The organism is Prochlorococcus marinus str. MIT 0912, from assembly GCF_027359595.1.
Lineage (GTDB): Bacteria > Cyanobacteriota > Cyanobacteriia > PCC-6307 > Cyanobiaceae > Prochlorococcus_B > Prochlorococcus_B marinus_C.
The window spans coordinates 1,403,310-1,633,995 of sequence record NZ_CP114783.1 but is presented as its reverse complement, the minus strand read 5'-3'; the positions used below and the strand labels follow the sequence as shown (position 1 = coordinate 1,633,995).

Annotated in this window: 261 protein-coding genes and 3 tRNA genes (2 of these 264 only partly in view); 140 read left to right on the top strand and 124 right to left on the bottom strand. The window is 34.9% G+C overall.

The genetic code is table 11. The features are described 5' to 3' along the window. Window positions 1-341, bottom strand: the start of a protein-coding gene (ntcA, locus tag O5640_RS09345) for a global nitrogen regulator NtcA (protein ID WP_269612187.1). 391 nt of this gene lie to the left of the window's left edge; the window shows 341 of its 732 coding nt (coding positions 1-341); its start codon is at window positions 339-341; its stop codon lies beyond the left edge, outside the window. A 316-nt stretch (window positions 342-657) separates the two neighbouring features. Between ntcA and O5640_RS09340 the strand changes: the two genes are divergently transcribed. Genes O5640_RS09340 through thyX form a run of 3 tightly spaced genes read left to right on the top strand, consistent with a single transcriptional unit; the run spans window position 658 to window position 2,489 of the window. Beyond that, window positions 658-1,254 carry a cob(I)yrinic acid a,c-diamide adenosyltransferase gene (locus O5640_RS09340; RefSeq protein WP_269612186.1) on the top strand — a complete coding sequence of 199 codons (597 nt, stop codon included), beginning with the start codon at window positions 658-660 and terminating at the stop codon, window positions 1,252-1,254. Beyond that, on the top strand, window positions 1,255-1,848 hold the full coding sequence (gene dcd / locus O5640_RS09335) for a dCTP deaminase (protein WP_269612185.1): 594 nt from the start codon (window positions 1,255-1,257) through the stop codon (window positions 1,846-1,848). A gap of 2 nt (window positions 1,849-1,850) precedes the next feature. Next, complete coding sequence (thyX, locus tag O5640_RS09330) at window positions 1,851-2,489, top strand: FAD-dependent thymidylate synthase (protein ID WP_269612184.1); 639 nt, start codon at window positions 1,851-1,853, stop codon at window positions 2,487-2,489. Here the strand turns inward: thyX and O5640_RS09325 are convergent. Beyond that, window positions 2,486-3,061: a thioredoxin domain-containing protein gene (locus O5640_RS09325; RefSeq protein ID WP_269612183.1), complete on the bottom strand. Its 576-nt coding sequence runs from the start codon at window positions 3,059-3,061 to the stop codon at window positions 2,486-2,488. The two genes, thyX and O5640_RS09325, sit on opposite strands and share 4 nt — an antisense overlap. Before the next feature lie 80 nt (window positions 3,062-3,141). Then, complete coding sequence (trmB, locus tag O5640_RS09320; RefSeq protein ID WP_269612182.1) at window positions 3,142-3,786, bottom strand: tRNA (guanosine(46)-N7)-methyltransferase TrmB; 645 nt, start codon at window positions 3,784-3,786, stop codon at window positions 3,142-3,144. A gap of 272 nt (window positions 3,787-4,058) precedes the next feature. On the opposite strand from trmB, the gene O5640_RS09315 reads away from it, so the two are divergent. After that, window positions 4,059-4,670, top strand: coding sequence for a DUF3177 family protein (locus tag O5640_RS09315; RefSeq protein WP_269612181.1), 612 nt, complete (start codon window positions 4,059-4,061; stop codon window positions 4,668-4,670). Between the two features lie 36 nt (window positions 4,671-4,706). Here the strand turns inward: O5640_RS09315 and ileS are convergent, their stop codons facing one another. After that, window positions 4,707-7,610, bottom strand: a complete 2,904-nt coding sequence (gene ileS / locus O5640_RS09310; protein ID WP_269612180.1) for an isoleucine--tRNA ligase — start codon at window positions 7,608-7,610, stop codon at window positions 4,707-4,709. A 51-nt stretch (window positions 7,611-7,661) separates the two neighbouring features. Next, window positions 7,662-8,180, bottom strand: coding sequence for a hypothetical protein (locus tag O5640_RS09305; protein WP_269612178.1), 519 nt, complete (start codon window positions 8,178-8,180; stop codon window positions 7,662-7,664). 203 nt (window positions 8,181-8,383) lie between these two features. On the opposite strand from O5640_RS09305, the gene O5640_RS09300 reads away from it, so the two are divergent. Then, window positions 8,384-8,466 (top strand) — tRNA-Leu (locus O5640_RS09300). Between the two features lie 49 nt (window positions 8,467-8,515). Further along, on the top strand, window positions 8,516-9,547 hold the full coding sequence (gene crtR, locus O5640_RS09295; protein WP_269612177.1) for a beta-carotene hydroxylase: 1,032 nt from the start codon (window positions 8,516-8,518) through the stop codon (window positions 9,545-9,547). A gap of 12 nt (window positions 9,548-9,559) precedes the next feature. Here crtR and gatC read toward each other — a convergent pair whose 3' ends face one another. Next, window positions 9,560-9,847, bottom strand: coding sequence for an Asp-tRNA(Asn)/Glu-tRNA(Gln) amidotransferase subunit GatC (gatC, locus tag O5640_RS09290; RefSeq protein ID WP_269612175.1), 288 nt, complete (start codon window positions 9,845-9,847; stop codon window positions 9,560-9,562). A gap of 213 nt (window positions 9,848-10,060) precedes the next feature. On the opposite strand from gatC, the gene O5640_RS09285 reads away from it, so the two are divergent. Both O5640_RS09285 and O5640_RS09280 read left to right on the top strand, forming a co-directional pair. Further along, window positions 10,061-10,672 (top strand): DNA-3-methyladenine glycosylase, encoded by a 612-nt coding sequence (locus O5640_RS09285; protein WP_269613842.1) that lies wholly within the window; start codon window positions 10,061-10,063, stop codon window positions 10,670-10,672. Then, window positions 10,669-11,688, top strand: a complete 1,020-nt coding sequence (locus O5640_RS09280; RefSeq protein WP_269612174.1) for an aspartate carbamoyltransferase catalytic subunit — start codon at window positions 10,669-10,671, stop codon at window positions 11,686-11,688. The genes O5640_RS09285 and O5640_RS09280 overlap by 4 nt, the downstream gene beginning before the upstream one ends. A gap of 7 nt (window positions 11,689-11,695) precedes the next feature. Here O5640_RS09280 and O5640_RS09275 read toward each other — a convergent pair whose 3' ends face one another. Then, entirely contained in the window at window positions 11,696-12,025 is a 330-nt protein-coding gene (locus O5640_RS09275) for a DUF565 domain-containing protein (protein WP_332299690.1), read from the bottom strand. A 216-nt stretch (window positions 12,026-12,241) separates the two neighbouring features. Here O5640_RS09275 and coaBC point away from each other — a divergent pair, with 216 nt between their 5' ends. From coaBC to O5640_RS09250, 5 genes are all read left to right on the top strand, one after another. After that, window positions 12,242-13,501 carry a bifunctional phosphopantothenoylcysteine decarboxylase/phosphopantothenate--cysteine ligase CoaBC gene (coaBC, locus tag O5640_RS09270; protein WP_269613841.1) on the top strand — a complete coding sequence of 420 codons (1,260 nt, stop codon included), beginning with the start codon at window positions 12,242-12,244 and terminating at the stop codon, window positions 13,499-13,501. A 225-nt stretch (window positions 13,502-13,726) separates the two neighbouring features. Beyond that, window positions 13,727-14,530 carry a photosystem II manganese-stabilizing polypeptide gene (locus tag O5640_RS09265; protein WP_269612171.1) on the top strand — a complete coding sequence of 268 codons (804 nt, stop codon included), beginning with the start codon at window positions 13,727-13,729 and terminating at the stop codon, window positions 14,528-14,530. A gap of 129 nt (window positions 14,531-14,659) precedes the next feature. Further along, on the top strand, window positions 14,660-15,832 hold the full coding sequence (gene sat, locus O5640_RS09260) for a sulfate adenylyltransferase (RefSeq protein ID WP_269612170.1): 1,173 nt from the start codon (window positions 14,660-14,662) through the stop codon (window positions 15,830-15,832). Window positions 15,833-15,875: 43 nt separating this feature from the next. After that, window positions 15,876-17,723, top strand: a complete 1,848-nt coding sequence (gene ftsH / locus O5640_RS09255) for an ATP-dependent zinc metalloprotease FtsH (RefSeq protein ID WP_269612168.1) — start codon at window positions 15,876-15,878, stop codon at window positions 17,721-17,723. A gap of 135 nt (window positions 17,724-17,858) precedes the next feature. Next, a complete protein-coding gene (locus tag O5640_RS09250; protein WP_332299699.1) occupies window positions 17,859-18,374 on the top strand; it encodes a bifunctional 4-hydroxy-2-oxoglutarate aldolase/2-dehydro-3-deoxy-phosphogluconate aldolase in 516 nt (171 codons plus the stop codon). 35 nt (window positions 18,375-18,409) lie between these two features. Here the strand turns inward: O5640_RS09250 and aroC are convergent, their stop codons facing one another. Further along, complete coding sequence (gene aroC, locus O5640_RS09245) at window positions 18,410-19,501, bottom strand: chorismate synthase (protein ID WP_269612166.1); 1,092 nt, start codon at window positions 19,499-19,501, stop codon at window positions 18,410-18,412. 130 nt (window positions 19,502-19,631) lie between these two features. After that, entirely contained in the window at window positions 19,632-20,714 is a 1,083-nt protein-coding gene (psbA, locus tag O5640_RS09240) for a photosystem II q(b) protein (protein ID WP_011294225.1), read from the bottom strand. 202 nt (window positions 20,715-20,916) lie between these two features. On the opposite strand from psbA, the gene O5640_RS09235 reads away from it, so the two are divergent. Next, window positions 20,917-21,048, top strand: a complete 132-nt coding sequence (locus tag O5640_RS09235) for a hypothetical protein (protein WP_269613864.1) — start codon at window positions 20,917-20,919, stop codon at window positions 21,046-21,048. On the opposite strand, the gene O5640_RS09230 is transcribed toward O5640_RS09235, so the two are convergent. Beyond that, window positions 21,039-21,956, bottom strand: coding sequence for an aspartoacylase (locus O5640_RS09230; protein ID WP_269612165.1), 918 nt, complete (start codon window positions 21,954-21,956; stop codon window positions 21,039-21,041). The genes O5640_RS09235 and O5640_RS09230 overlap by 10 nt on opposite strands. A 44-nt stretch (window positions 21,957-22,000) precedes the next feature. Between O5640_RS09230 and O5640_RS09225 the strand changes: the two genes are divergently transcribed. The 3 genes from O5640_RS09225 (at window position 22,001) to O5640_RS09215 (ending at window position 24,033) form a co-directional block, all read left to right on the top strand. Then, a complete protein-coding gene (locus O5640_RS09225) occupies window positions 22,001-22,975 on the top strand; it encodes a glutathione S-transferase family protein (protein ID WP_269612164.1) in 975 nt (324 codons plus the stop codon). 9 nt (window positions 22,976-22,984) lie between these two features. Continuing rightward, window positions 22,985-23,647, top strand: coding sequence for a DUF2301 domain-containing membrane protein (locus tag O5640_RS09220; protein WP_269612163.1), 663 nt, complete (start codon window positions 22,985-22,987; stop codon window positions 23,645-23,647). Between the two features lie 167 nt (window positions 23,648-23,814). Further along, a complete protein-coding gene (locus tag O5640_RS09215) occupies window positions 23,815-24,033 on the top strand; it encodes a CP12 domain-containing protein (protein ID WP_269612162.1) in 219 nt (72 codons plus the stop codon). 69 nt (window positions 24,034-24,102) lie between these two features. On the opposite strand, the gene O5640_RS09210 is transcribed toward O5640_RS09215, so the two are convergent. From O5640_RS09210 to O5640_RS09185, 6 genes are all read right to left on the bottom strand, one after another. Further along, on the bottom strand, window positions 24,103-24,285 hold the full coding sequence (locus O5640_RS09210) for a hypothetical protein (RefSeq protein ID WP_269612161.1): 183 nt from the start codon (window positions 24,283-24,285) through the stop codon (window positions 24,103-24,105). Between the two features lie 77 nt (window positions 24,286-24,362). After that, entirely contained in the window at window positions 24,363-25,352 is a 990-nt protein-coding gene (gene cgtA / locus O5640_RS09205; protein ID WP_269612160.1) for an Obg family GTPase CgtA, read from the bottom strand. A 101-nt stretch (window positions 25,353-25,453) separates the two neighbouring features. Further along, a complete protein-coding gene (locus O5640_RS09200; protein ID WP_269612159.1) occupies window positions 25,454-27,868 on the bottom strand; it encodes an endonuclease MutS2 in 2,415 nt (804 codons plus the stop codon). Between the two features lie 15 nt (window positions 27,869-27,883). Further along, window positions 27,884-28,288: a VOC family protein gene (locus O5640_RS09195; protein ID WP_269613839.1), complete on the bottom strand. Its 405-nt coding sequence runs from the start codon at window positions 28,286-28,288 to the stop codon at window positions 27,884-27,886. Between the two features lie 48 nt (window positions 28,289-28,336). Further along, entirely contained in the window at window positions 28,337-29,335 is a 999-nt protein-coding gene (hemB, locus tag O5640_RS09190; protein WP_269612158.1) for a porphobilinogen synthase, read from the bottom strand. A gap of 49 nt (window positions 29,336-29,384) precedes the next feature. Continuing rightward, window positions 29,385-30,320, bottom strand: a complete 936-nt coding sequence (locus O5640_RS09185; protein WP_269612157.1) for a DnaJ C-terminal domain-containing protein — start codon at window positions 30,318-30,320, stop codon at window positions 29,385-29,387. Window positions 30,321-30,463: 143 nt separating this feature from the next. Between O5640_RS09185 and O5640_RS09180 the strand changes: the two genes are divergently transcribed. The 3 genes from O5640_RS09180 to O5640_RS09170 are packed head-to-tail and all read left to right on the top strand — an operon-like array spanning window position 30,464 to window position 33,464. Continuing rightward, on the top strand, window positions 30,464-32,131 hold the full coding sequence (locus O5640_RS09180) for a SulP family inorganic anion transporter (RefSeq protein WP_269612156.1): 1,668 nt from the start codon (window positions 30,464-30,466) through the stop codon (window positions 32,129-32,131). Window positions 32,132-32,177: 46 nt separating this feature from the next. Then, window positions 32,178-33,173: a sodium-dependent bicarbonate transport family permease gene (locus O5640_RS09175; protein WP_269612155.1), complete on the top strand. Its 996-nt coding sequence runs from the start codon at window positions 32,178-32,180 to the stop codon at window positions 33,171-33,173. Window positions 33,174-33,182: 9 nt separating this feature from the next. Further along, entirely contained in the window at window positions 33,183-33,464 is a 282-nt protein-coding gene (locus tag O5640_RS09170) for a P-II family nitrogen regulator (RefSeq protein ID WP_269612154.1), read from the top strand. Between the two features lie 22 nt (window positions 33,465-33,486). Here O5640_RS09170 and O5640_RS09165 read toward each other — a convergent pair whose 3' ends face one another. After that, window positions 33,487-34,443: an NAD(P)/FAD-dependent oxidoreductase gene (locus O5640_RS09165; protein WP_269612153.1), complete on the bottom strand. Its 957-nt coding sequence runs from the start codon at window positions 34,441-34,443 to the stop codon at window positions 33,487-33,489. A 269-nt stretch (window positions 34,444-34,712) separates the two neighbouring features. Between O5640_RS09165 and O5640_RS09160 the strand changes: the two genes are divergently transcribed. Further along, window positions 34,713-35,024: a hypothetical protein gene (locus O5640_RS09160; RefSeq protein ID WP_269612151.1), complete on the top strand. Its 312-nt coding sequence runs from the start codon at window positions 34,713-34,715 to the stop codon at window positions 35,022-35,024. Continuing rightward, window positions 35,021-36,694 (top strand): ABC1 kinase family protein, encoded by a 1,674-nt coding sequence (locus O5640_RS09155; protein ID WP_269612150.1) that lies wholly within the window; start codon window positions 35,021-35,023, stop codon window positions 36,692-36,694. Before O5640_RS09160 ends, O5640_RS09155 begins: the two co-directional genes overlap by 4 nt. Window positions 36,695-36,709: 15 nt before the next feature. On the opposite strand, the gene eno is transcribed toward O5640_RS09155, so the two are convergent. After that, window positions 36,710-38,005 carry a phosphopyruvate hydratase gene (gene eno / locus O5640_RS09150; RefSeq protein WP_269612149.1) on the bottom strand — a complete coding sequence of 432 codons (1,296 nt, stop codon included), beginning with the start codon at window positions 38,003-38,005 and terminating at the stop codon, window positions 36,710-36,712. Between the two features lie 187 nt (window positions 38,006-38,192). On the opposite strand from eno, the gene O5640_RS09145 reads away from it, so the two are divergent. The 10 genes from O5640_RS09145 to O5640_RS09100 all read left to right on the top strand — a co-directional run bounded on the left by O5640_RS09145 (window position 38,193) and on the right by O5640_RS09100 (window position 47,332). Beyond that, window positions 38,193-40,958 carry an ATP-dependent Clp protease ATP-binding subunit gene (locus tag O5640_RS09145; protein WP_269612148.1) on the top strand — a complete coding sequence of 922 codons (2,766 nt, stop codon included), beginning with the start codon at window positions 38,193-38,195 and terminating at the stop codon, window positions 40,956-40,958. 72 nt (window positions 40,959-41,030) lie between these two features. After that, a complete protein-coding gene (gene secE, locus O5640_RS09140) occupies window positions 41,031-41,273 on the top strand; it encodes a preprotein translocase subunit SecE (protein ID WP_269612147.1) in 243 nt (80 codons plus the stop codon). Between the two features lie 84 nt (window positions 41,274-41,357). Further along, window positions 41,358-41,984: a transcription termination/antitermination protein NusG gene (gene nusG, locus O5640_RS09135; RefSeq protein ID WP_420063706.1), complete on the top strand. Its 627-nt coding sequence runs from the start codon at window positions 41,358-41,360 to the stop codon at window positions 41,982-41,984. Between the two features lie 102 nt (window positions 41,985-42,086). After that, window positions 42,087-42,512: a 50S ribosomal protein L11 gene (gene rplK / locus O5640_RS09130; protein WP_269612146.1), complete on the top strand. Its 426-nt coding sequence runs from the start codon at window positions 42,087-42,089 to the stop codon at window positions 42,510-42,512. 70 nt (window positions 42,513-42,582) lie between these two features. Then, a complete protein-coding gene (rplA, locus tag O5640_RS09125; RefSeq protein WP_269612145.1) occupies window positions 42,583-43,290 on the top strand; it encodes a 50S ribosomal protein L1 in 708 nt (235 codons plus the stop codon). A gap of 223 nt (window positions 43,291-43,513) precedes the next feature. Beyond that, a complete protein-coding gene (gene rplJ / locus O5640_RS09120; RefSeq protein ID WP_269612144.1) occupies window positions 43,514-44,041 on the top strand; it encodes a 50S ribosomal protein L10 in 528 nt (175 codons plus the stop codon). A gap of 52 nt (window positions 44,042-44,093) precedes the next feature. Next, a complete protein-coding gene (rplL, locus tag O5640_RS09115) occupies window positions 44,094-44,489 on the top strand; it encodes a 50S ribosomal protein L7/L12 (protein ID WP_269612142.1) in 396 nt (131 codons plus the stop codon). A 67-nt stretch (window positions 44,490-44,556) separates the two neighbouring features. Next, window positions 44,557-45,042, top strand: a complete 486-nt coding sequence (gene rnhA, locus O5640_RS09110; protein WP_269612141.1) for a ribonuclease HI — start codon at window positions 44,557-44,559, stop codon at window positions 45,040-45,042. Then, the gene (locus tag O5640_RS09105) at window positions 45,029-46,186 is read left to right on the top strand and encodes a quinone-dependent dihydroorotate dehydrogenase (protein WP_269612140.1); all 1,158 of its coding nucleotides are present in this window, start codon (window positions 45,029-45,031) and stop codon (window positions 46,184-46,186) included. The genes rnhA and O5640_RS09105 overlap by 14 nt, the downstream gene beginning before the upstream one ends. 63 nt (window positions 46,187-46,249) lie before the next feature. Next, window positions 46,250-47,332 (top strand): pyridoxal phosphate-dependent aminotransferase, encoded by a 1,083-nt coding sequence (locus tag O5640_RS09100; protein ID WP_269612139.1) that lies wholly within the window; start codon window positions 46,250-46,252, stop codon window positions 47,330-47,332. Here the strand turns inward: O5640_RS09100 and O5640_RS09095 are convergent. Next, a complete protein-coding gene (locus tag O5640_RS09095; RefSeq protein WP_269612138.1) occupies window positions 47,325-48,383 on the bottom strand; it encodes a UDP-N-acetylglucosamine--N-acetylmuramyl-(pentapeptide) pyrophosphoryl-undecaprenol N-acetylglucosamine transferase in 1,059 nt (352 codons plus the stop codon). The two genes, O5640_RS09100 and O5640_RS09095, sit on opposite strands and share 8 nt — an antisense overlap. A 55-nt stretch (window positions 48,384-48,438) precedes the next feature. On the opposite strand from O5640_RS09095, the gene O5640_RS09090 reads away from it, so the two are divergent. Continuing rightward, on the top strand, window positions 48,439-49,155 hold the full coding sequence (locus tag O5640_RS09090) for a hypothetical protein (protein ID WP_269612137.1): 717 nt from the start codon (window positions 48,439-48,441) through the stop codon (window positions 49,153-49,155). A 41-nt stretch (window positions 49,156-49,196) separates the two neighbouring features. Here the strand turns inward: O5640_RS09090 and O5640_RS09085 are convergent, their stop codons facing one another. Continuing rightward, on the bottom strand, window positions 49,197-50,402 hold the full coding sequence (locus tag O5640_RS09085) for a phosphoglycerate kinase (protein ID WP_269612136.1): 1,206 nt from the start codon (window positions 50,400-50,402) through the stop codon (window positions 49,197-49,199). Window positions 50,403-50,883: 481 nt separating this feature from the next. Between O5640_RS09085 and ylqF the strand changes: the two genes are divergently transcribed. Then, window positions 50,884-51,747, top strand: a complete 864-nt coding sequence (gene ylqF, locus O5640_RS09080) for a ribosome biogenesis GTPase YlqF (protein WP_269612135.1) — start codon at window positions 50,884-50,886, stop codon at window positions 51,745-51,747. Then, window positions 51,747-52,727, top strand: a complete 981-nt coding sequence (locus O5640_RS09075; RefSeq protein ID WP_269612134.1) for an RluA family pseudouridine synthase — start codon at window positions 51,747-51,749, stop codon at window positions 52,725-52,727. Before ylqF ends, O5640_RS09075 begins: the two co-directional genes overlap by 1 nt. Here O5640_RS09075 and O5640_RS09070 read toward each other — a convergent pair. After that, window positions 52,711-54,315: an ABC transporter ATP-binding protein gene (locus tag O5640_RS09070; protein ID WP_269612133.1), complete on the bottom strand. Its 1,605-nt coding sequence runs from the start codon at window positions 54,313-54,315 to the stop codon at window positions 52,711-52,713. The two genes, O5640_RS09075 and O5640_RS09070, sit on opposite strands and share 17 nt — an antisense overlap. A gap of 55 nt (window positions 54,316-54,370) precedes the next feature. On the opposite strand from O5640_RS09070, the gene O5640_RS09065 reads away from it, so the two are divergent. Next, window positions 54,371-56,707: a RelA/SpoT family protein gene (locus O5640_RS09065; RefSeq protein ID WP_269612132.1), complete on the top strand. Its 2,337-nt coding sequence runs from the start codon at window positions 54,371-54,373 to the stop codon at window positions 56,705-56,707. 59 nt (window positions 56,708-56,766) lie between these two features. Here the strand turns inward: O5640_RS09065 and O5640_RS09060 are convergent, their stop codons facing one another. Continuing rightward, on the bottom strand, window positions 56,767-57,222 hold the full coding sequence (locus tag O5640_RS09060; protein ID WP_269612131.1) for a DUF2062 domain-containing protein: 456 nt from the start codon (window positions 57,220-57,222) through the stop codon (window positions 56,767-56,769). Window positions 57,223-57,292: 70 nt separating this feature from the next. Between O5640_RS09060 and mnmE the strand changes: the two genes are divergently transcribed. The 4 genes from mnmE (at window position 57,293) to O5640_RS09040 (ending at window position 62,866) form a co-directional block, all read left to right on the top strand. Next, complete coding sequence (gene mnmE / locus O5640_RS09055; protein WP_269612130.1) at window positions 57,293-58,687, top strand: tRNA uridine-5-carboxymethylaminomethyl(34) synthesis GTPase MnmE; 1,395 nt, start codon at window positions 57,293-57,295, stop codon at window positions 58,685-58,687. A 301-nt stretch (window positions 58,688-58,988) separates the two neighbouring features. After that, complete coding sequence (gene nadC, locus O5640_RS09050) at window positions 58,989-59,852, top strand: carboxylating nicotinate-nucleotide diphosphorylase (protein ID WP_269612129.1); 864 nt, start codon at window positions 58,989-58,991, stop codon at window positions 59,850-59,852. Between the two features lie 75 nt (window positions 59,853-59,927). After that, complete coding sequence (gene argS, locus O5640_RS09045) at window positions 59,928-61,751, top strand: arginine--tRNA ligase (protein WP_269612128.1); 1,824 nt, start codon at window positions 59,928-59,930, stop codon at window positions 61,749-61,751. Next, the gene (locus O5640_RS09040; RefSeq protein ID WP_269612126.1) at window positions 61,751-62,866 is read left to right on the top strand and encodes a pyridoxal phosphate-dependent aminotransferase; all 1,116 of its coding nucleotides are present in this window, start codon (window positions 61,751-61,753) and stop codon (window positions 62,864-62,866) included. Before argS ends, O5640_RS09040 begins: the two co-directional genes overlap by 1 nt. Before the next feature lie 39 nt (window positions 62,867-62,905). On the opposite strand, the gene O5640_RS09035 is transcribed toward O5640_RS09040, so the two are convergent. The 5 genes from O5640_RS09035 to prfB all read right to left on the bottom strand — a co-directional run bounded on the left by O5640_RS09035 (window position 62,906) and on the right by prfB (window position 65,870). Further along, window positions 62,906-63,502: an anthranilate synthase component II gene (locus O5640_RS09035; RefSeq protein ID WP_269612125.1), complete on the bottom strand. Its 597-nt coding sequence runs from the start codon at window positions 63,500-63,502 to the stop codon at window positions 62,906-62,908. 13 nt (window positions 63,503-63,515) lie between these two features. Continuing rightward, window positions 63,516-63,974, bottom strand: a complete 459-nt coding sequence (locus tag O5640_RS09030) for a diacylglycerol kinase family protein (protein WP_269612124.1) — start codon at window positions 63,972-63,974, stop codon at window positions 63,516-63,518. 23 nt (window positions 63,975-63,997) lie between these two features. Beyond that, entirely contained in the window at window positions 63,998-64,552 is a 555-nt protein-coding gene (ybeY, locus tag O5640_RS09025; protein ID WP_269612123.1) for an rRNA maturation RNase YbeY, read from the bottom strand. Window positions 64,553-64,556: 4 nt separating this feature from the next. Further along, a complete protein-coding gene (locus tag O5640_RS09020; protein ID WP_269612121.1) occupies window positions 64,557-64,748 on the bottom strand; it encodes a DUF3285 domain-containing protein in 192 nt (63 codons plus the stop codon). A gap of 11 nt (window positions 64,749-64,759) precedes the next feature. After that, a protein-coding gene (prfB, locus tag O5640_RS09015; protein ID WP_269613837.1) for a peptide chain release factor 2 occupies window positions 64,760-65,870 on the bottom strand; the annotation gives its coding sequence in 2 pieces (ribosomal slippage) (window positions 64,760-65,794 and window positions 65,796-65,870; 1,110 coding nt in all). A gap of 85 nt (window positions 65,871-65,955) precedes the next feature. Between prfB and grxC the strand changes: the two genes are divergently transcribed. Further along, the gene (grxC, locus tag O5640_RS09010; RefSeq protein ID WP_269613836.1) at window positions 65,956-66,219 is read left to right on the top strand and encodes a glutaredoxin 3; all 264 of its coding nucleotides are present in this window, start codon (window positions 65,956-65,958) and stop codon (window positions 66,217-66,219) included. Window positions 66,220-66,222: 3 nt separating this feature from the next. Beyond that, window positions 66,223-67,152 carry a glutathione synthase gene (gene gshB / locus O5640_RS09005; protein WP_269612120.1) on the top strand — a complete coding sequence of 310 codons (930 nt, stop codon included), beginning with the start codon at window positions 66,223-66,225 and terminating at the stop codon, window positions 67,150-67,152. Here gshB and O5640_RS09000 read toward each other — a convergent pair. Continuing rightward, on the bottom strand, window positions 67,130-68,530 hold the full coding sequence (locus O5640_RS09000; protein ID WP_269612119.1) for an isochorismate synthase: 1,401 nt from the start codon (window positions 68,528-68,530) through the stop codon (window positions 67,130-67,132). The two genes, gshB and O5640_RS09000, sit on opposite strands and share 23 nt — an antisense overlap. A gap of 99 nt (window positions 68,531-68,629) precedes the next feature. Between O5640_RS09000 and menA the strand changes: the two genes are divergently transcribed. The 3 genes from menA to O5640_RS08985 are packed head-to-tail and all read left to right on the top strand — an operon-like array spanning window position 68,630 to window position 71,782. Next, a complete protein-coding gene (gene menA, locus O5640_RS08995) occupies window positions 68,630-69,553 on the top strand; it encodes a 2-carboxy-1,4-naphthoquinone phytyltransferase (protein ID WP_269612118.1) in 924 nt (307 codons plus the stop codon). Between the two features lie 19 nt (window positions 69,554-69,572). Beyond that, window positions 69,573-70,550, top strand: a complete 978-nt coding sequence (menC, locus tag O5640_RS08990; protein ID WP_269612117.1) for an o-succinylbenzoate synthase — start codon at window positions 69,573-69,575, stop codon at window positions 70,548-70,550. Then, window positions 70,547-71,782: an AMP-binding protein gene (locus tag O5640_RS08985; RefSeq protein WP_269612116.1), complete on the top strand. Its 1,236-nt coding sequence runs from the start codon at window positions 70,547-70,549 to the stop codon at window positions 71,780-71,782. Before menC ends, O5640_RS08985 begins: the two co-directional genes overlap by 4 nt. On the opposite strand, the gene O5640_RS08980 is transcribed toward O5640_RS08985, so the two are convergent. Together O5640_RS08980 and O5640_RS08975 are read right to left on the bottom strand one after the other, a co-directional pair. Further along, a complete protein-coding gene (locus O5640_RS08980; RefSeq protein WP_269612114.1) occupies window positions 71,779-72,231 on the bottom strand; it encodes an acyl-CoA thioesterase in 453 nt (150 codons plus the stop codon). The genes O5640_RS08985 and O5640_RS08980 overlap by 4 nt on opposite strands. A 6-nt stretch (window positions 72,232-72,237) precedes the next feature. Then, window positions 72,238-73,422, bottom strand: a complete 1,185-nt coding sequence (locus tag O5640_RS08975; protein WP_269612113.1) for an NAD(P)H-quinone oxidoreductase subunit H — start codon at window positions 73,420-73,422, stop codon at window positions 72,238-72,240. 41 nt (window positions 73,423-73,463) lie between these two features. Between O5640_RS08975 and rsmH the strand changes: the two genes are divergently transcribed. Beyond that, window positions 73,464-74,378 (top strand): 16S rRNA (cytosine(1402)-N(4))-methyltransferase RsmH, encoded by a 915-nt coding sequence (rsmH, locus tag O5640_RS08970; RefSeq protein ID WP_269612112.1) that lies wholly within the window; start codon window positions 73,464-73,466, stop codon window positions 74,376-74,378. A gap of 7 nt (window positions 74,379-74,385) precedes the next feature. Here the strand turns inward: rsmH and O5640_RS08965 are convergent, their stop codons facing one another. Continuing rightward, on the bottom strand, window positions 74,386-75,534 hold the full coding sequence (locus tag O5640_RS08965; RefSeq protein ID WP_269612111.1) for a cysteine desulfurase family protein: 1,149 nt from the start codon (window positions 75,532-75,534) through the stop codon (window positions 74,386-74,388). 78 nt (window positions 75,535-75,612) lie between these two features. On the opposite strand from O5640_RS08965, the gene O5640_RS08960 reads away from it, so the two are divergent. Beyond that, a complete protein-coding gene (locus O5640_RS08960) occupies window positions 75,613-76,341 on the top strand; it encodes a response regulator transcription factor (protein WP_269612110.1) in 729 nt (242 codons plus the stop codon). Window positions 76,342-76,373: 32 nt separating this feature from the next. Here the strand turns inward: O5640_RS08960 and bchM are convergent, their stop codons facing one another. Together bchM and O5640_RS08950 are read right to left on the bottom strand one after the other, a co-directional pair. After that, on the bottom strand, window positions 76,374-77,075 hold the full coding sequence (bchM, locus tag O5640_RS08955) for a magnesium protoporphyrin IX methyltransferase (RefSeq protein ID WP_269612109.1): 702 nt from the start codon (window positions 77,073-77,075) through the stop codon (window positions 76,374-76,376). Window positions 77,076-77,103: 28 nt separating this feature from the next. Continuing rightward, complete coding sequence (locus O5640_RS08950) at window positions 77,104-78,264, bottom strand: N-acetylglucosamine-6-phosphate deacetylase (RefSeq protein WP_269612108.1); 1,161 nt, start codon at window positions 78,262-78,264, stop codon at window positions 77,104-77,106. Window positions 78,265-78,342: 78 nt separating this feature from the next. Here O5640_RS08950 and purE point away from each other — a divergent pair, with 78 nt between their 5' ends. Continuing rightward, entirely contained in the window at window positions 78,343-78,879 is a 537-nt protein-coding gene (purE, locus tag O5640_RS08945; protein WP_269612107.1) for a 5-(carboxyamino)imidazole ribonucleotide mutase, read from the top strand. A gap of 26 nt (window positions 78,880-78,905) precedes the next feature. Here the strand turns inward: purE and cysC are convergent, their stop codons facing one another. Then, complete coding sequence (gene cysC, locus O5640_RS08940) at window positions 78,906-79,541, bottom strand: adenylyl-sulfate kinase (protein ID WP_269612106.1); 636 nt, start codon at window positions 79,539-79,541, stop codon at window positions 78,906-78,908. Window positions 79,542-79,593: 52 nt separating this feature from the next. Further along, window positions 79,594-79,917: a translation initiation factor gene (locus tag O5640_RS08935; RefSeq protein WP_269612105.1), complete on the bottom strand. Its 324-nt coding sequence runs from the start codon at window positions 79,915-79,917 to the stop codon at window positions 79,594-79,596. 40 nt (window positions 79,918-79,957) lie between these two features. On the opposite strand from O5640_RS08935, the gene trpB reads away from it, so the two are divergent. Then, window positions 79,958-81,217: a tryptophan synthase subunit beta gene (gene trpB / locus O5640_RS08930; protein WP_269612104.1), complete on the top strand. Its 1,260-nt coding sequence runs from the start codon at window positions 79,958-79,960 to the stop codon at window positions 81,215-81,217. 8 nt (window positions 81,218-81,225) lie between these two features. On the opposite strand, the gene O5640_RS08925 is transcribed toward trpB, so the two are convergent. Further along, window positions 81,226-81,582: a rhodanese-like domain-containing protein gene (locus O5640_RS08925; protein ID WP_269612103.1), complete on the bottom strand. Its 357-nt coding sequence runs from the start codon at window positions 81,580-81,582 to the stop codon at window positions 81,226-81,228. Window positions 81,583-81,658: 76 nt separating this feature from the next. On the opposite strand from O5640_RS08925, the gene O5640_RS08920 reads away from it, so the two are divergent. From O5640_RS08920 to O5640_RS08885, 8 genes are all read left to right on the top strand, one after another. Next, window positions 81,659-83,245 carry a DUF3352 domain-containing protein gene (locus tag O5640_RS08920; RefSeq protein WP_269612102.1) on the top strand — a complete coding sequence of 529 codons (1,587 nt, stop codon included), beginning with the start codon at window positions 81,659-81,661 and terminating at the stop codon, window positions 83,243-83,245. 140 nt (window positions 83,246-83,385) lie between these two features. Then, the gene (locus O5640_RS08915; RefSeq protein WP_269612101.1) at window positions 83,386-84,513 is read left to right on the top strand and encodes a citrate synthase; all 1,128 of its coding nucleotides are present in this window, start codon (window positions 83,386-83,388) and stop codon (window positions 84,511-84,513) included. 75 nt (window positions 84,514-84,588) lie between these two features. Continuing rightward, window positions 84,589-85,707, top strand: a complete 1,119-nt coding sequence (gene nuoH / locus O5640_RS08910; RefSeq protein ID WP_072013361.1) for an NADH-quinone oxidoreductase subunit NuoH — start codon at window positions 84,589-84,591, stop codon at window positions 85,705-85,707. A gap of 108 nt (window positions 85,708-85,815) precedes the next feature. Continuing rightward, window positions 85,816-86,469, top strand: coding sequence for an NAD(P)H-quinone oxidoreductase subunit I (gene ndhI / locus O5640_RS08905; protein ID WP_269612100.1), 654 nt, complete (start codon window positions 85,816-85,818; stop codon window positions 86,467-86,469). Then, window positions 86,469-87,071, top strand: a complete 603-nt coding sequence (locus O5640_RS08900; RefSeq protein ID WP_269612099.1) for an NADH-quinone oxidoreductase subunit J — start codon at window positions 86,469-86,471, stop codon at window positions 87,069-87,071. The genes ndhI and O5640_RS08900 overlap by 1 nt, the downstream gene beginning before the upstream one ends. 34 nt (window positions 87,072-87,105) lie before the next feature. Further along, window positions 87,106-87,435 (top strand): NADH-quinone oxidoreductase subunit NuoK, encoded by a 330-nt coding sequence (gene nuoK, locus O5640_RS08895; protein WP_269612098.1) that lies wholly within the window; start codon window positions 87,106-87,108, stop codon window positions 87,433-87,435. Between the two features lie 9 nt (window positions 87,436-87,444). Continuing rightward, window positions 87,445-88,350, top strand: coding sequence for an NAD(+) kinase (locus tag O5640_RS08890; RefSeq protein ID WP_269612097.1), 906 nt, complete (start codon window positions 87,445-87,447; stop codon window positions 88,348-88,350). A gap of 6 nt (window positions 88,351-88,356) precedes the next feature. Then, a complete protein-coding gene (locus O5640_RS08885) occupies window positions 88,357-88,854 on the top strand; it encodes a CYTH domain-containing protein (protein WP_269612096.1) in 498 nt (165 codons plus the stop codon). A gap of 246 nt (window positions 88,855-89,100) precedes the next feature. Here O5640_RS08885 and O5640_RS08880 read toward each other — a convergent pair whose 3' ends face one another. Next, entirely contained in the window at window positions 89,101-89,373 is a 273-nt protein-coding gene (locus O5640_RS08880) for a helix-turn-helix domain-containing protein (protein ID WP_269604263.1), read from the bottom strand. Between the two features lie 84 nt (window positions 89,374-89,457). Between O5640_RS08880 and O5640_RS08875 the strand changes: the two genes are divergently transcribed. Continuing rightward, window positions 89,458-90,339, top strand: a complete 882-nt coding sequence (locus O5640_RS08875) for a methylenetetrahydrofolate reductase (protein ID WP_269612095.1) — start codon at window positions 89,458-89,460, stop codon at window positions 90,337-90,339. Here the strand turns inward: O5640_RS08875 and O5640_RS08870 are convergent. The 5 genes from O5640_RS08870 to O5640_RS08850 all read right to left on the bottom strand — a co-directional run bounded on the left by O5640_RS08870 (window position 90,332) and on the right by O5640_RS08850 (window position 97,060). Continuing rightward, complete coding sequence (locus O5640_RS08870; protein ID WP_269612094.1) at window positions 90,332-91,510, bottom strand: nucleotidyltransferase family protein; 1,179 nt, start codon at window positions 91,508-91,510, stop codon at window positions 90,332-90,334. The two genes, O5640_RS08875 and O5640_RS08870, sit on opposite strands and share 8 nt — an antisense overlap. A gap of 56 nt (window positions 91,511-91,566) precedes the next feature. Further along, window positions 91,567-92,460: a segregation/condensation protein A gene (locus O5640_RS08865; RefSeq protein WP_269612093.1), complete on the bottom strand. Its 894-nt coding sequence runs from the start codon at window positions 92,458-92,460 to the stop codon at window positions 91,567-91,569. 64 nt (window positions 92,461-92,524) lie between these two features. Further along, window positions 92,525-94,138 (bottom strand): NAD(P)H-quinone oxidoreductase subunit 4, encoded by a 1,614-nt coding sequence (locus O5640_RS08860; RefSeq protein WP_269613835.1) that lies wholly within the window; start codon window positions 94,136-94,138, stop codon window positions 92,525-92,527. 143 nt (window positions 94,139-94,281) lie between these two features. After that, entirely contained in the window at window positions 94,282-96,288 is a 2,007-nt protein-coding gene (locus tag O5640_RS08855) for an NAD(P)H-quinone oxidoreductase subunit 5 (protein ID WP_269612092.1), read from the bottom strand. 25 nt (window positions 96,289-96,313) lie between these two features. Then, on the bottom strand, window positions 96,314-97,060 hold the full coding sequence (locus tag O5640_RS08850; protein WP_269612091.1) for an NnrU family protein: 747 nt from the start codon (window positions 97,058-97,060) through the stop codon (window positions 96,314-96,316). Window positions 97,061-97,169: 109 nt separating this feature from the next. Here O5640_RS08850 and O5640_RS08845 point away from each other — a divergent pair, with 109 nt between their 5' ends. After that, window positions 97,170-98,120, top strand: a complete 951-nt coding sequence (locus O5640_RS08845; RefSeq protein WP_269612090.1) for a LysR family transcriptional regulator — start codon at window positions 97,170-97,172, stop codon at window positions 98,118-98,120. On the opposite strand, the gene O5640_RS08840 is transcribed toward O5640_RS08845, so the two are convergent. Continuing rightward, entirely contained in the window at window positions 98,117-98,779 is a 663-nt protein-coding gene (locus tag O5640_RS08840) for a DUF3172 domain-containing protein (protein WP_269612089.1), read from the bottom strand. The genes O5640_RS08845 and O5640_RS08840 overlap by 4 nt on opposite strands. After that, the gene (locus O5640_RS08835) at window positions 98,776-99,123 is read right to left on the bottom strand and encodes an NAD(P)H-quinone oxidoreductase subunit M (RefSeq protein WP_269612087.1); all 348 of its coding nucleotides are present in this window, start codon (window positions 99,121-99,123) and stop codon (window positions 98,776-98,778) included. The genes O5640_RS08840 and O5640_RS08835 overlap by 4 nt, the downstream gene beginning before the upstream one ends. Window positions 99,124-99,227: 104 nt before the next feature. Here O5640_RS08835 and pds point away from each other — a divergent pair, with 104 nt between their 5' ends. Both pds and O5640_RS08825 read left to right on the top strand, forming a co-directional pair. Further along, entirely contained in the window at window positions 99,228-100,616 is a 1,389-nt protein-coding gene (gene pds, locus O5640_RS08830; RefSeq protein WP_269612086.1) for a 15-cis-phytoene desaturase, read from the top strand. Window positions 100,617-100,697: 81 nt separating this feature from the next. Further along, window positions 100,698-101,636: a phytoene synthase gene (locus O5640_RS08825; RefSeq protein WP_269612085.1), complete on the top strand. Its 939-nt coding sequence runs from the start codon at window positions 100,698-100,700 to the stop codon at window positions 101,634-101,636. Between the two features lie 4 nt (window positions 101,637-101,640). Here the strand turns inward: O5640_RS08825 and O5640_RS08820 are convergent, their stop codons facing one another. Further along, window positions 101,641-102,072: an RNA recognition motif domain-containing protein gene (locus O5640_RS08820; RefSeq protein ID WP_269612084.1), complete on the bottom strand. Its 432-nt coding sequence runs from the start codon at window positions 102,070-102,072 to the stop codon at window positions 101,641-101,643. A 67-nt stretch (window positions 102,073-102,139) separates the two neighbouring features. Next, window positions 102,140-103,333 carry a CCA tRNA nucleotidyltransferase gene (locus tag O5640_RS08815; RefSeq protein WP_269612083.1) on the bottom strand — a complete coding sequence of 398 codons (1,194 nt, stop codon included), beginning with the start codon at window positions 103,331-103,333 and terminating at the stop codon, window positions 102,140-102,142. 29 nt (window positions 103,334-103,362) lie between these two features. On the opposite strand from O5640_RS08815, the gene O5640_RS08810 reads away from it, so the two are divergent. Together O5640_RS08810 and tsaB are read left to right on the top strand one after the other, a co-directional pair. Further along, window positions 103,363-103,614, top strand: a complete 252-nt coding sequence (locus tag O5640_RS08810; protein ID WP_269612082.1) for a Ycf34 family protein — start codon at window positions 103,363-103,365, stop codon at window positions 103,612-103,614. Between the two features lie 53 nt (window positions 103,615-103,667). Continuing rightward, entirely contained in the window at window positions 103,668-104,303 is a 636-nt protein-coding gene (tsaB, locus tag O5640_RS08805) for a tRNA (adenosine(37)-N6)-threonylcarbamoyltransferase complex dimerization subunit type 1 TsaB (RefSeq protein ID WP_269612081.1), read from the top strand. Between the two features lie 38 nt (window positions 104,304-104,341). Here the strand turns inward: tsaB and O5640_RS08800 are convergent, their stop codons facing one another. Genes O5640_RS08800 through rpaB form a run of 5 tightly spaced genes read right to left on the bottom strand, consistent with a single transcriptional unit; the run spans window position 104,342 to window position 109,093 of the window. After that, a complete protein-coding gene (locus O5640_RS08800) occupies window positions 104,342-105,022 on the bottom strand; it encodes a lysophospholipid acyltransferase family protein (RefSeq protein WP_269612080.1) in 681 nt (226 codons plus the stop codon). Between the two features lie 2 nt (window positions 105,023-105,024). After that, entirely contained in the window at window positions 105,025-105,921 is an 897-nt protein-coding gene (fabD, locus tag O5640_RS08795; RefSeq protein WP_269612078.1) for an ACP S-malonyltransferase, read from the bottom strand. A 27-nt stretch (window positions 105,922-105,948) separates the two neighbouring features. After that, on the bottom strand, window positions 105,949-106,965 hold the full coding sequence (locus O5640_RS08790; RefSeq protein WP_269612077.1) for a beta-ketoacyl-ACP synthase III: 1,017 nt from the start codon (window positions 106,963-106,965) through the stop codon (window positions 105,949-105,951). A gap of 54 nt (window positions 106,966-107,019) precedes the next feature. Beyond that, entirely contained in the window at window positions 107,020-108,342 is a 1,323-nt protein-coding gene (gene plsX / locus O5640_RS08785) for a phosphate acyltransferase PlsX (RefSeq protein ID WP_269612076.1), read from the bottom strand. Between the two features lie 4 nt (window positions 108,343-108,346). Beyond that, entirely contained in the window at window positions 108,347-109,093 is a 747-nt protein-coding gene (rpaB, locus tag O5640_RS08780) for a response regulator transcription factor RpaB (protein WP_011294133.1), read from the bottom strand. A gap of 107 nt (window positions 109,094-109,200) precedes the next feature. Here rpaB and radA point away from each other — a divergent pair, with 107 nt between their 5' ends. Continuing rightward, entirely contained in the window at window positions 109,201-110,580 is a 1,380-nt protein-coding gene (gene radA / locus O5640_RS08775) for a DNA repair protein RadA (RefSeq protein WP_269612075.1), read from the top strand. 16 nt (window positions 110,581-110,596) lie between these two features. Here radA and O5640_RS08770 read toward each other — a convergent pair whose 3' ends face one another. Further along, window positions 110,597-111,118 (bottom strand): photosystem I assembly protein Ycf3, encoded by a 522-nt coding sequence (locus tag O5640_RS08770; RefSeq protein WP_158465957.1) that lies wholly within the window; start codon window positions 111,116-111,118, stop codon window positions 110,597-110,599. Between the two features lie 161 nt (window positions 111,119-111,279). Between O5640_RS08770 and O5640_RS08765 the strand changes: the two genes are divergently transcribed. The 3 genes from O5640_RS08765 to O5640_RS08755 are packed head-to-tail and all read left to right on the top strand — an operon-like array spanning window position 111,280 to window position 115,203. Further along, window positions 111,280-113,610 carry a heavy metal translocating P-type ATPase gene (locus tag O5640_RS08765; protein ID WP_269612074.1) on the top strand — a complete coding sequence of 777 codons (2,331 nt, stop codon included), beginning with the start codon at window positions 111,280-111,282 and terminating at the stop codon, window positions 113,608-113,610. Further along, window positions 113,607-114,242 (top strand): dTMP kinase, encoded by a 636-nt coding sequence (tmk, locus tag O5640_RS08760; protein ID WP_269612073.1) that lies wholly within the window; start codon window positions 113,607-113,609, stop codon window positions 114,240-114,242. Before O5640_RS08765 ends, tmk begins: the two co-directional genes overlap by 4 nt. A 1-nt stretch (window position 114,243) precedes the next feature. Continuing rightward, window positions 114,244-115,203, top strand: coding sequence for a DNA polymerase III subunit delta' (locus O5640_RS08755; RefSeq protein ID WP_269612072.1), 960 nt, complete (start codon window positions 114,244-114,246; stop codon window positions 115,201-115,203). On the opposite strand, the gene O5640_RS08750 is transcribed toward O5640_RS08755, so the two are convergent. The 5 genes from O5640_RS08750 to O5640_RS08730 form a co-directional block, all read right to left on the bottom strand. Then, entirely contained in the window at window positions 115,200-115,997 is a 798-nt protein-coding gene (locus tag O5640_RS08750) for a response regulator transcription factor (protein WP_269612071.1), read from the bottom strand. The genes O5640_RS08755 and O5640_RS08750 overlap by 4 nt on opposite strands. Window positions 115,998-116,415: 418 nt before the next feature. Next, window positions 116,416-116,487, bottom strand: a tRNA-Asn gene (locus O5640_RS08745). Between the two features lie 29 nt (window positions 116,488-116,516). Beyond that, window positions 116,517-117,203: an ABC transporter ATP-binding protein gene (locus tag O5640_RS08740; RefSeq protein WP_420063705.1), complete on the bottom strand. Its 687-nt coding sequence runs from the start codon at window positions 117,201-117,203 to the stop codon at window positions 116,517-116,519. A 20-nt stretch (window positions 117,204-117,223) separates the two neighbouring features. Further along, window positions 117,224-117,484 carry a hypothetical protein gene (locus O5640_RS08735; RefSeq protein ID WP_269612068.1) on the bottom strand — a complete coding sequence of 87 codons (261 nt, stop codon included), beginning with the start codon at window positions 117,482-117,484 and terminating at the stop codon, window positions 117,224-117,226. Between the two features lie 82 nt (window positions 117,485-117,566). Continuing rightward, window positions 117,567-119,042 (bottom strand): ArnT family glycosyltransferase, encoded by a 1,476-nt coding sequence (locus tag O5640_RS08730; protein WP_269612067.1) that lies wholly within the window; start codon window positions 119,040-119,042, stop codon window positions 117,567-117,569. A gap of 233 nt (window positions 119,043-119,275) precedes the next feature. Between O5640_RS08730 and cysK the strand changes: the two genes are divergently transcribed. Further along, entirely contained in the window at window positions 119,276-120,244 is a 969-nt protein-coding gene (gene cysK / locus O5640_RS08725; RefSeq protein ID WP_269612065.1) for a cysteine synthase A, read from the top strand. A gap of 22 nt (window positions 120,245-120,266) precedes the next feature. Further along, entirely contained in the window at window positions 120,267-120,920 is a 654-nt protein-coding gene (locus O5640_RS08720; RefSeq protein ID WP_269612064.1) for a J domain-containing protein, read from the top strand. A gap of 21 nt (window positions 120,921-120,941) precedes the next feature. Here O5640_RS08720 and O5640_RS08715 read toward each other — a convergent pair whose 3' ends face one another. Further along, window positions 120,942-121,205 carry an NAD(P)H-quinone oxidoreductase subunit O gene (locus O5640_RS08715; RefSeq protein WP_269612063.1) on the bottom strand — a complete coding sequence of 88 codons (264 nt, stop codon included), beginning with the start codon at window positions 121,203-121,205 and terminating at the stop codon, window positions 120,942-120,944. Between the two features lie 189 nt (window positions 121,206-121,394). Between O5640_RS08715 and O5640_RS08710 the strand changes: the two genes are divergently transcribed. Beyond that, window positions 121,395-122,324: a TIGR01777 family oxidoreductase gene (locus tag O5640_RS08710; RefSeq protein WP_269612062.1), complete on the top strand. Its 930-nt coding sequence runs from the start codon at window positions 121,395-121,397 to the stop codon at window positions 122,322-122,324. 27 nt (window positions 122,325-122,351) lie between these two features. Here the strand turns inward: O5640_RS08710 and O5640_RS08705 are convergent, their stop codons facing one another. Then, entirely contained in the window at window positions 122,352-122,771 is a 420-nt protein-coding gene (locus O5640_RS08705; RefSeq protein WP_269612061.1) for a tetratricopeptide repeat protein, read from the bottom strand. A gap of 29 nt (window positions 122,772-122,800) precedes the next feature. Next, a complete protein-coding gene (locus O5640_RS08700) occupies window positions 122,801-123,190 on the bottom strand; it encodes a HesB/IscA family protein (RefSeq protein ID WP_269612060.1) in 390 nt (129 codons plus the stop codon). Window positions 123,191-123,295: 105 nt separating this feature from the next. On the opposite strand from O5640_RS08700, the gene zds reads away from it, so the two are divergent. Further along, a complete protein-coding gene (zds, locus tag O5640_RS08695) occupies window positions 123,296-124,756 on the top strand; it encodes a 9,9'-di-cis-zeta-carotene desaturase (RefSeq protein WP_269612059.1) in 1,461 nt (486 codons plus the stop codon). A 3-nt stretch (window positions 124,757-124,759) separates the two neighbouring features. After that, window positions 124,760-125,212: an SRPBCC family protein gene (locus tag O5640_RS08690; protein ID WP_269612058.1), complete on the top strand. Its 453-nt coding sequence runs from the start codon at window positions 124,760-124,762 to the stop codon at window positions 125,210-125,212. Between the two features lie 2 nt (window positions 125,213-125,214). On the opposite strand, the gene O5640_RS08685 is transcribed toward O5640_RS08690, so the two are convergent. The 4 genes from O5640_RS08685 to O5640_RS08670 form a co-directional block, all read right to left on the bottom strand. Further along, window positions 125,215-126,000 (bottom strand): uroporphyrinogen-III synthase, encoded by a 786-nt coding sequence (locus O5640_RS08685; RefSeq protein WP_269612057.1) that lies wholly within the window; start codon window positions 125,998-126,000, stop codon window positions 125,215-125,217. A 99-nt stretch (window positions 126,001-126,099) separates the two neighbouring features. Continuing rightward, window positions 126,100-127,734: a glycoside hydrolase family 3 N-terminal domain-containing protein gene (locus O5640_RS08680; RefSeq protein ID WP_269612055.1), complete on the bottom strand. Its 1,635-nt coding sequence runs from the start codon at window positions 127,732-127,734 to the stop codon at window positions 126,100-126,102. A 17-nt stretch (window positions 127,735-127,751) separates the two neighbouring features. Next, window positions 127,752-128,123, bottom strand: coding sequence for a 30S ribosome-binding factor RbfA (gene rbfA / locus O5640_RS08675; RefSeq protein WP_269612053.1), 372 nt, complete (start codon window positions 128,121-128,123; stop codon window positions 127,752-127,754). Window positions 128,124-128,125: 2 nt separating this feature from the next. Next, window positions 128,126-128,332, bottom strand: a complete 207-nt coding sequence (locus O5640_RS08670) for a DUF751 family protein (protein ID WP_269604181.1) — start codon at window positions 128,330-128,332, stop codon at window positions 128,126-128,128. 61 nt (window positions 128,333-128,393) lie between these two features. Here O5640_RS08670 and O5640_RS08665 point away from each other — a divergent pair, with 61 nt between their 5' ends. Beyond that, a complete protein-coding gene (locus O5640_RS08665) occupies window positions 128,394-129,113 on the top strand; it encodes a glutathione S-transferase family protein (protein ID WP_269612051.1) in 720 nt (239 codons plus the stop codon). Here O5640_RS08665 and O5640_RS08660 read toward each other — a convergent pair. Next, entirely contained in the window at window positions 129,100-129,807 is a 708-nt protein-coding gene (locus O5640_RS08660; RefSeq protein ID WP_269612050.1) for a DUF6816 family protein, read from the bottom strand. The two genes, O5640_RS08665 and O5640_RS08660, sit on opposite strands and share 14 nt — an antisense overlap. Window positions 129,808-129,828: 21 nt before the next feature. Between O5640_RS08660 and O5640_RS08655 the strand changes: the two genes are divergently transcribed. Further along, on the top strand, window positions 129,829-130,092 hold the full coding sequence (locus O5640_RS08655) for a chlororespiratory reduction protein 7 (protein WP_269612049.1): 264 nt from the start codon (window positions 129,829-129,831) through the stop codon (window positions 130,090-130,092). Here the strand turns inward: O5640_RS08655 and O5640_RS08650 are convergent. After that, complete coding sequence (locus O5640_RS08650; protein ID WP_269612048.1) at window positions 130,046-130,642, bottom strand: shikimate kinase; 597 nt, start codon at window positions 130,640-130,642, stop codon at window positions 130,046-130,048. The genes O5640_RS08655 and O5640_RS08650 overlap by 47 nt on opposite strands. Before the next feature lie 52 nt (window positions 130,643-130,694). On the opposite strand from O5640_RS08650, the gene O5640_RS08645 reads away from it, so the two are divergent. The 7 genes from O5640_RS08645 to O5640_RS08615 all read left to right on the top strand — a co-directional run bounded on the left by O5640_RS08645 (window position 130,695) and on the right by O5640_RS08615 (window position 135,569). Further along, window positions 130,695-131,621, top strand: coding sequence for a 6-carboxytetrahydropterin synthase (locus O5640_RS08645; protein WP_269612047.1), 927 nt, complete (start codon window positions 130,695-130,697; stop codon window positions 131,619-131,621). Then, window positions 131,622-132,305 carry a RibD family protein gene (locus tag O5640_RS08640; RefSeq protein ID WP_269612045.1) on the top strand — a complete coding sequence of 228 codons (684 nt, stop codon included), beginning with the start codon at window positions 131,622-131,624 and terminating at the stop codon, window positions 132,303-132,305. 22 nt (window positions 132,306-132,327) lie between these two features. Then, window positions 132,328-133,509: a GNAT family N-acetyltransferase gene (locus tag O5640_RS08635; protein ID WP_269612044.1), complete on the top strand. Its 1,182-nt coding sequence runs from the start codon at window positions 132,328-132,330 to the stop codon at window positions 133,507-133,509. A 31-nt stretch (window positions 133,510-133,540) separates the two neighbouring features. After that, window positions 133,541-133,807 (top strand): hypothetical protein, encoded by a 267-nt coding sequence (locus O5640_RS08630; RefSeq protein ID WP_269612042.1) that lies wholly within the window; start codon window positions 133,541-133,543, stop codon window positions 133,805-133,807. Between the two features lie 81 nt (window positions 133,808-133,888). Continuing rightward, window positions 133,889-134,290 (top strand): DUF4346 domain-containing protein, encoded by a 402-nt coding sequence (locus O5640_RS08625; RefSeq protein ID WP_269612041.1) that lies wholly within the window; start codon window positions 133,889-133,891, stop codon window positions 134,288-134,290. A gap of 63 nt (window positions 134,291-134,353) precedes the next feature. After that, window positions 134,354-134,446 carry a cytochrome b6-f complex subunit PetL gene (gene petL, locus O5640_RS08620; RefSeq protein WP_011294102.1) on the top strand — a complete coding sequence of 31 codons (93 nt, stop codon included), beginning with the start codon at window positions 134,354-134,356 and terminating at the stop codon, window positions 134,444-134,446. 181 nt (window positions 134,447-134,627) lie between these two features. Then, the gene (locus tag O5640_RS08615; protein ID WP_269612040.1) at window positions 134,628-135,569 is read left to right on the top strand and encodes a vitamin K epoxide reductase family protein; all 942 of its coding nucleotides are present in this window, start codon (window positions 134,628-134,630) and stop codon (window positions 135,567-135,569) included. Here the strand turns inward: O5640_RS08615 and nadB are convergent. Continuing rightward, the gene (gene nadB, locus O5640_RS08610) at window positions 135,556-137,256 is read right to left on the bottom strand and encodes an L-aspartate oxidase (protein ID WP_269612039.1); all 1,701 of its coding nucleotides are present in this window, start codon (window positions 137,254-137,256) and stop codon (window positions 135,556-135,558) included. The genes O5640_RS08615 and nadB overlap by 14 nt on opposite strands. A gap of 13 nt (window positions 137,257-137,269) precedes the next feature. Beyond that, a complete protein-coding gene (locus tag O5640_RS08605) occupies window positions 137,270-137,908 on the bottom strand; it encodes a DUF3120 domain-containing protein (RefSeq protein ID WP_269612038.1) in 639 nt (212 codons plus the stop codon). 431 nt (window positions 137,909-138,339) lie between these two features. On the opposite strand from O5640_RS08605, the gene O5640_RS08600 reads away from it, so the two are divergent. The 5 genes from O5640_RS08600 (at window position 138,340) to O5640_RS08580 (ending at window position 143,565) form a co-directional block, all read left to right on the top strand. Beyond that, the gene (locus O5640_RS08600) at window positions 138,340-139,671 is read left to right on the top strand and encodes a TIGR03279 family radical SAM protein (protein WP_420063686.1); all 1,332 of its coding nucleotides are present in this window, start codon (window positions 138,340-138,342) and stop codon (window positions 139,669-139,671) included. A 37-nt stretch (window positions 139,672-139,708) separates the two neighbouring features. Then, a complete protein-coding gene (locus tag O5640_RS08595) occupies window positions 139,709-141,286 on the top strand; it encodes a TolC family protein (protein ID WP_269612036.1) in 1,578 nt (525 codons plus the stop codon). A gap of 16 nt (window positions 141,287-141,302) precedes the next feature. Beyond that, window positions 141,303-142,121, top strand: a complete 819-nt coding sequence (locus O5640_RS08590) for an inositol monophosphatase family protein (RefSeq protein ID WP_269612035.1) — start codon at window positions 141,303-141,305, stop codon at window positions 142,119-142,121. A gap of 137 nt (window positions 142,122-142,258) precedes the next feature. Continuing rightward, window positions 142,259-143,173 (top strand): YihY/virulence factor BrkB family protein, encoded by a 915-nt coding sequence (locus O5640_RS08585; protein ID WP_269612034.1) that lies wholly within the window; start codon window positions 142,259-142,261, stop codon window positions 143,171-143,173. 62 nt (window positions 143,174-143,235) lie between these two features. Next, on the top strand, window positions 143,236-143,565 hold the full coding sequence (locus O5640_RS08580; RefSeq protein ID WP_269612033.1) for a hypothetical protein: 330 nt from the start codon (window positions 143,236-143,238) through the stop codon (window positions 143,563-143,565). Window positions 143,566-143,567: 2 nt separating this feature from the next. Here the strand turns inward: O5640_RS08580 and O5640_RS08575 are convergent, their stop codons facing one another. The 5 genes from O5640_RS08575 to O5640_RS08555 form a co-directional block, all read right to left on the bottom strand. Next, a complete protein-coding gene (locus O5640_RS08575) occupies window positions 143,568-143,696 on the bottom strand; it encodes a hypothetical protein (RefSeq protein WP_269613834.1) in 129 nt (42 codons plus the stop codon). A gap of 188 nt (window positions 143,697-143,884) precedes the next feature. Further along, on the bottom strand, window positions 143,885-145,045 hold the full coding sequence (xseA, locus tag O5640_RS08570) for an exodeoxyribonuclease VII large subunit (protein WP_269613833.1): 1,161 nt from the start codon (window positions 145,043-145,045) through the stop codon (window positions 143,885-143,887). 34 nt (window positions 145,046-145,079) lie between these two features. Further along, a complete protein-coding gene (locus tag O5640_RS08565) occupies window positions 145,080-145,226 on the bottom strand; it encodes a chlorophyll a/b-binding protein (protein WP_011294091.1) in 147 nt (48 codons plus the stop codon). A gap of 101 nt (window positions 145,227-145,327) precedes the next feature. After that, on the bottom strand, window positions 145,328-145,711 hold the full coding sequence (locus O5640_RS08560) for a hypothetical protein (RefSeq protein ID WP_011822953.1): 384 nt from the start codon (window positions 145,709-145,711) through the stop codon (window positions 145,328-145,330). Window positions 145,712-145,765: 54 nt separating this feature from the next. Next, on the bottom strand, window positions 145,766-146,044 hold the full coding sequence (locus tag O5640_RS08555; protein ID WP_269612030.1) for a DUF2973 domain-containing protein: 279 nt from the start codon (window positions 146,042-146,044) through the stop codon (window positions 145,766-145,768). 231 nt (window positions 146,045-146,275) lie between these two features. Between O5640_RS08555 and O5640_RS08550 the strand changes: the two genes are divergently transcribed. After that, on the top strand, window positions 146,276-147,454 hold the full coding sequence (locus O5640_RS08550) for a trypsin-like peptidase domain-containing protein (RefSeq protein WP_269612029.1): 1,179 nt from the start codon (window positions 146,276-146,278) through the stop codon (window positions 147,452-147,454). 25 nt (window positions 147,455-147,479) lie between these two features. Here O5640_RS08550 and O5640_RS08545 read toward each other — a convergent pair whose 3' ends face one another. After that, window positions 147,480-149,198 (bottom strand): ATP-binding cassette domain-containing protein, encoded by a 1,719-nt coding sequence (locus O5640_RS08545; protein ID WP_269612028.1) that lies wholly within the window; start codon window positions 149,196-149,198, stop codon window positions 147,480-147,482. Between the two features lie 85 nt (window positions 149,199-149,283). On the opposite strand from O5640_RS08545, the gene O5640_RS08540 reads away from it, so the two are divergent. Then, on the top strand, window positions 149,284-149,448 hold the full coding sequence (locus O5640_RS08540) for a hypothetical protein (protein ID WP_269612026.1): 165 nt from the start codon (window positions 149,284-149,286) through the stop codon (window positions 149,446-149,448). Here the strand turns inward: O5640_RS08540 and O5640_RS08535 are convergent, their stop codons facing one another. Together O5640_RS08535 and O5640_RS08530 are read right to left on the bottom strand one after the other, a co-directional pair. Continuing rightward, window positions 149,449-149,679, bottom strand: a complete 231-nt coding sequence (locus O5640_RS08535) for a hypothetical protein (RefSeq protein WP_269612025.1) — start codon at window positions 149,677-149,679, stop codon at window positions 149,449-149,451. Window positions 149,680-149,712: 33 nt separating this feature from the next. Beyond that, window positions 149,713-150,069, bottom strand: a complete 357-nt coding sequence (locus O5640_RS08530; protein WP_269612024.1) for a hypothetical protein — start codon at window positions 150,067-150,069, stop codon at window positions 149,713-149,715. Between the two features lie 138 nt (window positions 150,070-150,207). On the opposite strand from O5640_RS08530, the gene O5640_RS08525 reads away from it, so the two are divergent. Continuing rightward, window positions 150,208-150,510: a ribbon-helix-helix domain-containing protein gene (locus O5640_RS08525; protein ID WP_269612022.1), complete on the top strand. Its 303-nt coding sequence runs from the start codon at window positions 150,208-150,210 to the stop codon at window positions 150,508-150,510. An 18-nt stretch (window positions 150,511-150,528) separates the two neighbouring features. Here the strand turns inward: O5640_RS08525 and O5640_RS08520 are convergent, their stop codons facing one another. The 5 genes from O5640_RS08520 to O5640_RS08500 form a co-directional block, all read right to left on the bottom strand. Next, on the bottom strand, window positions 150,529-151,665 hold the full coding sequence (locus O5640_RS08520) for an anhydro-N-acetylmuramic acid kinase (RefSeq protein WP_269612021.1): 1,137 nt from the start codon (window positions 151,663-151,665) through the stop codon (window positions 150,529-150,531). Window positions 151,666-151,668: 3 nt separating this feature from the next. Next, entirely contained in the window at window positions 151,669-152,373 is a 705-nt protein-coding gene (locus O5640_RS08515) for a potassium channel family protein (protein ID WP_269612020.1), read from the bottom strand. Window positions 152,374-152,385: 12 nt separating this feature from the next. Beyond that, on the bottom strand, window positions 152,386-153,771 hold the full coding sequence (locus tag O5640_RS08510; protein ID WP_269613832.1) for a TrkH family potassium uptake protein: 1,386 nt from the start codon (window positions 153,769-153,771) through the stop codon (window positions 152,386-152,388). Window positions 153,772-153,874: 103 nt separating this feature from the next. Beyond that, window positions 153,875-155,692, bottom strand: coding sequence for an SLC13 family permease (locus tag O5640_RS08505; RefSeq protein WP_269612019.1), 1,818 nt, complete (start codon window positions 155,690-155,692; stop codon window positions 153,875-153,877). A gap of 70 nt (window positions 155,693-155,762) precedes the next feature. Continuing rightward, window positions 155,763-156,965: an NAD(P)/FAD-dependent oxidoreductase gene (locus O5640_RS08500; RefSeq protein WP_269612017.1), complete on the bottom strand. Its 1,203-nt coding sequence runs from the start codon at window positions 156,963-156,965 to the stop codon at window positions 155,763-155,765. Between the two features lie 71 nt (window positions 156,966-157,036). Here O5640_RS08500 and O5640_RS08495 point away from each other — a divergent pair, with 71 nt between their 5' ends. Further along, a complete protein-coding gene (locus O5640_RS08495; protein WP_269612016.1) occupies window positions 157,037-157,828 on the top strand; it encodes a phosphoadenylyl-sulfate reductase in 792 nt (263 codons plus the stop codon). A gap of 3 nt (window positions 157,829-157,831) precedes the next feature. Beyond that, window positions 157,832-158,533 (top strand): type III pantothenate kinase, encoded by a 702-nt coding sequence (locus tag O5640_RS08490; protein WP_269612014.1) that lies wholly within the window; start codon window positions 157,832-157,834, stop codon window positions 158,531-158,533. On the opposite strand, the gene bcp is transcribed toward O5640_RS08490, so the two are convergent. Beyond that, window positions 158,520-158,987, bottom strand: a complete 468-nt coding sequence (gene bcp / locus O5640_RS08485; RefSeq protein ID WP_269612013.1) for a thioredoxin-dependent thiol peroxidase — start codon at window positions 158,985-158,987, stop codon at window positions 158,520-158,522. The two genes, O5640_RS08490 and bcp, sit on opposite strands and share 14 nt — an antisense overlap. Here bcp and O5640_RS08480 point away from each other — a divergent pair. Continuing rightward, on the top strand, window positions 158,986-159,642 hold the full coding sequence (locus O5640_RS08480; RefSeq protein WP_269612012.1) for a 4'-phosphopantetheinyl transferase family protein: 657 nt from the start codon (window positions 158,986-158,988) through the stop codon (window positions 159,640-159,642). The genes bcp and O5640_RS08480 overlap by 2 nt on opposite strands. On the opposite strand, the gene O5640_RS08475 is transcribed toward O5640_RS08480, so the two are convergent. From O5640_RS08475 to O5640_RS08455, 5 genes are all read right to left on the bottom strand, one after another. After that, on the bottom strand, window positions 159,635-161,842 hold the full coding sequence (locus O5640_RS08475; RefSeq protein WP_269612011.1) for an AAA family ATPase: 2,208 nt from the start codon (window positions 161,840-161,842) through the stop codon (window positions 159,635-159,637). The two genes, O5640_RS08480 and O5640_RS08475, sit on opposite strands and share 8 nt — an antisense overlap. An 88-nt stretch (window positions 161,843-161,930) precedes the next feature. Continuing rightward, window positions 161,931-163,580 carry an alpha-D-glucose phosphate-specific phosphoglucomutase gene (locus O5640_RS08470; protein ID WP_269612010.1) on the bottom strand — a complete coding sequence of 550 codons (1,650 nt, stop codon included), beginning with the start codon at window positions 163,578-163,580 and terminating at the stop codon, window positions 161,931-161,933. 62 nt (window positions 163,581-163,642) lie between these two features. Next, on the bottom strand, window positions 163,643-163,813 hold the full coding sequence (locus O5640_RS08465) for a hypothetical protein (RefSeq protein ID WP_269612008.1): 171 nt from the start codon (window positions 163,811-163,813) through the stop codon (window positions 163,643-163,645). Window positions 163,814-163,832: 19 nt separating this feature from the next. After that, window positions 163,833-164,918, bottom strand: a complete 1,086-nt coding sequence (locus O5640_RS08460) for a DUF4912 domain-containing protein (RefSeq protein WP_269612007.1) — start codon at window positions 164,916-164,918, stop codon at window positions 163,833-163,835. Between the two features lie 279 nt (window positions 164,919-165,197). Then, window positions 165,198-165,560 (bottom strand): hypothetical protein, encoded by a 363-nt coding sequence (locus O5640_RS08455; RefSeq protein WP_269612006.1) that lies wholly within the window; start codon window positions 165,558-165,560, stop codon window positions 165,198-165,200. Between the two features lie 476 nt (window positions 165,561-166,036). Between O5640_RS08455 and sufB the strand changes: the two genes are divergently transcribed. Genes sufB through O5640_RS08435 form a run of 4 tightly spaced genes read left to right on the top strand, consistent with a single transcriptional unit; the run spans window position 166,037 to window position 170,800 of the window. After that, window positions 166,037-167,479 carry a Fe-S cluster assembly protein SufB gene (gene sufB, locus O5640_RS08450; protein WP_269612005.1) on the top strand — a complete coding sequence of 481 codons (1,443 nt, stop codon included), beginning with the start codon at window positions 166,037-166,039 and terminating at the stop codon, window positions 167,477-167,479. A gap of 50 nt (window positions 167,480-167,529) precedes the next feature. Continuing rightward, the gene (gene sufC / locus O5640_RS08445; protein WP_269612004.1) at window positions 167,530-168,321 is read left to right on the top strand and encodes a Fe-S cluster assembly ATPase SufC; all 792 of its coding nucleotides are present in this window, start codon (window positions 167,530-167,532) and stop codon (window positions 168,319-168,321) included. Continuing rightward, on the top strand, window positions 168,318-169,556 hold the full coding sequence (gene sufD / locus O5640_RS08440; RefSeq protein ID WP_269612003.1) for a Fe-S cluster assembly protein SufD: 1,239 nt from the start codon (window positions 168,318-168,320) through the stop codon (window positions 169,554-169,556). The genes sufC and sufD overlap by 4 nt, the downstream gene beginning before the upstream one ends. After that, window positions 169,553-170,800 carry an aminotransferase class V-fold PLP-dependent enzyme gene (locus tag O5640_RS08435; protein ID WP_269612002.1) on the top strand — a complete coding sequence of 416 codons (1,248 nt, stop codon included), beginning with the start codon at window positions 169,553-169,555 and terminating at the stop codon, window positions 170,798-170,800. The genes sufD and O5640_RS08435 overlap by 4 nt, the downstream gene beginning before the upstream one ends. Here the strand turns inward: O5640_RS08435 and O5640_RS08430 are convergent. Next, entirely contained in the window at window positions 170,797-172,731 is a 1,935-nt protein-coding gene (locus O5640_RS08430; RefSeq protein WP_269612001.1) for an alpha/beta hydrolase family protein, read from the bottom strand. The genes O5640_RS08435 and O5640_RS08430 overlap by 4 nt on opposite strands. An 80-nt stretch (window positions 172,732-172,811) precedes the next feature. Between O5640_RS08430 and def the strand changes: the two genes are divergently transcribed. The 5 genes from def (at window position 172,812) to O5640_RS08405 (ending at window position 176,577) form a co-directional block, all read left to right on the top strand. Next, window positions 172,812-173,420, top strand: a complete 609-nt coding sequence (def, locus tag O5640_RS08425) for a peptide deformylase (protein WP_269612000.1) — start codon at window positions 172,812-172,814, stop codon at window positions 173,418-173,420. Between the two features lie 69 nt (window positions 173,421-173,489). Further along, window positions 173,490-173,825, top strand: coding sequence for a histidine triad nucleotide-binding protein (locus O5640_RS08420; protein ID WP_269611999.1), 336 nt, complete (start codon window positions 173,490-173,492; stop codon window positions 173,823-173,825). A 110-nt stretch (window positions 173,826-173,935) separates the two neighbouring features. Next, complete coding sequence (locus O5640_RS08415) at window positions 173,936-174,217, top strand: hypothetical protein (protein WP_269611998.1); 282 nt, start codon at window positions 173,936-173,938, stop codon at window positions 174,215-174,217. Window positions 174,218-174,339: 122 nt separating this feature from the next. After that, entirely contained in the window at window positions 174,340-176,328 is a 1,989-nt protein-coding gene (locus tag O5640_RS08410; protein ID WP_269611997.1) for an ABC transporter ATP-binding protein/permease, read from the top strand. A gap of 9 nt (window positions 176,329-176,337) precedes the next feature. Continuing rightward, window positions 176,338-176,577 carry a chlorophyll a/b-binding protein gene (locus tag O5640_RS08405; protein ID WP_269611996.1) on the top strand — a complete coding sequence of 80 codons (240 nt, stop codon included), beginning with the start codon at window positions 176,338-176,340 and terminating at the stop codon, window positions 176,575-176,577. An 11-nt stretch (window positions 176,578-176,588) separates the two neighbouring features. Here the strand turns inward: O5640_RS08405 and O5640_RS08400 are convergent, their stop codons facing one another. Together O5640_RS08400 and psbX are read right to left on the bottom strand one after the other, a co-directional pair. Continuing rightward, window positions 176,589-177,554, bottom strand: coding sequence for a Ycf66 family protein (locus tag O5640_RS08400; RefSeq protein ID WP_269611995.1), 966 nt, complete (start codon window positions 177,552-177,554; stop codon window positions 176,589-176,591). An 83-nt stretch (window positions 177,555-177,637) separates the two neighbouring features. Beyond that, on the bottom strand, window positions 177,638-177,808 hold the full coding sequence (gene psbX, locus O5640_RS08395) for a photosystem II reaction center protein PsbX (protein WP_269611993.1): 171 nt from the start codon (window positions 177,806-177,808) through the stop codon (window positions 177,638-177,640). A gap of 87 nt (window positions 177,809-177,895) precedes the next feature. Here psbX and O5640_RS08390 point away from each other — a divergent pair, with 87 nt between their 5' ends. Beyond that, window positions 177,896-178,195, top strand: a complete 300-nt coding sequence (locus O5640_RS08390) for a YggT family protein (RefSeq protein WP_269611992.1) — start codon at window positions 177,896-177,898, stop codon at window positions 178,193-178,195. Between the two features lie 13 nt (window positions 178,196-178,208). Here O5640_RS08390 and accC read toward each other — a convergent pair whose 3' ends face one another. Then, window positions 178,209-179,552 carry an acetyl-CoA carboxylase biotin carboxylase subunit gene (gene accC, locus O5640_RS08385; protein ID WP_269611991.1) on the bottom strand — a complete coding sequence of 448 codons (1,344 nt, stop codon included), beginning with the start codon at window positions 179,550-179,552 and terminating at the stop codon, window positions 178,209-178,211. Window positions 179,553-179,678: 126 nt separating this feature from the next. On the opposite strand from accC, the gene O5640_RS08380 reads away from it, so the two are divergent. After that, a tRNA-Leu gene (locus O5640_RS08380) sits at window positions 179,679-179,760 on the top strand. A gap of 26 nt (window positions 179,761-179,786) precedes the next feature. Further along, window positions 179,787-181,064 (top strand): glycosyl transferase, encoded by a 1,278-nt coding sequence (locus O5640_RS08375; protein ID WP_269611990.1) that lies wholly within the window; start codon window positions 179,787-179,789, stop codon window positions 181,062-181,064. On the opposite strand, the gene O5640_RS08370 is transcribed toward O5640_RS08375, so the two are convergent. The 4 genes from O5640_RS08370 to O5640_RS08355 all read right to left on the bottom strand — a co-directional run bounded on the left by O5640_RS08370 (window position 181,065) and on the right by O5640_RS08355 (window position 186,468). Then, entirely contained in the window at window positions 181,065-182,108 is a 1,044-nt protein-coding gene (locus O5640_RS08370) for a PRC-barrel domain-containing protein (protein ID WP_269611988.1), read from the bottom strand. It lies immediately after the preceding gene. Window positions 182,109-182,166: 58 nt separating this feature from the next. Next, window positions 182,167-185,772: a chromosome segregation protein SMC gene (gene smc / locus O5640_RS08365; RefSeq protein ID WP_269611987.1), complete on the bottom strand. Its 3,606-nt coding sequence runs from the start codon at window positions 185,770-185,772 to the stop codon at window positions 182,167-182,169. 76 nt (window positions 185,773-185,848) lie between these two features. Beyond that, window positions 185,849-186,202 carry a hypothetical protein gene (locus O5640_RS08360; RefSeq protein ID WP_269611985.1) on the bottom strand — a complete coding sequence of 118 codons (354 nt, stop codon included), beginning with the start codon at window positions 186,200-186,202 and terminating at the stop codon, window positions 185,849-185,851. 128 nt (window positions 186,203-186,330) lie between these two features. After that, a complete protein-coding gene (locus O5640_RS08355) occupies window positions 186,331-186,468 on the bottom strand; it encodes a hypothetical protein (protein ID WP_110859680.1) in 138 nt (45 codons plus the stop codon). A gap of 217 nt (window positions 186,469-186,685) precedes the next feature. Here O5640_RS08355 and O5640_RS08350 point away from each other — a divergent pair, with 217 nt between their 5' ends. After that, a complete protein-coding gene (locus O5640_RS08350; protein ID WP_420063685.1) occupies window positions 186,686-187,150 on the top strand; it encodes a DUF883 family protein in 465 nt (154 codons plus the stop codon). Further along, window positions 187,150-187,536, top strand: a complete 387-nt coding sequence (locus O5640_RS08345) for a phage holin family protein (protein WP_269611983.1) — start codon at window positions 187,150-187,152, stop codon at window positions 187,534-187,536. Before O5640_RS08350 ends, O5640_RS08345 begins: the two co-directional genes overlap by 1 nt. 1 nt (window position 187,537) lies before the next feature. On the opposite strand, the gene O5640_RS08340 is transcribed toward O5640_RS08345, so the two are convergent. Together O5640_RS08340 and O5640_RS08330 are read right to left on the bottom strand one after the other, a co-directional pair. After that, window positions 187,538-188,662, bottom strand: coding sequence for a THUMP domain-containing class I SAM-dependent RNA methyltransferase (locus O5640_RS08340; RefSeq protein ID WP_269611981.1), 1,125 nt, complete (start codon window positions 188,660-188,662; stop codon window positions 187,538-187,540). Window positions 188,663-189,229: 567 nt separating this feature from the next. After that, window positions 189,230-189,559 (bottom strand): hypothetical protein, encoded by a 330-nt coding sequence (locus O5640_RS08330; protein ID WP_269611980.1) that lies wholly within the window; start codon window positions 189,557-189,559, stop codon window positions 189,230-189,232. A gap of 54 nt (window positions 189,560-189,613) precedes the next feature. Between O5640_RS08330 and O5640_RS08325 the strand changes: the two genes are divergently transcribed. The 4 genes from O5640_RS08325 to O5640_RS08310 all read left to right on the top strand — a co-directional run bounded on the left by O5640_RS08325 (window position 189,614) and on the right by O5640_RS08310 (window position 191,183). Further along, window positions 189,614-189,871, top strand: a complete 258-nt coding sequence (locus O5640_RS08325) for a hypothetical protein (protein ID WP_269611979.1) — start codon at window positions 189,614-189,616, stop codon at window positions 189,869-189,871. Further along, entirely contained in the window at window positions 189,868-190,080 is a 213-nt protein-coding gene (locus O5640_RS08320; RefSeq protein WP_269611978.1) for a hypothetical protein, read from the top strand. The genes O5640_RS08325 and O5640_RS08320 overlap by 4 nt, the downstream gene beginning before the upstream one ends. 397 nt (window positions 190,081-190,477) lie before the next feature. Further along, window positions 190,478-190,600 carry a hypothetical protein gene (locus O5640_RS08315; protein WP_269611977.1) on the top strand — a complete coding sequence of 41 codons (123 nt, stop codon included), beginning with the start codon at window positions 190,478-190,480 and terminating at the stop codon, window positions 190,598-190,600. Between the two features lie 406 nt (window positions 190,601-191,006). Then, on the top strand, window positions 191,007-191,183 hold the full coding sequence (locus O5640_RS08310) for a hypothetical protein (protein WP_269611976.1): 177 nt from the start codon (window positions 191,007-191,009) through the stop codon (window positions 191,181-191,183). A 38-nt stretch (window positions 191,184-191,221) separates the two neighbouring features. Here the strand turns inward: O5640_RS08310 and O5640_RS08305 are convergent, their stop codons facing one another. Both O5640_RS08305 and O5640_RS08300 read right to left on the bottom strand, forming a co-directional pair. After that, complete coding sequence (locus O5640_RS08305) at window positions 191,222-191,539, bottom strand: DUF3303 domain-containing protein (protein ID WP_269611975.1); 318 nt, start codon at window positions 191,537-191,539, stop codon at window positions 191,222-191,224. 552 nt (window positions 191,540-192,091) lie between these two features. Further along, window positions 192,092-193,156 carry a glycosyltransferase family 4 protein gene (locus O5640_RS08300; RefSeq protein WP_269611973.1) on the bottom strand — a complete coding sequence of 355 codons (1,065 nt, stop codon included), beginning with the start codon at window positions 193,154-193,156 and terminating at the stop codon, window positions 192,092-192,094. Between the two features lie 46 nt (window positions 193,157-193,202). Here O5640_RS08300 and O5640_RS08295 point away from each other — a divergent pair, with 46 nt between their 5' ends. Continuing rightward, complete coding sequence (locus O5640_RS08295) at window positions 193,203-193,715, top strand: hypothetical protein (protein ID WP_269611972.1); 513 nt, start codon at window positions 193,203-193,205, stop codon at window positions 193,713-193,715. Between the two features lie 191 nt (window positions 193,716-193,906). After that, window positions 193,907-195,742 (top strand): ABC transporter ATP-binding protein, encoded by a 1,836-nt coding sequence (locus O5640_RS08290; RefSeq protein WP_269611970.1) that lies wholly within the window; start codon window positions 193,907-193,909, stop codon window positions 195,740-195,742. 208 nt (window positions 195,743-195,950) lie between these two features. On the opposite strand, the gene O5640_RS08285 is transcribed toward O5640_RS08290, so the two are convergent. Next, window positions 195,951-196,622 carry an AAA family ATPase gene (locus tag O5640_RS08285; RefSeq protein WP_269611968.1) on the bottom strand — a complete coding sequence of 224 codons (672 nt, stop codon included), beginning with the start codon at window positions 196,620-196,622 and terminating at the stop codon, window positions 195,951-195,953. A 270-nt stretch (window positions 196,623-196,892) separates the two neighbouring features. On the opposite strand from O5640_RS08285, the gene O5640_RS08280 reads away from it, so the two are divergent. Continuing rightward, window positions 196,893-197,132 carry a helix-hairpin-helix domain-containing protein gene (locus tag O5640_RS08280; RefSeq protein WP_269611967.1) on the top strand — a complete coding sequence of 80 codons (240 nt, stop codon included), beginning with the start codon at window positions 196,893-196,895 and terminating at the stop codon, window positions 197,130-197,132. An 83-nt stretch (window positions 197,133-197,215) separates the two neighbouring features. Here O5640_RS08280 and O5640_RS08275 read toward each other — a convergent pair whose 3' ends face one another. The 4 genes from O5640_RS08275 to O5640_RS08260 form a co-directional block, all read right to left on the bottom strand. Next, on the bottom strand, window positions 197,216-197,881 hold the full coding sequence (locus tag O5640_RS08275) for an SDR family oxidoreductase (RefSeq protein ID WP_269611965.1): 666 nt from the start codon (window positions 197,879-197,881) through the stop codon (window positions 197,216-197,218). A 97-nt stretch (window positions 197,882-197,978) separates the two neighbouring features. After that, window positions 197,979-198,395, bottom strand: a complete 417-nt coding sequence (locus tag O5640_RS08270; protein ID WP_269611964.1) for a hypothetical protein — start codon at window positions 198,393-198,395, stop codon at window positions 197,979-197,981. A 116-nt stretch (window positions 198,396-198,511) separates the two neighbouring features. Then, window positions 198,512-199,048, bottom strand: coding sequence for a DUF4912 domain-containing protein (locus O5640_RS08265; RefSeq protein WP_269611963.1), 537 nt, complete (start codon window positions 199,046-199,048; stop codon window positions 198,512-198,514). Between the two features lie 146 nt (window positions 199,049-199,194). After that, window positions 199,195-199,353, bottom strand: a complete 159-nt coding sequence (locus O5640_RS08260; RefSeq protein ID WP_269611961.1) for a hypothetical protein — start codon at window positions 199,351-199,353, stop codon at window positions 199,195-199,197. A 567-nt stretch (window positions 199,354-199,920) separates the two neighbouring features. Here O5640_RS08260 and O5640_RS08255 point away from each other — a divergent pair. Continuing rightward, window positions 199,921-200,100 carry a hypothetical protein gene (locus tag O5640_RS08255; protein ID WP_269611960.1) on the top strand — a complete coding sequence of 60 codons (180 nt, stop codon included), beginning with the start codon at window positions 199,921-199,923 and terminating at the stop codon, window positions 200,098-200,100. An 84-nt stretch (window positions 200,101-200,184) separates the two neighbouring features. Here the strand turns inward: O5640_RS08255 and O5640_RS08250 are convergent, their stop codons facing one another. Beyond that, the gene (locus tag O5640_RS08250) at window positions 200,185-200,292 is read right to left on the bottom strand and encodes a high light inducible protein (protein WP_269611959.1); all 108 of its coding nucleotides are present in this window, start codon (window positions 200,290-200,292) and stop codon (window positions 200,185-200,187) included. Window positions 200,293-200,464: 172 nt separating this feature from the next. Here O5640_RS08250 and O5640_RS08245 point away from each other — a divergent pair, with 172 nt between their 5' ends. Together O5640_RS08245 and O5640_RS08240 are read left to right on the top strand one after the other, a co-directional pair. Beyond that, complete coding sequence (locus tag O5640_RS08245; RefSeq protein WP_269611957.1) at window positions 200,465-200,824, top strand: DUF2237 family protein; 360 nt, start codon at window positions 200,465-200,467, stop codon at window positions 200,822-200,824. Between the two features lie 244 nt (window positions 200,825-201,068). After that, window positions 201,069-201,371 carry a hypothetical protein gene (locus O5640_RS08240; RefSeq protein ID WP_269611956.1) on the top strand — a complete coding sequence of 101 codons (303 nt, stop codon included), beginning with the start codon at window positions 201,069-201,071 and terminating at the stop codon, window positions 201,369-201,371. A 62-nt stretch (window positions 201,372-201,433) separates the two neighbouring features. Here O5640_RS08240 and O5640_RS08235 read toward each other — a convergent pair whose 3' ends face one another. The 3 genes from O5640_RS08235 to O5640_RS08225 form a co-directional block, all read right to left on the bottom strand. Continuing rightward, entirely contained in the window at window positions 201,434-201,706 is a 273-nt protein-coding gene (locus O5640_RS08235; RefSeq protein WP_269611955.1) for a hypothetical protein, read from the bottom strand. A 156-nt stretch (window positions 201,707-201,862) separates the two neighbouring features. Beyond that, the gene (locus tag O5640_RS08230; RefSeq protein ID WP_269611954.1) at window positions 201,863-202,981 is read right to left on the bottom strand and encodes an NAD(P)/FAD-dependent oxidoreductase; all 1,119 of its coding nucleotides are present in this window, start codon (window positions 202,979-202,981) and stop codon (window positions 201,863-201,865) included. Continuing rightward, window positions 202,981-203,442, bottom strand: coding sequence for a hypothetical protein (locus tag O5640_RS08225; RefSeq protein WP_332299689.1), 462 nt, complete (start codon window positions 203,440-203,442; stop codon window positions 202,981-202,983). Before O5640_RS08225 ends, O5640_RS08230 begins: the two co-directional genes overlap by 1 nt. A 148-nt stretch (window positions 203,443-203,590) precedes the next feature. On the opposite strand from O5640_RS08225, the gene O5640_RS10860 reads away from it, so the two are divergent. Both O5640_RS10860 and O5640_RS08220 read left to right on the top strand, forming a co-directional pair. Continuing rightward, window positions 203,591-203,860, top strand: coding sequence for a DUF4214 domain-containing protein (locus O5640_RS10860; protein WP_420063704.1), 270 nt, complete (start codon window positions 203,591-203,593; stop codon window positions 203,858-203,860). Between the two features lie 108 nt (window positions 203,861-203,968). Further along, window positions 203,969-204,181 carry a hypothetical protein gene (locus O5640_RS08220; protein WP_269611952.1) on the top strand — a complete coding sequence of 71 codons (213 nt, stop codon included), beginning with the start codon at window positions 203,969-203,971 and terminating at the stop codon, window positions 204,179-204,181. A gap of 133 nt (window positions 204,182-204,314) precedes the next feature. Here O5640_RS08220 and O5640_RS08215 read toward each other — a convergent pair whose 3' ends face one another. Continuing rightward, window positions 204,315-204,623 (bottom strand): hypothetical protein, encoded by a 309-nt coding sequence (locus O5640_RS08215; protein ID WP_269611951.1) that lies wholly within the window; start codon window positions 204,621-204,623, stop codon window positions 204,315-204,317. A gap of 362 nt (window positions 204,624-204,985) precedes the next feature. On the opposite strand from O5640_RS08215, the gene O5640_RS08210 reads away from it, so the two are divergent. From O5640_RS08210 to O5640_RS08195, 4 genes are all read left to right on the top strand, one after another. Further along, window positions 204,986-205,516: a hypothetical protein gene (locus O5640_RS08210; RefSeq protein ID WP_269611950.1), complete on the top strand. Its 531-nt coding sequence runs from the start codon at window positions 204,986-204,988 to the stop codon at window positions 205,514-205,516. Between the two features lie 515 nt (window positions 205,517-206,031). Then, window positions 206,032-206,367, top strand: a complete 336-nt coding sequence (locus O5640_RS08205) for a hypothetical protein (RefSeq protein ID WP_269611949.1) — start codon at window positions 206,032-206,034, stop codon at window positions 206,365-206,367. 257 nt (window positions 206,368-206,624) lie between these two features. Beyond that, entirely contained in the window at window positions 206,625-206,771 is a 147-nt protein-coding gene (locus O5640_RS08200; RefSeq protein WP_269611948.1) for a hypothetical protein, read from the top strand. Between the two features lie 200 nt (window positions 206,772-206,971). Beyond that, window positions 206,972-207,181: a hypothetical protein gene (locus O5640_RS08195; RefSeq protein WP_269611947.1), complete on the top strand. Its 210-nt coding sequence runs from the start codon at window positions 206,972-206,974 to the stop codon at window positions 207,179-207,181. A 21-nt stretch (window positions 207,182-207,202) separates the two neighbouring features. On the opposite strand, the gene O5640_RS08190 is transcribed toward O5640_RS08195, so the two are convergent. After that, complete coding sequence (locus O5640_RS08190) at window positions 207,203-207,502, bottom strand: hypothetical protein (protein ID WP_269611945.1); 300 nt, start codon at window positions 207,500-207,502, stop codon at window positions 207,203-207,205. Window positions 207,503-207,596: 94 nt separating this feature from the next. Here O5640_RS08190 and O5640_RS08185 point away from each other — a divergent pair, with 94 nt between their 5' ends. Together O5640_RS08185 and O5640_RS08180 are read left to right on the top strand one after the other, a co-directional pair. Beyond that, complete coding sequence (locus O5640_RS08185) at window positions 207,597-208,070, top strand: thermonuclease family protein (RefSeq protein ID WP_269611944.1); 474 nt, start codon at window positions 207,597-207,599, stop codon at window positions 208,068-208,070. Continuing rightward, complete coding sequence (locus O5640_RS08180) at window positions 208,067-208,690, top strand: tetratricopeptide repeat protein (RefSeq protein ID WP_269611943.1); 624 nt, start codon at window positions 208,067-208,069, stop codon at window positions 208,688-208,690. The genes O5640_RS08185 and O5640_RS08180 overlap by 4 nt, the downstream gene beginning before the upstream one ends. Before the next feature lie 192 nt (window positions 208,691-208,882). On the opposite strand, the gene O5640_RS08175 is transcribed toward O5640_RS08180, so the two are convergent. The 3 genes from O5640_RS08175 to O5640_RS08165 all read right to left on the bottom strand — a co-directional run bounded on the left by O5640_RS08175 (window position 208,883) and on the right by O5640_RS08165 (window position 209,591). Next, window positions 208,883-209,068 (bottom strand): hypothetical protein, encoded by a 186-nt coding sequence (locus tag O5640_RS08175; protein WP_269611942.1) that lies wholly within the window; start codon window positions 209,066-209,068, stop codon window positions 208,883-208,885. A 5-nt stretch (window positions 209,069-209,073) separates the two neighbouring features. Further along, window positions 209,074-209,280, bottom strand: coding sequence for a hypothetical protein (locus tag O5640_RS08170; RefSeq protein ID WP_269611941.1), 207 nt, complete (start codon window positions 209,278-209,280; stop codon window positions 209,074-209,076). Between the two features lie 137 nt (window positions 209,281-209,417). Further along, the gene (locus tag O5640_RS08165) at window positions 209,418-209,591 is read right to left on the bottom strand and encodes a hypothetical protein (protein WP_269611939.1); all 174 of its coding nucleotides are present in this window, start codon (window positions 209,589-209,591) and stop codon (window positions 209,418-209,420) included. A 582-nt stretch (window positions 209,592-210,173) separates the two neighbouring features. Here O5640_RS08165 and O5640_RS08160 point away from each other — a divergent pair. The 4 genes from O5640_RS08160 (at window position 210,174) to O5640_RS08145 (ending at window position 212,195) form a co-directional block, all read left to right on the top strand. Then, window positions 210,174-210,662 carry a hypothetical protein gene (locus O5640_RS08160; RefSeq protein WP_269611938.1) on the top strand — a complete coding sequence of 163 codons (489 nt, stop codon included), beginning with the start codon at window positions 210,174-210,176 and terminating at the stop codon, window positions 210,660-210,662. 9 nt (window positions 210,663-210,671) lie between these two features. Beyond that, window positions 210,672-211,094 carry an alternative ribosome rescue aminoacyl-tRNA hydrolase ArfB gene (gene arfB, locus O5640_RS08155; RefSeq protein WP_269611937.1) on the top strand — a complete coding sequence of 141 codons (423 nt, stop codon included), beginning with the start codon at window positions 210,672-210,674 and terminating at the stop codon, window positions 211,092-211,094. Between the two features lie 211 nt (window positions 211,095-211,305). Further along, the gene (locus O5640_RS08150) at window positions 211,306-211,512 is read left to right on the top strand and encodes a hypothetical protein (protein WP_269611935.1); all 207 of its coding nucleotides are present in this window, start codon (window positions 211,306-211,308) and stop codon (window positions 211,510-211,512) included. 92 nt (window positions 211,513-211,604) lie between these two features. Further along, window positions 211,605-212,195 (top strand): hypothetical protein, encoded by a 591-nt coding sequence (locus O5640_RS08145; RefSeq protein ID WP_269611933.1) that lies wholly within the window; start codon window positions 211,605-211,607, stop codon window positions 212,193-212,195. 408 nt (window positions 212,196-212,603) lie between these two features. On the opposite strand, the gene O5640_RS08140 is transcribed toward O5640_RS08145, so the two are convergent. The 5 genes from O5640_RS08140 to O5640_RS08120 all read right to left on the bottom strand — a co-directional run bounded on the left by O5640_RS08140 (window position 212,604) and on the right by O5640_RS08120 (window position 217,026). Further along, window positions 212,604-213,194, bottom strand: a complete 591-nt coding sequence (locus O5640_RS08140; protein ID WP_269611932.1) for a VTC domain-containing protein — start codon at window positions 213,192-213,194, stop codon at window positions 212,604-212,606. Next, on the bottom strand, window positions 213,194-215,449 hold the full coding sequence (locus O5640_RS08135) for a hypothetical protein (protein ID WP_269611930.1): 2,256 nt from the start codon (window positions 215,447-215,449) through the stop codon (window positions 213,194-213,196). The genes O5640_RS08140 and O5640_RS08135 overlap by 1 nt, the downstream gene beginning before the upstream one ends. After that, on the bottom strand, window positions 215,446-215,970 hold the full coding sequence (locus O5640_RS08130; RefSeq protein ID WP_269611929.1) for a DUF4956 domain-containing protein: 525 nt from the start codon (window positions 215,968-215,970) through the stop codon (window positions 215,446-215,448). Before O5640_RS08130 ends, O5640_RS08135 begins: the two co-directional genes overlap by 4 nt. A 356-nt stretch (window positions 215,971-216,326) precedes the next feature. Further along, window positions 216,327-216,500 carry a hypothetical protein gene (locus O5640_RS08125; RefSeq protein WP_269611928.1) on the bottom strand — a complete coding sequence of 58 codons (174 nt, stop codon included), beginning with the start codon at window positions 216,498-216,500 and terminating at the stop codon, window positions 216,327-216,329. A 307-nt stretch (window positions 216,501-216,807) separates the two neighbouring features. Beyond that, window positions 216,808-217,026 carry a hypothetical protein gene (locus O5640_RS08120; RefSeq protein ID WP_269611927.1) on the bottom strand — a complete coding sequence of 73 codons (219 nt, stop codon included), beginning with the start codon at window positions 217,024-217,026 and terminating at the stop codon, window positions 216,808-216,810. A gap of 178 nt (window positions 217,027-217,204) precedes the next feature. Here O5640_RS08120 and O5640_RS08115 point away from each other — a divergent pair, with 178 nt between their 5' ends. The 3 genes from O5640_RS08115 (at window position 217,205) to O5640_RS08105 (ending at window position 218,287) form a co-directional block, all read left to right on the top strand. Further along, window positions 217,205-217,519 carry a hypothetical protein gene (locus O5640_RS08115; protein WP_269611925.1) on the top strand — a complete coding sequence of 105 codons (315 nt, stop codon included), beginning with the start codon at window positions 217,205-217,207 and terminating at the stop codon, window positions 217,517-217,519. Window positions 217,520-217,534: 15 nt separating this feature from the next. Beyond that, a complete protein-coding gene (locus tag O5640_RS08110; protein ID WP_269611924.1) occupies window positions 217,535-217,906 on the top strand; it encodes a hypothetical protein in 372 nt (123 codons plus the stop codon). Between the two features lie 171 nt (window positions 217,907-218,077). Continuing rightward, window positions 218,078-218,287, top strand: coding sequence for a hypothetical protein (locus tag O5640_RS08105; RefSeq protein ID WP_269611922.1), 210 nt, complete (start codon window positions 218,078-218,080; stop codon window positions 218,285-218,287). A gap of 22 nt (window positions 218,288-218,309) precedes the next feature. Here O5640_RS08105 and O5640_RS08100 read toward each other — a convergent pair whose 3' ends face one another. Then, window positions 218,310-218,498, bottom strand: a complete 189-nt coding sequence (locus O5640_RS08100) for a hypothetical protein (RefSeq protein ID WP_269611921.1) — start codon at window positions 218,496-218,498, stop codon at window positions 218,310-218,312. Window positions 218,499-218,735: 237 nt separating this feature from the next. Here O5640_RS08100 and O5640_RS08095 point away from each other — a divergent pair, with 237 nt between their 5' ends. From O5640_RS08095 to O5640_RS08080, 4 genes are all read left to right on the top strand, one after another. Then, window positions 218,736-218,879, top strand: coding sequence for a hypothetical protein (locus tag O5640_RS08095; protein ID WP_156095699.1), 144 nt, complete (start codon window positions 218,736-218,738; stop codon window positions 218,877-218,879). 187 nt (window positions 218,880-219,066) lie between these two features. After that, window positions 219,067-219,303 carry a hypothetical protein gene (locus O5640_RS08090; protein WP_269611918.1) on the top strand — a complete coding sequence of 79 codons (237 nt, stop codon included), beginning with the start codon at window positions 219,067-219,069 and terminating at the stop codon, window positions 219,301-219,303. Beyond that, on the top strand, window positions 219,291-219,626 hold the full coding sequence (locus O5640_RS08085; RefSeq protein WP_269611916.1) for a hypothetical protein: 336 nt from the start codon (window positions 219,291-219,293) through the stop codon (window positions 219,624-219,626). The genes O5640_RS08090 and O5640_RS08085 overlap by 13 nt, the downstream gene beginning before the upstream one ends. 272 nt (window positions 219,627-219,898) lie before the next feature. Further along, entirely contained in the window at window positions 219,899-220,099 is a 201-nt protein-coding gene (locus tag O5640_RS08080; RefSeq protein WP_269611915.1) for a hypothetical protein, read from the top strand. Window positions 220,100-220,314: 215 nt separating this feature from the next. Here the strand turns inward: O5640_RS08080 and O5640_RS08075 are convergent, their stop codons facing one another. The 3 genes from O5640_RS08075 to O5640_RS08065 all read right to left on the bottom strand — a co-directional run bounded on the left by O5640_RS08075 (window position 220,315) and on the right by O5640_RS08065 (window position 221,682). Further along, complete coding sequence (locus O5640_RS08075) at window positions 220,315-220,479, bottom strand: hypothetical protein (RefSeq protein WP_269611913.1); 165 nt, start codon at window positions 220,477-220,479, stop codon at window positions 220,315-220,317. A 212-nt stretch (window positions 220,480-220,691) separates the two neighbouring features. After that, the gene (locus O5640_RS08070; RefSeq protein WP_269611911.1) at window positions 220,692-220,967 is read right to left on the bottom strand and encodes a cupin domain-containing protein; all 276 of its coding nucleotides are present in this window, start codon (window positions 220,965-220,967) and stop codon (window positions 220,692-220,694) included. Window positions 220,968-221,259: 292 nt separating this feature from the next. Further along, complete coding sequence (locus O5640_RS08065) at window positions 221,260-221,682, bottom strand: hypothetical protein (RefSeq protein WP_269611910.1); 423 nt, start codon at window positions 221,680-221,682, stop codon at window positions 221,260-221,262. Between the two features lie 267 nt (window positions 221,683-221,949). Between O5640_RS08065 and O5640_RS08060 the strand changes: the two genes are divergently transcribed. The 4 genes from O5640_RS08060 (at window position 221,950) to O5640_RS08045 (ending at window position 227,402) form a co-directional block, all read left to right on the top strand. Next, complete coding sequence (locus O5640_RS08060; RefSeq protein WP_269611908.1) at window positions 221,950-222,105, top strand: hypothetical protein; 156 nt, start codon at window positions 221,950-221,952, stop codon at window positions 222,103-222,105. Window positions 222,106-222,373: 268 nt separating this feature from the next. Continuing rightward, on the top strand, window positions 222,374-222,802 hold the full coding sequence (gene cynS / locus O5640_RS08055; RefSeq protein ID WP_269613829.1) for a cyanase: 429 nt from the start codon (window positions 222,374-222,376) through the stop codon (window positions 222,800-222,802). 307 nt (window positions 222,803-223,109) lie between these two features. Continuing rightward, complete coding sequence (locus tag O5640_RS08050; RefSeq protein ID WP_269611906.1) at window positions 223,110-227,066, top strand: DUF4214 domain-containing protein; 3,957 nt, start codon at window positions 223,110-223,112, stop codon at window positions 227,064-227,066. Between the two features lie 147 nt (window positions 227,067-227,213). Continuing rightward, window positions 227,214-227,402 (top strand): hypothetical protein, encoded by a 189-nt coding sequence (locus O5640_RS08045; protein WP_269611905.1) that lies wholly within the window; start codon window positions 227,214-227,216, stop codon window positions 227,400-227,402. Between the two features lie 195 nt (window positions 227,403-227,597). On the opposite strand, the gene argJ is transcribed toward O5640_RS08045, so the two are convergent. Continuing rightward, window positions 227,598-228,860: a bifunctional glutamate N-acetyltransferase/amino-acid acetyltransferase ArgJ gene (gene argJ, locus O5640_RS08040; RefSeq protein ID WP_269611904.1), complete on the bottom strand. Its 1,263-nt coding sequence runs from the start codon at window positions 228,858-228,860 to the stop codon at window positions 227,598-227,600. A gap of 15 nt (window positions 228,861-228,875) precedes the next feature. Between argJ and coaE the strand changes: the two genes are divergently transcribed. Next, window positions 228,876-229,520: a dephospho-CoA kinase gene (gene coaE, locus O5640_RS08035; RefSeq protein ID WP_269611902.1), complete on the top strand. Its 645-nt coding sequence runs from the start codon at window positions 228,876-228,878 to the stop codon at window positions 229,518-229,520. On the opposite strand, the gene gatB is transcribed toward coaE, so the two are convergent. Continuing rightward, window positions 229,517-230,686 carry the 3' portion of an Asp-tRNA(Asn)/Glu-tRNA(Gln) amidotransferase subunit GatB gene (gene gatB / locus O5640_RS08030; RefSeq protein WP_269611901.1) on the bottom strand. Its footprint extends 306 nt past the window's final position, so only the last 1,170 of its 1,476 coding nucleotides appear in the window; its start codon lies off the right edge, out of view; its stop codon occupies window positions 229,517-229,519. The genes coaE and gatB overlap by 4 nt on opposite strands.

Genomic DNA, 230,686 nt, shown 5'->3' with positions numbered 1-230,686 from the left:
GCAACAGCGTGATAAAAACGATCTGATCTATGTCCTGTTAATAAAGATAAAACTCCAAAAAGACTATTTTCTCTCAATAAAGCAACTGTAATTTCTTCACCTGTTTCATAGACCCTACTCAATCGAACTGCACCACGCCTTATTAAATAAACCCTTTCTGCAGGATCACCAGGGAAAAAAATAGTTTTTGACCTGTCTACAGTTTCAGTAGAAACTCCCTCCAAAGATTTAATTACATCTAAAAGAGTTTTGTTTGGCGGCAAAGGAGATGATGAATTACCAACCATCTGGCTATTTTTTTGTTGGTTGAAACGAGTAAAGCCACGATATGAAGTGACCATATTTAATTTATTGTTCAGAGAAGATTAATAAGTAGGGAAAAAACCATATGTAGCCATGGCGACTTTTTTGAAGCTAAGTCTCCAATCCAAGCTTGTACTTGATAAAAATTCTATCTTTTTTCGCTCAAAAACTTAAGGTGCTTATAAAAAAAGTATTCAAAAATACATTTCCCTGCTTTTTGATGTCACTTTTGAGGCCTTATACAGTCTTGAAAACCAATTTTTTTCATTCAATACACCACAGATAGTGTTGTATTTGTTGATTAGATATTTAATACCGCTAGATTAGTTTCAAGACATCCTGATAAGAATTGAGATGAATGCACGAGTTAGCATTAATGCTCAACAGAGGGGTTCATCACCGTCAACAGAGACCTCTCTAAGGCCTACCCCCATCAGAAAGCCTTTACAACTAGTTGCGACACAAGGGCAAGTTCAAATCCACACTTGTACATTTAGAGGAAGTTTCTCTGTTGTTCTCAGTGAGGCAATGAGATCTGCAGGCTTAGGAAGCCAAGTTTTAATAGCTCAGTTTTTGAGAGGTGGAGTAAATCAAGGACCAAATGGGGCTATAAATCTTTGTGGAAGACTTGAGTGGCTAAGACCAGCCATTGAGAATTGCTTGCCCGAACACACATGTGAAGAACATTTTTCTTTAAAAAGAAAATATGAAGAAAAAGCAATAAAAGAACTTTGGGAATTCTGTAAAACTCGTTTAATCGAAAAAAAAATAGATAAAATCGTTCTTGATGAAATAGGAATGGCTATTAGCCTTGGTTTCATTGAAGAAAATGATTTAATTTTCATGATCAATAATCGACCATCATCCACAGATATTATTCTTACAGGACCATCAATCCCTCCTAAAGTAATCGAAATGGCTGATCAAATCACTGAATTACGCTGCAATTAAATGTTAAAAAATGATCGTTGGATTTCTGAACAGGCTTCATTAGGAATGCTTGAACCTTTTCAAGAAAAGCTAATAAGGCATCTTGAGCCGGAGTCAAAAAAATCACCTGTTTTAAGCTTTGGCTGCTCATCATATGGATATGATTTGCGTCTCTCGTCTAAAGAATTTTTAATTTTTAGGCATGTCCCCGGAACAGTAATGAATCCGAAAAAGTTTAATCCTGCCAATTTAGAACCCACAGATTTAAAAGAAGACGTGGATGGTAAATATTTTATTTTACCTGCACACTCTTATGGCCTTGGTGTTGCATTAGAAAAAATGAAGGTACCGCCCAATATTACTGTTATATGCCTTGGGAAAAGCACCTACGCCCGTCTAGGAATAATCGTCAATACAACTCCTGCAGAAGCAAGCTGGGAAGGTCATCTAACCCTTGAATTTAGTAATAGCTCTGGAGCTGATTGCAGGATTTATGCTAATGAAGGAATTTGTCAATTGCTTTTCTTTGAAGGAGATCCTTGTGAAACAACTTACAGTGATAGAAAAGGTAAATATCAATATCAACAAGAAAGAGTAACCCTAGCAAAGGTTTAAAAATGAGTTGCGTTCAGTTAATAACTTCCACACCAAACGCTGAAAAAAGCATGGCATACATTGCCAGGGTTAGTAACCCAAAAAATCAAGACAATGATGATTTTACTAAATTAATAAGGTATTGCATTAAAAATGAACATTGGAGTGTATTTGAGCAAGCTTATATGACTTTGCAAATAGAAACTACTCGAGGAATTGCGGCACAAATATTAAGACATAGATCATTTACTTTTCAAGAGTTCTCTCAACGCTATGCGGATAGCAGGCAGTTAGGAGAAATACCAATACCAGAGTTAAGAAGGCAAGATAATAAAAATAGACAAAATTCCATATCAGACTTACCGGGAGAAATTATTAATACATTCAACAAAAAAATTAAACATCAATTCGATCAAAATAAAGAACTCTATGAAGAGATGTTAGAAGCTGGAATTGCAAAAGAATGTGCAAGATTTGTACTTCCACTTGCCACTCCAACCAGAATTTATATGACAGGATCATGTCGTTCTTGGATTCATTACATAAATCTAAGAACCGGCAATGGTACACAAAAAGAACATATGGCTATCGCAAAAGAATGTAAAAATATTTTTTTACAAGAATATCCAGTAGTTTCGTCCGCTTTGAATTGGTTAGACTAGCTATGGTATCTAGGGCCTTCAGATCTTATTTTATTATTATTATTTAATTCTTTTGAATTAATTGTATAAATTAAATTACTTGAATTTGAGAATTTAGTAAAAGATGGTAATTCAGAATTATTAATTAAAGCAAGAAAGATTTCATTAAGTTCATTATATTTTCTAACTCCCAATGAAAATCCCTGGAATTCACCCTTGTCGTCAAAAAAAGTTAATTGTGGAATACCATTTACATCATATTTTTCAATCAAGTCAAACCACCTAGAATTATCAACATTAAGCAAAACTATATCTATTTTACTTGAGTTTAGTCTTTCAGCCTTAAGCATATCAGGTGCCATTTCCTTACAAGCTTCGCACCAATCCGCATAAAATTCAAAGACTGTAGGTTTTCCATTTGACAAAGCTATATCTGGTTGAAGAGAGTTCTTTGCCAATTCATCAAGCATTGCATTGGCTTTAAAACCACTGCGAAAGAAGAATAATGAAATAACTAAAAAAAGACTAAGTAAAACTAAAAAAAGTTTCTGGAGGTAGCCTAGATCGTCACCTGAATTTGTGTTATCAAGCATCAGAATTAATACTTTATAAAAATAATTATATACATATAATGTAAGTTAAAAACATATTATAATATTTACTATGAATTTACTTAATCAATGAATAAGAGACTATTCCTAATATAAATTCCTCTATAGATTGGCAAATTTTTCTTGAGAGAATATAATTCTCTATCTGTCTTTACATTATAGGGATTTTTATCCAGAAGCATCATATCTCGTACCTCTTTTCTATTAAAATATTCACTTTTATCCATCGTATTAGTCATGGAATCAAAAAGTTTTAATATATCGCTTTGAATAAATATTTCTCCATCCTTATTCATAGATTTAGCAATTGAGTTGATAAGATTTGTTTTTAAAACCCTTCTTTTATAATGTTTTCTTTTAAACCAAGGGTCGGGGAATTGAATTGAAACTCTTTTTAATTGGCCATCATCAAAATCTGACAACCATTCACCAAGACTGACATTGACATTACAAAATAGAAATTTTAAATTATCCAATTCTAATTTTATTCTTTTCTTTTCACATAAACTAACAAGAGGTTCTCTTATCTCTAGCCCAACAAAATTCCAGTCAGGGTGTTTTGTTGCTAATTCAATCAGAAATTCACCTTTTGCAGATCCAATATCTAAATGAATTGGATAGTGAGATTTCTCAAAAAGAATATTCTTACTGGGAAGAGATAATGGTAACTGAAAAAATTGACTTAAAGGATTTACATGCTGTCTCACAAAATGAAACCTGAAATAAAAAATCAGACTATTATATTAGCAAGTGATTAAATTTTTCAGAAGCTGATATGACGACAAACCAATTTATAAATTATTGATTAGAATCTTTGAATTATTTTGTTCTTATAGATAGATATTCATTAATCGATCAAGGATGGAATTGGATCAATAATCTAAAAGTTCTGCAAATATATAAAAAAAATTTTAATAATTAAGAATAATCATAAAAAGATTACCTTAAGGTTGATAATAGATATGAATGAGATTTTTTTTTGACTGAACCTCAATTCCAAATTCTAGTTTGGCTCTCATATCGAATTGCGGCTACCTTCGCATTCGGTCTCCCATTATTTCTATTGATTTGGGCAAAAAGATCGAATTCGAGCTCTATTGATAGACTTTTATCAATTTACTGGAAAGTTTCTAGTATTTATGCGATAAGCCTTTTATTTCTTAGTGTTGAGAGCCAATTAGGCCAATTAATTTCATTCATTGCACCGATACTTATGGTTAGTTCTATTTGGTTTTGGTTTGATCTCAATGAAGAACTTGATGAAATGCCTGATTACAAACCTATTGCTTTAACTACACGAATTTGGCGATGGACTTTATCTTTTTGGTCCTTACTAAATACTGGACTTCATCTATTTAGTTTGAGATGTTTGAATTCAATCAATGAGAACTATTGTGATACTTGGAGAGAAATTCCATTTAATTCATTCATGACAACAAAAACAATAATAAAATTTGTTTTAGACGGTAATTGGAGTAAAGGTTTTGCTACATTTTTTGCATATTTATCTCTAATACTATATTTAATAGGTTTACTACAATGGCTGCTTATCCAATTACCAAAGAATGGTCGTTTCGCCGGTAAATTTTAAAGACTAATAAAATTAATATTAATTTTTAATTGATATTTAAATAGCTAAGACTACTTTTTCACACCTTTTGCAAATATTTGAGTGTTGAGGATTCTTGCTCATTTCTATTTCATAATGCCAACATCTTTCACACTTAAATCCCCTTGCTTTTGCAATCTCGACTGAAGCATAATCATTTTCCTCACTAACTAAAACTTCAGCCCATGGCTCACCGCCAATTTGTAAAGATGAAACTAGGAACCAATCTCTTAATACATCAACATTATTAGATTCGCTTTCAGCTAACCATTCAATAGCAGCTTTAACTTTTTCATCAGATATATCAACCCTTACTGATGCTTCCAAAGAAGAACCTAACGCTTGCTTAGTTCTACAACTCTCCAACATTCGATTAATAACTACTCTGAGTTTACGGAGTTCAGTTACATGACAATTAAAACTACTATTTCGCCATGATTTAGGTACATTAGGCCATCCTCTTTGAAATACTGAGGCTTCATCTAAGTCATATGGAATATTTTGCCAAATATCTTCTGCCATATGACATAAAACAGGTGCAATTAATCCAGATATTTTTTCAATTACCAAGGATAAAACTGTCTGACAACTTCTTCTTCTAAAGTCAGATTTAGAACTCACATACAACCTATCTTTTGCAATATCTAAGTAAAAATTAGATAGATCAACAACACAAAAATTTTGAATTGTTTGGAAAAATTTCGAAAATTCAAAATTATTATATGCATCTGATATCTCATCGATTACTTCAGCTGTTCTGTTCAACATCCATTTATCTAACAATGGTAGGTTAGCAATATCAATGGAATCAATTTTATAATCAAAATCATAGAGGTTACCTAATAGATACCTAGACGTATTTCGAACCTTACGATAAACATCAGAAATTTGCTTTAGTATGTTTGATCCAATAGGAACATCTGCAGAATAATCAACAGAACTAACCCATAATCTCAAAACATCAGCTCCATACGCAGGATCTAATTTCTTATTTGAACCACCATTAATTATAACTAAAGGATCAATAATGTTTCCTAAGGATTTACTCATTTTCCTACCATTCTCATCTAATGCAAAACCATGTGTAAGTACCTTTTTAAAAGGTGCATGCTCATTCACTGCTACCGAAGTTAATAAAGAGGACTGGAACCAACCCCGATGTTGATCAGATCCCTCCAAATATAAATCTGCTGGATAATTTAAATTTTCTTTCTTAGAAATAACTGAAGACCAACTAGAGCCAGAGTCAAACCAAACATCCATAGTATCAGTACCTTTTTGCCATCGATCTGCCTGATTTAAATAAGAAGGAGGTAATAGATCAGATACTTTATATTCCCACCAAATATCTGCTCCATGAAGAGAAAATAAATCAGCTATATGAGAAATAGTTTCTTTATTGAGCAAGATTTCTTGTCCATTTTTTTCATAAAATACTGGTATTGGAACTCCCCAGGTCCTTTGTCGGGAGATACACCAATCTCCTCTTTCTCTAACCATGGAATTAATTCTATTTTTTCCCGATTCAGGAAGCCAAATTACATCTTCTATGGCAGAAAGGGCTTTATCTCTAAATCCTTCAACGGAAGCAAACCATTGTTCTGTAGCTCTAAAAATAGTTGGTTTTTTAGTTCTCCAATCATAAGGATACCTGTGCTCATATGGAATTTCTTTAAGCAAAGATCCAGCATCAATAAGATCACTTATTATGACACTATTAGCATCTTTTAATACATTTAGGCCTTCAAATTTTCCGGCTTCTTTCGTTAGAAAACCTTTTGCATCAACTGGGCAAGAAATTGGTAAATTATATTTTTTACCAGTATTGAAATCATCAACACCATGACCTGGAGCAGTATGTACTAATCCAGTTCCTGATTCAGTTGTAATATAATCTCCTCCTAAAACAACAGGGCTTATTTTATCAAATAAAGGATGTTTATATATAATTCCATCTAAGATTGATCCTTTGATTAATACTCTTTTTTCATAATTAATTCCTACACTCCTAGATACTTCTTCCAAAAGATCGTTAGCAATAATTATCAATGAACGATCAGGACTTTGTGCAATTACATATTCTAATTTTTGGTTAACAGAAATTGCCTCATTTGCAGGAATTGTCCAAGGAGTGGTAGTCCAAATGACAAGTTTTACTTCTTTTAATTTCCCTTCAGAATTAAGTAGATCTGGAGCTTGCTTAGAAATTTCTTGAGTTAATCTTTTTGGTATTTGATTAACTTTAAATCCTACATAAATACTTTTGCTTGTATGACCGGTTGGATATTCTAGTTCTGCCTCGGCCAGAGCTGTTTGAGAACTTGGACTCCAATGAACTGGTTTTAGGCCTCGATATATATATCCTTTGAAGACCATTTCACCAAACAACTTGATTTGAGAGGCTTCAAACTTTTTGTCTAAACTTAAATATGGTTGATCCCAGTCACCCCATACGCCCCATCTTTTAAAACCATCCATTTGTTGGGAAACTTGCTTTTTTGCATAAGCAGCAGCTTTTTTTCTCAACTTAATAGGTGTTAATTCAGCTCGTTGACTTTTATCCATAGCTTGAAGAACTTTCAATTCAATAGGCAATCCATGGCAATCCCATCCAGGGACATAGCAAACTTTTTTACCTTTCATTGTTTGAAATTTATTGATTATGTCCTTCAATACTTTGTTGAGGGCATGCCCCATATGAAGCGTTCCATTTGCATATGGAGGGCCATCATGCAAAGTAAAAGTCTCTCCAGTATTATTTAAACCTAATTCGAAATCTATATTTTTTTCTCTCCAAAAAGCTTGCAACTCAGGTTCTCTTAGAGTTGCATTTGCCCTCATTCCAAAATTAGTCTTCAAAAGGTTGAGAGTGTCTTTGTAAGTGAGACGATCCTTTTGAGAATCTTTATTGATGTTATTCACTTTGAAAAATATTCATCAGTCATCATGGTTACCTGAGCTCTTTTAACCTTATCAAGAAGTTTCTTCATTTTCAGCGAATTCTTGATTTTCGATCTTATTGGAATCAATTGAACCAGATCTTTCAACTACTTTCTTCTTGACTTCTTCTTTCAATTCTGGATGAACCCATTTTTTTTCTTTTAACGGTTTTTCAGATTTAGTAGTGAAGCCTTTAAAAAAATTAAAAAAGCCAGCTCCAAGTAAAGCAAAACTTTGACCGAGCTGTCTAAAAGATTCAAACCACCTCTGAAAAGATCCAACTCGTTTTTTTTCTTCAGAGCTTAATTGATTCCACCTGTTTTGGATAATTTCTAAAATCATTTTTCCATACAAAATTGCCATAGAAATAACAAGTAAATTTATTGAGCCTCTCAAAAAATCATTCTCCACTAACAGAAATAATCCTAAAAATAAAAAAAGTCCGCCCATCAACCAATCTCTAGGCCTAGTTAACTCCACAAGCATTAGAGGTAAAGCCAATATCAAAAGCCCAACAAAAAGAAACAAGTATCCAGAAATAGAAATAACCATATTTTTCTCAATATGAGTTTGTTTTGTAGTGATGAAGGCTTATTGAACATCTAAAAATCATGCTTCATAAAACCAGAATTTCAAATGTCTCATATACAAATATAAAAATTACATTAATCTTTTTACGATCACGAATCAAAAATAGTCTTTAAATAGCCATCAACGAGCTGCTAGAATCAATACACAATCGGTGAAAACCTTTGGCCCACCTGGCGGAATTGGTAGACGCGCTGGTTTTAGGTACCAGTGGCTTTATGTCGTGGGAGTTCAAGTCTCCCGGTGGGCATTTTTTAATTAAGCTATACAAGCTCAATTAATCTCAATCACATCAAGCAATGACCCAGTGCTTATCGAGGTCTGACAAAAATAAGGCAACGAAAAAACTGAAGTCATTACGCGACTGGCAAAATGAGATCCAAGAATATCTTGATCCTCCCAAGCCTTTAAACGTAACTTTAGGTCTTTTCTTTGGTGGATATTTTCTTGCAATAGTTAGTGTTTGGCAGTGGTATCAGGGGAACTGGCCGTTACCAATTTTAGTTGCATTAGCTTTTTTGGCTCTACATATGGAAGGCACTGTTATTCATGACGCCTGCCACAATGCTGCCCATCCAAATAAATGGATCAATCAATTTATGGGGCATGGGTCTGCGATATTACTAGGTTTTAGTTTCCCAGTTTTCACAAGAGTTCATCTAGAGCATCACAAATACGTTAACGACCCAAAAAACGATCCAGATCACATAGTTAGCACCTTTGGCCCTATTTGGTTAATTGCTCCAAGATTTTTCTATCATGAATATTTTTTCTTTGAGCGAAAACTTTGGAGAAAGTTTGAACTAATGCAATGGGGAATTGAAAGAGGAATATTTATTTGCATAGTCATTGCCGGAATTAAATACAATTTCATGAATGTTATTTATAATTTATGGTTCGGACCAGCATTAATGGTTGGAGTCACTTTAGGAATATTTTTTGATTACCTACCTCATAGACCTTTTCAGTCTAGAAATAGATGGAAAAACGCAAGAGTTTATCCAAGTAAATTAATGAACTTACTAATAATGGGACAAAATTATCATTTAGTTCATCATTTATGGCCCTCTATTCCATGGTTTGAATATAAACCAGCTTACGAAGCCACAAAACCACTTTTAGATCAAAAAGGTTCTCCTCAAAGAATGGGAATTTTTGAAACTAAGAAAGATAGTCTAAATTTTCTTTATGATGTTTTACTTGGAATCAGAAGCCACAAAGAAAGAAGAAGTAAGATGAGACCCATAGCAAGAATATTACCGAAAAACAACTGGAGGAGAAAATATATAAAATTAATTCATAAAACTAGAATCAGAACAGAAAGTAAATGATAATTCCTGAATTTAAAGTATTTTGGGAACTCTAAAAAAATCACCTTCCCTATGAGGTGCTTGATTAAGAAGATCTTCTCTTGAGCAATTAACTTCAACTAAATCATCCCTCATTGCATTAACCACCTCTACAGCTCTAGTAGTGGGAGGAATATTTTCAGTATCTATTTCTTGCAGTTGATCAACATATGAAAGTATTTCTTCGAGTTGCTCTGTATAAGTTTCAATTTGATCTTCTGGAAGTTCTAAACGAGCTAACTTTGCAACCTTACGAACATCAGATGAAGAAATTTTAGTCATGATTAAGTTAGAAAATTTTAAAGATCTTTAGATAATGATAGAGAGGCCTTTGTTATTAAAAGATCTTACTACTCGAAAAGAAAAGTCAGTTATTGAATCATTCTGACATCTCAATACCTAATAAGAAAAGCCTAAGTCTAATTAGATTGATTAGCACTACAGAAAAATCTAATATTTAGTAAGTAATATGGATAAAATTGAAAGTGTAAGCCAATTTCAGTTCTTACTAAAGAATTCTTCTCCAAGCCATCTCATATAGTCGCACCTAACTTAATTGGCTGTTTTTTAATTAAACGCTTATCAAAAAACAACTATCTTTCTGGTGTAATTGTTGAAACTGAGGCTTATTCTCAAGAAGAAGCTTCATGTCATGGTTTCTCAGGGAGAACGAAAAGAAACGAAACCCTTTTTGGGGAACCTGGTAATTTATATATATACCTTTCATTTGGAATTCATAGTTGCGTAAATATTGTTACCGATAAGAAAAATTGGGCAAGTGGTGTACTTATTCGATCAATAGCAATAAAAGGGGAAAATGAACGAATTGCCTCTGGGCCAGGACTCCTGGCAAAAAGATTTGGATTGAATAGAAATTTTGACAATTTACCATTGTCACCTGCAAATGATTTTTGGTTGGCAAAGGGAGAAAATATTAAAAAAATGGGAAATATTGTTCAAACCACAAGAATTGGCATATCTCAAGCTAAAGAGATACCTTGGCGTTGGTACCTTGAAAATAGTAGAAGTGTTAGTAAAAGAGCTAAAGGAGATCACATTCCTCCAAAAAATAAGTGTTGGTCTCCATCCTCACTTGAGGGATTATGAATAATTGGAAACATAATCACATTCTTGATCTATCTACATTTTCTTTAGAGGATTACAACACAGTTTTAGAACTAACTACAAGATTTAAAGATGTTCATAAATCAAGTTCTAGAAAACTTCCTGCGCTTCAAGGAAGATTAATTACAAACTTATTTTTCGAACCAAGTACAAGAACAAGAACTAGCTTTGAACTTGCGGCAAAAAGACTATCTGCTGATGTTCAAAATTTTTCTGTATCAGCAAGTTCTATAAGCAAAGGAGAGACTCCTTTAGACACTATTCTCACATACATCTCAATGGGAGCTGATATTTTAGTAATTAGGCATGAGTCAACCAATGTACCCGCTGAACTAGCAAATTACGTAGACATAAATAACATCAATACATCTATTCTCAATGCGGGTGATGGATTACATAGCCATCCAAGTCAAGGCCTTTTGGATTTATTTACGCTTGCTACTTTTTTTAATCCAAACGACGCATCTACTAATAGCCTTTTAAATAAAAAGATCACAATAGTTGGTGATATTCTTCATTCTAGAGTTGCTAGATCCAACCTTTGGGCCCTAACTGCATGCGGAGCCGAGGTAACACTATGTGGGCCTCCAAGCCTGCTTCCAGATGAATTCATTGATTTTGTTGTCAATCCTCCGCCAGGACAAAAATTTGATCCGATTAATAAGAGAGGTTCTATTATCATAAAAAGATCACTAAAAGATGCACTAGAGGATAGTGATGCAGTTATGACACTTCGATTACAGAAAGAGAGAATGAAGCAAAATATGCTTACAGATCTTGAAAGTTACCATGAACAATATGGATTAACACATGAAAGTTTAAAATGGTGTGAAAAGAAAGTTCCTGTTCTTCATCCTGGACCAGTAAATAGAGGAATAGAAATAAGCAGTCAATTAGTTGAAGATGATTCAATCAATCTTATAAGTAAACAAGTAGAAAATGGCATCCCAACAAGAATGGCTTTATTATATTTACTAGGGTTAAATAAAAATAATTAATTATTATTTATAATAGTTTCAACCCCTCTGAAAAAAGTCCATATGTAAGGCCTATTCTAAACATATCAAAAACCCTAACAATTATAATTGGATTTTTAGACTTTAGAAAAATAAACCTAGCTTTAATTAGTATCTCTAGAAATATTAGTGCAACAAATGCTCCAACTGGATCCATCAAAGCTAGTACTCCATTAATCATACCTAGAGAACTACCTATAAAAAAACCTATCAAGAAAATTATTACTAACAAAGAATACCTTCTCCAAGGATTTACAGCCCAATTTGCTAATCTATCAACAATCTTTGCAGATGATTTGTATAAAAATGTTTTTTGCATTCTTATGGCCATAATAGAAAAAATAAAAAATTACCTCAGTTTTTCTTTTGTTAACTCTCTAACATAAATATAATAAATGAAAGTACTAATAAAGCAAAAATAAATTATCTTAATCCAAGATATAAAAGTCATAATTCCTTAAATATGAAAAGAACAAATTATATTAAAAAAAAAAAATATCTTTTAAAGGTCAATTTGATATAAAATCAAAGTATGATGAATAATCTTACTTCTTTATCTGGGAAAAAAATATTAGTTGCTGTTACGGGTAGTATTGCAGCTGTTAAAGCTCCTATTTTAGTTAGCCGCCTAATCAAAGCTGGTGTAGAGGTCAAATGCGTTATTACACCAAGCGCAGCTAGGTTAGTTAGTCCTTTATCTTTATCTACTTTAAGTAGAAATAAATGTTATCAAGATAAAGATCAGTGGGATTACTCTCAAACAAAGCCTCTGCATATTGCTTTAGCTGAATGGGCAGAACTAATTATTGTTGCTCCTATTAGCGCCACATCTTTATCCAAATTTACCAATGGAAATGCTGATGGACTTTTAGCGAGCATTCTCTTAGCTAGTCAATCTCAAATAATAATTGCTCCTGCAATGAACACTTCAATGTGGGAAAATCCATCAGTTAAAAAAAATTGGGATTACGCAAAGACTATTGACCAAGTTATTAGTCTCGAACCAAGTGAAGGACTTTTAGCTTGCGACAGAGTTGGTAATGGGAAAATGGTTAATTTGGATATTATTGAATTGGCCTGTGAAAGTGCATTTATTTTCAATGAAGAAAATAAATTCCTCACCAATGATTTAAAAAACATAAGATTTCTCGTATCAGCTGGTCCCACAGTTGAAGACCTTGATGCCGCAAGACAGCTAACAAATCGAAGCAGCGGAAGGATGGGCGTTTTGATAGCTCAAGCTGCAAAGTTAAGAGGTGCCGAAGTCGATTTAGTACATGGCCCAATAAGCGTTCAAGCAGATCTTCTAGAGGGACTTAATACTTATCCAGTAAGAAGCTCAACAGAAATGGGAGCAAAAATTAATGATCTACAACCATCAGCACAAGTCATTGTTATGGCTGCAGCAGTATCAGACTTCAAAAAAAATAGTCCAAGTGAGAAAAAAATCTCCAAAGAGCTTTTTTTACAGTCCATTTCTGATGATTTAGAAATGACCAAAGACTTAATCAAAAATCTAACGAGAAAGAAATTAGAAAATCAAATTGTCCTAGGCTTTGCTGCTGAAACAGGGAGTGATAATGAAATCATTGAAAAAGGTCACAAAAAAAGGGTTTTAAAAGGTTGCGACCTTCTTATGGCCAATCCCATTGACAGAGATGGGCAAGGATTTGATAAAAACTTCAACAGTGGTTTTTTGTTAGGTCCAAAAAAAATGATCAAAAACTTTTCTTTCTCAACAAAACTTGCAATATCCCATCAACTTTTAGATGAAATTCGAAATCTCAAATCATAAATTTATAGATATTTTTTTTATTTATTTTTTCTAAAAACTAGGCTCCAAATGCTAAGAAAGACTGCTAATAAAGGGTTTTGAAGAAAATCGGAGTAAAAAATCGAACAAAGCAAAAGCTACGGGTTGTATAGAGCTGTCAAATGCTTGTGATAAGAAGTATTTGACACCTGTAATATCCCAACTGAATTAATTGGGCGGTTTCGACCGCAGTCATCTAGCCCTCTCATGCGATTTCGTCCTCTGCTGGCTTTGATGCTGGCTTTTTGTCTCACCTTTACAACTCTCCCATCAAGCGCATCTGCAGCTTTAAAGGGACGCGAGCAAGGTAATGCTCGTTTTGGCAATGTTGTTAATACTGGCCAAGCTGATGCTTGCACTGTTTTACCAGCGGGTTCATCGGGTTCTATTAATGCTGATGGCCAATTTAAAAGCTTATGCCTTCAGCCAACAGAAGTTTCAGTAAAACTTCCAGGTAACAAGCGAAATAAATCTGATTTTGCAATAGCAAAAATTATCAGTCCTCGCTTCAATACAAGTCTTGATGAAGTTTACGGAGATCTATCCGGAGGTAAATTCACTGAAAAAGGTGGTATTGACTTCTCTCTAATTACAGTTCTAGCTCCAAATGGAGAGGAATTTCCTTTTGCTTTCTCTGTTAAAGAGATGATTGCTGAATCCAAAAAAGGAAAATCAATTGAACCAGGAGCTGAATTTTCAGGTCCAACAACAACTCCAAGTTATAGATCTGCAGACTTTCTTGATCCCAAGAGTCGCGCTAAATCAACTGGTGTTGAATATGCTCAAGCTCTCATTGCTCGTGGTGGCGATGATGAAGATCTTGCAAGAGAAAATGTTAAAGATGATCTTGGCGGTAAAGGTGAAATAACACTTACTGTCGATACTGTTGATGCTGATACTGAAGAGTTTGGTGGCCAGTTTGTTGCTATCCAACCTTCAGATAATGACCTCGGATCAAAAGATCCAGTTGATATCAAAATCAAAGGTATCTTTTATGGTCGCAAAGCTTAAAAACAAGCATTTTTTTAAATAAAAAAAGGGGGTTAAAACCCTCTTTTTTTTTGGGTTGAATTTAATGAACACAATTTCTCAAATATGGGCCCTTTGTCTGGGAGAATTTGCCAGTTACTTTAAGGGAAAATGACCAGCAAGCAAAGTTCTAATAAAAATCTCGAAGGTTTGATAAAGCCCTATGGTGGAGAACTAATAAATCTTATGGCATCTGATCAAGAGGCAAAAGAATTAAAAAAAAATTCTTTTAAAATTTTAAATTGTTCAGATAGAAATGCTTGTGATATTGAACTTCTTTTGATTGGTGCTTTTTCTCCTTTAAATGGCTTCATGAGTGAAGAAAATTACAACTCAGTTGTTAAACAAAACCGTATCGAATCGGGTTTACTTTTTGGTTTACCGATTGTTATGGATACAGATAGAGAAGATATAAAACCAGGAGATTCAGTTTTACTAAACTACAAAGATCAAGAACTAGCAATTTTAGAAGTACAAGAAAAATGGACACCTGACAAGGTAATTGAAGCCAAATTTTGCTATGGAACAACTTCTTTAGAGCACCCTGCAGTAAGAATGATTTCTATGGAGAGAAAAAAATATTATTTAGGAGGTGCAATAAAAGGTCTAGAATTACCTAGAAGAGTTTTTACTTGTCAAACTCCTGCTCAAGTAAGAGAGAACCTTCCCTATGGGGAAGATGTAGTTGCATTTCAGTGCAGGAATCCAATTCATAGAGCCCATTATGAGCTTTTCACAAGAGCATTAGAAGCAAATAATGTCAGTCAAAATGGTGTTGTTCTAGTTCACCCAACCTGTGGACCAACTCAAGAAGATGACATCCCTGGATCAGTAAGATTTCAAACCTATGAAAAACTTGCCTCTGAAGTAAATAATCCAAAAATTAGATGGTCATATCTACCTTATTCGATGCATATGGCTGGGCCAAGAGAGGCTCTTCAACATATGATTATTAGGAGGAATTATGGATGTACTCATTTCATTATCGGAAGAGATATGGCTGGCTGTAAGTCTTCCCTAAGCGGAGAAGATTTTTATGGTCCATATGATGCTCAGGATTTTGCAAACGATTGCTGCGAAGAATTAGGAATGCAAACAGTCCCATCTTTAAATCTTGTATTCACAGAGGAGGAAGGTTATGTAACTGCTGATTATGCGAAAGAAAAAGGCTTACACATAAAAAAATTAAGTGGCACTCAATTCAGGAAAATGCTTAGAACTGGAGAAGAAATTCCTGAATGGTTTGCATTTAAAAGCGTCGTAGATGTACTAAGAGCCGCATAGTTGGACCTAATACTATTAAACTCTAGAAAGATATAGAAGAACATTGAACAAACGCTGGAGAAACATTGGTCTTTATGTACTAATTGTCGTAGTTGTGATTTTTGTTGGAAGTGCTTTTTTCGATAAGCCAAGTCCTACGAAAGCATCTAGAACACTTAGATATAGCGACTTTATAGAAGCTGTTCAAGAGAGACAGGTCAGTAGAGTACTCATATCTCCAGACAAAGGGACAGCTCAAATTGTTGAAAGTGATGGGAACAGAGCACTAGTTAATTTAGCTCCTGATCAAGAGTTACTTCAATTATTAACTGATAATGACGTTGATATTGCTGTTCAACCTACAACCCAAGCAAATCCCCTTCAGCAAGCTGCCAGTAGCCTTATATTTCCAATTCTTTTATTAGGAGGTCTATTTTTTCTATTCAGAAGAGCTGGCTCTGGTGGCGGTGGAAATCCTGCAATGAGTTTTGGAAAAAGTAAAGCAAGACTTCAAATGGAGCCAGAAACAAAAATTACTTTTGGAGACGTTGCGGGTATTGAAGGTGCAAAGCTTGAACTTACTGAGGTTGTTGATTTCCTAAAAAATCCTGATCGCTTTACAGCTGTCGGGGCAAAAATTCCTAAGGGAGTTTTGCTAGTTGGTCCTCCTGGTACAGGTAAAACTTTGCTGGCTAAGGCCGTTGCAGGTGAAGCTTCAGTTCCCTTCTTCTCCATATCTGGTTCTGAGTTTGTAGAAATGTTTGTTGGAGTCGGAGCTAGCAGAGTTAGAGATCTTTTTGAACAAGCTAAAAAGAATGCTCCCTGTATAGTTTTTATTGATGAAATAGATGCTGTCGGCCGTCAACGAGGAGCAGGCCTTGGAGGAGGTAATGATGAAAGAGAACAAACGCTCAACCAACTTTTAACAGAAATGGATGGTTTTGAAGGAAATTCAGGAATCATTATTGTTGCCGCAACCAACAGACCCGATGTGCTCGACTCTGCATTAATGCGTCCAGGAAGATTTGACAGGCAAGTAACAGTAGATAGACCAGACTACTCAGGGAGATTGCAAATACTTAAAGTTCATGCAAGAAGTAAAACTCTTTCAAAGGGAGTTGACCTTGATCAGATTGCAAGAAGAACTCCTGGTTTTACTGGAGCAGATCTAGCCAATTTATTGAACGAAGCTGCAATATTAGCTGCGAGAAGAGAATTAACAGAGGTCAGTAATGATGAAATAGGTGCTGCAATTGAAAGGATTATGGTTGGTCCTGAGAAGAAAGACACAGTCATTAGTGAAAAACGTAAAAGGTTAGTTGCTTATCATGAAGCTGGCCATGCAGTAGTTGGTGCTGTTATGCCTGATTATGACCCAGTACAAAAGATCTCAATTATTCCAAGAGGACAAGCTGGGGGCCTAACTTTTTTCACTCCAAGTGAAGAAAGAATGGAATCTGGTCTTTATTCTAGGTCTTACCTACAAAATCAAATGGCTGTTGCGCTAGGAGGAAGAGTTGCGGAGGAAATTATTTATGGAGAAGATGAAGTAACTACTGGTGCATCAAATGATTTAAAGCAAGTAGCTTCAGTTGCCAGGCAGATGATTACTAAGTTTGGCATGAGTGACAAATTAGGACCTGTAGCTCTAGGAAGATCTCAAGGTGGAATGTTCCTTGGTAGAGACATCTCTGCAGAGAGAGATTTTTCCGAAGATACCGCAGCAACTATTGATTCAGAAGTCTCAATTCTTGTTGAAATTGCATACGAAAGAGCTAAAAAGGCTCTCAATGATAACCGTCAAGTACTGGAAGAGTTAACAACAATGCTTATGGAAACAGAGACTGTTGATTCTCTAGAATTCCAGGATTTGTTAATTCGCCATGAAGTTAAAGTTGCTGAGTATGCATAGTCTAAAAATATAATTTTTGGAAGTTAAGCAAAATAATTTAATAAAGTCTCTTAAGACACAACCTTTAATAGTTGTAATTAGACTGGAAGATCAATTTTTTAAAAACTCGAAAAAAAAGAAAACTTATTTTTAAAAATTGAAAATCTCTCTAATTATGGTATTAGGAACATTGAAATAGGATGGGATCCAAATCCAGAATGGTCAAATTTGATATTAGAAATAAAAAAGAAATTCAAGTTCATTAATATTGGTGCAGCATCAATTACTTCAATAAAATCTTTGGACTCAATTCGCTCATTAGATCTTAATTACTGTATGAGTCCAATCTTTAATAAAGAAATTCATATCAAAGCCATAAAATATAATCAATTAGTCATTCCAGGAATATCTAATGTTGAAAATTTCAAAGAAGCAATCAATCTAGGATATAAAATTATAAAAATTTTTCCTGCATCAAAATTAGGAATAAACTTTATAAACGAATTGCATGACTTAAGAAAAAAGGATATTTTCCTTATTGGTGCAGGTGGAATAAAAAGTAAAAATCTCAAAAAATTGCTAAAGAGCGGATACGACGGATTGGTCATTGGAAAAGAATTAAAAAATGAGACCCCTGATAAAGAACTAGAGAAATGGCTAAAGGATTTTTGACAAAGATTATACAAACCAATGTACTAATTATTTATTTAACAATAATCAGTACATTGGCCTGCTTGCCTAAGTAAATGATCAGCTAAAACTAGCGCAACCATAGCTTCAACCATTGGAACAGCCCTTGGCAAAACACAAGGGTCATGTCTTCCTGTTGCCTTAAGAGTTGTTGCATTACCATCCTCATCAATTGTTCTTTGACTTTTCCTAATAGTTGCTGTTGGTTTAAATCCAACTCTCAGAACTATATCCTCTCCATTAGTTATACCTCCTTGGATTCCACCTGAATTATTAGTAGCAGTTTTCAATTGATCCGAATCAGATGGTAAAAAAGGATCATTATGTTCGCTGCCTTTCAAATAAGTCCCTCCGAAACCAGAGCCTACCTCAAAGCCTTTGGTAGCTGGCAAAGACATTAATGCCTTTGCTAAATCAGCTTCTAACTTATCAAAGACAGGCATGCCAAGACCTACTGGGGGATTTCGAACGACACATTCTATGACTCCGCCACAGGAGTCTCCTTCTTTGCCAAAATCCTCAACTCTCTCAATCATTAAATCTGCAGCTGATTGATTTGGACATCGAACAATATTTTTTTCAATTTCATCAAAGGTCACTTCACTAGGATGAATCTCAGCTTCAATATCGTGAATTCTCTTTACCCAGGCGAGTATTTCCGTATTAGAAGACTTTTTTAGGAGTTGTTTTGCAACAGAGCCGGCAGCGACTCTACCTATCGTCTCTCTTGCTGATGCACGCCCACCGCCACTTGAAGCCTGAATTCCATATTTTTTCTGATATGTAGCATCAGCGTGAGATGGTCTAAAAGTTTTTTTAATTTCAGAATAATCTTTAGGCCTATGATCTTTATTTCTGACAACCATAGCAATTGGTGTTCCTAAGGTTTTGTTCCCTAAAAGACCACTAAGAATCTCAACCTGATCGCTTTCGTTTCTTGGAGTAGTGATTTTACTTTGTCCTGGCCTCCTTCTATTTAGATCATTTTGTATTTCATTGATATCAAGCTCCAACTTTGGTGGACATCCATCAATAATTACACCAACACCTCCTCCATGAGATTCGCCAAAGGTGCTGATATTAAAAAGTTTTCCGAAGCTACTTCCCATAAATAAACCTATCTACAAAATGTTAATCAATACTTGCTAAAAAATAAACCAACCAATCAATCAATAAATCAAAAAAAAGCAAAAAAAAAAGCCCTCTAAAAGAGGGCTTTAAAAAAATCAAGTTAAAGACTTAACCGATTGCAGGTGCAACAAGAGCTACAGAAGTAGACTCAGCAGCTGCTAGGTCAAGTGGGAAGTTGTGAGCATTACGCTCGTGCATTACTTCCATACCAAGGTTTGCACGGTTAAGTACGTCACCCCAGGTTGGTACAACCTTGCCTGAAGTATCAACTACAGACTGGTTGAAGTTAAAGCCGTTCAAGTTGAACGCCATGGTGCAGATGCCCATAGATGTCAACCAAACACAAATCACTGGCCATGAAGCCAAGAAGAAGTGAAGGCTGCGGCTGTTGTTGAAGCTTGCATATTGGAAGATCAAACGACCGAAGTAGCCATGAGCTGCAACGATGTTGTATGTCTCTTCTTCTTGTCCAAACTTGTAACCGTAGTTCTGTGAATCAAGTCCTGTGGTCTCACGGATAAGTGATGAAGTAACCAAAGAACCGTGCATTGCAGAGAACAAAGCACCACCGAACATACCTGCTACACCAGCCATATGGAATGGGTGCATCAAGATGTTGTGCTCAGCCTGGAAAACGAACATGAAGTTGAATGTTCCAGAGATTCCTAGAGGCATACCATCAGAGAATGAACCCTGACCGAATGGGTAAACAAGGAATACAGCGAAAGCTGCTGATACAGGAGCTGAGTAAGCAACACAGATCCATGGGCGCATACCTAAACGGTATGAAAGCTCCCACTGACGTCCCATGTATGCAGAGATACCAATAAGGAAGTGGAAGATTACAAGCTGGTAAGGGCCGCCGTTATATAGCCACTCATCAAGAGTTGCTGCTTCCCAGATTGGGTAGAAGTGAAGGCCGATAGCGTTACTTGAAGGAACAACAGCACCAGAAATGATGTTGTTTCCATACATGAATGAACCAGCTACTGGCTCACGGATACCGTCGATATCAACTGGAGGAGCAGCGATAAAAGCAACGATGAAACAAGTTGTTGCCGCAAGAAGGCAAGGGATCATCAATACACCGAACCAACCGACATAAATACGGTTGTTAGTGGAAGTAACCCACTCGCAGAATTGTGGCCAACCTTTGAGCAACGAAGAACGCTGCTGCTGAATGGTGGTCATGAGGACGAATGTGTATGTCCCAAATGGGACGAGTAAATAAGAGCAGCTAATTAGACTGCCAGACGTGATAATAAAGGAGAATGATCCTTTCTGTGGACAATATGTAGGACAATTTATGAAGAGAATCAGTAACTTAGTCCTAATGAGCACTCAAGGAGTCTTAAGCTTCTTTTAAGATTTAGCTTCTGAGGTCGCAAGTTTGGTGCTCATCAAGTGGCTGATTAACGGACATAGGGGTGAAGAGAGAGTTCCTTTATGTGATGCACGTCACAGAAAATATGAATTAGAGGCTCAAGGGGCGGTTGTTTATTGGAGCGAAAGAACTTACTTTTGATTTACTAGATCTATAAGTGATTGTTTCCATTCTTTTTTAAAATCCCATAATTCTCTTTTGGTAAGGCTCATCGCGATATTTTTTTCCATATATGCTGCTTCATTTATAAAAACTGGAACGTAAGGTTCATCCTCTTCAAATCTAATTATTTCTCCATTCAACTTAAAAAACAATTCATCGTATTTCTTCAATTCCTGCCAATCTTTTGATTGCCTTTGAGTATGTACATATCCATCAATATTGCCTTGTTCATCTCTTGGAAAATCGATGCTTTTAATGTGCCTGTGAATTATCAACTTTTCAGGAAAATAGAAAGTTAGGTTCTTAACTTGATTAATTTGTTCCATAAAAGTCTCAAGAATCAATTTTGTTTGTGAAATAATTCTTGAATTCAACAGGCCCTGTCCTATCGGGCCAATTTCTATAACAAGTCCACAAGGCCAAGATTCAACTAAAAAGCCTGTTTGTTTTTGATCAGATTCATGAAGATATATTGGCAAACCTAATTGATTTTGTATTAAAGAAGCCAAAGCCAGATCTGCATCTCTTCTGCCATAAACAACTAAACAACTTCCCATAGAGGAAGTAGTTGTATGGAAGTCTAATGCTATTAGACAGGGCTTTTCTCCTACCTCTCCATAAAGATTCACTAATTCACTTGCTCTGCTTCCCTCAAAATCTGAAGAGTTAATAGATAAAAATGAATCTTCCTTGAAACTCCTATTCAAATCCTGGTGAATGTATCTTTTCCCAGCCTTTTTCGCTTCAGGATTTCCAATTACACTATAAGTTTTAATCCCGTGAGTATTGATTAAATTAGATAATTTTTCCCATTGATCGAAAAGAAAAATACCGTTTATCTCATTACCATGTGTACCAGCCACTAGAAGCACCTGTAGCTGCATCATCAAAAAAACAAATTAATTTATACTTATAAGCTTAAAAGAAATTTATGGCTACACCACCAATACTTGTTAAAGCAGCTAAAGAAATTTGGAATTGTGAATGGAATATTTTAATGAATGGGCTTGCACCTTCAGATTCAAAAGGCAACTACAAAAGACCTAAGAACCTCCAATCCGAAATTCAAATCCCCACGAAAGACGATTTGAGAGATAGAGATATGGATCAAATGCCATATTTAATTATTGGCAAAAGTTGTCCGTGGGCTCACAGAGTATGGATAATGCATGAAATAAAAGGTTTAAAAGGCACAATCAATCTAAATATCGCTCAAGTGAACACTTCGAGCGGTAGATGGATATTTCAACCAAATTTAAAAGGATGTAAAACACTTCAAGATCTATATAAAAAATGTAATAAGTATAATATAAAAAGAGCTACTGTACCAATGCTATTTGATCCAGGAAAAAAGGCCAAATCAAAATTCAGATTAATAAATAATGAAAGCGCTGAACTATTAGAGATACTAAATGAATGGCCTATAAGTTCTAATAATTTAGACCTCAATCCAAAAAATCATTATGAAAAAATATTCAATTGGCAGAATCTAATTCAAGAAAATATTAATAATGGAGTTTATAAATGTGGATTTGCTAGGAACCAAAAAGCTTATGACAAAGCATCAAAAGATTTATTTTCAACTTTAAATATTATCGAAGAAAGTCTTAAAATAAATGGACCTTGGTTATGTGGGAAAAATTTAACAATTGCTGATATAAGGCTATTTCCTACTCTAATTAGATGGGAGTCTGTTTATAAACCATTATTCAAGTGTGGTCAGAAGCCAATTGAATCATTTCCAAATATAATAAAATGGAGAAAAACTATTTTTAATTTATATAATATTAAAAATACCTGTCACGCAGATTCTTGGAGAGAAGATTATTTTGGAGCTTTATTTCCATTAAATCCAAGTAGTATTATTCCAAAAGGTGAAAGTATAAACGAAATAATAAATCGGTAATCTTCAAAAATGAAACAAGAAAATTCCTACTTTCAATCTTCTAATCCAATTAAAGGAGCTTATGGAGATTTTATAGTAACTTCTGATGATAAAAAAGAGGTTCTCTTTTACCGCTTATCGATTCTTTTCTGCGGCTTATTTTTTTCAATAGGAATAGCTCAATGGTTTAGCAATGGATCTCATCAAATATGGATTTGGCTCCTTGGTATGTCAATAAGTATGGGTTTAAGTCTTAAGTGGATACATATATATTTAAGACCTTTACATCAAACATTAACAATATTCTGGGTCTTGGGTTGTATTGGATTTTTAATACTTTCATATCATTTTGGGGCAAAAAATCTAATCTATGGCCTTAAACAAAATCCAAAATTGATATTACTTATTGGTCCATTTTTTGCTTCTTTAACGGGGATTGGTTTTAAAGAGTTTTTTTGTTTTAGAAGAATTGAAGCAATAGGAATAACGATTTTTATTCCTATTGCTTTAATTGGATATTTAACTGAATTAGCTAATGAAAGTTTTACTTTTGCAATGCTTTTAGTTTCGGCCTTTCTATTACTAACATTGGGAATAAGGAAATTCAACCTGCCAGCAGAAGCAGATGTAGGAGATAAGAGCGTTTTTGACTTTTTAGAAAGCCAAAGGAAGCTAAAAAAATCTGATGGTTAAATAAATAGATCAACTCTAAATTCAAGAAAGAAACCAAAAAAAGATCCCTTTTGGATGTTTTAAGTCAGGGAATGGTGAGGAAATCCAACCAAATTTACAAACCACGTGCATTATTCCTCCGACATAATTATTGTGTTAATCAAATTGTCCTGCTCTTACAAGACCCCATGAAAACCATTGACGAGCATATTAAAAAGGATGAATCTGAGATCCAAGAAGCTAAAGCTCAGGGTAATGAATCTAAGCTCCATCACTTAGAAGATGAACTTAGTTCTTTGAAGGAATATAAGGAACATCATCCTGAAGACAAGCATGATCCAAATGCGCTTGAACTTTTCTGCGACGCAAATCCTGACGAACCAGAGTGCTTAGTATACGACGATTAATACTAAGAAAACCTAAGAAAAGAAAAAGGGGGCAATCAAATTGCCCCCTTTTTCTTTTCTTATAATCAACTAATAATCCATATTAAAATCTGAAGGGCTGCCAGTTAAAGAACACACAACTGCCTCCTCGTTTTTCATTTGACGTACCTCAGCGATTGGTCTACCCATTTTCTTTAGTACATTAATATCTAGATGAGTCTGACAACGAGCAATAATTTCTCCTTGTCGATCAAAACAACTGTAAAAATCCATAATTTTAAAAACTCTCTTTAGTTATGACCAAAAATCAACTTTAAGACAAGTAGATATGATTCACTCATAACAATTAATTAATATCCAAGTTCATTCCAAATACAACTCAATAAGCCATCCAGACCAAATTTCGTTACTGCGGAAATTATATGTACTTTTGTCCCAGTTAATTTCTCAATTTTATTTAAAAGTTTTTTAATTTCATACTCATTTAATAGTTCTTTTTTATTAAGAACAAAAATTCTAGGCCTAGAAATTAAACCATGACCATAAGACATTAATTCCTCATTAATAATTTTAAAATCATTTATTGGATCGATGGATGCGGAGTCAATTAGATGAAGCAAAACCTTTGTTCTTTCAATATGTCGAAGAAAATCATGCCCTAGTCCAATACCTTTTGAGGCTCCAGAAATTAAACCAGGAATATCTGCAAAAACTGTTCCGTCTCCTGAGGGTCGCCTAACTACTCCTAGATTAGGAATTAAAGTTGTAAAAGGATAATCAGCAATTTTAGGTCTTGCAGAGGAGAGTACAGAAATCAACGTACTTTTACCTGCATTGGGCAAACCAATAATTCCAACTTCTGCTAGAAGTTTTAATTCCAATTGCAATGACCATTCTTCCCCAACTTTCCCTTCAGTAAATTTTTCTGGAGCTCTATTGCTATTTGATAGATAGCGAGCATTCCCAAAACCTCCTTTTCCACCAAAAGCTACAATCAATTGTTGACCTTTGTGAGTTAAGTCACCAAGAATGATATTTGTAGAAAGATCTCTTACCTCTGTTCCACATGGAACTTTAAGTATGGTATCTTTTCCTGATGCTCCAGTGCATTTGTTAGGACCGCCTCTATGGCCATTCTCAGCAAAAATTAATTTCTGAAATTTGAAATCCAGAAGAGTTTGCAAATTATCATCAGCCTCTAAAACAACATTTCCTCCCTGGCCTCCATCTCCACCCGCAGGACCACCTGCTGGAACATACTTTTCTCTTCTGAAAGCAGAAATACCATCACCACCTGAACCTGCCTTGACATCAATAATGGCCTGATCAATAAATTGCATTTAGAAATATATATAATCAATAAACCAAATAATAATTCTTAAATTCATTCTTGCTAAATTAAAGAATCTGAATTCACTTTTTATAATTTTTCACTCCAAGATCATTCAACCATCCATATAACACTACATCCTGGCCCGCCGTCATAAGGTTCTGCATCGGCTACTTTCTCAATATAAGAGAGTGAATCCAACCATTTTCTCAAACCTTTTTTAAGTTTCCCAGAACCAATTCCATGAATAACCCATAAAGCTCCAGAGCAATTCCTGAGCTTTTCTTCAATTACCCCCTCAGCTTCATGCACTCTTAAACCTCTTACATCTAGAGTGTTTTTCTTAGTGCGCACCAAAGAAAAATTCTTTCTTACTTGCGAAGTTTTTACTTTCACAGTTGTATTTATTTCCGCTTTTTGACCATCGAGACTTTCTACGTCAGATAAGCGAACTGTGCTTCGAAATACACCGCATAGGACTGTTAATTGCATTCCATCATCTGAAAAAGAAATTATTTCGCCTGCTTTACCAATAGAAGATAGTCTAACTTTGTCCCCAATCTTTGGGGACCAACTCTGTATATGCTTAATTCGCTTATCGTTTCGATATCCCTTTTCCATTTGCCGTAATCGTTTACCAGCAATTCTTGCTGTCTCACCACTAGCGTTTTGATCGCGCAAGCGTTTAATTAAATGTCTAACTTCTTTTTGACCTTCACGAATTGATGACTCCAATTTGAACCTTCCTTGTTCATTAAATTCTTCCGATTGTTGACGTTGTTTATGCCAACTATTAAGTAATTCTTCATGTAATAATTCGGTTTTAGCTAATAAGGCAGCAGCATCTTCAGCTGCTGATTGTTGACGCTCTCGTTGTTTTTCTAAGCCTTGAATAACTTGATTAACATTATCAACGCTTTCAGGATTAATAAATTTTTGAGCACTTTTGATTACTTGTTCATCGAGACCAAGTCTCTTTGAAATTTCAATTGCATTACTTCGACCAGGAATTCCCCATTGCAAATGAAAAGTTGGTTGTATAGTTTCGCTATCGAAAGAAACTGACGCATTTTCAAATCTTGAATCACTATATTTGAGTGCTTTTAATTGTCCAAAATGAGTAGTCGCAATAGTTAATCTTGCTCTATCCGCCATCACTTGTAGGAGCGCCATAGCCAATGCTGTTCCTTCAGTTGGATCAGTGCCAGCTCCAACTTCATCTAAAAGGACAAGAGTCGTACCAGGAAATACATCTATAGCTTCGAGTATTCGACTTATACGAAGAATATGTCCACTAAATGTAGATAGATTTTGCTGTAAAGATTGCTCATCACCAATATCAGCTAAAATATTTTTACACCATGGCAATCTTGGTGAACCTTTACATGGCAAAAGCAAACCGGCTTTTGCCATTAAAACCGCTAAACCAATACTTTTTAAAGCTACAGTTTTGCCTCCAGTATTAGGTCCTGTAATTGCTACTACTTTTAAATCAGTAGCGACATCAAAGCTAGTTGGTACTACTCTATGTTTGTTTTCATAGTAGTCATTCCATACTAATAAAGGGTGACGAAAATCTTTAATCTCGAATGGTGTATTTTCCTCCTCATCAAGAATTACTGGTACTCCATCAAGCCATTTAGAGTAACGAGATCTAGCTAATGAAAACTCTATCTGTAAAAGTATCTCTCCTAAATGAGCTATAACACTTGCATTAAGACCAACCTCTTTACTCCATTTAGCAAGAAGTCTCCTCTCTTCATCTGAGATTTCAGAATCTATATTCGCTAAACGATTACCAATTGATATAACTACTTGTGGCTCGACATAGATTGTATTCCCAGAAGCTGAACTATCATGAACCATTCCTTTAATCTGATCAGAAGTCCCAGCCTTAAACGCTAAAACAGGTCTTCCATACCTCTCTGAGATAATGCTATCTTGAAGTAAGCCGCTATATCTGCGGATAATATCTTGAAGAATATCTTTTCTTTGAAGACGTACCGAATTCCTATGGCGTCGTAATTCAGACAGCTTGGGACTAGCACGATCTGCAATTCGACCACCTTCATCTAATCCAAATTCGAGAAGTTTTTGCAGATCTGGCAAAGTTGCAATGTCTTTGAGTAATTCAGAGAGTCGTGGACGTATCAATTGGTCAAATATTAGTTTTCGTAATTTTCTAGCAGCTCGTAAAGTATCAGCTACTTTTAGTAAATCCTCACCCATAGCAACACCACCTTTGGAACATATGAAAAGAACATTTTCCAAATCATGCACACCTTCAAAAGATATTCCTGCATCAAGAGAAGTATCTAAGGATCCAATCTCTAAAGTTTGACTTAAGAGCTCCTGGCTTAATGATATATCTGATGGCAAGTCAAAACTTTCACATTTCTTACGACCTTGCTGAGTAACTGCAAATGTAGCTAAATGGCTACAAACAGTTGGCCATTCAAGTAAATCCAAAGACTCTGAAATTATTTGTCTCTTTTTTGAATCATCATGGTTTATTGTTAATCCCATTCGTCTGCTTAAAGTCTATTGATTTGTTGGTATTCCTGTTGATGGGTGATAAAGCATTTCCAACCAATTACCTTCTGTATCTTTCAAGTAAAAAGAAGAAGTACCATCTCGATGATCATGTAAAGCACCAACCTTTAATCCTTGATTTTCAAGAGAATCATGAATTCTCTCTATTTCATTCTTATTAGTAAAATGAAATGCAAAATGTGGACCGGCAGCTTTATAACCCGGACCAAGTAAAGCAAGGCCATCTTTACTCTCTCCCGCCTCTAAGTAACACCAATCAACATCATCCCAAACTAGCTTCATTCCCAAGCTTATATAAAATTCTTTAGCCCTATCAACATCTTCAACTCTTATAGCTACATGGCCGAGACGATGAACGCTTTTAATATTTAAATCAGATTGTTTTTTTATCATTCGTATTGATTGAAATTCAAATTTCAAGAATTGTATAAATCAACTGTATTAGTCTTTCAACCATCCTGCCGCATCACATGCGTGATATGTAAGGATCAGATTTGCTCCAGCTCTTTTAAAACTCAATAAAGTTTCCAACACAATTGCCTTTTCATCTATCCAACCTCTTTGAGCAGCAGCTTTGACCATTGAATACTCTCCACTAACGTTATAGGCAGCAATTGGCAATTCTGATTCTTCTCTTAAACGATAAATTATATCTAAGTAAGCCAAACCTGGTTTAACCATAAGGATGTCCGACCCCTCTTGTTCGTCAAGTTGAGCTTCTGTTATGGCTTCTCTAGCATTCGCGGGATCCATCTGATAGGTGTTTTTATTTTTCGGGATAGGCTTATTTGATAATGATCTAGGAGCAGAATCCAAAGCCTCTCTAAAAGGTCCATAATATGCAGATGAATATTTTGCTGTATAACTAATTATTCCTACATGTTCAAAACCTTCATCATCTAAGGCTTCTCTTATAGCTCCTACTCTTCCATCCATCATGTCACTAGGACCAATTAAATCTGCTCCAGATTGTGCTTGAACAACTGCTTGTTTACACAAATAATCAACGGTTTCATCATTCAAAATTATTCCTTGATTACTAACTATTCCATCATGACCATCACAAGAATAAGGATCTAATGCGACATCAGTCATCACACACATTTCTGGTATCTCTATTTTCAACCTTTCAATAGCCCTAGGTATTAAACCTTTTTCATTGAAACATTCAGCTCCATCTTCTGTTTTTTGCTCGTCTGGAACTTTTGGGAAAAGAACAACGCATCTAATACCTAAATTCCAAGCACGCTGAACTTCATCAACTAATCCATCCATTGACCAGCGAAATGAACCCGGCATCGCTGCTATTTCTTGAATATCTGAACCTTCATGTACAAAAAGAGGGTAAATAAAGTCAGAGGCAGAGACACTTTGCTCTCTAACCATATCTCTTAAAGAGTTTGTTCTACGAAGACGACGGGGCCGATAAGTAAGATCCATATTGACTAATAGAGATAACTACATTAGAGATAAGTACATTTTACTTCCTTTAAGTCCTAGCCTGATCGAACCAACTTGAACGAGGTTCATCTATTCGAACAGATCTAAGCTTTTCAAGAAGTCTCAACTCCTCATCTGACCAGTTTTCAGGGAACCTTAATTTTAGAGTAAAAAATAAATCTCCTTTGGTATCTAAGTTATGTAATCCTTGACCTTTTAATCTCAATTTCTGCTCGGGTAAACTTCCAGAGGGTATTGATAAATATGTTTCTCCTTGAGGAGAGGCAACCGAAATATTTGCTCCCAAAGCTAATTCATCTAAAGAGATAGGTAAATCTGCATAAACATCTAAACCTTTTGCTTTCCAAATCGGATGAGACTTAATACTAACTTCGATCAATAAATCTCCTCTTTTTCCTTTTCCAAACTGTATATTACCCTTATTTTTAATACGTATTTTTGATCCTGTTTCAATTCCTTTTGGGATTTTCACCTCGATACGTTCATCATTCACCAAAAGATTCTTTTTTGTTCCATTCAAAGCCTCTAAAAAACTAATCTGCAAATTAAATTTAGCATCAAGATTTAATAATTGAGTATTATTATCTGAATATATATTTGAATAAATTTCTTTACCAACCTTACTAAATCCTCCAATTAAATCACTCAAAAAATCGTCAAAGTTTAGATATTTATCAAAGAGATGATCATTATCTTTCCCATAAAAATCTGTCGGATTTCCATCTCTATTTTTGAACCAATAATTTAGAAATTGTTCATAAGACTTTTTTTTATCCTCATCTGAAAGAATCTCATAAGCTTCATTTATTTCTTTGAACTCTGACTCTGCAATCTCATTATGTGGATGCAAATCAGGATGAAATTTTCTAGCAAGTTTCCTGAAGGCAATTTTGATTTCTTGATTCGTAGCATTTCTACTAACACCAAGAATTTTGAAATAATCCTTAAAACCATCTGATTTCATCGAAATTACGCTGCTTTCTGAGCAAAAATCAATTTTTTCAATGATTTTTCTTCAATATAAGTATTTAAAAGTAGAGATTCCAGAACTTAATGGAACCTTGAAGAGATAGGCTTATTCAAGTTAAATCAAGTAAGGAGAGTCGATTGGCGTTAATTAATGGCTTTCACCTAAAAAATATTAGAGGTGATGTATTAGGCGGCTTAACTGCTGCGGTTGTAGCCCTACCACTAGCTCTAGCGTTTGGTAACGCCGCGCTTGGCCCAGGGGGCGCTATTTACGGCCTTTACGGGGCAGTCGTAGTTGGATTTCTCGCCGCATTATTTGGAGGAACTCCTGCTCAAGTAAGTGGTCCGACTGGGCCGATGAGCGTAACAGTTGCTGGAGTAGTTGCGAGTTTAGCGGCTGTAGGAGTACCTAGAGATTTATCTGCTGGCGAAATTCTTCCTTTAGTAATGGCTGCCGTGGTCATTGGAGGATTATTTCAGATTTTATTTGGCCTCCTAAGGCTCGGTAAATACATCACTCTTGTTCCTTACTCAGTTGTTTCAGGCTTTATGTCTGGAATTGGAGTAATCATAATTACTCTTCAAATAGGTCCTTTACTTGGAATATCAACTAGAGGAGGAGTATTAGAATCTCTCTCAACTTTAATTAATAATTTCGAACCAAATGGGGCTGCAATAGCAGTTGCAGTAATGACACTTGCGATAGTCTTCCTGACCCCCCGTAAAATAAGTCAATGGGTCCCCTCTCCTCTTTTAGCATTATTAATAGTTACTCCTTTATCTATACTTCTTTTTGGCGATAGTTCCCTAGACCGAATAGGTGCAATACCAGAAGGTGGTCTTTCTTTAAGTCTCCCAGATCCAAGCTTTGATAATTTCTTCCCAATAATTCTTAAAGCTGGACTAGTCCTTGCTGTTCTTGGCGCTATTGACTCCCTTCTTACATCTCTTGTAGCAGATAATATTTCTCAAACAAGGCACAATTCTGATAGAGAACTAATTGGACAAGGTATTGGAAATGCAGTAGCTGGGATTTTCACAGGTTTGCCTGGAGCTGGGGCAACCATGAGAACAGTAATAAATGTGAAATCTGGAGGTTCCACACCAATCTCTGGGATGGTTCATTCAGTGGTATTGCTCTTCGTTCTAGTTGGTGCTGGTCCTTTAGCCGCTCAGATTCCTACAGCTCTTCTTGCTGGAATTTTAATAAAAGTTGGCTTAGACATTATTGATTGGGGATTTTTATTAAGAGCTCATAGACTTTCGTTGAAAACTGCAAGTGTGATGTATGGAGTCCTGTTGATGACAGTTTTCTGGGACTTGATATGGGCTGTGCTAGTTGGAGTATTCATAGCAAATATGCTCACAATCGATTCAATTACAGAGACGCAATTGGAAGGAATGGAGGCAGACAACCCATTTGATTCAGCATCAAATAACAATGCAGCAAATGCACAACTACCCTCAGATGAAAAAGCACTTTTAGATCGTTGTGCAGGAGAAGTAATGCTATTCAGATTAAAAGGCCCATTGAGTTTTGGAGCAGCAAAAGGAATTACTGAAAGAATGATGCTTGTAAGAAACTATAAAGTTCTAATTCTTGATATTACTGATGTTCCCAGGCTTGGAGTTACTGCAACTCTCGCAATAGAAGATATGGTTCAAGAAGCTCTAAACAACTCAAGAAAAGCATATGTTGCTGGTGCTACAGGAAGAGTAAAAGACAGACTTGCTAAATTTGGGGTTGATGTAATTGGTACCAGGAAAGAAGCACTCACAGCTGCAATTGACAACATAACTGTTTGATAATCTCCATTTTCATCTGATTGCTTGCTTTAAGAACTAACAAGAAATGGGACACAACCTTTTCATCCAAAATGCTTTAAGTCCGCCAATACTTTTTTTCTTTTTGGGTGCTATTGCATACGCATTAAAGTCTGATTTTGAGATTCCAGCTCCGCTACCAAAATTATTTTCTTTATATCTTTTGCTTGCAATAGGCTTCAGAGGGGGAATTGAACTGCAAAAAAGTGGCTTTGGTTATCCAGTTCTTCCAACTGTGATAGCAGCAATATTAATGTCCCTATTAATTCCACTTATTTGCTTTTTAGTCCTAAGAGTTAAATTCGATGTTTTCAATGCAGCAGCAATATCAGCAGCATACGGATCAATAAGTGCAGTGACATTTATAACGGCTGAAAGCTTTTTAGAGAGTCAAAATATTCCATTTGATGGTTTTATGGTTGCGGCCTTAGCGCTAATGGAGTCTCCAGCAATAATAATTGGTCTTCTCTTAGTCAAATTCGGAGCGCCCAAAGATAGACCTATTAAAAGGAAAATGAAATGGGGATCAATTCTTCATGAGTCGATGTTAAATGGTTCTGTCTATTTATTACTCGGAAGCCTTCTAATAGGTTTTTTAACATCCGCTATTGATCCATCTGACATAAAAAAAATGGAACCATTCACAGCTGAATTGTTCTATGGCGCAGAATGTTTTTTCCTTCTTGATATGGGAATTGTTGCCGCTCAACGCCTCGCTCGTCTAAATAAGACTGGTGCATTTCTAATTATTTTTTCAATATTGATGCCAATAGTTAATGCAGTATTGGGATCAATCGTAGCTAGATTTCTAAATTTAGATCCAGGAAATGCTCTGTTATTTGTAGTTCTATGCGCTAGTGCTTCATATTTAGCCGTACCAACAGCAATGAGAATGACTGTTCCTGAAGCACGACCTAGTTATTACATTTCTACCACTCTTGGATTAACTTTTCCTTTTAATATAATCATAGGTATACCAGTATATATGGGCTTAGTAAACACAATGATTCCATCAATTGGGTAACTCAATTTCATGAAAAGACTTGACTTGATTTTTAGCGAAAGAGAGCTAGATGATGTTCTCTCAGCATTAGAAAAAGCTGAAGTTCCTGGCTACACGGTTATGAAACATGCCACGGGAAGAGGTCCAGAGAGAATTGTCACAGAAGACATGGAATTCACTGGATTTGGATCAAATGCCCACGTAATTATTTTTTGCGAGCAAGAGATAATCGAAAAGATACGAGACAATATAAAAACTGTTCTTAGTTACTACGGTGGTGTTGCATATGTTTCTGAAGCAACTCCTCTTTAAAAATACCTTTTATTTGAGCAATTCAAGCATGAACCCAATCGACACGAATTGATTTACGACTATTTAAGTATCTATCTATTGCCATCGCTGCAATACATCCATCTGATGCTGCGACAACAGCTTGTTTAAATGGAGTATTTCTGATGTCGCCAATTGCCCAAACCCCTTCAACTGTTGTCGACATAAAATCATCCACCAATACCCCACCATCCTCTTTAAAAGCAACCTGTTCGCCAAGAAAGTCGGTAATAGGCTTTGAACCGCTCATATAAACAAAAACACCCTCAAGAGCTATCTCTTGATGAGTGTCAATGGATCGGTTCTTAACCTTAATACCTGTTACCCCTGAATCATTACCTTCAATCTGCATTAGCCTAGTCTTACTCCAATGGTTCACATTTGGTTTTGATAATAGATCTTGCGCATGATGATCATCTGATTTTGGATCATTGGATGTTATCCAATGAACTTTGGAAGCAAATTTTGTAAGAACATTTGCCTCTTCAATTGCCTCTTTATTAATACCAACAACGGCGACTTCACGATCTCTATAAAAAGCTCCATCACAAGTCGCGCAATAACTTACTCCTCTACCTAGGAATTCAGCTTCACCTTTAAATGATGCTGGCCTTCCCATTGCACCACTCGCAACAACAAGTGCCTTTGATTTAAAAGTCCCATCTGGGGTATAAATAGTTTTCCAGTCTCCACTCGCATCAATTCCAAAAACTTGGGCTCTACGATAATCAGCTCCATACTGTGTAGCTTGATCTCTCATCAATTTCAACAAGGCCTCTCCGCTCATTTCACTAGAAACTCCTGGATAATTGGCAATTTGATGGGTTATTGCCAGCGCACCTACATCAGGATTCTTATCGAGAATTACTGTTCTTAAGTCTGCTCGGGAAGTGTAAAGCGCACAACTGCAACCAGCAGGCCCACCACCAACTATGACAACATCAGTTTCAATGGTTTCCAATGGAAAATCTCTTAGTTAGGTTTTGCTCTCTTTCAAGAAGAGAAAAGGATGCTTTGAGATCACTTAAGTTAAAAGATTAGACTTTCAACCCAAATCAAATCAAATGTTTGTTTTCTTCAACTCTAATGAAAATATTCTAGGTTGAGCCATAACAAACAATCTTCTAAATAGATTTAATTGATTAAGAGCAAATCTGCATATATCCAGTTTCAATCTGAAGACACAAAAAACGCTGAATCTTCTAAAGTGAAAGCTGAATAATTAGATTATTGAGCGACTCAGAAATACTGCTAAAAGCAGCTATGAACCGAATAGCAGCTCGGATAACTGATAAAGTTATCAATTCTGCCCAAGAATTCACTGAAATTGCTGAAGAATTACCTCAAAAGATCCAAAATGAATGGTCTAGCTTTAAAAAAGAAGTTATTGCAGAATCTGAACGTCTAGAGAGAAAGACTAATGCGACACAAGAGAAAAGTTCTAAGGAACAATTAAGTAAAGAAGATTTAATTCAAGTTCAAATAGATAATTTAAGAACAAAGGTTATCGAAATCAACAAAGATATTGAGGGAAAAAATTGATTTTTCTAGTTAGTCAAATTCAACGGTTGGGGAGAGCAATTAAGATCTGGATAATATTATTAGGTTTGCTTTTCTACTTATGGTTTGATTCTAAAAAGTGGACTTATTTAAAAGGATATTCATCCAAAAGAAGAGAAAAAAGAAATAATTTAAGAGCAAAATGGCTTACAAAAGAATTAGTCAATCTAGGATCAGCATTTATAAAATTAGGCCAACTTTTATCTGCAAGAGCTGATGTTATTCCATCTGCATGGGTAAATGAGCTTAGCACTCTACAAGATAGAGTTCCACCTTTTTCATTTCAGAAAGTTGATGAAATATTAACAACCCAACTTGGAAATTCATATGAAAAAATTATAAGTATTGATGAATTACCAATTGGCTCAGCATCGCTTGCTCAAGTTCACAAAGCCAAATTACTTGATGGGCAAAATGTTATTTTTAAAGTCCAAAGACCAGATATAGAAAAGTTTTTCAGGCTTGACTTAGATGTAATGAATCAAGTTGCAAAAATAGTTCAGAGAATAAAGTCTCTAAGCAGGGGTAATGACTGGATAGGTATTGCTAAAGAGTCTAAAAGAGTATTACTCAGAGAGTTGGATTTTCGAATTGAAGCTCAATATGCTGCAAGATTTAAACAACAATTTATAGATGAATCAGATGTTTTAATTCCAAGTGTATTTTGGGACTTAAGCACCAGCAAAGTTTTATGTTTAGAGTATTTACCAGGAATCAAAATAAATGACATTGAATCTCTAAAAGATAATAATATTGATACTTCTTTAATCGCAAAGATTGGAGCTACAAGTTATCTAAAACAATTAGTTAACTACGGTTTTTTTCATGCGGATCCGCATCCAGGCAACCTAGCTGTTTCCAAGGATGGTGCTCTTATTTACTATGATTTTGGAATGATGGGTTTTGTCTCTGAGCGTATTAGAGGCAGGCTTAATTCAATGATCAAAGCCGCAGCACTAAGAGATGTTAGCGGACTAGTCAAAGAACTTCAAATCGCTGGGTTAATAGAAAAAGAAGTAGAAATAGGTCCAGTTAGAAGGTTAATAAGAATAATGTTAAATGAAGCTCTCACTCCTCCATTTAATTCTCAAATCATAGAAAAGCTCTCTGGCGATATATCTGAACTGGCTTATGGGAAACCCTTTAGAATTCCAATTGAGTTGATTTTTGTTTTTCGAGCATTATCAACTTTTGAAGGTGTTGGAAGATATTTAGACCCAGAATTCAACTTAATAGCAATAGCCAAACCATTCCTACTTCCTCTAATGACTTCAAAAAATCCAGACTCTAATGACTTATTTAATGAATTAGGAAGACAAGTTACTGAGATAGGCAGTAAAGCAGTTGGGTTGCCAAAACGTTTGGATGAAAATCTAGAAAGACTAGAACAAGGCGACTTGCAACTTCAAGTGCGAATGGGAGAATCAGACAGACAACTCAGAAGAATGATTAATGCTCAACAATCATTAAGTAATTCTGTTCTTCTCGGCTCACTTGCAATATCATCAGCTTTACTCTCTTCAACTAACAGACCTTTTTTATTTCTCATACCAGTGACTATTGGATTTCCTATAGCTGTAAGCTGGGTTAAATTAAAATTTAAGATGAGAAGTGAAAGTCGTTTAGATAATTTTCAAGGAAGAAAACTTTAAATAATGATAATAAAACTAAGAGCTTCCTCTTGGTCCCAAACCGACCAATCCAGCATATGTTGCTTGACTCCCTAACTCATCCTCAATACGAAGTAATTGATTGTATTTAGCGACTCTTTCACTCCGACTCAATGACCCTGTTTTAATTTGACCAGATTTAGTTGCTACTGACAAATCAGCAATAGTTGTATCTTCAGTTTCTCCGCTTCTATGACTTATGACAGTTGTATAACTTGATCTTGAAGCAAGCTCAATAGCTTCAAGGGTCTCAGTCAGAGAACCTATTTGATTGACCTTAATTAATATTGAATTTGCAATATTCTCATCAATACCTCTTTGTAAACGAAGTGTATTGGTGACAAATAAATCATCTCCAACCAATTGCACATTTTTGCCAAGCTTTTTAGTTAGCAAGCTCCAACCATCCCAATCATCTTCAGCCAATCCATCTTCAATAGAAATGATTGGAAATGAATTAACTAACCCAGCTAATTCTTCAACCATTTGCTCGCTGGTATAGGAATTCCCACCATAAAAATATTTCCCCTCCTTATAAAACTCCGTACTTGCAACATCCAAAGCTAAAGAGATTTGCTCCCCTGGTCTAAATCCAGCCTGTTCAATAGCTTGCATTAAAAGATCACCTGCTGCTTTATTACTTTCAAGATTTGGAGCAAATCCTCCTTCGTCACCAACAGCAGTTGATAAACCTTTCTGACTCAATAAATCTTTAAGCGTATGAAAAACCTCAGCTCCCATTCTTAATGCTTCTCTAAAACTTTCAGCCCCATGAGGAACCAACATGAATTCCTGAAAATCTAAATTATTTGCTGCATGCTCTCCTCCATTAATGACGTTCATCAATGGCACTGGCAATAAAGATGACATCGGCCCCCCTAAATACCTATATAAAGGCAAACCCAATCCATTAGCAGCTGCTCTTGCTGTAGCCATGCTGACAGCAAGAATTGAATTTGCTCCAAGATTTGATTTATTGTCTGTATCATCTAATTGTTTCATTACCGAATCAACGGTGGCTTGCTCTAAAGCAGAAAGCCCACATAGCGCGGGAGCAATAGTTTCTTCTATATGACCAACGGCCTTTATGACTCCTTTACCCAAATAACGTTTTCCACCATCTCTTAATTCATGAGCTTCATGGGCTCCAGTGCTTGCACCACTTGGGACAATCGAACGTCCAATAGCTCCACCTTCTAAAAGCACTTCAGCCTCAACGGTTGGATTTCCACGAGAATCCAAAACTTCTCGGGCCATAATGGTATCAATTACTAGTTCTAGAGAGTCAGCCACGAATTTAAGATGATTTTTAGATCTTATGGACTACATTATTCCCATATGTTCCTGAATTGCTAATCTAGCTTGCTTTCCAAGACCTAATCAATCAAATTTGTCTTAACAAGAAATAAACATATCGATAAAAAGGTCTTAATCAAAATCAAGAAGACAAATGACCACTTTGAATCTAAATTGATTGAAAATGAATGGAAGTCTAACTACAGAACCAGATTCTTTTAGCGATGAAGCTTGGAGTCTTTTACTAATCGCTGAACAATCAGCCAGAAGGTGGCGACATCAGAATTTAGATGTTGAACATCTTATTCAGGTTCTTTTTAGAAATAAAAAATTTCAGAAATATACAAACTCTCTACCTGTAAATCATGAAGAAATAAATGAAATTTTAGAAAACTTTATCGCTGAACTTCCAATAAACAACCAATCAGACTTATTTATTGGAGAAGATTTAGAAATTCTTCTTGAAACAGCCGATGATTTCCGCTCTCGATGGGGATCTAACCAAATAGAGATATCTCATATCCTTATCGCCATTGGTAGAGACAATCGCCTAGGAGAAGATCTGTTTTATCAAGCAGGTCTCCCTAGTCAAATTCTTGAAGCGGAATTGAGACGACTACCAGCACCTAAATCATTTAAACAATCAAAAAGAACTACGACTCAACATAAAGAAGATAGACCTCCAAAAAATTCAAGGTCTTCAGTATCTACCAAAAACAATTCGAAGAATTCTGACCCAGAGCCACTTGCTCCTATCTATAAGGAAGAGATTACATCAAAACAAGCATCTTTAAAACTTAATGAAATGCCAAGCGCATTGGATTTATATTGCAAAGACCTTACAGCCGAAGCTGAAAATGGAAAATTAGACCCTGTCATCGGCAGAGAGTCGGAAATCAAAGCAATTACAAAAGTTTTATCACGAAGAGGTAAAAATAATCCAGTACTAATTGGTGCTCCTGGTGTTGGAAAAACAGCAGTAGCAGAGTTATTAGCTCAAAAAATCATAGCCAACGAACTTCCTGATTCTCTTCAAGGTTTAAGACTAATTTCACTTGATATTGGTGCACTAATAGCTGGAGCTAAATTCCGAGGGCAATTTGAAGAACGATTCAGATCTTTATTAAGTGAAATAAGCGATAGTCAAAAAGGAGTGATTCTATTTATAGACGAATTACATTCAATTGTAAGCAAAGACAGATCAAACACGGATGCTGGCAGTCTATTGAAACCATTATTAGCCAGTGGAGACTTACGTTGTATTGGTGCAACTACTCCGGATAATTATAGACGTACGATCGAAAAAGATCTAGCACTTGACAGACGATTTCAGCAAGTATCAATTAAAGAGCCAAGCTTAGATTTAAGCTTGGAAATTCTAAAGGGACTTAAAGAAAATTATGAATTACATCATGGAGTAACTATTACTGATGAAGCACTAATTACAGCCAATCGTTTATCTCATAGATATATTAGTGATAGATGCCTACCTGACAAAGCCATTGACTTGATTGACGAGGCCTCAGCTCAAGTCAAAATCGAATCAGCATCAAAACCAAAAATTATCGAAGAGAAAGAATCTCAGGTTAATCATTTAGACTCTTTAATCCAAAATGCTAACGAAGAGACAACATTAGAGACTATTAATGATCTTGAAGAACAGAGAGAATTGCTGCTCTATGAGTTATCTCAGATCAAACAACAATGGCAAGATCAGATTGAGAAATCAGCTGAATTACTAGAACTAAACATAAAAGCTGAAGAGTTAAAAAATTTAATAAGAGAAGCTGAAATCTCTGGCGATATTGAAGAGGTAGAAAGACTTAAATTTGAACAACTTTTTCAAATAAAAGAAAGAATAAAAGACATAGAAGCTTCTATTCAAGAAGATAATGAATTTGGCAATTCCTTGCTCACAGACCAAGTTAACCCAGAAGACATAGCTGACGTTGTCTCAAGATGGACAGGAATTCCTGTTAACAAAGTTTTATCAGGTGAAAGACAAAAGCTTTTAAATTTAGAACAAGACTTAGAAAAAAAAGTTATTGGTCAATTACATGCAGTTCAAGCAGTCTCCGCAGCAATTCGCAGAGCAAGAGCTGGGATGCAGGACATAAGAAGGCCTATAGGATCTTTTCTTTTTCTGGGGCCTACAGGTGTTGGAAAAACTGAACTTGCTAAATCACTAGCAAGTTCTTTATTTGATGAAGAAGACGCTTTATTGAGACTTGATATGAGTGAATACATGGAGAAAAATGCTGTCTCAAGACTCTTAGGCGCCCCGCCTGGATACGTGGGATACGAAGAAGGTGGGCAATTAACAGAAGCAATTAGAAAAAGACCTTATGCTGTATTACTGCTTGATGAGATAGAAAAAGCTCATCCAGAAGTTTTCAACATCCTTTTACAGGTGTTAGATGATGGAAGACTCACAGATTCTCAAGGGCGAACGGTAGATTTTAGAAATACAGTTATTGTTATGACCAGCAATCTTGCTAGCAAAGCAATATTAAATAATTCACTTAAAGTTCAAAGCGAAAATTCAAATAAAAATGTTCTTTCACAAGAATTAAATCAAAAAATCAACGAAGCGCTAACCAAACATTTTCGACCAGAGTTTTTGAACCGCATTGATGAAATAATAAGATTTAGTCCACTAAAGCCTGAAAGTTTAGAACAAATAGTGCGACTTCAACTTGAAGAATTAAAGAAGCTGCTCAAGCACCAAGGTTTAGATCTTTATGTTGACGAAAACACCATTAAAACTCTTGCTGATGAAGGTTATGAACCTGAATATGGGGCCAGACCTCTAAGAAGAGTGATTCGAAGAAGATTAGAAAACCCACTGGCAACACAAATTTTAGAGGAGGCTTTTGAAGATGCCAGATCTATAAGGGTTGAGACTAAAGATGATGAGTCTAACCAACTTCTTTTTTTAATAGATAACTAATCTTTCAAACATAAGTTAATCTAGGAATATAGACATTTTTTTAAAAAGTACCTTCCTTTTAATCTTCCCAAAGTGACAAGCCCAACCTCTAAAGAGGATCAAGAAAAGGTAATTCCTACTAAACAGGAAAAGACTGCCTTAAAAAAAAGTTTTTTATCCTCTACAATCGATGAAATGAAACTTGTTGTATGGCCTTCACGCCAACAACTTTTCAGCGAATCTGTTGCTGTGATTTTAATGGTCACTTTATCGGCAGTGTCCATTGCCGCTGTAAGCCGTTTTTATGGATGGGCCTCTACTCAGATATTCCGCTGAGTTCATTAATCTAAATTTTTAAACCTCTCACAATTTTTTCCAGTGTCAGATATTGAAACCACTCCTACTAAAGATTCAAAAATAATTGATAGATCCGAAACACTTGAGGATGATCAATCACATTTCGCAAACCAAACAATAAAAACAAATATTGCACGTTGGTATGCTATTCAGGTTGCTTCAAGTTGCGAAAAGAAGGTAAAAGCGACACTTGAACAAAGAGCCATCACCCTTGGCGTTAGTGACAGAATCATAGAGATAGAAATACCTCAAACCCCTGCAGTCAAGCTAAAGAAAGATGGTAGTAGGCAGACTACAGAAGAGAAAGTATTCCCTGGATATGTTCTCGTGCGTATGGTCTTAGATGAAGACACAATGATGGCTGTAAGGAGTACTCCCAATGTAATTAATTTTGTTGGTGCAGAAGACCGAAGAGCCACTGGTAAAACACGAGGGCATATAAAACCTCGCCCTCTTAGCAGGCAAGAGGTTAATAGAATTTTCAAACGAGCAGCTGAAAAGAAGACTGTTGTCAAGTTGGATGTAGAAGAAGGTGATCAGATTGTTGTGACTTCAGGTCCTTTTAAAGATTTCCAAGGAGAAGTAATTGAAGTTTCTGGAGAAAGAAACAAACTCAAGGCGCTTTTATCAATTTTCGGAAGAGAAACACCTGTTGAGCTTGAATTTTCTCAAATAACCAAACAAAATTGATTTTAATTTCCTTTTGCTGTCTGGTCAGTCTAGGAGTTAAGTTTATTAGATAATTCATCTGAATTACTTTCAGATTTTCCGCATTAGTTTAATTTTCAGCCGATGGCAAAGAAAGTAGTAGCCCTGATCAAGTTGGCCTTACAGGCTGGCAAAGCTAACCCAGCCCCCCCGGTTGGGCCTGCGCTTGGCCAACATGGGGTAAACATAATGGCGTTTTGTAAGGAATACAATTCGCGCACCCAAGACAAAGCTGGCTTTGTTATCCCTGTAGAAATATCAGTTTTCGAAGATAGAAGTTTTACTTTCATAACAAAAACCCCTCCTGCTTCAGTTTTGATAACCAAAGCAGCAGGCATTGAAAAAGGGTCAGGCGAATCAGCCAAAGGAAGTGCTGGTTCGATTAGTAAAAGTCAACTTGAAGAAATTGCCAAAACAAAGCTTCCAGATCTCAATTGCAGCAGCATCGAGTCAGCGATGAAAGTTATTGAGGGGACAGCAAAAAATATGGGGGTTTCCATAATGGACTAATTAAATCGTAAAATTATCTAAAGTTCTCTTAAAGGGGGGAGACTAAAAGTCGAATGGACCCCAATTTATTATGAAAAATTTTTCTAAAAGAATGACAACGTTACTTTCCAAGGTGGAAGAACGTTCATACTCTCCAATTGAAGCCATAAAGCTAGTCAAGGAGAATGCCAATGCAAAATTTGATGAAACTATTGAAGCTCACATAAGACTAGGTATTGATCCAAAATATACTGATCAGCAGCTAAGAACAACGGTTGCCTTACCAAGTGGTACTGGTCAGAAAGTACGTATAGCAGTAGTTACACGCGGAGAAAAAGTTTCTGAGGCGACCAAAGCAGGAGCTGATCTGGCTGGAGAGGAAGATTTAGTTGATTCAATCAATAAGGGAGAAATGGACTTCGACCTGTTAATTGCAACTCCGGATATGATGCCTAAGGTTGCAAAACTTGGAAGAGTGCTCGGTCCAAGAGGTCTTATGCCTAATCCAAAAGCAGGAACAGTTACAACCGATTTAGCTGGGGCTATTAAAGAATTTAAAGCAGGAAAACTTGAATTTAGAGCTGACAAAGCAGGAATTGTGCATGTCCGATTTGGTAAAGCAAGTTTTTCGGAAGATGCTCTCCTTGAAAATTTGAAGACATTGCAATCAACAATAGAAAAAAATAAACCAAGCGGAGCAAAAGGAAAGTTCTGGAGAAGCTTTTTTATTACATCCACCATGGGACCATCAGTAGAAGTAGATATAAACGAATTACAAGACTTACAGAAAGAAAAGTGACCCTCATTGTTGTAAATTAGCCAAGTGGTATAACCACTAGGGCATACGCCCAGCCAAAGACAGCAGGTCTAATTCTATTAAATATTTCATTTAATAGAATTTATAATCCCCGCCGAGGTATAAGCAGGGTTTTATCTTTTTGGATTGAATCGTTAGCGGCCTCGATTCCCTATGGGGAATATGGCCGTATGTCCAGTTCTTCCCCCGATTCGATCCAATTATTATGGGCCGCACGCTGGAAAGCAAAAAACAGATCGTCGAAACGATAGAGGGTCTACTAGACAACTCTGACATGGCTTTAGTTCTTGATTACAAGGGCTTATCCACAAAAGAGATGTCTGACTTGCGCTCAAGATTGCAAAAAAGCGATGGCGTCTGCAAGGTCACTAAAAATACCTTGATGCGTCAAGCCATAAAAGGAAAAGATTCCTGGACTGGTTTGGAGTCATTGCTTACTGGAACTAACGCCTTTGTTTTAATCAAAGGAGATGTTGGGAGTGCTGTTAAAGCTGTACAAGCATTTCAAAAGGAAACTCAAAAGTCTGAGACTAAAGGAGGTCTTTTCGAAGGCAAACTTTTATCTCAAGATGAGATCAAAGCGATTGCAAAACTTCCTAGCAAGGAAGCACTTATGGCGCAAATTGCTGGTGCAATGAATTCCATAACAAGCAAAATCGCTATTGGTATAAATGAGGTCCCATCTGGACTTGCAAGGTCTCTTAAACAACATTCTGAGAGCGGCGAGAGCTGATACTCCTTGTTAAACAATTTGTTTTCTACTTACTTAGTTGCTGATTTAAAACATGTCTGCAAAAACCGATGAAATCTTAGATTCATTAAAAAGCCTCTCTTTGCTTGAAGCTTCAGAGCTTGTCAAGCAAATAGAAGAAGCTTTTGGTGTATCTGCTGCCGCATCTGCCGGCGTTGTCATGGCAGCTCCAGGAGCTGCTGCTGGTGGCGATGCTGCTGATGCTGCAGAAGAAAAAACTGAATTTGAGGTAGTTTTAGAAAGCTTTGAAGCTTCATCTAAAATCAAAGTCCTTAAAGAAGTTCGAAATGCCACAGGTTTAGGCCTTGGCGAAGCAAAAGCCTTAGTTGAGGCTGCTCCCAAAACAATAAAAGAAGGAGCAACAAAAGAAGATGCTGAGGCTTTAAAGAAAGCTATTGAGGCTGTTGGCGGAAAAGTAACTTTAAAATAAATATCGTTACTGGAAAAAAGCCTATTTTCTGCTTATATAAAACCGGTCTATTCAGACCGGTTTTTTTATGTCTAAAGAAGAAAAATTAGCGATTGCAGCTGCAACTGATGGTGCGTGTAGTGGAAATCCCGGACCGGGTGGCTGGGGAGCATTGATTAGGTTCCAGGATGGAAGCGAAGTTGAATTTGGTGGTTTCAGCCCTGAGACAACAAATAATCGCATGGAATTAAAGGCTGCATTATTTGTTCTAGAAAAATTTAAACAGATAAAATTTACCCCTTCAATAACCATTAAGACTGATAGCAAATATTTAATTGATGGAATGGAAAAATGGATGACAAATTGGAAAAAGAAAGGCTGGAAAACTGCATCTGGCAAACCAGTACTTAATCAAGATTTGTGGAAAGCTCTTGACCACCCTGAACTACCAAAAATCAAATTTCAATATGTCAAAGGTCATAGCGGAGAGAAGGACAATGATAGAGTCGACGCAATTGCAGTAGCTTTTTCAAAAGGTAGAAAAATACAACTAAAAGATTTTGTCAAAAAATAAAAAAAACGACTTATATAATATTTTGCTTGGTCAACTTCTTTCTCAAGACGAAGGTATTGATGCAGAAATACTTACTAATTCAGCTCTTAATGCAATTAGAATCGCATCACTAAATAGAAATTTTCCAATATTTTCTAATATCCTTTCAAAAGCATCAAAGGATTTTCAAAGAAACAATGCAAGATTAAATCAAATCGTTTTTGGCTCTCACTTTAAAAACCCTTTAGGACTTGCTGCTGGCTTTGATAAGAATGGAGTAGGAGCAGGACTTTGGAATTATTTTGGATTTGGGTTTGCCGAATTAGGGACAATTACTTGGCATGCCCAAAAAGGCAATCCAAAACCAAGGCTTTTCAGAATTGCAAAAGAGAAAGCTGCCTTAAATCGTATGGGATTCAATAACGAAGGAGCAGAAAAATTTTTAAAAACTATTGAAAAGCAACAAATCCCTGCACCAGGAAATCGACCTTGTGTCCTAGGCATAAATTTAGGCAAGTCAAAAATCACCCCTCTAGATGAAGCCCACAAAGACTATTCTTTATCTCTAAGACTATTAGCTCCTTTATCAGACTATGCAGTAATCAATGTTAGTTCTCCCAATACCCCAGGCCTTCGAACATTACAAGGACCAAAACAAATCAAAAAATTAATAAGAACACTTAAAGATTTATCCAATTGTCCGCCTTTACTTGTGAAAATTGCCCCTGATCTTTCAAATCAAGAAATTGATGAGATTTCAAGGATTGCAATGGAAAATGGTATTGATGGAATCATTGCAATTAATACAAGCTTAAATCGATTTCATTTAACAAACCTAAAAATCACAACTGGAAATACGCTTGAACAAGAGGATGGAGGCTTAAGTGGACTCCCTTTGCAAAAGAGAGGAATAGAAGTGATTAGAAGGCTAAGAAGTAGCACAAATAATGATTTACCTCTGATTGGAGTAGGTGGAATTAGTTCAGCAAGAACAGCATGGGAGAGAATTGTTGCTGGGGCTTCATTGATTCAAGTTTACACTGGTTGGATATTTGAGGGACCAAATTTAGTTCCTGAAATCCTAGATGGATTAACCATGCAAATGGAAAAACACGGATTCCAAAATATCAAAGAGGCAATCGGTTCTGAAGAGCCATGGAAATAAAACTTAAATCAATAAATGATTATGATTATCTTTTAAACTAAGAATAAAATTGTCCTAATTATAATGAAAGTAGACTTTGATATTCATGGAGGTAATATTGAAAAAGAAGCAAGAAAGTTAGGACTATCTACAGATAAAATAATCGATGCAAGTGCATCAATAGTTCCTTTTAAATTACCCAAAAAATTAAATAATTATCTAATTAATAGTATAAAGAATGAATCTATAAAGTCTTATCCTGATAGAAGTTATTCTGAAGTCAAGAATTCTATAGCAAAATGGCATAATATTGATCCTTCAATGATATTACCTGGTAATGGAGCTTCAGAATTGTTTACCTGGGTAGCAAGAGATGCAGGTTTAAATGGCATAAGTTCTTTACCCTCTCCTGGGTTTGGAGACTATCAAAGAGCTTTAAGATGTTGGAATGCCTCTTATATTCATAATCCTATTCCTTTATCTTGGACTAATAGAAACCCACAGCCATTCCCCATTAAACCAAAAACAGATGTCTTATGGATTACAAACCCACATAATCCAACTGGGCAATTATGGAGTCGTTCGTCAATAGAAAAATTATTAACTAATTATAAACTAGTAATTTGCGATGAAGCATTTATTTCTCTTACGCCAGGAGGTGAAAGTCAATCAATCATTGATTTAACTAAAAACCATAAAAACCTCATAGTAATAAGAAGTTTAACTAAGTTTCTAGGTCTTGCTGGATTAAGGATTGGATACGCCATATCGAACTCAGATAGACTATTAGAGTGGAAAGAGATAAGAGATCCATGGCCAGTAAATACATTAGCAATAAATGCAACTAATATGATCATGAAAGATTCTAAAATGCATAAAAAAAGATTAAATAAAATCCATAAATGGGTAGAAGAAGAAGGAAAGTGGTTACATCAAAGTTTGTCAGAGTTTTCTACTATTAAGCCTCTACCCACAACTACAAATTTTCAATTAATTAAAAGTGATAGTTCTATATTAAATGTGATTGAGAACTTAAAACAAAGAGGAATTTTATTGAGAGACTGTAGATCATTTATAACTCTAGATGAAAATTGGATCAGAATAAGTCTACAAAAACGAAAACAAAATATTCGAATTATTAATACCTTAAAAGATTATATTAACTAATCGAATTTATAATCTCAAATATATTATTTTCAGATTTTAGGCAATCATACTTATCTAAATTTGATTTCATTTCACTGAGAGAATTAGAATCTATCAGATTAGATATAGTGTTTTTCAAAATATCTTTTTCAGAATCATGTTGATTAACTATTACAGCCCCTCCATATCTAGCCATATAAGCAGCATTGAGTTCTTGATGTTGATCGGCAGAAGCTGGAAAAGGTATTAAAATTGAAGGGGTCTTAGTTACCATTAATTCACTAATTGCTCCCGATCCTGCTCTACTGATTGCAAGATCAGCATTTCGCAGCAAGGCCGATATTTCATTACTAAATTGTCTAATAACAAAATTAGCGTGAATATCAACTTTTTCTAATTTCTCATAAAAACAATCATTTTTACCGGTCAGATGAATGACTCTACAACCCTTATCAAGCAACCAAGGCAAGATATTTCTGACCATCTCATTCATTTTAATTGCTCCTTGACTACCTCCCATAATTACAATCAATAGCCCCTCACCTAAAGGTACCCAAGATGGAAGAGACTGATCTAAAAAAAATTCTGATCTTACAGGTGTTCCAGTAAAACTTGTTTTACACCCTGGCAAATACTCAGATGCTGATGGAATTCCTAACGCAACATGGTCACAAAATCTACCCAATAACCTAGTTACTTTTCCTGGAATAGCATTAGATTCATGCAACAGAATAGGGATACCAGTCAGTTTCGCACCGAGAATACTAGGAGCAGATATATACCCACCGGTAGTAAAAACAACGTTGATTTTTTTTTGACGTAATAAAAAAGAGACTCGAATAGAAGCAAAGAGTAATTTACACAAATAAAATGTTTTTCTAAAAATATTTCCTTGTAAACCACCGACTTTTAGCTTTGTTAAATTATATTTTTTGGGAACCAGTTCAATTTCCAGCCTATTTGGCACACCTAACCACTCAATTTCCCAAGAATCTGAAAGTGAGTCAGCGAAAGACAACGCAGGATAAATATGCCCTCCCGTTCCGCTTGCAGCAATTAAAAGGCGAGGCATAAATTAAATAACCTTATCCTTGGAGGGTAAGTTATATTAAGCAAAAAAGGTAGGCGTGCGAAATTCACTAATAGCGAAATCAATAGTTTTTTTAGCGCTATATCCCCTAATTATCAATTCTGCTTCAAGTAAAAATATAGATAATCAGTTATTCATTAATCAATTGGAGGAAAGCCTTAACCAGAGAAAGGATAATTTGCTTAAGGAGCTATTTCTACAAAAATCATTCAATCAATTTAAAAAGCATTATTTAACCTTTCGAAAAAAATATAAAGATGCAAAATGGTCAATCAAACCAGTAAAAAATGATCAAAATAAATCATTGCTAGATGTAAAAATAATATCTACAAGAGAAATTAATGATCAAATTTATAATCTATATACAAAACAGACTGTTAAAATAGATACTTACAAAAATAAAATAAAAGAATATGAAGTTATTGATGAAGAATCAATTCTAAACAGCCAGAAGTCACCTCTTATTATAAAAATCATATCTCCAGACAAAGTTCTTACAGGTGAAAAATATGAAATGAATTTAATTATTGAAAAACCATTGGACAATTCTTTAACTGCCAGTGGAATCATCGTACTTAAAAACGAAGATAATAAGAACATATCAAATGAAGTATTTGGAATTAAGCCAAATACATCAGGTGGTTTATTTAAATTTATTCAAGCACCCTTAAAACCTGGTTCCCAAACTATTTCAGCAATTATTACTCATCCTCAAGGGATTTATTTAATCACAAAAAAAATAAAAGTAGATTAATAAAAACCTACTTTTATTAATCAAAAATTAGATTGAAATTATTACACATCATCTAGAGCAGAAACTCCTGGAAGAACTTTCCCTTCCAAAAGTTCAAGACTTGCACCACCCCCAGTCGATATATGAGACATGTTTTTTGCTAAACCTGCTTTCTCAACTGCTGCCACTGAATCTCCCCCTCCAATAATTGTGCAACATCCTTGAGCACTCAATTCAGCCAAAGTATTTGCTATTGCATTTGTGCCATTTGCAAATTTCTCAAATTCAAAGACACCCATAGGCCCATTCCAAATAACAGTTTTGCAATCTTTCAAAGCATCCTGAAAGAGTTCAACTGATTCTGAACCGATATCCAATCCCATCCAACCTTCGCTGATTGCATCTACTTTTGAAGATTTACTATTTGCATTAGCAGAAAAATCATCAGCCAACACAACATCACTTGGCAAAAGAAACTCAACTCCTTTATCTTTTGCTTTCTTCTCCAAGGCACTTGCCAATTCAAGCTTATCTTCCTCGACAAGACTATTTCCAACAGATAATCCTCTAGCTTTGTAAAAAGTAAATATCATTCCTCCACCAACAATTATTTTGTCGCATTTGTCAATCAAAGACTCTAAAACACCAATCTTACTACTTACTTTTGAACCTCCAACTATTGCTGCTAAAGGTTTTTCAGGTTGATCTATAGCTCCTTGAAGGTACTTAAGTTCTTTTTCCATTAAATAACCAGCTACACAAGGACTTAAGAACTTTGTAACCCCCTCAGTTGAGGCATGAGCGCGGTGGGCCGCTCCAAAAGCATCATTAACGTAGACTTCTGCCAAAGAAGCTAATTCCTTTGCAAATTCTGTATCGTTTTTTTCTTCACCAGCAATAAATCGAACATTTTCCAAAAGGACAACATCGCCATTGGACATCGCATCAACTTTTTCCTTGGCTTCAGCTCCTACACAACTTTCAGTTTTTGTAACTGTTTTACCTAGTAATTCACTGAGTCTTTGAGCTACAGCAGTCAAACGCATTGTTTCATTAACCTGTCCCTTTGGCCTTCCAAAATGAGCAGAAAGAATGACTCTTGCACTCTTTTCAAGAAGGTCATTAATAGTTGGTAAAGCAGCACGAATTCTTGTGTCATCAGTAATTTGCCCCTCATCGCCTAACGGGACATTAAAATCAACTCTCACTAAAACACGTTTGCCGCATAAGTCTTCAGCGCCGAGACTTGACAGGGAACGCTTAGACATAATGTATGAGATTCAGAAAGTAAACTGAGTGACCATAGCTCTTTAAAGGCACCAATTGGGTAATTGCTAAGACACAGAAAAAATCTACCTAAACCTTTAAGACACTAAAACGACTTTTTCAATGTTCAAAGTTTATGGTTAAAATAATTAATCACCCCTCAAATGCCTGCAATTACTGGAAAAAATAAAGTTAGATTCTAAGGCTAGAAATCCGATTTTATTTAAACTCCAATTCTGAGAAATTTCTTTTATTGGCAAGTTATTAAATATTGTAATTCTATCAATCTAGATTGATCAACAAAATTCAACTCCCATCGGGATATTCTGAAAAATTCAATTATTATTATTATCAACTTATTTCATCTTTGCAGATGATAAGTTGATAATAATAATTTTCAAAACTACACTTACAAAATAAATCAAAAATAAACTTTTATTATTTTTAAATTAATCAATTTCACCAAATTCTTTTTCAAATTCCGTGAACAAGCAGCTTATACAATGGTATCCAGGGCATATTGCTAAAGCAGAAAAACAATTAAAGGAACACCTGAATAAAGTGGATCTAGTTTTTGAAGTGCGAGACGCAAGGATCCCCCTCGCCACGTCGCATCCATATCTTCAAAAATGGTTAAAAGGAAAGAAGCAAATATTAGTTATTAATAGAAAAGACATGATCAATGTCGATGCCTATCAAGCATGGGATAAAAAATTAAGGTCAGAAGGAAAAATCCCATGGTGGTGTGATGCAAAAGCTGGAACAGGTGTTCTCCAAATAAAACACGCCGCTATTCGTGCTGGGAAAGAGTTAAATCAAAGACGTCTTGACCGAGGCATGAAAAATCGTGCAATTAGAGTTCTCACTCTTGGATTTCCAAATGTTGGAAAATCCGCTCTCATTAACAGACTAGTTAAAAAGAAAGTTGTATCTAGCTCAAGAAAACCTGGGGTCACAAGAAGTTTGAGATGGGTAAGATTGGGACAAGATCTGGATCTATTAGATGCTCCTGGAGTTCTTCCTCCAAGATTTGAAGATCAAAATGCCGCGTTAAAATTAGCTATTTGTGATGATATTGGTCAAGCCGCATACGATACTGAACAAGTAGCCATTAACTTTATGAAACTTCTTGAGACATTAGAAAACGCACAAGAAGCGGGAATCAAACCAATGTGTCTTCAAAATAGATATGGCATCTTTGTTAATGAAGTCATTAAAGATAAACCTTTATGGCTACTTTCAGCAGCAGAACGTCACACTTCTGGAGATACACGAAGAATGTCTCAAAGATTACTGGATGATTTTCGCAAAAATTTACTGGGCAATATCTCTCTTGAAGTCCCCTAATGCATAACGAAATCAAACATGAATTTGGGCAAGGCCCAGGTGAATTATTTGAGGGTGAATATAAAAAACCTTTACCTATGCGACTTGATAGATGGTTGGTAAGTCAACGAGCCGAACAAAGTAGGGCTCATATTCAGAAATTCATTGAAGCAGGGTTTGCAAGAGTGAACGGTAAAACTGGAAAAGCAAAAACCCCCGTTAGGCCAGGAGATATAATTCAACTTTGGGTACCACCACCTGAACCTCTTCCTTACTTAAAACCAGAAGAAATTGATTTAGATATTTTGTATGAAGATAATCATTTAATAGTCATTAATAAAACAGCAGGCATAGCAGTTCATCCTGCACCAGGAAATAAATCAGGAACTTTAGTAAATGGATTAATCAATCATTGCCCAGACTTACCAGGAATCGGAGGTAAATTAAGGCCTGGAATAGTTCATCGCTTAGATAAAGACACAACTGGATGCATTGTCGTAGCGAAGACTCAAGAAGCCTTAGTTAAACTACAAATTCAAATACAAAAAAGAGTAGCTTCAAGAAATTACATTGCAGTTGTCCATGGAGCTATTAAAGACAATGCAGGTATGATTGTCGGATGTATTGGTCGACATCCAAAAGATAGAAAAAAATATGCTGTGGTTGATGAGGACTCTGGTAGATATGCTTGTACACATTGGAAATTAATTAAAAATCTAGGAAATTTTTCTCTTCTTAAATTCAAACTTGATACAGGTAGGACGCATCAAATTCGTGTTCATAGTGCTCACATAGGTCATCCTATTATTGGAGACAAAACTTACAGTAGGTGTAAAAAATTGCCTATTAAGCTTGGTGGCCAAGCTTTGCATGCAGTTGAATTGGGTTTAATACACCCAATAACATTAGAAAAAATGAAATTTACAGCCCCATTACCTAAAGATTTTGAACGACTTTTGAAAGTATTACAACCTAAAAATAATATTATTTCGGAAGTCTAGGACTAGCCTTCACCATCTTTTTTGTTAGGTATTTTTGAGGATGATTTAACAAATTCTTACCAGAATTCTCTTCGATAATTGTACCCTTATCAAACACTAATACTCTATGACAAAAGCCTGCCGCAACAGATAAATCATGAGTTATGAACAACATAGACAGTTTTAATTTTTCTTGCAAAGAGCGTAGTAACTCCAAAACTTCTGCTTGAATTTCTGCATCTAACATACTGACACTTTCATCACAGATAAGTATTTTGGGACTAAGTGCCAATGCTCTTGCAATAACTACTCTTTGCTGTTGTCCCCCTGAAAGTTGAGAAGGAAAGCGTTTTTCATAAATTGCTGTGGGCGTTAAACCAACTAGTTTTAGAAGATTACGAGCTTTTTCTATAGCTTTAGATCGACTGAACAACTGATGGATAAGAATTGGATCTATAATTGAATCAATTACTGACATCTTAGGATTCAAAGATGCAGAAGGATCTTGAAAAATAATTTGAATATATTTACGTAATTGTTTTAACGATTTCCTATTGATAGTTGAAATATCCTTTCCAAAGAAAAAAACACTTCCACCTCTTATTGGCAATAAGCCAGTCAACGCTCTACATAGAGTGCTCTTACCGCATCCTGAAGGGCCTACGACACCAAGAGTTTCACCTTCATATAGAGAAAAGGTAACTTCATTAACAGCTTTTAACCATGAAGACTTGAAAGGCCAAAAGCCTAAATCATGCCAGCAACGTAATCTATTTACATTCAATAATGCAGTATTTTTATTAATTATTTCTCTTTCTGAACCCTCTAAAATAGAAGCTGAGTTAACTAGTTTCTGAGCAATCTTAGTTTTGGGATTAGCAACTATCTCTTTAATATTTCCAGACTCGACTATATGACCAAAATCAAGTATTGCAATTTTATTACACCATTTATATGCCATTGATAAATCATGACTAATTAATAGTAAAGCAGTCCCAATCTCATCACAAAGTAAACTCAATTCACTCATGATTTGATCAGAAACTATTGTATCCAAACTAGTTGTAGGTTCATCAGCAATTATCAAAGGAGGTCTTAAACAAATTGCCAAAGCAATTGCTATACGTTGTCGCATTCCTCCACTGAATTCATGTGGAAAAGAATTAAATCTTAAAGGATCTATTCCAACTTTTTCTAATAATCTCTTTGCTTTTTTTTTTAACTTATAAATTGGTTCAGAATCATCATGAGCTTTAAAAGTATCAACCAAATGTTCGCCAACAGTCATTAAAGGATTTAAACGTGACATTGGATCTTGAAATATCAATCCAACCTCTTTCCCTCGAATATTTTGCAAAGAAACCTTACCTAGGCCCAATACATTTCGTCCATTTAAAACAATTTCACCATCACAAATGCATCCATTAGGTAGAAGCTGCATTACTGCCTTAGCAACAGTACTTTTACCACATCCTGAACTACCCACTAATGCAAGTCTATCGCCAGCATTCATATTCAAGTTTAATCCTCTTAACACGTAAGTAGTAGTATTTGGATAAATAGCATTTAGTTGATTTATCTTTAAAACTTCTTTTGATGAATTATTCATAAAAAGGTAGCAAGAAATGTTGAGTTTGAATAAAATAAATTAAGCTTCGGTGCTGATGCCTAAAGTCACCTCTGTACACAATTCAAACCAGACTCATATCGTCTGTGATGAATTTTTTGATGGTCAGCCGCAACTTAGAACTCATCAGATCAAACATATTGATGATTATGAAATTATTTTGCCAGAATGGTTAAGAAATTGCATTAAAAATATTCCGCCCGGGATAGGACTGAGTTGCCCAAGAGATTCAGAAGCACTTTTAGTTTCCGCTTTTGATCTTGCATTTCAATTACACAAAGGGCAATATCGAAAAAGTGGTGAGCCTTATATAATACATCCAGTTGCAGTAGCTGACTTACTAAGAGAGATAGGTGCAAGCGCTAGTGTAATTGCAGCAGGTTTTTTACATGACGTCGTCGAAGATACAGACATAACACCAGAACAACTGGAAGGGTATTTTGGCAGTGAAGTTAGATATCTAGTTGAAGGTGTGACTAAATTAGGAGGAATCCATTTTAATAATCGAACAGAAGCTCAAGCAGAAAACCTACGTAAAATGTTTCTAGCCATGGCTAGTGATATTCGAGTTGTACTTGTGAAGCTTGCAGATAGGCTTCACAATATGAGAACTATTAGTTACTTAGATAAAGAGAAACAAACTCGAATAGCCAAGGAAACTAGAGAAATTTATGCTCCTCTAGCAAACCGTTTAGGAATAGGACGCTTTAAATGGGAACTAGAAGACCTCGCATTTAAACTTTTAGAGCCAGATCCCTTCCGAGAAATTCAACAACAAATAGCTAGTAAACGTAGTGAAAGAGAAGAGAGATTAAATATAACTGTTCAATTACTTATAGATCGCTTGAGCTCAGCAGGACTTAGGCAATGTGAAGTTAGTGGAAGGCCAAAACATTTATATGGAATATGGAGCAAAATGCAAAGACAACAAAAAGAATTTCATGAGATTTTTGATGTTGCTGCTCTAAGAATTCTTGTCTCAGATGTCGAGACATGTTATCGAGCTCTTGCTGTTGTCCATGACACATTCAGACCAATCCCTGGTCGGTTTAAAGACTACATAGGTCTCCCAAAACCAAATGGCTATCAGTCACTCCATACTGCTGTAATTGGCAGGCATAGGCCTATTGAAGTGCAAATCAGGACTCCAGAAATGCATAGGGTTTCAGAATTCGGAATTGCAGCTCACTGGAAGTATAAAGAAGGAGGATCTCCTGCTAATCCTGATTCAGAAAAATTTAATTGGTTACGCCAATTAGTAGAATGGCAACAAGAAGATGGGGTTGATAATCATAATGACTACCTTGCCTCAATTAAAGAGGATTTATTTGATGAAGAAGTATTTGTTTTTACTCCAAAAGGAGATGTTTTGGGATTAAGAAATGGTTCAACAGCAATCGATTTTGCTTATCGAATTCACTCTGAAGTAGGAAATCATTGCAATGGTGCTAGGATTAATGATCGACTTTGTGTGCTATCAACACCTCTTGAAAATGGAGATTTCGTTGAGATCCTAACTCACAAGAGCTCTCATCCAAGCTTGGATTGGTTAAACTATGTAGCCACACCCACAGCTAGAAATCGTATTAGACAATGGTATAAAAAAAGTCATCGTCAAGAAACAATATCAAGAGGAAAGGAACTACTAGAACAAGAATTTGGTCGGAAAGGAATTGATAATTTACTGAAAAGTGAAGCAATAACAAAAGTTGCTGAGAGGTGTAATCTCAAGTCTACGGAAGATTTATTAGCAGCACTTGGATTTGGGGCATTAACCCTACATCAAGTAATCAATAGATTTAGAGAAGAGATAAAAATACAAAACCAACCATCTGAGACTGAATTAAGCGATATAGATCTAGCGAACCAAATTGGGGCACAAGCAAATCTAGCTTCAAACAAATCAAAAACATCTCAAGCAAAATATTCGCCAATAGTTGGCTTAGAAGGACTTGACTATCGACTAGGGAGATGTTGTAGCCCTTTACCAGGAGAATTAATACTTGGAACAGTTGCACTGGGTAATCATGGAATTACGATACATCGAACTAATTGTGTCAATGTACAATCAGTACCTAACAATAGAAGACTATCAGTCAAGTGGAATAGCAATAAACATGCCATAGAAGAGAAATTTCCTATTCAATTAAGAATTGAAGTTATTGATAGAGTAGGAGTACTTAAAGACATATTAATGAGACTTTCTGATAGAGGTATTAACGTAATCGATGCAAGAGTCAAGACATCTCATGGTAAACCTGCCTGCATAGACCTTAGAATTGAACTGGAAAGCGTTAATCAATTAGAAATTACTATCAATCAAATACGTTCAATGGTTGATGTCTTAGATATAGCTAGAACAGGAATGAATTAACTGTTACCTGATCCAAAAGATTTTTAATAACAAATAAATGATATCTAAGATATAGCATTTTAAATTTTATTAGAGAGTTTTTTGAGTAAAAAATATAGACCAAATCCACCAACTACTCCCGCAAAAAGACCCATACATGTCGAACCCAGAATCAGTCTAGAACTCAAGTACCAACCTTGAGACCACAACTCATTTGTAGTGATATGGCTAAAATCTACTACATTTTTATCTTTATTGAGTATTAATGAGCCCAGTCTATAATTAAAATAATAAAGAGGAACATAAGTAAATGGGTTGCTAATCCAGGTTCCAACAGCCGCCAAAATACTGTTTCCTTTGAAGATTTTTGCTAAAAACACACCCATCAAGGTTTGCAAACCAAAGAATGGAAAGCAACCACTAAATATCCCCACACCCAGTCCTAATGCTCTCATAGAGGGAGAACCTTCCTGATTCCAGAGCCAAGAGATAAATTTACGAATTCTTTGTATTAGATTTAGGAAGATTTTTTTCATGTTTTAAAAAATCTTGATCCAAAAAAGAAACTAGAGTTGATCTTAGTGAAGATTGCGTGATTATTGATTAATGAATTCGTTTTCCCCTACTGAAGATACTATTGCTGCAATTGCGACTGCTGTTTCTCCCGGCCAAGGAAGTATCGCTGTCATTAGGATCTCTGGATCATCCGCTATTGAGATAACTAAAACTATTGTTCATATTCCAGGAACGCACGAGTGGAGCACTCACAAAGTGCTGTACGGACATGTAACAGAAGCAAATCAAAGAATATTTATCGATGAAGTCTTAATACTAATAATGAAAGGGCCACGAAGCTTTACAGGTGAAGATGTAGTAGAAATTCATTGCCATGGTGGAATCATTGCAGTCCAAAAGATCCTTGAAAGAATTCTGAATATCCCAACTGTTCGAAGAGCAGAACCAGGTGAGTTTAGTCAACGAGCCGTGCTCAATGGTCGTCTTAGCCTCACTCAAGCAGAATCAATTAGTGAGCTGGTATCAGCAAGAAGTCGAAAAGCAGCAGAACTTGCAATTAATGGAATTGAAGGAAATATTCAAACTACGATTCAATCAATTAGGAAACGATTGATTGAGCAACTAACGGAAATTGAAGCAAGAATAGATTTTGAAGAAGATCTTCCAATTCTAGATGAAAAGCATGTACAGAATGAACTTATCGCAATTAAAAAAGATCTAATTGAACTAATTGATAATGCTACAAGAGCATCTTGGGTTCGTTCGGGCTTAAAAGTTGCACTAACCGGAAAGCCTAATGTAGGAAAAAGCTCCTTACTAAATAGTCTTTGTAAACAAGAAAAAGCTATTGTGACTGACTTACCTGGAACCACAAGAGATCTTTTAGAAAGTGAGATTGTATTGGAGGGCATACCAGTAACTTTTATTGATACAGCAGGTCTAAGAGAGACTAACAATATCATCGAAAATATTGGAATTTCTAGAACTAAAAAAACTTTAATTCAAGCTGATCTAATCATATTAATCTTTGATTATTCAAAAGGATGGACTAGCGAGGATGAGTCAATACTAAAACAATTGCCCAAAAATATTCCATTCTTAATTGTTGGAAATAAATCTGATTTAACGAACAACCAATCTTGTAAAAAAGTTCCAAAATATATATTAAAAAAAGAAAATCTAGTGATTATGAGTGCAAAAACCGGAAATGGAGAAAGCGATCTAATTAGTTACATACTAAAAATATGTGGTTCTTCTCAAACGCATGGATTGCATATTGCTCTAAATGAAAGACAACTTGACCTCGCGAAATCCACGATGGAATCCCTAGAAAATATTAATAAAGTTTTTGATGAAAAGCTACCGTGGGATTTCTGGACGATTGATTTAAGACAAGCTATTAATTATTTAGGAGAACTAACAGGAGACGATTTAACAGAAAGCTTACTTGATAATATATTTTCGAAATTCTGTATTGGTAAGTAATCAGCAGTGTTTATCTACTACTGATTATCGATTGTAAAAATGTAATATAAGTAATAGCAAACTCCTCCAATCAGTAGTGCAACCATAATATTCACACTATGAACAACGTCCACTTGATCGAAAAAGTTGATAGTAATTTAATTAAAGCATATAGTTCACATATCTCAAAGAAAAAATATTAAAAGATTTCTATTTTTTAAAACTTTTAAGACAAAATAAGTAGATAAAATTTAAATATAGAAAAAGATATTTTTATATATGGTTTTAATATTGGTATAGTAACGAATGTATTTGTTGTATTGTGGATCTTCGCTCACCAAAGCTACATAAAATATTAGACACCTGGATTGAGGAAGATCTCGGTCATGGAGATCTCACAAGATTTGTCCTCAACGAAAGAAGTGTATCAGCACATTGGGTAGCAAAAGAGGATGGGACTTTTTGCGGTGGAGATCTAGTCAAACTAATATTTAGAAAAATTGATCCCCAAGTTGATATTCAACTTCTAATAGAGGATGGTCAGAAGTTTAAAAAGAATCAAAGACTTCTAGAATTAAAAGGTTCATCCTCTTCTTTAGTAGCAGGAGAGCGAATAACTCTAAATGTAGCCATGCATCTTTCTGGTATTGCTACATCAACAGCTTTACTAGTAGCCAAACTATCAGGATCCGATGTGAAGTTAGCAGACACCCGTAAAACGACTCCAGGTCTGAGAATATTTGAAAAATATGCTTTTCATTGTGGTGGTGGTATTAATCATAGACTTGGATTAGATGATGCTGCCATGTTGAAAGAAAATCATATTGAATGGTCTCGGGGGATTAAAGAGAGTATCAAAATCTTAAAAAAAACTATTCCATGGACAAAAAAAATAATAGTCGAAGCAGAAACTCCCTCCCAAGCGAAAGAAGCTGTAGAGGCAGGTGCTGATGGAGTTTTACTTGATGAAATGTCTATCACAGCGATAGCAAAATTAGTGCCAGAATTACGTCAACTTTCAAAAACCAATGATTTCACATACATCTCAAAAAATATTGTTATTGAAGTTTCTGGAATCAACCCAGATAATTTATCGGACTATGTTTTCACAGGTATTGATCTAATCTCAACTAGCGCGCCAATTACTAAAAGTAAATGGATAGATTTCAGTATGCGCTTTGACTAAAAATGAATAAACGGGTTTCTCACAACATCATAAAAACCGAAAAATCTTAAGAGTATCTAACTAACCATAAACATCATGCTTGAAATATCCACCAGACTAGAAGAAGCCCTTAATAGAGCTTTCATCAAAGTATTCCCAAAAGAGAATCGAAGTTCAAAAACTTCTAAAATACTTACAGGCTCTAATTTAGTCCCCGCATCCAAGCCGGAATTTGGAGATTTTCAAATAAATTGTGCTTTATCACTGGCAAAAGAAATAAAACAACCTCCTCGTGATATTGCACAACAAATAGCTGATCAACTACATGAAGATAATGAGTTCATTAAAATATGTAATCCACCAGTCATTGCAGGTCCAGGTTTCATAAACCTATCCATAAATTCAAAAACACTTATATCGGAAATCCACTTTCGTTTAAATGATAAAAGATTGGGGGTGCCTCTCAAAAAATTTAGTCATGACAAAATAGAAGATCGAAAAAATAATAACCGCGTGATTATTGATTTTTCCAGCCCAAATATTGCCAAAGAAATGCATGTTGGGCACTTACGATCAACAATTATTGGGGACTCCTTAGCACGGGTTCTTGAATTCTGCGGTTATGAAGTCTTACGGCTCAATCATGTGGGAGATTGGGGTACACAATTTGGCATGCTCATCACTCATCTCAAAGAGGTTATACCAGAGGCACTCCATACAAAAGATGTAGTGGAAATAAGCGATCTAGTAAATTTCTATCGTCAATCAAAAAAAAGATTTGATGAAGATCAAATCTTTCAAAATAAATCTAGAAATGAGGTTGTTAATTTACAATCAGGTGATAAAGAAAGTCTAATTGCGTGGCAATTACTCTGTAAACAATCCAGAAAAGAGTTTCAAAAGATCTACGATCGACTTGATATCAAGCTAATTGAAAGAGGTGAGTCCTTTTATAACAAATTTTTAGTAGATGTTATTAATGATTTAAAAAATAAAAATTTACTAATAAATGATCAAGGGGCTCAATGTATTTTCCTTGATGGCGTAGTAGGAAAAGACGGCAAACCTCAACCAATAATTATTCAAAAAAGTGACGGAGGTTTTAATTATGCAACCACTGATTTGGCAGCCCTTAGGTACAGATTAACTACTCCCCCACATGGAGATGGAGCATTCCGGTTGATTTATGTCACAGATGCTGGTCAAGCATCACATTTCTCTGGGGTTTTTCAAATTGCAAAGCTTGCAAATTGGATTCCTACAGATTGTCAAATTGAGCATGTCCCCTTTGGTCTTGTTCAAGGAGAAGATGGTAAGAAGTTAAAAACTCGTTCTGGAGAAACAGTTAGATTAGTAGACCTTCTGGATGAAGCAATTCAACGAGCACGAGAAGATCTTAAAGATCGTCTCAATACTGAAAGCAGATCCGAAAATGAAAGTTTTATAGATAAAGTTTCTACCACTGTTGGGATTGCAGCTATCAAGTATGCGGATCTAAGTCAAAATAGAGTTTCTAACTACCAATTTAGTTTTGATAAGATGCTCTCATTGCAGGGGAATACAGCACCTTATTTACTTTATGCATTGGTACGAATAGCCGGAATATCTCGCAAAGGTGGGGATTTAAATGTCTCAAGTCAAAATTTTCAGTTCAATGAAGCACAAGAATGGGCCTTGATTCGAAAGTTATTACAACTTGATTGTATTATCGCTGAAGTCGAAAAAGAACTTCTTCCTAATCGTCTCTGCGGGTATTTATTTGAATTAAGTCAGATTTTCAACAGATTCTATGATCAAGTTCCTATTTTAAAAACAAGTGAACCTGCCAGAACCAGTAGACTTGCTTTATGCTCCATCACTGCAGATACACTTAAACTTGGGATGAGTTTGTTAGGCATCCCCACTCTGGAAAGAATGTAATGGAAAAAACAGAAGGTTCATTTATTGATCTACCTAATCCAAGGAAAGATATCGAGAATTTAAAGCCATATTCAGCACCATTGGAAGGAAGACGAAATTTACTAAGACTAGACTTTAATGAAAACACTATTGGGCCAAGCCCGCTAGTAATTAAATCACTAAGAGAAATAAGCAGAGATGAAATCTCTATTTATCCTGAATACTCAGGTCTAAAAGAAAAAGTAGTAGAAGCTCTCATTAAACAAAATTCAAGCGTAAATATAAACTCTTCTGAAATTGGTATTTTTAATGGAGTAGATGCAGCAATAAATGCTATTTTTCATGCCTATGGCGACTTTAATGATCTAATGCTAACAACATCGCCTACTTTTGGATATTATACCCCTTGCGCACAAATGCGAGGCATGAAAATCAATTCAATACCCTATGAGGGGAAAGATTTTCAATATCCATTTGATAGTATTTGCGAATTCATCACTCAAAATAATCCGAAAATTTTACTCATCTGCAACCCCAATAACCCCACCGGAACAAGGTTAAGTCCTGAAAGAATTATAGAGATCACAAAACTTTCATCTAAAACACTAGTTGTTGTCGATGAACTTTACGAGGCGTTTACAGGTGATAGTGTTCTACCATTTGTAAATTTCCAAAAGACACCTAATCTTGTTGTATTAAGATCACTTTCTAAGACTGCTGGTTTGGCAAGTTTAAGAATTGGGTTTGCTCTTGGTCATTCCAAAGTAATTAATATTGTTAATAGAGTCACTGGTCCTTATGACGTCAATAACTTTGCTGTGATTGCTGCTTTTGCAGCACTGAAAGATCAGTCCTATACTGATTCGTACGTGAACGAAGTACTTGAGGCTCGTAATTGGATCAAAGATCAATTCGAGAAGTACCATGTTAAGCATCATATTGATGGAGGAAACTATTTTCTACTTTGGCCAAGATCAAACCCAACACAAGTTGAGCAAAAGCTAAAGTCATCTGGAATTTTAATTAGAAATATGGATAAGAAAAAAGATTTAAAAGGCTCCATCAGAGTTAGCATTGGAACAATTGATCAGATGAAAAGGTTCTGGTCAGTTTTCAAGATTGTCGATGAAATATAGTGTATAATATTTGATAACATCTACATAAGTTGAGCTATTCTAGGAAGAATCAGCTATGTCCAAGAAATTAGAGAGTAACTTATGACCAGCTTCGGTCAATACACTCTCAGGATGGAACTGTACCCCATATATGTGCGGATAATCTTTATGAGTTATTCCCATAATTGTTTCATCCTCTAGCCAGGCTATAACCTCTAAGCATTCTGGGAACCCTTCTCTCTCTGCAATTAAGCTATGATATCTAGTTGCTACTAAAGGATTAGGCAAATCTTTAAATATTCCAGTACCTCTATGCAAAACATTAGATGTTTTACCATGCATTAATTCGTGAGCTCTGATTATTTTTCCACCGAACGCTTGAGTAATAGCTTGATGACCAAGACAGACGCCAAGCGTTGGTATTTCAATTGATAACTCAGATAGAATATCCAGACAAACTCCAGATTGATTCGGATCTCCTGGACCAGGAGATAACAAAATCGCATCAGGATTTAAATCTTTAATCTCACTGATCGTCAGAGCATCATTACGTTCAACTCTTACTTCTGACGCAATAGGGTGCTGAGAAGCTAGTTCGCCCAAATATTGAACGAGGTTATAAGTGAAACTGTCATAATTGTCGATCACCAAAAACATAGTTTTTAAGCCATTAAATTCCTAACTGTTGAAGTAATGGAGGAAATAATAATAAAGCAGCAATCAGCACCGAACTGATTGAAGCTACTAAAACTGCCCCAGCTGAACAATCTTTAGCGATTTGCGCGAGAGGATGAAATCGTTTCCCAATAGCCAAATCAACAACAGATTCAATCGCTGTATTAAGCAATTCAACTACTAACACACTAGTGGCTGTAAGGGCCATTATTGCTAAATCACTTTTCTTAAGGCCTAAAAAAAAGCTTAAGCCAAACGCACCCAATGCAAAACCAACATGAATCCGAAAATTTCTCTGGGTTGAGAAAGCATATTTTAATCCTTTAGCTGCATATAAAAAACTAGTTGGTAAATCTTTAGCTATCTTCCACGATGACCTTTTATTGGAACTTTGAAGAGTTTGAGACATGTCCCTAACTTCTCTTTCAGAGTCATTGGATATCTCAGGAACCATATTTGTGAGTCTTCATTCTTATTTTAAAGAATAACTCCAATATCAAGAAGTTGCTCTTGAATTAAAAGCATTTTATTAAGACTCTCTTCGTCACTATGATCCCAACCCAAAAGGTGTAAAAGGCCATGAGTTGCAAGCCATCTAAGTTCTCTAAATAAATCAACATTATTATCTTTGGCTTGTCTGATTGCTGTCGGGACTGAGATAACTATGTCACCCAATTCAAGAAATTCATTACTTACACCTAAAAATGTCTCATCAATAATGGGAAATGAAAGCACATCTGTACTTTTTGATTTCCCAAGCCAGGAATTATTCAAATCAAGAATTTTTTTATCATTAGTTAATTCCAAACCCAAACTAAGTTGAGATGCATTCCTGACAATTTCAGGACACTTCAATGATTTATCTACTTGGATAAATCTAATCCAGCTACCTATCTCCTTAATCCATTTACTTGGATTTTTCATCAACTCTAAAGTCTCACTCTTCACATAGACATCTAAATCTTCAACGGGGAAGGGCGTAAAAGAAAGATCTACATCCAATTTATACGAAGTAGTCGAATAATTCTCCATCAAGTTATTGAGGGATATGGGGTTTCCCAAGAACAGCAACTAAAAGAATAAATCCAAGAAAACCCAATGCTGTTAAACCAAAATGAGAAAGACTTTGACTGCCTTTCCGGACCATGTTTTTCATCGCAAGTTTGACAAAACTTGGAGATGGCGTTCCTTTTCTGGCAACGTCATCAGAAATAATTTTATTATTCATATCTTATTGATTTATGACTCTTCAATATTTTGCCTTAAAAGAGACTGGATAAACATATCTATTTCCCCATTCATTACTGAATCTACATCTGTTGTCTCTTTTTCAGTACGTAAATCTTTTACCATCTGATAAGGGTGAAAAACATAATTTCTAATTTGATTGCCCCACGCAGCTTCAACAATGTCCCCCCGAATATCTGCAATCTCTGAAGCCCTTTGCTCTACTGCTATGACCATTAATTTTGATTTTAGAAGTGCCATTGCCTTATCTTTATTTTGAAGCTGAGATCTTTCTTGTGTACATCTAACTGCAATACCCGTAGGCACATGAAGAATTCGAACCGCAGTCTCAACTTTATTCACATTTTGTCCACCTGCTCCACCTGAGCGACTTGTCGTAATTTCTAAATCCTTTTCAGGAATCTCAAGTTCAACCTCCTCATCAAGTTTAGGCATAACTTCAACTCCCGCAAAACTTGTTTGACGCTTTCCATTGGCATTAAAAGGGGAGATTCTTACTAAACGATGAGTTCCTTTTTCATTTTGTAAAAAACCATATGCGTAAACACCTTCTATTTCGATAGTGACACTTTTGATTCCAGCTTCCTCTCCCTCTGAAAGTTCATTAATAATTACTTTCATACCATTATTTTCAGCCCAACGGGTATACATCCTTAGAAGCATTTGGGCCCAATCTTGGGCATCAGTCCCACCAGCACCGGCATTAATGGAGAGAACTGCACCCTCTTTATCATAGGGTCCACTTAAGAGGCGCTCCGTCTCCCAACGTTCAAGTTCTTGTTTTAATTTCTCAAGCCCTTTGTGAGCCTCAGAAAGAATTTCTTCATCAGGGTCTAACTCAAAAAGCTCTAGAGAAAGATTTGCATCCTCAATAGCACCCCTCCATGTAATTAATTTTTCTAACTCTGCTTTAACCTCATCAAGTTGACGCATCTGTTTTTGCGCATTTTTGGGATCGTTCCAAAACTCAGGTTGCGATGCAACTTGCTCTAAATCCCTTTTTCTAGCGAGTAATGCAGGTTCGTCAAAGACAATCCTGGGCTGTACCCAGGCGAGAAGTCAATAGAGAAAGGTCTCTTTTAAAATCAGTCAGGTCTTGCAAGCGAAGTAATAGAATCAATACATTAAAAGCTATCAGCATATCCACCCAAAAACTATAAATGAACAGATCAATTCCCGATTCAGGCATTACTAAAGTGGAAATATACACTTGGAGATTTTGCCCATTTTGCTTACGTGCAAAAGCACTACTAAATGACAAAGGAGTTCAATTCACAGAATATTCTATAGATGGAGACGATGATGCAAGAACAAAAATGTCTGAAAGAGCAGGAGGTCGCAGAACTGTTCCACAAATTTTTATTAATGAAAAAAGTATTGGAGGTTGCGACGAGCTCTACGAACTTGAGAGAAACAACGAATTAAATGAACTGATTGGAATTAGAACTTGATTCATGAAGCAACTATTTGTCTTAGACCCAATTGAAAATATTAATCCCAATAAGGATTCATCAGCAGCACTTATGCAAGCCGCATCTAGAGCCAACATAGATGTTTGGATCTGTACTCCCTCGGACTTGCAAGCCCGAGGAGACGATGCATGGGTCGTTTCCAACAAAGTCAATTGTGAACCATGGATCAATATCCAGTCGTCTAAAAGCCTTCCTTTAAAAGATTTCTCATGCATTTGGATGCGCAAAGATCCACCTGTTGACGAGGCTTTTTTATATGCAACTCATTTATTAGAAGTTGCTGAAAGAGATGGTGTCAATGTAATAAACAAGCCTGCATCACTTAGAGCTTGGAATGAAAAGTTAGGAGCTTTAAGATTTAGTGATTTAATGGCTCCCACTCTTGTCGCGAGCAGGGTGGAACAATTAATTATATTTGCAAAAGAGTACGGAGAAGTTGTTTTGAAGCCACTTGGAGGGAAAGGTGGGCAAGGAGTCATACGAGTTGCAAAGGATGCTCCAGGCTTAGAAGCATTACTCGAACTGGTTACTTCACAAGAACATTTGCCAGTAATGATGCAACAATTTCTACCAGAAGTAATGAATGGCGATAAAAGAATCCTTTTGGTTAATGGAGAGCCATTAGGTGCAATTAATAGACGTCCAAAAAAAGGGGACTTCAGAAGCAACCTCGCTTTAGGTGGAAAAGCTGAGATAACTAAATTAACTCCTAAAGAAGTAGAAATATGCGATCAAATAAAGCCTGCTTTACAGAATGAAGGGCTCTTTTTTGTTGGAATAGATGTTATTGGAGGGATGCTCAGTGAGATTAATGTTACGAGTCCAACGGGTATTAGAGAAGTAGAAAACTTAATGAATATTCCATTAGCAGATCAAGTCATTGATAACCTTATAGATCATTTGAACAATTAATTCTATCTAAGTTTAATTGATTTCTTAAAACTTCAAATTTCAAAGCTACTTCTTGCATTTCTCCTTCAACAGTTGATCCTTTTACAAGTCCAGCGCCAGCAAACAATTTCAGTTCATCGCCTCTAACCTGTCCATAACGAATGGCCACTCTAAATTCTGAATTTTGATTTTTATCTATCCATCCAACTGGAGAAGCATACGTTTGACGCTCAAATGGTTCTAAAGCTCTCAACCAACTCAAAGATTTAGTCAGTGGCAAGCCAGCAACAGCAGGAGTTGGATGAAGCATTTTAACTAAGTCAAGAGGAGATTTTTCTCTAACATATGCTTGAATAAGAGTATGCAAATGAATTAAATGGCCTTGAGTAATTAATTTTGGTTGAGATGGATGACTTGCTTCAATACCTTTTCTTAAAAGTTTTTCAACAATGGAATTAACTACAAAATGGTGTTCTCTTAAATCTTTAGAAGAGGCAAGTAATTCTTTTCCATCATCGCCTTTTTTTGCAGTACCAGCCAAAGCATCAATTAACAACTGATTTTGATTGAGACTTATTAATCTCTCAGGTGATGCACCAAAAAATGACTCGTCATAATTTTTTTGCCATAGGAATCGACAACTATTAGTTTGCTGAACTCTTAAGCGAGCAAGTAAGTTCAGTGGATCTAATGGTTCTCTTAGGGAAAGACGTTGTCTCGTAGCTAAGACAAGTTTATCCAAATCACCTGCATTTATTAATTCGATCCCTTTGTTCAACGCATCTCGATATTGAGATTTCCAATCATCAGAGAAATTATCGATTAAGAAATTTTCTTTTACATCATGGACAATTTGAACTGGTGATTTATTTATCTTTTCTCGAATTGACCACAATCTTTCTATTGCTTCACGCACATCTGAAGGGTTTTGGGTAACTGAATTTAATCGTAACCATGTCAATCCATCTTTTGCAGTTAATTGCCACTTAGGCAAAACAGCCTGAAGGGAAAACTTATCATCTATTGATTTTTCATTACTTTTAATTTGATCAAAGAAAGAAAATGAAAATAAAATCCTTGATGCTGAAAATGATGGACTTGGAGAAATATCTATCAATCGAGTGAAAATCTCATCACTAAACCTTTGTGCATTTTCGAACCTCTTTGGTCCAGATAAATCCAAAGATTGACAATGTCCTCCGGCAGAAATGCACAATCCGGGAGAGAGATCCCAAAGAAATCTAAACTGATGTTTTTCAGCAATTAAAGGTAATGTCGTTAATGGATCTGTTTGACTTACAGGGACAGAAATGCTCAAGATACATTCATCAACTTTTCGTTCACTCCATTTGCGAAGAGAAGTAATTAAAAGCTCACTAAAAACAGGTTCTAAATTCATAACTAATTAGAACCTTTATACATAAATAAACCAATACATGAACTGCTGCCTAGTCTTGAGAAAGGAACCAAGAAACAAACAAGGAAGGTTATTTTATCAGTGAAATCTTCTACAACTGAAAGGAAACATCTTTGGCAAGCGGCAATTAAGTGGCCATTGTATTCAGTCGCAATAATGCCTGTAATTTTATCTGCAGGATGGGAGCTAGGGAATAATGGCAATATTCGTCTAGGACAATTCATCGGTTTTCTAATTGCCTCTATCTTGATTTTGCTTTGGGAAAACCTTACCAATGATCTTTTTGACGATGAAACTGGCGTTGACAAATACAAATTCCACTCTGTAGTCGCTTTAACAGGTAATAAAACCACTGTAAGCCGAGTTGCATATTTTTCTCTTTTATTAGGATTATTTATCATATTTATCCTTGCTCTAAAAAGTAAAATAACAGTACTTTTTTTGGTCTTAATTTGCTGTTTCCTTGGATATTTATATCAAGGGCCACCATTTAGACTGGGGTATAAGGGGTTGGGAGAACCCCTATGCTGGATTGCCTTTGGCCCTCTTGCGACAGCTGCTGCACTAATTGTTATTTCTACAAAATCTAATATTCACGCAATCCCCTGGGGAACAGCACTTATGGTTGGAGCAGGTCCAGCGATGGCTACCACTTTGGTTCTGTTCTGTTCGCATTTTCATCAAATCAACCAAGATGCTGCTGTCGGTAAAAAATCACCCTTAGTTGTTTTAGGCACTCATCGAGCGGCAGAATTTTTACCGTGGTTAGTTGGTCTAATATTTTTATTAGAATTATTTCCAGTAATGAGTGGAATATGGCCAATAACGACTCTTATATGTTTAATTAGCCTTCCTTCAGGTTTAGATCTTATCAAATTAATTAAAAGACATCACAATCAACCCGAGCTTATTAAAAATAGTAAGTTTTTAGCTCTACGCTTTCAGACAATTAATGGTTTATGCTTGAGTATAGGTTTTGCTATATCCTCATTTTTTTATAATTAATTTTTGATTTTGTTGAATCATGAAATTAATTATTAATATCAAGCCATTTTCATTTCAATTAACAAGAAAGTTAATCACCTCGCAAGGAATTATTCATAACAAGGTAGGTTTATTGTTGAGAATAAAAGACTCAGATGGGAATTGTGGATGGGGTGAAGTTTCACCTATTGAGAAAAATGAATTAAAAAAAAGTATCGAATGTCTAAATTTTATTGGAAGACAAACTACAAAAGATTCAATAGAAAACTATTTACGTGAATTAGAAGGATTAGGAGCACTTACTTTTGGATTGGGAGCCTCCTTAGCCGATTTGGAAAATCAAACTATAAGAAAGCTAGATTTTGAAGTATTTGATATCACAAAATCAGCTTATCTTTTACCTACAGATATAGATCCTTTAGAGTCAATAATTAACTATATAGATAGATCAAATAAAAAGGAAAGTTCATCTACAATAAAGTGGAAAGTATCTAACCAAGAAAATAACTTTGAGGAAGAGAGAATATTACAAAAAATCTTAGATATTCTCCCAAAAAATTTTAAACTTCGAATTGATCCGAATGGAGGATGGAGTCGTCAAAAAGCACAAGAATGGAGTAACGAACTCAAAAACGAATCTCGTTTGGAATGGATTGAACAGCCACTCCCATCAAAAGACATTGAAGGTTTATTTTCATTAGCCAATCAAATTCCAATTGCACTAGATGAATCATTAGTTGAATTTCCATATTTACGAAAAACATGGAAAAGTTGGCAAATCCGTCGCCCTGCATTAGATGGTGATCCTCGATTACTTTTAAAAGAACTAGAGAAAGAAGATAGTCAAAAAGTAATAAGCACAGCTTTTGAAACTGGTATTGGTAGAAAATGGATTAATCACCTCGCTGCTATGCAACTCAAAAGAGAAAATCCTTGTGCACCTGGACTTGCACCTGGGTGGTGCCCCAAAGGGCCACTCTTTAACAACAATCCAAAATTAGTCTGGGAAGCCGCATGAGCAATATTGCAGTTGTAAAATGTATTCCTGAAAAAAACCTGGAATGTTCAAAAGAAATTTTGAAGAATTTTGAAAAACATAACTGGGTATATCTAGCACCTCCAAAAGATCAAACGAAATTTTCCACATCGTTATCTTTACCTGAAGGAGAAGGAATAATCATTGCAAGTGGGGGCAGTATTGGAGGACCAAATCTGTGTTTACAATCAATTAAAAATCTAACTAAGTCGGCTTTAGCAACCGGAAAGTGGTTAAAGAATCATGGACTTACACCAAATGAGTGCATCATTCTGAATTCACTACCTTTACACCATATAAGTGGCTTCATGCCTTGGTGGAGACATCGCACTTGGCGATCAGAGTATCACTGGATTTCACCTTCTTTCATGCATGAACCGCTTCAACTTAGGCAGTTTAGTGAAGCATTAGCTAATAAATATAGACGTCCATTAATTACATCCCTAGTCCCAACTCAATTATTATCTTTGATTGATAATCCTGATGGTTTAAAATGGCTGCAATCTCTAGCTTTAATCTGGCTTGGAGGAGCTTTGATCCCCATAGATCTTGCTGACAAAGCGCGGAGAAAGTCTATTAATTTAGCGCCTTGTTATGGGGCTACCGAAACTGGAGCAATGGTGACTTGCTTGAGTCCCAAAGATTTTATAAAAGGAAGTAATAGTGTTGGGTTCCCTCTTGAAGATGTTGAGATAGAAATCAACAAAAGACATTCACTTAAAATTAAAACTAGTAGAATTGCAACTTCAAAATGGAATAATGGTAAATTCGTAGAAATTACAGATACGAATGGATGGTGGGAAGCAGGCGATTTAGCGCAATACATCAGTCTCGACAATAGAAAAGCAATACAAATTCTAGGCAGAAGAGATTCAGCTATAAATTCAGGTGGTGAAACGATTTTCCCAGAAGATATCGAAATAGAATTAATGAAAATAGTCTCAAAACATCAAATCCCAATTAAAGACATTTTTGTACTAGGAGTTAGTGATAAGAAATGGGGACAACGTTTAGTTGCCTTAACGAAATTCAAAGAGAAAGAAATCAACAGATATCCAATCATCTCACTTCTGACTGATCTCATTGAGGACTGGCAGCCATCCAAAAAACCACTAAAGTGGTACGATTGTCCAAAACTTTCAAGAAATATCAATAAAAAATGGGAAATCAAAAAATGGCAAGATTGGATAGTCCTTAATAGACCTATTAACTAAAAATTCAAACTAGATTCATGAAGCCACAAATTTATTTGCTTAGATAATGCGCATTTTTCTCTTGTAATCGTATTTATCGATACATGTTTTATATTTGTCGTACCAATTTTCTCACCATTCTTTTTGAATTTAAATCGAAGTATAAATGAAGACTCATTTATCTTCTCTGGGTTCAGTTCGATATTGATAGTATCTCCAACATAAAGTGGTTGAAAATAATTTGCTTCACAATGAACAACTGGTAAAGCTACATTCAGTTGGCATTTATTCATTTGGGTTGTAGGAAAAATTTCCTGCAAAACTATTCCATAATTTTCTAAACTTTCTTCCCAAGTTTCATGACACCATCTGAATAATTCAAGAAAATGCACCACACCAGCAGCATCTGTCTCACCAAAACGAACTGTTCGTTTCAAACATAACCATTCTCTAGGATTACGCTTTTCCAAAAGAAACTATCTATCCACAGAACCCATAATCACATCAATAGAACCTAAGATAGCCATTATGTCAGCGACTTTAGCTCCCTTCAGTATGTGAGGAAGTATCTGCAAATTATTAGAATCAGCTGCTCTAATTTTAAACCGCCAAGGAGTTACATCATTATTACCTTGAATAAATACTCCTATCTCTCCTTTTCCAGACTCAAGGCGTGTGTATAATTCACCATTAGGAATCTTAAAAGTAGGTGCAACTTTCTTAGCTACATATTGATAATCAAACCCTGATAAATCACCTTTTTTTCCATCAACTGTCCTTTGTGCCTCAAGATTTTCTGTGGGACCCCCAGGAATCATCTCACAAGCTTGTCGCAATATTTTTAATGACTGTCTCATTTCTTCAATACGAACTCTATATCTTGCATAACAATCCCCCTCTTTCTCCCATGCAATATCCCATTCAAAATCGTCATAACATTCATAATGATCTACCTTTCTCAAATCCCATGGAACACCTGCTGCCCGAAGCATTGGACCAGACAGACTCCAGTTAATCGCTTGCTCTTTCCCTATAACTCCTAAACCTTCTATACGTCTACGAAAGATAGGGTTATTAGTTATCAACTTTTCATATTCATCAATTTTCGGACCAAACCAATCACAAAAATCTTTGCATTTTTCTAACCAACCCCAAGGTAAATCACATGCAACGCCACCAATACGAAAATAATTATTATTAATCAATCTTTGACCAGTTGCAGCCTCCCATAAATCGTAAATCATCTCTCTTTCTCTAAAAATATAGAAGAAAGGAGTTTGTGCCCCGACATCAGCCAAAAATGGCCCTAACCATAGCAAATGGTTAGCGATTCTATTCAACTCAAGCATTATCACTCTGATATAACTTGCTCGTTTAGGTACCTTAATATTTGCTAAACGCTCAGGGGCATTAACAACAATTGCTTCATAAAACATACCAGCCGCATAATCCATGCGGCTCACGTAAGGAACAAACATAACGTTTGTTCTATTCTCAGCAATTTTCTCCATCCCTCGATGCAAGTAACCAATAACTGGTTCACAATCAACAACATCCTCTCCATCAAGGGTTACGACCAGTCGCAGCACCCCATGCATTGATGGATGATGTGGCCCAAAGTTGACCACCATTGGCTCGGTACGCGTTTCAAGCTGCGTCATTAGGCCCAACCAAAGCAATGTTTAAATACTAGTGAAAACTCATGAAAGAAGGGCCAATTAGTGCAAGTTCTAACTTTAATCATGTCCCTATAATGGGGAAAGAAATAATCCAATCACTGAAGGAATTACCAAGTGAATTAACAAAACAAGGATTAATTATTGATGCCACCATTGGAGGAGGAGGGCATTCAGCTCAAATACTAGAAAATTTCCCAGGAATCAAAATTATAGGGCTTGATCAAGACCCAATAGCTAGAGAAGCAGCATCAAAAAAATTAATAAAATTTGGAACAAGAATAGAAATAATCTCTACAAACTTCGCAGACTTTTCACTTGACCAGCAAGCCATTTGCGTCTTAGCAGATCTTGGAGTTAGTAGTCATCAACTTGATGAGCCTTCACGAGGTTTTAGCTTTCGTCTAAACGGTCCAATAGATATGCGCATGAATCCCAAAAAGGGTTCAAGTGCAGCTGAAATCATTGAAACTCTCTCTGAGAAGGATCTAGCTGATTTAATATATAAATTAGGAGAAGAAAAGCGCTCTAGGCGTATTGCAAGAAAAATCAAAACTGATCTAGCTGCACATGGACCATACTCTGGAACTCAAGACCTTTCTTATGCAATAGCCGGATGCTTCCCACCCAAGCAAAGATATGGTCGGATTCATCCCTCAACAAGAACTTTTCAGGCTTTAAGAATAGCTGTAAATAATGAATTAGGTTCGCTCGACAGTTTACTTTTAAAAGCTCCAAACTGGTTGTTAGAAAATGGACTTTTTATGGTAATGAGTTTTCATTCACTAGAAGATAGAAGAGTAAAATCGAGTTTTAAAACTGATCATAGATTAAAAGTACTATCTAAAAAACCAATGAGAGCAGGCCCTGAAGAGATAGAATTAAATCCAAGAAGTAAAAGTGCCAAGTTAAGAATTTCTGCAAAGAAATTTTTAAAATAGAATTAACTTATTTTCTAAGATTGATCACTATATTTGTAATAATCTCAATAGCTTCTTTGATATCTTTCTCGGTAGTTTTCCTACCAATACTCATCCTTATTGATGCTTCAGCATCTTTTTTGCAGAGTCCTATCTCCTTAAGGACATGAGAAGCTTCACCATTACTGCAAGCTGAACCACTAGTACAAAAAATAAATCTTCTTAATTGACCATGCAATTGATTTCCCTTCACACCAGGAAAAGTAATATTGAGATTATGAGGCAATCTTTGCTCGATAGATCCATTAACTATCAATCCAGAAATATTCTTTTTTAATCCACTCAACAATAGATTTCTAAAAAATAAAAGTCTCTTATTCCTCTTATCCTGATCAATTTTTGTTATTTCGACTGCCTTTGCGAAACCAACAATTAAAGGGACAGGGAGCGTGCCAGATCTTAATCCCAGCTCTTGACCTCCTCCATATTGAGATGGTTCAAGAGGGAATCCTTCCCTAATCACCAAAGCCCCAATTCCTTTAGGGCCATAGATTTTGTGCGCACTCAAACTCATCAGATCAATGAGAGATTTATCGGGGTCTAAATCTAAGTAGCCCAAGGCTTGAGCAGCATCAGTATGAAAAGCAATTCCCTTTCTCTTACAAAAAGACCCAATTTCAGCAATAGGTTGCAAAACCCCTATCTCATTATTTGCAGCCATAACGCTGACCAAAAAAGTATCTTTTTCAACAGCTTCAGATAGTTGTTCAATATTGATTAAACCATCTGTATTGGGTTGTAATTCTGACAAACGAAAGCCTTCTTTTTGAAGCTGCCTAAGCGGATCAAGGACTGCATGATGTTCAGTTGAAACGGTAATTATGTGTCCAGGTTTTCCAGTGAGTTGTGCTTTAGATCGTGCATGTCCAACTAAACCCAAATTATTTGCTTCTGTTGCCCCACTCGTGAAAATTAGTCTTTTCGGATTGATGTTCAAATATGCAGCTATTTTTTCACGAGATACTTCTACTGCAGCTGAAGCAAAAACACCGGATCGATTATTAGTATTAGAGGGATTACCCCACAACACATTCCAATAAGGAGCCATTTCCTCAACGACCTTTGTGCTACATGGTGTTGAGGATTGAAAATCAAAAATCAGATGCTTATTATCCATTGATTGATTCGTTAAGCTTAATAATAGAGAGGAATAAAGGTTAAAATCCTCTTTAAAAACTTTAGAAGTCCAATTTTTATGAGTGACCCAAATCCATCAACACAAGAAGTTTCTCAGACTCCCAGGATATTACTTGTCGATGACGAGCCTGGTTTAAGAACTGCTGTTCAGGCTTATCTTGAAGATGAAGGATTTCAAGTTACAACCGCTGTAGATGGAGAAGAGGGATGGGAAAAAGCTCAAAAAATGATCCCTGATGTAATTATCAGTGACGTTATGATGCCTAGGTGTGATGGTTATGGGCTTTTAAAAAAAATTAGAGAAGACGAAAGACTTGGAGGTACACCTGTCATTTTTCTTACTGCTAAGGGTATGACTGCTGATAGAACTCAAGGGTATCAAGCAGGTGTAGACGACTACATGCCAAAACCATTTGATCCCGATGAGTTAGTTGCAAGAGTTAAGAATGTAGTTCAGAGGCAAGAGCGCTTACTAACTGAAGCAGCCAGATTTGCGAATGCTGATGTTGGCCAAATGGCAAAACAGATTACAGAAATCAAATCAATGCTTAGCCATGGAGATAAAAATAACTCACGGAAAGATGATTCAATTCCAAATTTCACCCCAAGAGAAGCAAGCGTTTTGCAACTAGTAGCGGAAGGTTTAATGAACAAAGAAATTGCAAGACAACTTGAGACTTCTATACGCAATGTAGAGAAATATGTGAGTCGATTATTTATTAAAACCGGTACTTCTAGTAGAACAGAATTAGTTAGATATGCACTTGAAAATCATTTAGTTACATAAATGTGTTTTTGAAAAATAAAAATTTTAGTTCACTAGTATTTAACAAATTCTATTAATTTCGAAAAATAGAAAGGAGCTTGATTCAACTTACTTTTGATCACTTTAAAACCAGATTGCTTTGCAGCTTCAATAATTCCAGTTTCCCTTAATGTATATGCTCGAGTAGTTTTACTTGGTCCAGGAAATAGTTGACCAATACCTTTCAACAGGGCTAGTAAAGGCGTATAGGGAGCAAAGCTAACAATTAATCTCTCTTCAGATAATTGACATAGATGTTTCACCATTGCCTCAGCCTCCTGTTGAGGGTAATGAATGAAAACATCTAAGCAAATAACTGTATTAAATGAACCTTTTAAATTCTCTAAATCAGATGTTCGGAAATTCAGCTTATTCAAGTCCAAACCTGCTCCCTTTGCCCTGCTTTTTGTCTCATTTATCATGGCTTCAGAAATATCACTTAAATGAATCGATTTAGCACCCAATTTTGCCAATGGAATACTTAAACTACCAACACCGCAGCCAGCATCACAGAAAGTTTTATCCTTGATATTGTCATACTCTTTCAACCAACTAATTACATCATCAACTGTCTTTTGGTGACCTATCCTGATATTTTTTTGCACTTTATTTACATCATCACTTTCGCTATATATGCGATTCCATCTATCAAACCCAGTCCCATTAAAATATTCCGCGACTTCCGCCTTTTCATTGTTCTCAATTTGCGTTGTCATTTAATCAGATAATTATCTCTTACCAATCTTACGCAGCCAACTGCCAAGACAACTGATGATTACAAGAATTCATTTTCCATCGAAGTAAAGACTGAATATTTTTTCCAATAAAAAAAGATTCTGAAGTCATTTTGTTTTGACTTAATACCATACGTGGAGCAATTGTTGCCATCCAAATAGCAGCAGAAGGATCATTAATCCAATTAGCTATTTTTTTGCATGCATCTAGTAAAGGCAACGTGGATCCTGCAATTGTTTCATTAGGAAGTATGCATAAACCATTTTCTACTGTTATCAAGCGTTTGTCCCAATTAAACGATCCATCTCCTAAACCATAAGCTGATATTGCATCACTGACTAAGACAATTTGCTTTGGTGCAATTATCTTTAAAAGCCTAATCATATCTGCATGAACATGAACACCATCAGCAATCAGTCCTAGGAAGATATCATCTCTGCTTGAAGCCGCTCCGATAGGACCAATAGCCCTATGATGCAAACCTTTCATTGCATTAAAAGTATGTGTAACCATAGTCACTCCATTATTAAAAGCATTCATCGCCGAATCAAAATCAGCTGAAGAATGTCCAAGTGAAACCACGATATTTAATTCTCTTAGACGAGAAATAACATCAAAAGAACCTTTTAATTCTGGAGCCAATGTCATTAATGCTATGTCGTTTTCAAATCCCTTTATTCTTTTATTTAAAGCAGAAATACTTGGCTTACAAATACTTTCTATGTCATGTGCTCCAGAATATGATTCACATAAAAAAGGTCCTTCCATATGAGCACCAAGGAGTCGACATCTATTACTAGAAATATGTTTTTTAGTTTCCTTTAAGACCTTCATCCCTAATTGGAATTGATCTGGAGAACAACTAACAAAAGTTGGACAAATCCCTTCAACTCCATCAAGCCAAAGTCTATCAAGCAATGTTAATAATTTAGGTATTTTATTAAAAGTTAAATCTGTAAATGAGACCCCTAAACCTCCATTTATTTGAAGATCAATCGCTCTTGGACTTAGCCAATCACCGCACCAATCTTCATCATAAATTGATTTCCTATTGGAACTTTTATCAATAGAAAGAATAATTCCATGTTCATCTAAAACTAGTGAAAATACATTATTTTCATCTTCGCTTTTATCTGGTTGAGGTAATTTTATGTTTATAATTTTTCTCATTTCTTAAAAAAAAAAATAATTAATGCAGGATTCATAAATAATTGCCATTATTAAGAATGAGATTTATAAAATTGACAATTGTCTTTAACCGAAGCTAATACATTTAAGCAAGTAGCAGTAGTAATGGGTAGTGATTCAGATCTTCAAACTCTTCAGCCTGCAGTTGAAATTCTAGATCAATTTGGCATATCTAATGAAGTAAGAATCTTATCTGCTCATAGAACTCCAAAAAAAATGTTGGATTTTGCTCAAATGGCAGAATCAAATGGTTTTAAAGTCATAATTGCGGGGGCTGGAGGGGCTGCTCATTTACCAGGAATGATCGCATCACTTACGACACTTCCAGTGATAGGGGTTCCAGTAAAAAGTAAAGCTCTCTCAGGAATAGATTCTATGTATTCAATCTTGCAAATGCCCTCAGGCATCCCCGTGGCAACAGTTGCCATTGAAGGAGGCCTAAATGCTGGTCTTTTAGCTACTCAAATTTTGGCAATTAACAATACTGAATTGACAAACAAATTAAAAACCTACAGATCTGAGCTTCACGACCTTGTCGTAAAAAAAGATCAAAAACTTAAAAAGATTGGAGCCATAACTTATCTAGAACAAATGTAATTACCGTGAAATTGATTACTAATTTACTAAGAAATTTTTGAAATAATCTTTTTCTGCACAAGAAAATTAATAACTAAGTTTACGCATTTATCAATCTCTAGATTTCCAGTATCAATTTTTAATTCTGGAGACTTAGGATCTTCATAAGGACTTGAGATTCCAGTAAAATCTTTAATGTCTCCATTTCTTGCCTTGGCATAAAGTCCTTTTGTATCTCTTGTTTCACAAACCCCCAAATCAGCTGAACAATGTATTTCTATAAAATCATTTTCTCCAACTAATGATCTCGCATTATCTCGATCGACTCTAAATGGTGATACGAATGCAGTTAAAACTATTATTCCTGCATCAAGAAACAATTTAGAGACTTCGCCAATTCTTCTAATATTTTCTTCTCTATCACTATTAGAGAATCCTAAGTCTTTACATAAACCATGCCTGATGTTGTCACCATCAAGCACATAAGTTGAATAACCATTTTTGTGCAGAGCTACATTTACTGCATTGGCTAGTGTGCTTTTCCCTGAACCAGATAGACCTGTAAACCAAAGTATTGCACTGCTATGTCCTCGTTGCCGAGATCTAGCTTCTCTATCAACTGAAGATTGATGCCAAACTATATTGGTGGCTTTTGAAAGAGGTCTTTGAGAGTTTTGTTCCATGAATTCAGACTAATTGTTTACTCTTCTCCATCTTGTTATACAAAGTTTATTCTTAACCTCCACTCTGTTTTGGCCTATAACCCTCCTTAAAAAGAAATTCTTGAGCTTTTGAGATTTGATCTCCTTGTAACTCTAAAAAATCAGCTTTCAAAGCCCCCCCTGTCCCGCAAGCTATTTTTAAATTCTTAAGAATTTTTTTTGCCTCTGCTTGCTTTAATTCAAGTCCTTTAATAACAGTAACAAGTTTACCTTTCTTTCCAGATCGAGTTCTTTCTAGACGAACTTGTCGCTTTCCTTTAGGAGTAACACTATTTTGAGTGTCATTCCCTATTGTCTTAAGAGGGTCATTAAATTCACTCCAGCCACCTTTCGACATCTTCTTGTGTTTTGGCTGATAACTATTTTCTTAATCTACGGTGACAGGTACGCTCCCCACACAATTTAAAGATTCGGATTTATCTCCATTAACAAGGCCAGATGCTCTTGGGCGATTTGGTAAGTACGGGGGGCAATATGTTCCTGAAACTTTAATACCTGCCCTTATTGAATTAGAGCAAGCTGCTAAAGAAGCATGGAAAGATTCTTCATTCACTTCAGAACTGAATCATTTATTAAAAACTTACGTAGGAAGATCTACTCCTCTATACGAAGCCACAAGATTAACTGAACATTACAGAAAAAAGACATTAAAAGGACCAAGGATTTGGCTTAAAAGAGAAGACCTAAATCACACAGGTGCTCACAAAATAAATAATGCACTTGGGCAAGCTCTTCTTGCGATACGGATGGGAAAAAAAAGAATTATTGCTGAAACTGGAGCTGGTCAGCATGGGGTTGCGACTGCGACAGTCTGCGCTCGTTTTGGATTGGAATGCATTATCTATATGGGCAAAGAAGATATGCGACGACAAGCCTTAAACGTTTTCCGAATGCAATTACTAGGGGCATCAGTGAGGCCAGTAACAAGTGGTACTGCAACACTCAAAGATGCAACAAGCGAAGCTATTCGAGATTGGGTTACTAATGTTGAAACGACTCATTATATTCTCGGTTCAGTTGCGGGTCCACATCCATATCCAATGTTGGTTAGAGATTTTCACGCAGTTATTGGAGAAGAAACAAAGCAACAATGTACACAAGCTTTTGGTAGGTCTCCCGATGTTCTTTTAGCTTGCGTTGGTGGCGGATCTAATGCAATGGGTCTTTTCCATTCTTTTGTTGAAGACAAAAGTGTGCGAATGATTGGAGTTGAAGCTGCTGGAGATGGAGTCGAAACTGGTCGACATGCAGCAACAATTACTGAAGGAAGAATAGGAGTTCTTCATGGAGCCATGAGTCTCCTGCTACAAGACAAAGATGGGCAAGTTGAGGAGGCGCATTCCATTAGCGCAGGTCTTGATTATCCAGGAGTTGGACCGGAGCATAGTTACTTCAAAGAAATTGGTCGTGCTGAATATGCAGCTGTTACTGACACTGAAGCTATTGAAGCTCTGCAATTAGTTAGTAAATTAGAAGGTATTATTCCTGCGTTAGAGACCGCGCATGCATTTGCCTATCTCGAAAAACTTTGCCCAACTCTCAATGATAATTCAGAAATCGTCATCAACTGCTCTGGTAGAGGAGATAAAGATGTAAACACAGTTGCTGAAAAACTAGGATCAAAAAATATAAAGTAAAAAGACTATTAGTACCTTGGAACAGATTGATCAACATCAGTGCTCCAAGCATCTATACCCCCTACAAGATTCCACACACTTTTAGTTATTCCTTGTTCTAAAAGCCAAATACCAAAATTCAGACTTCTCACACCCGCATGGCAAACAACGACAATAGGCTGTTCCTTCGGTAACAGTTCACCTATTTTGGCTGACCAGTTTGCAGCCTTACTCAAAGGAAGATGTAATACTGAAAATGAAAATGAAGCAATAGCAATTTCATTATCCTCCCTCACATCTATAATGAATGGTTTATCAGAAGAATCATCTTCTAAGATTTTATTTAACTCTTTTGGAGATATATTTAAAGGAGTGTTCTGGTTCATATTTGAGATTCTAAGTAAAGATTAAGCTTTCTTTTATCAAAGCTCAAAAAGTATACAAATGCTCAAATAATAACAAATGAAATCACGTCTACCTTATTTTTTAATATCAGGAATAGTAATTTTATCAATTTTGACAGGGATATTTATCTGGCACAATAATAAACTAAAGAAAATACCTAAGTTCAATGAACAATCATTTCATGCTCCAGTTTCATCGAAATATATACCAACAAATGCTGATCTCATTTTTCACTGGAAAATAAATCCAGCTAAGCTTCCAAACTACATCGAAAGTTATCAAGATAAATCTAGCAAAAAAACTATAAATAAAAAAATAAGTTTTATTAGAGATTCTTCTTTTAAATTAATTAGTCTTGACTTTGCAAAAGACATCTCAAAATGGGTAGGAGATTATGGGAGCTTTGCTGTATTTGATTCAAATACACAAGCTCTAAATGATTGGATAATGGTCTTAGCAATCAAAGAAGATATAAATATTGAAAAAGAATTAGAACCTATTCTAGGTTCTAAAATTGTTGATGTAAATAACATCCCAAGCAATAAATTAAACAACTCTAACTCAGAAATAATTTCAAAAAAAATTAATTCGAATAACTCAATATACTTTGCGAATGCAAAAGATAATCTTTTAATATCATCCAATCCAAAAATCATAAAATCCTCAATAGATGAATTGGATAGAAATATATTAAATACAAAAATAAAATATAAGAATATTCAATTAAAGGATAATCTTAAAGACGGTCTATTATTATTAGAAATGTCTCCAAAAAAGATTATAAGTCTAATAGGTCAAGAAGAAAATTTATTTGAGATAGATGAGATAGATAGCCTTATATCTTCTCTAAATATAGATGACAATAAATTAAATCTAGAAGGAATAATATCTTATAATAATAAAACTAAAATGCCGATCAAAGATATTAATTATAATTTCGTTGATATCAAAAAAGAATCTGAATTATTTCAAGATTTTATAATAGTTGATAATCCAAAGCAGTATCTGAGTAAAGATTCTAGCCATCCATATCAAAAACTTATCGCTTCTCTTATTCAAAAATCAACAACTTCAGATTATTCTAAACTTTTGAAAATAATTCTTGAAAACTCCAAAGGAAATATGATTTGGATAAATAATAAAGGCTGGTTGGTTTTGACTAGGAAATCTGATACGAACAAAACAGAAATAGATACTATTTTAAAAAAAGAGAACTTCCTGAATTCAAATATAGATTTTCAAAATAGGAAGCTAGAAATTTGGTCGAAAATAAGTACATATGAAAATGAAAAATACGAGTTAAAAGAAAATATTGAGGCAATTATTGACGAAGATAAAGAGAATTATATTTGGAGTAAAAACTTATCTTCTATTTCATATTTTGATAATAAAAATTACTTAGACTATTATTCAGACAATGAAAAAAATATCGATGAAGTTAATGATTTTGATGATGTTCTTAGAATACATTTAGGGGAAGAAAAAACTAAGACAGTTTTAAATAATTTCTATCCATATATCTTACTTAAAACTATGTTAGGAAACAAACTAACTCCTCCTCAGAATATTGATATATCTATTGCCGTCCCTACAATTAATTATCCAGACTTTATTAAAGTTAAAATCAACTTAAAAACAAGTTAATAAAAAGTTTTAAGTGCTATATTCATTTGGTAGCTTACTTCTATACAGTAAACTGAAGTTGAACATTATTTTTTCCAATTGGACTGAAAAATTAAGTTGCTGGAGCTAAAACCATAGATAACGAACAAAAGACAACTAATTTGGTTTTAAAGCCAGGCTTGGAAGGGGTTCCAGTAACCAATTCAGGGATATGTGAAATTAATGGAACAGAGGGAAAACTGAACTACAGAGGTTATCCAATATCTGAGCTAGCCCAAAAAAGTAGTTTTTTAGAAACCGCATTTCTTTTGATATGGGGAGAACTTCCGACTGAAAATGAGCTTCAGAAGTTTGAAGAGGACGTTCAAATGCATAGACGAGTGAGCTTTCGAATTAGAGATATGCTCAAGTGTTTTCCAGAATCTGGACATCCAATGGATGCCCTCCAAGCAAGTGCTGCATCTTTAGGCCTCTTTTATTCTCGAAGAGCAATTGATGATCCAAAATATATCTACGACGCAGTAGTGAGGTTAATTGCAAAAATTCCAACTATGGTTGCTGCTTTCGAGCAGATAAGAAAAGGAGATGATCCAATTCAACCCCAAGATGATTTACCGTATTCCTCCAATTTCCTTTATATGCTAACGGAGAGGGAGCCAAATCCTCTTGCAGCAAGAGTCTTCGACAGATGTTTAATTCTTCATGCCGAGCACAGTCTTAATGCGAGTACGTTTAGCGCCAGAGTAACTGCCAGCACACTAACTGATCCTTATGCTGTCGTAGCATCTGCCGTTGGGACATTGGCTGGACCTCTTCATGGAGGCGCCAACGAAGATGTCATAGCAATGCTAGAAGAAATTGGAAGCCCTGATAAAGCATCTGCATTTCTAAATGATGCGATTGCAAAAAAAAGGAAAATCATGGGCTTTGGGCACAGGGAGTATCGTGTTAAAGACCCTAGGGCAACAATATTACAAGCCTTCGCAGAGGAACTTTTCTCGGAATTTGGTAAAGATGAAATGTATGAAGTAGCCAAAGCACTGGAAGAAGAGGCTATTTCCAGACTGGGACCAAAAGGTATATTCCCAAATGTTGACTTTTATTCTGGACTTGTTTATCGAAAGCTTGGTATTCCTCGAGATTTGTTTACACCAGTTTTTGCGATTTCCAGAGTTGCTGGTTGGTTGGCTCACTGGAGAGAGCAACTTGGAGCAAATAGAATTTTTAGACCATCACAAATTTATGAAGGAGAAAAAATCAGAAATTGGCAGCCTCTTAATAGAAGATAATTTGAAATTTATTTTTCTCGAATTTAAAATTAATTCAAAATTACACTAACCTTGTTGTTAGATTAAATATTAGAAGTGAATTCAGGTATAGACCTTGAAATGAGTTTCACCCAAGGTGTTCAAAACCTTGGTTTATCTCATGAATTAGCACATCTTTTATGGATTCCTCTCCCGATGCTTTTAGTATTGGTGTCGGCTGTTATTGGTGTATTAGTAACAGTTTGGCTTGAAAGAAAAATTTCTGCAGCAGCTCAACAGAGAATTGGGCCTGAATATGCAGGTGCACTTGGTATTCTTCAGCCCATGGCAGATGGGTTAAAACTTTTAGTCAAAGAAGACATCATCCCAGCAAGAGCAGACAGTGTACTTTTCACAGTTGGTCCAATATTAGTTTTAGTTCCTGTAATTTTATCTTGGTTAATTGTTCCATTTGGACAAAATCTTTTAATTAGCAATGTTGGTATTGGAATTTTCTTGTGGATAGCCCTTAGCAGTATCCAACCTATTGGACTTTTAATGAGTGGTTATTCTTCTAATAATAAATATTCTTTACTAGGTGGACTTAGAGCTGCCGCTCAATCAATTAGTTATGAAATTCCACTAGCGCTAGCGGTTTTGGCAATAGTTATGATGAGCAATTCATTGAGTACTGTTGATATAGTTGAACAACAAAATACTGCAGGTTTTCTTAGCTGGAATATATGGCGACAACCTGTAGGTTTTATTATTTTTTGGATTTGTGCATTAGCTGAATGCGAGAGACTACCTTTTGATTTACCAGAAGCAGAAGAAGAACTTGTAGCCGGTTATCAAACTGAATATGCAGGTATGAAATTTGCTCTGTTTTACTTGGCTGGATATATAAATCTTGTTTTATCTGCTTTACTTGTCTCTGTTCTGTACTTAGGAGGATGGGGTTTCCCAATCTCAATTGATTGGTTTTCATCTTTAATAGGTCTTTCAATTGATAACCCATTAGTTCAAATTATTGCTGCGTCTCTTGGAATTGTTATGACAATTCTGAAGGCTTATTTACTGGTTTTTTTAGCAATCTTATTGAGATGGACTACTCCAAGAGTGCGGATTGATCAACTACTTGATCTAGGATGGAAATTTCTTTTACCTATTTCGTTGGTCAACTTACTTGTAACTGCTTCACTTAAATTGGCATTTCCTATGACATTTGGCGGATAAAAGAAAAGCAACACAATAGCTTTTTTTTTAAGTAAAAGTACCTACATTCACTTGAAAAAAACTGTATAATGACTATTGTAAAAAGAGGCCACCGGCAGCAAATTCAATATGCTTGGTTTCCTTGAAAAAGTTGCCGACTACACTAAAGAAGCCGTTAGTGCAGCGAAATATTTAGTTGATGGACTAGGCGTTACGTTCGACCACATGCGTCGAAGACCTGTAACGGTTCAATATCCTTACGAAAAGCTAATTCCCTCTGAGCGTTATAGAGGAAGGATTCATTATGAATTTGACAAGTGTATTGCTTGTGAGGTTTGTGTAAGGGTATGCCCAATTAATCTTCCAGTTGTTGATTGGGTAATGAATAAAGAAACCAAGAAAAAAGAATTAAGAAATTATTCTATTGACTTTGGTGCATGTATTTTTTGTGGAAATTGCGTTGAATATTGCCCTACAAATTGCTTATCAATGACAGAAGAATATGAACTTTCTGCATTTGATAGACATAGCCTTAACTACGATAATGTTGCTCTTGGAAGACTACCAACAAGTGTCACTTCAGATCCATCAGTTCGTCCTTTAAGAGAATTAGCTTATTTACCAGAGAGCATCATGGACCCTCATGAATTACCTATGAACCAAAAAAGAGCAGGTAAACTACCAAGTCAGATTATAAAAGAACTACAAGCAGAGAAATCACAAGCAGAAGATAAGAATAATTCGTCAGATATGGTTTCAAATAACTTAAATTCTACTAATTAATGAATATCGCTTATTCAACTGAATTAATTTGCTTTTTAATTCTTAGTTCTGTCATAGTTTCTGGGAGTTTGGCAGTTGTTTTATTAGAAAATATTGTTTACTCAGCATTTTTGTTAGGTGGAGTATTTATGGCTGTAGCAGGTTTATATCTTTTACTAAATGCTAGTTTTGTCGCTGCAGCTCAAGTCCTAGTGTATGTAGGAGCTGTGAATGTTTTAATATTATTTGCAATAATGTTGGTTAATAATAAAGAAAAGTTAAAACCCATTGAAGGTCTTAAAACTAGAAAATTAATATCTGGTGGTGTTTGTGGTGGATTATTAATTTTATTATTGCGAGTTAGCATTACCACTAAATGGAACCTCCCTGGACCAACCTCTATTGGTGAAGAAGCAACTGAAAGAATTGGTGAACATCTTTTCACCGATTATTTATTACCTTTTGAGCTTGCTTCTATTCTATTATTAATGGCTATGATTGGAGCTATTGTATTAGCAAGAAGAGAAGTTTCAATTCCAACAGATGATATAAATGATTTAAAGAATCAAAAATCCTTAAGTGATAAGAAAATTCCTCTTCTTTCCGAAAATAGTTTAAAATGAATTTGATTTTAAATATAAAGTTTTTTTTCTAAAAATGTTAGAGAATTCTATTGTTCCAGTACCTCTTGAAGCTTATCTTATAGTTGCTGCATTTCTTTTCTGTACAGGAGTCTGGGGATTAATAAATAGTAGAAACGCTGTACGAGTTTTAATGAGTATTGAATTGATGTTAAATGCAGTAAATATAAATCTTATGAGTTTTTCATCCTATATAGATGGATCAATAATTAGAGGACAAGTATTTTCAATTTTTGTTATTACAGTAGCAGCTGCCGAGGCAGCTGTTGGACTTGCAATACTACTTTCATTGTATAGAAATAGAGTTACAATTGATATGGAAAGTTTTAATCTACTCAAATGGTAGATATTATCAATGACAACAAATCTGATCTGGATCTTATATAGATCAGATAGCGATGCTGCATATAAAGAAACCTTGAATTGCAAGGAAATAATTGAAGGTTATGGAAAAGAAGTTTTATTTTCAGAGATAAGTAATGAAACCAATAATATTAATCAATTATTTTCATTGTCTGAGATTTCACCTGAAATCGCTCTTGTCTTAGGAGGTGATGGAACAGTTTTACGGGCCGCTAGATTTTTATCCCCAAAAAATATACCTATTTTAAGTTTCAATGTTGGAGGGAATCTAGGCTTTTTGACCCACGATCGTCATATCTTAAAGCAAGAAAATTTTTGGGAAAGAGTTTCAAATAATAGATTTAATATACAAAAAAGAATGATGCTTGAAGCAACTATATTTACCAAAAATAAAAATCATGAAAGCAAACTTAAAAGATCATTTTTTGCACTCAATGATTTCTATTTACGATCTTGCACAGAAGAAATATCACCTACTTGCAGCCTTGAGCTTGAAATAGATGGTGAAGCTGTTGACAAATACAAAGGAGATGGACTTATATTCTCAACCCCAACAGGTTCTACTGCTTACTCTATGGCCGCAGGAGGACCAATAATACACCCTTCCTTAGATGCCATTATCGTAAGCGCAATCTGTCCAATGAGCCTTGCTAGTAGACCGATTGTGGTCCCTCCTGAATCTCAATTAGTAATAAAGCCAATAAGAGAAAAGAAACAAAAAATAAAGCTATGGTTAGATGGATCTAGTGGATGTCTAATTGAAATGAATGATACATGCTTAATAAAGAAATCTAATCATTCAACCTCAATAATAATTTTAGATGAAAATCTTTCTTATTATAAGACAATCACTCAAAAACTTCACTGGGCCAGCAGCCTTAATGAAAGAAATAAATAATAAATTATGGGGATAGAAATCGAAAGAAGATTCTTAGTTGACAATGAAGATTGGAAATCTAAGGCAATACTCAGTGAAGATTTTAGTCAAGCCTACTTAAATTCCAGTGTAGATGAATGGGCTACTCGCATAAGAACAATAGACAATAAAAAAGCATACATAACACTAAAATCCTCTTTAAATGGATTAAAAAACTATGAATTTGAATACTCAATTCCTATAAAAGATGCGACTGAATTAATACAATTATCTAAATATAAAATTACTAAAACTCGTTATCAGCTAAAAATAAATAAAAAAATTTGGGTGGTTGATTTTTTTTATGGTTCCAATTCTTCTTTAAAAATTGCTGAAATTGAATTGAATTCTGAATCTGAAGACATTCAAATCCCATCATGGTGTGGTCAAGAAATAACTGGGATCAAATCCTTAAGCAATGCTTCACTTGCAAGAACACCTATTTCTCAGTTGTCAGTAAAAGATCGGATAAAAATTCAAGAATAACAAGCAAAAAGGCGACTTGTCCTTTAGATTGTCTTTATAATCGACACTGGTTTTTTCCAGCGCCCTATGCATCCTTTGCAAGAGGTATAACTTGTATGGTCTTTATGACACTGAAGGTATCCTTCGCTTCACTTGTACGGACAAGGAAGCTTGCATAGCATATGCAAAATTATTTGAACTGTCATCAATTGAATTTTCTTTAATGCCCTTATCCGACATTAGTGAAGATGATAATAATTAAATATTCTAAGAGGCTGTTTCATCTGGCAATGAACAACAATTAAACCCATCCCTGCAAATCTTTCCATGATCCATTGCCCAGTTCAATAGGGCTACTCTATTTTTTGACCCGGTTTTCGTAAACATATTGCTCACATGATTGTCTACGGTTCTTTTGCTAATTGTCAGTTTTTCAGCAATCTCTTGATTAGTAAGGCCATCAGCAACTAATCCAATAATCTCCATTTCCCTAGCAGAGAGTCCCATATGGGACGAATTGGCGATCTCTCCTGTAAACATTCCCCTCACTCACAACTCATTAATTAATACTACTTAGATTAGGGCCTTTAATCACCGATAGTAATTATCTAGTAAAAAATACATGTGAAATCTAAACTTCAAAATCGTCTTGAATCTGGCTTATCAGCTATTACTGCTGAAATCATGCCTCCTAGAGGAGGGAATACAGCTTCAGCTCTCTCAAAGGCCATCAAATTAAAAGACCTTGTGCATGGTTTTAATGTTACAGATGGCAGCAGAGCAATCATGAGAATGAGCAGCCTAGCCTTATGCAAGCTGCTTTTAGACGCTAATCTTGAACCAGTTCTGCAATTATCATGTAGGGATAGGAATCGAATCGCATTACAAGCTGAATTACTAGGAGCGCATGCTTTAGGAATAAAAAACATCCTTTGTTTGACAGGCGATCCAGTACGAGTAGGAGATCAATCTCAAGCCAAATCAGTTCAAGACCTCAACTCAATAGAACTTATTGATCAAGTCACATCACTTAACAAAGGGTTAGATCCAGTATCTGATTTATTACCTGATGGCCCAACTAATTTGTTTGCAGGCGCCGCAGCTGATCCAAACTGTAGAGGATTTGATGGTTTGAGAAGAAGAATAGAGCTCAAAAAAAAAGCAGGTGCAAGTTTCCTTCAAACTCAAATGGTGATGGATCCCAAAGTACTTGAACGATTTTGCAAAGAAATAACAGAGCCGATAAGAATGCCTGTTTTAGCTGGAGTTTTTCTACTCAAATCTGCAAAAAATGCTCAATTCATCAATCGTGTAGTACCAGGAGCATGCATACCTGAATCAGTTATTGCTAGACTTGAAAGTTCATCAAACCCAGTTGATGAAGGTATATCAATTGCTGCTGAGCAAGTAAAAAGTTTTCTAAAAATCTCTCAAGGAGTTCACCTTATGGCAGTTAAAGCAGAGCAACAAATACCAATAATTTTGGATAGAGCAAATATTAATTAGAAGAGCCAATAAGATCAGTGCCTAATAATTCAGCCATTGCTTTTTGTTGAGGTGAGGGTTCGCCTAAGTCTTGTCTTCTAGCATCAGTTATTAACCAATCTAAAGCAGCTTCCTGTAAATCAAAGTGATCACCTTCTTTACCAACACAATATCTACCAAAAACCAACTTCTCTACAAGTTGAACACCAGGCCCAATGAGTGAGTAATCAAAGATTATTGAATTATCAATTGTTGCACCTTCACAAATACAACAACTCGGACCAATCATAGAAGGACCAACGATAGTTACACCATCTTCAATCCTTGTCATTCCACCAACATATATAGGTCCTTTTACATTTATTTTATCCCAATTAGCTGCAACATTTAAACCAGTGTAAATCCCTGGTCTAACTTGCTTTCCAGGTATTTCAACTTGTCTAACATCACCTTTTAGAACATTCCTTATTGCTCTCCAATAATCTGGGACTTTACCAATATCAACCCATTCAAAATCCATAGGTAAAGCATAGAAAGGTGCACCTTCTTCTACTAATTTAGGAAACAAATCCGAGCCAATATCAAAAGGTTTTCCAGACGGAATATAATCAAAAATTTCAGGCTCAAATAAATATATTCCAGTATTAATAGTATCTCCTAGTGCATTATCTATAGAAGGTTTTTCTTGAAAAGCTTTAACATGATCTTCTTCATCTGTTACAACAACTCCATAACTACTTACTTGATCTTTTGAAACACGTTTAGTTATCAAACTAGCTAAAGCACCTTTTTCTTTATGTCGTTTGACAGCTTCAGATAAATCCAAATCAATTAATGCATCTCCACATAAGACGACAAAAGTATCATCAAAAAACTTTTGAAAATCTTGAATTTTCTTCAGACCACCCGCTGAGCCAAGTGCGTCCCCTATTAATTCTCCATCTTCAATACGGCCTTCAAAGCTATATGCAATTTCAACTCCAAATCTTTGTCCATCTCGAAAATAATTCTCTATTTCTTCTGCTAAATGCGAAACATTAACCATAACCTCAGTAAAACCATGCTCCTTAAGGAGTTCCAACAGAAACTCCATTACGGGTTTCTGAAGGATAGGAATCATTGGCTTTGGAATCACATGGGTGATCGGCTGAACTCGTGTTCCTTTCCCAGCCGCCAGGATCATCGCCTTCATAGGCGGTTTAACCTAAGCAATACAAGGCCAACATAGAATGCTGCCTCCACAAAGAGCTAAGCAGCAGCCGGCGAGCCATCTGTCACGTCTAAAGAAGCGAGGGGAAGTTGTGCAACCATTCCAGGCTCTAAAAGCCTCTTCAAACTTATTGGAGAGAACAAAGAACCTTTTTGATCAATCTCCACCTTGCCCTGAGAGCATAAAAATAACAAAGCCCAAAAGACACCTACTCTATCTGTATCCAAATTGTTTGAGGCAGAGTTTTCTTTCCAATTTTCAACTAATAATTCAAAATCAACCCAGTGCAAGGCCTGCTCCCAATTATTTATGAAAATTGCAAGCGCTGCAGTTGTTTCAGGTAATTTTTCTCTATGCGCAAGAGATGATACTTGAGCAATAACCTCCCGATTACTTAATTTTTTTTGTCGTAATTTTCTACGGTTTTGCAACTCATCATTTTTTAAAGATTCTGCAATTGACTCAAGCTGATTTATTAATTCTCCAAGCGTAACTGGCCTTCTAAATGGAGGAGGTGCAACCGGTCTTCTTAACAGATGTCTCTCTGGTCGAAGAGGTAATTGAAAACTTTCATCTAACCAACCCTGTTCTCCAAAATCAACACCTGAATCATCTTCAACTTCCATTTCAAAAGAAAATATTTCAGACTCAAGTACCTCCGCCTTTAAACCAACCAATACAGAAGCCGCTAAAAACGCCTCACTACTCTGTGCTAGATCAACCTCGTAACTTCCACCACTCTGGCTGAAATGTTGTGAGATCTTTTTGGGAAGTTCAATACGCTGTTGAAGTTGGTCCAAAAAACCATCAACAACTGGAATAACATCCACATCCCAAGGGTCAATATCTCCTCTTTGAGCAGCGTCTTGCAATAAACGAATAGCCAGTCTCGCGCCAGAATCTGCAGTTTGAGTTAAAAGATCAACTGGCAAAGAAAACTATGAATCTAAAAGAAAGTTATCTCTATATTGCATGTAATGCCAGTTGAAATAATGTTCAATCTAAAAGAGGAGCTTGAATCGTCCCTAGTGATAAATTTGTATTACTAATGATTTGTGTTTGATTACTTCTTATTCTTTCAACGGCTAACAAATCTCTTTTAACCAATCCATCAATTGATGAAATATAAGTATCTGTCATGATTTTTGGATACAAGCCAATGCCAATGATTGGAACTAATAAACAAGCAATAATATATATTTCTCTAGGCTCTGCATCCACCAACTTTGCTTTAGATATTAACTTCGCATTCTCTTTACCGAAGAAAATTTCTCTTAGCATCGACAATAAATATATAGGCGTCAAAATAACTCCAATTGCTGCTAAAGAAGCAACAACAATTCTAAAAGGAAGAGTATAAACTTCATCAGTAACAAATCCAACAAAGACCATTAATTCCGATATGAATCCACTCATTCCAGGTAAAGCAAGCGAAGCGAAAGCACATGCCGTCCATAGAGCAAACATAATCCTCATATTTTGGCCAATGCCACCCATCTCATCTAATTGAAGCGTGTGAGTTCTGTCGTAAGTTGCACCTACAAGGAAAAACAAGCTTGCTCCTATTAAACCGTGGCTAACCATTTGCAACATTGCACCACTAGTACCAAGAGAGCTAAAGCTTCCAATACCTATCAAAACAAAACCCATATGACTTATTGAGCTATAGGCAATTTTCCTTTTTAAATTTCTTTGAGCAAAAGAAGTTAAGGCTGCATAAATAATATTTACTACTCCAAGAACAATTAGCAATGGTGCAAATTGAGCATGAGCGTCAGGCAGTAATTGCGCGTTGAATCTAAGGAGAGCATATCCACCCATCTTTAACAAGATTCCTGCCAATAGCATATGTACTGGAGCAGTAGCCTCTCCATGCGCATCTGGCAACCAAGTATGAAGAGGGACAATAGGAAGTTTGACCCCAAAAGCTATTAACAAACCTGAATAACAAAGAAGTTGAAACCCTCTACCAAAATCTTGCTGAGCCAAATGGGTATAGCCGAAATCTGGTATACCTCCTCCTTGAAAGAAACCCATTGCAAGACCAGCAAGGAGAATAAATAATGAGCTTCCTGCTGTATAGATAATAAATTTCGTCGCTGCATATTGCCTCTTCTTCCCGCCCCATATTGCAAGGAATAAATACACTGGGAACAACTCCAATTCCCAAGCCAAAAAGAAAAGCAACATATCTTGAACAGCGAACACAGCTATTTGGCCACCATCCATAGCCAGAATTAAAAAGAAAAATAATTTTGGTTTATAGCTAACTGGCCATGCTGCCAAAACTGCTAGTGAGGTAATGAAACTTGTGAGTAATATCAAGGGCATAGACAAGCCATCTGCGCCAACAGACCAAGTCAATCCAAGATCTGGAAGCCAACTAACTTTTTCATATAATTGCAAGCCTTCTTGATTTGGATCAAAACCTTTGAAGTAAGCAGCGACAGTAATTAAAAAAGTAATTAAAGCAATTATGAGGGCATACCATCGAACTTCTTTACCTTCACCTTTATCTGGAATAAAAGGAACAATTAAAGCACCTACAATGGGAAAAAGTATGGATAAACTTAACCAAGGAAAATCCGCTGATATCGGCTCAGAAATCAGCGCTGTTCCTAGGTTCAAACTTGTATTGAGAGCGAATTCCAAGACTCGAAATTAATCACCACTTTTTGAGTTTAGAAATTATGGGACTATTGGCACCCTCAAGATAGGGGATGAAACACACACCTAAAAAAATTATGTAAAAATCATGCCCCTACTACTCCAAAAAGTGCAACTAAAGCAATAACTCCACCAAAAACAATTAATGCGTAAAACTGAGCTCTTCCTGTCTCAAAATATTTGAGTCCTTCTCCACTACCAAGAGTCAATAATCCAGTAAGATTTACAACTCCATCAACTACTTTTGCATCAACTTCTAGTACTTCTCTTGCGAGCTTTCTACTACCTTTGACAAAAATTTTCTCATTAATGTCATCAAGGTACCATTTGTTCTGAAGGAATGAATTAATTTGAGGGTACTTCTTGGATAGAGAAACGCCTAGATCCACTCTTTTTAAATAATAAGTTAAGACCGCTAATAATATTCCTGCAGATGAAATAGCTACTGAAGCAGTTGCAAGTGGAAGAAATTCCCCCCAGCTAAACTTTTCTGCAGCCTCAATAGCCTCAATGGGGTCTAACAAGTTTGCAAAAATGCTGTTCCAAGGAACTCCTAGAAATCCAATCAAAACAGAAGGAATTGCCAAAACTGCTAAGGGAAATGTCATGGGCCATGCCGATTCATGTATCTTTCCAACTTCATGCTCTTCATGCTCTTCATCTTTTTCTTTACCTGCTAAAGCAAGTAAAGAAAGCTGCATCTCTTTATTTTCGCCTCGGAAGTCTCCCTCAAAAGTTAGAAAATAAAGCCTAAACATGTAAAAAGCTGTCATTCCTGCGGTTAAAAAACCTATAAACCAAAGTATTGGGAAACTATTAAAGGCTTGACCGAGAATTTCATCTTTACTCCAAAAACCTGCGAGAGGTGGGATGCCACTGATAGCAATACAGCCAATGAAAAAAGTTATTGCTGTGATTGGCATTTTTTTACGAAGCCCCCCCATTAATCGCATGTCTTGAGCAAGAATTGGTTCATGGCCAACCACCTCCTCCATAGCATGAATAACTGAACCTGAGCCCAGGAATAACATAGCCTTAAAACAAGCATGAGTAACAAGATGGAACATTCCTGCAACTGGTGCTCCACATCCCATTGCAAGCATCATGTATCCAAGTTGAGAGACTGTGCTGTAGGCCAATCCTTTTTTCAAATCCATTTGTGTCAAAGCTATCGATGCACCTAGGAAACAAGTTACTGTTCCAATAATTGCAATGAATAATCCGACAAAAGGGAACTGGCTAAAAAGAGGATCAAGCCTTGCTACTAAAAAAACTCCCGCCGCAACCATTGTTGCTGCATGAATAAGGGCAGATATGGGAGTCGGACCTTCCATTGCATCAGGCAACCAAACATGTAAAGGAAATTGTGCGGACTTTGCCATAGGTCCCATGAAAACAAGGATACAAAGAATCAAAGCTGCCCAAATCGGTACTGTCCCAGAACTAACTGCCTCTGATAAACCATCAGCGATTCCATGAAAATCAAAACTACCTGTTGCCCAAAAAAGACCCAAAATACCAAGCAATAACCCAAAATCCCCCACTCTATTAACGATAAAAGCCTTTTGAGCTGCATGTGCTGCACCATCTCTGTCATACCAAAAGCCAACGAGTAAATATGAACACATCCCAACCAATTCCCAAAAAACATATATTTCAAGCAAATTGGGACTAACAATTAGCCCAAGCATTGAACTGCTGAATAAGGCTAAATAAGTAAAAAAACGAACATACCCAGGATCATGAGCCATATAACCATGGGAATAAATCATGACCAAGAAGGCAATTGAAGTTACGAGAGCGAGCATTACTGCCGCCAGAGGGTCAATCACATATCCCATTGGCAACTCAAAAGACCCTGCACTTGCCCATATAAATAAGTGTTCAACTGGAGGCTTGCCTGAGAGTTGCTCAGCCAAAACTGCATAGCTAATAAATGCAGAAGCGCCAACAGAGGTTAAAAGGGTTATTGCAACGGGTTTCCTTGACCGATTAAAAAGATCGTTAAAACTAATTAATCCCAAACCAATCAAAACTGCCCCGCAAAGAGGAAGAAGAGGAATTAACCAAGCAAAATCTGCAGCCGAATGCATCCAGCTAAATCATATTGAAATAAGTTTAGGCAATTCTTGCTAGTAATTCAGTTAAATCAAAAGAGAGAAATCTCTGAGCTCCAACAGAAATAAATTTATGAGACCACCAGAAAAAAAACACTGCAATGAGAATACCCATTTGAGAGGGCCTAAGAAATTCTTTTATTTGTAATTTTTGTCGTCCATCCAACACAGCTAAAAATGGAAAGACCGATGTTCTTTTCTTAACTTCCTCAAATTCTTCTCCAAATTTGAGAGCAAGTCGTCTATCACCATGCCAGATTGCAAACAAATGATGCGCTATTAGTCCCAAGCAAGTCACCAGAGTAAAACTTGTACCTATCCAAAGTAAATGTGCAAAACACCAGAGAATCTGACCAATTGCCTGGGGATGGCGTGTGACTCTAATAATCCCTGAAGCATAAATTCTAACTTTGGGCTTTAGGACAGCAGGAATTTCTAAAAGGTTATAAGTAGCTGGGTACAAGAAAAGAAAACTTATTGCACTCATAATCCAAATCACTGGAATTAGTTCGCTAACACCTTGAAAATTCCAAAATCTAACTCCATCGTAACGATGAGAAATAAAGTAACCAACTAAAACAACGGCTGAGGGAATACTTGCAAAAGCAAAAATCAATCTCCAAGCTCTAGCTCCAATTAACCTTTCAGCCTTCACCCGTAAAGCCGCTCCGCCACTATGAATAACTGCAAAACAAAATAAAAGTAATATCATCGTTAAACTGGAACTATGAGTATCTGAAAATGACATCAGTCTTATAAAAAGCCTTTTAATAAATTATTAGATCCATACCGGATCAACAGTTGGAGTTGTTTTTCTCTACATTTTATTTTAATAACTGCCATGAAGGCCTGCCACCATGGCCGAGATCCCATTCACACTTGATCAACTAAGAATCCTCAAAGCGATTGTTGATGAGGGAAGCTTTAAAAAAGCTGCTGATAGTCTTTTTGTTACTCAACCGGCTGTTAGTTTACAAGTGCAAAATCTAGAAAAACAATTGGAAATTGCCATATTTGATAGAGGTGGCAGAAAAGCTCAACTAACTGAAGCAGGAAAGCTTCTTTTAAATTACTGCGAAAAAATCTTAGGGGAGTGCCAAGAGACTTGCAAAGCAATTGAAGATTTAAATAATCTCAAAGGGGGATCCATCATTATTGGAGCCAGTCAAACTACTGGTACCTACTTGATGCCTAGAATGATTGGGCTTTTCAGACAAAAGTATCCAGAAGTTTCAGTTCAACTTCAAATCCATAGCACTAGAAGAACAGGATGGAGTGTTGCAAATGGTCAGATAGATATTGCTATTATCGGAGGCCAACTTCCAATAGAATTAAATGAATCATTAAAAGTAATTCCTTTCGCAACTGATGAGTTAGCTCTTGTTTTGCCTATTAATCATCCATTAGCGAAGTCAAAAGAACTCACAAAAGAAGATTTATATAGTCTGAGGTTTATCACCTTGGACAATCAATCAACGACAAGAAAAGTCTTAGACCAACTTCTTTCTTCTTCAGGGTTAGACGTCCAAAGATTACATATAGAAATGGAATTAAATTCTCTAGAAGCTATAAAAAATGCTGTCCAATCTGAACTAGGAGCTGCTTTTCTCCCTGTAGTCTCAATTGAAAGAGAGCTATCAGGAGGAACAATTCACAGACCATTTGTTGCTGATTTAGAAGTCAAAAGAGAACTAAAAGTAATTACTAATCCTGGCAGATATTCATCAAGAGCTGCTGAAGCATTCACACAAGATGTCTTACCTTTATTTGCAAGTTCATTTTCGCCTCTCTTTCATCCACAAAACTAGAACTGTATAGCTTCTTTATTTATTCCAACAGCATCTTCTTCAGCGCCTTTAATTATAAATTTATTTTCGTTAACATCTGCCTGATAAACGCAACGGACAATTGGCTGATCCCTAATCGAACCTATATAAGCAAATGTATTCATCCTCTGTTTGCACTCTCTTACATCTTCATTGTTTATAGCTCCTTGTTTTTGCAAAACAGTCCAATTCTCTCTTCTAATTACACAACCTGGTTGAAGCGCGGGTTGTGTAACAAAGCTTGTAGAGGGATTTAAAGTCGTATACATTTCTACGTCAATAACAAAGGCACTTGCACCGTATTGCCTACAAAAATCAGGGTCTGGAACTGCCATATCCAACTGTTGCTGACTTGCAATATTTCCTTGTCCGCCTGAAGTTGTGCTTGTGATAAGGCTACCTATACCCACACCAACAACCAATACCCCAGCCAAAATAGCGATTGAATTAGAGTTGATTTTTATGCCACCTCCTCCATCAGAGGGACCTGACGATTTAAATCGACTTCCTCTTGGCTCATATTGATCTCTATCTCTAACATTTGGATCTTTTCTAGAATTAAATCTATTACCTTCTTGTCTTCTCGCAAGATCTGATCTTCTACGAGATGATGGTCGACGATTATAAGGACCTTGATTCATAACAATTCTTTAGTTCGAGGTAATCCCATGGAATAGTTCATTACCCTGCTATTTGGGTTATAACTGAGTTCTCCGTCTTTCAGCAACTTTCGAATAAAATCTTCCAACAAAGATCCTATTTTTCTCAAGCTGTAATCGCTCAATTCATTATCGGCTTGAGAGTCCACTAATTCACGAAAATAATCTTGCACCTTGTTTAAAGATTGATCGCTCCAAAGAAACTCATTATCTGGATCGATATCTAACGTCAAATGTCCATTATCTAAAATTAAATCATTATTTTCTAGTACTGCAGTAAATATTCTTACGTGTCTAGTTGTGCATTTAAGAATGGTATCGCTCATGAATTTAAAACAACAAACCGAAATATATACTGCAAATTTAACGACCTTATCCCTTGTTGGGTGGTCTTAATCACTAAAGTTGTTAAATACTCTTTTATTTAAGTATGCGCGTAGCTATCGCTGGAGCCGGATTGGCAGGACTCTCATGTGCAAAATACTTAGCCGATGCAGGTCATACGCCATTTGTTTATGAGGCAAGAAATGTACTAGGTGGAAAAGTTGCTGCTTGGAAAGATGAGGATGGAGACTGGTATGAAACTGGATTACATATATTTTTTGGAGCATATCCAAACATGCTTCAGCTTTTTAAAGAGCTAGATATTGAAGATCGTCTTCAATGGAAAAGTCATTCCATGATTTTCAACCAACCAGAAGAACCTGGCACATATAGCCGTTTCGATTTCCCTGATCTTCCTGCTCCAATAAATGGAGTGGCGGCAATTTTAAGCAACAATGACATGCTTAGCTGGCCAGAAAAAATTTCGTTCGGTATAGGACTAATACCAGCTATGTTGCGCGGCCAAAATTATGTAGAAGATTGTGATAAGTATTCGTGGACCGAATGGCTAAAAAATCAAAATATACCCGAAAGAGTAAATGATGAAGTTTTTATCGCAATGAGTAAAGCACTCAATTTCATAGGTCCTGATGAAATATCCTCAACAGTATTGCTAACTGCATTAAACCGCTTCTTACAAGAAAAAAACGGATCAAAAATGGCATTCCTAGATGGAGCGCCACCAGAAAGACTCTGTCAACCAATTGTTGATCACATTAGGTCTTTGGGAGGAGATGTATTTTTAAATAGCCCACTTAAAAAAATAAATTTAAAAGAAGATGGCTCTGTTGACAATTTCTTGATAGGTAGTGCCAAAGAATCTCATGGTAAAGAAATTGAGGCGGACGCATATGTCAGCGCCATGCCCGTAGATATCTTTAAAACAATTTTGCCTAATGAATGGGCCTCTAAAGATATTTTCAGAAAACTTGAAGGTCTGAAAGGAGTTCCAGTAATTAATATTCATCTTTGGTTTGATCGAAAACTTACAAATATCGATCACCTGTTATTCAGTAGATCCCCTCTTTTGAGTGTTTATGCAGACATGAGCATAACTTGTAAAGAATATGAAGATCCAAATCGATCGATGCTTGAATTAGTTTTTGCTCCTGCAAAAGACTGGATTGGTAGGAAAGATGAGGAAATAATTGATGCAACAATGCAAGAATTGACTAAACTTTTTCCGATGCATTTCTCAGGGGAAAATCAAGCAAACTTGCGAAAATATAAAGTAATAAAAACCCCAAAATCAGTCTATAAAGCTGTTCCTGGATGCCAAGACTTAAGGCCAGATCAGAAGACTCCAATAAGCAACTTTTTCTTGACTGGTGATTACACAATGCAAAAATACCTCGCATCCATGGAAGGTGCGGTGTTAAGTGGAAAACTATGTGCAGAAAAAATCCAAATCTCGACTGACATAGGTGCTTCTTAGTCTTAATGTATGAACAGCAATTTACCTAAAATTGCAATTCACCAGCTTAATGCACACTAAAAAACTTACAAACTTCTAATTTTGGCGCAGCCTTCTTTGAATCTAGAGGATGCCTACGAGGCTTGCAGAAAAGAAACTGCACAATGGGCCAAGACCTTTTACCTTGGCACTATGTTGCTGCCCCCTGCTAAACGAAGAGCAATCTGGGCCATTTATGTATGGTGCCGCAGAACAGATGAGCTGATGGACAGTGCTGAAGCTCAAAAAAAATCTAAAAATGAGTTATCAGATCGACTGAATAAATGGGAAAACAAAACAAAAAATATTTTTGCTGGTAACACTGAAGATGATCTTGATGCAGTCTTAGCCGATACTCTTCAAAAATTCCCTCAATCTATTCAACCTTATATAGACATGATTGAAGGCCAAAGAATGGATTTGGATAAAACGAGATATAAAACCTTTGAAGAACTCGAACTCTACTGTTATCGAGTCGCTGGAACGGTTGGATTGATGACGCAAGGTGTAATAGGAATAGATTCTGCTTATACTGCCAATTCAAATTTGCCATCTCCTGACACATCAAAAGCTGCTATTGCTCTAGGAATTGCGAATCAATTAACTAATATTCTTAGAGATGTTGGAGAAGATAGAGAGAGAGGAAGAATTTATTTGCCATTGGAAGATTTGGAAAAATTTAATTACTCCGAAGAAGATCTAATGAATGGAAAAATCAATGAAAACTGGAAGGCTTTAATGTCTTTTCAATTATCTAGAGCAAGAGATTGGTTCCTTAGATCTGAAGAAGGCATCAAATGGCTCTCGATAGATGCAAGGTGGCCGATATGGACCTCACTCAGGCTGTATAGCGGCATACTCAATTCAATTGAAAAACTCGATTATGACGTCTTTAATAATCGAGCTTACGTAAAAGGATGGGTAAAAGCTGTAAATCTACCAATCTCTTATCTAATAACTATCAACGATGAAAAATATAAACTTCGAACATTAATTAACTGAAGGTTTATACAGGTGTTTTTTGATTAGCTAAAAGATCCTTTAATTTTGACAGTTCTCCAGCCCATCTTGGATCTGGAGCTTCTTTAATTGGTGCATCACTATGTACAACTTTCTTAACATCTTTACGATTAGAACCTTTATTTCCATTGTTAGCACTTGCGCCTCTTCTTGAATTACCGGAATTTGAATCTTTACGTTCAGAACGTTCAACCCTCAATTTATTGCCATTAAATTCATGGCCATTTAATTTTTCAATAAGCTCATTCGCAACATTCTCGTCTTTGATATTAGCGAAACCAAACCCCCTGCAAGCCTTGGTATCTCTATCGAAAACAGCTTTAAATTTGATGCCATCTCCTATGGATACTAGGAGAGCTTCAAGTTCTTTAACATTGACATTCTGCGGCAAATTACCGATGTAAAGGCGAACACTCATTTAGAAAAAAGGGGATAAAGAAGACGACGGCATACGGCCGAGATTAATTTGATTTGTGTGTAGTTAATCACAAAAAGGGTGAATTCTCTAGCTTCCATTTACGAGCGACCTCCAAAGCATCGTTATCTGTAAAAATTCTTCCATAAGCTTTTTCCTTTGAAAGATGCCTTATAAGCTCTCCCAAAAAAGGGCCTGGAGGGATCCTAAAAACCTTCTGAAGCAAATTACCGTTCAAAGGTGATGAAGGGTGAAAGAGAGGGTCAGAAGGGTCTTTCCAGCGCTTTAGCCAGACACCTGTGTATTCATCTTTCAAGAAAAGAATTAAAGATGGCAAATCTTCCTCTAAATCCATGTGAAGTTGAAATCTGTCATCCTCGGAAAGATTATCTAAACCTAAATGATTTATTTTATGAACCCAAAACCTAATGTTTTTGCATCTTTTGATTTCATTTTTACTAAACGTCAACTTTGACAAGCCTTCATCACTAAGTAGAAACACTAATTTCGCTAAAAAGCTTCCTATCATTGGCTGCTTTGAATAAATATCTTTTCTTTGCAGCTCAATAAATGGAAGATTACCATCATTCCATTTGTTAAATAGTTTAAGTTCTAAATATGTTTGCCAAATTGAAAAATCCCATTTTGAATAAAGTATTTTTAAGATCTCCATTTTTATCCTTTCAGGTGCAACATTACTTAATTTATCTACATTATTTTTGAGGAAACTTTTAGTTTGTTCATCCAACTCAAAGTCCAATTCACACATTAATCGAAAACCTCTAACTATTCTCAAAGGGTCATCAAGTAAGTTCTTTTCACTTATTGCAACAATTTTTTTATTTTTCAAATCTTCCATTCCCCCAGTCGGATCAAAAATCTCTGGCTTTTCTTTTAGCCTTAGAGCAATTGCGTTTATTCGAAAATCTCGTCTTAATAAATCTTCTTTTAGATTTCGTCCAACTTGTCTAGCAAAATCCACAGTCCATCCATTAATAATTAATCGAGCGATATCTCTTTTTTCATCTAGCTTTACAAAAGTAGCACCTATCTTTTTAGATAAATTTTTGCTGAACTCAATAGAATTTATTGGTATTACAAAATCCAAATCAGGTTTTTGACTCAATCTGTTCAATAATCCATCTCTCACAGAACCTCCCACCAAGGCAGTTCCAGGCGGCAAATCACTAATTGAAATTGGCCAATCTTTTGGGTTTAAATCTCCAAAAAGATCATTTGATAGTAGTGTGTCCTTACTTATCAAAATGACACCTAGATCTTTTTTTAATAGTTATGTGCATCTGTGTTGATTGTGCTTGGGTAGATAGATGTAAGACCTACTACACAGTTGAAGAAAATCATCAAGTCAAACACCTCTCCAAAAACCCAGACTTTCAAGGCACTAATCCAAAAATACATATCAATATTTTTGATATGCCTGATAGCAAGACAGGCATAGAATGGGATGTAAGAGGGTGCGATAGTTTTAAACTTGACCAAGGGAAATGGAGTAGGCTTCGTCCAGGAGAAGAAATTCCAAAATAATAATCATAATAAATTCGTTGCAAAATTTCCATAACTCAAAATCAAAATATTTATTGGCTTTACACAGCTGCTCAGAATGTTTTGGAATTGCCGTTAAAGATACTGAAAATCCAGAACAACTAATAAAAAGCGAGGTTTTTCATATTGGTCGCTCATTATCAAACAAATTATTTAGTTGCATAGAAACAATTTTTCCTAGAAAGTTTTGGCAGCAAATTATTCGTATTTCAGTTGCAAAAGGTCCTGGGAGTTTTACCAGTACAAGATTAACTATTTCAATGGCTAGAACTATTGCTCAACAAATTGATTGTTCATTAGATTCGATTAGTTCCTTTCATTTAATGGCTCCAAGACTTTACAAGGATCTTGCTAAAAGCCAAATCTTGAATCCATTTTGGATTAAAGATATTTTACCGAGAAGAGGAGTTATAGCAGGTAGGTATGAACTAGTGAAACTCCACAAAGAGTCAAATTATTATGAATTTAATGAAATAAATTCTCCACAATTAATTAGAAATGAAGAACTTATTAAGCCTTCAATAAAAGCATCAAACAATGTAGAAAAAGATATAGTTTCACTTATAAATTTTTCTCAATATTGTCAAAATTTAAAAGTTCAATCTAATTGGCAAAAAACATTACCCATCTATCCAACTTCACCAATAGATAATCAAAATAAAAATGCGTGAGTTCCATTATTTTCTATTCTTTTAAAGATAACTTAACTTCATATATTCTGAATTAGTCCTTGATCCAACATTGAATTTATAGATATTTGAATTTCTTTAGTTGTTGATGATAAATCTTCTCTTTTCTTTGTTTTAGGAGGTTGAATTAATTCACCAAGCCTTAAATGAATAGATACGAATCGAGGGAGAACAGATCCTTTAGGGAAAGCTCTGTGACTATTAACTATTGCCACCGGAAGGATAGGGGAACCTGTCCTCGCGGCCAGAAGAGCAGCTCCTGCTTTAGGATCATTAACTCTTCCATTCTCTTGTCTGGTTCCATCTAAAAACACACCTGTAGCCCAACCTTCACTCAATCGATTAGATGCATTTCTAATTGCCTCTCTATCTCCAGCTCCCCTCTTAACTGGATAGGCCCCACAGGCAGAAATTATAAATGACAATATGGGCACCTTGAAGAGTTCAGATTTGGCCATGAAAGCTACTGGTCTACCCAAAGCATGGCCCAAAATCGGTGGGTCTAAATGGGAACCATGATTAGAAACAACGACGACTCCTCCTGTCTTGGGTAAATTCGAAATACCTATTGCTTGGCCCCTAAACAAAAAACGAAAGATCGGAAAAACTAATAAATAACTGACACAAGCATAAACAAAACTTTGTCGAGGTCTATTTTTTGGGATTTTTTCAACTCCCCTAAAAACTCTAAATAGTTCCAAAATTAATAGCCCAAATCACTTGCATTTGATATTTGACTGGACAGGACACCTTTCATTGATCGTTTAGCAAGACCACTAAGCACATTACCTGGCCCAATCTCAACCATTGTGGTTATACCTTCCTTTTGCATTACATCCATAGTCTCTCTCCACCTTACTCCAGTAGTCATTTGTTTTTTTAGACGATCCTTCAATATCTCACCACTTAAAGTAGGAGTTGGATCAACATTGCTGAGAACTGGAACTTGAGCATCGTGAAAAGTTACTTGATCAAGTTCTGCAGCAAAACTTTTAGATGCTTCAGTCATAAATATGGAGTGAAAAGCACCTGAAACTTGTAAAGGAATTGCTCTTTTACATTTTAAATTGTCAGCCACTTTCCTCACTGCTTCGGGTGAACCAGATAAAACAACTTGAGATTCACTATTGTCATTGGCTATTGCAGCTCCCTCAGTTTCTTTAATCAAATCATCTAATTCATTTCGATCAAAACCCAAAACAGCAATCATTGCTCCTCCTCCTGCCGATGCCATCAATTCAGATCTTTTCTTTAATAGCAATAACGCTGTCTTGGCATCTAAAACATCTGCTGAATAAAGACCAACTATTTCTCCGAGGCTGTGTCCTGCAATTAATTGGGCCTCCCTTTTTTGTCTTTTCAAATCATCAACCAATAGTGACTCAACAACAAAAAGTGCAGGTTGGGTATTCCTCGTATCATTTAAATCATATATTTCTTCGTTTGCCTCCCCCTCACCAGAACAGATTTCCCAAAGATCTCTCCCAAGAATTTGAGAAGCCAATTCAAATCTATCTCTCGAACCAGGCAAATCTATTAAAGAATTTGCCATCCCTACTTTCTGAGAGCCTTGTCCAGGAAAGACCCAGGCAATAGTCATAACTTTCTAGATTAATTGTTAAACAGCTTAATGGGGACCATGCCAATAAAACAAAGCAGCACCCCAACTCAATCCAGCACCAAATCCACTACATGCTATTAAATCTCCTGATTTGATCCTCTGATCTCTAACCGCCTCATCAAGCATCAATGGAATGGTTGCTGCTGAAGTGTTTCCATAATGTCTTAAATTTGAAAGCACTTTTTCTGATGGGATAGAAAATCTTGAAGCTACAGCATCAAGAATCCTTTGATTAGCTTGATGTAACAGGAGCCAATCTATACACTCAGAATTAATTTGATATTTGTCTAAGAGTTCTCCAAGAATTATTGGGACTTCTTTAACTGCAAACTTATAAACCTCCTTTCCTTCCATTTGTATTGGCAAATATTCTCCTTTTTGATGAGTAACTCCTTGAACTAAATCTAAAAAAATATTTGATTGAGAAAGATTTAAGCAACCTCCTTTACTTCCATCAGACTTCAAATCATATCCAACCAAACCACTTTCATTTTCAGAGGACTCAATAGCTACTGCTCCTGCTCCATCTCCAAACAAAACGCAGGTCTTTCTGTCATCCCAATCCACCCATTTTGATAATTGATCTGCTCCAATCACAACAGCTCTTTTCATAGCTCCAGAACCTAAATATTGTGATGCAGTTACAAGAGCAAATAAAAAACCACTACAAGCAGCAGTCAAATCAAAAGCAACTGCATTGGAAGCACCTAAATTTGATTGAATTTTAGGCGCCGAGCCAAATAAATCTTCCGGTGTAGATGTTGCAAGAATTATCAAATCGATAGTTTTTACATCCCAATCAGCCATTTTGATGGCATCAAATGCCGCTTCAGTAGCTAATTCAATCAGAGACTCATTTTCTCCAATAACCCTTCTTTCACCAATACCAGTTCTACTTTTAATCCATTCATCATTAGTATCCACTCTCTGACCAAGTTGATCATTCGTGATTACCTTATGAGGCATTGCGCTTCCGCACCCCACAAAAGATATTCCTAAGTCCCATTGAGAATTTCTAATCAAATCTAAAAAAAGCCCCTCGTTTCATAAGTCAATCACATGGTAGGACAGATCCAATCAGACCATCAAAACATCTGGTTTATTTAAATCTGCTAAATCATCCATTACTCCATGACTTGCTGCTGAATGAACAACTCTTAAAGCACTCAAAACAGATAAAGCTTTACTTCCACCATGACCAACAACACAAATTCCATTAATTCCTAAAAGTAAAGCTCCTCCATGTTCAGCATGATCTAGACGTTTCTTAATTCGTTTTAAATTATTTCTTAAAAATGCAGAACCAACTTTTCCTCTTCTTCCTCTAGGTAACTCAGCTCTCAAAACTCCCAAAAGGACACTTCCTACTGACTCTAAAAATTTCAGCAAAACGTTTCCGGTAAATCCATCACAAACCACAACATCAAAATCACCTGATAAAACATCTCGTCCTTCACAATTTCCTGAAAAGTAAAACCGTTCTTCTTCTTTTAGAAGTTTATAAGTTGCTTGAGAAAGATCATTACCCTTACAAGATTCTTCACCAATATTCAATAATCCTATTCTTGGCTTGTCTACCTGCAATACATCTCGACAATAAATATTTCCAAGAAGAGCAAATTGGTGCAAATAGGTTGGTTTGCAATCCATATTTGCTCCTACATCTAAAACCAAAACTGGTTGACCTGGATCTTTAGTTGGAAATAATGCTCCAATTGCGGGACGATCAATTCCTTTTAAACGTCCCAACTTGAAAATCGCTGAGGCCATCATTGCTCCAGAGTTTCCAGCTGAATAAACACCCATAGCTTTTCCTTCTTTAACCAATTTCATTGCAATATTTATGCTCGCATCCTTTTTTTTACGTACTGCAGTTGCTTCTTCATCCATGCCAACTGAAAGACCACTTGGAATTAATTCGAAATTTCCATCATCAATAGCTTTCTCTAGAGATTCTTCCAAGCCAAATTCAATTGCTGCTTTTTTTACTTTCTCAATTTCACCAACAAATTTAATTTTCAATGGAAGTAATGACAAAGATTTCAAACAACCATCAAGAATTGCTCCAGGGGCAAAATCTCCTCCCATGCCATCGACAGCGACCCAAATCCTTTCGGAATCTTGAATTCCATGTTTTTCGTCTGTACTAAGTCCACCTTGCAGTCTCCTAAGAGGATCAAAGACAAATGGCTCTAATGTACTTCTAGCCATTGATCCAGCACTAGTAACAACAGAACCAGCATTAGAAACAACTGTTCCTGCAACATTGCTTGCAGCTGTAGCTGAGCTTGTTGCAGTGTCAACAAGACTTGTAACAGCTGAGTTTCGGCGATACCAAATAACTAATCTTCTAATTGCCTTAGAACGATTTGTTTTATTATTTAAATGATTTTTTTCCACTGATTTATGATCCTTCAGGAATCATAGAATCAACAATTCGTTGAAAAAGATAACCTGTTCCTCTTGCCGTAAGAATTAATTCTGGATTAGCAGGATCATCCTCAAGTTTGGATCTAAGTCTAGAAATATGAACATCCACTACCCTCGTATCAACATGTCTTTCAGGTGTATATCCCCAAACTTCTTTAAGAATCTCCCCTCGACTAAAAGGTTCACCTGAACGACTAACCAAAAGCTCTAAAAGACTAAATTCCATACCTGTTAATCTAATTCGTTCATCATTTCTATAAACCTGACGTTTATTTGTATCGATCTTTAAATTCATAACCGCAATCACCCCTGAATTGGGTAATCCTGCTATTTGTTCTTTTTCTACTCTTCTTAATACGCATCTGATCCTAGCTTCCAATTCTTTTGGGCTAAATGGCTTCACAACATAATCATCAGCACCAAGCTCTAGGCCAGTAATTCTATCTGCAACATCTCCCAATGCTGTCAGCATGACTATTGGAACATCAGATTCCTTTCTTAGTTCCTGGCAAACTCCATATCCATCCAATTTAGGCATCATGACATCGAGTACAACCAAATCAGGCTCACAATTCCTGAAAAGATCCAATGCCTCATTTCCATCACAAGCAGTAACCACCTGATAGCCAATCATGGATAGGCGAGTTTCTAGGATCCTCCTAATACTTGCCTCATCATCAGCTACGAGGATGGTTTCCTTTGAGGGACTTGTGGCCGTCATTTGTTTCTTAGCTTTGGCGGCTGCAACAAGATCTTAAGTGAAGGTTCACCAACATTTAAAGATCACTATCTTTATTCAACTACAGCCAACTTCCTTTTTACAACTAAGTGTCTCGTTCTGTCTCGATTTATGTCTGTCAAAGTTGCGGAGCTCAAACCAGGCAATTCTTTGGCCGCTGCAACAATTGTGGAGAATGGAACTCAATAATAGAGGAAAAAATTAATCAAAAATCAGATAAATCTATTTACAAAAAGATTAATTCTCCTAATGAGAAATCACCCTATCGTTCAGAACTAATAAGCCGTACAAAAAGCCAAATATTCGAACGCATTCGAACTGGATATGAAGAATTAGACAGGGTACTAGGAGGTGGTTTAGTACCTGGATCACTTGTACTAATTGGGGGAGACCCAGGGATTGGTAAAAGCACCCTTATTTTGCAAAGTGCGACTGAAATGGCTCATCAAAGATCAGTCCTATATGTGGCTGCTGAAGAATCTTCCCAACAAGTAAAACTCAGATGGAATCGCATTGAAGATTCTGAGTCCAATCTTCATTTGCTTGCAGAAACAGATCTAGAGCTAGTAATAAAAGAACTTAATTATTTAAAACCTGACGTTGCAGTTATCGATAGCATCCAAGCTTTGCATGATCAAAATTTATCAAGTTCCCCTGGCTCAGTAGCTCAAGTAAGAGAATGTTCAGCAGCTCTTCAGCGAATTGCTAAACGAGAAAACATTTCTCTTCTGATTATTGGTCACGTTACAAAGGATGGAATGTTAGCCGGACCAAAAGTTCTTGAGCATCTTGTCGATGCAGTACTTACTTTTGAAGGTGATCGATTTGCTTCTCACAGACTGTTAAGAGGGGTGAAAAATCGCTTTGGTGCAACTTGTGAGCTTGGGGTCTTTGAAATGCACACAAATGGATTAGCAGAGGTATCTAATCCAAGCGAATTATTTTTAAGCAAAACCTCTGCACCTGGAATTTCAACAATTGTTACTTGTGAAGGGACAAGACCATTGGCCATTGATATACAAGCACTTTTAAATCCAACGAGTTACGCAAGTCCAAGAAGAACTACCACTGGTGTTGAAATAAATAGGCTTCATCAAATCTTGGCAGTTCTAGAAAAAAATATGAATCTATCACTCTCTAGATATGATTGTTATCTAGCTGTTGCTGGAGGATTAGAAGTTGAAGAGCCTGGTGCTGACCTAGGAATAGCTGCTGCAATAGTTTCGAGCTTTAAAGATATTGAACTTAAAGAAGGTGTAGTATTTATAGGAGAGATAGGTCTAGCTGGTCAATTACGATTGGTCAGACAAATGCAACAACGAATTAATGAAGTTGTTAGACTTGGATATAAGAAATTAATTATCCCTGATGGAATAGATACAAATGATTTTGAAACAAATCAAAAGTTAGAAATATTAAAAGCTTCTAATATTAATCAAGCTTTAATCTATGCTTTAAATAATAGTTAATCCATCCTTTAATTAGTTATAAATAAACATCAACATTTCCTCTACCAGTAGTCTTAAGCCAATTCTCTATATCTAGATATCCTCCTGGATATAAACGAACAGCTTTACTCCAAACCTCAGCTGCCTGATCGAACCAGATATCACCCTCATCTTGATTGCCATTTCTTTGAGCCATTCTGCCTCTTTTTTCATAAATTAATCCCATATTTTTTAAGCAAGATGGCTGTTTGGGATTTTGTCCCAAAGCTTTTTTATATGTATTTAGTGCTCTCTCTTCATCTCCATTACTCATATAAATTATAGCCATGTTTTTCAATGTCTCTCCTCTATCAACTTGATTATCCTCAAGTTTTAAGCTCTCTTCGTAATACTCAAGAGCCTCTGAGTAATCTCCATCATTTTGAGCTGCTAAACCTTTTCTGTAATAAAGATAGGCTTCTTTTTCTTTAGAGGCGATTGGCATCACTTTTACTATTCCCTCAGCCATCTTCGTGAAGGCCTTATCAAGAAAATTGTCTTTGTTTTGGCTTCTAGGCACGATTGAACCAATATCAATAGATATAATTATATCCTGCCTGGAAATAGAAAAAATGTATATAAATGATGAAACTAATTTTTATGTATTAATAAATTATTAAATGAATGCAAGATGCTTTTAATTTATTAACTTTAGGATAAGTATCCACAATTTATATTCCCTTGAGCAACAAAAAGATTGCCCATAGCAAAAATTCAATTCTGCTTGATGTAGATGGAATGAAATGCGGCAGTTGTGTGCAAGCCGTTGAAAAATTACTTAAAGGCCACCCAAATATAAAAAATGCAAGCGTTAATTTAGTTACAAAAACGGCTTTTGTAGAAATTAAAGAACCTAATATTTCCCTGTCCGATGTGATACAAACTCTTACATCAAAGGGTTTTCCATCAAGGGAAAGAGCTTATCAAACGATTTCAAACTATGCCGAACTAGAAACAAACGAAAATCGGAACTTGTGGGATAAATGGCGTCAACTAATAATTGCCACTTCATTACTGATCCTATCTGGGTTGGGACATTTAATAGAGGGTCAACAAATATCCTTTCCACTTATTGGTTCCTTACCTTTTCATGCTGCACTCGCAACATTTGCTTTATTAGGCCCTGGTAAATCGATCATAAAAGCAGGTCTTAAATCAGCAATCATGCTCACACCGACTATGGATACCTTAGTCAGCCTTGGTGTGTTGAGTGCTTATATAGCTAGCATAATTGCTTTAGTTTGGCCAACAGTTGGCTGGCCATGTTTTTTCAATGAACCAGTAATGCTACTTGGGTTTGTTTTATTAGGCCGTTTTTTAGAGGAACGAGCACGAACCAACACAGGCACAGCATTAAAAGAATTAGCAAAATTACAACCCGAAACGGCCAATCTGATTTTAGAAAATAATGAAATTCGTGAAATCAGAATAGGTGCCTTAAGACCAGGAGAGAAAATTCAATTATTAGCAGGGGATAGGATCCCAGTTGATGGTTTGGTTATTAAAGGAAATTCGGCTGTAGATGTTTCAAGTTTAACTGGTGAGTCTTTGCCTCTTGAAGCTGCACCAGGAGTCGAACTTCCCTCTGGGAGCCTGAATTTAGAATCAACAATTACTTTAGAAGTTCAAAAAATAGGTTCTGAGACTGCAATAGCTAAAATAATAAGTTTGGTTGAAGAGGCACAAGCTAGAAAAGCGCCAATTCAAGGATTAGCAGACAAGGTGGCAGGCATATTTTGCTATGGAGTAACAACTCTTGCTTTAATAACTTTTCTTTTTTGGTGGAAGATAGGTACGAGGATATGGCCCGAAGTTTTAGAAGTCTCTAATACAGGTTTCATGCAAAGTCATCATTTACATGATCATTTAATTAATACACCTCAAACACCCATTGGACTCTCATTTCAATTATCAATAGCTGTTTTAGTTGTGGCCTGTCCATGTGCTCTAGGACTAGCTACACCTACGGTAATAACAGTTGCCTCCGGGGAAGCTGCTAAACGAGGATGGTTATTCAAGGGTGGGGATGTTATAGAAATGGCATCAAAAGTAAGTCAAATTATTTTTGATAAAACAGGGACACTTACGATTGGACGACCTTTAGTTGTTGGCTGCTGGGAAAACAAGGAGTCAGAAAAAAATTTCATGCTCAAATTGGCGGCAAGCATTGAACAAGATAGTCGGCATCCGCTAGCACAAGCAATTATTCAAGAAGCACAAAAAAAAGAAATTAAGCTAGAAAAAGTGACAACAACAACTACCTATGTAGGGAAGGGATTATCTGGCAAAATTAATAATTTAGAAGGACTTATAAGAGTCGGAACTCCCGAATGGATAAAGAATGAAGGAATTGAATGGAATGAAATGATTGAAAATCATTTCATTCTTTCACAAACGAAAGCCCAATCAATAGTTGCTGTAGCTTTGGAGGACAAATTATTAGGTTTTTTCTTGATTGATGACCAAGTAAGAAAAGATGCTTTCCTATCAATTAATAAATTACGCTCAAGAGGTTTTTCATTAAGTTTGTTCAGTGGTGATAGAAATTCCGCAGTTTTATCTTTAGGGGAAAAATTAGGGTTCAGTGCAAAACAAATTGAATGGCAAATGTTACCTTCAGACAAACTAAATAAGTTGAACTTATTAAAAAATAATGGTTTGGTTGCGATGATAGGTGATGGCATTAATGATGCACCAGCTCTTGCTGCCGCAGACTTGGGCGTAGCGATAGGAACAGGCACTCAAATAGCTCAAGATTCTGCTGATCTAGTCCTACTTGGAGAAAACTTGGAAGCACTTCCAAATGCCTTACAGTTATCAAAACAAGCAATGCAAAAAATAAAACAAAACCTTGCATGGGCCTTTGGATACAACTTAATTGCTTTACCAATCGCTGCAGGATTACTTTTACCATCTTCTGGCTTATTACTATCTCCTCCCTTGGCGGCTTTACTTATGGCTTTGAGCTCTATAAGTGTTGTATTTAATGCTTTATCTTTGAAGTCAAAATGAAGGGAAAATTTATTGTTTTTGAGGGTATTGATGGCTCTGGAAAAACCACTCAAATCAATCAATTATCGCAATGGATTGTTAATACAGGCATCATTCCTGAAAACAATCAATTAGTTATCACTAGAGAACCTGGAGGGACTAATTTAGGAAAATCTATAAGATCGCTGCTACTAAATACTTCTAAAGGAAAAAGCCCAGATTCTATTACTGAGCTTTTGCTTTATGCCGCAGATAGATCACAACATGTAAATGAAATTATACGCCCAGCTTTAAATAAAGGGAATTGGGTAATAAGCGATAGATTTTGTGGTTCCACAATTGCTTATCAAGGTTATGGAAGAAAATTAGATATAAAGTTAATTAAAGATCTAGAAATGATTGCTACACAAGGTATTTCTCCAGATATTACATTTCTGCTAGACATACCAGTTGAAGAAAGTATAGAAAGAAGAATAAATATAAAAGATGATCGAATAGAAAAAGAAGGTAGAGAATTTTTATTAAATGTTTCTCTAGGCTTTCAAGCTTTGTCAGAAGACAGAAAATGGAAAAAAATATCTGCTAGTAACTCTAAAGAAAATATCATGTCCGAAATTAAATCTGAGGTAAAGAAGTTAATACAATACGAGTAAAATGAATGATTTCAAAAATATATATGGGCAGGATTTAGCAATTGAAATTTTAAAGTCTGCTATTCAAAAAGAACATGTTTCTCCTGCTTATTTGTTCTCTGGACCAGAGGGAGTTGGAAGAAAAAAAACTGCTAAAATTTTTATTAGAGCTCTTCTTGAAAAGAATCAAGACAAAGAAAGTACAAAAAGGAAAATAGAAAGTAATAATCATCCTGACTTATTATGGATAGAACCATCTTATTTAGTCCAAGGTAAAAGTATTTCTCAGACACAAGCAAGGTCAGAAAGTTTAAGAATGAAATCACCTCCGCAAATCAGGCTAAATCAAGTTAAAGAAATAATAGAATTTCTTGGGAAAAAGCCATTTGAATCAGAAAGAAGCATAGTGATAATTGAAGATATTGAAAAAATAAATGAATCTGCATCCAATGCGTTATTAAAAACTCTTGAAGAGACAAATACAGGGTTATTTATTCTTATCACTCAAAGATCAGAAAAATTACTATCCACAATTAGATCAAGGTGTCAGATAGTCCCATTTATAAGATTGAATCATAATCAAGTCAGTAAAATTATTGAACAATTAGAAGTAGGTAGAGAAATAGACGATATTCCCACTGACAAAATTAGAGAATTGATCGATTTTTCATATGGATCACCCGGACGATATCTAATTAACCTTCAATCTTGGTTATCCATCTCCAGTCCGTTGAGAAACAAGCTAGAAGCCAAATTAAATACTCAAATTGAGTCATTACAATTAGCAAAGGAAATCACCGATGAACTAGATATAGAGCAACAACTATGGATCATTGATTTCCAACAATATAAGGCTTGGATAGAAGAAAGAAATTCAAATGTGGTTAAACAATTCGAAGAGCTTAGAAAGCAATTACTTAAATATGTACAACCGCGACTTGCTTGGGAGGTAACTTTATTAGAAATACAATTGATCGGCTAAGCAATAACCCTTTCATCTGAATTATTTTTAGAAGAGTTAGATTCTCTCGATTGAGTTATTAATGCTTGAATTTCACTTATTTTTTCTCCAATTGGTAATTCCAAGCAATATCCTGCACCATATACAGTTTTAATGAATCTTGGTTTTCTTGGATCAGGTTCAAGCTTGGTTCTCAAATGCCTTACATGTACTCGTATGGTTTCAATATCGTCATCAGGTTCATAACCCCAAACTTCTTTGAGTATTAGTGAAGGTGCAACTGTCTGGCCATGCCTTTGCATCAAACAATGGAGCAGTTCAAATTCTAAATGAGTCAAACGAACGGGAGATTCAAACCAAATAGCCTCAAATCTTTCAGGAACAAGTGTAAGGGGACCGTAATTGAGTATTTCTTGCTGATTATTACTACCTAATGGAGCACGATTTGTTCTTCTTAGTAAGGCCTTTATCCTGACTTGTAATTCCTCGAGATCAAATGGTTTAGTTATGTAATCATCTGCGCCAGAATTAAAACCCGTTACTTTGTCCTTGATACCTCCCAAGGCAGTGATCATAAGAATAGGTATACCTGATGTTCTCTCATCTCTTCTTAAACGTTGACAAAGAGTTAGACCATCAACTTTTGGAAGCATTAAATCAAGAAGAATTAGATCAGGCGCGTACTGGAGAGCGAGTGCTTGACCCTTGATACCATCCTCAGCTTTTTGGACATCAAAACCTGTGTGCTCAAGGTGCCCAGCAACCAGATCTCTCATGTCTTGGTCGTCTTCAATGAGTAAAATGCAAGGCTTCATTAATAATTGCCCAAGTTAGAAAGTACCCGCTGTAGCGATTACTAAAGATTCATATGATTCTCTCAAAATTTTGTTTTTATTGCAGAATTCAAAAAATACGGTTTCCTATAGCTTAATCGACAAGATCAAAGTCTATCACTGATTTTTTAAGCCTTAAAAGAGGAAAAGAAGCTGGCCTGTCTTTAGAAAGTCTTCCGATTCCAAGGCTCAACTGTTAAGGAATTCTCAAAACTTTCATGAAAAACGTTAATAAAAAATCGTGAGATTGGTTTTATTTCTAAAATCAAAAAATATTTTTTGAAGTTAAAAGTAAAAAAAACTATTCTCAGCAATCAACCAATACACATCTAGTCTTCTCAAAATCCCTTTTAGGGAGATGAGTCAATTGCTCTTCACTCCTTTTTACTCTTTCTAAGAACTCCCCGGGCGGGATTCGAACCTGCGACCAATCGGTTAACAGCCGATCGCTCTACCGCTGAGCTACCGAGGATTACAACATTAAGAACTTACCCTTGCTAGCTACCTAAGGGCAAGTGATTTTAATTCTTGGAACACTTTTGACCCAGAATTCCAATTACTAAGACATCCATTTTTAACAATTGCCGCCTTATCACAAAAATTTAATTCCTCCAATCGATGTGTGACCCATATTGCAGTTATTGGATCGGATGAGGAACTTGTCAATTTCTTAATAACATTCAAAACTGAAGTTTGACTTTTAGGATCCAATAGTGCTGTCGGCTCATCAAGTAAAAGTAAATTAGAATTGCTGACAATTGCTCCAGCAAGAGCTAAACGCTGCTTCTGGCCACCACTCAAAGTGTGAATAGGTCTGTCTAACATTTCTCCTAACTCCACTTTATCAAGAGCGGATTGAATCAAATCCAATAAATTTCTATCCTTAACGGTTTTTGGAACGCTAAGCATCAACTCACTTTTACAGGTTGGCATAAGCAATTGATGGTCTGGATTTTGATAAACCATGGATGGTCTAAGAGAACAAAAAATGTTTCCGCTTTTAGGACGAATTGCACCACTGATTAGGCGAAACAAAGTGCTTTTTCCACTTCCATTTTCACCTACCAGCATCCACAAACCAGGTTTTACAATTGAAAAAGAGCATTGATCAATAACCTTGACTCCATTGGGCCAAGAAAAAGAAACATTATCAAATTGCAAATAGCCACACCCAGTTTGTTCCAAAATTAAATCACTCCAATGTTTTTTTAATTCTGAAAAGAGAATCCTGGAGGTTTACTAGTGCTACTACTTGTCTTTTCATAAATTTGTACAGCTGTAATTTCACTAACAAGAACAGTAATTTTCTTATCTTCAACTTTTTCACAAGTCAACTCTAAAAGCCTTTCATTACCTTTTCGAATAGAATCTATTACTTCAGAGTAAAGCCTTTGAGCATCTCCATGCTCTTTTCTCTGTACTACCAAAGGCATAGGACTTAATTTAATAGTAAGCTCGATACAATACACTTGTTTAGAAATCCTTATTACTAGATAATTCTTACAAATAAAAACGGAAGAAGTGAAAAATATGTTAATAATAATATTTTATTTAATTATTACATGTATAAAGATCCCAATTATTAGTTTTCTTAATTGCATTGCAATTAGTTAGATTTCTTTCGTCAAAAGTTTTGATTTGTTTTCGTGCATACCAATTTAAACTTGGTCGCTCAAAACTATTTTTAATATAAATTTTTTGATTAGGGAAGTCAGATATGAATTCAGCTACCGGCCTTACATCCCAATTCTCATTTATTTCCCATAACCAAAATTTAGAACTTACAAAAAATAATAAACCAATAATGCTTCCAAAAATAATTCCCACAAAACCAAATTTTCTAATATTCTTTCGTGCATTAGATAATAATAATCCCCCAACAAACCAAGCCAAACTAATGGAGAATATTGCATTCAAATAACCTTCTTCAAAGTTGAGAATGTTTAATTTAACTAATAAGCAAAATGCAACTAAGCACATTCCAATAAAAGACAATACATAAGGAATATTTCTTAATAATTTTCTAGCTAAAATATAATGATTCTCTTTTCTTTGAATTAACCAAGATACTGGGGGGCCGCATGCTAAAGCGAAAGGCAACCAAAATGGATGGATATACCAAGGAAGTTGCATTTTTAAAGGTAAAATACTTCCTGCAATAATTATCTGTGTACTAAAGGTCCAAACGCCCCAACGAGTATTAAGGCTACAGCATGCCCACAAAAAACCAATTGGCCATACAAGAATCCAAGGCCAGCCACCTTCAAATACTTCAATTATTGGTACCAGAACACCTAGCTCACTTCCTGATCCCTTTTCAAATAAAACTCTTCCTGCTCCATCACCCCACCATAGCCAGAAAGCTCCTGAACCATATGAAATAATGTTCCATACATGCCAAGCAAAACCTGGAATTACTCCATAAAAGAACCAAGACAATGCAAGATTATTAAAATATTTTTTTGATTTATATTCCCAGATTAAAGGTAATAAAGATGCAAATAGTGCAGGAATAATTACAGGAGCTTTAAGTAAAAGCATAAAGCTACAAGCAAATCCAGCTCCTAAGAAATTAAATTTAGTAGACCTATTATTCTTTATTGATGATAAGCAAAACCATAAAAGTGCAATAGCACTAAGCTGAGTTCCATCCAACATTGCCATTCTTCCATATCTAATAATTGGCAATAAAGTCAATAGAATTGCTGATGTAGTAATACACGCCAAGCGATCTTTAGGACGTAAATTCCACTGAATCAGTCCACCCAATGGAACAACAAAAGTAGAAAAAAATGCTGGGAAAAATCTGATACAAAACTCTGAGGGTAATAAATCAAATCTATTTTGGAAATTTTGACTTATTCCAATACCAAAAGATATTATCCAATGCAATCCAGGGGGTTTGTTCAAATAAGGTTTGTCCCAGATCGAGGGAAGCAATCGATCTAGTCCACTTTTTTGGTTTAATTCCAATGCAACTCGTGCGACAGTTGCTTCATCAAAATCTCTTAAAGGCAGATTGCCCAAAGAGACAAATACAATTCCACAAGCTATGGTCCAAAAAAGAAAAATCCAAACAATTGGTGGCCTATAGTTGTGGGAAATGCTCTGAGTCAATATCAAAAAATTATTCCATCTATTTATATCTCTAAAAGGCCAATAAAGCTTTTGAATACCAAATTTTCAAGCATTATTAAAAAAGAATTGAATTATTAAATAACTTTTGCCTAGAAACTGATTTAAGTTTTTAAAATAACATCATGCCAATTGCTAATGACATAACTGCTTTAGTTGGCCAAACTCCTTTGGTCAAACTAAATCGATTACCTAATAAATTTAATTGTAGAGCGGAAATTATAGCCAAATTAGAAAGTTTCAATCCGACAGCATCCGTAAAAGACCGTATAGCTGGTGCAATGGTTAAATCAGCAGAAAAAGAGGGCACCATCAAACCAGGACATACTGTTCTTATTGAACCAACTAGCGGCAACACAGGAATTGCATTGGCCATGGTTGCAGCAGCAAAAGGTTATCGGCTCATACTTACAATGCCTGACACAATGAGTACTGAGCGACGCTCAATGTTAAGAGCATTTGGAGCAGAGCTTCAACTAACTCCTGGGAAAGAGGGAATCCAAGGCGCTATTCAGCTAGCAAAGGAATTGGTAGCCTCCATACCTAATTCATATTTACTTCAGCAATTCGATAATTTATCCAATCCTGCAATTCATGAAAAAACAACCGCTGAAGAAATTTGGGAAGATTGCGAAGGCAGAATTGATGCATTAATTGCTGGAGTAGGAACAGGAGGAACCATCACAGGTTGCTCAAGATTTTTAAAACAAAAAAATCCAAAAATCAAGGTTTTTGCCGTAGAACCTTCATCAAGCCCTGTTCTGTCAGGAGGGAATCCTGGATCTCATGCGATACAAGGCATTGGAGCTGGTTTCATTCCTGATGTATTAGACATGGATCAAATTGATGAAGTTATAAGAATCGATGATAATGAAGCAATGGACATAGGAAGAAGGCTTGCCAAAGAAGAGGGTTTGCTAAGTGGTGTTAGCAGTGGCGCTGCAGTAGCAGCTGCTTTAAAAATAGGTAATCAAACTGAGTTTGCGAATAAGCGATTGGTAGTTATCCTGCCTAGTTTTGGTGAAAGATATCTCTCAACAACTATGTTTACTTCCATCCCCGCAAACCCAGTCAAAGGGAATGAATACCTCTAAATAAAAAAATAAACATTCAACAATGAGAAAAGATCCATATCAAATATTGAAAGTTCATCCCAATGCAAAACTAGAAGAGATTAAAAAAGCATATAGAAATCTTGTAAAGATACATCACCCAGACAAAGGAGGAGATTCAACAGTCATGCTCGAAGTCAACTCAGCATGGGAAATATTAAAGAAAAAACATAAAGATTTTAATTTAAATACAGTTAATAATTCACCAGCTTATAACCAGAATGAATACAAAAGAGAAGCTAATAATTACTCTCAATCTGAAGAGATAAAGAAATGGTTCCAGAATATATACTTACCCATAGATAAATTATTAGGACAAATAATTAATCCTTTAGGTTCAAAAATAAGAGATTTATCAGCTGATCCTTATGATCAAATATTAATGGATTCTTTTTGCCTATATCTTGAGAAAAGTAAAAACAAAATAACTAAGATTAATAAAATATATACATCTTTTGCAAGTCCCACAATTATAAGGGATTTCAGCTTAGATCTTTATCATTGTTTATCACATGTTGAGGATGGTATTAATGAATTAGAACGCTATACAATGGGCTATGTAGACAATTACCTCCATGATGGAAAGGCAATGATTGCTATTGCTAAGAAAAAAAGAAAATTTTTACAAAGTAATAAAAAAGAATGGCTTATTCTATAGTTTCATATTTTTTTTCATTTATTAATATGAGACTATATGATCAGATTTTACCCAAATATCAGGGACTGGTCTTCTCCACCTAACTTGACAATAGTCTCCTTTAATCAATAAAATTTCTCCAGGCCCTTGAAAAATATATTCAGGTAAATTATTATCGCTAGCTTTAGATTCTAAGCTATTAGAATATTTTTCACGATCGACTTTTATAAGATCTCCTTTTCTTAATTTCTTTTGTATCTTTGGAGGTGATTGTGAATCATCTGCTTTTCCGGTTTGTTCAGACATTTTTAATAATTAATAAAAAAGAGTAATGACTTAATTCAAATATTCAAATGAAGAATAGCAGTTAAAACAAAATGGTAAAAATCATGCTATTAATCAATCGCAAATTCCATAAAGCGAATATTCTTGATCGATCAATATCATAAGTTAATCAAAATCCCTCTAAGCTGATCAAATCTAATTAGAGAAATCTTGAAATTACTACTTACTGGATGCACTGGTTTTATTGGGCGGGAATTAATTCCTTTGCTAATCAAAGAAGGGCACAACCTCACAGTCATATCTAGACAATCCAAAGAAAAATTAAAAGCGATAGCTGATGAGCAAAGCATCAATGTCATAAAAATGAATCCAGCTGAGTCTTCTTCTTGGGATAACGAAGAAATTCAAAACTCTCTTAAAAGCTGCGAAGGAGTTATAAATCTCGCTGGCGAACCAATTGCTGAAAAAAGATGGACAACTGATCACTGTAAAGAAATTACAAATAGTCGCATAAAGACAACAAAGAATCTGATTAAAAACCTCAGGAATCTAAGAAAACCGCCAAAAGTTCTTATTAATGCATCGGCAATTGGTTTTTATGGATCACATGCCCAAACTGAATTCACTGAAGAAAATATTCAGGGTGAAGATTTTCTAGCAAATCTCTGTAAAGAATGGGAATCTATTGCGAGAGAAAAACCAAGAGCAACTCGACTTTTAATTGTCAGAATTGGAATTGTATTGGCTAAAGATGGCGGAGCACTTGGGAAAATGCTTCCCATTTTTAGAGCTGGTCTTGGAGGTCCCATAGGGGATGGAAAACAATGGATGAGCTGGATACATAGAACAGACCTTTGTAATCTCATTAACGAAAGTCTAAAAAATTCTGCTTGGTCAGGTGTCGTCAATGGGGTCGCACCAAATCCTGTAAGAATGAGTGAGTTCTCTAATTCACTTGGTAAATCACTTGGCAGACCAAGTCTTATCGCAGTTCCTGGGCCAATCTTGAAGTTACTTTTAGGAGATGGAGCTCGTGTGGTTTTAGAAGGACAAAATGTACAACCTCAAAGATTGAATAAACTCAAATTTAAATTCAGTTTTCCCTCAATTAAAGTCGCTTTTAAAGATATTTTAACTTAAAAATTTTTTATGGAATCTAATCAAACATCAAAGATCTAACCAATTCTTTATTTTAAGTAATGTTTTCCAATTAGGTTTCCGTGAAAGGCCATCTTCAAATGATTCTTTTAATTCTTTTTCTAATTCAGGAAGAACGAACATAGCCCTTTTCACATAATCAATATGATCTCTAACTCCTTTAGAATTAGTCTCTAACAATGCAAGACTTAAATTAATTCTTGACTGTGGATCTTGACCGTTAAGTTTCACGGCATACCTTGCAGATCGCAACGCTTCCTGAGGCAAATCACATAACAACTGCAGCCAAGACAAGCATGTCCATGCAGCAGCATTATTTGGAGTAGTAGAAGTTATTTTCTGAAAATCTTCAATCAATTCATCAGCCGGTGAACCAGCTTTATAGCGATTTAGGGCCTCTTCAAAAAGACTTTCCTCTGATTGATCCATTGTTAATTTTTAAATTCTTTTAGTTAAAGTTAAACAGCAAAGGAACTTCCACAGCCACAAGTTTGTGATGCATTGGGATTAGTAAAGTTAAAGCCTCCACCAATTAAATCTGTACTGAAATCTAACTGCATGCCATATATATACAAAAGACTCTTAGGATCACAAATCACTTTAAAAGAGCTGCTTCCTACTGAATATTCATAAACTTCATCATCTTTTTGAATATCATCAACAGACACAAAGTCCATCGTGTAACTCATACCACTGCATCCTCCTGAACGCACTCCAACTCTCAATAATTTCCCTGAACCTTGTTCTTTGCAAAGTCTAGACAACTGATCCAATGCGGGAGTGGTAATAAGTACTCCCTTGCCATCTTGAGCTTTATGAGTTTCGGGCGGTGCGTTTGATTCACTCATTGTTTTTTCCGTACTTTAATAACACTCTATTAATTATATTCGATTTTAAAAGTGCCAAAAACGAGTTTTTATTCATAGAGTTAGTGTATCCATCTAATTAAACGAGTGAAAATCGCAATAATAGGTGCAGGTTTAGCAGGATTGACTGCTGCAGTTGACCTTGTTGATGAAGGACATGAGGTCGACCTATATGAGGCAAAACCATTTATTGGAGGTAAAGTTGGAAGCTGGGAAGATTCCGATGGCAATCATATAGAGATGGGCTTGCATGTGTTCTTTTTCAACTATGCCAATCTGTTTGCCTTAATGAGAAAAGTAGGGGCATTTGAAAATCTTTTACCAAAAGACCACACTCACCTTTTTGTTAACAAAGGCGGTGACATCAAGTCACTTGATTTTCGATTTTTTGCAGGAGCTCCGTTCAACGGTCTAAAAGCTTTCTTCACTACACCTCAATTAAATTGGATTGACAAGCTAAGGAATGCTCTTGCTCTTGGGACAAGTCCAATTGTAAGAGGGCTTATTGACTATGAGGGGGCGATGAAAACAATACGCTCACTAGATTCCATAAGCTTTAAACAATGGTTTCTAAACCATGGAGGAAGCCTAAATAGTATCGAAAGGATGTGGAATCCTATTGCATATGCTCTGGGATTCATTGATTGCGAAGCTATTTCAGCAAGATGCATGCTTACCATCTTTATGATGTTTGCTTCAAAAACAGAGGCATCCAAGCTCAACCTATTGAAGGGCTCACCACACAAATGGCTCACGAAGCCAATACTCGATTACATTGAACAAAGAGGTGGAAAACTTCACTTAGAGAATATTGTTAAAGAAATTCATTCAGAGGATTCCGACCAACCATCCGTGACTGGATTAACTCTTCAAACTCCAAATGGTGAACAAAAAATTCAAGCAGACAAATATTTAGCTGCTTGCGATGTATCTGGTATTAAAAGAATAATTCCTAGATCATGGAGACGTTTTAAAGAGTTTGACTCACTTTTCAATCTTGATGCTGTACCAGTCGCAACAGTACAACTTAGATACGATGGCTGGGTAACAGAGATTAATAATGAAAAAGCTCAAATAAATCTAAAAAGTCCATCTGGGTTAGACAATTTGCTATACACAGCCGATGCTGATTTCAGTTGTTTTGCTGATTTAGCCTTATCAAGCCCAGAAGACTATAAAAAAGATGGTCAGGGCTCACTACTTCAATGTGTGTTAACGCCTGGAGATCCCTGGATAACCAAGCCCTCAGATGAAATTGTAAAACATACTGATCTACAGGTCAGGACACTTTTCCCTTCTTCAAAAGGCTTGAAGCTTTTATGGAGCAATGTGGTCAAAGTTTCTCATTCTCTCTACAGAGAGGCACCTGGAATGGAGCCATATAGACCAGATCAAAAAACTTCTTTTAGTAATTTCTTCTTAGCAGGCAGTTACACAAAACAGGATTACATTGACTCTATGGAAGGAGCAACAATGAGTGGGCATCTTGCTGCTTCAGCAATGCTCTCAAAGTCTGTTTCACTAGCAAAAAATTCTTCGGTTGCTTAAGAAATGGGAAAGTGGCTTGATCACACAGTGATAAGTGAAATTCATGCTCCAGTTGAACTTGTCTGGAAGTTTTGGAGTGATTTAGATTCGATGCCTTTGTGGATGACTTGGATTGAATCGGTTAAGACAGTCGATGAAAAAACCTCGACACTTCCTGATTTAACGGAGTGGACACTTGCAGCTAATGGCTTTCGTTTTAAATGGAAAGCTCAAATCACTGAAAGAGTAGAAGCAGAGAAATTGGAATGGAAATCAGTTGGTGGTTTACCTACCAAGGGGTCAGTACGGTTTTACAATGAAGAGAGCACTAAAACTGTGGTTAAATTAAAAATATCTTATGAATTACCTCAAGTTTTAGCAAATCTAATGAAAGCAAATATTCTTGGAGGAATGGTCACGAAAGAATTACAAAAAAATCTTGATGGATTTAAAGAACTTGTCGAAAAATCTGCATAAATTTAATTAAATTTTAGTTCCAAACAAGCTTTTAATAATCCATCTAGATCATGCGGTGAAGCCTCGTTATCAGGTTTTCTAATAAGGTTGTTACAGCTAATAGTTGTTTGGGGTCCAATCGAAACAAGTTTAATCCTTTCGATTAATGTCAACCAATTTTCACCAAAGTATTTTTTTAATAAACTGACAGTATTTTTTACTGTTTTACCACTAGTAAAGGCAATAATATCTATTTCCCCACTTTTCAAAGCCTCTATAGTCTTTTGAGGCATATCTTTAGGACAAGAAGATTCATAAGCAGCTACTTCAGTAACCTCTGCTCCTTTTAATTTAAAAGAGTCAGATAATATTGATCTACCTCCAGTTTGTACTCTCGGAATAAATAGTTTTAAACCTTTTTGATTCTGAGGGAAATATTCAACCAAGCTATCTGCAACAAAACTAGGAGGAACAAAACTAATCTTTGCATCAATATCTGATAACAAAGAAGCTGTTTTTCTACCGACAGCAGCAATTTGAATAGTCTCGGAAATTTTTGATAAAGATAATCCTATTTCTTTCAGTCTATCTTCAACATTTCTAACACCATTTGCGCTAGAAAAAATTATCCAGTCAAAGGTTGTAATTTCCTTTAAGGCATCATCTAAAGGAGCCCAGTCATCTGGAGGTCCAATCATTAATGAAGGAAGATCGAATACCTCAGCTCCATTTTCTCGAAAGATCTTACGAGCCTCTGAAGTCTGTTCTTGGGCACGAGTAATAATTATCTTCTTGTCGGTTAAAGGCATTTCTATATGCTTCTTTCTAGGAAGTCTAAAGAATCACTATGCAGTTATTTAAACAATGATAAGGTTTTTCTTGAGTCTAGATTATCTATTAAACAATTTTCAATCAGTAAATTCTTGACTTGATTTTTTATCAACTTCCTTTTGAACTATTTTTGATTGCAAAATACGACTTAAAATTTGAGTTTGTGCTTCCTCTATTTGACTAGGACTATAAGCTAAAGGGATAGAGTCATGAATGGTTTTCTTTATTTTATCATATAAATATGGACATCCATATATAATAATTCCTGATAATCTTTCCTCAATTTCTAAATTTTTTATAGCGTCTATCCAATGATCATTATGATATTCTAATCCTATAAATGGTTTACCTCTTACAAAAAGCTGAACAAGAATTTTACTATTACGAAATTGCCCTAATTCTAACAATTTTTTATTATTATCTTGCCATGGACTGATGCCAAGTGGATGTATAATCAAATTTCTAAAGCCTACTGCTTTGGGTAAATTTAATGCAGGTAAAAATTTATTAGAAACTTGATCAAAATTATCAATCTGTATAAGGTTAATATCATTAACCTTAGCTTTTATAGTACTTTCTCCTCTGACAAAAAGTGAATTTCTTATTATAGAATTACTAAATCTATAAGCATCAAATAGAAATTTATTCTTAACATCTTCATGCCTCAATTCTTTTTTTTCTAAATCATTTTCATTACCAATTAAATCAAGTTGTTTTTTTCTTCTTTCTCTAGATGTATGTAACCTTTCTAAAGAAATTTTTTCTGAATAAAAAGCATCAGTTAGAGAATCAATTGCCTCATCAATATCTTTGGGCATCATAATCAAATCAATTCCTGCTTCAAAAGCCATAACTGCAGATATACCACTACTATATTTATTAGATATTGCATTCATAACCAAGGCATCACTGACAACTAAACCATCATATTTTAATTTGATACGCAACAAATCAGTAACCAATCTTTTTGAAAGTGTTGCCGGGTAAATAGGATCAATTTTCGATAAAAGTAAATGACCGATCATGATACTATTGACTCCTTCATTGATTAAAGATCTAAAGGGAATTAACTCAAATTTCTCTAATTCAGATAAGTCATTCTCTATTTCTGGAAGATCCAAGTGCGAGTCAATTTCGGAATTACCATGCCCAGGAAAATGTTTTGCGCAAGTAAGCATTTTTGATTTAGAAACACCCCTATGAAAAGCACAAGTTAAACTTGTGACTGGTTCAGTTTCTTCTCCCCAAGCTCTTAGATTAATAACCGGATTATTTGAATTGTTATTGATATCACAGACTGGTGCTAATAGCCAATTTAAACCAATATATTTTGCTTCTTTACCAGTAAAATAACCGATTTTCTCAGCAATAGAAATTGCTAAATTGTGATCTTTTTTATAAATCTGAGCGATACCCATTGGAGGAATAAACTTTGTTCCTCCATAAAATCGTTGACCTACACCTTCCTCAATGTCAGCACATAAGAGAAGAGGTTTACCAGACCATTTTTTTAAAACATTGCAACGAATTTCTAATTCTTTTACAGTTCCTCCTAAAAAAATAACTCCACCAACTCCTTCTTCTAAAAGTCTCTTAAGATTTGAATTAGATTCTTCTAAGTTGGGATATAAACGTTGCGAATCAAGATTAAATCCACTGGCTCTTACTATAAATAATTCAGCAACTTGTCTTCTAAGATCAGATTTATTCATCAAAAATATCGATTAATCTATAAGTCTTTACTTTTACGTTCAAGTTCTAATGAATGGAGAAGATCTAAAACTGCCGGACCTTTTGTCATACCTTTATCAATCTTAAAAACAAGCTCAGGAGATCGTCTCATTTGAAGCCTTCTAGCAAGCTCAGCACGAATAAATCTCTTTGCTTCCTCTAAACCCACTAGCACCTCAGCTTTGTTTTTCTCTTCGCCAAAAAGACTTACAAAAATTTTTGCATGCTGTAAGTCACCTGAGACCTCAACAGAGGTAATGGTAATCATAGCTTGATGAATTCTTTCATCTCTAACCCCATTAACTAAAAGTTCACTAACTTCTCTTTTGAGTAAAGCTGCTAATTTTTCTACTCTTCTTGAATTAGCCATATCTAAGTTATTGGGACAGGGAAAGCCATAGCCTTTAATAAGAAAATTATTGTCAGAAGTCCACTTACCAACGCCCCAACAAGAGCAATCGCTGTGATTGGATTACTACCTCGTTTAATTAATGGAGAAATTGCAGAGGTGAAAACTCCCAAAACTATTGTGATGAGATATTTGGGATATCTAGAAACATTAGAAAAAAACTCACCCATTTTTTCTCCAACAAAATACTGAATTAATAGCTACTCTGCTAACCATTTGAAGGAAAATAAAATGTTGGAACTTCATCAATTTAGGCACTCACCTTATTGCTTGAAAGTAAGAATGGCTTTGGCGGCAAAAAAGCTTGAATATCGAACCGTTGAGATAACTCCAGCCATAGGCCAAATAGATATCTTTCAAAAAACAGGACAAAAAAAATTACCCGTGCTTTTTGATAAGGAAACAACAATCCATGAATCAAGTTCAATAATACGACACTTAGAGAAAATTGAAATAGAACCAAAATTAATTCCAGAGTGCCCAAAGGAAGCTTCTCAGGCCCAAATAATTGAAAATTGGGCAGATACAACCTTGGCAAAATCTATAAAAATTGTCTTTTTGGAAGAGCTTACGACGAATCCAATATTGATTTCCGCTTTATTCACCAACGAAATTTCAGATTATATGCAAAAACTTCTTGTGAATATTCCTACAAAAATTGCTAGTCAGATTTCTGGATTAATAAACCAGAAAGAGAAAGAATCTCTAAAACAAAATCTAGAATATCTATCAAATTTAATTAATCATGAAAACTTTCTTATTGGAGACAAGCTTTCTATTGCTGATATATCTGTAGCATCACACTTATCACTACTTAAATTTCCAAATTCATCTGGAGAAAGTCTAAAAGGTAAAGGTTGCTCTTTATACATAAATAATCCAAGTCTTCAAAATCTTTTTAACTGGAGAGATATAATTGAAGATAAATTAACAACAACTAATCATAATTAGTCTTCCTAAGTATTAATTTAGATTTCTCTGTTTTAATCGGCAAAGAAATAATATTTTGCCCAGGTTGATTGTAAATTGCCTGAAATTGTTCTCCACAAATATTAATATCACTTAAATTTATCTCATTTTTTTGGTCAGATCCACATTTTTTAAACTCGGTTAACGTTTCGACCTGGCTAACTCTGCTCAATTCTGGTGTATGCAAAATTTGTAAAATTAATTCATCAGTAATAAAAATATTATTATCTATTTCTTCCTGACGTCTTCCTATGATTTTTGTCTCTAAATACCTGTCTTCAGTTAATTTAGCAAACTGACGATTAGGTGATTTAGGATCATTCTTTACTGATAAAAAACCACCAGTCTTTGAGCTCAAAGCATAAGACTGAGTGTTGTATTCACGGTCGGCAATTAAATTACCAAAGGTATTGTGAATAAATTTAGCTGAATGAATAATAGGTTCTTGATACTGATCACTTACTATCTGACTAGTAACATCCCATACCCCTTCAAACCAATCAGGGTAAATTAAATCATCTTTCAATCTTGGGCGCTTAATAGAAGAAGGAAAACGCCAATCAGGCCATATTAATTTGCGTTCAGAAAGCTTAGATGGTTGAAAATTATTTATTTCAAGAAAAGTTTCAGCAATCGCAGGACCTGCGTAAGTAAAAATAATTAAAATAGAAATCAAAAAAAGAAAAATTTCTGTCTCATGTCTGATCCGCTAATTAGAGAAATGGATAATTATGTTGTATTGGTTCCTGGCGAAAGTGAACAATTCCTAGATAAAGAACAAACTCTTTCATGGCTTCAATCTTGGTTAAATAAATTCGATTCATTACCATTAGATCTTGCATGCAAGTCCTCAATAGCAGAAGCTGCTCAACATTTGCTTGATACAGCCTGCGACCTTGAAATCAAAACAGGTTTTACAATTCAGTGGTACGCCGTTCGGCTTGAGTCTCCGGGTCAATAAGGATGCTTGGCAAATGTTCAACAATCATAGTTGCAACCTCATATGAAGATTGATCCTCAACTGCTATTCTCAAATCTGACTCTAAATATATTGGTTTTCTACTTTCATAAATCTGACTAAAAGTCTCAGCTAAATCATCCCCACGTAATAAAGGGCGTTTCTTTTTATCACTTTCTAATCGTTGAATGGAACGTTTCAAATCAAGATCTAACCAAATAACTATTCCTTGATGAAGAATGCCCCAGTTTTCAGACAAGGTTACTAAACCACCTCCAGTAGCAATTACAAGAGAATGATGTTGACTAATTTCTTTTAAAACTTGTTTTTCAACATCCCTAAAGACTTTTTCTCCATCTTTTTCAAAAATAGAAGAAATAGACTGCTTAGAAGCTTTTTCAATAACATCATCAGTATCAACAAAAGCATAATTGATCATTTTGGCTAAAACTGGTCCCGTTTGACTTTTGCCAGAACCCATCATTCCTATCAAAAATATATTTCGACCACCTAACTTTTCTTTAAGAGTTTTAGGGGTTGATTGGACAGCCATAAAGACAGAAGTAACTAAAAGTTATTAAGATGTGTTTTGATGTGAAAAATTTATGGAAGAAATCACATCCAATTTTTCCCACGGAGAAGGGAGAAGCTGTGTAATCACAAGGCGAGCCTGCTTTAGCGCAAGCCACCTTTATAGACTTCCTGAATTATCTGATGATGATAATTCAGCCTTGTTTGGCCCATGCTCAATAGCTCCTGGTCACGGACATAATTACGAGTTAATCGTAACCATGGAAGGAGAACTCAATAAATATGGAATGGTCTTAAACCTTTCAGATGTAAAACATGCCATAAAAAACGAAGTAACAAGTCAGCTTGACTTTCGTTTTTTAAATGAAACATGGCCAGAGTTTGACCTTTCTAAACCCGAAGGTTGCCTTCCCACAACTGAAAGTTTAGTTCGTATTATATGGGAGCGCCTTAAATCTCACTTACCCCTAAAATCTCTTCGTCTTTACGAAAACCCAAAACTTTGGGCTGACTATCAAGGAAATGCTATGGATGCTTATTTAACAGTTCAAACCCACTTTTCAGCTGCTCATCGCTTAGCTAGAGAAGACCTACCTCAAACCGAAAACGAAAAAATATTCGGAAAATGTGCTAGACCTAATGGACATGGTCACAATTATTTAGTAGATATAACTGTCAAAGGAAAGATTAATCCTAGAACCGGAATGATATGTGATTTATCAGCATTAAATAGTTTAATTAATGATTTGGTTGTAGAGCCTTTTGATCATACCTTTTTAAACAAAGATATTCCTTATTTTGCAAATTGTGTACCAACAGCTGAAAATATTGCATTACATATTTCAGATAAATTAACTAAGCCAATTAATGCGATTGGGGCAAATTTATATAAGATAAAACTGCAAGAGAGTCCAAATAACGCAGCTGAAGTTTATGCAACAGTACCTGAATCAAAAATCGATACTAAAGACTCACAAAATCAGGTTGGTTTGCTGAGATAATTGAAAGAAAAATGGGTTAAATTAGTTTTAGCTTCTAGTATTGATGGACGTATCGCATATCCAGAAGGAGGTAAAACACAATTAGGTCAGTCTGGTGATCGTTTAGTCCTAGAAGAATCACTTGCTTGGTCAGATGGGATTTTAATGGGAGGGCAAACGCTGAGAGATCATCAATCAATTTGCGTCATTAAAAATAAAAACTTATTAAAACAAAGAACTTTAGAAGGAAAGAATGAACAGCCAATTGCTCTTATAGCAAGCAACCAAATAGATTTTCCAGCTAATTGGCTTTTTTTTAGACAACCTCTTCAAAAATGGTTAATCCAAAAGAAATGTCAAGATAAGAGAAATGAGATTACGCTTCCTAATGGATTCGATGAAAAAATAAATTTAAAACACACTTGGCGTGATTCTCTTGATGATTTATATAAGAAAGGTATTGCAAAAGTTGTATTACTAGGAGGCGCAAATCTTATTTCAGCGTTTCTTTTAGAGGATCTAATAGATGAATTACAAATTACTATTACCCCTGATCTTTTAGGAGGAGGTTACTGCTGGGTTTCATCTGAATTAAGAAACTTAAATACAATCATGAATAAAAAAAATAACTGGATTCTAAAAGAAAGTAAAAAGCTTGGTAATAATGAATTACTTATCAGATATTTTAGAAATAATTTATCCTGAATATAAGTTAAGTATCAAATAAATGAACAATATCAAAATCAGATGGCATACATCAGTCCAAGAAATTCCTAAAATTATTTGGAATAATTTCTTAAAAGAAAATTCAACTCCTTTTTATAAGTGGGATTGGTTAAATGCATTAGAAAGATCAAAAAGTGTTAGTAAAAAATATGGATGGCAACCATTATTTCTCTCTGCGTGGAGTGGAAAAAATTTAATTGCTTGTGCACCCCTATATCTGAAGTCTCATAGTTATGGAGAATTTATTTTTGATAATGCCTTTGTTCAACTAGCTAAAGACATGGGTCTTCAATATTATCCAAAACTAATAGGAATGAGTCCATTAAGTCCAATAGAGGGTTATCGCTTTCTTTTTGCAGACGGAGTTAATCATACAGAGCTCACGAAGGTATTAATCTCTGAAATTGATAATTTTGCCAGACAAAATAGTATTCTAAGTTGTAATTTTTTATATGTAGATCCTAAATGGATGAAAATAGCTGAATCTCTAAATTGCGCTAAGTGGGTCAACCAACAAAGTTTATTGACATTGAATGACGAAAAAAGTTTTTCTGATTTTTTAAAAAAATTTAATTCTAATCAACGAAGAAATATTAAGAGAGAAAGAGAAAGCATAAATAAATGTGGAGTAAAAGTTGAACCTCTTAGTGGATCAAAAATAAATGTAATGAATTTAAAAAAAATGCATTATTTTTATGAGCTTCATTGTTCAAGATGGGGAGTATGGGGTAGTAAATACCTCACTGAATCATTTTTTACTGAACTTACATCAACAGAACTCAAAGAAAATATTGTTTTATTTGAAGCAAAAGAAGAAAAAATTGATAAAACTATTGGAATGTCATTATGTGTAAAAAATGAAAATATGCTTTGGGGAAGATATTGGGGTTCAGAAAAAAATATAGATAATTTACATTTTGAAGCTTGTTATTACTCCCCGATTGAGTGGGCAATAGAAAATCAAATAAAATATTTTGATCCTGGAGCGGGCGGGAGTCATAAAAAACGAAGAGGTTTTACCGCTAAACCCAATTCAAGTCTTTATAGATGGTACAACTTAGATATGGACTCATTAATAAGAGAATGGCTCCCAAAAGCAAATAAGTTAATGATTGATCAAATAAACGCTACAAATAATGAAGTACCTTTCAAGACTGAAGAGCCAAAACTATCAAATACATAGTAACTTCAGACAAATTAAAGACTTAATCTAAATGACAGACAACAATTTACTAGATTCTCCTGAGAAAGATAAATCGCTTTCCACCGAAAAAGATAAAGTTAATTCTAGTGAAGAAAAACCTTTCTTTGCTAAAGGGATTTTTAGTTATAAAGATAAAGGGACTCAAGGTGTTATTAATCTTTTTGGCTATGAACTAACAGCACCAGCAGGACTGAAAAACCCAGGTATTGTTTATTTATCTTTTATTTTTGTAAACCTACTTATATTTTTAATCTTAAAAAGCTTTATTGCAGGATAAATTTTGAAGAAAAAGCTAAAAATTTAATAATAAAAGAACAGATGACTTGTGAATCTTCCTTCTAATTTGTAAATTAAAGAAATGAAAAATCTAGATCCTCAAGAAGACTTAATTAACTCAATCAAGCTTTTAGACGATAAATTATCCAAGCGACAAATAAAGCTTGACCCAAAAGGTTATTTCTTAATAAAAATCGAACCAACAACGAATGAGTTAATACTTGAACATTACTTAAATGATATTGATCAAAAAGGTCGCGCTATTGATCCAGAGTCGGGTGAAACAATTGGTTGTAAAACAAAAAGTAGAAATCAACCAAGCAATATTTTCAAAGGGAAGAGTGCCAAGCAAGTAGGTATTCAAATCTCCGAGGGTCATGGTCCATTCCCCATCAGTCATTTAGATCATGCAATTTATATTGGTCGTGAATTACAACGAGCAGAGCAATGCCTGATAACTGGGAAACAATATATTCAAGATTAAAAATTAATAAATTCAAAAGGTAAACCACTTATGTTCTATTATTAATTGAGAAATTTAAATCAAATGGGAATTCTATTTTACTTAGTTTTTGTTGGCGCAGGCCTTTCTGCAGCATTCTTGATTCAAAAAGCACTGAAAGCTATTAAATTAATCTGAATCAATAAATCGCTCTTAATTAGTAATAGATTAGTTAAAGAGGTCTATATTTAATACCCAATCAAATCTTTAAACGGTTTTTAAAATATAAAGAACATTGAAAATGATTTAGATTATTCAGCCTTTAAATGAATTATTCTTTAGAATTGTAAATAAATTTATTTATTCATAATAAACTTGCATGGGATCTTCAAGATTAAAAAGTCGACGACGCCTAGATCTTGGTTCGAAATGGGCGAGAGTTGGTATAGCTATATTATCAACCGTAGGAGTTATTGATACAGGATCAATAACATTGAATAAATGGGGATTAATAGGAAATTTAAACTGTCCAGGTGGATTAGGAGGATGCGATAAAGTTTTAAATAGCCCTTGGGGGACTTTGATTCAAACAAATAATTACTCTATTCCATTATCTTTCATAGGTTTAATAAGTTATTTTTTAATATTGTTAATGGCAATATTTCCGTTAATACCTATTCTAAAAAACCAAAAAAATAGTGTCTCAAAAGTCACATGGTGGGGATCTTTTTATATATCTACATCGACTTTTATTTTTAGCTTAATTTTAATCTCAATTATGATATTTAAAATTAAAGCTTTCTGTTTTTTCTGTCTTCTTTCTTGTCTTATATCAGTTTCACTTCTACTATTAAATGTGTTTGGAGGCGGATGGGAGGATTATGGAAAGTTATTCTTCAGAGGTTTTATTGTGTCAGTAGCAGTTCTTTTAGCAGGGCTAATTTGGTCATCATCAGTTGATCCATCTACCAAGGAAATTTCAAACAATATCCAAGGTATTCCACCTGCGGTAATCGCGATAAGTTCTCCCGAAAAAATAAAACTCGCTGAACATCTCACAAAAGAAGGAGCAGTCATGTATAACGCCTATTGGTGTCCACATTGCCATGATCAAAAAGAAATGTTCGGTAAAGAAGCTGCAAAAAAATTAAATTTAGTTGAATGTGCAAAAGATGGGTTTAATAATCAAAGAGAACTTTGCGAAGCGAAAGGTATAACTGGTTTCCCCTCTTGGGAAATCAATGGCTCAATTGATTCGGGTGTGAAAAGCCTAAAAGAATTAGCCGAACTAAGTAATTACAATAACATTAATGATTTTTAGACCCAACAGTAATCTCGCTAACCGGTCTTGTATGAATATCCTTTCCTTTTACTTGACGGGTATGACATTGCCAAAAAGGAACTGAAGTAGGGTAATCGTCTCTAAAGTGACCTCCTCTACTCTCTTTACGAAATAAACAAGCCTCCAACATAAGCGAACTCGACTGTTGTCGATTACTTAAATCGAGAAGCAAGTTAAGATCTCTCCTAGCAATTTCATCAAATCCATTGATTTCATCTTTTGACTGAGAAAAAACTAAATTTAATAAAGGCTCGTTTAAGAGATTTTCATGATCTCGTTTAACTTTTGCAAGAGCTGCACACATTCCTTTTTGCGATCGATCCACTCCAGCTTCTCGCCAACATAATCGTCTAAGTTTTTCGATTTCATTGGTTAAATACTTAGGTCCATCATTTCTAGAAAAGCGAAGGTTCTCTTTCTTAAAACTTGAATTACTTATTGATATTAATGGAGTTTCAAAATCATTTAATTCAATATTTCTCATCTGATTTGCAAAAACCAAACATTCCATTAATGAATTGCTTGCAAGCCTATTTGCACCATGTAGTCCTGTACATGCCACCTCACCTATCGCAAACAGTCCTTCAATATTAGTTTTTGCCTTCAAGTTTGTAGCGACACCACCCATCCAATAATGAGCAGATGGAGCAACGGGAATGACTTCTTTCAAAGGGTCTAAGCCAAGCTCTCTACACCTCTGAAAAATGGAAGGGAAGCGCGCTTCCATATCCTCAACATTAATAGATTTGACATCGAGACCAATATGATCAACTTTTTGCTTTCGCATAGCTTTAAACAATGCCCTGCTGACTTGATCCCTTGATGCAAGATCTTTCCCTTCAAGATGATGGACAGGGCTCTCACCCAGAGAATCGACTAAAACTGCGCCCTCCCCTCTTAAAGCTTCAGAAATTAAAAACGAGGGCGCATCATCCAATTTCAGAGCAGTCGGATGAAACTGAAAAAATTCGAGATCCTCTATTAGAGCTCCAGCCCTCCATGCCAAAGCAATTCCCTCGCCGGCTGCTTGGGTTGGATTTGTTGTATTGGCAAATAAATGCCCACCACCACCAGTAGCTAAAACAACTGCCTTGGATTTGATCCAACGTAAAGCTGGTCCATCTAGAACTTGGACCCCTAAACATCTTCCTCTCTCAACCCAAATCTGTGTAACTCTTATTCCTCTTTGATGCAAAACATTTGCTCTTTGTTCAACTTGCTCATTAAGAACATCAACCAATGCCTTTCCAGTTCTATCTTTGACATGAAGTACTCTTCTATGAGTATGAGCAGCCTCAAGAGTTGTAGATAATTTTCCAGAGGTTCTATCAAATTCCATTCCTAGTTTCAAAAGTCTATCTACTAATCTCGGAGCACTCTCAACAAACATTTGAACTGCTTCGGGATCACAAAGACCAGCGCCCGCTTTAATGGTGTCTAGAGCATGAATATCCTCGCTATCTTCGATCCTCGTAACAGCAGCCATTCCTCCTTGTGCCCATCTACTTGAAGAGCGCTTACTAGTATTGCGATTTAACAGTAAGATTTTCAAATTTGATGGTAATTCAAGAGAAGTCATTAAGCCCGCAGCACCTGCTCCAATAACAACTACATCCCAATTAGTTGAGTAAATATCATTTTTATTAAATCCATTATTTAATTTCATAAAATATTAGTATTCAAATCAATCCACTCAATTGAGGCTGAATCAACGTCGTAGCAAAAAATAAACCATCAACCCATAAGGTTGTTGTTAAAGCTGAACTTGATACAAGCCAAGCATCAGAAGATAAAGGCTCATTTTTTGCTTTTTGATTCATCCAATTAGCTATCAAGATTATTAAAAGTGCCGCAATCAAAATTGCTATTAAAGAAAAAGGTGTCAATAATTTTTCCGCTGTGAAACTCAATATTTGGGAGGCTTCTGAAAAAGGCGCATCAACAACTTCAGGCCAAGCCTTCATGACACCTGTTAAAACAATCATTACGTCAGTAAAAGCGGTTCCTAATAAAGATGCCAAATAGAAACTTGCTCCAATTTTCCATCGAGTCTTTAAAAGGCTAACTGCTATTGGCAAAGCTATTGACTCAACAGGCAAATGCCATACAGGATGAGCTCTTAACCATCCCCAAAAGAGGCATCCTCCTAACCAGCTCCAACTCACTCCAACCATTAGCGAACCGACAGAGGACCATCTATCACTACAAAATCTAAGAAGATAAAAACCAAGAAAAAATATTATGAAACTAAATAAAAAAGCTGAAAAAGGAAATACATGAACCCATGGAGCCTGAACAAAAACCGGCAGGACAACCATTGTGCTAGCCCAAAATTGCAATGTCCTTCGCTTTGACAGATAGGACGTTTCTTGATTTATGGGCTTGGTGGGATTGTTTGAGTAAATCAGAATTAATAAAACTGAGTTGGTTTTCAGCTCAACCTTCTATGAATTTACATTCAAGTCGATACCCAAACCAAACAGTCTTCAGAATACAAATAACAAAGTTAAAACAAAAAAATCTTAAAACTTCCTAATTACAATGTTTACAATGCTTTTCAAGGTCTAGTTTTTTAATACTTAGAAAAAGACATGGTTCAAAAATGCTGCTTCAGTACTTTTTTTTGAAAATTTACGTATATTAAAAAATAAATGATTCTTCAAAATCAATTTAATTTTTTTCAAACCGCCCGAAAAGTATAAAAAATTTATTTTTTTGTTTAAGAGCATTAATGAGCACAGTAAAGATAATGAAAAATCAAATAAAACCAGCAGTTGTTGCCTCTATCGAACAAGGTTCCATAGGAGAGGAACTTGGATTTGAAGTTGGAGATCAATTAATTAGTATTAATGGTGTAAAACCAAGAGATCTTATTGATTACAAATTTCTTATTGCTGAAGAAAATATTCAACTAACAATACTCGATGAAAAAGGTCAAAAACACACAATTGACGTTGAAAAAGATTACGACGATGAGTTAGGACTGGCTTTTACTGAAGCTTTATTTGATGGATTAAAACAATGCAATAATCAATGTCCATTTTGTTTTATTGACCAACAGCCTCCAGGGAAAAGAAAAAGCTTATATCTAAAAGATGACGACTACAGGCTAAGTTTTTTATATGGTTCTTACTTAACACTGACAAATCTTACCGAACAAGACTGGCTGAGAATTGATCAACAAAGACTCACTCCTTTATTTGTATCAGTGCATGCAACAGAACCTTCTTTAAGATCGAAATTACTAAGGAATCCTAAAGCTATTGAACTTTTAAATCAATTAGCTTGGTTCTCAGAAAAGAGAATACAAATTCATGCTCAAATTGTTGTTTGCCCTGAAATAAATGATGGCAAAGCTTTAGAAAGAACAATTAATGATCTTTATAATTTTGCGCAAGGAGATTTTCCCGTTGTCCTTTCAGCCGCAGTAGTTCCAGTTGGTTTAACCAGATTCCGTCCCAGCAATGATGGACTAATACCCGTGGATTCAGCTTGTGCAATAAAAGTCATCAATCAAGTTGAACCAATGCAGAAAAAATTTTACAAATTAACTGGTTCCCGTTTTGCCTGGTTATCTGACGAATGGTATTTAATAGCGAAAAAGCCTCTGCCCTCACTAAATTCTTATGAAGATTTACCTCAAAAAGAGAATGGAGTAGGAAGTATTCGCAGTTTTCTTAGAGCGATGGATGAAGCCACAAGAAATTTACCTAAATTAATTAATCAAAAAAAAACTTGCAGCTGGGTTGTTGGCAAACTTGTTGAAAATGAATTACTGAAGCCTTGTAAACGACTAAATAAAATAAATAATTTCACAATTAAACTATATGGGATTCCAAGTCCTTACTGGGGGCAAGAACAAATAGTTACAGGGCTACTTACAGGACAGGACCTAATAAAAGGCCTGCAGGGAAAAGAATTAGGCGATGAATTACTTTTACCATCGGTCATGCTAAGGCAAGGTGAAAAAATTTTTCTTGATGACATGACTCTTCAAGAGCTCTCTTCTTCACTTAATGTACCTATAAGAATTGTCCATGATGCCCAAGACATCGTGAGCAAAGCACTTGGTAAAGCATAATTGCTTTACTCAATCCATCTCAATTTTTCTTATAACTATGAGGAGAGTGAAGAGAAAATTCCTAATTGTTGCAGGTTTATTTATATCTGGGCTTAATCCTTTATGGGCTACAAGTTCGCAAAAAATAGCTTCCAATATAAAAACAATAGGAGAATCAAGTAAAAGCCAAAGTCCAAAAGACCAAGTAGTCTTATATGAATTAAATTCACCTAAAGATCTTTTTCTACCCTCTAGATCACGCGAAGTATTAGTAAAAACTTATCAAAAAGTTAATCTCGATCAATTAGAAAATATACTTATAAATAACAATCGAAAGATAAAAATTTACTTAGAAAAAATTGAACAAGCTAAATCAATATTAAAAAGTTCATTATCTTTATGGTACCCAACATTAAACCTAACAGCTAATGGTATACCTCAATATTTTGAATCTAAAAATTATAATGATTCAAGTGTAATACCAGACACTTCAAGTAAACAATGGAGCTCCTCAATTTCTGCTCAAATAAAATGGGATTTAATTAATCCTGCCAGAGTCCCAGAGATAGCATCAGCTAGAGACAGTTTTGAAAAGTCAAAATATACATACTCAATAATTTTAAGAGATTTAAAATTAGAGGCAAAAAAAAGATACTTCAATTTGCAAAAAGCAAATGAGGAAATAGAAGTTGCAAAGAAATCAATTGAATCCTCCGCTTTAGGATTAAGAGACGCAGAAATTAGATTTGAATCAGGTATTGGCACAAAATTAGAGGTTCTAGAAGCGAAAACACAGTTAGCTAGAGATCAACAATTATTTAATATTAAATTAGGAGATCAAAAAATTGGACAAAGATCTCTTGCTGAAATACTTAATTTTCCAGAGGATGTAACACCATTAATTGGTTCAAAAACTCAAGTAATAGGTATATGGGATTTATCATTAGAAGATAGTATTATTGCTGCTTATAATTCAAGAGAAGAACTCGAAAGTATCTTATTAGATATATCAATTAACAGCAGTAATGCCAATGCTGCACTAGCCGCTAGCCAACCAAAACTAAGCATAGTAAATACAACCACCTCTTCATTTGCAAAAGGGGAATTAAATCAAGTATCTCCCAATACCAGCAATACATCCTCCAATTTCTCTAACACAATTGGGCTAAATGCAACATGGTTTATTTTTGATGGAGGCAATTCAAGATCTTTATATAACTACAATAAAAGTAAGGCAAAAGAAGCTAAGCTAAATTTTGCATCAAGAAGAGCTCAAATCAGAAAAGAAGTTGAAGAAGTTTTCTTCAAACTAGAATCGGCCAAACTAAATATTTCCGCTTCGTATACAGAAGTATTATCTGCACGAGAGTCTCTAAGACTTGCCAAGCTTAGATATAAATCAGGTATTACTACACAAAGAGAAGTTGTAAATAACCAAAGAGATTTAACTGATTCCGAAGTTCGTTATATTATTTCTGTTACTAGCTACAACACCTTATTAGCTGATTTAAGTAGACAAACTGGTCTAGATATCATCAAACCATGTGATATCAAAGTCAATCAAGAAAATCAAAGTAACACAGACAGCCAATCAAATCTCTATGAATCGAATTTAATTCCTTTATGTCAGCTATAGCTTTTAACTGAAGAAAATGACTCTAAATCCAATATCTAAAACTCTGAGCGACTCTCAACTAATATCAATTCATCATTTAGTTGATGAGGTAGGAAGACGTCAACTTCAAGATTTTGGTCAAATCAACTCTGACATCAAACCTGATGGAACACTGATTACAGAATGTGATAGGTGGAGCGATAAAACAATAGTTCAAGGGTTATCAAAAATTGCTCCCGGAGAAGGAGTCCTGAGTGAAGAAGGTAATAAGTCAATTCCTAGCTCAAGTGAATATTGGGTAGTTGACCCGCTAGATGGCACAACTAATTTTGCAGCAGGCATTCCTTATTGGGCAATTTCAATAGCTCGTTTCACCAATGGTGAACCCGAAACAGCCTTTCTTGACATACCAGCGCTGAAAAAAAGAATTTTTGCCATAAAGGGAAAAGGAGTTTGGCTAAATGACAAGCCACTTAAGCCTGAATCTCGCTTCAAAAAAAATAGTGATTGCATTTCTCTTTGTAGCCGGTCAATTAAAGTTTTACAAATGAAACCAGAGCAATCTTTTCCAGGAAAAATAAGACTACTTGGGGTCTCCAGTTTAAATATGACTAGTGTTGCCATAGGTCAGACTATTGCTGCTTTAGAAGCCACACCAAAAATCTGGGATGTTGCAGCTGCCTGGTTAATTCTTGAGGAACTTAATTGTCTTATCAATTGGTTGGACACTAACCCAAAAGATATTCTTTCTGGAACAGATCTTACTTCTGTGAATTTCCCATTACTAACAGCATCCTCCGAGGATAAATTGAACAATATGCTTCCTTGGGCAAGTGCCTTAATCCAAGATAGTTAATTCAACATCTGTTTTTTGTTTTCATTAAATAAAGAAATTATCTGAACGAAAAAATTTATGATTTTAAATCTACTGATTCAACTAAGAACAATCTTCTCCTTAGGATGTAGCGTAATATTAAATACTTTAAAACCAAAGTGGGCTTGAACTGGAGTAAAAAAGCAAGATGGTTTTTTAGCAGCCTCTGGAGAGCTTATGAAAGATGGTCTAAATGTGATTGCGTCGATTTAAGCGCAGCATTTGCTTACTACACTCTTCAGTCCTTTTTTCCAATATTACTAATATCACTATCAGTCGCATCATGGTTTTTAGGAAAACAGCAAGGCTTAGATCAACAAATCATTGCTCTTGCTGCTCAAGTTTTACCGCCATCAGTTGTTGGCCTAGTCGATTCAACTCTAATAAAATTAGTTAATCAAGGATTTGGAGCTGGAATACTTGGCGCAATGTTCTTGATGATCACTGCTGGCAATGCCTATCTAACATTACAAAGAGGAGCAGATAGATTATGGGAAGATGTTCTACCAGTTAAATCCAAACCTGATCCATTAAAGATCCAAGCATTTCGATTTATCAGAAACCGAATAGAAGCGTTTTTTGTTGTTCTATTAGTTGGATTTTTAATGGTCCTAGATCAAATCAGTGCAAATATTCGTATGATCCCTGGTGCCGTTTTGGAAGAGTTAGCAAATACAAGCCCTTGGATTGAAAATACGATGTCAAAAATACCCGTCCTTGAAGTAGGGCAATTCATGCTTCCATTAATAGGTTTTTCAACTATGGCATTACTTTTACAAGGTTTACTTCCAAGTAGAAGAGTGCCTTTAAAGCCTCTCGTACCTGGTGCGTTTATGATTGGAACTCTGCTAACTATTCTAAATTTGGCAGTTAGTAGAAGTATCCTCTCGTTGGGATCAAGGTTTCAAGCTTATGGTTTCATTGGTGGAGTCCTAGTATTGACTCTTTGGGTTTGGATGGTAGGTGTGATTATTTATTTTGGGCAATGTTGGAGCGTTGTAATTGCAAGCATGCGTCGCAATCGATACGTTTAAACATCAATGAAGCATTCAACATATTTTAAATTAGAATATATAAATAAATCTCTTAACTAATCATGAATAAGCCATCTTCATTGATATGGATGGTATTTATTTTACTTGTTATTTTCCCTACACCAGCTGGAAAATTTATTATTGATTTAGCGGGTGGAATATTCCTTATTTTTACAATAATACCATTAATCTTAGGAGGCATTGGATGGTTTACTTGGAAAAAAATTCAATCAAAAGTGACAACCTGTGAAGCTTGTGGCTCAACCTTTCTAAATAGTCAGACCATTTGTCCTGTATGTGGAAAAAGTATAAGAAATACTACAGATATTCTGGAAAATATTCCAGCAAGTGCAGCAACGGTTGACATTAAATCTGAAGATATAGATTTATAAATTTAATTTAATTCTAAAAATTCAGGATTAATTTCATTAATCTCTTGTTCAACAATTTGTAGAAGTTCCTCACAATGTTTAAGAAGTAGATGACCTTTAATATAATTAATCTGAATTTTGTTTAATGAAATATTTTCATCTTGTACATTTTTTAAAATAATTTCTAATTCAGATATAGATTCTTCATAACTTAATTTATTAATATTTTTTTTAAAATTTCAATATTTTTTTTGTTAGTAACTTTATTAGACATTGATAACTGATTTTTGGTGCCTTCATCTGCAAATGTCATAGAATTGAAAATTTTATTTTAACAAATTTAAATTTTATCATAATTAAGACTATCAACCTCTACGGTTATTTTTCCATCACAAAATTGAACTATTAGCTTATCTTTTTCCTTAACATGTTTGACACTATAGATCGAATCACCCGACTCATCAGTAATAAGTACAAAACCTCTTTTTAACAGTTTTTCTGGAGAAATTACATTCAAAATCTCATACATATAATTAACTTTTATTCTTTCATTTTTTATTAATTTTCGTGGTGAATCTGACTGAAAAGAAGACTTTTTTGTAATTAAAAATGTCTTTTTGTTTTTAAAAAACAATTTCAAATAGTCTTTGAGTATTTTTTTATTTTGCAAAGAATTACTTTTCTCAATTTCTCTTGAGGGTAATAGATCAACAATCGCGGCAGTTGGTGTAGCAGATCTATGGTCTGAAACAAGATCAGAAACTGTTAGATCATCTTCATGCCCAATACCTGTAATAACAGGTATTGGGAACATTGCGATTTCTCTAGCTATTCTTTCACTATCGAACAACATTAAATCTTCTCTGCTACCTCCTCCTCGAGCTATAATTATTGCGTCTAATTTTAATTTATTTTTTTTTAATTTACTTAAAACAGATTGCAATTCATTTTCATTATTACCTTGAACTGGAATAGGAATTATTTGCAGTTTTGTTAATGGCCATCTTTCCTTAGATGTTCTAAGCATGTCCGCCAAAGCAGAGCTAGGAACACTTGTAAGAATACCAATTGAACGAGGATATTTTGGTAATTTTCTTCGTAATGAATCATCTATCAAACCTTCTTTCAGTAGTTTTGATTTAACGATTTCAAACTTCTTTAGAACAGTAGAAATACTTGGTCGAATATCAAAAACTTGTACAGATAATCTTGCTTGAGACTCCCAGAAATTTAATTTACCAACAATAACAACGCCATCATCTTGCTTAGGTAAAAACTTTAAAGACTTTATTGTTGATGACCAAGCAACCGCATCTACAGTTGCTTTTCCATCAGTTAGAGTCAACCATAAATGACCTTTTTTGATTGTAGACTTTGAAACAGTGGCTTTAAGTATAAATCTTGGCGCAAATCCTCTTGAAATTAATAAACCAATAGATTCATTTAATTCTTGAACACTATATGTAGTTAGTGATTGTTTAGCGTTTTTAAGATTGGTCAAACTATTCAAAATGAAAAAACTAAAAATTAGTTTTTCAACCGATTCCCATCTGAGTTAAAATGCCTTGCCCTGTTAAAAGCTCTGTTGTTAAACCGATTAAAATACCCATCATTGCTAATCTGCCATTCCATATTTCAGCAAAGTTGACAAATCCATAACGAGGTTCAAAGTTATCTTTCATTTGGAAATCGAAATCAGCCTAATAGTACTAAAGAAATGCTCAATGTGAGAAAAAATATAAATTTACTCTTGAAATTAATTTATTTTTAAATTTCTAAAAACCTACCTAACATGTCTTGCTCCATCAACTGGATGATAGTCCTCTCCAGTAAGTTCTTCGTAAATAATTGCTGGCAATCCAGTTTCAAACATAGTTTGAAGTGCTTCTTTTAAATAAGGATTCCATCCACCAGTACTAACTTCACCATGTCGCACAGTCCAATCCCAGGTCCCTTGAAGATCTCTTGGCATTCTTCCTTCTCTGTCTCTTCTAGCTACCAAATCAAGAGACTCTACCAAACCAACTTGAATAGGATCTTTTCCATAAGCTGGAGTGAGACTTAATTCAAGCCTTACTGGATCTTCCTTTAATAATCTGAGACGAAACCTTGGTGGTAACTTCATGTTTTTCAAAACTGCAGCGACTATGCGGGTTCTTTGTTCCAAAATCAAAACCTCTTTGATAACTATTTAATGTCAAACTAAAAAATCTAATGAAAATTATTCAGAAGGCTTTTCAGATGATTGTGGATGATCAGTGTCCTTAGAAAAACGAACTGTGAGCAAATCTTCATCAGTAATGCAACCATCTTTGTTTAAAAGCTCAGGATGAACAGTAACCAAACCTGTTCGATCATCACTTTTTTTCTTTGCGAATGAATTTCTAGTTTTAAATGATGCTTGACCTGAAAAAAAACCATTCAGCATTATTCTGGCAGCCAAAATCAACAAAGCAAAAACTGAAAGGCCATAAACAAAAGGTAAGAAATTGCTCAACATTTGCAAAATGAGAAGTCTAAAAAACTGAATGCATTGATCAGATTAAGTTTTGAAGTCGCGCTACTTTCATCATTAATCCCAGTATAAATCAGATCTACATTCTAAAGGAAAGAAAGTTCAATGAATAGTTCGTTAGTAAAAATCTATGGTAATTAAATTGTTGGACCTTTCAATTTCCAAATTAGCTATGATGATTTCTGATAATACAAAACTAATCCCTTCCAAAAGATCATGCTTGGGTTAGATTCGAATAGACTTTTAATACAATCACTAAAATTTAGTCAAAAAAAATATTTTAAAATTGTTGTTTTAGTTATTCTTATTTTTTGTAATTTCCGATATGAAACTCCGCTTCATTCAAGCGAAGCTTTACTATCATCTCCGCAGAATCGCAATAAACAATCTTTTGTATCAAACGCATTAAATATCAGTGGAGATGCAGTGGTCACCATTGAGACACAGCGTAAGGTTTTTTCTTCAACTGAAGGTGTATTTCCTCCTGGAATCTTGAATGATCGATATTTTGAAAGATTATTTGGTCTAAGAGGCCTCCAAGTTCCACGATCCAGAATTGAGAAAGGCCAAGGGAGTGGCGTAATTTTTTCTGAAGAAGGTCTAGTCTTGACCAACGCTCATGTTATTGAAAAAACTGACCAGCTAATAGTGGGTTTATCAGATGGAAGAAGAGTTCTTGGAAATGTTGTTGGAGAGGATTCTTTAACAGATCTTGCAGTAATTAAACTGAAAGCAAAAGGTCCTTGGCCCACTGCTCAATTAGGTAACTCCGATAATTTAAAAGTTGGTGATTGGGCAATTGCAGTTGGAAATCCTTTTGGACTTGAAAATACGGTTACTCTTGGAATCATTAGCAATCTCAATAGAGATGTTGCCCAATTAGGTATATCCGACAAAAGAATAGATCTTATTCAAACCGATGCAGCAATTAATCCAGGTAATTCTGGAGGACCATTATTGAATTCTGCTGGAGAAGTAATTGGTATTAATACTCTTGTCCGCTCAGGACCAGGAGCAGGGTTAGGTTTTGCAATACCAATAAATAGAGCTAGAAAAATAGCCAAAGATTTAATTACCAGTGGCAGGGCCAAACATCCCATGATCGGAGTAACCCTTTCAAGTAATATCAAACAAAAAAGTAATTTTCTTTCCCAAACAGAAGATGGAGCCATTATTAAATATTTAATGCCAAATGGTCCTGCTGAAAAAGGTGGATTAAAAGTAAATGATCTAATAATTTCAATCAATAATGAAAAAATTTATACTCCTGCCGATGTGGTTCAAAAAATAAATCGGAATAATTTAAAATCGAATTTGAAAATCAAAATAATTAGAGAGAATATATATTTTATAAAAATCATAAAGCCAATCGATATCTATGATCTTCAACTATAAATTTAAAAAAGATCTTGAATAATGATTATTTTTTATTTAGTTTTTTCTTCTTTCGTTGTTTTTCTCGATTAGCCAACCTTTTCCTTTCACGTTCAGCTAATTGTAATTCTTTTTCTTTTGTTTGTGCTTCTTCAATTTTTTTCTCTTTGTAGTATTTATAATTACCTTGATACTTAATTAATTGACCATCTCTTATTTCAACAATTTTATTTGCAACTTTTGAAATAAAGTATCGGTCATGAGAAACTATTAATGCAGCTCCACTATAATTAGACAATGCCTTCTCTAACATTTGCTTTGAAGGTATATCTAAATGGTTTGTCGGTTCATCAAGGATAAGTAAATTTGATGGCTTAATTATCATTAAAGCTAAAGCAAGCCTTGCTTTTTCTCCTCCACTGATCTGACTCACCTCCTTAAAGACTGAATCATTAGTCAAACCAAAGCTACCCAGCAAAGATCGCATTTGTGTTTGAGTCCAATTTGGTACAGATTGAGAAATTGTCTCGATTACTGTTTTTTCTAATTCCAAGGCTTCAGCCTGATTTTGTTCAAAATAACTAGGAATAATATTATATTTTCCTATCACAATAGATCCTTCATCAGGTTCTTCTAAGCCCATAATTAGCCTAAGTAAAGTAGACTTACCAGAACCATTTGGACCTAAAAATGCTATTCTTTCACCAGGTTCAAGTTCCAAAAAGGCTCCTAAAAATAAAATATTATCTTCATAGCTATGCGTTAAGTCCTTAATACTCAAAATATCCTTACCTGCACGAGGTGCATCCATAAAGTTAAAAATAGGTCCTTTCAACTTATTCTCAGGAGCTTCTATTTTTTCAACTTTATCTAATAACTTTTCTCTACTTTTAGCTTGTGTACTTCTAGTAGCACTTGCTCGGAATCTTTCTATATATGCCTTTTGAACTTGTATATCCTTCTGCTGTTTTTCATATGCAACTCTTGTTGATTCCAATTCAAAATCTTTCTGTTGAAGATATGATGAATAATTACCAAGATAACTTTTTGATTGTCCTCGCTCTGTATTAACGATTTTAGTACAAACCTTATCTAAAAAAGATCTATCATGGCTAACAATTACCATGGCAACTTTCTGATTAACTAAATAATTCTCTAGCCATTCAATAGTTTCTAAATCTAAGTGATTAGTTGGTTCATCTAACAACAATAAATCAGGAGTTTGCAGGAGAATTTTTCCTAAAGCTATTCTCATCTGCCAGCCACCCGAGAAGTCTCCAACTAGTCGATCTCCTTGATTTTGGTTGAAGCCTATCGTAGGTAATAGTTTTTCAACTTTAGACTCTAAATCGTAACCATTTATTGATTCAAATTTGCTTTGAATAACGCTTAATTCTTTTATTAATGAATCCAGATAATCCAAATCACTAGCGGCTAAATCAGATTCCATATTTTCTTGAATTAATTTTTGACTTTGAAGCAAATTGGATGCTTCTTGAAATGCCTCAAATAACTCTTCTCTGACAGTTCTTGAGAGATCGACATCAAATTCCTGTTTTAAATATGCAATAGATGGATCTCCTTCCCTAATCAAAGATCCATCAGTTGCCTCTTCTAGTCCAGCAATAATCTTTAATTGTGTTGATTTCCCTGCCCCATTGACTCCAACCAAACCAATTCTCTCTCCGTTTCTTATTTCCCAACTAACATCTTTCAACACTTCCCCAGTAGGATAAATCTTACTTATCTTTTCAAGTCGCAACACTACAACAAAACCTCAAGTGAATTAGCTTCGATCATTTAGCTTTAAATGATGCCAACTGATTTAAATTACATTACTTAAGTGAACTATGTTAAGACTCGAACAAATTTCTGCTTTAGTGCTCGCCGCTGCTCTTGCAATTCCAAGTTATTGGTTTTTTTGGACGATGGCAGGCGGAGGTGGCTATGAAAGAAGAGGAATTAGAGACAATGGACAAGATACCTTAGAGATCCAATCTTCATTCAAAAATTAATCACAACCCACCCCTAGCCTTTACTAGCCATTGTTTAGTATCTAAATCATCAATTGTAGTCAAATATTCTTTTACCTCTTCTGAGGTAACTGGCAAATTCATTTCAATCCCGAATGCACATATAGATTGCATCGCACCTTTTGGATTTTGAAGAGCTTGACGAAAAAGTTCTTGTTTTTTCTTAGGGTCTGCATTTATAAGCTTATAAAGCTCTGCAGCATTACCACTCATGATAAAAATATTGATTAGTTAAAGAATATTCAATTATGCAGCTTTTGTCTCTAAGCAGGAAGATCCATTGCACATATCTAAATCACTTTCCTTTAAACCTACGGCAGACGCGTCCTTCATACTTCTAGCGTCCATACAAAGAACTTTACGAAGTTGAGCAAAGTTTGCAGCATGAGAAGATCTTCCTTCTTTACTAGCCCCATATTCTGCTCTTTGCAAGACATGGTGTAAATGAGTCAATAAATAAGAACTCACAACAGCAGAAATCAGAACGTCTCCATTCTTACCATTAGTACGACTCTTCTTTTTTTGTGGTTTTACAGTCCCTTTATTTACAACAACATTCCTAGAAAGAGGTTTTGATGTTGCGGGGAGAGATGGCTTAGACATGAAATACTCCTGTTAAATCAAAAAAATTAAGTAAAGGCGGAAAAGGCAAAATTGGCCAGATTAGTAAGTATCATACACAAGGATACTACCTTTGCGTACAAGTGTACACTATTTACTACTTGGTAGTTCTTTGTACGCATGGCTACTCGTCAAAACTCATCGAACGGGAAGCAAAAGTCGCCTCGCATTCAAGTTGTCCTACCAGAGGATTTATGTGAAAGATTGTCAGAACTAGCTGAAACAGAATCTAGAACTGTTAGCAATATGGCCAAAGTTTTAATTCAAGAGGGAGTTAAGAATCATGAATTGAGAGAAAGTTCAGGATCTAAAGAATTAGAAACAAAAAAAACTAAAACACAAAATTTTATAAACGCACTAGAAAAACAAAAGACACAAAGATTAAAAGGTATTCCAAAAAGATTAAAATTTAAAAGAGACTAACTATTTTATAAATTAAAATCAAGGATCAACTCTTACTCCATATAAAATAGATTTATTAGCTCCAGTAACGAACTTAGGATTAACTTTTTTCCCTAATAAGTTCCACCAAGATAAAGTAGCAAAAACTAGAGCTTCTCTAAATTGAGATGGAATACCAATTTCATTAATTTGACGAACATGGCAACCACGACATTTTTTCTGTATTTGCCTCATTAAAAATGAATTTCTGCTCCCACCTCCAGCAACCAAAAGCTCAATTAAACGAATATTTTTGAACCTAAAAAGATTATCTAAATCTTGAGAGACAATTGACGCAGTAAATGTAGTTAATGTTGATAGTAAATCTTCTTTTGATATATCACCCAATTCCTTTTTCCTTTCTTGTAAATATTGATAACCGAATTGCTCTCTACCTGTTGATCTTGGAGGCTCTAGATGAAAGAAAGGATCCCTTAACCACTTTTTAATAACTTCTAATTTAGGTATCCCAAGAGTTGCCATTGATCCATTCTGATCAAACATTAAAGATGAATTAGTACTTTCTTGAATAGCCAAATCAATTAAAGAGTTAGCTGGCCCGCAATCCCAGCCTAAACATTCAGAGGTTTTATCAATTCCAGTTTTAGGTGGAATAATTGTAAGATTAGCAATGCCTCCAAGATTGAGAACACCTCTCCATCCATATAGCCTTCCAAATAAAGCTTCATCTACTAACGCTACTAAAGGGGCACCCTGACCACCTGCAGCAATATCCTTTGATCTAAAATCATAAATGACACTTTGATCTAAAATATTTGCAAGTAAAGGTCCTAAAAGAATCTGAAGACTTCCTCCTTTTTTTGATCTTTCTACGCTTCTATGAAATAAAGTTTGGCCATGACATCCAACAACGTCTGCGGTTGATTCAGGATCACAATTCCTTGCAACAAGAGCATTTAGTTCCGTAATTTCCTCAGACAACTCAAGCCAATTTTTGCTGTTAATTTTTAATCCTTGTCCAACTTGTACTATTTTTTTTCTTGTTGAGGAAGGATATTGATATGAACATGTATTTAAAATTTTCCATTTTGGCTTTGAAGGATCACCTTTAAATTCAACCAAAACTGCATCTATTCCATCAGCACTAGTACCACTCATTAAACCCAAGACACGCATGGATTAAGTTTGTGGCAGCTTTTGAAGATCTTCCATTGAGCCCATAACTACAAGTACATGGTCTTTTTCTAAAATATATTTAGCTGGAGGATTAACCGTCAGTAGTTGAGCAGGACCAGCAGCTAAAACGTTAACAAAATAATTTTTTCTAAGATTCAAATCTCTTAGAGAACGGCCTACAAATACCTCAGGAACTTTAATCTCATCAATACCGGTTTTATCATCTAGTTCTAATCTTTCAATCAAATTAGGTCTAACTAATTCCAAACCCAATCTTTCTCCTTGCATTCTTGAAGGGAATACCACCCGATCAGCACCAACCCTTTTCAGCATTTTTTCATGCAGATCACTTGTTGCTCTAGCAATAACCTGCTTGACTAAACTTCCCTCTGTGTCTTTAGCAATAAGAGTTGTCGTAATACTTGCCTCAATTGGCTCACTAATGCCTACCACTACAGTCCCCATTTCAAGAACACCTGCCTCCTTCATAGACTCTTCATCCGTTGAGTCAATCACCCTAGCTTCAATTGTTGGCTCGAGTTGACGTAATTCCTCTATTGCCTTCTCTGAGAAATCAACAGCCAAAACATCAGCACCATTTCTCATTAGTTCTCTACATACCGCACTTCCAAAACGACCAATTCCAACTACGGCAAACCCAAGTTTCTGGTTCGCTTTTATGGGAGACCATTGCCACCAATCACTCATGATTTGTTCTCCTTAAACATAAAGATCCTCCCTCGGATAGCCAATTCGATTCCGATTTTGAAGCTTGCTTTTATTAAGAGCTTGCCATACAGCGCTCAAGAATAAAAGGATTCCCAGTCTGCCAACAAACATTCCAATAATCAGAATTAATTGACCTACATGTCCTAGCTTAGAGGTCACGCCAAGATCGAAACCTACAGTTGCAAAAGCAGAAATACAAGTGAAAAGCATTTCTAAAAATGAAAAATTCTCTCCACTATTTAAACCATTACTCAAACTCAATAATAGAGCCATAATTAATACAAATAAAAATGAACCAACAGTAATACCTAAAGCTTTCAGAATTACTTTGTCAGATATCTGCCGATTCCGAATAATAATTTCATTTTGACCACGTAAAGTTGCTCTAGTAGCTGCCATTAATGCCGCAATAGTTGTTGTCTTAATTCCGCCTCCAGTACCACCTGGACTTGCTCCAATAAACATAAGAAACATTACTAAAAGAAGACCAGAATCAGAGACACTCTCAATTGATATAGGTAAATTCGTAAAGCCTGCAGTTCGAGCACTAACAGAAGTAAATAGAGCGGTTAAAATACGATCATCAAAATTAATTAACGAAAAGAAACTACCCCTAGCTAACGATTCAGTAAAAAGCAATCCGAAGAATCCCAGAGAAACTAATATAAAAGATGATCTAATTACTAAACGTGTATGAAGACTTAAATTTCTTAATTTTAAAGATCTACGATTTATCCAAATATCATTAGTTACCCTCCATCCAAAACCACCTAATATAATTAAAGTAATTAAAACAAAATTCACCACCCAATTACTTCTATAATCTTGTAAACTGTTTGCCCATAAACTAAATCCGGCATTATTATAAGCAGATATGCTATGAAAAATTGATGCCCATATCCTATCACTTGAGCTAGTTATATTATTGAAACCAAAAAAATACAAAGTAATAGCACCAAGAAAAATAAGAATAGATGCTGTAATCGCTATCCCTGTAAAAGTTCTTCCCACACCGCCGACTCCAAATTCATCAAGAGTTTTTCCTCTATCAAGACGTGTTTTTAATTCTGTTCCACTAACAATAAAGCCCTGCAGAAAAGTAGTGATTGCCATTAAACCAAGGCCCCCAGTTAATAACATAATAGCTAAAATTATTTGCCCAAAAAATGTCAAATCTAGCCCTATATCAATAATAGATAATCCAGTAACTGTAACAGCAGAAGTTGCCGTAAATAATGCCTCCCATAAGCCTACATTTGCATGAGAACATAAAGGGGAAGCTAATAATAATGTTCCAATAGTAATCACAATTAAACCCGTTACCACTGTAAACTGTGGAACGGTAAGCCTTCTATAAGTTTCTTGCTTAATACTCACTTTTTTCGACAATACATTGAGACTAATTCTGACAAGATTAAATAATCAAAATCAAATAGAAACTTTGGATTTTTTTCTAAATTAATAATCATATCCATCATCTTTAAGAAATACCATACTTTAGCAAAATCAACCCAGGAACAAGAAACGTCATTAAGATGGTCAACCCAGCTCCGTATCTAGTGACATCTAAGAACTGATAACGCCCAGGTCCAAATACCATAAGGTTTGTCTGGTAACCCATAGGAGTAAGAAAAGATTGACTAGCCCCAAAAAGAACTGTTATCAATAAAGCCAAAGGAGGTAGACCCATACTTGGAGCCAGTTGAACAGCAATTGGTGCCAAAAGAGCTACTGAAGCGGCGTTACTGACAAATTGAGTGAATATTGTAGTCGAGAGAAAAATTACTAGTAAAGCGGAATAAGTAGATAGGTCTTTCAATATAAAAATTAAAATATTCGCAAAAGCATCTGCAAGGCCTGTGTTTTGCATTGCGACACTAAAACTAGAGAGAGATCCAAGCAAAAGAATTACATCAAGTCGAATTGATCTTTGAACCTCTGCGGGCCTTAAACATCCACCCCAAACCATTCCAATTACTGCCAATAAAACCGAAGCAACCAGAGGCAAATCAGTGAGTGAAGGAAGAATCAACATAGCAATGGCGATACCAATTGCTATGGGTTTTCTTGTGACAGTTGGTAGATCATTATCAAATTGATCTAAAACGAGTAGATCATTACTATCTTGCAATCCTCTAATTGAATCTCTAGGTGCTTGAAGAAGTAGTACATCCCCCTCTCTTAAAATTGCTTGTCCCAATCTTTCTTGAACAGTTTGCTGCCCTCGTCTTAAAGCTAAAACAGTTGCATTATGCCTTTGCCTAAATCGTAATTCTCGCAAACTCGCTCCAGCCAAGGTTGAGCCAGCTGGCAAAAGGACCTCTACAGTTTGTTGGCCTTCATCAGTATTGGATAGAAAAAAATTCTTTTCAGTATTTAAATTTTTAGTTAATTGAACTGTATGTTCTTGTTTTAAACGCAAAAGATCTGAGCGTGTAATTCTTATCAATAAGCGATCTCCAGATTGAATTATTCGATCAGCCAAAGGTGGTAAAAGCCTCTCATTCTCTCGCTGTATTTCTAAAACATCGACATCAAATCTTCTTTGTAACCGACTATTCCTCAAGGAGTTCCCAACCAATTCGGAACCAGAAGGAATTGTAACCTCCGTAAAATAACCAGTTTGATCCGAACTACCTCCATACTCTGAACTAATTCTTCCTCTATCCGGTAGTAGAGATTGAGGAGCTAACAACATATAAGCCGTCCCAAGCAACCATATAGGTATACCTATTGAAGTGAAAGTGAAAAGATCAAAAGGACCGTAGCCAAGTTGATCGCTAATATCGCTCACTAACAAATTTACTGAACTCCCCAAAAGAGTTAAAGTGCCACCTAAAACCGTAGCGAAAGATAGTGGCAGCAAAACACGAGAAGGAGATAATTTTCGCTTTATACACCAAGCCTCAATAACTGGTAAAAGCGAAGCAACCACTGGAGTATTAGGAACAACGCCTGACACAGGAGCAACAACCAAACCAAGTAAAGCTATTAACCTGCGCGGAGTTCGAATACTTTCAGAAGCTATTAACTCTCTTAAACGATCAAGAGCTCCACTTTTAAAAAGTGCAGCAGAAACAGCAAATAAGCCCATCAATGTAATCAAAGCAGGGCTTCCAAAACCAGCCAATGCTTTTTGAGGAGAAAGAACTCCTGTTGCCATTAATAATGCAACACTCAAAAGTCCAGTCAGTTCAGGAGCCAGAGCACTACTTATAAATAAACAAACTGCACTAATTAACACTGCCAAAGTTATGACAGCTTTTGGATTTTCAAAAACAGTTAATATCTCATTCATATTATTTAATTAATAACCTTTTCAACTGACTCTGTCCAAGTATTAATTTTAAGACTACTGCGTAAAGGAGCTAAGGAGATTGAGATAATAAATGATTAATTATTTTTTTACTAAATAACCATGAACCAGACGATTTAAACGATAGAAGAAACCCTGGCATTCTCATTAGATATGCAAAACGCCTAATTTCAAATGCAAGAGGTCCTGCCAAGGTGATTCCATATCCAGTAATAGATGCATTACCAATGCCAAGACTCAACATTTCTCCAAGATCTTCAAATTGGAATGGTTTAAGATCATTTCCCTTCCTTAAAGAAATAATATTTTGAGCCACTAAAGAACCTTGCTGCATTGCAACTTGCGCAGAAGAAGGGAAAGGGGCATTTTCACAAAATGTGATATCTCCAACGAAAAAAATATTTTTATATTCATCCATTTGCATAAACTTATTTACTTTAATCTTCAGATTGTCATTCAAAAAATGATGTAAAAATCTTGATTTTGAAGGTTTTAATCCTGCAGTCCATAATAGATTAGAATAATCAATTTTAATGAAATTGTTTGTTTCATTATCAGTACTATAAAGTTCTAAAAAATTTTTATCAACAGAATTTATATAATAGTCTAAATAAACTCTAATATTTCTCTTACGTATTGCTTCGATTGCTTTTTCTCTATTAAATGATTTACAAGTAGGTAGAATTTTATCTCCTTTATCAACTAAATATATTTCAACCCGATCTTTTATTAAATCAGAAATTTTACATGCAAGCTCAACTCCAGTTGGACCAGCTCCAGCAATCACTATAGGATTAGTATATTCAGAAGAATTATTTATGTTAGTTATTAACTTTTTAAGTATTCGAAAGTCATTTAAATTAGAAAAGCCAGAAGCATAGTCTTGTAAATTTTCTAGCAAGGAATAATTAGTTGTCACTCCTGTGCTAATTACAAGTTGAGAATAATTGATTTCAATCTCAGAGGAAGTAACTAACTTTTGTGCTATTTCATCAATCTCAACTACACGTTCTTGTAAAAAAATAAATCCTAATTCTGACGCTAAATCAGAATACTGAGGTGCCACCTCCCATAATTGAAGCTCACCGCTTAATAACTCATAAAGCAATGGCTTAAAAAGAAATCTATTGCCTTCATCAATCAAAATCACTGAAGTTCCATCTAACTTGGCTAACAAAGCTTGAACAGTAGCCAGTCCTCCGAAGCCACCACCTACAACAACTATTGGGTCAGTTTTCAAATTGTTCAAGTCCATATGGACTAGATTTAAGATTATTTTAGAGACCCTAAACAAACTTTGACCGATTCGGCATTCAATTCTCAAATATGCAGAAAGAATCCCAAGACAGTTACACCGATGATTTGAGAGAATCAACTAACTTCGCTCAACCTTTTCTGGTGGAATCAATTGATGCAACAAGTAAATATCTTGAAAAACTTGCTGCTCCAGATCAACTTCAATGGGCCCATGAGAAATTTGATGAGAAATTTGTTTTAACAACCAGTTTTGGAATCCAATCTGCGGTTTTACTTCATATGACAGTGGCTTTAAAATCTAGAAAAAAACCAAAGGTAATTTGGATAGATACTGGTTATCTACCTAAAGAAACTTATAACTATGCAGAAGAACTAACAAAACTATTCGAATTAGATTTAATCGTAGCCCAAAGCTCTATCTCACCGGCCAGGATGGAAGCAATATATGGAAAACTTTGGGAAACAGGCGAACTCAGAGATCTAAACAAATATCACCAAATACGAAAAATTGAACCTTTAGAAAATGTCTTATCAGAACTCGACACTCTTTGTTGGGCTAGCGGAGTTCGAAAAGGTCAAACCAAAAACAGAGAATCCATGTCACATATTGATTACATCAGAGAACGTTTAACTCTCCGACCACTATTAAACTGGACTAAGAAAGATATTTTCTATTACATGGAAAATAATGATTTACCTCAACACCCTTTATTTGAAAAAGGCTATTCTACTGTCGGAGATTGGCATTCAAGCGTAGCTGAAAATAATAATTCCAAAGGAAGATCAACAAGATTTGGAGGAGTCAGTGAAGAGTGTGGTATTCATGTTGATGAAAATAATTTTTTAGGAGAAGGGATATAGCTGGTGTTTTCAGAAAAAAATTATTTAATGATTGGGAATACAAGATGGCATTGGGCCAGCAAGAGAAAAAAAGATTGGAAATATTTTCATACCTCGCCAAATCCCATCGAATTTAAAGATAAGGATTATTCTCAATTAACTTGGGCCTCAGTTGGTTCCGTCCCTGAGAAAATTAAATTATGCCCTTCAAATAAAATAAATTTAGATGATGTTCCACTCATCAATCTTCCACCTTATTTAGGGATTGATAGAGCTCTAGCTTCATGGAGTGCTTATAAAAAGCAATCATCTTTCACAAGCAAAGAGCAAGGCTTAATTGTTATTGATGCAGGCACAATCATGAGCGTCACAAAAATAACAAAAAAAGGTGTATTCGCAGGAGGGCAATTAATTTCTGGATTAAGACTTCAACTATCTTCTATGGCAAATGGTTCATTAAATTTAGAAAATCCAGTCATCAAGACAATCCCAATAGAAACATTTCAACATGAGACTAAAGATGCAATGATCAAAGGTGCAATAAATGGATTATTAGGATTAATCATAAAATTGTTAGAGGAAACAAAATTACCAATATGGATGTGCGGAGGTGATGCTCCAATTATATTAAACGAACTTAAAAAGACAAATATTGATATAAATTATTGTCCGAATCTAGTTCTAGAAGGAATGATTGATATAGACCAAAAAATTAATTCAATTTAAGATCATTTAAAATTTGATTAGCCATATTTGCTGATTTTACTTTTAAATAGATTAATTCTATTTTCCCATCTTTATCTATAACAAAAGTATGTCTCATCATTCCATAATACTCTCTACCCATAAATTTCTTCAAGCCATAACTTTCGTATGATGCCGCAACAGGACAAGGCTCATTATCAGTTAAAAGTATAAATGGCAGTTTATGTTTATCAATGAATTTTATATGCGACTTCGAGGCATCCTTACTAATGCCTAAAACTTTAATATTGTTTGATTCAAAAAGGTCCCAACTATCTCTAAAGCTGCAAGCTTCTTTAGTGCAGCCAGGAGTATCATCTTTTGGATAAAAATAAATTACAACTCTCGACCCCTTGAATGATGTGAGACTGGTATCAACACCATCTTGATTAGGGAGAGTGAAATTTGGTGCAGAATCGCCTATACAGAGAGTCATGATTACTACTCAAATAAACAATAAAAGCGTACTAGGTCTTTGGCTTTTTTTAATGCCATCAAAACTTTTACCCATAAGCAGCGAAGAGAAAAAATGGGTTAACAATTTAACCCCAAGAAGAGCATTGAATTACCACTTTTCTAGAGGCTGCCTTAGACATGTCATGTCCAACATAACTGGCTTAGAACCTCTAGAGATCCCTCTTAAAGCCGAACCTGGGAAACCACCTTTATTGGCGGAGGGATTGGGTCATATCAGCATGAGCCACTGTTCTGATGCGTTATTAATAGGATGGTCTTCAACAAAAATTGGTGTAGATATAGAAAGAAAGGATAGACAGTTTCATGCTCATAAATTGTCCAAACGCTTTTTCACTCAAGATGAAAATAGCGAAATAGAATATTTAACGCCAAGTCAAGCTAAAGAAATAGTACTAAAAAGATGGGTAGTAAAAGAAGCCGCAATCAAATGGCAGAGTGGAAAAATAGCAACTAATATAAATCAATGGATTTGGGAAAATAAATCATTATTTGCATATCATCAAAGACTTGGACATAAAGTAAAAATTTACGAACGAATTTATGATCAGTGGAATTATGCGATTGCATTAGATGAAGACTCCTTAACAAAAGAACCAATAATTTGCCTTAATTAATTATTCTTTTGGCAATATATTTAGTATGTAGAAGTTTCTGTTTTATAGTCTGGCCTTCCAATCTTTTAAATAATTTCTGCCATCGATCTAATGTTTCTTCCTTACAATCTTTTAGAATGATTTCTCTATATTCACTTCCTTCATCAAGCCATCTTTTAATTGTAGAACTATCAACTTTTTGATATACAAACTCAGTCCATTCTTCAAAAGAAATATTCCAGCCTAATTTTTCTAATCTTAGAATAAATTTCTTTTTATGATCTTGCTTATTTAACCAATTATCTTCTTTGCAAATTAAATCACTCAACAATGAAAAATCAGTATTGTTCTTATTACTATCATCCTCTAAACTTTCCTTTAAAGAAAGTGCAGGACCAGAGCATGGGTTACTTATAATTAAACTTAATTCTGCATTCTCTGTACATTTCTCAGTAAGAATCGGCCACAATTCCATAAAATTTATTTCAGAAAAAACTTTCCATGGAATCCTTCCTCCAATCACCTCAAATTTGAGATTGTGTTCTAATTTTTTAATTGATTCAACTTTTGAATCAATTAAAACAGGTCGCTCCATTGGCGCTAAAACTTCTAATTCAGCTAATAATCTTGGCTGATTATCTTCTGAAACAGCCAAAACAACTCCCCCTTCAGATGTCTCTCTTAAAGGCCTTAAAGACCAAAGCAAAGAACTAGGTTCTAAAACTAAAACTCTATGATTTTTTCTCCAAGTAATACCCGACCATAATTTAGTCATCAAGTTTTTTAATCGTTCTCCCTCTTGCAAAACTTGGCGAGATAACCATTTCTCCAAATCACTATCAACTTTTCCAGATGTAATAGTTAAAGGATTTTGTTGCTCAACTTCAACTAATGAAGCTAACTGTTCAGATCGTCTCTCATTCAAAAGAGATCGTCTTTGCCCTTCCCATCCATGTTCAGTTGGCTCCCAAAAATTCTCGTTTAGCAAACTATCTGGTAAATATTGCTGAGGTACCCAATTTTTTGAAAATGAGTGAGGATAGCTGTAACCCAGGCCATCTCCAAATGCTTCTTGATCTCGATTTGCATCTTTAAGATGAGACGGAACATTTTGCTTTTGGGAATCTTTAACTTTCTGAACTGCCTTAAAAATAGCCTTCACACTATTGCTTTTCTCAGTGGCAGCTAAGTACAAGGTTGCCTGAGCTAGTGGATAAATACCCTCTGGCAGACCTATTCGATCAAAAGCCGCCGCGCATGACTCAACTATGACAATTGCATTGGGATCAGCGAGACCAATATCCTCTCCTGCAGCGATGAGCATACGTCTAAAAATGAAGCGTGGATTTTCTCCAGCCTCCAACATTCGAGCCAGCCAAAACAATGCCGCATCTGGATCCGAGCCTCGTAATGACTTAATAAAAGCGCTGATCGTATCAAAATGAGCATCACCTTGTTTGTCGTATAAAACCGCTCGTTCTTGAATTGAATCCTCAGCAATCTCGAGATCAATAAATATTGAACTATCTTGATTTGCAATAGTGCTGTCTACAGCAAGTTCAAGCGCATTAAGCAGAACCCGTGCATCACCATTAGACACATCAACCAAATGATCCGCAGCTTCACTAGTTAAATTGATTAATTTCAACCCATACCCCCTTTCCTTATCATTCAAAGCTCGTTGCAGCAATTGATGTAATGCTGTCGTATTTAGACTATTCAACCGAAATAATCTAGATCTGCTTACCAAAGCTTTATTGACTTCAAAATATGGATTTTCCGTTGTCGCCCCAATCAGGGTCAAAGTTCCATTTTCAACCCAAGGTAATAAAGCATCTTGTTGAGCAGTATTAAATCTATGAACCTCATCAATAAATAAAATCGTTCGTTTACCATATTTGTTTAACCTATCAATTGCGGACTCAATCTCAGATCTCAAATCCTTAATGCCAGCCAATGCTGCATTTACGATACTAAAGTGAGACAGAGTATTTAAGGCGATAATCCTAGCTAAAGTAGTCTTACCAACTCCAGGCGGTCCATAAAGCAATAAATTGCCTACTTTATCAGCAATAATTGAACGTCTCAATAAACGTCCTTGAGCAAGAATGTGATCTTGACCAACAAATTCATCAAGTGTTTGAGGCCTTAAGCGATCAGCTAAAGGAGCATTCTTCTTTATTAGCTGTTCACCATTAAAATCAAATAGATCTTTGGCCAAAACTAATAAACAAGCATTTTTGACACTTTAAAAGTAAAAAATAACTTATAACGTCGTTTTGATGGTTTCAAATTGAAAGATTTTTTATCTACGTAATAACTGTCGGAGTGGACATGCCTGTTCGTTTTGAAATCTCAGCTAGAGAATCGATACTTTTAATTAACGGATCCAAAGCTAACTGAGGATCTTGAGTGATATCACCATCACTAGGAACATAGCTTTCAAAGTAAACTCTCAACGTAGCTCCTTGAGTGCCAGTACCAGAAAGTCTCACTAACACTCGACTACCATCGTCTAATAAAATCCTCAAACCTTGATTAAGCGTAATTGAACCATCAACTGGATCTGTGTAGCTAAAATCGTCAGCATTTTGCACTGTTCTTCCAGCAAAAGATTGATCTATCAAAGTGGGAAGCATATTCCTCAGTCTGGAATAAAGAGAATTTGCAACGTCAGATGGAATAGATTCATAATCATGCCGAGAATAGTAATGGCGACCATAAAATAGCCAATGATTCTTCATTATCTCAGAAACTGATTTTTTCTTTGACGCAAGTATCTGCAACCAAAAGAGAACAGCCCATAATCCATCTTTCTCTCTTACATGATCACTTCCAGTTCCAAAGCTCTCCTCTCCACACAGAGTAATTTTATTAGCGTCCAAAAGATTGCCAAAGAATTTCCATCCAGTAGGAGTTTCGAAACAATTTATCCCTAAATGTTTTGCAACAACATCTACAGCTGAGCTCGTAGGCATGGAACGAGCGACCCCCGATAAACCTTTGGCATATCCTGGTACACAATCGTAATTAGCAGTTAAAATCGCAAGGCTATCACTAGGATTTACAAAGCAACTACGTCCCAAAATCATATTTCTATCGCCATCCCCATCACATGCTGCTCCGAAAGAAAATAAATTACCTTTTAAAAGCAAATCAGCAAGATCTTTTGCATAAGTCAAATTTGGATCAGGATGAAGACCTCCAAAATCTTCCAAAGGTATTCCATTCCTTACTGTTTCTGCATTAGCTCCTAAATGATCAACAAAAAGACGCTTTGCATATGGACCGGTTACGGCATTTAGTGCATCAAAAACAATCGGAAAATCTTTGTTGATATGGGAACTAATCAAATCAAAATCAAAAATTTCTTTCATTAAATTTATGTAATCGTCTATTCCATCAATGATCTCGACAACCATTGAAGCTAATTTATATTTACCACGTGAAAAAGAATTATTTGATTGACATTTTATGATCTTATATTCTTTAAGGTTCTTGGAGTAATTATAAATTTCATCAGTTAGAGATTCTGAGGCAGGTCCGCCATTTGAACCATTTAGCTTGACGCCAAAATCACCTTTAAGTCCACCTGGATTGTGACTAGCAGATAATATAATTCCACCTATTGCTTTATTTATTCGAATCAAATTTGAAGCCGCAGGGGTCGACAAAATCCCGTCTACGGTTGTTATGACTTTTTGAATTCCATGTGCAGCTGCCATCCTAACAATAATATCAATCGCTCTTTTGTTGCCATATCTACCATCACCTCCCACAACCAAAATACCTCCTTGCACCCCAGGCAGGGAACAAAAGATTGATTCAATAAAACTCTCCAGGTAATGAGCCTCTTCGAACTGCAAAGTACTTTTTCTTAATCCAGAAGTACCTGGTTTCTGATCAGTAAAAGGTGAGTTTAACTTAACTGTAAGTTGGCTAAATTCTGTAGAAAACACTTTAAAAATAAATTAGTGAATGATCTAAAAATGAATAGAAATGAAATGGCAACACTTTGAATTCAGTGAGGCATTTCAGAAGTACGAAGCATTGCGATAAACCAAAGAGTACTTAATATCAAGGCACTTAAAACACCCGGACCAAGTCCAAAACGCTCAATCGTAGTAGGAATTAATAAAGGGAAAGCAATAGCGCCAACTAATGGAGTAAAAGCGACAATTAAGCGAACCATTAATTAAGGGGGATTAGATTTAAAACCATTCTGATTCAGCTTTTGAATTTGGATTAGTATTATCAACTGGAGTAACTCTTTCGAATTTCATTGTTATGTTCCTTGAATCTATACCATCTTTATCAATCGCTTTAATTGAATAGTTCTGAGTACCATCTCTGAATGGGACTTGCAATCTAAAGGTTCCATCATTTGCCAATGGAACCTCTTCATCTTCGATAAACAATTTAGCTGAGGGATCAGTAGCTCCATAAACGATTAATTCAGCATCAGCAACCAACCAAAAAGAACGTGCTTGAGAAACCCCTCCAATACCAGATTCATTCAACCCACTAGCCCAAAGACCACTACCAGATTCATTGTTTGAATTTAGATCTCCTTGAACACCCTCTTGGAATTCTTCTGAACCAACTCTTCGAGTTCTGAATTTTGTGGTAGCTGATTGATACAAGCGCTCATGCAAACCACTATCTGGTTGTTCTGATGCAAAACTTTCTATCTTTGGACCAGTCAAGGCAACTGGGGATTCCAGGCTAAAAGGAACAAATTGATCAAGAATTTGTTCACTTGGATGAAGAGAAGGTACTTTGGCTGAAGATGAATGAGCAAGTGACATCCATTTATGACCTATTCGATAACCGAGTTCAACTTTATAATCTCTTCCACCTAGAGGAATAGGTAAGTACCACTCGGTACTGTGACTATCAACGACAACTTCTTGAAGAGTACCAGGATTAGCTTCTCCATCGTTTTTATTGGTGACATCAGCTAAACGCAGGCAAAGTCTAATAGCTCCTTCATTTTGAGCATTAGCACGGTCTTTATCTGAAATCTCCCAAAATACATATGCCCACTCGGGATCGCGAGGTAGAAAAACGACTTTAGTCTCAGTAGAACTTGAATATGAATCTTCGTTGGATTGTTCAGCCTTATTATTTATCAACTGTTTTTCTAATTCCTTTTTTTCTTCGTATAGAAAAACACTTTTAACTAGATCAGCCTTTGATTTTCTACTGTAAAGAGGAATACCTAATTCACTCGCTTTAATACGAAGCTGACGAAGTGTTAAACGTGACAGGGATTCTTGATCAAAAGTCACGCCCATAAACCTCCATTTTTTGTTTGGGATCAGTCCGATAAGTATGTGATGAAATGTGCTCTTCTCGTTGGTGTGGTCAGCATCTACTGACTCCAAGAAGAGATCAAAAAGTGGTATCTACAGACAAAAAGCGTTGCGGCAACTAAAAACTAGGAGTTCATTACCAATCCACGAATTTCAAAGTCAATCAGAAATAAATTCAGATTTTGAAAGTTTCGAAGACTTTTTTCTTTGGGATCACCGTCTTTAAATTAAATTTCTTCGCATCTATGGACTAGAACGATTTCAAACCTCATACGCATCGATTAAATTTCTCAATGTCAAATCCAATGGAGCAACTTTTAAATCATTTGAAAGTCTTTCCAGCTGGATAGCTGCTCCAGAAAATTGCTCAAACATAATCTGCACAAACTCATCATCTTTCATCATGATGGGATTTTTTAAGCACCATTCAAGCCATTCCTCTTTCACAGGTATCAAACCTCTTGGATTGTCCTTACTCATGGATTTAAAACATTGTAAGCAATGTGCAAGCATCCTTAAATGATGCTTTTCGCTAGCTGAAAGGTTAGTCAATCCGATCAAATTTATATCCTCTTTACTCAAGGGACTATTTTTAGCATTATCGTTAAAAGTAGATTCCATCATCTGGTAACAGGAGCATCTCTGATCTGTAAAGTTTAAAAGAATATTTATCTTTAAATAGGTTTTATCTTATTTTTTCCACGTATAAACAAGGGAAAGACATTCATTCATTAACAATTACAAATCCAAAAAAGTAATTAACAAATGAAATCATCTGTATTTATAAGGATTTACATAGCTATTTGTATACACTAAAAAAGCTTTGACGAATTGTAAAAAGATTAAGAGTTTGTTCCAGGACAATTAGAGCTGTGAACGATTGTAAGAATTTTAGCTTATAGTAATAAGAGATTAAAACTACTTTCGTAACACTGAGTTTTCCCCCTTGATTTGACTTAGAATGACATTTGAGATCCAACTATCAAAACACTCTGATCCAATGATGAACCCCAGATGTCATAATTGAAAATTATCTAGGATCTTAAAAACCAAACTTTTCATAAATAAAAACTACTACGACTTGATTTAATCAAAATAAAATGACCCAATCTAATACTGTCGAAGAAATTGTTTCCAAACCTTATAAATACGGTTTTATAACTGAAATTGAAACTGAAAAGATCCCAAAAGGATTGAATGAAGATGTTATTAGGTTGATTTCCGCGAAAAAAAATGAACCAGATTTTTTATTAAAATTTCGTTTAAGAGCTTATGAACAATGGTTGAAGATGAGAGAACCGGATTGGTCTAACTTAACTTATGCCAAAGTAGATTATCAGGATCTAGTTTATTATGCTGCCCCAAAACAAGACATAAAAAAGCAGAGTTTAGATGAGGTTGATCCTAAGTTACTTGAAACTTTTGAAAAACTTGGAATACCGCTTAGTGAACAAAAAAGATTATCTAATGTAGCTGTAGATGCTGTCTTTGACAGTGTTTCGATAGCAACTACATACAAGGAAAAACTAGCTGAACATGGAGTAATATTCTGCTCTATTAGTGAAGCGATTAGCAAATATCCAGATATAATTGAGAAATATATGGGTTCAGTTGTTCCTATAAATGATAACTTTTTTGCAGCCCTAAATTCTGCAGTATTTAGTGATGGTTCGTTTGTTTACATACCCAAAGGTGTCGAATGTCCAATGGAATTATCATCTTATTTCAGAATAAATTCTGGCGATACTGGCCAATTCGAACGAACTTTAATCATCGCAGAAGAATCTTCCTCCGTTAGTTATCTAGAGGGTTGTACAGCGCCTATGTTTGATACCAATACACTCCATGCTGCTGTCGTTGAGCTTGTCGCACTCGATAATGCATCTATTAAATATTCAACCGTACAAAATTGGTATGCAGGTAATGAGGAGGGAATTGGAGGAATATATAACTTCGTCACAAAAAGAGGAGAATGTAGAGGAAAGAAAAGCAAAATAAGCTGGTCTCAAGTCGAAACAGGGTCTGCCATTACATGGAAATACCCAAGTTGCGTATTACAAGGAGACAATTCCATTGGTGAGTTTTATTCAATTGCACTAACTAATAATTTTCAAAAAGCGGATACTGGGACAAAAATGATTCACATAGGAAAAAATACAAAATCAAAAATCGTAAGTAAAGGTATAAGTGCTGGACAATCTAAAAATAGCTATCGAGGTCTTGTCTCCATAAGCCCAAATGCTGAGGGCTCCCGAAATTACAGTCAATGTGACTCCATGTTGATCGGTGACAAAGCCAGTGCAAATACATACCCATATATTCAATCCAAACAACCTCATTCAAATATTGAACATGAAGCAAGTACTTGTAGGATTTCAGAAGATCAACTTTTTTACTTACAAAGTAGAGGAATTGATTTCGAGGAATCAGTTTCAATGTTAGTCAGTGGATTTTGTAGTGATGTTTTCAATGAATTACCTATGGAGTTTGCATCTGAGGCAGATAAACTTTTAGCTCTAAAATTAGAGGGTTCGGTTGGATAAAAATAAATTAAAACCATGCTTTTTCTCTCTACAACTTTCTTCCTAATTTAGTGATTTCATCAACTTCAGAAACAATATTATCTATTAAAGATCTTCATGCAAGTGTTGAGGATCAAGAGATACTTCATGGAGTCAATTTGGTCGTAAAAGAAGGAGAAGTACATGCGATTATGGGTCGTAATGGAAGCGGAAAAAGTACACTTTCAAAAGTTATAGCTGGTCATCCATCTTATAAAGTTTTATCGGGATCTATCCAATTTAAAGGTAAGGATATTCTTGAGTTAGAACCTGAGGAAAGAGCAAGAATTGGGATTTTCCTTGGTTTCCAATACCCAGTAGAAATTCCTGGTGTTAGTAATCTCGAGTTCCTCAGAGTTGCCACCAATTCACGAAGAAAAGAATTACTTAAAAGTGAATTAGATACTTTTGAATTCGAAGATCTAGTAAAAGAAAGATTGAAAATAGTTGAAATGAATCCAGCCTTTCTAGAAAGAAGCGTAAATGAGGGTTTTTCAGGCGGAGAGAAAAAACGCAACGAGATTCTTCAAATGGCTCTTCTTGAACCTGTCATATCAATACTCGATGAAACTGACTCAGGACTTGATATTGATGCTTTGAGAATTGTTGCATCTGGGATCAATAGACTCTCGCAACCAAATTCAGCAACAATTTTAATCACCCATTATCAAAGACTGCTCAATGAAATTACTCCTGACTTTGTACACATAATGGCTGATGGAAAAATAATAAAAACTGGCAACAAAGAACTAGCCATTGACCTTGAGAAATCAGGGTATGAGTTTATTGACAAAAATACCAAAGAGAAGGAAATGGCAAAATGAAACCATCAACTATTTGCCAAGACTGGCTTGAATCTCTTCCGCCAACTGAAGGTTATTTAAAAAAAGAACAATCAATAGGGCGAGAATTTCTTTTAGAGAAAGGAATGCCCTCTAAAAAAGATGAAGCGTGGAGACTATCCAACTTCAATAAATTAAATAGTTTTTTGTCATTACCAATAATTATCGATAGCAAAGATGTGAAATCTATCTTTCCAGAAAAGGATAAAAATAGAGAAAGAATTATAATTAAGCCTAATGAAAATCCATTTTTAAATATTAATTTACCTAATGGAATTGAGAAGCTAAATAGCCAAGAAATCGAAGATAATCTTAGCAAAATAGTTAAGTCAACTAATATAAAAAATGATATTTCAGTATGTCTTAATCAGGCCTCAAGCTCAAATCTTCTAGCTTTAAAAGTTAAACGTAATTCCAATCAAGCATTAGAAATAATAATTCCATCAATAGAAGGAAAGTCAATCTCAACTAGAATCTTTCTCCTTATAGAGGAGGGAGCAAAATTAGATCTTTTACAAATTTTTAAAGGTAATACTAATTCCGCACAAAATCATTTAATCGAAATAAAACTAGAGTCGAAAGCAAAGCTAACTCATGGGTTGATTTCTTTGGGGGAAGAGAAAGAATCCTCCTCAATTTGCACTTTAGCGGTAGAACAATCAGAGAAGAGTAAATACTCTCTTCATTCAATTCATCATGGGTGGGACTATGCCCGATTTGAACCAAGAATAATTCAAAGTGAAGGTCAAGCTTCAACCATTATCAAAGGGCTTCAAGTTACAAAATCAAAAGAGCAAATAGCCACACACTCTTTAATTAGATTTGAAGGTCCAAATGGAAAGCTTGATCAATTACAAAAAGCCGTAGCCTCTGAATATTCCCATTGCATTTTCAATGGTTCGATTGAAGTTCCAAAAAAAGCACAAAAAACAGAAGCTGCTCAGCTAAGTAGAAATTTATTACTTTCCAAACGCGCCAGAATAGATACAAAACCAGAGCTTGAAATAGTTGCTGATGATGTTAGGTGTACTCATGGAGCAACTGTAAGTCAACTCCAAGATGAGGAATTATTTTATTTACTTAGTAGAGGTATTGATAATAAACATGCCAATTCTTTGTTATTAAAAGGATATTATGATGAAGTGATTTCACACTTTCCTAAAAGTGCTCGTAAGTGGAATTTTATTGAAAAGTTAATACAAGATATAAAAAAGTGAAAAATTTAATAAAAAAGATTGCTGAGAAAAGTAGAAATGATTTTCCACTATTGAATGAAAATAGTAATAATTTAATCTATTTAGATCATGCAGCTACAAGTCAAAAGCCACAAGAAGTTATCGATTCTCTAAAAAACTATTATAGCTATCAAAACGCTAACGTTCATAGAGGTGCTCATCAACTGAGTGCAATCGCAACAGAAAAATTTGAAAACTCGAGAAAGTTAACAGCAAATTTTATCAATAGTAAGAATGAAAAAGAGATCATTTTCACTAGAAATGCTACGGAAGCTATCAACCTTGTAGCCTATACATGGGGCAATTATGAACTTCAAGAAAATGACGAAATCATAATAAGTTTAATGGAACATCATAGTAATATAGTACCTTGGCAATTAATAGCTGACGCAAAAAAGTGCAAGCTAATTTATATCAATATCAATCAAAATGGAGAGTTAGATCTTGATGATTTTAGAAAAAAATTGAGTGATAAAACTAAAATAGTTAGTCTTGTTCATGTAAGTAATACACTTGGTTGTTGTAATCCTATCGAGGAAATTTCAGACCTTGCACATCAAAAAGGTAGCTTAGTTCTTTTAGATGCTTGCCAAAGTCTTGCTCATAAGCCGATAGATATTAAAAAACTTGGTATTGATTTTTTGGCAGGATCTTCTCATAAACTTTGCGGACCTACTGGTGTAGGTTTTTTATGGGGTAGAGAAGAAATTTTAAAAAAAATACCTCCTTTTCTTGGTGGAGGAGAGATGATTAATGAGGTTTTCACGGATAAAAGCACTTGGGCAGACTTACCGCATAAATTCGAAGCAGGTACCCCAGCTATTGGGGAAGCAATCGGTATGGGAACCGCACTTAATTATTTACAATCAATTGGATTAAAAGAAATCCATAATTACGAAAAAGAATTAACAAAATATCTTTTTGAAAAATTAGAGGAAATAGATGATTTACAGATTCTTGGTCCTAGCCCTTTAATTCAGCCTGATAGAGGACCTTTAGCAACTTTTTATATAAAAGGTATTCACTCTAATGATGTTGCTGAGTTACTCGATAACAGCAATATTTGCATAAGGAGTGGTCATCATTGCTGCCAACCACTGCATCGCTTCTATGGTATAAAAAGCACAGCTAGAGCAAGCTTGAGCTTTACATCTACTCCATCAGAAATTGATTGTCTTGCCGAAGAACTAAAATCAGTAATTTCTTTTTTAAAGAAAAATTCTTAAATATTTAGATGCTGTCTAAAAAAAGCCTCTATTTTTTTTAATACATCAACTTTTATATTGCCGTCTTTAAACCCATGACCTTCGTTCTCAAATAAATTTATTTGTACTGGAATTCCACGTTTTAATAATTCATCTTTGATTGCAATAGATTGATCAGAAGGTATAACTTTATCTTTTAAGCCATGAAATAAAATCAATGGCATGTTGATAGAATTAACATGTTCAATAGGCGATCTTTTAAGATACTTTTCATAATCAGTTCCTATATTGCCTATTAAATAATCTAAATAAAATTCTTCAAATCTATGAGTTGATTTAGCCATAGCTATTAAATCAGTTACAGCATATTTACATGCTCCGATATTAAAAATTTCAGTAGATATCAAACAACCTAAAGCTGTAAAACCCGATGCACTGCTCCCTACAATTGCTATACGGTCTTTGTCAACCTTAAAAGATGCAATCAATGACTGAGCCGCCTTAGTGCAATCCAAAACATCGCTTACTCCCCAATTACCTCTCAATCGATCTCTATATTCCCTACCAAAACCTGAAGAGCCTCCATAATTAACATCAACAACCGCCCAACCTCTCGATGTCCAAAATTGCACCTCTAGATCCAATCCACAACGAGCCATACCAGTAGGTCCGCTATGACTTTTCACCAATAAAGGAGGTAACAATTTTTGTTTATTAAGAGGTGGATAATACCAAGCATGAACACTCTCTTCATTCGATCCCATAAACCAAAAAGATTCGCCAATACTTATTTCCGTTGGATCCAAGCTAAATGAAGAGGCAGGAGTATGTACCCAATATTTATCTAATAAGTCTATTTCAAAAATCCCTTCAGTAACTTCTGAACTACTGGCAATAGCAACAAGTCGATTTTGATACGAATGAAGACTAGAGAACTCAATAAAAGGCTGATCCAAAGGCTTGATACATCCATTTTGTTGAAATAGAGCTAAAGTCCAAATTCCTTCCTGAGCAAAAGCCCCAACGACATCATCCCCCACACATGAAAAGCTCGACATCCCAAGAACCCATTGTGGGAAAGCAATTTCAGCCTTAATAGTCCATTGATTCTGAGAAATAGTAATTGAATTGTTATTAATGTCAGTTTTAATCTGAGTAATATTCCACCAGCCACTACTATCTTCCGCAACAAAAAGATCACCTTTATCAGACCAAATGGGATTAAAAAATGATATTTTTTCTGTGCATTTTAAATATTTATTATTAAAATTTACTATATTTATGATATTTAAATACTCATCCAATTTAGCTAATTTTAATTCATTTAAATCCCAAGGCATTGAAGTATTATTCCACTCAACCCATGCCAACTTTCTATCTTTAGAATTCAGAGCAAGATAACCTAATAGCCCCTGAGATGAATAAATAAATTTTGGATATTGGTCAATTTCTTTTAGAGAATAAGAAACTATATGATCTCCTTCTTCATCTTCCATCAATCCAATCCAAATATTATTTTCAAGGTCTATCACGCCACCTGCTAGAAAATAATTATCTTTTTTTGTAAGACAAATTGATTGTATTTTAGGTATGAATTTAAAAGAAGCAGAATTGTCATTTTCTTCCTCATAAGACCAAGTTCTCATCCATAAGCAATTATCTTGATTGTCGACCCAAGTCAATATCAGATCTGATCCATCAAGGGTAGCTGTTAAAGGAGCACCACCATATCCATGGATTTTTGTCCTTAAATCACTTGGATAAGGTGTTAACTCCTGAGGTAATACGTCTTGTTGCCCCCAAGGTCTAATTACAGCTGTAGTTCTCCCCTTTTCCTTTGGTCTTTGTTCTAACCATAAAACCCAATCACCTATTATACGAGGCTCTTTAAATATAGGAGCTTCTCCATAAACTTTTTCAGCATCCAAGATTCTCATTGTTTTGTTCTTCATTGATGTTGAGAGTCAATGATTAATTCACTCATAGAACTTAAAACAAAGTAAAGTGTAAAAGTTGTTGTCTTAAGACTCCTTTGGCTGGCAGTTTTGCTCAACTTGCAAAAAATGCAGAAAAAAAGAAGCCCTCCATTTCAGTTTCGAAAGAACCTGTCAAGAACCCCCCTTTGAAGGTCTATCAATTAGGACACGAGGCTTTAAGAACGCCAGCCAATCGCATCGTCAAAGTTGATGATTCAATTCGAAAGTTAGTGAAAGATATGCTCATAACTATGTATTCATCTAAAGGTATTGGTTTGGCAGCACCTCAAGTAGGAATAAAAAAGAGATTGTTAGTTATAGATTTAAATTTTGAAGACCCAAGTTCCCCGCCAATGGTATTTATAAATCCTGAGATAATTTCATCTAGTGCAAGCTTAGATACATATGAAGAAGGTTGTCTAAGTATCCCCGGAGTTTACCTTAATGTTTTACGACCCTCCTCGATCAAATTAAGTTATCGAGATGAAATGGGTAGACCCAAAAAAATGAATGCAGATGGTCTAATGGCAAGATGCATTCAGCACGAAATAGACCACCTAAATGGTGTCTGTTTTGTTGATAAAGTAACTGATGAAGAAGAACTGAAAAAACAATTAAATGAGAATAACTTCAATCACAACGATGTAATAAAAGAAACGAATTGAAAGAATAATGTCCTTTCAAACTCTACAGAATCCTATTAGATCTTTATTATTGGTTTCTCCTCAAATTCAATGACAACAATTTTCGATAAAATTCTGAGTGGTGACATCCCTTGTGATGAGGTTTTTAGTGATAACAAATGCTTAGCATTCAAAGACATTACCCCTCAAGCACCTACTCACATTTTAATAATTCCTAGAAAGCCTATCCCAAGTCTGCAAGATATAAAAGAAGAAGATCAAGAATTACTGGGTCACTTACTGCTAAAAGGGACCGAAATTGCGAATGCTGCTGGTTTAGAAAGTTGGAGAACCATAATAAATACAGGAGAAGAAGCAGGTCAAACAGTATTTCACTTACATATTCATATTATTGGCGGAAGAAAATTAAGTTGGCCGCCAGGGTAACTCTTGGATTTCCATGATTTTTATCAATACACACGATTGCTTTACTGGCTTAGTTACTGACTCAGCTTCGCCCATCAATGCGCTATAAGATATTTAATTAATCGCGTCCAATGGATTCCCAAACTGCTGCAGATAAAAACAGCATTATTAATAAATTCAACACAACCCTACAAAGTTTCTGGGGAAACCTTAATGAGAACCAGCAATCTATTTTAAAAAAAATATGGTCAATTTTAACTTACAAATGGCAATGGCAGATAATTTTGAATGCCCCTTTTTTGGTTTTTTGGATATTAGATCAAACTATTCCTGCAGTTCACTCTTTTGATATGAAGCTTATTTCTTCACTACCAATACCTATGATAATAAAAACATATTTTGGGTTTAGCTAATATATACAGATGAATAACTTTTTAATGAGTTTTTGCTTTAAAAAACTTCAAATTAACTTAAAAAAATAAGCTAGCCTTATTGCTAATCAAGTATTTATTGACTTTGAAATAATCTAATTAATATGACCTCATCAATTTCGAAAGCTCAAAAAGGACTAGTAAGCCAACTTATTAAATTAAGAAAGCTTACTCAGCCATATTTTCTACCTTATACAAAAAGTAATGGCTGGTTGTTTGTCTATTTATTAATAGCTTTATTATTTTGTGTAGGCGGAACAGTTCTATTTTTACTAACAGGTTTAATGAGCTTGTTAACCAACGTAGCTCCAGAGATAACAAACCAATTTTTGGGAGGTGTTCAAAATTCATTAAAGGTCATATGGGATGGTCCTTCGGGAATAATAATTTCAAGCTTATTTACCTTAGGTATTTTTTCATTTATTACGATTCGTGGTCAATTAAGGCAAAGGAGATGGCTTCCTTGGCTTTTGCTAGGAGTAATTATTTTAATGTTGTTGTCTGTAAATGGAATTAACGCTGGAATCACTTTTCTAGTAAGAGATATAACTAATGCCTTAATACAAAAAGATGAAAATGAAAGTTATAAAAATTTGTGGATTCTTGGAATTTGTTTCATTGCAGCTCTTCCAATAAGAAGCTTCCAATTTTATTTTTCCGCAAAACTTCAGCTTTTATGGAGAGAGTGGTTATCAAAAAGCCTAATAACAGATTATTTAGATGATAGAACATATTATATATTAAATCCCAACGATGAGTCTGAAACAAATGTCGATAATCCGGATCAAAGAATTACTGAAGATGCCAGAGACTTTACTGCTCAAACAATAGACCTCTCTTTAAATATTTTTGATTCTTTATTAGTATTTTCATTAAATATTTTTATTTTACTAAGTATAAGCAAAGAGCTAACACTTGCTCTAATATTTTACGCCACATTAGTTTCATCTTTGCTACTTTTTGCAAGTAGAAAATTATTTAAATTAAATTATGATCAATTACGCTTTGAAGCTGATTTCCGTTATGGTCTTGTTCATGTAAGAAATAACGCAGAATCAATTGCTTTTTATTCTGGTGAAAATCAAGAAGAAAAAGAAGTCAGTAGAAGACTGAAATCTGTAGTTGATAATTTTAATCTTTTGATAATATGGGAAGCTCTATTAAGAGTGCTTCAACGCTCTGGAATTTATGGAAGTGTCTTTATTCCTTTCATTATTCTAGCAGGACCAATTCTCAGCGGCCAAATGGACTATGGAAGTTTTCAACAAGCCAATTTGAACTACAACCTTCTTGAGGGATCATTATTTTTTATTATTTACAAAATAGAGGCTTTAGCTCGATTCTCAGCATCGATAGGCAGGCTTGAAGGGTTTCAATCAAACATGAATGAGATTAGAAATGACCAGTATGATGACTTCAAAGTAGAAATTAAAAAGAACGATTCTATTATTCTTAAAAATGTAAGTATTAAAACTCCAGGGAAAGAGAATTTCTTAATTAATAACTTAAATGTAAGTATTGAGTCTGGTCAAAGTTTACTTGTTGTAGGACCTTCTGGTTGCGGTAAGACCTCTTTACTTCGAGCTATTAGCGGTCTCTGGGCAATCCAATCTGGTGAAATAGAAACGCCCTCAAATGGTGATTTACTATTTATCCCGCAAAAACCATATATGACTCTAGGCTCTTTGAGAGAACAGCTTTGTTATCCATTAAATAAAAATAGATTCAGTGATGAACATTTAAAAGCTGTTTTAGAGGAAGTAAAGTTACCTCAAATCATCCAAAGGTATCCTGACCTAGATATCAAACAAGATTGGCAACGGCTATTATCTCTTGGAGAGCAACAAAGGCTGGCTTTCGCAAGACTTTTACTAAATTCACCTAAATATGTTGTTTTAGATGAAGCAACAAGTGCATTAGACGTAAATACAGAAAAACATCTTTATGAACTTCTTAACCAACGTGATATGGCATGCATTAGCGTTGGTCATAGACCAACACTGAAGAACTATCATGAAAATGTACTTGAAATCACGGAGAACAAAGGTTGGCGATTATTGCCCGCTGCAAGTTACCAATTTACAGAAAATTAGCCTATTTTTATGAACTCCAATACTGAAACAAACCAAGATAATCAGTTAGTAGAGCAAGAAACAACTGATTCAGAAATTAAAAATCTTTCACCTAGCGCAACCACAAATGATATTCCTGAATTTGGGTGGAGTGGCTATGCAGAGAGAATAAACGGAAGATTTGCAATGATTGGTCTAATGGCAGTTCTATTTGTTGAAGCACTTAGCAAAATATCTTTTTTAGAATGGGCTGGAATAATTAATAAATAATAATTGTTTAATTAATCATCAAATCTTGAACTGTTATCTCTTGGTCTCGACTTTCTTGTCGAGGATGAATAAGAGCTTTTAGATGATCTTTGATTAACAGGGTTTGAACCAGAACTCTTTGAGGGCCTTCTACTAGCTCTGCTTGCTCCTTTTTCAGCACTAGAGAAAGCAGCATCTTCAATACTATTATTAGTTTTTGAAGGCCTAATAGATCCTGGTGAAGGCCTATTTGAATTATCAGAATTCAATCTTGCAGATGATGCCTGAGAGGCATTAGGTGATCCATTTCTTCTACGACTTGATGTTTGAGCACTTGCTGAAGGACGAGTCCCTCGCCTACTTTCTTGTCGGCTAGTTCTCCTATCGCCAAAGCTCGAGGCTCTAGCTGAAGAAGATTCTGGATTATTAAATCTTTCCATTCTCCTATCTCTCTCAGTTGCTTGAGTATTAATTTCTGAGGAACTATTATTTCTGGGCCTTCTACTTACAGCCTGCTCTGGGATTGCCGCCCTAGATGGACGTCTTTCATAATTGTCATCATCTGCATATTCTTCTTGATAATCTTCTCTGCCTGAAAATCTTCTATTAATACGTTGAGATTCTTCAAATCGATCATAATTCCTATCAGATCCTGCATCGGACAAACCTCCTCTAGAAGATCTTGGCAATTCAGGTTCATCATCAAAATATGAAGATCTTCTTGCTTGATCTGTTGCAATACCTCTCAGTCGAACACTTTCATAAGCAAAGAAAACAGTGGTTCCAGCAAGCAAAAACTGTCCAAACTGAAGGATAGGGTCTAAACGCCATCCTTGAAAAAAAAGTATCCCGCCACATAACAAACCAATAGCGGCAAAAAATACATCGTAATCCCTTGCCAATGCTGGCTTAAAAGATCTAAGAAAATATAGGCCAGCTCCGCATACAGCTAGAACTATGCCAACAATGCTGGCCCAATTTAGACTGGCATTGACCAAGTTTGCCCTCTTAAATAAACATTTTCAGGTTGAAAACAACCTTATATTTATCAGTCTATGGCATAAATAGCTGTTTGCTAGGGCTATCTACTCAATGCATCTTTTTGACTCACCCAAATCAAAGCAGCAGCAGCAGGTGCAACTATCAAAGCGCCAGCGGCAAGAAAACTCCCTATCATTCCAACAGCAGAACTAGTAGAAGCTTGACTAGAAGCTCCAGCACTAAGGAACAAATTTAAAAAATGAAAAGTCATTTAAGCTAATTCTTATGCAAGACCGAGTAATCTTACGCAATAAAAGATGATTTATACCATCTATTCAATAATGCTTTTAGCTTTGTTATGCCTTTGTTAATGAAAAGTCTTCCAACCCTACATTTTTTAATGGGTTTTTTTATAGGTTCGCTAACCCTTGCATTCCTGCTCAGAATTATTTTGACTTGGTACCCAAAAGTAGATTTAAGAAATGGTTTATGGCCAATTATCTTCTTGCCAACTGAACCTGTACTTGTAGCTACTCGAAAAATTGTGGCTCCAATAGGAGGAGTAGATGTTACTCCAATTATTTGGGTAGGTCTTTTAAGCCTTTTTAGAGAATTGTTTCTTGGTCAACAAGGTTTACTAACTCAAATTATATTTTGATCTTAAGAGCTTTTTACAGCATTTCTTGTTCAACAAACTTTGTATGAACATCCCCTTTTTTAAATTCTTTTCTCTTAAGTAATTTCAAATGAAAGTCAATAGTAGTTGTAATTCCTGTGACTGCACATTCGTTTAAAGCCCTTTCCATGCGTTTAAGTGCAGCTTCTCTATCTCTCCCCCAAACAATTAATTTTCCTATTAAAGAATCATAAAAAGGAGGTATATCATAACCAGTATAAACATGGCTATCTACCCTAACACCAGGTCCGCCAGGAGGTAGCCAACCTGTGATTTTGCCTGGAGAGGGTCTGAAATTATGAGTAGGATCTTCAGCATTGATTCTGCATTCAATTGCATGTCCTTCAAGCTTGATCTCTGATTGACTAAATTTTAATTTTTCTCCTCCTGCAATTCTTAGTTGTTCTGATATGAGATCCATACCAGTAACTAATTCCGTTACAGGATGCTCCACTTGTATTCGAGTATTCATTTCCATAAAGTAGAAGTTTCCTTGACGATCCAGTAAGAATTCAACCGTCCCAGCACCTTCGTAATTGATACTTTTTGCTGCTGCAACAGCTGCTTCTCCCATCTGTAATCTCAACTGATCATCTAAAGCTGGACTTGGTGATTCCTCTAACAATTTCTGATGCCGTCTTTGAATCGAGCAATCTCTCTCTCCAAGGTGCACAACATTCCCATAACGATCAGCAAGAATCTGAACCTCTACATGCCTTGGGCGATCGATAAATTTCTCCATATATAGCCCTGGATTACCAAATGCAGCTTCTGCTTCCCCCTGTGCAGCTTTGAAAAGATTATCCAATTCATCAGAGTGTCCGACTAAACGCATTCCTCTTCCACCACCTCCTGCTGTTGCTTTAATCATTACTGGATAGCCCATTTCAGAGGCCAGCTGAGAAGCCTCTTCAATGCTCTCTAACAAACCTTCACTTCCAGGAACAGTTGGAACTCCAACCTTCTGCATAGTCGATTTAGCAGTCGACTTATCACCCATTGAACGTATTGCATGAGGAGATGGACCTACAAAAATAAGCCCATGGTCTCCGCAAATCTCTGCAAAACGATCATTCTCAGCTAAAAAGCCATAACCAGGATGTATAGCATCAACACCTCGTGATGTTGCAGCAGCTAGTATGTTCGGAATATTTAGATAACTTTTACTACTAGGGGAATCTCCAACGCAAACAGCCTCATCAGCTAATTGGACGTGAAGAGCATTCTTATCAACAGTGCTGTACACAGCTACAGTTGCAATCCCCATCTCGCGACAGCTACGGAGAATTCTTAAAGCTATTTCGCCACGATTAGCTATCAGCAATTTGCCTATGGGCATTCAAATTTATTAAGGCCACAGGCGGATCGTATCAGTATTAGTGCCCAAGACAGAAACGGATTAAGTAGAAGCTTAATAGGTTTAGCATTATGATCATGGTTACTTGGTGCTTAACTGAGTTAACTTGCGGATGTGGCGGAATTGGTATACGCGCATGTCTAAGGAACATGTGGCTTCGGCCTTGCGAGTTCAAGTCTCGCCATCCGCATTTTCAAAACTAAAGCTCATCAATAAATGAGTAATGATCCTTTAGCAATTATCTTTGTCTCAAATGGACCAGGTGAACTAGCTACTTGGGTTAAGCCACTTGCTAAAGAGCTTCATAAACAAATTCCGCTAAGACCTAGAGAAAAGGCTTCTTCAATATCATTAAATCTTGTCTTGGTTCCATGCCCGAACGCAACTGGCAAAGAAAGTCTCGTTGCAAAAAAATGGTTGCAATTTGAAAATATAATAAAAGCAAAAAACTTCTGGAAGCTTCTCATACAACCTAAAAAATTTGGTTCATGGCCATCCAAAGGATTAGTAATTTTTTTAGGAGGAGATCAATTTTGGAGCGTTCTGCTCTCAGCAAGATTGGGATATTTACATATGACATACGCAGAATGGATCACAAGATGGCCTTTTTGGAATAATCGTATTGTCGCGATGTCGAAAAGTATTGTTGAAAAACTACCAAGACGAATTCAAAAACGATGTTCAGTAATTGGAGACCTGACAGCTGACTTAACAGAAACTGCAAAAATTGATAATCCTCTCCCTCCTGGAAGATGGATTGCTCTCATGCCAGGTTCAAAAAGCGCCAAACTAAAAATTGGAATACCTTTTTTTCTTGATGTAGCTGACAAAATATCAAAATTAATGCCAGATTGTAAGTTTCTAATACCCATAGCTCCCACCACAAATATAGATGAAATCAAATACTTTGGCAGCAGAAAAAATCCTATTTCAAAACAATATAAATCTGGGATAAAATCAATAACTAAAGCAAATAATAAAGATGAAAGAGGAATATTAATCACAAATAACTCGACAGTGATTGTAGTGCAGGAAAAGTATCCAGCATATAGTGATCTCAGTCAATGTGATATAGCATTAACAACAGTAGGGGCAAATACTGCTGAGCTGGGCTCATTAAATATTCCGATGATAGTTGTCGTACCTACACAACACATTATCGCTATGGAAGCATGGGATGGACTCGTAGGTTTAGTAGCTAGATTACCAATTTTAAAATGGTGCTTAGGTTTGTTAATTAGCTTCGTGAAACTAAAAAAAAGAGGATTTATGGCTTGGCCAAATATAACGGCAAAAAGAATGATTGTTCCTGAAAGAGTAGGTCACATAACCACGGCACAAATAGCTGAAGAAGCCATTGATTGGCTACATTCCCCTTCACGGCTTTCTGGTCAAAAGGAAGATCTTCGAGCACTTAGAGGTACTAAAGGAGCAACAAAAAAGTTTTGTCAAGAAATTATTAATCTTCTAGAGGACAAAAAACTTATAAGTTAATCACCAGGGATCCTCAATATCTAATATTTCATTATCATTAGATAGAGAATTTTGAGGTTTTTGGTTAGATGATTTTTCTAAAGGCTCAACATCCATTGGTTCTTCTTCTATTATTACTTTGGACCTATTTTTAATATTTTTAGAGGATATATTAGCTTTAAAACTATCAGATCTAGTTGGGTAGTCTGATTCATTATAATTTACTTCATCTTCATCAATTTCCGAATAAATTGAAGACTGGGTAGGTTCATCTAAGTATCTTAATTCTTGATTATATTGTTCTTCATCAGAATCTTGTAATTCTACGTATTCCATATCATCTTCTTCAAATATTTCCTCTTTAGATTGCTCTAGAAGTCTTTGATCATCATTTGCACTTTCTCCAGAAGTTAATTGATTTTCAACTGGGACGAGATTAACTCTATACCTTTCTCTTTCGCTATCTTCCCATCCCGAATTACCTACGCCAAGCTTTTCAAGAAAACCACTATTTAATTGCTTTAATTTCTCTTCAGCCCCCTCATAAACAATTATTCGATCAGGTCCACTACTAACAATTTCTTCAACAGGCATCTCCCAAGTACTTAAAACGCCTTCGCCTAATAATGGAACACCTAATGCTCCCATAACTAAAGTAAGTAGCTCTCCAGTTTCAATATCAAAAGAGAATCCCAGTACTCTCCCCAATTGATCACCTGATTCAGTAATTACCTGGCAATTAATAACCTTATTAAATCTTTCAGGAACAAAGTTTTCACTAAGGGAATCTATTGTATCTACCAAAATCACATCACCGACTTGCCGAATTTGGTCAAGAGGAAGCCATCGTGGCAACCCAGGTAAAAAACGTGTTAAGGGATTATCTCTTAGACCCAAAGCAACAACTTCTCTACGATCAATATCAACAACGACTTCTCCTACAAGGCCTAATCTCCGTCCCGTATCACGAGTAATAACCTGAGTCCCCATTAACTCAGAACGAAGCCATAACCTGTCGCTAGGGACAGCAGGTGTTGATTCTTGTGGGGCTTGAGTGTTGGTCAACTCAAATATGCAGGAATGGGGTCAGTAGAACCATATTGGACCATCTTAGTAAATTCAATCAAGCTGCGATTGGCAACCCAACAACTTGAGTGTGATTTCCCCTTGCTTGCGTAACTCCAATAGTTCTCAATGAGGCTCCAATCATAGGTCTTCTATGACTTACGACAAGAAATTGTGCATGCTGAGCTTGTTGAGCAATTAAAGCAGCTAACCTTTCAACATTTACTCCATCAAGAAAACTATCCACCTCATCAAGGGCATAAAAAGGGGAAGGTCTAAAACGTTGTAAAGCAAAAAGAAAACTTAAAGCAGTTAACGATTTTTCTCCACCTGACATAGCAGCAAGCCGTCTTACAGGCTTTCCTTTGGGATGAGCAACCAAAGTCAAACCTCCTTCCAAAGGTTGGTCAGGGTTTTCTAGTTGCAAATGTCCATCTCCTTCAGAGAGACTCGCAAAAATTTCGCGAAAATGTACGTCAACTGCTTTAAAAGCCTCCATAAAGGCCTCTTGACGTAAAGTTGAAACAGTCTCAATGCGAAGCAATAGCTCCGATCTTTCATCGGTGAGAACTTGAAGTCGATTTTCAAGTTCATTTAGCCTCTCATCTAATTTGGCCAATTCCTCCAGTGCAAGCATATTTACAGGCTCCAATTCTTCCATTCTTTTCTGCAAACCTTCCAAGCTAGAAAGTAAAGACTCCAGACCATTATCTCTTATTTCAGCTGATATCACAGGCATAGGATATGGAAGCTTCTTCTCTAATTCACTACAACGAATAGCTTCCATTCGCATTTCTTCTTTCATATTTTTTTGATTGTCTCTTAAACGTTGGAGACTCCATTGAAGTTCTTGAAGTTGTAAACGTTTTTTAGATACCTCAGCTTCAACAAAATCTCTTTCTCGTCGTTGTTCCCCAAAGCGAGTTTCTAGATCTTTTTGTTCGTTTAGCAAATCTTGCCGATTATTGTTAAGAAGCTTGTTTTGCTCACGCCAAGCGATATGAGCAGTAGCCAGAGACTCTATAGAATCCTTTAACCGATTTTCTTCGTCTATTAAAGAATTTTCTTGATCATTTAATCGATCAATAGCTAGTTTATTTTGTGATTGTTTGCTCGAGATCTCATCTCTTTTTTTCCGAAGTGAAAGAAGATTTCTATCAGCATTTTCTAGTTCATTTTGCAATTTAGCCCAAAGAGATGAATCGTTTGAGTTATCTATTGCTTTGTCTTCCCTTTCAATTTCCAATAAATGAACTTCTAACGGTTTAATATAAATGTTGATAGATTCTAATTGCAAAACTTTTTGCTTTTTAGACTTTTGAAGATCTCCAATTCTTTTTGCACGAATACTTTGGCGATCTAAAAGAGGTGAATTTGATCTTTTAGAAGTTAATCTTTCAGCATCAAGAGCTGCTTTTTTTTGCTCTAATGTTCCTAATTGAGTTCTAAGTTTATCTAAGTTATTCATGAGTTCTTTTTCTTTCTTTTGACAATTTACTAAAGTCTCACCAATCTCTAATAATCTATTCTTCAATAGATCAGAATCATCATTATCTTTTAATCTCCCAAAATTCAATCCCAAGGATCTATTATTTAAACTTCCACCAGTCATAGCACCACTCTTATCCAACAATTCACCGTCTAAAGTAACAGCTCTTTTAATGCCAATTTGATCACGTGCTGATGACAAGTTACTAAAAACAACTGTCTCCCCAAATACGTACAAGAAAACATATTTATATATTGAATCAAATTGAATCAAGTTAATAGCTTTTCCAATTAATCCACTTTTTGTATTTGGATTATTAAAAACAGGTCTCTCAAATGCATCAGACTTATTTTGAACATTTTTTAAAATCTTATTAAGAGGTAAAAAAGTCAATCTTCCAGCTCTTTTACGTTTTAAAAGATCAATTGCCTGTGCTGCGATTCGATCATTATCAACCACAATTTGACCCAGCCTTGCACCAGCAGCCACTTCAAGAGCAATTCTATAACGATCTTCAACCTCGCCTAAATTAGCAACAGGGCCATGGATTCCATCTAATCCAGATTCTAATAACAAAGATAATGCATTAGTTCCTCGACTTTCATAGATCATTTCTTTCCTACTTTCTAAACGAGCAATATCGTTTTGAAGCTTTGCCTCTTCTTTTTCTAATCTATATTTAGTACGCTCTTGTATACCTTTTTCAGAGATTAACTCTTGAAATTCTTCTTTTTTAATTGATATTGAATCTACAACTTTATCCCATTCTTTATTTAAATTATTAATTTCTAAATGTACTTTTTTATTCGCAGACTGATCAGCTTCTTGATCACTCTCTAATTCTTTTAAAATAACATTCAACTGCAATAAGTCTTCTTCAATATTTTGCTTTTCAAGTTTTTTAGGATCTAATTTTAATCGAATTTCGGTGATCTCACTTCTTGCTTTCTGATGTTTCTCCATCCATGCCCCTGAACGACCAGCCACATCAGAAAGTTTCCTCCTTGAAGATTCAACCCAAGCCTCAGCTTCTTTACACTTTAATTCAGCTTCTTCTAAGTCTTTCGGATCAATATCATTAAATCTATCTTGTAATTCAGTCTTATAATCTTTCTTTTTTTGTAGAAGATTATTCCTATATTCCTGTAATTTTTTACCCTCATTCTTATGATTAAGACCCTGTCTTTCTAGCTCTCTAGACTGAGATTCAATTCCTGCCAGTTTAGCTTGTACTGCTAATAATTGATCCTCACCTAATTCCTTAACATTTTTCTGTAAGATATCTAATTTTTCTATAGATTTCTTTAAATTATTCTCATTATTAATTAAATTTTCTGAATCTATTTTTTCTTTTTTTATTAATTCTTGATGATCTATATCTAATTTTTCTAAACCACATTTTGCATCTTCATAGGTTAAAACTAATTCTTGTTGTCTACCAATCAGTAATTTATTTTTTAGATCTTTATATAAACTTGCTTTCTCACAATCTTTTTGCAAACGCTGTTTACCAAGAATCAATTCTTGTTCAACAATCCGACAACGTTCTTGCCTTTCATATACATCATCCAACTTTGAACGAGTTTGATCAATGCGAGTATCAAATAAGGCAACACCCGCCAGTTCATCTATTAAACCTCTACGATCTTTATTGCTCATAGAAACAATTCGTGTAACGTCCCCCTGCATAACGACATTGCTACCTTCTGGATCAATCCTGAGACGCCTTAATTGGGTTTGTAATTGCTGCAAATTACATGTCTCTCCATCTGCGTAGTAACTGGAAGAATATGACCCCCCTGGCATCACTTTTAATCTTCTTGAGACTGTCCATTCTTTTTGACCAGGCTTAATCCAAGGTCCCTCCTCAGTAGGTTCTATTCCATCTTCAGCTTCATCGGGCACCCAATCAGTAAGATCAAATTTTACAGTTACTTTAGTTTCAGAAGATCTGCCCGCTTTTAATACGCCACTATTAACTAAGTCAGGTAATCTATCTGCTCTCATACCTCGACTATTGGCAAGGCCTAAACAAAACAAAACCCCATCAAGAATATTACTTTTACCTGAGCCATTTGGACCTGTTACTACTGTAAATCCCTCTTCCAGTGGAATCGACATCGACCCACCGAAGGACTTGAAATGAGACAAATCTACGTGATTGATATGGACCAACAGAATGCATCCACAATATGAATGACGTTAGCGAAATATCAGAGAAACTCAAGCCCTTCAAGCTCACAAGAAATAATTACTTTTTTTTGCTGAAAATTCTGCAACCATTTTTATCTATTACCAAATCCACCTCAAGCTTGTCCCATATCAACGATAAATTTATAAAACTACTTTCAACTGATGGAAATGATTCTACGAAAATACCTTGCTTAATTCTTTTTGCAACTCCTCGATTACCTGAAACAATCTTTTCTTCGATATCAAGCCAGTAAAGCTTATGAGGTGCAATATAAACGGAACCCACATATGGTCCATCCATTAAAGGAAGGTCAGTCAAGCGCCAAGTCCTGCAAAAATCTTTATCTTCTAAAAGCAAATCAAAATGGACTCCCTTAATGTCATCAGGTGATCCAATATGTCTTAACAACACCCACCTATACAATTTTTTTGTTCCAAGAGTCCTCAATTGAACAATATTAAAAAACTAAACAGGAAATTTGCATAAAAAAAAGTAAGGAGATAAATCTCCTCATTGGGAATTTATGCACGAAAAACTCTTTAGCTTTTAGCCTCAGGTACAAACCTTAAAGCAATTAAAAGAAGGCTTCCAGCTCCTGCTATTGAAGCCAACACTAGACCAAAATCAGTAGGAATTGTATTAGAAGCAAAAACCATTGATGAAATTCCGACGCCCATGGGTTTATAAGGAGATACCAATGACGTTTAGCACTATAAGTATTCGAATAGCAATATTTGTAAGCAAAGACGACGAAATATTATTGTGAAATTTTGGACTTCAAACATTTAAAACTCCACAAAAAGAATTCTTAAAAGGCAGCTTTCAAAATTGAATTGAATTAAGGGGTTTCTATTAGGGCAATATCTCTCTATTCTTTAAGAAACCTTTAGGTTTATGGAATCAGTGAATTCCTCACCCTCTTCATCATCAAATTCAGTCGAAGCCGAGGAAGCTATTGCTGAAAAGTCTCCAGAGCAATGGTTCAATGAGCAATTTGATAATTTATTGCCAAAAATTCAAGAGCGCTGGCCGGATTTAGCTAAACAAACCTTAGAAGCGACTAAAGGAAGTCTCGACGATTTAATAAATGTCATATCTGTACATTCAGGAAAAAACAGTTTTGGAGTGCAAGAACAACTAGAAGAAATTTTTCATTCTGCATCTGACACAACTAAAGGGCTGGCAGAGTCTTTGGAGCCTCTCGAAAAACAGCTTGAGGACCTTCTAGATGAGTTAAATAGTACCCTTAGACCGCGAATTGAACAGCCTGTAAGGAAAAGGCCCCTCTTAGCCATAGGTATTGCTGCTGGAATTGGAGTTTTATTTGGCATACTGCTTGGTGGAGGCAGAAGAAATTAATGACCAACTCAGAACGCAAAAAAGGAATAGGAGCTGCAGCAAGAGTTACTGCACTAGCAAGTTCAGTGATGGATCTTCATGTCCGCATTGCGCTGCAAGAAATGGACAGAGAAAAACGTCGTCTGATTAGTGGGTTAATTTTTTTGGCTTTTGGAGGGATATTAATGTTATTTGCCTTACTTGGGTCTGAATTACTTCTTGGATATTGGCTTAGAAACTTTCTTGAAATAGATAACAAATCAACAATTTTAATTTTAGTTTTTATAAATCTTGCGTTAGCAGGCATGAGTCTAAGGATTGGAGGATATCTGGCAAAAGGTCCGTATCTTCCAGAAACATTGGAGGGAATCGCAAAAACTACAAAAGCTGTTTTAGGAAAAAATTAAATTATCTAATTTCATAATTCAACCATCGGCAATCTATTGAACCATTGTTTACTTGAAAACGTCGTCTGGCTTTCATACCTAAATGTTTACTTAGTGTTGGATTCCCATTAAGCAACCAAAGATCCCAGCCAGAGGCATGTGTTTTGCAATATTCACCTAATGCTTTGTAAAGATTAGGTAATTCATTTTCATCTCCTATTCTTTTCCCATAAGGAGGATTACAAATTAGAAGTCCTAATCCAGACGGTAATTGAAATTCTTGAAAAGGACAGTTAATTATTTCTATGTAATTATCTAAGCCCGCTTTTCTAACATTTTCACTAGCAGAGTGTGCAATCATTTCATCAACTTCACATCCAACTATTTTAGGTAACTTCTTAGTTAAAGGTTTAATTTTCTTTGCCATTTTTACTTCTTTATCCCAAATAGAGATATCAAAATCAGGCCAATTTTTAAATAAAAATTTTCTATCTAATCCAACTGAATGTCCCAACAAAGAACTAACTGCTTCAATCAAAAATGTTCCAGAACCGCACAATGGATCTACCAAATTATTAGTTCCATCCCACTCAGTCATTCGCATCAAACCTGCAGCTAATGTCTCCTTAATCGGAGCTATTCCAACTGCTGGCTTATATCCTCTTTTGTGAAGACTGGAGTTGCTACCATCAACACTAAAAACAGCTTGATTATTAGCCAAATGCAAATGAAAACAAATACCTGGATTGCTCAAATCGATATTTGAACGAACACCCCATAGCTCTCTTTGTAGATCAATAATTGCATTTTTCACTTGCAAAGCAGTGAAATGGGTATGTGATAATCCTTCGCCAAACCCAGTCACATCTACTCGGAAACTTGTTCGAGGCTTTAGCCAATTTCCCCAGTCAATAGATCTTTGAACTCCGCTATACAGTTCATAAGGGCCATTACAAGGAAATCTTGCAATCTCTCTTAGAAATCTAAAAGACAATCTAGCTCTTAAATGTAATCTATATAAACAAGCCTTATCAGCCTCAAATGATATATGTCTTCTGGAAGCTTTAACTGACTGAGCTCCAAGTTCTATCAACTCTTTTGCACCCTCATTTTCCAGACCTTGTGAAATGGATGCAACAAGTTTCATTATCTTTTTTTTACTAAAAAACAATCAAAAGGTTCTTTCAACACTAATCGATTAATTCCAAAATATCTGTCAGACTATGTTCGTCTGTGTTTATCAGACTAGGTGATTCACACCAGTATCTCGGACAGCGGTTCGATTCCGCTCAGCTCCATGAATGGGGCTGCAATGGCTTCGACGGGGTATCAGGCGAGTGACTGAAGCCTGCTCGGTCAGAGCAAAACCATAACTGCTAACAACATCGTTAGTTTCTCCCGTCAAACAGCCCCTGTTGCTGCTTGATCTTTTAGGAGATGGGGTTAGGTCAGCCTTATTACCCAATTGATCCATGGACGCTGGAAGGCGTCCTTTTTATTTGGTATGCCTTGAGTCTTGGAGTCTCATAAAATAGCTAAAAATAAAGATGGGCGAAAAAGTGGGCGAAAATTTTAAGAAGAAATAGTGGGCGAAAAACTGGGCGAAAATTCCCAAAAACTCTTCAAAATCAATTCTCAATGGTCTCAAAACATAAAAAAGGACTGACCTAAGTCAGCCTTTGTAGCCACTATCGTTCACTTGGTCAAAAATTCTTTAATAAAGAACCATGCAGCTTTTATAAAATGGAGGCATATTTTTCATCTTGTTAACTACTGATTTTTTCATATTGCTTAACTGGCTATAACTCATACCAGCATTTTGCATATAACTCCAACCTGCAGTAAGTGTATTTAAAGCCATATTTCCTTGAAGACAAAAATTATCCCAATCCTTTCTTTTTCCAGCCTGCTCAAAAACCTCTACTTCTCGTAAAAAATTCTTTCCAAATTCTGCAGCTAATTGACTGTCGAAATCGTAAGCATTAATAGAAATCGGTACAGAAAAAGCAGCGATTAAGGATAGTAAAATACGTCTTTTTTTCATCTATTTACTAGATTTAATATTTTGTCTAGCCTCAATCTAAAGCATATTAAAAAAATGAACCAATTCGAATACAAGCACATTCGGCTCGACTACAAAGGACGCGGAATCACTCAAGAAATTAACTTGCTTGATATTGATGGAGAGAGAATTCGTGGATGGGGAGGAACCCAAGAAGTTCCAACTCTTCCAGAAATGTTTGAGGCTCTAGGAAAGGATGGGTGGGAATTAATAACTCATGTAGTCAATCAGGACAATGTTGCTAATGGAACTACTTTTCACTACTACAACTTCAAGAGGTTGATCCAGTCATGAGTGAGTTCGACAAATTAATGCAAGGTGGATCTAAGCGTAAAGATGTTGAAAAACGCCAAGTTAATAGAGCACAAATAAGAAAAACCTTGCTTTGGACTCTAGGGATTTCTTTTTTGCTCACAATCATTCCTCCTCATATAGGTTTATTAGTTTTTTTCCCAGCACTCATATTTAGTCTCATCTATTCCGCAAGAGAGTGGATGGGTTAGGAGCTTACCTATTACCCAATTGATCCGTGGAGGCTGTAAGGCCTCCCTTTAGATTGGTATTACTTAAGTCTTGGAATTTCAAAATACATTCAAAACAACTCAAAGGGAAAATTATGAGCTAAACACAATAATTCTCCTGAAAGGCAATTCTCAAGCTTATAAATTTAAAGAAGCCGTCAATAAAAAGATTTTTTATTACAAAATAATCGATGAATTTATAAAGATACAATTAAATAATTTGTTGTTTTATGTATTGGTCTGAACTTATTGAGACCATAAAATCAATTACAAGAAAAAAAATGTACATAGTGTTACATCACTAAAAACATATTTGTAAATTCAAGGAAGTATCTCACTAAATAAAAAGCTAATTTACATTCGACTTCGACTTCTATAAATGCAAACTCTGACCTATAGAGGAAATACATACACCTCTGAAAAGAACCAAAATACAAAATATAAAACATTTGATGCATCAATGACACTTATGATTTGGAGAGGAGTAAAATATAGACAGTAGTTCTTCAAAATTGGCTTATTTTATTATTGTTTAAATCAAATCTTGTAGGCTTGCCATACACAAACCTATAGAATTGTCTTTTCTATTTCATCATAAGTATTAGCTTATAAAGTGAGTATATAGCACCCAATTAATTCATAAACAGTGGAAGTCATCTATCTCTATTCTTTTGCAAAAGTAAAAAGTCAATTTCTTTAAAATCTTCCATTAAACGTAATATCAACAGAAAAAAATTAAAATTCCTATAATGATTTTAAGGAAGAGAGGAGTTTGATTTCTATCAGTATTCAATAAATTCATATTTAGCAAATTTCTTATCTATTCATGAAATACCAATAATTTTTAATAAGTAATTCAATTTACAAAAAAATAATCTGATAATATTTATATTAAATCAAGTATTATCATGAATTTATCTATTATTGCTTTAGCATCATCTGAATGGGGAATTGCTAGGTTTACAACTGACACGTTTGCTTTGATAGCATTAGGAATACTAATTAGCCTTCCTATTCAATTACTAAAGAATAAAGCTGGATTCAAAAATGTATGGACAAGCGGAAATGCTCTCTCAAACAGATAAATAAATATCAAACAAGTAATAAATGTGATGAATACTATTTAAGACATTTTTTCAAATAAGTCCTTGTGATAGTCAACAACGTTTTGACAACTTATGACTGGAGTAATTTCCATGTCAATACCAAACTGAGCTCTCCAGGGGGCAAAGTGTTGAAAAAGTTCTTTGTCACCATTTGCATTGCAGAGAATCACAACACGACCCTCTCCAGGAGCATGAACACGAAAAAGCATTTCAAATCCATCAAATTTGTCTTGCTTAGACATCTCTCCATTTTCCCAAAATTCCACAAACTGCTTATAGGCAGCAATTTGATTATCAGTATCAGGGAACTGGCAATCAACCAAATAGAGTTGCATTAGGCGAACAATAAAAATAAACTTTAGCTAAAAACACTAAATAATTTGTTGATATATCGATCCATCAACAAATGGTGTTATAAAAAGAAGACAAAAGGAAAAAGTAGCTTTAGAAACTAGTTTTCGAATCAGAAATAATAATGCTTTATCATCTAAACATTGATCAATTTATCAAGGAGAATTGAAAAATCCATTGGAGAATAAAAATACACACATCAAAATTAAAGGGCCTACACCAAATACAAAGAGAACAAATTTTGCAGTTCTAGGTGTTGTCTTTTTCTCATCAGTTGCGTCGATTATTTTAGAAGTTAATTTTTTTTTAGATTTTTTTCTAGGCATATTTAAAATAGACTTTAAAAACCATAATAGCAGTTATAAATTAAGTGTGAAACTATATTAGTAAAAGTAATTCCAAGTAATCACTTAATAACTTTTAGGAATCTAAGTTATTATCAAAGCAAAGGGTACAAGCCATTTATTGTTTAGATAAATTAGAATATTTTATGTAGCATCGATGTAATTAAAAAATCATAACTTAGAAAAGAAAGGTTAATCGATTTCTTGAATAATTTTTTCTATTGTTCTAGCAGAATCAACCCAATTAAAAGACTCAGCCCGAGATGGGCCCTCATGAAGAGCTTTTTCGAAGCACTTTTTATCATTTATGACTGCATTCATCGCAAAAGCTATTGATTGAATATTGAATGGATTAATAAAATAACCATAATTACCCATAACCTCTGGAAGTGCTCCTCTTTCAGAGGCAATTACAGGAGTTCCACAAGCCATTGCTTCAAGAGCTGGAAGGCCAAATCCTTCCCAAAGGCTAGCAAGAATAAGTGCGTGACATTCGTTTAATAATGATACTTTTTCATCATCATCAATCCAACCTTTCCAGACACACAAATGTCTAATATTATATTCATCAATTAGTTTTATAAGACTTGGTGTATACCTTGTGTCAAAAGGGCCTACGAAAATAAGCTTATAATCATTAATTTTGGCATATGCGAATGCCTTGATTACCCTTCCCAAATTTTTATGTGGATTATGTCTACCGATAATAAGAAAGAATTTTTTTCGAATTTTTTTTATTGGATAATACTTTTTGTTATTAAATCCTAACTTAATTGGAAATAATTTATTCATAGGTACCTTATAAAACTTATTCAAATCATTAGCAGTAGAGATAGAATTACATAGAATTAGCTTTGATTGTTTTAAAATTAAAGGAATATAAGTTAAATGATATAAAGTTAATAATGATATCGAAGGATACCTAATTGGTATTAAATCATGAGCCAAAACAATAAATTTTACATTAGTAAATAATGGTGCTTCTAATAATGGTGATAAAAAATATTCAGCATTTAATTTTTTCATTAACTTCGGAACAGAATTTTGAAGCCAATACAATCGTCTAAAATGAGCTTTCCAGCCTGAACCTGGCGATAAGTTATGAGGTATATAAATATCACCTTTTATTCCTGAATCTTGTGGGACAAGTGTAGTTATTTTATGGGAGGGTAGAGAATTTAGTAAATCCTTTGAAACCACTCCAATACCTGTATTTCTTTTTGTTATGTAGCTCCCATTAAAAACTATAGAAGTCATGGTTATAATATCCGCATAGAATCTATTTTAGATAATAGTCAATCAAATGTTTAGAGCAAACTTTTTATTTAAATTTTTAAAATACAAACAAAATAATGGTCATGATATTGTACAATATCATTCAAATGAAAACTTTGAATTACAAGATCAAATCAATATTGAAATTATAGATATAGATAAAAAAATATCAGAAAACAGCAAAGCACTAGTTGAAGCACAAATTGTAAAATTCAAATCGACTTTCTCAAGATCAAATAATTTCATAGAACAAATTGGAAAGAATGTATACAAAACTAAATTAGAGGATTCAATTAATTGGCATCAAAAAAAACTTAAATACTTATATCTGAGGCGGAGAGAATTAGAAATTAATCTAGAAAAACTTAAAGGTATATATTGGATCAATAAAATAAAAAGAATTTTAAATCTAATATTAATAGGATTTTTTATACTTTCAACTCTATTTATATTTTTATCAGGTTTTATGATTATTATTTATTTATTGCCATTAATTATATTAATATTCTTAGTATATTTGGTATCAACTAAAAGATATTAAGACCAATTTAAACATAAAATTAAGCTTAAATAATATTCAAATTCACATAATTTTAATAATCACTATATAATACTTTTTCATCATTTTCAATATGATGTTAATAGCATTGGCGTAAACAACTCATAACCAAACACCCAAGAAACTGGCTGAATCAGCATTAATAATTTCTCAAAAGTAAGTAATTTTATAAAATGATCGGCACTAGCAAAACATATCATCTATGTATGCGCCTTCTAAAGGCACTACCAGTCAGAAGAAGAAGGTCTTTATTGAAATTAATTCCTGTAGCAGCCTTGACTGGCTTAGTAGATGTGATTGTAGTTGGAATTGTTTCTAGATTATTTACTGTTTTTATAGGCCAACCTAATCAACCTCCCTTACCATTTCAAGATTTCATACCTGCAGACCCAAAAACAAAAGTGATCAGTCTAGTAGTCATATACATAGCAATGAATTGGCTAGCATCATTTTCAAAATTATTTCTTAAAGCAGCCCAAGAAAGACTTCGAGTAGCAGTTTGGAAAGACTTATCAGAACTAGCACAGAAAAAATTACTTTCTCAACCATATGAATTTTTCTTAAATAAGAAAAAATCTGATTTATCATCAAAAGTTTTGATCAATATTTCAAGGGTCTCCGAATTTCTAGTAAGGCCAGTTCTCCAAATTTCTAGTGGATTATGTGTAATTACTTTTATATGTGTAGCTGTTCTTTTTATAGCAAAATCTGTAGCTCTTTATTTAATCATAAGCCTATTAATTTTTTATATATTTATTTCATTATTTGTAACGCCTTTTATAAGGTATTCTTCACGTCAAAGAATCAAATTAGAGAAAGAAACAAATAATATACTCACTGAATCAATGAGGACAATCATAGATGTTCATCTTACTAGCTCAGAGTCTTACTTTGAAAAAAGATATAAATTAGCAAGTACAAGCTCTTTCCCTTTCATTTGGAAAGCTGAAGTTTTACCTGAATTGCCTAGGTCCTTAATAGAACCTTTTGGTATTACTTTGATTTTTACTATTGGACTTTTCCCATATATCACAGGACAATACGACTCACGACTGATAGAGATAGTTCCATTCTTGGCAACAATTGCAGTAGCAGCACTAAAACTAACGCCTCCATTACAAGATTCATTTAGAGCATTAACTTCTATGCGCGCATCAATACCTGATTTAGAAGAAATACTAAAGTTGATAGAACTTCCGTCTTCTAGGTTAACTAAAAAATCAATAGGTGTTCCTACAAAACAAGGAATTGAGCCTAGGAGTAATATAAAACTTGAAAAGCTGAGTTACAAATATCCCAACAGTAAAGAATACACTTTAAAGGATATTAATCTCACCATCCCTGTTGGTTCAAGAATAGCTTTTGTAGGAGAAACTGGGAGTGGAAAAACTACAACCGCCAATCAATTGCTATGTCTTCTTAGACCAACAGAAGGACAGTTACTATTGGATGGAGTGACAGTTAATGATAGAGAAGTGCCAGCTTGGCAAGACTGTTGCTCTTACGTTCCACAATCAATTACTTTATTAAACAGTAATATCATAGAAAATATTGCATATGGATTAGATGAAATAGTCATAGATAAGGAAAGGGTTTGGGATGCACTTAAAGCAGCTCAATTGGCAGAATTAGTATCAGAAATGCCTATGGGTTTACATACCCCAATTGGTGATAATGGCATCAGATTATCTGGGGGACAAAGACAACGCCTAGCCTTAGCAAGAGCTTTTTATAGACAATCAAAATTATTGGTCTTGGATGAAGCAACTAGTGCTTTAGATAATCGAACAGAAGCAGAGGTAATGGATGCAATCGAAATTATTGGTAGACGTTGCACAATAGTAACTATTGCTCACAGATTATCAACAATTGAAAGATCAGATTGCATATATGAATTTAAAGGTGGAAAAATAGTTGCCTCTGGAAATTATCAACAACTACTCAAGCACTCCAAAACTTTTTCTAATATGGTAGAAATAGCAAAAAGAACACATAGATCAAATATATAAATCTAACAATAGATCAAGAATGGTATATCAAATAAACTTTAAAAAAGAATTTTAAAATTTATAAAGTCTCTAGCTGAAAGATAAAAAATAAGGGCTGTTCCAATAATAGATCCAAATAGCCCCCCTACAAAACCAAAAAACAATATACTCAAATTCTTCCCATCCGTAGTGGGTTCTTGAGTAGACATAGGTAGTTGTTCAACTACTTTTAAGCGCTCACTGGCAGGTCTCCTACTGGTTTGTTGATGTCTAACAAGTGCTTCGAAATCTGGCATTGAATTTGTTTAGCAATGGAACAATAAGCCGACCACCCTGACATTCGCCTGGGATCGGATCGACCTTTATCATCTACGGCATCAATGACGGCAGCTCCCTGATTTTCTGCTTTATCAAAAGCAGATAGCAAAGGAATATCACCTTCTAATACAGATAAATCAAATTTTTCCAATGCTTCTCTTGCCTGATTTGCAATTCGCCTTTGGCGGAAGTCAACCTTAACTAATAAAACTGCATGCGGAATATCTAACTGTTTTAGTAAAGATGCTAACTCTACGGTTAATTCAACCGACCTTGCTTTTGGCGCTGTAGGTAAAAGTACGAGATCGGAACCAGCTGCTAAATGTTTTAATTCTTCTTCGTCAGTACTTGCCTGTCCATCAGTGATAACAATTTCTGAGAATCTCGTTGCTTTAGCAGCTGCCTCTACAGGAACAATATTAAACTTAAGGTTACCTCTTGATCCATAAGCAAGAGCCGATCGATTTCTGTCCGCATCAACTAGACAAACATTTTTCCCTTGAGAAGACCATACACTTGCTAAATGAATTGAGGTACAAGTTTTAGCTACTCCACCTTTCTGGCCACATACAGTTATGAACAAAGGAATGGATTTACATCTAAAAATAATCTGCAGGATCTCTCTACAAAGTCAAGTAGCAATAAGGAGATCAATCAAGTAATACTAATAAAAATAACTATAACTATAAGAAAAACATATGCATAAGTTGTTGTTATGTATTTTTAAATACACTTTCACATTATAATTTGCAATTTAATCATCAAAATAAAATATTCATGCTTGCAAAAAGTTTTTTCTAATGCATATTAAAAATATACTTTAGAAAAAGAAATGTTCATTAAAAAATTTTTTTTGAGCACAAAAAGAAAGCTTTTAAATATTTTCAATAAACAAACAAAAGAATTATCAGTTAGGTGTGAAAACCTTACTTCTTTACCAGGCATAGGTACGAAAAACTGTAATAATTTCTATGAAGCTGGATATATGACACCAGAATCAATAATCTCTGCATCTGATGAAGAACTCTTAACTATACCAGGAGTTGGTATTAGCTTTGTTAAAAAGTTAAGAGAAACATTAGATAGAGTATGATTTTATAACAAATTAGTAAACAATTATTTTATATTTAGAGAGTTAAAGGAAATTTAGTTAATAAAGGTTTTATCCAAAGTCTATTACCAAGGTAAAATCTCTCCATTAGCATGCCAAAAAGTTCCCGTATTTTCAATTGTAAGTTCATCAATTCTTTTAATAAGTCCTTTAACAGATTCTTTAGGTTGAATACCATTGGAAGTAAAACCTGTCATTCGAGTACTTACTAAACCTGGATGTAAAATTGCTACTGAAATACCTCTAGGCTTTAAATCGACAGATAAAGACTTGCCAGCCATACATAAGGCAACTTTTGACATCCTATATCCATAGGAGCCACCAGAACTATTATCCTCAATAGAACCCATACGACTACTTATTAAAGCTATTTTTGCAGATTTACTGAGCTGACTAAGCATAGTTTGTACGCAACAAAGAGGGCTTAAGGCATTCACCTCAAACTGATTCACAATACTTTGGGGATCTAAATTAGAAAGAGAGTTAAATTCTGCAATTCCAGCATTTTGGATCAAAACATCTACTTTAAGATCATTTAAATTCTCTCTTAGCTTCATAACCGATTCTCCTGAAGTTATGTCAATATCTGTCTCAACTCTTACTGACAAAGAATTCAATTCTGGTGAAGCAGATCTGCATGTAGCAATTACATCATCACCTCTATTTTTCAATTGACGAGCAAATTCTAAACCTATTCCTCTATTGGCACCTGTAATTAAATAAGTAGACAAAATCAAAAATAAGCTCAAATAAGCCTAAAACAAAAATTCTTCGAATTGATACTAAACTGAGAGTGTGCAATTAAAATTTAATATTAAGTAGAAAAAATCATGGGTAATTAATATCTTCATATATAGAATCAGGTAAATCCGCAGAAGGTCCTAAGAGAATATTTGGACCAGACAGAAAAATAAATCTTTTACCACTTAATTCACCAGCCAGTTGAATACAGCAAAAGCCTTTTTTAATAACAAGTAATCGCCAAAAGTCACTCCAATCTATACATTGATCTAGAATTTCATTAATATGAAAAATCTCATCGGAAGAATTAATTTCAATTTTCAACTTTTCTCGCAAAAAAAAATATTTTGCTAGCCGTTCATTTTTTGCAATTATTTTACCGATATATCTAGTATTGTTTAAATCATAATCTAAAGTTTCTAAGTAATTAAAAATCTGATCAATATCAATACTATTAAAACCTTGTATTTTCAAAGTCTGTAGAATTGATAACTCCTTCTTCATAGTTCATATATCTTGCTTCTCTATATTTTAAATCTATAAAAGGAAAAATATAAATTATTAGAAAAATTTAATAAAAAAATTTCAATTTAAAAAGATAAAACATTTGATAAAATATTTTATCTTTTATCGGAAACATGCTCAGAACCACCAATGGGTGAATTTAGTGAAAGTTGATAGGCTTTTTCATGAAAACTAAGATCACTATTTCTTATTCTTATATTAGAATCAAACCAACCATCATCATCAAATATTTGAGTTATTTTTTTAATCCTATAACCCAAGTTTAGATCTTGATACGCAAGCTTTCTCCACTCTCCATTTTTCTTACGATAACCGAACTCAAAATAATACACACCTTTATTTATAGGGATAGGAAATGTGATAGAGGATTGAAATTTACTTACCTGAATCTCTTTCATAATACAAGTTGAATTATTTATATTTCTATTATTACTTATATCAAATAACCTAATAGCACAAAAGCAGCTTTTACTAAGCTCAATCCTCAAGTTATCAATAGAGCTGATTTCCCAAAAACATTTAATATATCCATTGCCAAGATTATTAACTGTTAAATTGCTAAAACTATTAGTAAATTTATTTAAACTATGCCAAAGAGTTTCTTTGAAGTTTAAATGACGGCCAATTTTCATTGTCAATCAAAAAATATTTAATATTATAATTAGTTTCTATTTTTTTACCGTAAACTTTATTATCATTAATCTTTTTAGCTGTATTTAATACAAAAATTACGAGTGATATGGAAATCAGAAATTGTTAAATGGTCTAATCTGATGGCTTAAGCTGCCTTAGTCTCCTGTCTATCAGCAAGGATTGCTTCAACAAAATCTACAGTAGATCTTCTGGATGAAATATGACTTGTTTTCCAATGATTAATTAAAGTTTTCAACTCAATTATCCTTCTTTCTGCGATTTCAATTTTTTCTTCATTAGACATCGAAATAAAAAACAAAACGTCTATATTTTCAGCTTAACCTTTTTACAAGATTTATCAAGAGATAAATAGAACATGGTTGTTATGCATAATCGTCATATAAAAAAGATCTAGGGACGACGATAAAAAAAAAGACCAGCTAAAAAGTAGCTGATCTTTTTTTTAATAGATAAAGGTAACTATATAAATCTATTAATAATAAAACCCTTCAAGGCAGGAGTAACGGAACCAAAAGGTTTTTTAATTTCCACTGACTCTTGACTGATTGGTAGATGCGACAATGGATCACCTCCTTAGATAAACATAAATAAACAATACTCAAAAAATAATCTATGTCGGTCATATAAGTAACAAATTTCAAAAAATTACAGATTTGATTCTGCTTGTTTTAGAGAGTCAATGTTTTCAAGAAGAAGATTACAGCCAATCTTACTAAGAAGAGAAAAGCAAAAAAATTTTCCAAATCTAAGAAGACCTATCTAGCAAAAATAAACAAAAGAAGTAGAATATACCCTTTATTTCACGTTAAGAACGAAATATCGCTAAAACATTACTCCTAACATTACTCACATGAGTCAATTAATTTTTGGTGGCTTACTATCAACACCAGCACCAACTGCACCGATTGTAGGAATTGCCTTTATTGTTTTATTTGCAATAGTAGGAGTCATGGTTGGACCAGACTATGATGGAATGAATGCCCCAGCTTTAAACATTTCAAAAGAAACAAAGAAGACTGATTTGTTGTAATTAGCAATAGCTTTTAATCGAGAATAAAAAAATTAGTTAATAGACTAATTACTTATTAACTAATTTTTTTTAAAATTTAGGTTCTTAGAAAATTCCAGGTATGAATTGTCCGGTTGTTGCATAAGCACCTATTCCTGCAACGATGCCTAACATCGCCATCAAACCGTTAAAACGTTCAGCACTAGAATTCATTGTTTAAAAAAAAAAATTACTTTAACTACCTAAATCTATGTTTGAGAGCGGGATACCGAACGATTTGATCTATGGGTGAGCACTAATAAGATTAAATGAGACGTAAATTTGAAAAACGCTCAGAAACAATTAGTTAAAGTCATAATATATAGCCATAAGGCATAAACAATTCATGTCAAAAAAAAACGTTTTAGGTACTGAACTAAAAGTTTGTAGTTGTAATCCTATGACTGGATGGTATCGAGATGGATCATGTAGAACAGACATATCTGATCAAGGAATGCATACTGTTTGTGCTGTTATCACTGAACAATTTCTTTCTTACAGTAAAGCTCAAGGGAATGATCTCTCTACGCCTCAAATAGGGTTTCCTGGATTAAAGAAAGGCGATCATTGGTGTCTTTGTGCTCCTAGATGGAAAGAAGCATTTGAAGACGGAATGGCTCCTTTAATTGATCTTGAAGCAACAGAAGAAAGTACTTTGAAAATTATTGATATTGAGACTTTAAAAAAATTTTCATACAAAAAATAATACTTAGATAAGAGATAGCTTATATCACACAATTTTTTGCGAAAATTAATCAATCTCAAATAATTTAACCATCAATAAATCTCACATAACACAGATTAAGAAAAAATTAGATTCCAAAAATGATAATCGCTAAAGCGCACTCGATAAAGAATTGCTAAAGAATTAAAATTAATTCTAAAATTGAATCAACTAAACTTGCACTTTATCTATTCCTAGCTAAAAAGAATAGAATAGGTAATTAATCATGCTAACTACATCATCCCGTCTTCGAATACAAGAAATATTAACTAGACTTTCAAAAGGAAAACAAGTAAGCCTAGAAGAAAGAATTTATATAAATAAACATGCGACAAAGAATCAAAACGTATCTAGTTGGCTTAGAAAAGCCTCACTTATGCAGCGAAACAAGCCTGTTTACAACTCTATAGATAAGTTACTAAATGAACTTGATCTCAATTCAGAAGAACCCCATTCTACTTACAATCCCGATCAAGATGATCTAGGCGAATGGTTCACTGGAGCACCCTCATGGATTAGAAGAAGCTAGTACCTGAAAAAAATATAAAGGAAAACTTTGCCAAGAAAAAACTAAACAGTTGAATCGAATATTCAAGCCGCTTCTTCTTTATCTTTCTTTTCTAGCTTTAATAGATCAATAACATTCGAACTGATAGGTTGAAAGTCCTCATCCTTAGCAGAAGCAATAGAGTCCTTCATCAGAAGTTTTATAAGAGCAGTAATCGAGGAGGCTAACAACTTTAAACTCTCAAAAATATTTGCTAGTTCTTTAGTAATCTCATCTTGATGCTTGCCTTTACTCATTAATGTTGAGAAAGTCCAACCAGCTAGACCTACAGCAAGCAGAAAAACAACCGTAATCATAGTAAAAATATATACAAATCATGTATATCTACTAGTAATAAATAAAGCAAGGCAAAAAACATATATTCTTTGAAATTTTGATAAATCTAAAATATTTTGTTAAAAAATCATCATGTTTTGCTAGTAGCATATTGGTGATTAAAAAGTTTATTAATATCATTTCCAGTTCAATAATTTTGCCAATCTGATTGAACTATTCATCGCAGACTCTACGCCTCCACCACCACTATCTATATCAAACCAGTCTCCACAAAAACCAATCTTGCTATTAGAAGACCATTGCAATTCCTTGGGTAAAAGGTTTTTAAGAGGTTGAGAAGCTCTCCAATCCATTATATCTATCAGTCTTGCTTTTAAAAATAAATCAGAAAATATTGGATAGTTTACAAATAGTGATGTCAAAGTTGAAATAATGTTCTCAATTTTAATCTCAGTTATATTATTTAAATAAAAGCAATGTAAGAGCACAATCATAGATCCATCAGATTGTCTTTGAAAAATAACTCTTTCAAAATTATAATCCTGTTTAATTACATTTGAAAAAAGAATATGTAAATACTGATTATTTAATTTTTGAACTAATTCTACGTACGAAATAAATAAAATATAAATTTTTCGCTTAATATAATTTAGTTTACTTGTTTCTCTTAATACAGATTCGACTACATTATCATCACCTGGAATAAAAGCATCCCTAAGTGGTAAAGAGTTAGTCTTCAGGATTTCCAAGCATCTTGGATGTGCTATTAAAGAACTAGATAAAATTAAATTTTCGGATTCAATAAAACTTCCAGGATTAACTTGTATTTCCCATATATCATTTACACGTTTAATTGATTTAATAAGTGTTTGAAATAAATAATCAATTTTTTTTGGATTGATAGATTGATTGATTATTTCCTCACAAAAATTAATCATAAAAGGAAAACTTCTATAAATTTTATTATTAGTAAATGCATTATTTAAAAAGCCAAATTCGTTCATTAATAAAATATCATTTGAGATATCTAGTAATTTTTTTGAATTTATTAATGGTGAAATTATACTCAGTATATCTTGTGAAGTATCTTGACTAAAACTAATAGATGGTAAACCATGGTCAAATTCAAGAATTTTATTTTTTCTTGAATTTCTCGTTGTTGCTCTTCCACCTAATTTCCTACCACTTTCAACTAATAGTATAGAAGAATCAGAAAATCTTTTATTCAAAAATGATGCAAACGTACAAGCAGATATACCTGCCCCTATAACTACAAAATCATAAATATTCTTCATTAATGTGGCAAATATAAATCACGGTTACTTGCGATTTCACCCTCTTCCTCAAAAAAATCTCTTAAATCATTCTCTTCATCTTCAGAAATATAATTACCACAATCTTTTTGAATTTTTCCTATTGTGTATCCCCAAAGATCTTTTCGGAATTTTTCATCGTCTGGAAAAGCTACAAATTTCAAATAAGTATTATTTAATGCAAACTCACTTGAAGATTCCGAGGAAAATCCTTTTTCCTTAGCTTCACAAAATTTACTTGCAAATCTTTTACCAACTGCATTTTGAGCTGCTGTTAAATCAAGTTCCATCGCTTGCAAACCTGATGATTGAAAAAAGAAAATCAAAAATAATCCTAAGCTGATGATTATATACACTTTTTTTTGCATCGTCTCAATTATATACATAATAAAAATTACAAATTTCTTTTTAGAATCAAAGAATAGCTGATGAAATGTTATCAACTAATTATTCATAGCTAATTGATAGTATTTACATATAATTGTATATAAGAATTCAAGAATTGACTGTAAATAATTGAAATCCGTAAACTAATAGTTTACGGAACGATCATATATAACTTCAATTTATAGATATTAATAAAATTTATGCATATTTTTATGTGTTGAAGAAAGTTTAGCATCATCATTTATAGCTTCTACTGAATTTAGGCATTGTTACAGAGAAAACATCTCTGATGAAAGCCATGTTGAAACTATATGCACAAGCTTTATTAGATATATTGCTGATACTTGTGGATTGAATTACTGTTTAGATCAAATTATCAGCGGAGCAGAATCTAGTAATGAGATTATTTCGGTTTTTCTAAATCATCTAAGAAGAAAGGATTCTTTGCTGAACGAACAGTGTTCGTATAAATAAATTAATAAGTCATTTATTGCTGTGAAAACGATCTAACCTTTTTAGGTTATATTTATTCTATCAAGTTGATTATCCTTGACTTAGAAACCAAATCACTCAAAAAGCAAAATGAATATCAATACCATATGCCTTGTTCTTTTAGTAATAGCAGCTTATCTAAATTTATATTTATCATTTAATAAAAACAAGCAAAAGAAAAAAACAAAACTACCAATATCTTCAAAAGAATGGAGACAGAAAGTAGAGGATGAAAACTTTAAATCGTGGCTTTCCAATCGACAAAAATTAAAAGATAAAAGAAAAGAAAATCCCAATCTATAGTTTGTTTCAATAACTCATAACTACTAATAAGTATATTAGAATAGCCAATAGTTTATCTGACTCTGCAAATTATTATTTATGTTTAGTTGTCTAAACCATATTATTTAAATATAATAATCAAATATTGTATCAACTAACTAGAGGTGCCAGTAAAACAAAATCCTTTCTTAATACAAAAATCATAAGCAAATAATTTTAATGAATCAGGCATTTCCTGCCATTGCATTTCTTCTAGTTTATTTAATTGATCTGAACTTAAACTCTCTTTAACTTCATATGCCTCCATCATTTTGGACCAGCTTGAAGCAAAGCTGTCGAGATAAAAAGCTTTCTGATGTTGATTGAAAAAATTAATTATATCTTCATTTGTAACTACTTCTCTAGAAAGTTTCTTATAGTGTTCGAATTCTGAGGACCAATCTGGAGTTAAGTTTTCAGGCATTAATAACATTATTCAATACATCATAATAATTTATGAAGTCCATAATCATAAGTGAGATTACCAAATGGACATAATGATTGAATTTCAAATGCAACTTTCACTTTAAGCTCTGTGCTTAAGGTAATTAAAAAAATATTTGATGATTTGTTCCAAACTTCGATTAATTTTCTTAATAAGTTAAGTGAGCCAGATCAGACGTTGCTTTTGCTCACATCTACGCAATGCATGAGATTAAGAAGAAATTAGTTACTTATTTGACTCAATATTACTCCATTACTGTAAATCAGTAATATTTGCTTTAGTTAGCTTTGTTGAAGAATTAATTTCTAATACGATATTAACAACGACATATTAAGTATCCTATGGAACTGAAGAGTTTAGAGGGGTGTCGATTAAAAATTGGTAAATATCCACCATTTACCTACAACGCTTATGGGGGTGGAGGTAAAGCAACATTAATTCCAAATCAGAAAAATAATCTCCTGAATATAAGTTTTTCATCTGAAACATTTTCAATTCCTTCTCTTACTTCAAAAACGACAAGATTTTTATCTCTTCCATTACCTCCAGGTTTAAAAATAAAAATGTCTATGAATCTTCTAGAAGGGACTGTTGATACAAATTCTGGAGACGTATTATTGAAATTTGAGTCCAAATTTCAATTTAGCATTGGAGCTATGTATCGATTTCCAGCATTAATGGTTAAGACCTTGCTCAAAACCGGAAAAGTAAAAGGCAAAATACATGAAGGAGAAGGTCTTGTTCTTCAAAGTAATGGAACAACAAAGTTGGTAGGTATAGCAACAATCCCGAAAACTGGTCATCAAATCTTAGATGCCTTTCTTGCCCTACCTAATGAAGCCATGGCAGAACTAAAATGCGAAATCAAATAAAATCTAACTTTGTTTCTTAAATTCACATATTCTGAGTCCAACAAAAAGCCAAATAAGATTAAAATTTATAATTAATTAAACCTTAAGATTACTATCTAAGAAATACAACCAACTCAAACCGTTTAACAGATATTAAACTTACTTATTAGATTACAAAAATCTCCCCAATTAATTAACCAGAGAATCTACTCCTTGTGCAATCAATGTATAAATAAAAAACACTGCAGCTCATGAACCTTATAAAAAACAAGCAAATTCCTAAAGTCTATGGGAGATTCATTCAGAAACATTTACAAGCTTGATTGAATTTGTTAAAAATCATCTAGTTAAATAGAATCTCTGTGTCATTATCAAACACCTTAGCTCCGATATCACAACGGACCAAAGATTTAAAGCTGTGTCAATCGAAGAGTTTAATAGCTATAAAATAAAGCTGATTTGACAAAAAATATTTGCAAGACTGATAAAACAAGTTCTACATCCTCTAATCCAATACACCTGCAACTCAATAACGAATGACTCCTGATCTACCAATCATTCCTTCTTCAAAATCAAAGAAGAAAAAGCTAGAAAATAGTAAACTACATAAATGGACTCTCTTTTCTCTTTGTTTTATAACAACTCTCGTAGTCGTTAGTTTAATTAAAGCGTATCTTCCATTACTTGTGTCTGCACTTGCAATGCTTTTTGTATGGAGTCAAATGACTAAACCAATAGCAGAGATAGAAACTAAAGCTGCAAATGATGATAGTAACCAGTTAGATTTATTCCATAGGCAATACAAAATCGGCAGGAAGTATTCAAAGATCAAGAAAGAATTATATGAAAAGGAAGATTCAAAAGTTGCATAAAATAAATTGCTATCAAGAAAAAAGTTGAAGCAAACAATTACATTAAGTCAGAACAATATGATGCTAGAGCTGACGAAGTTAAGGATTATCTATGACATTACGTCTAAGTTTTTGTTTACTTCAGCAAGGGAATTGACAAGCTATACAGACATGAGAGAATTAATTCATCAACCATAATGTTTCTACCTTCATGGTCACCCTTTGCTGTTTGCTTTGCTTGCAAATCATCATAATCACTGCAACGAGTATTTAACTAAATGACAAGTTTAGAAAAATCACGTCTTGAACTCACTGAATCACAGCTACTTACCATAAAGGATCGAATTAAAAACTGGAGTACAAAAGATCAAGTAATAGACATAATGAGATATCGGTATGGTCGACTGAAAGATCAAGCTGCATAAAAGAATCAGAAACCAATAATCAACTAAGTGCACAGGTTGAGTTCTATTTCAGATAAATCAACTCACCTAGGAATAGATATCTTTATTAATTATTAAATTCCTTAAAACTAATAAGTTATAAGGAAAGCAGCAAAATACTTTTACCTCTATTGCAATCATTGACTAATTAAGTAAAGCTTAATTTATCATTATTAATTCAAATGTCTGTTGAGTACTACATCTTAGTTATTCCATTCTGCGTTATTCCTGTATTACTAGTCTCACTCGATTATTTAAATAGAAGTGCAGAACTCAAGCGAAAAAGTTGCAATGTTGTTGACTTTGATAAATTCGTCAAGCGTAAACAAGAAGGAGATTTTGTAGATAGTGACATCGCTGACCTATTAGACATTAATAAAATTGCTGCATAAAGTTCTCCTCCCAATTTTTGATTATGTTTTAATAGTCACTAATTTCAAGACATCCTCGAGCCTTACACCCTCATTCAACCACTCTCTAAACTCTTCACTAATAGCTAATTGATCGAATTCATCAAGGCTTTCAGCTCGGATCATAAGACCCGTCATTGAATCAGCTATTAATTCTTCAATATCTTGGATATGACTCACTTGTATTATTTGAAAAATTTCAACAACCTTAACCTGAGTTTTAAAAATCAACTCATCCACAACTTGATATGAACACCCATCACAATTATTTAGCTGATAATTGATCTTACGAACTTCCATCATCTCTTAGATTATTTAGCCTCCAATAGATTAATCAAGTAAGTTAAAAGGAATTCAATCTCCAAGAAAAAGGAAAAAACAAACTAAATAAATAAAAATGCCAATAAATAGGCTTAACTCTAAACAACGATTTATCAAAAATTTACTGATTGGATTTTTCTCAGCATTATTTATTGTCTTTGTATTAGCGATGATTGCGCTCTTTCAAACACTGGTTTCTTATCCAAGCGCTCTTGAACTACCAACCGTCGCGATTCACAATTGCTACGACGGGGACAATTGCACAACTACTAAAGGAGAAAAGATTCGACTTGCTTGTATTGATACTCCAGAGTTAAAGGGTTTAACAGCTAATCCAATTCCTGCAAAAGCAGCCAGAGATTACCTTAATGAATTAATTGCTGGCTCAACAGTTTCAATTAGGCGGATAACTAAAGATCGATACGGAAGAACAGTCGCTGAGTTATACAAAGGTGTTATGAACATTCAAGAACACCTAGTTGAAAAAGACTTTGCGAGTATTTATGAAAGGTATTCAAGTCAATGTGATTGGAGCAAGAATAAAATATGAAACTACTTAATTCTGCAATTGCTTTAGGGATTGGTGCTGCGACTGCTGCTGGTTTATCGTTGCTGAAAATTAATAAGGATCTTGTTATTGGATCCACTGCTATTGTTATAGGTGCAGGAATGATGATTGCTTTAAAAGAAAAGAACGATCTAAATACAAAAGCAATAGATTATGAATATTTTTTTAATAGAGCACAAGATAAATTTGAACTTGCAGATTATGAAGAGGCAATACTCGATTACAACAAAGCATTAGAACTTTCACCTACTGAGATTTGTCTTGTCTACTCAATGCGTGGCAATGCAAAACGTAATTTAGGTGATTTTGATGGCGCAATCTCTGATCAAAATAAGGCATTAAATTTTGATCCTTTATATGCAGATGCATATTTCAATAGAAGTAGTGCCAAATTTCAAAAGGGTGATTTTGATGGCGCAATTGAGGACTATTCACAAGTCATAACAATCAACCCAAAAGATTCCGATGCATTTTTTAATCGTGCCAATGTAAAACAAGAAGTTGGAGATATTCAAGGTGCATGCGAAGACTGGAGAAAAGCAGCAGATCTTGGCGATGAAGAAGCTACTGACTCATTAAAACGCTTTTGCAATAATGATTAGTAATTTCTAACTTGCTTTAACCAATCAGGAAGGAAAGTTTTTTCTCTCTTGACTGAATCTATATAGATAATTAAATGTAGCTTCTAATAAAGCGGCAAAGCTTATACGCACACTTGGAAAAGTCAGACAACAAACAATAGCAATCAAAAAGATTATTTTCACTTATGCATCCTTATACATATCGTTGGTTGGTCACCAGAATCTTCTTTTACCACTCCAGTTATACAACAACCAGACTACAAATCCAACCATACACAAAGGCATAAAGCTATCTATAACAACATATGCTGCATAAATGATTACTGGAAAGAAAATGACACGTTTAATATTGAGACGTCTACCCCTCGATGCTTTAGTCCATAGTTCTAAAAGAAGCATATATTCTATTCCTTCTTAGGAGATAATTTATCGATTTTAGCTTTTTGAATGTTTAGTTTTTCTCTTTCTTTTTTTGCAGCACCATAAGTAGTCCTAACACTATAAGTTATAAAAATCGCATTAATAGCTCCTACTAAAATAATTCCAACAATAATTTTATTTATTCCCTCAGGTGAACTCAAATATTCCAATAGAGCTTCTTGATCAAACATCTAAGATAAAATTAGTCTTTCAAATATCAGAGCAACGAAGACTCCTTTAAAAAAAACAAGCCAAAGTAATCCATAGTCGCTAAGACCCAACTTATTTTGATACCAAACAATTAGCCGCTTATGATTGTCTATCAGTTTCATTCTTCTTCCTCAATAATTTCATAATAGGGACGGTCCCCATAATCAGCGTCAGAACAACAAACATCAGCATATATTTGCTCTAATAAATCGTAAGCCTCGTCATAGCTATTAAATGACTGCTCAGTAATATCATCAGCTTCTTTATCATGCCTGATGATTTTATAAGTCATGAGAAAATCTATTTGCTTGATAAAAGTGTTCCAAACAATCCTCCAAAAGCAGAAAGGACAAAGATAGCAACGATACTAATTGCAATGATTTTAGAAATGTTTTTCATCTGATTTTTAATTAGGTACATAATTTAATTACAAAAAGATAATGCGTACGGACTGTTTTATGCACATCCCACTTACACTTCATTCCTGCTGCGAACATAAGTAAGTAGTCTTCATAAGATTTCATAGGTTATCATCTATCATAAATCCCTCAATATACCTTAAATAAAAAAGCAAATCTTTTTATCTTCATAAGTCCAATCAATATAAATTATTTCACCAATCCAAATTGATCATTTTTTAATTCATAGTTCTTCAACTGTGCTTTCAGTAGTGGGAGAACTAACTGATTTAGCCAAGAGATCAAAAAACATCATGGACTTCTTTTAGCTCATAATCAAATTCATTGTCTAATGGCTACTTACATTTTTGACAAAAATTTTTGAAGACATTTTACCTTCAGAGTAAGAAGATTGAAAAGACACAAAGAATAGTTTTATATGTCATAATCGATTACAAATTTATGGAACCTTTTAGATGGGGAAAGGTCTTACTCAAGGGCGAACCTTCGAATTTATTCTTAGAGATCGAGGGGTGAGTGAGAAAGATATTGGATGGGTACTATCTAAATTAGATAGTCAAGAATATATTCTTGATGACTGCCATTACATGGCACGAATAGTTAGCAAAGAGTCTGAAACCAATGCAAGAGAAATTTTCATTAATCATTATTTTTCGCTAAATATGAAAGGAGTTAGTAGTGAAAATAAACTCAATGATCTCTTTCAAGAATGTATAGATAAAAAGAAAGTATGGACATTACTTGAAAAGAATCTCGGAGCTATTTGTATAAAACTTCCGGATGAAAGCCTTAATGGTGAAACATATTTATTTGTATGTGGTCCTAATAAAAAATGTCCAGAGGTCACCAATACTGCTTCATTCATGTTCTTCTCTCCCAATGAGATAACAAAACCAAAAAAGCAGAATCCTTTAGAAATGAGCTCACTTCGATTGGCTGGATAAAGAAAACAAATGAATCTAAGAATTAATACTAAACTTGAAATACCAGCCAACGAAATACAGTGGAGATTCTCTAGATCATCAGGAGCTGGTGGACAGAACGTAAATAAGACAGAAAGTCGAGTTGAAATTGTATTTAACGTATTTGAATCAAAAACTTTAACGCCATACCAAAAACATAGGATCTCAATTCATGGTGAGGTAAAGCTAATCAATGGTTCAATTTGTATAGCTGTTCAGGAGAAGAGAGGGCAATACCAGAACAGACAATTAGCTTTAAATAGACTTGCTTTAACCTTACGAGAGCTTTTAAAATCACCTTCTAAGAAAAGACAGGAAACCATTCCTACACGCTCATCTCAGAAGAAAAGAATTGAGTCAAAGAAAAAACGAGGTGAAATCAAAAGGAACAGACAATCCAAAATAGATTATTGAGCGCTAAACACGAACGAGAACAAAACCTTGAACAAGGTATCCAATAAACCCTTTAAAATTCAAGGAATTCATAAAAATTCATTTAAGATATGACTCGTAGTCATATCTCCCAAGCCTAAGGCCTGACTTAAATAGATAATAAGTTTTCTTAATCTATGCTTGTAGTCAAATATCTCATTCGTTTTATTGGTATAGAACAATACAGTAATTAATGGATTCTGCTAATCAAATCCAATCGCTCGTTGACCAAGTAGAAAAGAACCCAGAATACAAAATTAGCGAACAAGAAGCTAAAGGTTTCTTATCAGAAATTAAACGACTCACAAAAGAAGACAAAACAAATATGCCTCCATTAGTTGTGATAATAATGGCCTATATCAACATGCTTTTTCCAGAACTAGATGAAGTAAAAGTCTGAAAAAAAGCAAAAAAATAAAATTAAATAGATAAGTAAAGAAATCTAGCCTTATCTATTATAGAGGTTTTAATAAATAGAGTTATATAAGTGAAATGTCGCTTGCAACCACTGAACTTGAGTTAACCGACGTTAATACGATTTCAATCCCTACAGATGCAATATTTATACTCTCTCTATTAATTATCTTTGGATTACTAGGTTATTTTTTTCATAAGATATTCAATACTCATACAAATAAATTTAATGAGAAATTAAAAGATAATTTAAATCTCAAATTATCCAAAGAAAAACTCACAGATCAATTAATTATTGTCTCATCAACAGTAAATCAAGAAAGCGTAGAGAAGCCAAGAATTAATAAGCTAAAAAACTTAACACCTTTAAAAGTACTGGGGATGAGTAGCATGGCAGTTGCGACCATTGGAGGAGCAAGTCTTTTAGGGATACAAGCTATGCAAAATTCATATCAAGCACTGAACACCAGTCAAAAAAATATCAAGACAAAAAATCTATCCGCAAAAACATTTATATCAATACCTAAATTAAAATCATTAGATAAATCAAAGACAAAAATTAAATATGTCAACTATGATGATCCATTATTATCAGTAAATAATAATTCCAAGAAAGAAAGATTTTACCAGTTTAAAGGAAGCGAAACAGACGATTTTTTCTCTTTTTAAAGAGAAAAGTACCTATTAAAAAAGTCAAGAAAAATGAGTCATATACTATTTACTGGTGAATAATTTTTAGAGGTTAGAGAAGACTAGAGAAATATAAATTCTTAAAGTAAACTGGGTTTCTGATAGAAAGAAAATCAGAATGATTTAATCTGAAAACTGTCTTGGGGTAAACAAGAGTTGGGAAAAAACCAAAAAAATTACAGACTCACACAATCAATTAATTCTCAAGTTATAAAACTTTTGTATTAATATCTCCTACAGAAAAAACGTAGTCATGTATCTATAATTAGAAGGAAAGGTTATTCATCTAAAAGTTTTAGCAATTACGAGTATTAAACTTGATCAAAAGGCTAAGTTAGATCATCAATCAAGTAAAGCACTTAGATCAATGATTGGTCTAAATGAGAACTAGTTGAACAAAAACGAACAACCACGAACATATTTAGAGAATTCAGTCGAGGGGAAAGAAATATATTTATTAATAAAATCATCTGGAGTATCAATCGATGTCTTTATCTCCATAACTCTTTCATTATCCTTATATTCATTACTTAGTATAGATCGTAAATTCTGATATAAAATATTTCCATCAAAAGTAACTCTTAAGCCCTTATAATTATAATATTCTCTCGAATATTTAATTAAAATAGAAGGTGTTAAATTTCCATAAATCTCATCAAAAAGGTTCAACTTAGAAAAATTTGGCAATTGATTTATTTTATAATCCTCTGCGGTTTTGAAACGACCCTCTATGGAAGTTATTTTTGTTTCTTTTTTGATTAAATAATTATCATTGTACCAACGAAGTCTTATTTTTTTTCTGGGAACGATACCATCAAGTGATTGGTATAGAAATAAATAATCATAATTGTCAAAATAACAGCTATTAACTTGTCTCGTTGGATAAATTACCTTCATTCCACAATCTAAAAGATGTGACTTTAATGAAATCGAATCACTAGATGATAGTTTAAATTTTATCTCTTTCCTGAAACTCATTAATTTGGATATACAACAAAAGAATTTTGATCAATTTTTACTCCTGAAGGACATTTTAATATATCAATTTTGACATTTCCTCCTCCAAATTCTTGCTTCTTTTGAAATGATTCAAGGCATGTCATAAACGCATTGCTATCAATCTTCTTTGCTGACAGTATTGATAAATCTTTTACAGAAAAACCTATATTTGATAAGTCCACTTTTGCATCTATGAGAGTTACTTTAGACTTCTCACCTATAGATACTCCTTTATCAAAACATTTAGAAACTTCTAATTTATCAATATAGTAATCACCTCCACTTAAATCTATGCAATCATTTCCTGCTTTTAAAATCTTAACTAGATTTAGACTTAAGTCTGAAAAATCAATATCTAATGCATCTGAATATGCATTAGATATTTTGATTTTATCAATATTACCTTTTGATCTAACCATATTTAAACTATCTTCACATCCACCTCCTTTAATATTAAAAGAGACATTAGTAAATTTATAATCATAAAAATTAAGGCACCCAGTTAATCCATAAGCATTATAACTTTGTTGATCATTTTGATCGCGAGAGGTTACTCCTAAACTTGTAAAATTAAAAATCCAATCATTTGCCTCTCCTGATGAAAATAATATCCAGTCTTTAGCATTTCTTTGAGAGATATTTATAGTTTTTTTATCTTCAAGTATATCTACCGTAATTCCAGGTGATTGAATAACTTTCGTATTTAGAATAGGTATTTCATATGCTGAATAATTATTATTTCTTGTTATAAAATCTGGCAAGCTATTTAATAAGAAAATCAACCTTTTATCTTTATATTTATTAGTTTTAAATATATTTGAGAGTTGCATTTGATCAACAATAAAGCTTCTCATATTCGTGGTTATTTTATAATTTTTATCAATAATAGATATATTTTCTATATATTCTTGATAAAAGCCTAAATCATTTAAATTACTTAAAAATAATTTTCTGAGATTTTCTTTTGATTCTTTAGGAGTAATAGATGATTCTATATTATTAATAATTTTTTGTAGATATAATATATTCTTACTAATTGTAGATATACTTGTCTTGTTAAAAGAATCTAAATTAGAATCATAAGAAATGACTCGATCTTTGAATTTACGAGTAATTTTAGAATTAAAACTTGGCTGATTTATTTTATCAATATAAGGAAATTTATAGTTATTTTTAAATGCATTTCTATATCCAAAATATCCAGTTTTATAAGATTTCTTTTTATTCTCTAAATCAAGATTTATTTGATGTGTTAAATGAAGCATGCCATCATAATAAATTGGTTCGAATTTAGCTTGAAATGAATTATAATAATATTTTCTATTATGAGGTCTTGTTGCGTGCCAACCATTCATTGCCATCATCATAAAATAGAAATCTTCAAATTCGTTAGATTTTGACATGTTTGGTTTAATTATATTAGGTGTTTTATTATGATTAAATGCATACTCTAGATATGCATTTTGTAAATCAAAAAATGACTTAATAACGATATTTTGTGAAATTATTCCTTTGCTAAACCAATTATTGTTTATTAACCTTGCAAGTTGAATTTGGTCTGTATCAATCTCTATATCTGAGGATATATATCCACTATTAGTATAAAACATAATGGTTTCATCACCCTCAAATATTGGTCCTTCTCGTCTTAGATTTCTCTCAAGTAATTCTTTATTAGAATCTTCCTGAAAAAGCATTCTTGATTTTATACCGTTAACTACAACATCAACTTCAAACGTTTCAGGTGAGATAAAGCCTAATTCTCTTAATATTAATGAGCCAAGTATCTCATTATAATTATTTCGTGTTTTAGGTAATAATAATTTAAATTTTACTGAATTTATTATATTCCCATCTTTTAACCTAACATTCAATGATCTTAGAAATTTACTTGCATCAATATGATCTTTCCAGTCGCCATTTTGCCATATTTTAGCTTTATAGTTACAAGTTCCAAAGTCATATAAAACTTTAATATCAGCATTGAATTTTTTTTTATATTTTGGATTAATATGACTATGCTCACTAGTGTTCATATCAATCTTTAACAAATTTACAAAGTAACTTTTGCTTTTTGGTACATTAACAATTATCTTTTTTACTGAATTGGGCTTTTCTAGCTGAGTAATATATTTACCAGATTTAAAGTTACAATCACTTAAAGCTTCTTGATGATTTGTTATTAGAAGGAAAAAAAATAATTTTAATATAATTCTTTTATTCAGTTTGATCATAAATTTAGTTGATAGCTAATAAGTAATTGATTATTTTGAACTGATTCTGCTATATTTTTAAGTGGATCATGTTTAGAAGCTACAAATAAATATTTAATTTGTCCTCTCTCTACTTGCTTTGATTTTAAATAAACACTTTTATTGATTTCATTAATCTCATCTTCTGTAATAAGCTCAAGTGTACTTAATGAATTCCCCTCTGAAAATGAAGCTGAGAAGAATTCCTTATTTAAATATTGCCTTGATACTTTAGATACAACATATAGAATTAATATTGATAATAGAATAAATAAAAAAAGTTCAATAGCCCAATAAATATTTACAGCAGCAGCAATGCCCATTGTTATTGAAGAGAAGTAGACAGTTAATTCCAGAGGGGATCTGACTGGGTTCCTAAATCTAACAATAGATAAAGCACCGACCATTCCTAGTGATAATGCAATATTACCAGCAATCACATTTGTAATAACATATGTGATTATTGGAAGAATAGTTAAAGTAGATGTATGTGATGTCGTCATAATCCACCTCTGTCCAAAGCACTGCAAGATCAGTCTCAGAGATATACTTATTGAGATCAGTAAAATAACTGTATAAAGCTTTTCCATTTGATATTGAAAAAACACATAGTTAATCTAGTTATTATATATAATCATCGATATTAATTTGAATTACTTCAACCAATCAAGTTCAAATAATAATTAGCGTCAATCATAACTGGGATGAGTTGACCAGATGAATCACTTTGATGCACGATGAGTTATCGAACTAGACCTAGGTAATAACGAGATACCTTTAAGAGCTAAGAAATAAATCACCTCGTTCAGAAGATTCTAAAATGGATCTATAAAATTCTGGAATTTCATTTGACATTGTTTTAGTTGATTGTTGAAGCAGAAATTTTCTCTTCACAATCAGTATCTTCTTCTGCACAGACAACCTCAGCTTTGTCTGAGTGTGCGCTACAACCTATTGCAATCACTGGTGAAACACCAAGAACTGTGTGTAGAGTAGTTGCCGAAAAAAGAAGGAAGGGAATGAACTTTTTCATAAAGCTTTGGAATTTCTCTAATCATCTACCACCTGATTACCAACTGTGAGGTTTCAATGTTCGGTTAGCTACTTAAAGCGAATAGGAATAGAAACTATTTATAAATAAACGAGTCTTGATAAAAGTAACTTCCAATTCACTGATGAACCACTTATCGAAATCAGAGAAATCTTGGGAGCTATCAATTCTTGATGCGAATTGCTAAAAGAGCTAACTAGTTGTGCTAATAGCGAGATAGTCAAAAAAGATGAACTCAAAAAAAAAATTATTTGAAAAACAAGAGTTATACAAAGACAACTATTAAGTACTAAGTTTTTCCCAGATCACCCGATTCTTTGATCAAGTCAATCGCCTCATCTCTACCAAGTAACTTTTGTGCATCATTCATCAACTGTATATATCTAAGCCTTAGTTCTTGTTTATTCATGAGCTGCATTTGTATTTCGTGAAGAGACTTCTCACTTAGTGCAGCATTATGTTTATTAGGTGCGTGCGAAAAGTTTAAAGAGGCATTGTGGTGGCTCATTAGAGTGAATCTGAATAACTTCTTGGCGAGAGAGGGAAATTGCTTTGCAGAACAATTGCCCTCGCTCTAGTTGAGTGTCAAAAGGCGCTTTGCAAAACCTTTTGGAGCACATGCAGGTGATTGACTGACCTACACAACTTATTTAATATTTTGGCTAAACGACTTAGCTATTGAGTTAGTGAACCAGTACGGTTTTCCTTTCACTTGTGACCAAACTCACAGATTAAGCAGAAGTAGATCAACACCTCAATCATTAATTAGAGAGATAGTAAGTACATCGAAGGGATTCAACCCTCACAACTTTTTTAAAACAATGAACAACGAAAACTTTGATCAAATGCTTAGTGTTGACGAACTTCAAAGTATTAATGGAGGAGTAAAACGTGGAGGATGTATATGGCCTCCAATTCAATTCCCATTCCCACCAATTATTTGGCCAAAACCATCTCCAACATTTCCAGAAAGCCCTGAAAACAACGATGTAAAAAGATAGGAAATTATCTTTGATATGAATGTATATCAGCCACGCTTTATGCGTGGCTTTTTTATGTGTGTTTTCATCTGTGACCAAACTCACAGATTAAGCAGAAGTAGATCAACACCTCAATCATTAATTAGAGAGATAGTAAGTACATCGAAGGGATTCAACCCTCACAACTTTTTTAAAACAATGAACAACGACAACTTTGATCAAGAAATTTCAATTGATGATCTTTCTCATATAAATGGAGCATGGCACGCTCAAGCAATTCGCTTCATTGCTAGAAATGCTCCAACAGCAGTGGCATTCTATGCAGGATTGGCTGGGGGATTAGCTGCAGGAGAGGATTTCGAAAAAGCTGCACATGAAGCAGGCAAGAATGCAGGAATTGTTGATTAGAAGTTTCAATTCATAAAAGGGAGTCATTTAATAATAATTAACTCCCTTTTTAATTGTTATTACTTGTGACCAACCTCACAGATTCATCAGGACTAGATCAACACCTCAATCATTAATTGGAGAGATACTAAGTACATCGAAGGGATTCAACCCTCACAACTATCTAAGACAATGAAAAACACTGAAGTCACTCTTGATCAACTATCTGAAATTGCTGGTGGTGCTCCTCATATCACTACATGGTACAGAACTAAAAATCCAAACAGAAAACCAAATATTTGGACAAGTGGAGGCACTACAAGTATTTGGACATCAGGTAGTACAACTACTTTGAAAAATCGGTTTCAAAAAGATGGCATATTTAAGGCAATTGAAAAGTAAATTGAAATTACTTTTTTAATCATTATATTCTTCTAAAAGCACTCATTGATTGGGTGCTTTTTTCTATTGATTCTAAACTTGCCAATATTACAGATGAGTAATAACGATGAGCCATCTCTTTGAGCATTTTTCTGATGTGTTCATCTTTGGCATTAGTTTCTTCTTTTAATATCTCGCATGCATCTTTAACTTGCATCCAAACTACTTCCATACCTTCCCTTTCATCTGCTATAGGGTTTCACTTAGATGATTCCACATAAGAGATAATAAAAGAAATTGAACTCTTAGAGTAATAGAAAAGTCTGGGTATCCTTATTCAGTGATTAGAAATAAAGAAAAGAAAATCTGATAAAAAAACTCTATCTGTTGCTTGAATTGGGTGAGTGGGTTTTCATGGACATATCAATGACAAATGAACTCTTCATTCCCATGTGGGAGGAGGTCAACAATGAAAGTGGAAGTTTCTTGTTTCGTTGGAGGGATGGTCATCAAAGAAATAGTTCATGTAGACAAATTTGAGGATGCAGATAAGGTCGCAAAATCAAGAAATCCCTTTTGTAGAGTAGTTAATAGAAAGGTATTGATGAAATGAATAGATAGCAGCATGAGTCTTCCTCCGCATTTCATAGACGCAAAAAAGAAAGAGGTTGTCTTTCACATCAAAGGTGGTTCTCCCGTGACGATGAGAATTGCCACTTGGATAAAAATCTTACCCAGATGAATAAAAAGTATTTCTTGTCGATGTCAAGAAACCTTCTACAAGTTGAGAGCAAAAGTCAATGACTGAAAAAATTGATTGGAAACAAGAAATTATTGATTCAACAAAGTTCAACACGAAACATGAGAACCTGTTAAAAAAGGGTGCAAAGTCATTAACAAATTCTTGGTTGTTTGGCGTGCTCTACACCAGATGGAAAAAGTTAAAAGATATTAGAAAAAAAACTGTGCCTGATTGCAGTAGTAGTTTCCAAGAGTGGAGTAAGAAGGTTAAAGATGTTGAAAAATGCCAGTCTTGATAATTGGTTGGAGTGTGTATGACAAACTTCCAGAAGAAGAGCAAAAGGAGTTTGCATTAGTAGAGCGATATAGAACTGATTATTTTTATGAGTGCTATGAGTATGAAAATGCGAAGGGGAACAAAAATTATGAGTGGAGTGATAGATGCTTTACAAATCAAGAGGAATTATTGGAGTTCTTTGGATACGAAATGATTGAGGACTTAAATGCAGATGCCGTATATGCAAGAAGAGTTGAAACCTTTACTGATCAGGATGCAAAGAAGTTGATGAAATTCAGTGATGCAGGAAATCAAATCAAAATAATGAGGGACAATAAATGAAAGTAGTTTTAACAGCGATTTTTTTTGCTGTCGTCTTCTAAGGTTTATAGATTAGGGAAGTTAAAAGAAGACTCTTTCTAATCCAGCATCTATATTGATCTCTTCAAGAGAGCAGAAAGCATCATTGCAAATCAAAGATAGATGACTATTAACCTCTTTCCAAAACTCGATTAATTATATCTAAAGCAAATAATAGAGAGAAGTAACTTTCTTCAGAATCACTTGACAACACCTCCTTACCGTTGCTAGTACATGTGTACTGCTACAGACATATGGCTCCAACGTCCTCACCCTATGCCGTTTTTCGTGCATCAGATTGGAATTCAGTAGTAGCAGAACCTATTGGATTAAGGCAATGTCTTCGTATCGCACCCAAAAAGTTCTACCCCAGAAGCGTTACAACCCAGCACAGGAGTGGGACTATCTCAAAGAAGACACTCTTAAACACACACGTTCAGCTAGCTTTTGCATGACATGTCAACATTTCAATTATTGCTGCGACAGGCATTGCAGAACGATTCTTACTTGTCATCTCCATCAACGTCTAATTCCTCATGGAGGTCATTTGACTTCAAAGTGTCAGTGTTGGATGCAGCGACTAGAGAAAAAGATTGGATGGTGTCCAGAGGCGGCATAGACCTCTGACATTTAATAGCTTTTTATGTCTTATTTGGGTCTTCAAGAATATTCATGAGTAATAACGATCAGACAACTCATTGAGCATTTTTCTGATGTGCTCGTCTTTGGCATTAGTTTCTTCTTTTAATTTCTCACATGCACCTTTAACTTGCATCCAAACTGCTTCCATCACTTCCCGTTCTTCTTCTGTAGGTTTCCACTTAGATGATTCCATAGAAGAGATAATAAAAGAAATTGAACTCTTAAAACTCAATGAAAAGCAGACATGAAATATTAGATGAGATTATGTTCTACATACTTGAGAGATTCAAAGCACCCCAGAGACAACCAGCATCTGCCTAATAACCACGCCAACAACACAGAAAAGTATTAATCGGCTTAAGGCATAAAAGGGAAGATTATTCATCTAACTTCTCAACAGATCAATCAATGACCAAATCGATAATGCTTGCGGACCGCCTTATGAACATCCCATCTACAGCCCATACCAGCCGGAAAAACAACTAAATCTCCTGCTCCAAACTTCACAGGTTCTCCTCCATCAGGAGTAACTGTGACTTCACCCTCAAGCAATAAGCAAGTCTCCTTGTCGTCATATGTCCAATCAAAAGAGCTTGCTTCACACGTCCAGATTGGCCAGTTTTTAATTCCTAGTTCATCAATGGTGCTCTCAGGACAAGGAGAAGTTACTGATATAGACAAGAGATAAAAACATAGTGGACTTCTTTTTTAGATCCTAATAGAAACAGTTGTCTAATAGCTACTCAAATTTTGACAAAAATGCTTGAAAGCGTATTACGTATAGAGCGAGGATCGAGAGTCCCCCATACCCCCTTCAAATAGAAAGATAATACGTCTTATAATACTGTTACCTTAGTATTACCCCTTTAGTCTATACTCTTTAAATCCACTGCTATGATTATAATCTTGATCTACGTTGCGTAATCGGCATTAAAATAGATGTAATAATATGACCGTGTTTATAAATTAGAATTCATCTCAACAGTAGTCCTAATTCGCTTCTCTTAACAGAAATCTTATTTCCTTTAGGAGTTAAGAAAACCTTCTCCATTATTTTGCCATCCCTTACAACAATTTGTATTGTTTGTCCTGAGAATCTACCTCGTGTCCAATCAATATTTTCTTGATAAGAATTAGCTCCTTTTTTAGTAGACGTTTTAGAGAAACTAGATATTTTACTTTTTGATTTTCTTTCCCTTTCAACAGATGCAATAGATTTTGTGATGAAATCATTAAGGCTTGAACGAACGAGTTCTATTTCAGGTACTTCTCGATGAAACCTTGAGGTTAGCTTCCGATGAATTAGCTCATATTTCGTTTCAAATTGTTTGGCAACTTGATGATATTTTGATTCAATTTTCTTTTGCTTATCCTTCAGATACGTGGCCACAGGCATCTTAAATATCTTCTACTAAGCTTGTTTATCGTATATGTGGATACAAAACCAGATAATAAATACTTATGGAAATACTATTAAACATTAAGCAATAAATTACACAGCCCTTAACCGAAATGGGGCTTCAACCAAGTTCTCGCTTTGAGAAGGCGCTTTCCAGAATCAAGATAATTTTCAACATTATATTTAAAGAACTTATATTGTAACCACCATCACTTCTCATGATATTCAAAAATATTCATTATTAATATTATTAGGTTTAAACACATGTCTGATTCCTCTGGTGAAATGACTCCTCAGGAAAGAATTATTCAAGATAGAGTTGATCAATCTAGAATTTTTCTTAGATCCAATGGTTTCAATCAATCATTAAAAGACCTTTGGAGAGAGATAAAAGAGGATGCAAAATATGATTTATTATAAAAATTTAAAGAAGGCTAAAACATTTACAAATCTTCAAAGACTAGAATTGTCAACTAATATTTAAAATTTTAGCTATTGAAGCAATAACATCAATGCATATTAATATATTTTTTATTGTTAATTTGAGTACATATTTATCATACAATTTTGTAACTATTTTAGCTGAAATAATCTAATTATAATCATATTAATTAACCACCTATCTAATAAATCATTCTCATTAGATAAGTCATTTACGTTATTAACTTTTTTCTATGTCATTTCCTGAATCAACGCATTTATTATTAAAAGCAAAAAAGAAAAAGGACTAACTTTTGCAGATATTGGCAATCTATTAGGACTGGATGAAGTCTGGGTTGCTAGTCTTTTTTATGGACAATCAACTGCCAGTGATGAAGAATCTGATAAATTATTAACTACTTTAGGACTTGGTACAGAGCTTAAAGAGATATTAACAACTCCACCAGTAAAAGGATCGTTAGATCCAGTAATTCCAACTGATCCGTTGATATATCGTTTTTATGAAATCATGCAAGTCTATGGCATGCCAATGAAAGACGTTATTCAAGAAAAATTTGGTGATGGGATAATGAGTGCAATAGATTTTACAATCAATGTAGATAAAGTCGAAGATCCGAAAGGTGACAGAGTAAAGGTCTCAATGTGTGGTAAATTTTTACCCTACAAGAAATGGTAAGAGAAAATCGGGTGTCTTTGTAGTCAATAAAAAAATGAAAGGATGCACCGTTTACGGATGTCCTTAAGAATCAAAAGCAAAGTTAGTATAGACTGGTATAAAAGTGGTATCTTAGAAAACAAAACTTCCAGATCGATTGCAAGGCAATGGATCTCCGTTTAAAAGGTTTAATAGAAAACCAAATATTTAGGTATCAAATTCTTTTCTTAATACAATACCTATGCTGAACAATCTGTAACATCCTATAAAGGATAAATAAATTTATTAGGTTTTAATAAGTGAAAGTCTTGCAAAGCAATATCCTCATATGACATTACCAACAATCTCATCTGCCTCCTACAACGCCTCCACCGGCACATTAGAAATCACGGGTAATAATTTTTCGGCTTACACAGGATCAACAAATGATATCGATATCTCCAAACTCACCATCACTGGTAATGGCGGCAGCACTTATGTTCTAACTTCTGATGATGTTGAGATCACCTCTTCAACTGAATTTTCTATTACGTTGAATGCTGCAGATCAACTCCAACTTGCTGGTCTTCTCAATAAAAACGGCACCTCCTCTGGAACAGGAACGACTTATAACATTGCAGCGTTAGATGACTGGGCACCAGGTGCTGATACATCCACCGACATCTCAGACTTAAATGGAAACGCCATCACCGTCTCTAACGTCTTATCACCAACTCTCACTTCCGCCACCTTTGATACTGCAACTGGTATTCTCTCCTTAATCGGCAACAATCTACCCGCCTATCCTGGTACCAGCAACGACATTGATGTTTTAAAGCTAACCATCACTGGTAATGGCGGCAGCACTTATGTTCTAACTTCTGATGATGTTGAGATCACCTCTTCAACTGAATTTTCTATTACGTTGAATGCTGCAGATCAACTCCAACTTGCTGGTCTTCTCAATAAAAACGGCACCTCCTCTGGAACAGGAACGACTTATAACATTGCAGCGGTAGATGACTGGGCACCAGGTGCTGATACATCCACCGACATCTCAGACTTAAATGGAAACGCCATCACCGTCTCTAACGTCTTATCACCAACTCTCACTTCCGCCACCTTTGATACTGCAACTGGTATTCTCTCCTTAATCGGCAACAATCTACCCGCCTATCCTGGTACCAGCAACGACATTGATGTTTCAAAGCTAACCATCACTGGTAATGGCGGCAGCACTTACACCCTTACCTCAACCGATGTTGAGTTAACTTCAAATACATCAGCCAGCATTACCCTCAACACCAGCGATCAAACTAATCTCGTTTCTTTACTTAATAAAAACGGCACTTCATCCAGTCAAGGTACGACATATAACATTGCTGCTGCAGATAACTGGGTACTTGGGGCTGATGCAGCAATCAACATCGAAGATCTCACTAGCAATTCTATCGATGTTATAAATATTAAACCCACCATCAGAGGTCCATCAGGTAGTGCAGGTGATTCATCCTCTTTAAAATCAATCAATGAAAATACAACTGCAATCCATACCTTTACTGCTAATGAATCCGTTACTTGGTCTCTCAATGGTGGAGCTGATGCTTCTAAGTTCTCCATCAATAGTTCAACTGGTGCTTTAACTTTTAGTTCCGCTCCTGATTACGAATCTCCCACCGATAGCAATTCAGGTAACGACTATGTCGTTGTTGTCAGAGCAACCGATTCAACTGGTCATATATCGGATCAAACTCTCACCATCTCAGTTAACGATGTGGATGATACTTCTCCATCGATTACTGGTCCTTCTGGTAGTGCAGGTGATTCATCCTCTTTAAAATCAATCAATGAAAATACAACTGCAATCCATACCTTTACTGCTAATGAATCCGTTACTTGGTCTCTCAATGGTGGAGCCGATGCTTCTAAGTTCTCCATCAATAGTTCAACTGGTGCTTTAACTTTTAGTTCCGCTCCTGATTACGAATCTCCCACCGATAGCAATTCAGGTAACGACTATGTCGTTGTTGTCAGGGCAACCGATTCAATTGGTAATACATCGGATCAAACTCTCACCATCTCAGTTAACGATGTGGATGATACTTCTCCATCAATTACTGGTCCTTCTGGTAGTGCAGGTGATTCATCCTCTTCAAAATCAATCAATGAAAATACAACTGCAATCCATACCTTTACTGCTAATGAATCCGTTACTTGGTCTCTCAATGGTGGAGCCGATGCTTCTAAGTTCTCCATCAATAGTTCAACTGGTGCTTTAACTTTTAGTTCCGCTCCTGATTACGAATCTCCCACCGATAGCAATTCAGGTAACGACTATGTCGTTGTTGTCAGGGCAACCGATTCAATTGGTAATACATCGGATCAAACTCTCACCATCTCAGTTAGCGATGTTAATGAAACACCATCTAATCTCAGTCTCTCCTCTTCTTCCTTTAACGAAAACATTAACAGTGGTTCAACCGTTGCCGTACTATCTTCTTCTGATCCTGATTCTTCCGATACTCATACTTACTCATTTATCAGCGGATCAGGTGATACCGATAACAACTCGTTCACCATTGATGGGTCATCTTTAAAAATTAAAGCTTCTCCTGATTACGAGACAAAATCTTCTTACAGCATTCGACTACAAACAACAGATAGTGGAGAAAAACAAGTCAAAGAATTTGCAATTGGAAGTCTCTCTAATGATGCTCCATCTGGAGTATCAACTATTTTCTCGAAAGAAACGGAGGTGTTTGGGGTCAAGATATATGCAACGTCTACAACTTTAGATAGTGATATTCAGCATGCTGCGAGTGTGATGGCCGAATATTTAGATAACAATGGCGATGGAAAGGTTGATGATTCGGCTGTCATTAATGCGATGGTACAAAACAAAGCAACTTTGGTGATGTTCAAAGATGAGGCTGAACAAGAATCTAGTAATCTAAGTGCTTTAGAAGGTTCAGAATTAAATTTTCAAAACCTTTGGGGTGCAGAAACAATTCCAAATGGAGCAGCATCTGGCCAGTTTGATGCATCGCTAGAAGAAGTTTTACATTTGATTACTGATTATGGTTATGTCAAGGCTTATCCAGCCGCTTTTGGCCTGAGCTCTTCACTTTTGACTGAAGCAATGGATGTCGCTCGTGGTGGTAATTTCCAAGAGATTCCATCGACATATCCATCTGGTGCTTGGTACACCTATTACGACACAACCAGTGATTATGCCACTCAAGCAACTGAGTATCTTTATTGGGGTTTAACTTCTATATTAGGCGGTCAGGATTTCAATGGCCGACTAGATTCGATCAAAGATGAGTGGACTTTAAATACACTTGAAAAAGTTCAAGCAACTGATACGAAGCTCTATTCACTCTTAACAGATTCTCAATATAAATTACCAACTATTCTGCCTAACGGAGATTATTCTGTTCCAAGTCAATCAACATTTACTAAAACACTCACTGTTAACGATTTAAATGAACTCATCGGAACCACAGGGAAAGATACGATAACAAGCACCTCAAAGACTGACTTTTTAGACGGAGGGACAGGCTCTGACACGTCAGTCTATTCAGGAAAGTTTTCAGACTACGCCTTTACCCGTGGAACAAATACTCTGGAAATCGCCGACCAAAGGACAACAGGAACAACTGACGGCACTGATACTCTTAAAAATATTGAATACATTCAATTTTCAGATCAAACCGTAGAGGAATCAAAAGTAGACGTCGTTAAGACCTATACCGGTCAATATCATGAATACAAGTTCTATAACAGAGGCAATGGAACATATGAAATTAAAACAGACTCTGGTTATGACGATATTACTGGCTATCCCTTATTGAGATTTTCTGGAGAAGACACAACAAGTGCCTTACGTGATGTCAGTGCCATTGCTGATATTAAAGCGACCTTTGATCAAGTCACTGGATTAACTGATCCCTCTGGTGAAATGTTCCAACTCTATAACGCTGCCTTTAAACGATTCCCTGATGCCGAAGGTTTGAAATATTGGATTAATGTCTATAGTTCTGGGATTAATACAAAGAAAGTTGTTGCTGCATCATTTGTTCGATCAGCTGAATTTAAAAGTCGTTATGGAGAGAACGTGACCACTGAAGAATATGTCACGACCTTGTATCGCAATGTGTTTGACCGTTTACCAGATGAAGATGGTTTTAACTATTGGGTGGGAAGTTTAAATAAAGAAGAACAGAGCAGATCAGACGTTCTCATGAATTTTGCTATCTCAAATGAAAATGATGCTCTCTTTACTGAAATGACTGGATTGAGTTGATTCATGAACTACCTTTTATTACTTGCTTTAAGCACTGCACTTCTAGTCCTCTAAAAAACTGATCTTCAAGATATTCCTATATAAAAGTTCGTACTGAACGCCGATCTTTAATTAGTTAGTTCATCATTTTTGAAACAGCTAAGAACTATGTCTTCTCAATCTTCTCAGAGTGTTCTTTCAATAAACGACTATAAAGCTGTTCTTGCAGAAAGTTCAAGTGTTGCGAAGCCTTATTCAGAAACAGGTCACTTACATCAAGAGAATAGACTTCTTCCAAGACCTACATGGTTTAAAGGAAGTAGGGATCGAGGCTTTAGAGAAGAGATCGCAGCATGAAACCAATCCAAACAACACATAAAATCCGAAACAAATGTCTGAAAGGTGATTACGTATAGAGCGAGGACTAGCTTCCCCCCCATGGGGTCCCATAAGATCAGAAGATAGGCTTGAATATGTCGTTTAGCATGATTACCATAAGATTACCAATCTTTTCTTATCTCTATAAATAGCTGCTATAACTGACTTTTCAGCCTAAGTGGTGTAATCGGCATTGATACGAACATATTGATCAGATAAATCACATCCCCAAGCAGTAGCAGAGCCTTCTCCAAAACCTATCCTTAATCTGATACAGATAAGATCATCGATCAAATATTTCCCTGTTAATCTTGCTTTCATAAATTTGCTCACTTTTTGTCTATCAAAATCCTGAGGTGTTCCATTAGCGAATATTTCATAGGGTCCAATCCATAATTTGACATCATTAAAATTAAAAGAAGTACCTGCTCGACCAAGTGCAGCAATAATTCTTCCCCAATTAGGGTCGGAACCATGAACTGCTGTTTTAACCAAAGAAGATGAAGCAATTGTACGAGCAATAGCATGAGCATCTAAATCACTTGGAGCGCCCTCAACCTTTATCTCAAGCAAACAATTAGCCCCTTCTCCATCCCTTGCAATTGCTTTAGCCAAGTATTGAGCTGTTAGATGAAGTCCCTCCTCAAGGGTTGATAAATATCTTGGATCTAATTTTGGTCCGGAAGAAAACGCTAAAAAAGTATCATTTGTACTCGTATCTCCATCAACTGTAATGGCGTTAAAAGATGATTCTGCAACTCGCTTTATCATCTCCGACCATAAAGTATAATCTACGCCTACATCACACGTAATATAGCTCAACATTGTTGCCATTGAAGGATGAATCATGCCTGAGCCTTTAGCCATTCCTCCAATAGATATTCGTCTTCCTCCTACAACTGCTTGATATGCAATTTGCTTTACTTTCAGATCGGTTGTCAAAATTGCATTCGCCGCATCCAGATACGCCTCCTTATCTAAACTGTTTATAAGATTATCCAAGTGACTACTAACCCTTTCAACAGGTATAGGCTCACCAATTACACCCGTGGAACATATCAAAACTTCTTCATTAGATAATCCCAAGCGTTGAGCAAGCTCATTTGTAATAATTTCACTATCAATTTTGCCTCGACTACCTGTACAAGCATTTGCGTGTCCAGAGTTGATAACTACAGCACGTATTTTTCCCTTAGATGCCTTGATTCGATCAATACATAGATCCACACAATAAGCACGAGTGACTGATTGAGTAAATGTCCCACTGCAACAAGCACCATCAGATGCATATAACAAAGCAAGATCTTTCTTCCCAGAAGGCTTTAATCCTGCAGCAATGCCAGCTGCTAAAAAACCATCAGGGGTGGTAATACCACCAGATATTGGAGACCATAGAGAAGATGTCAAAAGACTCAAATTCAGAAGAGCATTTTTCACTTACTATCAATATTAATGATTGACCAAAAACAAACAAACAAACTTTGTCTTAGATGGAAAGGCAAGCAAAGAAGAATAGGTATCACCGGAGGTATTGCCAGTGGAAAAACAATCATTGGAGATTTTCTATTTCAAGCCAAGCAATGGCCTATTTTAGACGCTGACTTATTTGCTCATGAAGCATTAAGAGCTGAAAGTCAAATAGCCAAAAAAGTCTTATTGAGATATGGAAGTAAAATAATTCAAAATTCAAGGAAAAATGATCAAATTATTAATCGCAAAGCATTAGCCAAAATAATTTTTCAAAATGATTTTGAAAAAAAATGGCTTGAGGGGATAATACATCCATTCGTAAACAAAAGAATTGAAGAAGAATTGGAAAAGTTGAAATCAAATTCAATAGTAATCTTGATTATTCCACTCCTATTTGAAAAAAATTATACAGGTTTATGTACTGAAATTTGTTACATAGATTGTCCTAGAGACATGCAATTACAACGACTCCAGTCAAGAGATAAGTTAAGTCTTGAAGAAGCTAATCAAAGAATTGATTCGCAATGGGAAAACACTTTAAAAAAACAATTTTCAGATCATATTATTACTAATGCTAATAATGATGAGACATGGAAAATGCAGTTAAAAACATTATATAATTTCTAGCCTAGTAACTTTTTATTTAATATTTGATTAGCGAGTTTTGGATCCGCTTTCCCTTTTGTTTCCTTCATTAATTGACCCACAAAAAAACCTAACAATTTCGTCTTCCCGGCTCTAAAAGATTCAACCTCATTAGGATGATTAAGGATCAATTTATCAATAATTTCCTCAATAACTTGAGGATCACCAATCATACCTAAACCGCGTTCTTTGACTAATTGCTTTGGAGAACCACCTTTACTTAGAAGTTCAGGCAATATTTCTTTAGCAATTTTTCCACTTATTTCTCCTAAATCAATCATTTTCAACATTTCTGCTAATTCATTCGGCTTAAAAGATAATTGATCAAATGATAATCTATTAGATTTAATAAATGCTGCTATATCTCCAGTTATCCAATTTGCTGAAGATTTCGCTGCTCCACCTGCATTAACAACTTTTTCAAAATATTTAGCCATTGAAGATTCGTCAGTTAAAACTCTTGCATCATAAATAGAAAGGCCAAGTTCTGATGCGTATCTATGTCTTTTTGCAGCTGGCAATTCTGGTAATTCTGAGCGCCATTTTTCTTTTAAATCATGACTTACTTCAATCGGACCTAAATCAGGATCAGGAAAATAACGATAATCGCTACTACCTTCTTTTGATCTCATACTTTTAGTAAGTTGCTTAGCTTCATCCCATAACCTCGTTTCTTGTTTTACTTCTTCTCCAGATTCATAAGCTTTAATTTGCCGTTTAATTTCATATTCACAAGCTTTTTGAATAGCTGAAAATGAATTCATATTTTTTATTTCTACTTTTGTACCAAATGGATCATTAACAGTTGGTCTAACTGAAATATTCACATCACATCGCAAAGATCCCTCCTGCATATTCCCATCAGATACTCCCAAATAACGCATTATTCTTCTAATTTCAGCTGCGTACTCCGCAGCCTCTCTACCTGTTCTTAAATCAGGTTTACTCACTATTTCGGCAAGTGCTACCCCTGCTCTGTTGTAATCAACTAAAGAATGGGTGGAGCCTGACAATTGATCACTACCTGCGTGAACAAGTTTTCCAGCATCCTCCTCCATATGTAGTCTTTCAATACCTATTTTTTTGATATAAGTTTCTTTTCCTTTTTCGGCTACTTCTACCTCTATCCAACCATCTTCTGCAATGGG

Bases quoted from the DNA above. Each gene is read 5' to 3' on its own strand.
- O5640_RS09340 (WP_269612186.1), top strand. From the start codon at position 658: ATGAATGCACGAGTTAGCATTAATGCTCAACAGAGGGGTTCATCACCG.
- dcd (WP_269612185.1), top strand. From the start codon at position 1,255: ATGTTAAAAAATGATCGTTGGATTTCTGAACAGGCTTCATTAGGAATG.
- thyX (WP_269612184.1), top strand. From the start codon at position 1,851: ATGAGTTGCGTTCAGTTAATAACTTCCACACCAAACGCTGAAAAAAGC.
- O5640_RS09325 (WP_269612183.1), bottom strand. From the start codon at position 3,061: ATGCTTGATAACACAAATTCAGGTGACGATCTAGGCTACCTCCAGAAA.
- O5640_RS09305 (WP_269612178.1), bottom strand. From the start codon at position 8,180: ATGGTTATTTCTATTTCTGGATACTTGTTTCTTTTTGTTGGGCTTTTG.
- crtR (WP_269612177.1), top strand. From the start codon at position 8,516: ATGACCCAGTGCTTATCGAGGTCTGACAAAAATAAGGCAACGAAAAAA.
- gatC (WP_269612175.1), bottom strand. From the start codon at position 9,847: ATGACTAAAATTTCTTCATCTGATGTTCGTAAGGTTGCAAAGTTAGCT.
- O5640_RS09280 (WP_269612174.1), top strand. From the start codon at position 10,669: ATGAATAATTGGAAACATAATCACATTCTTGATCTATCTACATTTTCT.
- O5640_RS09275 (WP_332299690.1), bottom strand. From the start codon at position 12,025: ATGCAAAAAACATTTTTATACAAATCATCTGCAAAGATTGTTGATAGA.
- coaBC (WP_269613841.1), top strand. From the start codon at position 12,242: ATGAATAATCTTACTTCTTTATCTGGGAAAAAAATATTAGTTGCTGTT.
- O5640_RS09265 (WP_269612171.1), top strand. From the start codon at position 13,727: ATGCGATTTCGTCCTCTGCTGGCTTTGATGCTGGCTTTTTGTCTCACC.
- sat (WP_269612170.1), top strand. From the start codon at position 14,660: ATGACCAGCAAGCAAAGTTCTAATAAAAATCTCGAAGGTTTGATAAAG.
- aroC (WP_269612166.1), bottom strand. From the start codon at position 19,501: ATGGGAAGTAGCTTCGGAAAACTTTTTAATATCAGCACCTTTGGCGAA.
- psbA (WP_011294225.1), bottom strand. From the start codon at position 20,714: ATGACCACCATTCAGCAGCAGCGTTCTTCGTTGCTCAAAGGTTGGCCA.
- O5640_RS09230 (WP_269612165.1), bottom strand. From the start codon at position 21,956: ATGATGCAGCTACAGGTGCTTCTAGTGGCTGGTACACATGGTAATGAG.
- O5640_RS09225 (WP_269612164.1), top strand. From the start codon at position 22,001: ATGGCTACACCACCAATACTTGTTAAAGCAGCTAAAGAAATTTGGAAT.
- O5640_RS09220 (WP_269612163.1), top strand. From the start codon at position 22,985: ATGAAACAAGAAAATTCCTACTTTCAATCTTCTAATCCAATTAAAGGA.
- O5640_RS09215 (WP_269612162.1), top strand. From the start codon at position 23,815: ATGAAAACCATTGACGAGCATATTAAAAAGGATGAATCTGAGATCCAA.
- O5640_RS09210 (WP_269612161.1), bottom strand. From the start codon at position 24,285: ATGGATTTTTACAGTTGTTTTGATCGACAAGGAGAAATTATTGCTCGT.
- cgtA (WP_269612160.1), bottom strand. From the start codon at position 25,352: ATGCAATTTATTGATCAGGCCATTATTGATGTCAAGGCAGGTTCAGGT.
- O5640_RS09200 (WP_269612159.1), bottom strand. From the start codon at position 27,868: ATGGGATTAACAATAAACCATGATGATTCAAAAAAGAGACAAATAATT.
- O5640_RS09195 (WP_269613839.1), bottom strand. From the start codon at position 28,288: ATGATAAAAAAACAATCTGATTTAAATATTAAAAGCGTTCATCGTCTC.
- hemB (WP_269612158.1), bottom strand. From the start codon at position 29,335: ATGGATCTTACTTATCGGCCCCGTCGTCTTCGTAGAACAAACTCTTTA.
- O5640_RS09185 (WP_269612157.1), bottom strand. From the start codon at position 30,320: ATGAAATCAGATGGTTTTAAGGATTATTTCAAAATTCTTGGTGTTAGT.
- O5640_RS09175 (WP_269612155.1), top strand. From the start codon at position 32,178: ATGGGACACAACCTTTTCATCCAAAATGCTTTAAGTCCGCCAATACTT.
- O5640_RS09170 (WP_269612154.1), top strand. From the start codon at position 33,183: ATGAAAAGACTTGACTTGATTTTTAGCGAAAGAGAGCTAGATGATGTT.
- O5640_RS09145 (WP_269612148.1), top strand. From the start codon at position 38,193: ATGAATGGAAGTCTAACTACAGAACCAGATTCTTTTAGCGATGAAGCT.
- rplK (WP_269612146.1), top strand. From the start codon at position 42,087: ATGGCAAAGAAAGTAGTAGCCCTGATCAAGTTGGCCTTACAGGCTGGC.
- rplA (WP_269612145.1), top strand. From the start codon at position 42,583: ATGAAAAATTTTTCTAAAAGAATGACAACGTTACTTTCCAAGGTGGAA.
- rplJ (WP_269612144.1), top strand. From the start codon at position 43,514: ATGGGCCGCACGCTGGAAAGCAAAAAACAGATCGTCGAAACGATAGAG.
- rplL (WP_269612142.1), top strand. From the start codon at position 44,094: ATGTCTGCAAAAACCGATGAAATCTTAGATTCATTAAAAAGCCTCTCT.
- rnhA (WP_269612141.1), top strand. From the start codon at position 44,557: ATGTCTAAAGAAGAAAAATTAGCGATTGCAGCTGCAACTGATGGTGCG.
- O5640_RS09100 (WP_269612139.1), top strand. From the start codon at position 46,250: ATGAAAGTAGACTTTGATATTCATGGAGGTAATATTGAAAAAGAAGCA.
- O5640_RS09095 (WP_269612138.1), bottom strand. From the start codon at position 48,383: ATGCCTCGCCTTTTAATTGCTGCAAGCGGAACGGGAGGGCATATTTAT.
- O5640_RS09085 (WP_269612136.1), bottom strand. From the start codon at position 50,402: ATGTCTAAGCGTTCCCTGTCAAGTCTCGGCGCTGAAGACTTATGCGGC.
- O5640_RS09075 (WP_269612134.1), top strand. From the start codon at position 51,747: ATGCATAACGAAATCAAACATGAATTTGGGCAAGGCCCAGGTGAATTA.
- O5640_RS09070 (WP_269612133.1), bottom strand. From the start codon at position 54,315: ATGAATAATTCATCAAAAGAAGTTTTAAAGATAAATCAACTAAATGCT.
- O5640_RS09065 (WP_269612132.1), top strand. From the start codon at position 54,371: ATGCCTAAAGTCACCTCTGTACACAATTCAAACCAGACTCATATCGTC.
- O5640_RS09060 (WP_269612131.1), bottom strand. From the start codon at position 57,222: ATGAAAAAAATCTTCCTAAATCTAATACAAAGAATTCGTAAATTTATC.
- mnmE (WP_269612130.1), top strand. From the start codon at position 57,293: ATGAATTCGTTTTCCCCTACTGAAGATACTATTGCTGCAATTGCGACT.
- argS (WP_269612128.1), top strand. From the start codon at position 59,928: ATGCTTGAAATATCCACCAGACTAGAAGAAGCCCTTAATAGAGCTTTC.
- O5640_RS09040 (WP_269612126.1), top strand. From the start codon at position 61,751: ATGGAAAAAACAGAAGGTTCATTTATTGATCTACCTAATCCAAGGAAA.
- O5640_RS09035 (WP_269612125.1), bottom strand. From the start codon at position 63,502: ATGTTTTTGGTGATCGACAATTATGACAGTTTCACTTATAACCTCGTT.
- O5640_RS09030 (WP_269612124.1), bottom strand. From the start codon at position 63,974: ATGGTTCCTGAGATATCCAATGACTCTGAAAGAGAAGTTAGGGACATG.
- ybeY (WP_269612123.1), bottom strand. From the start codon at position 64,552: ATGGAGAATTATTCGACTACTTCGTATAAATTGGATGTAGATCTTTCT.
- O5640_RS09020 (WP_269612121.1), bottom strand. From the start codon at position 64,748: ATGAATAATAAAATTATTTCTGATGACGTTGCCAGAAAAGGAACGCCA.
- gshB (WP_269612120.1), top strand. From the start codon at position 66,223: ATGAAGCAACTATTTGTCTTAGACCCAATTGAAAATATTAATCCCAAT.
- O5640_RS09000 (WP_269612119.1), bottom strand. From the start codon at position 68,530: ATGAATTTAGAACCTGTTTTTAGTGAGCTTTTAATTACTTCTCTTCGC.
- menC (WP_269612117.1), top strand. From the start codon at position 69,573: ATGAAATTAATTATTAATATCAAGCCATTTTCATTTCAATTAACAAGA.
- O5640_RS08985 (WP_269612116.1), top strand. From the start codon at position 70,547: ATGAGCAATATTGCAGTTGTAAAATGTATTCCTGAAAAAAACCTGGAA.
- O5640_RS08975 (WP_269612113.1), bottom strand. From the start codon at position 73,422: ATGACGCAGCTTGAAACGCGTACCGAGCCAATGGTGGTCAACTTTGGG.
- rsmH (WP_269612112.1), top strand. From the start codon at position 73,464: ATGAAAGAAGGGCCAATTAGTGCAAGTTCTAACTTTAATCATGTCCCT.
- O5640_RS08965 (WP_269612111.1), bottom strand. From the start codon at position 75,534: ATGGATAATAAGCATCTGATTTTTGATTTTCAATCCTCAACACCATGT.
- O5640_RS08960 (WP_269612110.1), top strand. From the start codon at position 75,613: ATGAGTGACCCAAATCCATCAACACAAGAAGTTTCTCAGACTCCCAGG.
- bchM (WP_269612109.1), bottom strand. From the start codon at position 77,075: ATGACAACGCAAATTGAGAACAATGAAAAGGCGGAAGTCGCGGAATAT.
- O5640_RS08950 (WP_269612108.1), bottom strand. From the start codon at position 78,264: ATGAGAAAAATTATAAACATAAAATTACCTCAACCAGATAAAAGCGAA.
- cysC (WP_269612106.1), bottom strand. From the start codon at position 79,541: ATGGAACAAAACTCTCAAAGACCTCTTTCAAAAGCCACCAATATAGTT.
- O5640_RS08935 (WP_269612105.1), bottom strand. From the start codon at position 79,917: ATGTCGAAAGGTGGCTGGAGTGAATTTAATGACCCTCTTAAGACAATA.
- O5640_RS08925 (WP_269612103.1), bottom strand. From the start codon at position 81,582: ATGAACCAGAACACTCCTTTAAATATATCTCCAAAAGAGTTAAATAAA.
- O5640_RS08920 (WP_269612102.1), top strand. From the start codon at position 81,659: ATGAAATCACGTCTACCTTATTTTTTAATATCAGGAATAGTAATTTTA.
- ndhI (WP_269612100.1), top strand. From the start codon at position 85,816: ATGCTTGGTTTCCTTGAAAAAGTTGCCGACTACACTAAAGAAGCCGTT.
- O5640_RS08900 (WP_269612099.1), top strand. From the start codon at position 86,469: ATGAATATCGCTTATTCAACTGAATTAATTTGCTTTTTAATTCTTAGT.
- nuoK (WP_269612098.1), top strand. From the start codon at position 87,106: ATGTTAGAGAATTCTATTGTTCCAGTACCTCTTGAAGCTTATCTTATA.
- O5640_RS08890 (WP_269612097.1), top strand. From the start codon at position 87,445: ATGACAACAAATCTGATCTGGATCTTATATAGATCAGATAGCGATGCT.
- O5640_RS08885 (WP_269612096.1), top strand. From the start codon at position 88,357: ATGGGGATAGAAATCGAAAGAAGATTCTTAGTTGACAATGAAGATTGG.
- O5640_RS08880 (WP_269604263.1), bottom strand. From the start codon at position 89,373: ATGTTTACAGGAGAGATCGCCAATTCGTCCCATATGGGACTCTCTGCT.
- O5640_RS08870 (WP_269612094.1), bottom strand. From the start codon at position 91,510: ATGAAGGCGATGATCCTGGCGGCTGGGAAAGGAACACGAGTTCAGCCG.
- O5640_RS08855 (WP_269612092.1), bottom strand. From the start codon at position 96,288: ATGCATTCGGCTGCAGATTTTGCTTGGTTAATTCCTCTTCTTCCTCTT.
- O5640_RS08850 (WP_269612091.1), bottom strand. From the start codon at position 97,060: ATGTCATTTTCAGATACTCATAGTTCCAGTTTAACGATGATATTACTT.
- O5640_RS08845 (WP_269612090.1), top strand. From the start codon at position 97,170: ATGGCCGAGATCCCATTCACACTTGATCAACTAAGAATCCTCAAAGCG.
- O5640_RS08840 (WP_269612089.1), bottom strand. From the start codon at position 98,779: ATGAATCAAGGTCCTTATAATCGTCGACCATCATCTCGTAGAAGATCA.
- O5640_RS08835 (WP_269612087.1), bottom strand. From the start codon at position 99,123: ATGAGCGATACCATTCTTAAATGCACAACTAGACACGTAAGAATATTT.
- pds (WP_269612086.1), top strand. From the start codon at position 99,228: ATGCGCGTAGCTATCGCTGGAGCCGGATTGGCAGGACTCTCATGTGCA.
- O5640_RS08820 (WP_269612084.1), bottom strand. From the start codon at position 102,072: ATGAGTGTTCGCCTTTACATCGGTAATTTGCCGCAGAATGTCAATGTT.
- O5640_RS08810 (WP_269612082.1), top strand. From the start codon at position 103,363: ATGTGCATCTGTGTTGATTGTGCTTGGGTAGATAGATGTAAGACCTAC.
- fabD (WP_269612078.1), bottom strand. From the start codon at position 105,921: ATGACTATTGCCTGGGTCTTTCCTGGACAAGGCTCTCAGAAAGTAGGG.
- rpaB (WP_011294133.1), bottom strand. From the start codon at position 109,093: ATGACGGCCACAAGTCCCTCAAAGGAAACCATCCTCGTAGCTGATGAT.
- tmk (WP_269612073.1), top strand. From the start codon at position 113,607: ATGAAGGGAAAATTTATTGTTTTTGAGGGTATTGATGGCTCTGGAAAA.
- O5640_RS08755 (WP_269612072.1), top strand. From the start codon at position 114,244: ATGAATGATTTCAAAAATATATATGGGCAGGATTTAGCAATTGAAATT.
- O5640_RS08750 (WP_269612071.1), bottom strand. From the start codon at position 115,997: ATGAAGCCTTGCATTTTACTCATTGAAGACGACCAAGACATGAGAGAT.
- cysK (WP_269612065.1), top strand. From the start codon at position 119,276: ATGCCAATTGCTAATGACATAACTGCTTTAGTTGGCCAAACTCCTTTG.
- O5640_RS08720 (WP_269612064.1), top strand. From the start codon at position 120,267: ATGAGAAAAGATCCATATCAAATATTGAAAGTTCATCCCAATGCAAAA.
- O5640_RS08715 (WP_269612063.1), bottom strand. From the start codon at position 121,205: ATGTCTGAACAAACCGGAAAAGCAGATGATTCACAATCACCTCCAAAG.
- O5640_RS08705 (WP_269612061.1), bottom strand. From the start codon at position 122,771: ATGGATCAATCAGAGGAAAGTCTTTTTGAAGAGGCCCTAAATCGCTAT.
- O5640_RS08700 (WP_269612060.1), bottom strand. From the start codon at position 123,190: ATGAGTGAATCAAACGCACCGCCCGAAACTCATAAAGCTCAAGATGGC.
- O5640_RS08690 (WP_269612058.1), top strand. From the start codon at position 124,760: ATGGGAAAGTGGCTTGATCACACAGTGATAAGTGAAATTCATGCTCCA.
- O5640_RS08685 (WP_269612057.1), bottom strand. From the start codon at position 126,000: ATGCCTTTAACCGACAAGAAGATAATTATTACTCGTGCCCAAGAACAG.
- O5640_RS08680 (WP_269612055.1), bottom strand. From the start codon at position 127,734: ATGAATAAATCTGATCTTAGAAGACAAGTTGCTGAATTATTTATAGTA.
- rbfA (WP_269612053.1), bottom strand. From the start codon at position 128,123: ATGGCTAATTCAAGAAGAGTAGAAAAATTAGCAGCTTTACTCAAAAGA.
- O5640_RS08670 (WP_269604181.1), bottom strand. From the start codon at position 128,332: ATGGGTGAGTTTTTTTCTAATGTTTCTAGATATCCCAAATATCTCATC.
- O5640_RS08665 (WP_269612051.1), top strand. From the start codon at position 128,394: ATGTTGGAACTTCATCAATTTAGGCACTCACCTTATTGCTTGAAAGTA.
- O5640_RS08655 (WP_269612049.1), top strand. From the start codon at position 129,829: ATGTCTGATCCGCTAATTAGAGAAATGGATAATTATGTTGTATTGGTT.
- O5640_RS08650 (WP_269612048.1), bottom strand. From the start codon at position 130,642: ATGGCTGTCCAATCAACCCCTAAAACTCTTAAAGAAAAGTTAGGTGGT.
- O5640_RS08645 (WP_269612047.1), top strand. From the start codon at position 130,695: ATGGAAGAAATCACATCCAATTTTTCCCACGGAGAAGGGAGAAGCTGT.
- O5640_RS08635 (WP_269612044.1), top strand. From the start codon at position 132,328: ATGAACAATATCAAAATCAGATGGCATACATCAGTCCAAGAAATTCCT.
- O5640_RS08630 (WP_269612042.1), top strand. From the start codon at position 133,541: ATGACAGACAACAATTTACTAGATTCTCCTGAGAAAGATAAATCGCTT.
- O5640_RS08625 (WP_269612041.1), top strand. From the start codon at position 133,889: ATGAAAAATCTAGATCCTCAAGAAGACTTAATTAACTCAATCAAGCTT.
- petL (WP_011294102.1), top strand. From the start codon at position 134,354: ATGGGAATTCTATTTTACTTAGTTTTTGTTGGCGCAGGCCTTTCTGCA.
- O5640_RS08615 (WP_269612040.1), top strand. From the start codon at position 134,628: ATGGGATCTTCAAGATTAAAAAGTCGACGACGCCTAGATCTTGGTTCG.
- nadB (WP_269612039.1), bottom strand. From the start codon at position 137,256: ATGAAATTAAATAATGGATTTAATAAAAATGATATTTACTCAACTAAT.
- O5640_RS08605 (WP_269612038.1), bottom strand. From the start codon at position 137,908: ATGGTTGTCCTGCCGGTTTTTGTTCAGGCTCCATGGGTTCATGTATTT.
- O5640_RS08600 (WP_420063686.1), top strand. From the start codon at position 138,340: ATGAAAAATCAAATAAAACCAGCAGTTGTTGCCTCTATCGAACAAGGT.
- O5640_RS08595 (WP_269612036.1), top strand. From the start codon at position 139,709: ATGAGGAGAGTGAAGAGAAAATTCCTAATTGTTGCAGGTTTATTTATA.
- O5640_RS08590 (WP_269612035.1), top strand. From the start codon at position 141,303: ATGACTCTAAATCCAATATCTAAAACTCTGAGCGACTCTCAACTAATA.
- O5640_RS08580 (WP_269612033.1), top strand. From the start codon at position 143,236: ATGAATAAGCCATCTTCATTGATATGGATGGTATTTATTTTACTTGTT.
- O5640_RS08565 (WP_011294091.1), bottom strand. From the start codon at position 145,226: ATGAAAGATAACTTTGAACCTCGTTATGGATTTGTCAACTTTGCTGAA.
- O5640_RS08555 (WP_269612030.1), bottom strand. From the start codon at position 146,044: ATGTTGAGCAATTTCTTACCTTTTGTTTATGGCCTTTCAGTTTTTGCT.
- O5640_RS08550 (WP_269612029.1), top strand. From the start codon at position 146,276: ATGCTTGGGTTAGATTCGAATAGACTTTTAATACAATCACTAAAATTT.
- O5640_RS08540 (WP_269612026.1), top strand. From the start codon at position 149,284: ATGTTAAGACTCGAACAAATTTCTGCTTTAGTGCTCGCCGCTGCTCTT.
- O5640_RS08535 (WP_269612025.1), bottom strand. From the start codon at position 149,679: ATGAGTGGTAATGCTGCAGAGCTTTATAAGCTTATAAATGCAGACCCT.
- O5640_RS08530 (WP_269612024.1), bottom strand. From the start codon at position 150,069: ATGTCTAAGCCATCTCTCCCCGCAACATCAAAACCTCTTTCTAGGAAT.
- O5640_RS08525 (WP_269612022.1), top strand. From the start codon at position 150,208: ATGGCTACTCGTCAAAACTCATCGAACGGGAAGCAAAAGTCGCCTCGC.
- O5640_RS08520 (WP_269612021.1), bottom strand. From the start codon at position 151,665: ATGCGTGTCTTGGGTTTAATGAGTGGTACTAGTGCTGATGGAATAGAT.
- O5640_RS08515 (WP_269612020.1), bottom strand. From the start codon at position 152,373: ATGAGTGATTGGTGGCAATGGTCTCCCATAAAAGCGAACCAGAAACTT.
- O5640_RS08505 (WP_269612019.1), bottom strand. From the start codon at position 155,692: ATGAATGAGATATTAACTGTTTTTGAAAATCCAAAAGCTGTCATAACT.
- O5640_RS08500 (WP_269612017.1), bottom strand. From the start codon at position 156,965: ATGGACTTGAACAATTTGAAAACTGACCCAATAGTTGTTGTAGGTGGT.
- O5640_RS08495 (WP_269612016.1), top strand. From the start codon at position 157,037: ATGCAGAAAGAATCCCAAGACAGTTACACCGATGATTTGAGAGAATCA.
- O5640_RS08480 (WP_269612012.1), top strand. From the start codon at position 158,986: ATGATTACTACTCAAATAAACAATAAAAGCGTACTAGGTCTTTGGCTT.
- bcp (WP_269612013.1), bottom strand. From the start codon at position 158,987: ATGACTCTCTGTATAGGCGATTCTGCACCAAATTTCACTCTCCCTAAT.
- O5640_RS08465 (WP_269612008.1), bottom strand. From the start codon at position 163,813: ATGGTTCGCTTAATTGTCGCTTTTACTCCATTAGTTGGCGCTATTGCT.
- O5640_RS08460 (WP_269612007.1), bottom strand. From the start codon at position 164,918: ATGGGCGTGACTTTTGATCAAGAATCCCTGTCACGTTTAACACTTCGT.
- O5640_RS08455 (WP_269612006.1), bottom strand. From the start codon at position 165,560: ATGATGGAATCTACTTTTAACGATAATGCTAAAAATAGTCCCTTGAGT.
- sufB (WP_269612005.1), top strand. From the start codon at position 166,037: ATGACCCAATCTAATACTGTCGAAGAAATTGTTTCCAAACCTTATAAA.
- sufD (WP_269612003.1), top strand. From the start codon at position 168,318: ATGAAACCATCAACTATTTGCCAAGACTGGCTTGAATCTCTTCCGCCA.
- O5640_RS08430 (WP_269612001.1), bottom strand. From the start codon at position 172,731: ATGAAGAACAAAACAATGAGAATCTTGGATGCTGAAAAAGTTTATGGA.
- O5640_RS08420 (WP_269611999.1), top strand. From the start codon at position 173,490: ATGACAACAATTTTCGATAAAATTCTGAGTGGTGACATCCCTTGTGAT.
- O5640_RS08415 (WP_269611998.1), top strand. From the start codon at position 173,936: ATGGATTCCCAAACTGCTGCAGATAAAAACAGCATTATTAATAAATTC.
- O5640_RS08410 (WP_269611997.1), top strand. From the start codon at position 174,340: ATGACCTCATCAATTTCGAAAGCTCAAAAAGGACTAGTAAGCCAACTT.
- O5640_RS08405 (WP_269611996.1), top strand. From the start codon at position 176,338: ATGAACTCCAATACTGAAACAAACCAAGATAATCAGTTAGTAGAGCAA.
- psbX (WP_269611993.1), bottom strand. From the start codon at position 177,808: ATGACTTTTCATTTTTTAAATTTGTTCCTTAGTGCTGGAGCTTCTAGT.
- O5640_RS08390 (WP_269611992.1), top strand. From the start codon at position 177,896: ATGCCTTTGTTAATGAAAAGTCTTCCAACCCTACATTTTTTAATGGGT.
- accC (WP_269611991.1), bottom strand. From the start codon at position 179,552: ATGCCCATAGGCAAATTGCTGATAGCTAATCGTGGCGAAATAGCTTTA.
- O5640_RS08375 (WP_269611990.1), top strand. From the start codon at position 179,787: ATGAGTAATGATCCTTTAGCAATTATCTTTGTCTCAAATGGACCAGGT.
- O5640_RS08355 (WP_110859680.1), bottom strand. From the start codon at position 186,468: ATGGGCGTCGGAATTTCATCAATGGTTTTTGCTTCTAATACAATTCCT.
- O5640_RS08350 (WP_420063685.1), top strand. From the start codon at position 186,686: ATGGAATCAGTGAATTCCTCACCCTCTTCATCATCAAATTCAGTCGAA.
- O5640_RS08345 (WP_269611983.1), top strand. From the start codon at position 187,150: ATGACCAACTCAGAACGCAAAAAAGGAATAGGAGCTGCAGCAAGAGTT.
- O5640_RS08340 (WP_269611981.1), bottom strand. From the start codon at position 188,662: ATGAAACTTGTTGCATCCATTTCACAAGGTCTGGAAAATGAGGGTGCA.
- O5640_RS08330 (WP_269611980.1), bottom strand. From the start codon at position 189,559: ATGAAAAAAAGACGTATTTTACTATCCTTAATCGCTGCTTTTTCTGTA.
- O5640_RS08325 (WP_269611979.1), top strand. From the start codon at position 189,614: ATGAACCAATTCGAATACAAGCACATTCGGCTCGACTACAAAGGACGC.
- O5640_RS08320 (WP_269611978.1), top strand. From the start codon at position 189,868: ATGAGTGAGTTCGACAAATTAATGCAAGGTGGATCTAAGCGTAAAGAT.
- O5640_RS08315 (WP_269611977.1), top strand. From the start codon at position 190,478: ATGCAAACTCTGACCTATAGAGGAAATACATACACCTCTGAAAAGAAC.
- O5640_RS08310 (WP_269611976.1), top strand. From the start codon at position 191,007: ATGAATTTATCTATTATTGCTTTAGCATCATCTGAATGGGGAATTGCT.
- O5640_RS08305 (WP_269611975.1), bottom strand. From the start codon at position 191,539: ATGCAACTCTATTTGGTTGATTGCCAGTTCCCTGATACTGATAATCAA.
- O5640_RS08300 (WP_269611973.1), bottom strand. From the start codon at position 193,156: ATGACTTCTATAGTTTTTAATGGGAGCTACATAACAAAAAGAAATACA.
- O5640_RS08295 (WP_269611972.1), top strand. From the start codon at position 193,203: ATGTTTAGAGCAAACTTTTTATTTAAATTTTTAAAATACAAACAAAAT.
- O5640_RS08290 (WP_269611970.1), top strand. From the start codon at position 193,907: ATGATCGGCACTAGCAAAACATATCATCTATGTATGCGCCTTCTAAAG.
- O5640_RS08270 (WP_269611964.1), bottom strand. From the start codon at position 198,395: ATGAAGAAGGAGTTATCAATTCTACAGACTTTGAAAATACAAGGTTTT.
- O5640_RS08265 (WP_269611963.1), bottom strand. From the start codon at position 199,048: ATGAAAATTGGCCGTCATTTAAACTTCAAAGAAACTCTTTGGCATAGT.
- O5640_RS08260 (WP_269611961.1), bottom strand. From the start codon at position 199,353: ATGTCTAATGAAGAAAAAATTGAAATCGCAGAAAGAAGGATAATTGAG.
- O5640_RS08255 (WP_269611960.1), top strand. From the start codon at position 199,921: ATGAGTCAATTAATTTTTGGTGGCTTACTATCAACACCAGCACCAACT.
- O5640_RS08250 (WP_269611959.1), bottom strand. From the start codon at position 200,292: ATGAATTCTAGTGCTGAACGTTTTAACGGTTTGATGGCGATGTTAGGC.
- O5640_RS08245 (WP_269611957.1), top strand. From the start codon at position 200,465: ATGTCAAAAAAAAACGTTTTAGGTACTGAACTAAAAGTTTGTAGTTGT.
- O5640_RS08240 (WP_269611956.1), top strand. From the start codon at position 201,069: ATGCTAACTACATCATCCCGTCTTCGAATACAAGAAATATTAACTAGA.
- O5640_RS08235 (WP_269611955.1), bottom strand. From the start codon at position 201,706: ATGATTACGGTTGTTTTTCTGCTTGCTGTAGGTCTAGCTGGTTGGACT.
- O5640_RS08230 (WP_269611954.1), bottom strand. From the start codon at position 202,981: ATGAAGAATATTTATGATTTTGTAGTTATAGGGGCAGGTATATCTGCT.
- O5640_RS08220 (WP_269611952.1), top strand. From the start codon at position 203,969: ATGAATATCAATACCATATGCCTTGTTCTTTTAGTAATAGCAGCTTAT.
- O5640_RS08215 (WP_269611951.1), bottom strand. From the start codon at position 204,623: ATGCCTGAAAACTTAACTCCAGATTGGTCCTCAGAATTCGAACACTAT.
- O5640_RS08210 (WP_269611950.1), top strand. From the start codon at position 204,986: ATGGAACTGAAGAGTTTAGAGGGGTGTCGATTAAAAATTGGTAAATAT.
- O5640_RS08205 (WP_269611949.1), top strand. From the start codon at position 206,032: ATGACTCCTGATCTACCAATCATTCCTTCTTCAAAATCAAAGAAGAAA.
- O5640_RS08200 (WP_269611948.1), top strand. From the start codon at position 206,625: ATGACAAGTTTAGAAAAATCACGTCTTGAACTCACTGAATCACAGCTA.
- O5640_RS08195 (WP_269611947.1), top strand. From the start codon at position 206,972: ATGTCTGTTGAGTACTACATCTTAGTTATTCCATTCTGCGTTATTCCT.
- O5640_RS08190 (WP_269611945.1), bottom strand. From the start codon at position 207,502: ATGATGGAAGTTCGTAAGATCAATTATCAGCTAAATAATTGTGATGGG.
- O5640_RS08185 (WP_269611944.1), top strand. From the start codon at position 207,597: ATGCCAATAAATAGGCTTAACTCTAAACAACGATTTATCAAAAATTTA.
- O5640_RS08180 (WP_269611943.1), top strand. From the start codon at position 208,067: ATGAAACTACTTAATTCTGCAATTGCTTTAGGGATTGGTGCTGCGACT.
- O5640_RS08175 (WP_269611942.1), bottom strand. From the start codon at position 209,068: ATGCTTCTTTTAGAACTATGGACTAAAGCATCGAGGGGTAGACGTCTC.
- O5640_RS08170 (WP_269611941.1), bottom strand. From the start codon at position 209,280: ATGTTTGATCAAGAAGCTCTATTGGAATATTTGAGTTCACCTGAGGGA.
- O5640_RS08165 (WP_269611939.1), bottom strand. From the start codon at position 209,591: ATGACTTATAAAATCATCAGGCATGATAAAGAAGCTGATGATATTACT.
- O5640_RS08160 (WP_269611938.1), top strand. From the start codon at position 210,174: ATGGGGAAAGGTCTTACTCAAGGGCGAACCTTCGAATTTATTCTTAGA.
- arfB (WP_269611937.1), top strand. From the start codon at position 210,672: ATGAATCTAAGAATTAATACTAAACTTGAAATACCAGCCAACGAAATA.
- O5640_RS08150 (WP_269611935.1), top strand. From the start codon at position 211,306: ATGGATTCTGCTAATCAAATCCAATCGCTCGTTGACCAAGTAGAAAAG.
- O5640_RS08145 (WP_269611933.1), top strand. From the start codon at position 211,605: ATGTCGCTTGCAACCACTGAACTTGAGTTAACCGACGTTAATACGATT.
- O5640_RS08140 (WP_269611932.1), bottom strand. From the start codon at position 213,194: ATGAGTTTCAGGAAAGAGATAAAATTTAAACTATCATCTAGTGATTCG.
- O5640_RS08135 (WP_269611930.1), bottom strand. From the start codon at position 215,449: ATGATCAAACTGAATAAAAGAATTATATTAAAATTATTTTTTTTCCTT.
- O5640_RS08130 (WP_269611929.1), bottom strand. From the start codon at position 215,970: ATGACGACATCACATACATCTACTTTAACTATTCTTCCAATAATCACA.
- O5640_RS08125 (WP_269611928.1), bottom strand. From the start codon at position 216,500: ATGAAAAAGTTCATTCCCTTCCTTCTTTTTTCGGCAACTACTCTACAC.
- O5640_RS08120 (WP_269611927.1), bottom strand. From the start codon at position 217,026: ATGAGCCACCACAATGCCTCTTTAAACTTTTCGCACGCACCTAATAAA.
- O5640_RS08110 (WP_269611924.1), top strand. From the start codon at position 217,535: ATGAATGTATATCAGCCACGCTTTATGCGTGGCTTTTTTATGTGTGTT.
- O5640_RS08105 (WP_269611922.1), top strand. From the start codon at position 218,078: ATGAAAAACACTGAAGTCACTCTTGATCAACTATCTGAAATTGCTGGT.
- O5640_RS08100 (WP_269611921.1), bottom strand. From the start codon at position 218,498: ATGGAAGTAGTTTGGATGCAAGTTAAAGATGCATGCGAGATATTAAAA.
- O5640_RS08095 (WP_156095699.1), top strand. From the start codon at position 218,736: ATGAAAGTGGAAGTTTCTTGTTTCGTTGGAGGGATGGTCATCAAAGAA.
- O5640_RS08090 (WP_269611918.1), top strand. From the start codon at position 219,067: ATGACTGAAAAAATTGATTGGAAACAAGAAATTATTGATTCAACAAAG.
- O5640_RS08085 (WP_269611916.1), top strand. From the start codon at position 219,291: ATGCCAGTCTTGATAATTGGTTGGAGTGTGTATGACAAACTTCCAGAA.
- O5640_RS08080 (WP_269611915.1), top strand. From the start codon at position 219,899: ATGGCTCCAACGTCCTCACCCTATGCCGTTTTTCGTGCATCAGATTGG.
- O5640_RS08075 (WP_269611913.1), bottom strand. From the start codon at position 220,479: ATGGAATCATCTAAGTGGAAACCTACAGAAGAAGAACGGGAAGTGATG.
- O5640_RS08065 (WP_269611910.1), bottom strand. From the start codon at position 221,682: ATGCCTGTGGCCACGTATCTGAAGGATAAGCAAAAGAAAATTGAATCA.
- O5640_RS08060 (WP_269611908.1), top strand. From the start codon at position 221,950: ATGTCTGATTCCTCTGGTGAAATGACTCCTCAGGAAAGAATTATTCAA.
- O5640_RS08050 (WP_269611906.1), top strand. From the start codon at position 223,110: ATGACATTACCAACAATCTCATCTGCCTCCTACAACGCCTCCACCGGC.
- O5640_RS08045 (WP_269611905.1), top strand. From the start codon at position 227,214: ATGTCTTCTCAATCTTCTCAGAGTGTTCTTTCAATAAACGACTATAAA.
- coaE (WP_269611902.1), top strand. From the start codon at position 228,876: ATGATTGACCAAAAACAAACAAACAAACTTTGTCTTAGATGGAAAGGC.